The following is a 230,686-nucleotide window of genomic DNA, read 5'->3' as shown; positions in this document are numbered from 1 at the left end:
GTTTTTTGATTTTTCCTTCTTTCACCAGTTTCGCTTTTTCCTCCTCAATACGTTTAAGCAATTCGGAAGCCGGTTCGTCGTTAGGATCTTGCGGTACCAGTTTTCCCATCACTGCCAGTTGCAGAATGGTTTGCTTAAGCGCGTCGATACTCGCCTCAGTGATAAACAGCGTGTCGAAATGCTGGCTGATTCGCGCCCAGTTTTCGGCGAGTTCTTCGGCATTTTGGCTGTCGGTCAGCGTCGCCAGCAGGGTTTCCACCAGTTGCTGATGTGCGTCCAGACTGGTTAGAGATTGCTGTTCCAGTTGGTCGCAGAGGAACATTAGTTTCGAAAAAGTCCCTACTATTCTGGCCTGCTCTGTATTTGGTGGAAACGGTATTGGATAGTTTTCAAAGAAACTTCTTGGGACTCGTTTTTGACCGGCAGAACCAGTCATCATTGATTCCCCCATACTTAAATAATGAGGTGATTTTATATTAAGAAGAATATATTGAAGGTTTAGCTCTGAACTTATCGGACGAGCAACATGTAATTCTGTTGTACCTACTCCAACACCACCTTTTAACCCCTTAAAAATCACCGCCTTACTATTTTCAAAGCAAGGTGTTATTTTTGCTAACGCAATATCCCCGTCCGCGAAATGCGTATAGCCTTTCTTCACCTCACCCCATTTTTTTATTTCTTGGTCATGAGCACCATCAAATCGGGTAGAAATACATGGCATTGGGACAAAAGAAATTTCTTGCTCATCATCTGTTACTTCTATCTTTGGATTAATCGTGGCAATCTCACTTAAAGTGATCCACTCCCACCCCTCCGGCAGCTCAAACGGCTTTTCATCCTCGCTAATCCTAAGCAACGGCTTCTGCTTTTTAATTTTACCCTGCTTTACCAGCTCCGCTTTCTCTGCGGCAATACGCTTTAACAGCTCTGACGCTGGCTCATCATTCGGGTCCTGCGGTACCAGTTTGCCGCGCACCGCTAGTTCCAGAATCAGCTCGCGCAGTTTCTTAATACCATAGAGGTCGATTTTACCGTTACTGCCGCGCCCGGCCATGGAGCGGGTTTGCAGTGCAGAGGACCAGATATCGATGTGGTCGGTGATCAGTTTCTCAACGGCCATCAGTTCGCCCCCTTGTTGCCCGCCAGCGCGGCTCCGAGGATATCGCGCAGCTGGTTACGCAGCTCGCCGATTTCCGCCTGCTGCGTCTGGTACTGCGCCAGCAGCTCATCCGGATCGTGGCTGATGGTTTCACCCTGATACGGGTTCTTGATATCAAGGTTGAAGTTGCGGGCAATGATGTCGTCGATGCCCACTTTCCACGCCTGGTTGTTTTCTTCGCGGCTGGCAAAATCGTCAGCTTCATTCCCCCACCAGTCGATTTCCGCCTGGAACTCTTCAAACTTCATCGGTTTGGTTTTGCTGTAGTTCTTCACCCCATCCGGGTACGGGTGCTCGTAGAACCATACCTCTTTAGTTGGCTGGCCTTTGGTGAAGAACAGAATATTGGTTTTAATGCCGGTGTACGGGTTAAACACGCCGTTCGGCAACCGCACGATGGTGTGCAGGTTGCACTCTTCGGTGAGCAGTTTTTTGATTTTAGTTTTTACGCCTTCACCAAACAGCGTACCGTCCGGCAGCACCACCGCCGCGCGGCCTTTGTCAGCCAGCACTTCGATAATCAGTTGCAGGAACAGATCAGCGGTTTCACGGGTCTGCATCTCTGCCGGGAAGTTTTTCTCAATACCGTCTTCTTCGGTGCCGCCAAACGGCGGGTTGGTGACAATCACATCAACCTGCTCATCCCAGGAAGAGAGAGGCTTGTTGAGCGTGTTGTCATGACGGATTTGCACCGGCACTTCAATGCCGTGCAGCAGCATGTTGGTAGTACACAGCAGGTGCGGGAGCTGCTTTTTCTCTACGCCGTGAATCTGTTTTTGCAGCGTTTTATGGTCTTCGGTCGTTTTAACGTAATGCTCTTTCACATGGTCGAACGCGCAGGCAAGGAAGCCGCCGGTACCACATGCCGGGTCCATAATCGACTCGCCAAGCTTCGGATCGATGCGGTTGACCATAAAACGCGTCACCGCACGCGGGGTATAGAACTCGCCCGCGTTACCGGCGCTTTGCAGGTCGCGCAGGATCTGTTCGTAGATATCGCCAAACAGATGACGTTCCTGGCTGCTGCTGAAGTCGATTTCATTGAGCTTGTTGATCACCTGGCGCAGCAGCGTACCGTTTTTCATGTAGTTGTAGGCATCGCTGAACGCTTGTTTGACCACAAAGCCACGCGGGTTCTTATCGATCGGCGCGGTGAGGTTTTTCAACGTCGGGAACAGGTCGTCGTTCACAAATTCCAGCAACGCATCACCGGTGATGCCTTCGCTGTTCGCCGCCCAGCTACGCCATAAATAGCGCTGGGGAATCGGGAACTGGTAGTCATCCTGCTCCAGTTCCAGCTCTTCTTCCTGGGTATCAAAAATCTTCAAAAACAGCAGCCATGAAAGCTGCCCCAGACGCTGGGCATCGCCGTCCACACCGGCGTCTTTACGCATAATGTCCTGAAGGGATTTAATGACTGAGCTAATCGACATGTTTTCTTTCCATACTTAAAAAAGGATGCCACCGGTCGCAGACGCGGCCAGTGGCAATGTATTTATACGTTATCAGGCTGAGCGTGGCGGTAACTGGTAGATTTCATTTTCCAGTTCATTAACGGCTTGCTCATACGCCTTTTTGTCACCAAAGCGGGTTTTGATGATTTCTATCGGACGACCCAGCGTATCGAACGGCTTCAGTTTGAGTACCTGAACGTCCTCAATTTCCTGAACCCCTTCATCGGCGTATTTATCCAACAACGTGTTAAGTACCTGCTGTGCTGGCTCGGCGTATTTGGTGAAGTAATTGCGCTTACGCACATTGGCCACGCGTTCCTGCCGGGTTAACGGCGGCTGACCGTACACCACATGGCAGAGCAAATCAAACGGGTCGAGATCTTTACCCACCTCTTCGGCCAGCACGTCCCACAGAATCCCCAGTTGCTCCAGTTCTTCGATGATCACCTGTTTGCGTGGTGCATCCTGCCATTTGCGCACGAAGCTATCCAGTGAGGCGTATTCGCTATCTTTGAGCATCGTTTTGCGGGTGTAATCCTGGAAAGATTCAGTCACCAGTTTGCCATCAGAATCGTAATACTGAACGCGCTTAGCCAGCACTTTTACATCCACGCCATTCACATAGAATTTGCGGACTTTATCTGCATCATCGCTATGAAATTCAGCGTTTCCGGAATGGTTGTCGCGGTTAACGTGATACTCAGCAGCGGCTTCTCGCACTTCACTGGCAGGTTTATCGACATCATCATTAAGGGTTTCTTCTTCCAGCCACTCATTGAAGTCGGAACTTTCATCGGAGATATCGTCGGGTTTAACCACCAGTACTTTTTCCGGCAAACCGTCAAAGCGTGGGTCGGCAAACAGCTCGGTCGCTTTTTTGAAGTCGAGTATGGTGAACCACAGCTTGCCGTGCCTTTCGTTGATACGTGTGCCGCGCCCGATGATCTGTTTAAATTTAGTCATCGACTGGATGTTCTGATCCAGTACGACCAGCTTGCAGGTCTGCGCATCAACGCCGGTTGTCATCAGCTCTGATGTTGTCGCGATAACGGGGTAGGCTTTCTTAGGATTAATAAAGTTATCGAGTTGCGCCTTGCCGATGTCATCGTCGCCGGTGATTTTCATCACGTACTTTTCGTTCTTCAATACCTGCTCAGGGTTGAGCACCACCAGCGCGTGGCGCATGCGGTCGGCGTGATCGATGTCGTTGCAGAAAACAATGGTTTTATCCATCGGATTGGTGCGTTTCAGGTAATCGGTGATGGTCTGCGCAACCAGCATGGTGCGTTCATCAATGACCAGTTTGCGGTCAAAATCTTTCAGGTTATAGATGCGGTCTTCAATCTCTTCGCCATATTTATCCAGCTGGCCTTTGACGGGCCGCCAGCCCTGAACATCAACATCGATATCAACGCGCACAACTTTATAGGGGGCGAGAAAACCGTCTTCAATACCCTCTTTGAGAGAATAGGTGTAAACCGGCTCACCGAAGTAATCGATATTGGAGACGTCTTCCGTTTCTTTTGGCGTCGCCGTCAGGCCAACCTGTGTGGCGCTGCCGAAATATTCCAGAATCTCTCGCCAGGCTGAATCTTCAGACGCGCTGCCACGGTGGCATTCGTCAATCACAATCAGGTCGAAGAAATTTGGATCTACCTGTTTATAGGCTTTCTGATGTTCTTCCGGTCCGGTAATAGCCTGGTATAACGCAAGATGGACCTCGTACGCCGGATCAATGGTACGTCCGGTAACTTTGGTCATTGCTGTACCGAAAGGCTGGAAATCATTATTTTTAGTTTGATCGACAAGAATATTGCGGTCGGCGAGGAAGAGGATGCGTTTTTTGTTTTTGGCCTTCCACAGCCGCCAGATAATCTGGAATGCGGTATACGTTTTACCCGTACCGGTTGCCATGACCAGCAGAATGCGATTTTTTCCAGCCGATACGGCATCTACCGTTCGGTTAATCGCCTGCATCTGATAGTAACGAGGAGCTTTCCCGCTACCGTCATCGTAATAATCCTGACTAATAACGGGCAATTGTTCCTGAGTGAACCCTTTCCAGTCACAGTATTTTTGCCAGAGCTGCTCAGGTGTTGGGAAATCGCTGAGGGCAATTTCGGATTCGAGCTGCTGCGGGTTGGTTTTATCGTGGAAGATGAAACCATCACCATTGGAGGCAAACACAAAAGGCACATCAAGCAAGCTGGCGTAGTCCAGACCCTGCTGCATTCCTTTGCTGATGGCGTGCTTATTGGCCTTAGCTTCGATCACTGCCAACGGCAAGTTCGGCTTGTGGTACAGCACGATGTCGGCGGATTTAACTTTGATACGTGAGGCCAGTTTGCCACGCACTACAATTTTGCCATCGCGCAGTTTTACTTCCTGACGAACTTGTGACATGACATCCCAGCCTGCGGTCTTGACGGCAGGCAGGATATATTTGGTGATAATGTCTGTTTCCGTCAGATGAGTTTTGTTTTCGCCAACCATAGCAGAGCTCTCAACGAAATAGGATTAGCTCTGATTTTACACAGATTAATGTATCAGGTAATGAGCTGATCAGGTGTTTTGGGGAACAACTGGCAAAATTAAGGTGGATAATTCGAACTATTAGTATTTTTCACGTTTAAGAACTTACTACATGTTTGTTACTAACAATTTATTGCGATCGTGCTCACAACGTGGACAATACTTAATCATATGAGGCGTTTATATCAACTAAATCAATAATTTCATTTAAGTCACGGGATGGGGAATGGACAGTAACACTCAGGGATTCACTTCATACTGGCGTAATACCTTAGCTGACGCCGAGTCTGGAAAAGGGGCATTTGAGCGCAAAGATGAAGAGTCATTTACTCAGTGGATGAATGTCGATCGGGGCAGGTTGGATGAAGAGATCGTGCAAGCGTTCTTCGAGGGCGAAGACGAGCAGGTTAAGACCGTCGAGGTAATGTTACGACCGCAGGTATGGATCCGCCTGTTAAAGCATGGCAAGGAACGGACGGCAGGCGCACCAGGTATAGTTACGCCTCTGGTTACTTCCGCACTGTTAAACCGAGAGGGCTTTTTGTTCCCCGCATCTCCTGCAACCATTCCCCGTGACCTGCTTGAACCTCTCCCTAAAGGCACCTTTTCTATTGGTGAGATGACAGAATATGACAGGTACAAAACCACACATGATTCGGTCACTTTTGGTCCCGAAGATGAGGATGAACAGCGCGAGGAAACAGACGAACAGCAGGTGGAACGATATGCTCGCTATAAGCAGTTGTGGCAAATGTACCTTAAAGAGACAAATGAACTTTTAAAAAGTGTGGCCGGGAAATGGCTCGATGCACCAGAGCAATATGAGCCGGCTGGATATGGCTATGTGATTAAAGCCAACCAGTCTGGCGGCGCCAGCATTCATATTCTGCCCATGTACGATCATTTACTGTCGTGCAAAAAAGAGGTGCCATTACTGGCACGCTTTGCCTCAAAGGATAAATCTCCTGTTGAGCCGCTCCTTGCCAGTAATGCCATGTTCACTGAGCGTCTGGGCCATTCTGGCGACAAATTTCCTCTGGCTGTCGCACAGCGCGATGCCCTGAGCCATTATCTCACTCAGCAGCCGGGCGATATTCTTGCCGTCAACGGTCCTCCGGGAACCGGAAAAACCACACTGGTGCTCTCTATCATTGCCACGGAGTGGGCGAGGGCGGCGCTTAACAAAACTGAACCACCAGTGGTGATTGCGACTTCAACCAACAACCAGGCGGTTACCAACATTATTGAGGCGTTCGGAAAAGATTTTGCTACCGGCAGCGGGCCTATGGCCGGACGTTGGTTACCTGATGTAAAAAGCTTTGGCGCTTACTTCCCGTCTTCAAGCCGAAAAGCCGAGGCAGCAAAAAAATACCAGACGGAAGACTTTTTTAACCGCGTTGAATCCCTTGAATATGTAGAAGATGCCCGGTTCTTTTTCCTTGAAAAGGCAAGTGCAGCATTTCCGACTGTGGAATGCCATTCACCTGAACAGGTTGTGGATCTCTTGCATCAGCGTTTAGTTGAACTCTCTGCAGAGCTTGAGCAAATCGAGCCTGCGTGGGACGCCCTGAACGCCATCCGCGAGGAGCGGAGCGCCGTCAGCGACGATCTCGAACAGTATATTGAGGATAAAAGAACGTCACTGCTTAATAGCACAAATGAAATCTCGCTATTAACGCAGGGCAAAAAACAGTGGGAACAATATCGCGCCGGTGAGTCGTTCATGTTCGCTCTCTTCTCCTGGCTTCCCGCCGTGCGTACTAAGCGTCACTATCAAATGAAGCTGTTTTTAGAGGCTACGTTTGGCGAAAGAATGACAGCATTCCAGGGCGCTCTGCCCGATGGAATTGATGCCTTTATCAATGGCCTGATTGAGCAAACGCGTAAAGAGCAGGCCGGGTATCAGCAGCAAATGGATCTTGCTGAGGACATCTCCCGACGTGAAAGCGAAGCAGCTATACGCTGGCGCGAGATTACTCGCTCACTGGGAAATCCTGGCGAACCAGAGTTGAGTCTGCGCGAAGCCGATGAACTTGCCGATACACGGCTCCGTTTCCCGGCGTTTTTGCTGGCGACGCATTACTGGGAAGGTCGGTGGCTGATGGATATGGCTGCCATAGATAATATTCAAAAGGAAAAAGGTCGTACTGGTGCGAAAAGTACAAAGGCCCGCTGGCAGCGTAGAATGAAGCTAACCCCCTGTGTAGTCATGACGTGCTTCATGTTTCCTTACCATATGAAAACCAGCGAATTTGTCGGCGGCAATAAGAAATTCGACGATAACTATTTATATAACTTTGCCGATTTACTAATTGTCGACGAAGCGGGACAGGTGCTTCCTGAGGTTGCCGCAGCCTCCTTCGCACTGGCGAAGAAAGCCCTGGTGATTGGTGACACAGAGCAGATTGCGCCTATCTGGAATAGTTTGCCCGGTATTGATATCGGCAACATGGTTGAGGAGAATATCCTTCCTGGTGGTACTCAAAAAGAACTTGCCGAATCTTATGCCCTGGTGTGTGACTCAGGAAAGAGTGCTGCATCTGGCAGTGTCATGAAGATCGCCCAGTTTAACTCGCGTTATCAATATGATCCGGACTTTGCGAGGGGGATGTATCTGTACGAACACCGTCGCTGTTTCGATAACATCATTGGCTACTGTAACACCCTCTGCTATCACGGTAAGTTGCAGCCCAAACGAGGGGAAGAAAAAGAGACAATATTTCCTGCAATGGGATATTTGCATATTGATGGTAAAGGTATGCAGGCCAGTGGAGGAAGCCGTTTTAACGCCTTTGAAGCTGAGACGATAGCTGCGTGGCTTGCGGCGCACAAAGAGGAAATCGAGCGTCATTATGGCAAACCTTTACATAAAGTAGTGGGGGTTGTTACCCCATTTTCGGCACAAGTCAGTACGATTAAATCGTCATTACGAAAGCTAGATATTAATTGTAGTGGTGATGAAAATTCGCTGACAGTCGGTACTGTCCACTCCTTACAGGGAGCGGAACGGGCAATTGTGCTGTTCTCTCCTGTATATTCGAAACATGAAGATGGCGGATTTATCGACAGCGACAGCAGCATGCTGAACGTTGCTGTTTCGCGTGCGAAAGATAGCTTCCTGGTCTTTGGCGATATGGATCTGTTTGAGATCCAACCCGGATCGTCACCACGGGGACTGCTGGCAAAATATCTTTTTGCGTCCACTGAAAATGCATTGCAGTTTGAGTTTCAGGAGCGCCAGGATTTAAGTACTTCGCAAACGCAGATTTCAACCCTGCACGGGGTGGAGCAACATGATGCGTTTCTGAACCAGACTTTTGACGCTATTAATCAGAGTATTACTATCGTTTCTCCGTGGCTCACCTGGCAAAAGCTGGAACAGACAGGTTTTCTGGCGTCGATGTCTCAGGCGCGCGCCCGGGGCATTGATATCACTGTAGTAACGGATAAAACCTTTAATACAGAGCATACAGATTTTGAAAAGCGGAAAGAGAAACATCAGCGTCTGAATGAAGCCCTGGAAAAGTTGAATGAAATGGGTATCACGACGAAGCTGGTCAACCGTGTTCACAGTAAGATTGTGGTTGGTGATGAGGGGCTGCTCTGCGTCGGTTCCTTTAACTGGTTTAGCGCCGCGCGAGATGAAAGATACCAGCGATACGATACGTCGATGGTCTATCGCGGTGATAGCTTAAAAGCTGAGATCAAAACGATTTATTCCAGCCTTGAGCAGCGGCAGTTATAACACGGTATGAAGTGCCTGAGCACCCTTATAAATCACAGGGTGCTCAGAATGTTTAATATAATCATGTCTATTAACCCTTAAAAACATTTTGTCGGTGCCATTGCATGTAATTGTATGAGGGTTTAGGTAATGCAATGATCCTCTCTGGTAAATTCAGTTTGTCGCATGTACCAAAATCAAGATGATTGCTTATCAGAACGTCACCTTCGTTAGCGAATGAAATCCAGCCAGAGTCAAATAAAGTATCAATATGAGCCGCAAGCATGAGACCGTTATACGGATCTAATCTTTCTTTCGCAGTTTGGCATGCGGACCAGGGCTTGATATGGCTCGCTCTCAATAATGGCTGAAATGTAATACCGGTTACAGGACAGGCGGGATACAGTCTCAGGCACTCTGCCCGGAAATTACCCTGTCCGATTCTGGCCTGAATCAATGCTGTTCGGGTTGTTTCGTCTATCGCGAGATCCTGAGTGATAATATCAATGCCTGGTTGAACGAGAGCGATTCGGTCGTTCGGGTTTTCATTTACCTCAAATGGCTCAGGTGTTTCAAACCCTAGTTCCTTGAACAGCGCAGAGTGAAATTCTATAGGTAAATATTGTACAACTACCTGTTTTGCGAGCGAATCGACCAAGAGTTTCTGATTTTGTAATAGAAAAAAGGAGGTAACATCAAAGCCACCGCGCACGTTGTTATCTAAGACCGTCCTCAGCCTCGGTTCCTCAGGGCTTTTAAGTAGTGCAGAGTCTGTTCCTTCCAGTGCCCAGAAGCCATCATGCTTTAACCGCCAGAATGGCATTAGAACTTCATAGTTGCTTCGTTTTGGCCCGTAGCGTTTTAGCAAATCTCGTAGTTGATCTTGTATTTCGTCCTGAAACTGGAAAAGTCGCTCATGGCCTTTCTTGTACTGGGAAAGAACGTACAGAACAAGTAAGGGTTTATTCAACGCTGGTGCTTTGTTGTACCAGGCTGTTTTCATCCCGGCAATTTTTTGACTAAGAGATTTTGCGATGGTCATAGTTCGGTTACAGGAGCCAGTAGTTTTGCGATGATGCTCGCAAAACACAGACCAATCAACCCACAATCAACAAAAACATGACATTACCGTACATAACACTATTTCCTGAATCCTCCTCGCAAATTCCAAATTTACCCCACACCAAACCGCTGTATTTATATTCAGTCTTGTATAATGAGCACCAGAAATTACGCAAAACGGCGAAAGGAAGTTTCAAAGAATATGTAACGAGGAATTCGCGATATGAAGGTGCTGCAACACCCCCATACCGCTAACCACAACCAACTAGTAAGGAGTTGTATATGGCTGCGACGAATTTTAAGCCAGAGTTTACTGTTTGCAAAACAGAATCAGACGCTTTCACCGGCATGATTGAAAACCGCGAGCTGGTACGCAAAAACAGCGCCCGCCGACTTCACGGCAACCAGCCTAACGCGGCGCCTGTTCATCCCCGCGCGGAAACGCCGCAGGACAGAGCCGCCTGCTGCGAACTGTATGCACGCATAGACATGAATTATCTTCTGCTGGGCGGAGACTGGTTAACCCGTGCAGGTTTTATCAACGGTATGCCGGTGAAAATCCGCGCTATGAAAGACTGCATTGTGATTACGCCTCAGCATACAAGAGAATTATGGGGATGCCTGGAAGGTATGAGCGTGGTGAATATTAATAAGCAGAAAGCCGCGCAGTGGTTAAAAACGTTTCCGGGGGCGTTGAATGATACTGGAGATATACCTGTGGTGAAGCGCGGAACTGGTCTGGCAGAGTAAGAATAATATCTAAAATATTCCTACATTAATCATGTAAAAGGATAAGTTAATACGGGCGTGAATACACATGTCCGTATTTTTTATAAATTATCTAACTCCGCTGGTGCACCCAATAAATCGGTTGTAACATTCCCTGCAAAGCGACAGGAAGGGCTGATTATGCTTCATGCAAAGTTAAAAAATAATATCCTGATTGGCCTGGCATGCCTTGTTGCCTCCTTCTTTATCGTCCTGTTCCCCCTTGGAGGCCTGCTTGACTACTTATCTCAAGCCAGCAATGATTTTTTAAATCGTACCGGTTTGGGATTTGCTGATGGTGAAGCAGACCCATCATTCTTGTGGGTGCTCGGTGGGATGATGGTCGTCGTTACCGCGCTACTCATGTTCGTCATCCGAAAAATATGCAGCCTGAAACGGGCATGAGATATTTCATTGAAGATTTTTTCGACAATCCCGTCTAAAGTCCTGAAGTGGCGCCTACTTTCGGCTGCCACGGTATTAATCCTCGGATGGCTGTTTGTCTGGCTTGTGGCATTCGGTTCTGATGAGACGACCGTTTATACGGAAAACGATTTTTTCCACTACCACACGCTGACAGACAAGGATATTGAAAACGCCCCGAGAGTAACGGAAGACTACTATTTTGAGGCGCATCCAGGCGAGGGTTATGCACCTTCAAATAGTATCGTTTTTAAAAGGGCTACCGGGATTGCGCCACTGCGCGAGTATCTCGCCACGCTGGGATACGTGAAGGAAAAGCGCAGCCTGGGAGAAAAGGAAATCTGGTCAAAGCCAGAACGGTTAAACGGAGATCTTTTCTATCTTTACTTTAATGTTGTGACGGGGGAAGCTGAACTGACTAAAGTGATGAATCCCTGAATTGATTTACTTCCGTTCATTTACCCAGCCTGAGAAAGTGATAGCGCTTCATAAAATCATGCATATCTTCCTGGCAGGGTGAAAGTGAATCTGCATTCATTTCCACCCTGCATCACTTTAACGCGTCACGATCAAATTCACGTCATAACCGCCCGTGTTATTGGCGTATTCCGATGCCTTGTTGGTATCGTTAAAAATAAAGGCGATTTCACCCTCCGTCGGGGCTTTCAACGGCTTGCCGCCGGAACCGACGGAATAGATTTGATCGCCAATTTTAATCAACAGCGCGCCTGCAATGGCACCCGGCAGAACAAACGACGGGTCAGGCGCCTTAGCGGAAGGATGCTGGCTGTCGCCATCCGGTCCGAAGGTGCGCCCGCGGCTGTCATACTGGGCCTGACCCGCGGCAACCAGCAGAATGCTGTCGCCCTGGCGAACGGTGATCCCGGTCTTCACCCATTCACTGCTGGTTGCAGGAATGTGGCCTTTCCACTGAACAGGGTCTTGCATTGTGTGTTCTTCATCACTCCCCAGATAAACATCCGCATGGAATGAACCGGTATTATCGCTGTGAGATGAATCGCTAATGAATAATCTCAGTTCACCGCTTTCCGGTGCGGCCAGTTGATATACACCGGTACCGATATCGTAGCTTTTCCCGGACTCGCTAAAACGCGCCTTGAGAATGGCAATATCCTTTTTTTGCCCGTTCTTACCAACATTACCGCCCGGGTAAGCCCATGCAAATTCTTCCTTGCCATATTTGATCAGGCCCGTAGCGATAATGGTGATCTTATCGCCTTGGTTGACCTTCAGACCGGTATTAATACCCTGTTCTTTTGTTGAATCAATTGCGCCAGACCATGCGCTTTTTGTAGACATGTTCTATCTCCCTTCGGATGTCAGTGTATTGTATTTCAGCAGGGCTTAATAATTCCCTGCGTCATCATAGGCATCTGATATCAACGGCATGCAACCGTGTGACGTAGACAGAGTAGAGTTGGTTATCGGTGACGGCAAATATAAAAATCACGGATTGATGGACGTTATTTTGCTAAAAACCGTTCAGGCCTGGGTTTGTGTATTATCCTTTTAAGATAAATCTGAGTTAATTCGCGTTGGCAAAAAACGGTTGTGTCATAAATGAGGTAATTATTAAAGCTGATGTAATTCCCCTGAGAAAATACAGGTGTTTTCTCAGGGGCGGGGTTATTATGTGGAAGGACTATTGGATATTGACGGCTCTGCCGTCTACCCAGACGCGGCTGATATTATTATGTCTGGCGTTATAGATAATTTTCTGCAACCGGTCTTCCGGTGTGTCCTCGGCCGTATCAATATAAATGTCGCTGCCGGCGGCTCGGGTATCGATCACAATAGCATCGAACTGGTAGCCGACCGCCAGTTTGCCCACGCGCAGGTCAAGCACCTCTCCCGCACCCCCGGTCGCCAGCCAGAACGCTTCCCGGAAGCTGACCGCCGAGCCAGGTCTGCCGCGCTGTTCCGCGGCGATACGGGCATCGACGCCGTCATTCAGGGCTTTACTGGCGGTCATGGCATGGCGGCAGGCATCAAATACCGAAGGGCTGTGGCCGCCCGCAATATCGGTGCCTAAGCCGACGTTAAGTCCGCGGTCCAGCATAACGCGCAGGGGGAAGACTGCATTGGCAAAGTAGAAGTTGGACAGAGGGCAGTGCGCGACGCCCGCCCCGGTTTCCTTAATTAGGTCAGCATCGTCATCTTCGATATGGTTTGAATGCGCGAGTACGGTCTTTCTGGTCAGCAGGCCGAAGTCCCGCAGCGCCGTGGTATCCGTTTTACCTAAACGCTGTTTAACGTAAGCGTGTTCCCAGTCGCTTTCCGAACAGTGGGTCTGCACGTGGCAGCCCGTCTCCGTGGCAATCTCTCCAAGACCTTCCAGCAGAGCATCCGTACAGGACGGAATAAACCGTGGAGTGATGACCGGGAGCACGCGTTTTGCCGTGTTGCCGGGAAGCGATGCAACGGCACGAATAAACTCGCGGGTTTCGGCAAGGGCCGTCGCCGCGCTTTCGTCCCGGTAGTAGTCAGGGCACTGGGAGGGATCGTCCATCGCCACCCGGCCAATCAGTGCCCGTTGACCCTGCTCCAGACAGATGCGGGCCAGCTCCACGCTGCTTTCCGTGTGCAGGGTAGCGAAGTAGACGGCGGTGGTGGTGCCGTTCGCCAGCAGCGCATTGACCAGTTCCGTGTAGTGGCGGCGGGCAAAGGCGATGTCGGCGAACTTAGCCTCCAGCGGGAACGTATAGTCATTCAGCCACTCTTCCAGCGGCTTATCCAGAGCCTTGCCCATCTGCGGCCACTGCGGAGCGTGGACATGCAGATCGATCAGCCCCGGCAGCAGATACTGGTCTGAAGAGAGCTCGGTAAGCTTACCTGCCTTACGGGCCGCATCCCGCACGGGCCTGAACGCGCTATTGTCACCCTGTATAATATCGACAATGGTGCCGCTGCCATCGATACAGAACAGCGTGTCGCTAAAGTGGGACACACGGTCCTTTGATTCCGCGGTGTAGCCTTGAGCACTGACAACCTGCTGCCAGGGAAATGCGTGTAGGGTGTTCATATCGTCGTCCTTATTCATCATCACGCTGAAAGGGAAATTACTCCAAAGTCATGCATTATTATTCGCTCAAAAAGCCTGGCATAAAACCAAAATACATCAACTCATTGATGGGTAAATAAAATGGCACTTATTGCGGTATTTGCGGGGATAATAAAGGTAGGCTGAAATGATAAACGGGAGTTGCTGGCGCTTATTTGGCAAAGTAGTTCAATAACCGATGCGTTATCGACTCATTGAACCGCTTTTTTATCGTTCCCTTTTTCATATACTTTTTATTGTGGTGAATCCCCCTGTGCGGTGGGGCATAATTTATGGGTTAACGTCATTATGCGGGCTTTGCTCACCGGGAGGCACCCGGCACCACAGTCCTTTTTTTGTGTATAATATAATAAATATGAATAATAGCTACGAATAGTTGTGTTCAGATGAATGTTTTATATTTTTTAAAATAAGATATGCCTCTCAAAATATATTTTTATCAGCTTTTATTATCTCTTCCTGGAGCAATCATCGGAGGAAGAATGGACACAACCGAAGAACTAAATGGAACGTATTTTTATGCTGGTAGAACAAACCTCACAGCTGGCGGCCTTTTCTTTATGATTTACTGCGAATCAATTGCCGATCATTTTGGCATTGACGATGTCGCTGGAATTACTGCGCTATACAGCGGTGCTAATAATCAGAAGACCAGAAAGAAACCCGCGGGAGCTAAAGAAGGTACGTCTCGAGCCTCGAAAGCCATGAGGCGTTATTTTAAACAAGCAAAGTTCCCGTATGGCATCAAACTCCCGACATGGATTGGCGGGTACACGCCATGGACTGTACGCTGTAGGATGGTTTCACAAATCAGTACCTTTATCGGAGGAACGATTCCATTAGTTGGCATGGTGATATTAGGCGCTGACGTATCATTAATCACCTATGCTGCAATACGTGATTATAATCGAATCGCGCGGGGCAGTGACAAACTATGGTAGAGGATATTGAGCAGCGCATCTACGCCTTAGCCAGACGCTATAACGGCGTTTATCTGATGAATAACGAAGCGAAGCAGAAATTACTGAATGCAAAAACTGATTTGGATACTGACATGCAGCTTGATGTCACTGAGGCAGAAGATTTAATGGAAGAATTTTTTAAAGAATTTGATGTTGATAGAGGGAATTTTAGCATAAACACCTACTACCCTGATGAGCCTTTTTCATGGAATCCATTCAAAAAATACCCAGTGGTGATGGTTCCCGATTTCACCATTGGAATGCTTATCGAATCCGCAAAAGCGGGCAAATGGTTATACGACTAAAACGCAAGGAGCAATAGAATGGCCGTACCTGTACATCTCTTTTTAACCAATGACGGCGGCACAATGATTTGTGGTTCTTGTGACGTTGCACAAAGGGAAGGAAGCATTGAGCTAAGAGGATTACAGCATAACCTCAGCCTGCCAACCGATTCGGCAACGGGAAAGGTCACCGGCACTCGCCAACACTCGCCGTTTCAGTTTACCAAGGAACTGGACAGCTCTTCGCCCTATCTGTTCAAAGCGGCAGCAACAGGTCAGACCCTTAAAACGGCAGAATTCAGGTTTTACCATATTAACTATTCCGGGCAAGAGGAGGAGTATTACCGAATCACGCTCGAGAACGTTAAGGTCATTTCTTTGAGTCCAGTCATGTACGACACCCGAGGCTGTCCGGGGACGGGGCATATGGAGGAAGTGGCGTTTAATTATGAGAAGATTACCCATTTGTATAAGGACGGTAACTTGTTAGCGCATGATGCGTGGAATGAACGTCCAACCTCTGGCTCTGCTGCTTAACGTTATATTGAACTTGCCCGCCAGCGTTTCGTATGCGCGGGCAGGAATTATCATAACTAATCTCTTTTCGTAAATGATGGCCTAAACATCATAAAAATAACCCACGCAAACATCCCAATAATCTTGATTGGCCAGGGTTCAAACACATTCAGACGCACAATTTCGCCAATCACTAATAGCGGACTTTCTACTCGTTGAGCTATCCCCCCTAAAATATGTAACTTATGAGGCAGTACCCGATTAAGTAATGTCGCTATAAGCTATGCACTACCCAATATGAGCATTATTGCGATTGTGCGATCCTCACAGTTATCAAAACTTATCAAACAAATGAGGCATGTAGCCAGTACATAACCACAAAATAATATATTTAACATGTAAATGATAAACTTGCTCATAGCATTTGCCGAGACGGTTGAAAAATAAAGAGTCTATGAATATAGCGCTCTTTACAGAATGACAAACGACGATGACTAATAATGCATTTAAGAATTTTTGCTCCTCGCTTATTTCCGCAATAATCAAGTTAGCGGCTTCATGCTAATTCCACGCACTCCACCGCTAAATCGACTTTAACTAAACACCGGCACCCCCAGCCCCACCTTCACCTCCCGCAACGTCTCCTGCGTCACCCCCTGCGCCCGTTCGGTCCCGCGCTTCAGCATCGCCATCAGCTCCCCCTTGTCCTGCATATACATCGCCCTCCGCTCCCGCATCGGCGCAATCAGCTCCTGCAGGCACCCCTCCAGCTCGTTCTTACACGTCCGGTCACCCAGCCCGCCCGCCTGATAGTGCGCCTTCATCGCCGCCACTTTCTCCTTGTCCGGATGAAACGCGTCGAGGTAGGTAAACACCACGTTCCCCTCAATTTGCCCCGGGTCGCTCACTTTCAGGTGGTTCGGGTCGGTGTACATCGCACTCACCGCTCGATGAATGGTCTCTTCGCTGGCCGAAAGGTGCAGCGTGTTGCCCAGCGATTTCGACATCTTGGCGCTGCCGTCGATGCCGGGCAGGCGGCTGGTATCGCTCAGCATCGCCTTACAGTGGCGCAGCACCGGGGCGGGCAGCAGGCTGTTCATCTTGTGCACAATCTCGTTGGTCTGCTCAATCATCGGCAGCTGGTCGTCGCCGACGGGCACGCACTCGGCCTTAAACGCGGTGATGTCCGCCGCCTGGCTGATGGGGTAGGCCATAAACCCGACCGGCAGCGAGCGGGCGAAGCCTTTCTGCGCAATCTCGTTTTTCACCGTCGGGTTACGCTCCACGCGGGCGACGGTGACGATGTTCATATACAGCATCGTCAGCTCGGCGAGGGCGGGCAGGGCGGACTGCAGGCAGATGGTGGTCAGGTTCGGGTCGATGCCGGCGGCGAGGTAGTCGGCCAGCACTTCGGGGATGTTGTCGCGGATCTTCTGCGGGTTGCTGCCGTTGTCGGTCAGCCCCTGCAGGTCGGCAATCAGCACAAACTGATTGTGCGTCTGCTGGAGCGCCACACGCTGGCGCAGCGAACCGACGAAATGGCCGAGGTGCAGCGGGCCGGTTGGGCGGTCGCCGGTGAGGATGGTTGGCGTGTTCATAAAGACTCCTTAATGTGCAGTTGCCGAAAGGGGTCTTAGAAATGTGAAAGCCGCCTTTCGGCGGCTATCTGAAAATGGGAAAAACTACTCCGTGCCGCCTTTAAGAAGGCAGCCACCAGCGGTTTACGGTGAGTACGGCGTGGTTTATGTTCATCTCTTTACCGTACCACGTCCGGCGCGAAAAACAAAAGGGCACGTCATGCTGCAATCACTCAACCACCTGACCCTCGCGGTCAGCGACCTGCAAAAAAGCGTCACCTTCTGGCACGAGCTGCTGGGGCTTACGCTGCACGCCCGTTGGAATACCGGGGCCTATCTCACCTGTGGCGATCTGTGGGTCTGCCTGTCGTACGACGAGGCGCGCCAGTACGTGCCGCCGCAGGAGAGCGACTACACCCACTACGCGTTCACCGTGGCGGAAGCGGATTTTGAACCGTTCTCGCACAGGCTGGAGCAGGCGGGCGTCACCGTCTGGAAGCAGAATAAAAGCGAGGGGGCGTCGTTCTATTTTCTCGACCCGGACGGGCACAAGCTGGAGCTGCACGTGGGCAGCCTCGCCGCGCGGCTGGCGGCGTGTCGCGAGAAGCCCTACGCGGGCATGGTGTTTACCTCAGACGGGGCTTGAGGCGCGCACCTTCAGCCTGCCCGCCAGCGTCACGTGCGTGGCGGCATCTTCCTGATTACACAGGTACTCCACCGCCAGCCGTCCCAGCTCGCTGTAGGGCAGCTGGATACTGGTCAGCGGCGGGGTGAGCTGCTCGGAGATCTTCTGGTCGTCGTAGCCCGCCAGCAGCATATCCTGCGGGATGCGCACGCCGTTCACCGCCAGCGCCTGATAGCAGCCAATCGCCAGCCAGTCGCTGGCGCAGAAGATGGCGTCCGGGCGCTCGGCCAGTTCCAGCAGGGAGGTGGTGGCGGTAAAGGACTCGCTGAACTGCCAGTTGGTCTGGCGCACCAGATTATCGTCGCACGCGAGTCCGGCCTGCTGCAGCGCCGCCTGGTAGCCCGCCAGACGCAGGCGGGATGCCTCCATCCAGCTCTCGCCGGTAATGTGGGCGATGCGCGTGGCCCCGCAGGCGATGAGGTGTTTAGTCACCTGGAAGGCGTTGGCGTAGTCGTCCGGGATAAACGACGGCAGCAGCGGCGAGCCGGGGTCGCGCTGGTTGAGCAGCACCAGCGGGATGCGGGTGCAGTCCTGAAACGCCGTCATGTCCACCAGCGTGGTGACCGGGGAGGCGAGGACAATCCCGATGCAGTTGCGCTTCTCGAGCTGGCGGATGATGTTCAGCGCCAGCTCGATGTCGTCGCCGTAGTCATACACGGTGAGCAACGTCTCGTTGCGCCACGCCGCTTCCCGCGCCTGGCTGATGGCGTCGATAAACGGGTCGAAGCTCTGCATGGAGCTCACCAGCAGGGCGATCTCTTCCTGGTTGCGCGGGGCGTGTACGGCGGGGAGGCGGTCGTAGCCGAGTTCGGTAGCGACATTAATCACCCGCTGGCGGGTGTCGTCGCTGAGCTTGATGTTGCGGGACTGGTTAAGCACCAGCGATACCGTCGCCTGCGACACCCCTGCCGCCCGCGCAATATCGTTCATCGTCACTTTCGTTTTTCGCTTCATCCGTCCTCTCCCTTTCGCGAATTCGCATCATACCCTAACCGCACGCTTTAGCGCCGTCGATCACGTTTCTCATTCATCAAAGCGTGAACTTTGTGAGGGGCGTCGCTTTTCTTATCGCCGTGATTTGCGCATTTATCCCGCAGCTAATATTTATTAGCTAAATATTATCAGTAAGAGGACGCGTAATGAAAGAGCAGTGGAGCAGGGAGCAGGCACAGGCGTGGTATCAGCAAAAAGGCTGGCTGTGCGGGTTTAACTATCTGCCGTCGACGGCGGTGAACTGGACCGATATCTGGCAGGAAGAGACCTTCGATGCCGCAACCATTGACCGCGAGCTCGGCTGGGCGGCGGACGCGGGCTACAACACCCTGCGCATCAACCTGCCGTTTATCGTCTGGGAGCACGACCGCGACGGGCTGATGGCGCGCATCGACCGCTTTTTGACGATTGCCGACGGCCACGGCTTCAGCACCATGCTGACCCTGATGGACGACTGCGGCTTCTCCGGCGACGAGCCGTACCTCGGCCCGCAAAAGCCGCCCGTGCCGGGCAAGCACAACAGCCAGGCGGCGGCGAGCCCGGGGCGCGACAAGGTGTGCGATCCCGACTGCTGGCCGCAGATTGAGCGCTATATCCGCGACGTTGTCCGCCAGTTTCGCGATGACAGGCGCGTGCTGCTGTGGGATCTCTACAACGAGCCGGGCAACCGCGGCATTTTCGCCACCGGCACGCAGGAAGTGCAGTACGACGCGAAGCTGGAGACCTGCGCCCATAAGCTTATGAAGCTCGCATTCCAGTGGGTGCGTGAAGAAGATCCGACCCAGCCGCTCACCGTCTGCGCGTGGCGTCTGCCGCCGGAAGAGGAGGGCGAGACGTTCTTCCAGCATCCGCTGGACCAGACCGCGCTGGCGCTCTCGGACGTGGTGAGCTTCCACGCCTACACCCACACCGGGCGCATGACGGCGATTATTCAGCAGCTGCAGGCGCTTGGTCGTCCGCTGTTTTGCACCGAATGGCTGGCGCGCCACGTGGGCAGCACCATCGAAGAGCAGCTTCCGCTGATGTACGCGGCGAAGGTCGCACCGTACCAGTGGGGTCTGGTGCGCGGCAAAACCCAGACGTGGCTGCCGTGGCCGGTGGTGATGAAGGAGTCCACGGACTACTGCCGCCTCTGGTTCCACGACGTGTTTGAGGAGAACGGCATTCCGTTCTCGCGCCGTGAAATCGCCCTGATGCAGCAGCTACGCAAGATCGCCCCGCAGGCGCAGGACTAATAATATCGACCCGGCGGTCCACCGCCGGGCAACCAGGCAGGCATATAACAATGGCAATGACAATGAAAATACCGTCTCGCGAGTTGTGGTCTTATTTTGGTTATGGTTTAGGTCAGTGTTTTAGCTTTGGTTTAGTGGGTTCGTTTATTAACTATTTTTACACCGACGTGCTGGGGATCTCGGCGCTGGCGGCGAGTACCATCTTCCTGATTGCCCGCGCGTGGGACGCGGTTCACGATCCGCTGTTTGCCAGCATCATGGACACCATTAACAGCCGGTTCGGCAAGTTTCGCCACTTTTTGCTGATCGCCCCTTTGCTGATCACCGGCGTCACGCTGCTGTCGTTCTATAAAATCGAAGCGGACATGACCACCAAAATCCTCTACGCCGGGGTGACGTATATCCTGTGGGGAACGCTGTACGCCATCTCCGATATCCCGTTCTGGTCGATGTCGTCGGTGATGACCAACGACTCCGGGCAGCGTACCCGCGCGGTAACGGCGGCGATGCTCGGGGTGAACGCCGGGATTGCCTGCGCCAACATCTTCTTCCCGAAGCTGGCGGCGTTTTTCGCCCAGTACAGCAACGATAAAGGCTATTTTATGGCGGCGCTGGTGATGATGCTGGTGGGCCTGCCGCTGATGCTTAACGGCTTTATGCAGATCAAAGAGCGCGTGCCGCCGAGCCCGGAAAAGGTGACCATCCGCGACACCTTCCACAACCTGCGCCAGAACAAGCCGCTGTTTATCGTCCTGCTGTCGTTCTTCTTCTGCGTGTTCCACAACGTGGCGGGCGGGCTCTATATCTACTTCTTTATCAACAACCTGGGCGACGGCAGTCTGCAGATGGCGATTGGCGTGATGGGGATCGTGGCGGCGGTGCTGTGCCTAGTCGCCCCGATGCTGACGCGCCGGATGCAGAAGCGGAAGCTGTTTATGATCCTCTGCGGGCTGGACGTGGCGGTGCGCGTGGTGATGTGGTTTGTCGGCTATCAGCAGGTGACGATGCTGTTTATTCTGCTCGGCCTGAGCACGCTGTTCGTGATGATGACCAACATTCTTACCTCGTCGATGATTGCCGACACCATCGAGTACGCGGAGTACCACACCCACAAGCGCTGCGCGGCGATCACTTTCTCCGGGCAGACCTTTACCGGCAAGATGTCGGTGGCAGTGGGCGGCGGGCTCATCGGCGTGTTTCTGACGATTATCGGCTACGTGCCGCAGGCGCAAATCCAGAGCGAAGGCGTGCTGTCGGGGCTGTTCTTCGGGATTTGCCTGCTGCCGGCGATTGGGTCGCTGATCCGCATGGGCTTTATGTCGCGCTTTACCTTTACCGAGGAGAAGCATGCGGAGATTTGTCGGCTGCTGGCGGAGCGAAACGCGTCTGCGAAAGCGCCGGGTGGCGGCTGCGCCTTACCCGGCCTACAGAAAATTACAGGGACTTCACAAACGCCAGCAGATCTTCGTTGAGCTGGTCCTGGTGGGTCAGCGCGAAGCCGTGCGGCGCGTTGTCGTACACCTTCAGCGTGGCGTTTTTGATCATCTCTGCCGCCAGCTTGCCGGTGCTTTCAAACGGCACGATCTGGTCGTTGCTGCCGTGAATGACCAGCGTCGGCACGTCGATTTTCGCCATATCCGGGCGGAAATCGGTTTCGCCGAACGCGGTCACGCAGTCGATGGTGCCCTTCAGGGACGCAAGCAGGGCGATGTTCAGCGTCTGGGTCAGGGCACCGGCAGAGACGGTCTGCCCGGCGTTGATGCCGTAGAACGGGGTGGCAAAGTCGCTGATAAACTGGGCGCGATCTTTACGCAGCCCGTCGCGAATGCCGTCGAACACGCTCTGATCCACACCCTGCGGGAAGGTCGCAGATTTACCAAAGATTGGCGTCACCGCGCCCAGCAGCGCCAGACCGGCGACGCGCGCGCTGCCGTAGTTGTTGATGTAGCGGGTCACGTCGCCACCGCCCATGGAGAAGCCCACCAGCGTCACGTCCTGCAGGTCCAGGGTGGTGATCAGGTCGTTGATGTCGGACGCAAAGGTGTCGTAGTCGTAGCCGTTCCACGGCTGATCCGAGCGGCCAAAGCCGCGACGGTCAAAGGCGATGGCGCGGAAGCCGCGCTCGGCCAGGTAGTTCAGCTGGCTATCCCACATGTCGCCATCCAGCGGCCAGCCGTGGCTGAAGAGAACCGGTTTACCCGCGCCGCAATCTTTGTAGTAAATCTGCGTGCCGTCTTTTGCCTTAAACGTTGCCATAGTGTGTTCCTGTACAGGTGATGGTTAGGGTTATACCGGCGCGACCAGATAGCGAATGGCCGGTGATGTTGTGCCCTGATGAAAAGCCAGAACGCGGCTCTGCAGCAGGAGGTCATTCATGGTGTGGCGCTCCTGCTGGCGCAGATGCTCAATCCACGAGCCCATCAGGAAGGTCTCGATAAACAGACCGGGGCGCTCAATATCCTCGTATACCGCCCAGCTCATCGCCCCGGCGCGGCGGCGCACCCGGCGCAGCTCGTGGACCGCCTCCAGGAAGGCCTTCGCGTTGTGCGGGTCAATGATGTACTCGTGCGAGACCAGCACCGGACCGCGCTCGTTCGGCAGGTCGATCTCCACGCCGTCCAGCGGCTGGCCGCTCAGGTCGAGGTTTAAATCAGGATCTTTCTCCAGCTTCCAGCGGAACACGGTGGCGCTTGCCAGCACCATCCCCAGCGTGGCGACCACCAGCGAGGTTGGCGTGCCGAACTGCGACGCAATCTGCCCCCAGATGGCGCTGCCCGTGGTCATTGAGCCGAAGAACACCGTCAGGTAGACCGCCAGCGCGCGGGCCTTCACCCAGCGGGCGGCGCTGCGCTGCGCGCCGAGGTTGAGGGTGGAGAGCACCGCAATCCACGCGAAGCCGGTGAAAAACTCAAACAGATTAAGCAGCCAGACGTGGCGCACAAACGCCAGCGCCAGCATGGTGAGGGCAAAGGTCAGACTGGCGGCCACCATCAGCCGATCGGCGTTCAGCCGCTGGCGCAGGCGCGGCAGCAGAATGGCCCCGGCAATCGCCCCCAGGCCAATGCACGCCAGCATCACGCCGTAGCCTGCCGGGCCTAAGCCCAGCTCGCGGCGCGCCACCAGCGGCAGCAGTGCCCAGCCCGCGCTGCCGAAAATGAAGAAGGCCACCGTGCGCACCAGCACGTTGCGTAGCACCGGCGCGGCGTGCACGTAGCGAATGCCCGAGCGCACCGCCGAGAAAAAGTGCTCCGGCGGCAGACGCTGAATGGACGGGGCCGGACGCCAGCGCCACAGCACCCACGCCACGCCAACCACGGACAGCGCGTTCAGGGCAAATACCATCCACGGCCCGGCGAGCGACAGCAGGAAGCCCCCGAGCGCCGGGCCAATCGCCCGGCTGATGTTCACCCCGAGCGAGTTCAGCGCCACGGCGGCACCCAGCTCGGGCTTGCTCACCAGATCGGGCACCACGGCCTGGAACGGTGGCGAGCTCATCGCCGCCCCCACGCTCAGCAGAAACGTCGCCACCAGCAGAACGGCGGGGGTCACGTGTCCGGTGAAGGAGAGCACCGTCAGCCCGGCGGCGGCGATGAACACCCACAATTGAGAGAAGAGCAGGTATTTACGTCGGTCGACGATGTCCGCCATCACCCCGGACGGCAGGGCGAAGAGGAACATCGGCAGGCTGCTGGCTGCCTGTACCAGCGCGATATCCAGCGGATCGGCGCTCAGGGTCAGCATGCTCCAGTTGATGCCGACGTCGCTCATCCATGAGCCGACGTTAGAGACCACCGTGGCGATCCACAGCATGCGGAACACCGGCTGGCTCAGCGGCTGCCAGGGCGAAACCGTCGGTGCGGGCGTCGTCTCGACGTGTGTGTCGCGAACGTCGTTAACCTGGGTCATGCGAACCTCTCCGCTGCCTTACGCTGCAGCCGCCACTGGCCCGGCCCGGTGAGGGCAAGGGTGGTGAAGATAATCAGCAGCAGCCAGCCAAACTGCCCTTCGGCAATCGACCAGTTCGGGTGGACCGCCAGCATCGCCACCAGCAGCACGGCGATAATCGGCAGGCACGCCAGGCGGGTGTAAACGCCCGCAATGATCAACAGCGGGCAAATCACCTCGGCGACAATCGCCGGGATCAGGCTCGCGTAAGGCCCGAAGCCAAACGGATCTTCAATGCGCGTCAGCTCTTCGCTGAAGTGCAGTACCTTCGGCAGGCCGTGCACGTAGAGCAGCAGCAGGCTGCCGGTCAGGCGCAGGAAGAACAGCCCCAGGTCGATCCGGGGCGGTACAGTGGTGTTTTTCATCAGAATGCAAAGCAGCTGCAGCCCAGCGCCCCCCAGAAAGCGTTATCGTCGGACACCGGCATCGCTGACGTGCGGGCGAAATCATGCTGGTGGCTGTGAACCCCGCACGGGCCGCTGCAGTGGTGGACAGCGCTCATGCCAACGCGTGCGGCCTGCGGCGGCGCGCTGCGGTAGTGGCCCGGCACCTTCACCACCGGGGACCACTCGGGCAGAACCGGAATGGCCGGCGGCGCGAGCGGGCCAAAGCTGCCCGCGGCGTAGACGATATCGCCGTTGACCACCGTCAGGACGGACTCGATGCCCTTGATCTCCTCTTCCGGCACGCGGAAGTAGTCTTTGCTCAGCACCGCCAGGTCCGCGAGCTGGCCGACCTTGATCTGCCCCTTCAGGTTCTGCTCGCTGGAGAACCACGCGCTGCCCTGGGTCCAGAGCATCAGGGCGGTATCGCGATCCAGTCGGGCGCTGTGGTCGTACATCTGCATCCCGCCGACGGTGCGGCCGGAGACCAGCCAGTAGAGCGCGGTCCACGGGTTGTAGCTCGCCACGCGGGTGGCGTCCGTTCCCAGGCCCACCGGCACGCCGGTCTCCAGCATTTTCGCCACCGGCGGCGTGTGGCGGGTGGCTTCGATGCCATAACGTTCGGCAAAGTACTCACCCTGGAAGGCCATGCGGTGCTGCACGGCAATGCCGCCGCCGAGCGCTTTGATGCGGTCGATGTTGGCCTGTGACACGGTTTCCGCATGGTCGAAGAACCAGTGCAGGCCGTTGAACGGAATGTCGCGGTTCACCTTCTCGAACACGTCCAGCATGCGGCTGATGGATTCGTTATAGGTGGCGTGCAGGCGGAACGGCCAGCGGTGCTCCACCAGATGGCGCACCACGCGCTCCAGCTCGTCCTCCATGCCCGGCGCGAGGTCCGGGCGCGGCTCGAGGAAGTCTTCAAAATCGGCGGCGGAGAAGACCAGCATCTCGCCCGCGCCGTTGTGGCGGAAGAAGTCGCTGCCCTGGCCCGGCGTGAGCATATCGGTCCATTTTTCAAAGTCTTCCAGCTCGTGGCCCGGACGCTGGGTAAAGAGGTTGTAGGCGATGCGGATGGTCATCTGCTTTTTCTCGTGCAGCTCGGCGATCACCTCGTAATCTTCCGGGTAGTTCTGGAAGCCGCCGCCCGCGTCGATGGCGCTGGTCAGCCCCAGGCGGTTCAGCTCGCGCATGAACTGGCGGGTGGAGTTGACCTGCTGCTCCAGCGGCAGCTTCGGCCCTTTGGCCAGCGTGGCGTAGAGGATCATGGCGTTCGGACGGGCAATCAGCATCCCGGTCGGGTTGCCGTTGGCGTCGCGCTGGATCTCGCCGCCCGGCGGGTTTGGCGTGTCTTTGGTGTAGCCGACCACCTTCAGCGCGGCGCGGTTGAGCAGGGCGCGGTCGTACAGGTGCAGGATGAAGACCGGGGTGTCCGGCGCGGCGTCGTTAATTTCGTCGAGGGTCGGCATGCGGCGCTCGGCGAACTGGAACTCGGTCCAGCCGCCCACTACGCGCACCCACTGGGGCGACGGCGTGCGCAGGGCCTGCTCTTTCAGCATCCGCAGGGCATCGGCCAGGGAGGGCACGCCTTCCCAGCGCAGCTCGAGGTTGTAGTTCAGCCCGCCGCGAATCAGGTGCAGGTGCGAGTCGTTCAGGCCGGGGATGGCGGTGTGGCCTTTTAGGTCCACCACCTGAGTGCTGTCGCCGTGGTGTTGCATCACCTCGGCGACGGTACCCACTTCCAGAAATTTTCCGTCGCGCACGGCAACGGCTTCCGCGACAGGGTTCTCGCGATCGACGGTGTGAAACTGGCCGTTAACCAGAATGAGATCGGCTTTACCGAGGGTAACCATAACTGCTCCTGACTGAGAGGGGAATGGTCAGGATTATGGGAACCGGTTTCGGCAAAGATCCAGTTATACAATAGGATAGGTATACCAAAGTATAACTATACCTAAGGTTAACTATACGAAGAGATAATTACGCGCGGAGACGGAAAACCGCAGGATGAGGGTGACTTTATCGTCGCGGCGCTCGCGGCGATTTCACCCTTAACCACTGGAAAATGCTATGACCTCTTCAAAGCTCGAAGTGTTAACCCCTGCGAACTGTCAGATTATCTTTATCGATCACCAGCCACAGATGGCGTTTGGCGTGCAGTCGATTGACCGCCAGGTGCTGAAAAACAACACCGTGGCGCTGGCGAAAGCGGCCAAAGTGTTCAACATCCCGACCATCATCACCACCGTTGAGACCGAAAGCTTCTCCGGTAACACCTACCCGGAGCTGCTGGACGTGTTCCCGGGCCAGGACATCCTGGAACGTACCTCCATGAACTCCTGGGACGACCAGAAAGTACGCGACGCGCTGAAGGCCAACGGCAAGAAGAAGGTGGTGGTTGCCGGTCTGTGGACCGAAGTGTGCAACAACAGCTTCGCCCTGTGCGCGATGCTGGAAGGTGATTACGAAATTTATATGGTGGCGGACGCGTCCGGCGGCACCTCCAAAGAAGCCCACGACTACGCGATGCAGCGCATGATCCAGGCGGGCGTCATCCCGGTGACCTGGCAGCAGGTGATGCTGGAGTGGCAGCGCGACTGGGCGCGTAAAGAGACCTACACCGCGGTCATGGATATTGTGCGTGAGCACTCCGGCGCGTACGGCATGGGCGTGGATTATGCCTACACCATGGTGCACAAAGCGCCTTCTCGCCAGAAGAGCGAGCACCGCACCTTAGCGCCGGTTCCGGCTCGCTAAGCCCCGCTGGCGGGCTGGTCCCTCATCCGGCTCGCCGCTGCCTTTATCTCTGGAGTTCACAATGAGTACTGGGCTGATATCCCTTGCCGCCGGCGTGCTGATTGGCCTGATGTATGCCGTGCTGAAGGTGCGCTCCCCCGCGCCGCCCGCGCTGGCGCTGATTGGCCTGCTGGGGATGCTGGCGGGTGAACAGGCGACGCGCCATCTCTTATCCCGCGACGGTGCGCCGCCACCTCAGGTGACCGTTGTGCAGGTGACATCGCAGACGGGAGCGTCCTCATGAAAGCGTGGATAATTTCGCTGGTGTGCGGCGTGGTAGCTGGGGTAATTTACGCCCTGCTCGACGTTCATTCCCCGGCGCCGCCGGTTGTTGCCCTGCTGGGCCTGTTTGGCATGCTGGTGGGCGAACAGCTTATCCCGGTGGGACGGCGTTTACTGAGTCGCGAACCGCTTACCCTCGCCTGGTTTCGTCACGAATGCGTGCCGAAAATCAGCGGCACGGCGCCCCCTGCGCCCGCGAAGGACGATCGCGACGTTTAATGTTTTGTGAGAGGAAAGACAGCATGACGCTGCCGTGGCGCATTGCCATCATTGATGACGAACGTTCCGTCCGCAGCGGGTTGAGTAATCTCCTGGAGTCGGAAGGCTATTCGACCGATACGTTTGATTCGGCAGAGGTATTTCTCAGCCACCCTCTCGCCCTGTCCGGCGCGGCGCTGGTGATCACCGATATCAAACTGCGGGGCATGAGCGGCCTGGAGCTGTTCGCCAAGCTGCGGCTGCTGGCCGTACCGCCGCCGCCCGTGCTCTTTATCTCCGGTCATGCTGATGAAAATATGCAGCGGTACGCTCTCAGTCTGGGCGCCGCTGCTTTTTTGCGTAAGCCCATTAACATCGATATTCTGCTGGATCATATTCAGCGGGAGCTGGCCCGCCGACAATAAGGATCGCGGATGAACGAACACGAGCAGCCTGCATTCTGGCCCGCCCAGGGGAATCTTCACCAGGGGCGGGTTTTTGTCCTTAAAGAGGATGTGATTTTTACCGTGCTGGCGCAGGAGGGGGGGATTTCGTGGATGCATGCGCGACATCCTTATTCCGGCGGCTCGTTTATTATTGCCACCGCGGTGAGCGACGAAGAGGAAGAGCGGGCCACCCGGCTGCTGAAAAACGAGTTTGCGCTGCGCGATATGCTGCAGGACAGCTGGGCCATTCGCGCCGTCGCGTCCACCCAGTACCGGGGGCGCTTCGCGCTGGTCTATGCCCCGTTTTCCTTTGAACTGCTGGCGCGACGCGCGGGCAGGGCGATCTCGGGGATCGCGCGCTTTATCGAGCTGGCGATCCAGATCTGCGTTCCCCTGCGCCAGATGCATCTGCAAAACCTGATCCACGGCGATATCAAGCCCGGCAGTATTTTTGTCCATCACGATGCCACCTGCCGTCTGGGTAGCTTTGGCCTCTCCTGCACGCTCTCCGATGCCCTCTCCGGGACCCGGCTTGCCGTATCTGGCGGTACGCCTGCCTGGATGTCGCCGGAGCACACCTCCCGAACCCAGCGTCCCGTTGATAACCGCAGCGATCTCTACAGCCTCGGCATGGTGCTGTATGAACTGCTGACCGGCCGCCTGCCGTTTGAGCTGGGGGAGGACGACCAGACCAACTGGGCGCATTACCACATTGCCTCAGCGCCGCTGGCGCCGGACGCGATACGCCCGGACGTGCCGGAGATGCTGTCGACCATCATTCTGAAGCTGCTGGAAAAGCACCCCGATAACCGCTACCAGACGGTCGACGGGCTGATTGCCGATCTCCGCCGCTGCCAGGCGACGTTGACCTGTGAGGGCGACATCGTCGCCTTTCCGCCCGGCCAGCAGGACCGCACCCCGGCAATCCATCTGGCGGATTCCCTGTTTGCGACCCATCCGCAGGCGAACGACATCATTGCCGCGTTTGAGCGGGTAGGGCAGAACCGGGTGCCGGAGCTGGTGACCATCGGCGGACCGTCGGGGATCGGCAAATCCTCGATCATCGCGACGGCGCTTAAAACGCTGCAGCAGCGTACGGTGCTGCTGGCGGTGGGCAAAGTCGATCAGTTTTCACCGTCGTTGCCCTACGGCGTATTAAGCTCCGCGTTCCGCTCCCTGACGCTGCACCTGCTGGGGCTGCCGGCAGACGAGGTGGCAAAGTGGAAAATCCGCCTCTCGCGCGCCCTTGAGGGGTATGAAGAGCTGGCCGTCAGCCTGGTGCCGGAGCTGGGCCTACTGCTTGAGCGCAAGCCGCGCTTCTCGGCGGATACCTTTTCCATTGATGCCCGGGCGCGCTTCAGCCATATGGTGCTGGCGCTGGTAAAGACCTTTGCCTCGCAGGGCTGCCCGCTGGTGCTGATGCTTGACGATCTCCAGTGGAGCGACGCCGCCAGCCTGCATACGCTGAACTATCTGCTGGTCAACGGCGGGGCTATCCCGTTGCTGGTGGTGGTGGCGCACCGCGATATCGGTTCGTTATCCGACCCCTCAGTGCAACAGCCGCTGGCGAGCCTGCCGGAGGCGGCACAGCACGCGAGCGAGATTGTCCCGCAGGCGCTGTCTGTTAAAGCCGTGGCCCGCTGGCTGGCGACGGTGTTTCGCACCCGCAGCGCGGCGACGACCGATCTCGCCACGCTGATCCATGAGAAGACCGGCGGCAACCCGCTCTTCGTGCACGAATTTTTCCGCCGCATCGTCGATGACGGGCTGGTGGTGCATAACAAATATCTGGACAAGTGGCTTTACGATCTGCAGGCGATCCGCGCCCGGCATTACACCGAAAACGTGGTTACCCTGGTGCTGGAGCAGCTCGAAGAGTTGCCCGACGAGACGCGCCGCCTGCTGGGCAGCATTGCCTGTCTCGGCGGCACGGGCGAGATGGAGATGATGTGCCGCGTGGTTGGCCTGTCGATGGCGGAGATGCGCTATGCGCTGCATCCGGCGGTGATGGCCCAGCTCATCGTGCTGACGGAAAAAAAATATGCCTTCACCCACGACAGGGTGCAGGAGGCTGCCGTTGCGCTGCTGGATCGGCATGAGAAAAGTCACATTCACCTGACGACCGCCAGCCTGCTGGCCGACGCCGCGCGGCAGGCGGCGGGAAACGAGCTGCTGTTCCGCGCCGTTCACCACGTCACGGCCGCGCTGGACAGCATCCAGCCCGCCCCGCAGCGCCAGAGATTCCGTGAGCTGAGCCTGCTGGCCGCGCGACGGGCGAAGCGTTCGGGGGATTACCTTTCGGCACTGAGCTATATTCAGACCGCCAGAGCGCTGGGCAACGCCGGGACGGTGTCAGACTTTATGCTCGATATCGAAGAGGCGGGCTGCGAGTTTGCGCTGGGGCACCTGGCGCGCACTCGCGAGCTGTGTGACGCGATCCTCGGTTGCCCCGGCGGGCTGACCGAAAAAACGCTGGCGGCCAACCTGCTGGTGGAAGTCTACATTCGCCAGTCCGACAGCCGTCTGGCGCTGGAGGCGGCGCTCTGCTGGCTGGGGGTGTTGGGCATCCAGATTGGCCGCTATCCGGAAGACGCTGACTGCGACGAGGCCTGGGAACGCTTCTGCAACCGTGCCAATGGTGCGCCACAACCTCTTTTTGCCCCGCTCGCACGCATGGAGAACCCGGAAACCGAAGCGGTGATGAACCTGCTCTACAGCGCCAGCATTTGCGCCAGCTTCATCTGCCCGCGCCTGCACTTTTTACTGCTCTGCCGCATGATGCACCTGACCCTCGATCATGGCATCACCGGCGCCTCCACCACGGCGATGGCCTGGTTTGGCGTGCTGATGGGCCACCGCTACGCCGAGTACCGCCTCGGGTTCCAGTACGGCACGCTGGCCCGCGAGCTGGTGAGCCGCCACGACTACGATGCGTTTGAAGCCAAAACCCTGCTGCCGCTCGACCAGCTTAGCGTCTGGACCCAGCCTTTATCGTTTACCATCGAGTGCGCGAAAGCCTGTTTCAGCGCGGCGGTGACCCACGGCGATATGACAATGGCCTGCTTTGCGGCCTGCCACCAGGTGATTAACTTCCTCTCGCGGGGCGATCACCTGGACGGGGTGCTGACCAGCATCGATCGCGGCCTGGCGTTCGTGCGTAAAACCCACTTCCAGGACGTGGAAACCATTTTGATGGTTCAGCGCGGCTACGTTGAGTTTCTGCGCACGCCGGTCATCGGCACCTGGACCGCGTCGCAGGTATTGCCCGAGGCGCTGCTTCCCGCGTCGCCGGAGCAGGCCCCGGAGCAGACTTCCACCATGCTGTTCTGGTACTGGCTCTACCGCGGCATGGCGCACTTTACCTGCGGGGAGTATGCCGACGCGCAGGCGGATCTCGAGACGGCGGGCTGGTATGCCTGGTCTGCGCCGGGACACATCCACCTGCTGGATTATCACTTCTACAGCGCCCTGGCGCTCTCCCGTCAGCTGACGCCGGAGACCTTCTCGGCGAACCATCGCCGCAGCATTCACGCCCATTACGACAAAATCGCCCTCTGGGCGCGCATTAATCCCGGCACGTTCGCGGATAAAGAGGCGCTGATCTATGCCGAAATTGTGCGTCTGGACGGGATGAACAGCATTGCCCTTGAGCAGTATGAGAAGGCGGTCAGGCTCTCCCGCGAGGGCGGGTTTAATCCGATCAACGCCCTGGCCCACGAGCTGGCAGGGCGCTTTGCCCTGGCCTGCGGCTACCCGACCGCCTCGGATGCGCACTTCCGCGGTTCGATTGCCGCCTGGGGCCGTGCCGGGGCGCAGGCCAAGGTGCGCCAGCTGGAGCAGGATTTTCCGCACCTGCTGGCCTCCGGACAGGCCAGCGCCTACGACACGGTGGCGTTCGCCCAGAATGAGACGATCCGCGATCTGCAGAGCGTGATCAAAGCCTCCCGCGCGCTGTCGGAGGAGATCAATCTTGAGCGCTTAATCGAAAACCTGATGACGATCCTGCTCGAACGCGCCGGGGCGCAGCGCGGGCTGCTGCTTCGCGTGAGCGATAGCCTGATTCCGGAGATCGAAGCCAGCGCCTGGACCAGTACCGAGGGCGTGCGGGTGCGGATCCTGAAAGACGTGCCGACGGCGACCGACCTGCCGCTGTCGGTGCTGGCGGCGGTGATCCGCACCGGGCAGGAGATCCGCACCGGTAAACCGGAGGAGTTTCACCCCTTCAGCCAGGATCCCTATCTGGTGACCTCGGGAGCGGCCGTGATGTGCGTCCCGATGTTCAAACAGGCGCGGCTGGTGGGGGTGCTGTACCTGGAAAACCGCCTGATGCCGGAGGTCTTTACCGCCGAGCACTCGCGCGTGGTGAGCCTGCTGGGCGCGCAGGCCGCGGTCTCCCTGGAGACGGCGCGGCTGTACGCCGAGCTGCTGGCGGAGAACATTCAGCGTCGGCGGGTCGAGAAAGAGCTGCGCGCCAGCCAGACCTCGCTGATGCTGGGCGAGCAGATCAGCCACACCGGCAGCTGGCGCTGGGAGCTGGAGCAGGACCTGATGTTTGTCTCGGACGAGTACGCCCGCATCCTCGGCCTGCCTGAACAGCAAAAGACGATCTCCATGGCGGAGTTTTTGACCTTCGTTCATGAGGATGATTACGCCCGCATCAGCGCCATCGTCACCCGGAGCGTGCGCGACGGGCTCTCCATGCGGGCGGAGTTTCGCGTGAAGCGTCCCGACGGCTCAACGCGCTACATCCTCGGGATTGGCGATCCGGTGGGCGTGGGCAGCGAGGTGAACGAGTATTACGGCATCATCACCGACATCACCAGCCAGCGCGCCGCGGAAGATGCCATGCGGGTGGCGCAGGCGGATCTGGCGCGGGTGTCCCGCGCCACCACAGTCGGGCAGCTGACCTCCTCCATCGCCCACGAGATCAACCAGCCGCTGATGTCGATTGTTTCTAACGCCGGGGCGAGCCTGCGCTGGCTCAGCCGCGAACCGGCCCGGCTGGATAAAGTGCGCGAAGGGCTGGAGGAGATCGCCGCGGAAGGCGCGCGGGCGGGGGAGATCATTCGCAGCATTCAGTCCCTGACGCGCAAGCAGGATCCCACTTTCTCGCGTATCGATCTGCATGACCTGATCCACCATATCATCACGCTGTCGCGTAGCGAGCTGGAGCTGCGACAGATTAGCGTTGATTATCTGTTGCAGGCGCAGGAGAGCGTTATCACCGGCGATAGCGTGCAGATCCAGCAGGTGCTGCTTAACCTGGTGATGAATGCGGTAGAAGCGATGGCCGAGGTGACGGATCGTCCCTGCGTCATCACCCTCAGCACCAGCAACGCGGACGGGAAAGTTATCGTCGAGATCGCCGATACCGGCAGCGGCATTGAGCCCGAGCGGCTGGAGCAGATTTTTGACTCGTTCTACTCCACCAAAGCGCAGGGAATGGGGATGGGGCTGACCATCAGTGCCAGCATCATCGAGCGCCACTGTGGGAAGCTGAGCGCGCGCCGCCGGGAGCCGCACGGCACGGTGTTTGCCTTTGCACTGCCGCTGGCCGCGCAGGAAGGGTAAACGTTACTCCGAAGGCTGGCTTTTGGTCAGGCGCTCAACGGCCCTGACCAGCTCTGCCACGGAGCGCACCTGCATTTTCTCCATCACGCGGCGGCGATGCACCTTCACCGTGATCTCGCTGACGCCCAGCTCGGCGGCAATCTGTTTATTCAGCATGCCGCTAATCGCCAGCGTCAGCACTTCGTGTTCGCGCGGCGTGAGGGACATATGCCGCTGCTTCAGGGCGTAGTGCTCTTTATTGCGTACGGCGTTATGTTCCGCCAGCCGGAGCGCGGATTCAATGGCGTCGATAAGCGCGCCAGATTCAACGGGCTTGGTGAGGAATTCGTAAGCGCCGCCCTTGATGGCGCGCACCGACATCGGGATGGTGCCGTGGCCGGTGAGGAAAATAATCGGGATCTCGCGCCCGCTGTCCTTGAGCGCGTCAGCCACCTCAAAGCCCGAGATGGCGGGCATTTGCATATCGAGGATCACGCACGACGGCAGCTCCTCAAACCGGTGTTGAAGAAACGCTTCTGCCGATGAAAAGCCGATGGCGTTTAAGTCTGCCGATTCCAGCAGCCCGATTACGGAGTGCCTGACTGCGTCATCGTCATCAACCACATACACAATGTGTTCCATTCACCGCCCCGGTGCTGATTTACATGTCGAGGATGCAAACAGTCCCGACGGCTACGTAAGAGACTGTTTATGCTGACTTTCATCTTAACACATTAAATATCATTATCATTTAACAATATGATAACCGTATGAAGTATAGCGAGCCGGGGCGGGAGTGGTGAAGGAACGAAACGCGTGCAACATGGGCAGTATGCCTCATCGCCCTCGTTATTTGTCGGTGAGGACTTTGATCGGTAAAACAGGCTACACTCTGGTTTTGAGCGCTAAATGCTGAGGACATAACAATGCACTACACACTGAAAGAGAGCGACAAGGATAAAGCGGAAGGGTCAAACGGCGCGGGCGCTCTGCAGCAAAAACTGCTGGAGTCCCGTTCGATTGTGATCTCCGGTGAGATTAACCAGGAGCTGGCGCAGAAAGTGATCACCCAGATGATCCTGCTGCAAAGCGTCAGCAACGATCCGATCAAGCTGTACATCAACAGCCAGGGCGGTCACGTGGAAGCGGGCGATACCATCCACGACTTTATCAAATTCATCCGCCCGGAAGTCCACGTTATCGGCACCGGCTGGGTGGCAAGCGCCGGGATCACCATCTTCCTGGCGGCGAAAAAAGAGCACCGCTACTCGCTGCCCAATACCCGCTTTATGATCCACCAGCCGCTGGGCGGCGTGCGCGGTCAGGCGACGGATATTGAGATCGAAGCGCGCGAAATCATCCGCATGCTGGACCGCGTGAATAAGCTGATCGCGGATGCTACCGGCCAGCCGCTGGAAAAAGTGAAAAAAGACACCGACCGCAACTTCTGGATGTCTCCGGCAGAAGCGCTGGACTACGGCATCGTGGGCAAACTGATTACCCATTATGACGAGCTGAAGCTGGATTAAGTTTTCGCGCCGTGTATGTGTCGGGTGGCGGCTACGCCTTACCCGACCTACACGCCCTCGTTTGACCCATGACAAGTTCCCCCTCTGCCTTCTTGCCTATAATCGCGCCTGTTTCCCCTCTCACTGGTGCTATCCATGGCGTATCAACTGAACCTGAACTGGCCGGAATTTCTTGAGAAATACTGGCAAAAACAACCCGTTGTGCTGAAAAATGCCTTCCCGAATTTTGTCGACCCGATTACCCCGGACGAGCTGGCAGGCCTGGCGATGGAGCCGGAAGTCGATAGCCGCCTGGTGAGCCATTTCAACGGCAAGTGGCAGGCCAGCAATGGTCCGTTTGAGCACTTTGACGATCTGGGCGAAACGGGCTGGTCGCTGCTGGCGCAGGCGGTGAACCACTGGCATATGCCTGCGGCGGAGCTGGTGCGTCCGTTCCGCGTCCTGCCGGACTGGCGTCTGGATGACCTGATGATCTCTTTCTCCGTCCCAGGCGGCGGCGTGGGCCCGCATATCGATCAGTACGATGTTTTCATTATTCAGGGGATGGGCAGCCGCCGCTGGCGCGTGGGTGACAAGCTGCCGATGCGCCAGTTCTGCCCGCATCCGGCACTGCTGCATGTGGATCCGTTCGAGCCAATCATCGACGAAGATCTGGCCCCGGGCGATATCCTCTACATTCCGCCTGGATTCCCGCACGACGGCTTTACCCATGAGACCGCGCTGAATTACTCCGTCGGCTTCCGTGGGCCAAACGGCCGGGATCTGATCAGCAGCTTCGCCGATTACGCGCTGGAAAACGATCTGGGGGGCGAGCACTACAGCGATCCGGATCTCACCTGTCGCGAACACCCGGGCCGCGTGGAGCAGTACGAGCTCGATCGCATTCGTCAGATGATGATCGAGATGATCAGCAAGCCGGATGATTTCACAAAATGGTTTGGCAGCTTTGTCTCCACGCCGCGTCATGAGCTGGATATCGCCGCCGCCGAACCGCCGTATTCTGCAGAAGAGGTGCTGGACGCGCTGCAGGGCGGCGAAACGTTGTCTCGCCTGAGCGGCCTGCGCGTGCTGAACATCAACGGCAGCTTCTTTATCAACAGCGAGCAACTGGAGACGGTAGACGCGAAGGCCGCGGATGCGCTGTGCCGCTACACCGAACTCGGCCAGGCGGAGCTGGGGGATGCCCTGAACAACCCGGCGTTTGTCGAGGAGCTCACCGGGCTGATTAACCAGGGGTACTGGTACTTCGACGAGTAATACCGTTGCCCGGTGGCGCTGCGCTTACCGGGCCTACAACGGCAAGAACGTAGGCCGGGTAAGGCGAAGCCGCCACCCGGCAAAACACTACTCCTCCATCGCAATCACAATCGCCTCGCCCATCTTCTTCAACGCCTCGCGGTGCTTATCCGTTGGCGGCAGCGCCACGTTGATCCGCAGGCAGTTGCGGTACTTCCCGGAGGCAGAAAACAGCGATCCGGCCGCAGCCTGGATCTTCAGCCGACACAGCTGCTTGCTGACGCACACCATATCCACCTTTTCCGGCAGCTCAACCCACAGCAGGAAGCTCCCCTGCGGGCGCGTGACGCAAATCTCTGCCGGGAAATACTGTCGCACCCAGCAGGTGTAGGTTTCCATATTCTGCTGATAAATCTGGCGCATACGACGCACGTGGCGATGGTAATGGCCGTCGCGGATAAACGCCGCCACCGCCATCTGCGTGCCCGGCACGTTAAACCCGCCCGCGGCGTATTTCATGTGCATCACCCGGTCGTAGTAACGTCCGGGAACAATCCAGCCGACGCGCAGGCCCGGCGCCACGGTTTTGGTAAACGAGCTGCAGAGGAGTACGCGGCCGTCGATATCCATCGAATGAATGGTGCGCGGGCGCGGGTACTCGGCGGCCAGCTCGCCATAAATATCGTCCTCAACAATCACGATATCGTGCCGCTGGGCGAGGGCTAAGACCTGTTTTTTTCGTGCTTCCGGCATGATAAACCCGAGCGGATTGTTGCAGTTGGGCACCAGGATCACCGCCTTGATTGGCCACTGCTCCAGCGCCAGCTCAAGCGCCTCGATGCTGATCCCGGTTTCAGAATCGGTGGGAATTTCAATCGCCTTAATATCGAAGCCGCGCAGCATCTGCATGGTGCCGTGAAACGACGGTGACTCCACCGCCACGATATCCCCCGGTTTGCATACCGAGAGCAGGGCGATGGAGAGCGCGCCGTGGCAGCCGTTGGTGATCACAATGTCGCTTGCCGATACGGTGGAGCCGCTGTCCAGCATCAGGCGGGCAATCTGCTCGCGCAGCTCCAGACGCCCGTCCAGCACGTCATAGCTCAGCATCTCGCCCGGGTTATGCTGCGCAATGCGGCTCATTTCGCGCCACAGGGGTTTCAGGCTCGGCTGGTTAATGTCCGGCGAACCGCCGCCGAAGGAGATCATCTCTTTGTCGGCGCGGGCATCCAGCAGCATCATCACCTCATCCCACTGGGTAACGTCCACCGGGCGCTGCACCGGGCGGGTCATCGCCGGGACGGGCGGCTGGGCCTTGCGCGGCGAGACAAAATAGCCGGAGCGCGGCTGAGGGGTGATCAGCTGGAGGTTTTCGAGGATCTGATAGGCCTGCTGTATGGTGCTGATACTTACGCCGTGTTCCTGGCTCAGCGCGCGTACCGACGGCAGACGTTCGCCGCTGCGATACAGCCCTTGTTCAATGCGTTCTGCCAGTAGATTGGCCAGATGTTGGTAGCGCGTCATGCTGTATCCTTTGTTTTCACCATACAGATTGTTAAACCAGTACAGATTGATGGGCTAAACGCCATGCAGATACCGTTTTAGCGGATCTGTATGGTAAACAAAAGCAGTTTTTGAATCTGTATTGTACAGGCCGTTTTCCATGATGATAAGCCCACTGGCACAGCGAGGAGAGCATCATGGAATTCTACGAAAATCGTTCAAAACGTCCGTTTATTGTGTTTGTCTGGATCGCGAAAACGCTGCGTAACTGGTATCGCATCAACCGTACCCGTCGCATTCTGAGCCAGATGAGCGACGAGCAGCTCAAGGACGTTGGGTTGTCGCGTAATGATGTGTGATCCACGTCGTCGCCGGGTGGCGGCTGCGCCTTACCCGGCCTGCTCGATCCCGTAGGCCCGGTAAGCGTAGCGCCACCGGGCGATTTTCAGCGCAACAGCTCAAACGTCTGCTGCTTCGGCCTTTCCAGCAGCTCAACCGCCTCCTGATACGACCGCACGTTGTTATAGCCCATCACCAGCCCGTAGCGTTTGCCCGACCCGCGATACCACTCCGAAAGCGCATTAACCTGCAGCTGCTGTTCCTGCCAGCAGCGCGCCACGTCCCGGTCAGCGCTTCCTCTGGTGAGAAATGCCACGATATGCATCCCGCCATCGTTTTGCTCGGTGAAAAACAGATCGCCATACACCTCACGCAGGGCGGCAATCATCCACTCCCGGCGGGTCTGATACAGGGCGCGCATCTTCTTCAGATGTCGGAAAAAATGGCCTTCATTGAGAAAGTTGGTGAGGATTTTTTGCGTCAGCACCGGCTGGCCGCTGGTGGTAATGTCCGCGCAGTCGGTAAAGGCCCCGACGGTGCTGGCGGGCATCACCACGTAGCCCATGCGCAGCGACGGCATAATGGTTTTACTGAAGGTGCCCATAAAGATCACCCGGTCGTGCCGATCGAGGCTTTTCAGCGACGGCAGAACCTTGCGGGTGTAGTGAAACTCCCCGTCGTAATCGTCTTCGATAATCCATGCGTCGTTCTGGCTGGCCCAGTCGAGCAACTGCTGTTTACGCGGCAGGGAGAGCGTGACCGCCAGCGGACTCTGGTGCGACGGGGTCACGATGGCAAAACGGGCGTCGCGATGGTGACGGAGCAGGTATTCCGTGTCGATGCCGTTGCGGTCGACCGGCACGGTGTGCAGGCGCGGCACGATCCGCTTGAGCAACTGCTGGCCCATAAAATAGCCCGGATCTTCAAACACCACCTTGTCGCTGCGGCTGGCAAGGGTGTCGAGGATCAGGCGCAGGCTGCCGCTGTAGCCGCTGGTGATCAGCACCTGTTCGGCAGTGCAGGACAATCCGCGTGAGATGTTGAGATAGCGGGCGATGGCTTGACGCAGCGGATACCAGCCCAGCACCGGCGGGTTGAGCATCTCCTCCTGGCGCATGGAACGCGTCGCCTGGCCTGCCAGCAGCAGCCACTTTTTATAGGGGAAGCTGTCGAGGGAGGGGATGCCGGGACGCAGAAAACCTGCCCGCTCGCGCTGGCTGATAAGCGAGGCCGGAAGCGTGCCGGTGGCCTGTTCCGTCGGCGCAGGAGTGGCCGGCAGCAGGAGGTCCGGGTTGACCCGCGTGCCGCGCGCGCCCTGGCTTACCAGATACCCTTCCCCCGTCAGAATGGCATACGCCGTTTCGACGGTTTTGCGCGCCACCTTCAGCTCTTCCGCCAGCACGCGGATGGCAGGCACCTTATCGCCCGGCTTCAGCACGCCGCGCGTGATGTTATCGCGATAGCGGGAATAAATCTCGTGATAGCCCGGCTTCATGTCCTACCTCATTTCGCGCTTTTTGTATCTTTTTACTATGTCATGAACAGCGTAGATTTGCCTCATCGCATCACACATACCGTGTAAATCAGAGGAAAGACCATGAGCACTCGCGTCAACCACCACAAAGTCACACCTGCCCTCGCTAACGCGCTGTCTGCCCTGAGCATGGAGGTGGCGAAAACCTCCATCGACCCGGCGCTGAAGCATCTGATCGACATTCGCGTGTCGCAGCTGAACGGCTGTACGTTCTGCCTGGATATGCACTCGAAAGAGGCGAAAATTGCCGGCGAGCGCGAGCTGCGCCTCTACCATCTGGCGGCATGGCGCGAGTCCCCGCTGTTCAGCGCCCGTGAAAAAGCGGCGCTGGCCTTCACCGAAGCGCTGACCCAAATCGGCGTTCATGGCGTGAGCGATGCGCTCTACCGCAGCGTGGCGGAGCACTTCTCAGATGTGGAGATTTCAGAGCTGAACTTCGCCATCGTGGCGATCAACGCCTGGAACCGTCTGGGGATCACCTCCCGCATGGCGCCGGGCGCGCTGGACGCGGCTTACGGGCTGAACAAGGCTAACCTGGAATAATTCCGCGCTCGCGGATCATCGCCACCAGCGCCCGCAGCCCTGGCGGGACGTGGCGATGGCCGGGATAGTACAGGCGCAGCCCGGAAAACGGCTGTGTCCAGTCGTTTAAGATGCTCACCAGCTCCCCGCTTTTCAGCTCGTCCCGAATATAGAGTTCCGGTAAAAAACCGACCCCTAGCCCCGCTTTCACGGCGCGGATCGAGGCGAAGAGATCGGAGGTGGCAAAGCGCGGCGGCACGGCCAGCGCGTACGTTTCCCCCCGACGGGCCAGCTCCCAGCGGTAGATCCCGCCGTGGGCCATACGCATGCCGATCCCCTGGTGCTGCAGCAGATCGTCCGGCGTCTCGGGTATGCCGTGACGGGCGAAGTAGTCCGGCGTGGCGGTGACAAGCTGGCGGATCTCGCCGGTCAGCGGCACGGCGATCATGTCCTGCGGGACGGACTCTTCAAGGCGGATCCCGGCGTCGTAACCTTCGGCGACGATGTCGATCATCCTCGCTTCGCTCACCGTTTCCACGCGCATTTTCGGGTAGCGGATCATGAAGTCGATCAGCAGCTGGTCCAGAAACAGGGCGCCGATATGGTTCGGCACGTTGAGGCGCAGCGTGCCGGCAGGCTCCCCGGTGTCGCTGTGGATCTCTTCCCCGGCGAGACGGATCTCCTGCAGGGCCGGACCAATTCGCGCCACATAGCGCTGCCCGGCGTCGGTGAGGGCCACGCTGCGGGTGGTGCGGTTAAAAAGGCGCGTCTCAAGGCGGCTCTCCAGCCCGGCGATGGCGTTGCTGACCGCGGTGGCGGACATCCCCAGCTCCTGCGCCGCGCCGCGAAAGCTGCCGCGTCGCACCACCGCCATCACCACTTCCAGCTCTGTCAGACCTGAACGATGCATAGATTATCCTGAAAATCGAAACAACCCTTGCAGCATAGCGTGGATTATCGCAACGGAGAAGCCGTGCCAGACTGGTCTCACACAGCCTGAGGAGGATGATATGCACATCATCGAACAGATCTTTATCAACGGCGAGTTTGTTACCCCGCACGGTACCGAACGTTTTGACTTGTACAACCCGGCAACGGCGCAGGTTATGGGTCAGGTTCGCCTGGCGGATGAGGTTGACGCCGAACGCGCTATCGCGGCGGCGAAAGCGGCGTTTCCGGCGTGGTCCCGGACCACAAAGCAGACGCGCATCGACGCGCTGAAGCGGATGCACGCCGCCGTGGCTGCCCGTCACGATGCGCTTCTGGACGCCATTGTCGAGGAGTACGGCGCGCCGGCTTCGCGCTCGGCGTGGATGGCAAGCTACCCGGCGGAGGTGATTGCTCAGGCCATTGCGGCACTGGAGGCGTTTGAGTTTGTCAGCACCGCAGGTGCCGCAACGGTACAGATGACGCCGCTGGGCGTGGCCGCGCTGATCACGCCGTGGAACAGCGATGCGGGGTTTATCTGCGGCAAACTGGCGGCCGCGCTCGCCGCGGGCTGCACGGCGGTAATCAAGCCGAGCGAAATGAGCGCCCTGCAAACGCAGATCGTTACCGAAGCGCTGCGCGATGCTGAATTGCCGCCGGGCGTGTTTAATATCGTCACCGGGCGCGGTGAGACGGTGGGCGAAACCCTCAGCCGTCATCCGGACGTGGCGAAGATCTCGTTTACCGGTTCGACCCATACCGGCAAGGCGATCCTGCGTAACGCGGCGGAAAGCTTTAAGCGCGTGACGCTGGAGTTAGGCGGTAAATCGCCGACGATCCTGCTGGAGGATGTGGATCTGGCGCAAGCGATCCCGCTGGTGATTCAGGCCGGATTTATGAACAGCGGGCAGGCGTGCGTGGCCGGGACGCGCATTCTGGTGCCGCAGTCACGCAAGACAGAAATGGAAGCCGCGCTGGCGCAGGCCGTGGCGGCGGTGAAATCCGGCGACCCGCGTAATAGCGCGACAGAGGTTGGCCCGATGGTCAGCGAGAAGCAGTGGCAGCGGGTACAGGGGTACATCCGCAAAGGGATCGAAGAGGGGGCACGCCTGCTGGCGGGCGGCGAAGGGCGGCCGGACGGGACGCGGGACGGCTGGTTCGTGCGTCCGACGCTGTTTGCCGACGTGAACAACCGGATGACCATTGCCCGTGACGAGATTTTTGGCCCGGTGCTGTGCGTGATCCCTTATCAGGACGAGGCGGAGGCGATCGCCATCGCCAATGATACCGAGTACGGCCTGAGCGCGATGGTGCTGGGCCGTGATGAAGAGCGGGCCCATCGCGTGGCGCAGCAGATTGTCTCCGGCCGCGTGCTGGTAAACACTCTGGCGCATGAGCCGAAAGCGCCGTTTGGCGGGTTCAAACACTCCGGCGTAGGGCGCGAGATGGGCGAGTGGGGGATCCGGGCGTTTATGGAGCCGCGGTCGATTGTGAGCTAAAACCCGCCCGGTGGCGCTACGCTTACCGGGCCTACATGCGCCCGTAGGCCGGATAAGCGCAGCGCCATCCGGCACAACATTTCGCTTCTTGCCGAAGCATTGCGTTTTTCCCTCCTGCATTCTCTCCCCAACATCACAGCGGAGAGAAAATCATGATCGCAGTCCTTTTTGAAGCCAAAGCCGAGCCTGCTCATCAGGCGCGCTACCTGCAGCTGGCCGCCGAACTGAAGCCGCTGCTGGCGGAGATCGACGGCTTTATTGATATCGAACGTTTTCAGAGCCTGACCACCGACGGCAAAATCCTGTCTCTTTCCTGGTGGCGGGATGAAGAGGCTGTCCGCCGCTGGAAGCACAACGTCTTTCACCAGGCGGCGCAGGCCGAAGGGCGGGAGTCGATTTTTACGTACTACCGCCTTCGGGTGGCGCAGGTCGTGCGGGAATATACCTCTGAAACCGGAGAAGATGTCGATCTATAATATTAATGTATTTTTTAGCGATATCCCCGGGGAGCCGGGCGAATGAGCGGCCGCGCTGGCCGCAGAGATCACCGAACCCTGGGCGACCCATGTTAAAGACGAGCTTACCCCCTGATAACAGCGCGGCGCTGGAGCTGGCCATTGCCGCAGTGGCGGCTGCAATGGCCGATCCGTCGCGCGTGAAGATGCTCTGTGCGCTAATGGACGGGCGGGCGTGGACGGCCACCGAACTGAGCGCGGCGGCAGAGGTTGCACCGTCGACCGCCAGCGGGCATCTCGCCCGGCTGGTGGAAGGAAAGCTGATTACCTGCCTGTCGCAAGGGCGGCATCGCTATTATCGCCTTGCCGGGCCCGACGTCGCGGCGTTGGTCGAGCAGATGATGGGACTCTCCTGGAGCCGCATTACCCCGCCTGAAACCACTGCGCCGAAAGCCATGCGTCAAGCCCGTACCTGCTACGACCATCTTGCCGGTACGGTGGCGGTGCAGATCTATGATTTTATGCAGGCAGAAGGCTGGCTTGAGGCAGACGGTTCCGCGCTGACGCTGTATGGCCGGGAGCAGTTCCTGACGCTCGGCATTCCGTTAAGTGCTCATCCCCGTCGCAAGGCTTGCTGCGCCTGCCTGGACTGGAGCGAGCGGCGGTTTCACCTGGGAGGTGAGGCCGGCGCGGCGCTGCTCGATCATCTGGAAAATAAAGGCTGGATCCAGCGGGTGGCGGGGTACAGGGAGGTGGTGGTGACGGCGTCGGGGAAGGCCGCTGTAAAGAGGTTTTTTAGCCGCTAAACGCCTCTGCGTGAGGGGTTACCTCAACGCCACGCATGCTCGGAGGGCCCCCTCTCCCTCGAGGGAGAGGGCTGGGGTGAGGGGGAACATACGGCTGTGGTGGTCATTCCGTTCACATTATGTTCCTTGCTACTCTGTAACAGCATGACCTGTGAACGTGCCAGGGCGGCTCAATCGCCGCCGCCCTGGCGACCCGGGCTCCCGGCGGTAAATCGCCGCTTCGCGGTACCCTCAGCTTATTCCTTCAGGCTATCGGGTCGGGCATGAGCCTGCATCCCTGCAGGCCACGCCCTCTCGGCGCATCCCTGCGCCTCGCCCCGGCCTTACGGAAACGCTTCGGCGATTTACAGCCGGACCAGGGTGTCGCTGTAAGTCATTAATTTTGCTGATGCAGCATTCATCGCTTCAGGTAAAAAATGACCAGGGGGTCCTCGGAGAGAGGGAGAGTATCGTTTTCGCAATTCCTGCGCTTTTACCTCTCGTTTCTTGATACTTACCCTGATAACTATTATCGTGGCTGCGTGTTTCGAGAGGTTTCCCCATGCGTGAAGAAGAACTGTTCTGCCGCAGGCCGATGGGCATGCGGATGGCGATGATCGTGCGCCAGTGGCGTGCCGTCATCGACGACGCCATTCTCGATACCGGGTTAACCCAGTCGAGCTGGACGGTGATGATGCAGCTTCATCAACTTGGGGATAACGTCTCGGTGAGTGAGCTTGCGGAGGTGCAGGGCATTGAGCTGCCACCGCTGATGCGCACTCTGACACAGCTGGAAAAGCAGGGTTACCTGTTGCGCACCACATCGCCTTATGACAAGCGCATCCGGCTTCTGACGCTGACGCCTGAGGGAAAAGCTGTCCTTCAAAGGCTCACCCAGGTCATTGAGACGCTTCAGACGCGCGTATCGCAAAACATCGCGCCGGAACATCTCGATATTTTCAGCGCCACCCTGAATCAAATCGCCTGCAATTTGCGGACAATCCGCGAAGAAGATAACAAGACCGAAAAATAATGACTCCTGAACAAAAGTTTGCCCGCTGGGTAAGGGTGAGTATTGCCTCTTTCCTCCTGATGTTTGTCTACTTTGTCGTCGCGGATATCTGGATCCCGCTGACGCCGGACTCCACCGTGATGCGCGTGGTGACACCGGTGTCTCCGCGCGTGTCCGGCTATGTGGCGGCCGTGCATGTGCACAACAACAGCCAGGTGAAGCGGGGCGATCTGCTGTTTGAACTCGACGACACGCCGTTTCGCAATAAAGTGGAAGCGGCGCAAATCGCGCTCGAGCAGGCTCGCCTGTCCAACGAACAGCTGGACGCGCAGATCGCCGCCGCGCAGGCCAGCCTGAAGACCGCGGTTCTGACCGCGCGTAACGACAAAGTGACCTTCGATCGCTACCAGAAGCTAAGCACGTTACAGAACGTCTCGCAGGCGGATCTGGATAAGGTCCGTACGACCTGGCAGAGTAGCGAGCAGTCCGTCAGCACGATTCAGGCCAACATCCGGAACCTGCGCATCCAGCGCGGCGAGCGGGATGAGCAGCACAACGTGACGCTGCAAAAATACCGCAACGCGCTCGATGACGCGGAGCTGAACCTCGGCTGGACGAAGGTTTACGCCCAGGCAGACGGCACGGTCAGTAACCTGCAGTTAAGCCCCGGCTTTTATGCCTCCTCCGGCTCGGCCGCACTGGCGCTGGTGAACAACCAGACCGATATCGTGGCTGATTTCCGTGAAAAAAGCCTGCGTCATACCCATCAGGGCACCGATGCTGCGGTGGTGTTTGACGCCTTCCCGGGGCACGTTTTCCGCGCCCACGTGACCAGCAGCGATGCGGGGATCCTCGCCGGTCAGGAGGCCGTTAATGGCCAGCTTTCCGAGCCGGAAACCTCTAACCGCTGGGTACGTGACGCCCAGCGGATGCGCATTCACGTGACGCTGGATGAGCCGCTGCCGAAGCATCTGCCGACCGGTGCGCGGGCGACCGTGCAGCTTTACAACAGCGAAGGGCCGTTTGCGCGCTTCTTCTCCGGGATGCAAATCCACCTGGTGAGCCTGCTGCACTATGTCTATTAATACGCTGGCGCGGGTCTTTACCCCGCACGGCAACATCGTCTATACGGCAAATGACTTTCGCCAGACCCTGCGCATCGTCTTTGCCGGGATGATTGCGCTCAGCATCTCCAGCTTTTACAACACCAGTTACGGCGTCTTTTTCGTGGTCTACCCGATCATGCTGCTTTCGCTGGTCCCGGTGTTTAACCGCCACGTGGCGAAGCAGTTTATCTTCAGTGCGTCGCTGAACTGCGTGGAAATGGTGATTATTATCGGCTATCTGTCGCAATGGCCGGTGATCATGACGCTGGTGGTATTTGCTCTGTACGTGATGCGTTTTCGCTTTATGAGCAAGGGGCCGCTGTTTCTGTTCGGGTCCATGGGCGTGGTGTGCCAGAGCGTGATGCTCAATTTCATGAGCTACCCCACCACCAACTGGCACACGCTGCTGTTTTCCAACATTGAAGCCAGCGTGATGGCGGTGTGCCTGAGCGCGCTGATGAACTATCTCCTGCCGGACGTTGAGCCGCGCAAGCCGCCGCCGCTGATCGAGAAAGACGACGCCCGCGTACGCCACGAGTCGCTGCTCTCCGGTACCGTCGCGACGCTGATTTTCGTTGTTTTTCAGATTAGTGATTTAAGCGATTCGCTCTCGGCGCTGATGGCGGGGATTTTGATTCTGTTCCCGATGCACTATCGCGGCGCGGTGATGAGCTCCATCTGGCGCGTGGCCGGCGTGGTGCTGGGCTGCCTCTATATTTTGGTCGTCCAGCTTATCCTCTACGACCACAGTAGCCATATGCTGCTGATGATGCCGCTGATCGGCCTCGGGCTGGCGTTTGGCGCGCGCCTGCACGTAATGGAGAAAGTCGGGGCCGGCGTGGGGTTCTCCAGCATCACCACCATCGGCATTATGTTCGGGCAGAACATGCACCCGGACAGCGATCTGGTGTTCAGCGATCTCTATCGCATCACCTCCGTAACGTTTTCGCTGGTGGCGACGCTGACGATGGTGTTTCTGGTGCATGTGATCCTGAACCGCTTCCAGGCGACGCGCTATATCATCGCGCCACCCAAAGCGGATTAATGCCCCAGCACGGCGGGCAGTTGCGAGAGTAAAAACAGGATCAGGCCAATCGTCCCGCCCACCAGCGTGCCGTTGACGCGGATAAACTGCAGATCTTTGCCGATGTTGAGCTCAATTTGCCGTGACATGTCTTTGGCATCCCAGCTTTTGACCGTGTCGCTGATGTGGCGGGTAAGGAACGCCGCGAAATCCGGCGCGAGACGATGCGCGGCCTGCTCCAGATGCTCGTTCAGCGACGCCCGCAGGCTGGCGTCGTTTGTTAGCGTTTCGCCAAACCACAGCCCGGCGTTAGCGATGCGCTGCTTCACGCGAGAGTCCTCACTCTGCATATCCGCCTTCAGCCACTGGCGCAGGTCGGCCCACATCTCGCCCAGATAGCGGTTAAACGCCTCGTCATTCTTCAGGTAGTGCTTGATGTTGTCGGCTTTTGCCGCCATCTCCGGGTCGTTTTTCAGGTTGTCGATAAGCTTCAGCGTGGCGCGGTCGAACGCCTGGCGGATCTGGTGCGTGCGGTCGTGGCTGATGTCGTCCAGCAGCGTGTTCACTGCGTTCGACACCATCTCCGCACTCTGATCGCCCAGCCACTCGGTGGGCAGCAACATCGCCTTGCGGGGATGCTCGGTCTTCAGCCAGTGGACAATCTGGTCGGCAATAAAGTCCCGCGTGCTTTCCCGCTGAATCAGGGTAATCAGTCGGTTGATGATGGCGTCCAGCAGCACCTGGTGACGGTTGTTTTTGGTCATGCTCTCCAGCATCACGGCGCTGGTTTCGGTGAAGTCGACCTTGTCGATGGCCTTATGCACCGCGCGTTTGAGCAGGCGCTGGATGCGTCCATCATCGGTCAGTTCAAGAAAACCGCTCATCACCTGCATCAGATGCAGCCCGACGCGCTGGGCGTTGTCGGGCTTGCTGAACCAGGCACCAATCATCTGTGCGGGTTCATAGCGGCGAATCAACGCCACCAGCGACTGGGTATCCAGAAACTTCTCCTGCACGAACTGGCCAAGATTGTCGCCGATCCGGTCTTTATTGCGCGGGATGATTGCCGTATGGCGCGAAATAAACGGAATGGGCACCCGGCGGAACAGCGCGACCACGGCAAACCAGTCTGCCAGCGCGCCGACCATCGCCGCCTCGGCAATGGCCTTCACGCCGCGCACCCAGAAGGTCTGCGGCAGGAACAGGGTGGTGATAAACGCCGCGGCGGCAACCAGCAGCAGCGACAGCGCCAGCAGCTTGGCGCGTTTGAGTTCAGCTATTTTTTCCATGGGTTAAGGATAGAGGGAGACGGGAGGAAAGTGCAAAGCAGGAGGAGGACCTTCGCGTTTCAGTTTCTGGAATGCGCCTTCAGAAAGTGAAATTGAATGATGTCGACCGGTTCAATTTATGAACGTTTTGTATATGCTTTTTTGTATATACAATAAAGGAAGGGTACACTATGCCAACGGAGTTTGAATGGGATACCAACAAAGCGAAAAGCAATCTCATTAAGCATGGGATCCGCTTTGAAGAGGCTGTTCTGGTGTTTGACGATCCTTATCATTTATCTTTGCAGGATCGTCATGAAAATGGAGAGTTCCGTTGGCAGACCATTGGCCTTGTACATGGTCTAATTGTCATTATGGTCGCACACACGGTACGTTTTGAAAGTGGTGACGAAGTCATCCGTATCATTAGCGCACGAAAGGCGGACCGTAAAGAGAGGAGCCGTTATGAGCATCGTTAAACATAAACGCGGTACTGCGCCCGACGTAAGCGCTCGTCGTGAGGCTGAGCTCAAAGCATTAGCTGAAAGACCAGAAGCAGAGATTGATTACAGCGATATTCCTGCCACGGATGATGAACAGTGGGCGGCGGCTGTGCGAGGGAAGTTCTTTCGACCACTTAAAACTCAGGCATCTGTACGTATAGACGCCGACGTGATGGAGTGGCTGAAACGGCCTGGAAAAGGTTATCAGACAAGGCTTAACGCTATCTTGCGCGAAGCGATGCTGCGCGACCAAAGTAAAAAATAGGTAAATGGCAGCTTTAGCGCTGCCTGCTGTGTCAGAGTACATTTTCCAGCAGCCGCCACAGCACCCATCCCCCAAACCCCATCAGCACCATCCCTGCCGTGCGCTCAATCCACCAGAGCGAACGGCTAAGCCTCTGTTGCACCGCGGGCAACCCCATCAGCGACACCAGCGCCAGATCCCATACCAGCACCACCATCACCATCCAGAGACCGCAGGCCGACTGCTGAAGCAGCGTGACGTCCGGCCCCAGCAGCGCCGTCATCAACGCCAGATAGAACAGCGCATTCTTCGGGTTAAGCAGCGCCGAGCCGAGCCCCAGCAGGACCTGCTTGCGCAGCGACGGGAAGCGCTGATGGGTTTCATTCAGCGCCAGCACTGGAGGGCGGCTGCGCACCAGATGCGAACCTGTCCACAGCAGGTACAGCGCCCCGCAAAGCTCAATAAGCGTAAACAGCCACGCAAACTGGCGCAGCGCGCTCCAGCCGAGAATTACCAGCAGGATGTACACCCCGTTGCCTGCGGCGATGCCGAAGCACAGTCCAGCGCTGCCGCGCACCCGATAGCGCGCGGCGTAGCCTACCAGCAGAAAGAAATCCGGACCCGGGCTTAGCAGGGCAACAAAATGCGCCAGTGCCAGGGCGAGAAAAGCGGAAGGGAATAACAGTTCCATAGCGACCTCAGTTAACAATCTGAGGTTAGAGTACGGCGCGGCAGAACCTATTTATTGTCGGATATTGATCGGCCCGTGGCGTACTGGCGCGGCGTGGCGGCGGTATAGCTGACAAAGGTCTTGTGAAAATGGCTCTGGTCGGCAAACCCACTCTGGTAGCCGACATCAGCAATATTATCCCCGGCGCGCAGCCGCGCTTTGGCGTACTCCACCCGGGAGATATTGAGGAAGCTGCCCGGCGTCAGGCCGGTGTCCTGCCTGAAGGTGCGGATCAGCGTCTCCTTGCGCAGCGAAAATCGTCGGGCGAGTTCATCAAGCGAAGGCGGTGCGGCCAGGTTGGCAAGAAACGCCTGCTGAACCTGCTGGCTGGTTGAGCGAAGCGTATCTGCGTTATCCGCACTGCGGGGAAGGGCAGAAAGCAGCGTCTCCACGGCGGCAGGAGACATCGTCTCCACAATAGCAAGGTAGTGCTTAAAGAGCGCAGGGTTGCGAATGACCTGAAATGCCACGGGAAGATCGGTGTCGATATACAGCATGTGATAGCTGCGCGGCTTGCCGGCGACGGGATTGCAGCTGTGCGGCGCAGAGGCCGGGATCACAATGAGCTCCCCGGGGTGAAGAATGTACTCTTTGCCATGACACACGCAGCAGGTCTGGCCTTCCACAATCGCGCCGATGGAGAGCTGAGGGTGACAGTGACGTTTGTACGCCTGCGTGCTCTGCCACGTGCTGCGCCGCTCAAGGCCTGAGACGCGGTGAAAAGTCTGGCGGATGTGTCGGGTATCGGTCATAGGCGCTCCTTCTGGAGGTTTTATACCATGGCCACCAACCATCGGGCAGCGCTTCATTAAGAACCCTCCGGATATACCGAACTTTACCTTCAGAGGCAGTCATGTTGACTACCCTTAATACCCTAAGCGGTAAAACAAGGAGATTCGACATGGCTTATCAGACAGTAAATCCTGCCACTAACCAGCTCATCAAAGAATACCCCTCCCATACCGATGCGGATATTGAAGCGGCGCTGAAGGCGGCCGATGCGCTGTACCATTCAGAATGGGCGAAAGGCGACATCAGCCAGCGCCTGCCGGTGCTGCATAAGCTTGCTGACCTGATCGACGAGCGCACCGAGGAGCTGGCGAAAATCGCCAGCCAGGAGATGGGTAAGCTCATCGCACAGAGTCGCGGTGAGGTGAAGTTGTGCGCGCAGATTGCCCGCTATTACGCCGACAATGCAAAGCAGTTCCTGGCCCCGGTGAAGTACGATTCTGAGCTTGGGGAAGCGTGGGTGGAGCATCACCCTGTCGGCGTGCTGATGGCCGTTGAGCCGTGGAACTTCCCGTACTACCAGCTGATGCGCGTTCTGGCGCCAAACCTGGCGGCGGGTAACCCTGTGCTGGCTAAGCACGCCAGCATCGTGCCGCACTGTGCCGAGGCCTTTGCCCACCTGGTGCGCGAGGCGGGCGCGCCGGAAGGGGCATGGACCAACCTGTTTATCACTTCCGATCAGGTGGCGAACATCATCGCCGACGATCGCGTGCAGGGCGCGGCGCTAACTGGTTCCGAAAAAGCCGGCAGCGTGGTGGCCGCGCAGGCGGCGAAGCACATCAAGAAATCCACCCTTGAGCTGGGCGGCAACGATGTCTTCGTGGTGCTCGATGATGCGGACCTGGACAAAGCCGTGAAGATCGGTGTGAATGCGCGGCTCAACAACGCCGGGCAGGTCTGTACCGCGGCGAAGCGCTTTATCCTGCACGAGAAAATTGCAGATGTCTTCCTGAGCAAATTCACCGAGGCATTTAAGCAGGTGAAGATTGGCGATCCGCTGGACGAAAGCACCACGCTGGGCCCGTTGTCGTCTCAAGATTCGCTCGAAACGCTGGCCAGACAGGTTAACGAGGCGGTGAAAAACGGTGCCACATTACATTACGGCGGCAAGCCGGTGCAGCGTGAGGGGTGCTTCTTCGAACCGACGATCCTGACGAATATCTCGCGCGATAACCCCGCGTACTTCGAGGAGTTCTTCGGCCCGGTGGCGCAGATGTATGTGGTGAAAAACGATGACGAGGCGGTCGCGCTGGCGAACGACTCCCACTATGGCCTGGGCGGCGCGGTGTTCAGCCGTGATATTGAGCGCGCGAAGAACATGGCGTCGCGGATTGAGACCGGAATGGTGTACATCAACTGGCTCACCGACACCGGGCCAGAGCTGCCGTTCGGCGGCGTGAAGCGTTCAGGCTATGGGCGCGAGCTGTCGGATCTGGGGATCAAAGAGTTTGTGAACCAGAAGCTGGTGGTGGTGCGTAAGTAAGAGGTCAAAAACCTGCCAGATGGCAGGTTTTTTTTGTCTCTTCGCAGGCTTAGAAGGTGACTCCACCACCCACGTAGGCGCCGTCAATCAGCGTGTGGCCAGGACGACCGTCTTTACCATCAACGCTCACGTGGCGGTAACCCACTTTCAGAGTCACTGGCGTGATCGGCGTCCAGCTTACGCCGCCGTTGGCTTCGACGTAGTTTTTCACGCTGTTGTTCAGCCCTTCTGGAGCCGCATAGCCTTCACCATACACGTGGATGCTGTCGGTCAGCGCAACGTTTACGCCGCCGCCAATCGGGAAGGCCACACCGTTATCGCCTTTTTTCGGGCCGAGGTAAATTGCCTTGGCGCCCGCATTCAGCATCACCGGTCCCACTTCCAGGTTGTAGCCTGCGCCAACGCCGCCGGTCTGGGTACCGTCATCGGTGTTTTTGAGCCAGTTACTTTCCAGATAAACACCGGAGGAGGATTTACCCATTTCCAGATTGAGGTTAGTAAAGTTTTTACCCTGCTCAACGGTGCCGCCCATTGCCAGTGCGGAACCTGATACGGCAGCCAGCGCAGAAAGAAGAAGGATATTCAGTTTTTTCATGTTTTATGCCTCGTCATTAAATTAATCTGGGCGCACCTTAACAAGTGACGTTTATGACTGCAAATGTGACGAGGGCCGATTTTTTATGCTGAGGTTGTTAATTTTTTTGTTTGAAATGTTGCATCGATGTTTGGTTGTCAGGGTGTCAACGCGTGATGTTAAGGCATTTAGGAACCGTTTAATTTTTTGACTAAACACAAACTGAACGAGGAAGGGAAAGTGATGAGAGGTGAATTAATGGAGTTTCTAATAATTTCCAGAAGTATTTCTGATGTAACATAATACAACACAACCTTACATTTCCGGGCGATGAATATACATTCCCTCGCGCAGGCCGGTTGCCTTTCCATGTCATTTTTCTGACACGTTTATTCTTTACGTTGTTGGCTTCACTCACTGGACACTAACAATATGAAAAGAAAAATTATTCCTGCACTTATCGGTTGTGCGCTCTCTTTCTCTGGCCTGGCGGCACAGCCTACCGCTGAGCGCTACGTCGTCAGCTTCCCTGACGGCTCACATGTGAAATACAGCGGCGCGTTTGCCGATGCATTCCCGAACGGGCTCCCGGTGGGGATTGGTTCTGGCCTGCTGTTTACGGGCAGGCAGGGCGATGCCCTGACGTTTGCGACCGTGACCGATCGCGGTCCCAACGCTGATGCGCCAAAAATGGGTAAAAACGAAGCCAAAATATTTGTCACGCCGGATTTCGCGCCGCTGCTGATGACCATTCGCGTCCAGAACGGCAAAGCGGAGGCTGTTGATGCCCGCCCGCTGCATGACGATAAAGGCGAGATTAACGGTCTGCCGCTACAAAGCGGCGTGATTGGCTCCACCAATGAAGTGGCATTCAGCGACACGTTAAAGACTCTCAAGGGTGACAACCGCGGGCTGGATACGGAAGGTATCACGCCGGACGGCAAAGGCGGCTACTGGCTGTGCGATGAGTATGGCCCGTTCCTGATTAACGTCGACAGCAAAGGGAAGATCCTGGCGATCCACGGGCCGCAGGCGGCGGAAGGGGAGAAATCTATCGCCGGCGGTCTGCCAAACATCATTAAATGGCGCCAGCCGAACCGGGGATTTGAAGGCCTGACCCGGATGCCGGACGGGCGGATTATCGCCGCCGTACAAAGTACGCTGGATATCGACGGTAAGAGCAAAAAGCAGGCGCTGTTTACACGTCTGGTGAGCTTCGACCCGGCGACCGGCAAAACCGCGATGTACGGCTACCCCATCGACAGCGCGGCCTACGACAAAAACAACGACGCCAAAATCGGCGACATTGTGGCGCTCGATAACCAGCACATCCTGCTGATTGAGCAGGGCAGTGATAAAAACGACGGGATGCGTAACCTGATTTACAAGGTGGATCTCAGCAAGGCGAGCGATCTGGCCGCCTTCGACAAGCCGGGCGAGTACCCGGAGTTTGATGATGAGAAAACCCTGGCGCAGCGCGGCATTACCCTTGCGGCGAAAACCCAGGTTGTCGATTTGCGCGCCCTTGGCTGGCAGCTGGAAAAGGCTGAAGGGCTGGCGCTGATCGACAGCAAAACGTTGGCGGTGGCGAACGATAACGACTTTGGCGTGAAGGTGGCGATGCAGAACCCGGTGGAAGGCAAGAAGCTCAAGGATTATCGGGTGAACGCGGAAGGCAAGCTGACGCTTGATGATAAACCGGTTGAAACCACGCTCAGCGTGAAGCCGCTGAAGAAGCCGGAGTCCGACAGCGAGCTGTGGATTGTGACGCTGCCGGAGGCGGTGAAATAAGTTTCCCGCTTACCCCTCACCCTAACCCTCTCCCCACAGGGGAGAGGGGATTGTTCGGAGCGCATAGTTAAGCGGGGAGGCTATTTCTTCAGACCCGCAAACGCCGCCCGAATCTCCTCTTCCGGCAGCTGTATACCAATAAACACCATCACGCTGTGCGGCGCTTCTTCGCCCCACGGTCTGTCCCAGTCGGCGCTGTACAGGCGCTGTACGCCCTGGAACAGCAGGCGGTTCGGCTCGCCGTCAATCCACAGCATCCCCTTGTAGCGCAGCAGCTTGTCGGCAAACGACAGCAGCAGGTTCTCCATGACGCGGGAGACCTCGCTGATGTCCACCGGGTAGTCCAGCTCCACCACAATCGATGCCACATCGTTTTGCTTATCGCCCATAAAGTGGAAGCGCGATTTCGCGGTGACGTTCTCCTCCAGCATAAAGCCGTTGGTGTTGAACAGCAGAGACAGATCGATATCGCCGTGCGTCACGGTGTAAACCGGCGCGCGGGAGTTGATGCGCGCCAGGCGTTCGCGCAGTTTTTCGCTGTCACCGGCCACGTCGGTTTTGGTCAGCAGGATGCGGTCGGCATAGCCCAGCTGAGACTGGGCGATGGTGAACTGGTTCATCTGATCGTCGGCGTGGACCGCATCGACCAGGGCAATGACGCCGTCCAGCAGGTAGCGCTGGCACAGAATGTCGTGGGAGAAAAAGGTCTGAATAATCGGGCCCGGGTCGGCCATGCCGGTGCACTCGATCACCAGGCGGTCGAAGTCGATTTCCCCGCGATCGCGGCTGTCGAGCAGATCCAGCAGGGCGTCTTCCAGCTCGTTAGAGCGGGTGCAGCAGATACAGCCGTTGGTCAGGGTTTTGATCTGGGTGGCGCGATCGCCAATCAGCTGGTCATCAACGGAGACTTCGCCGAACTCGTTTTCGATGACGGCGATTTTGAAGCCATGCTGCTCGTTCAGAATGTGGCGCAGCAGGGTGGTTTTACCGGCGCCGAGGAAACCGGTCAACAGGGTGACGGCAATCGGGGTCATGGTCTCTCCTTTAGCAGCAGCGGACGCCGCCTTCTCCACTTCCGCCGTAGCGCGCTTCCTGCCGCTCGCGGAAGAATTCAGTGTAGGTCATGTACGGCTTATCCGGATGGTTGGTCTTCATATGCTCAACGTAGTTGTCATAGTCCGGAATACCAATCAGCATTTTTGCCGCCTGACCGAGGTATTTTTTTGCTTCGCCTAAGTTACCAAACATTGTGGGTTCCAGATAGAAAAAGCCCGGTGGCGCGCAGCGATCCGGGCCTACGGTTACAGCCTGGATTAATGGTGTGAAGAGGTCTTCACGCCGCCTTCCGGCACCGGCACGTACGGGGTTTCTTTATCCGTACGACCTTCAGCGTTACGCACCTTCAGCCAGGTTTTGATGCCATAGAAGATGATGCTGTACACCACCACCAGGAACAGAATGCTCAGACCCGCGTTGGTGTAGTTGTTCACCACGATATGGTTCATGTTGGCAATCTGCTGCGCGGTCAGATCCGCGCCGCCTGCGGCAATCTTCTCTTTATACTGGTTGGCCATGAAGAAGAAACCTTCCAGCTGCGGGTTGGCGCTGAACAGCTTCAGGCCAAGCGCCCAGGTGGTGCAGAGCAGCAGCCACAGCGCGGGCACCACGGTGACCCAGATGTATTTGGTGCGCTTCATCTTCACCAGCACCACGGTGCCGAGTACCAGCGCCACGGCGGCCAGCATCTGGTTAGAGATACCGAACAGCGGCCACAGGCTCTTCACGCCGCCGAGCGGGTCAACAACGCCCTGATACAGCAGGTAGCCCCACAGGCCGACGCAGCCCGCGGTACCGAGAATGCCCGCCACCAGAGAGTCGGTTTTCTTCAGGAACGGCACGAAGTTACCCAGCAGGTCCTGCAGCATAAAGCGACCCGCACGGGTACCGGCGTCCAGCGCGGTCAGGATGAACAGCGCTTCGAACAGAATACCGAAGTGGTACCAGAAGCCCATGTCCGCCCACGGCAGCACTTTGTGGAATACGTGTGCGATCCCTACTGCCAGCGTCGGCGCGCCACCGGCGCGGTTCAGCACGGACGGTTCGCCGATGTCTTTCGCGGTCTGCATGATCTGCTCAGGCGAAATCACAAAGCCCCAGGAGCTGACGGTCGCCGCCGCGTGGGCGCTGGCGTCTTTCAGCTGCGCCATGATCAGCGCCGCGTTGTCACCGCCCATCTCGTGCAGGTTTGGCATAGTGATGCCCAGACCCGCTGGCGGGGTGTTCATTGCGAAGTAGAGACCCGGTTCGATGATGGACGCGGCAACCAGCGCCATGATCGCCACGAAAGACTCCATCAGCATGGCACCGTAGCCGATCAGACGCGCGTCTTTCTCGTTCGCCAGCAGCTTAGGCGTGGTACCGGATGAGATCAGGGCGTGGAAGCCAGAGACCGCACCACAGGCGATGGTGATGAACAGGAACGGGAACAGGGCGCCTTTCCACAGCGGGCCGGTACCGTCGATGTACTGCGTCACTGCCGGCATTTTCAGATCCGGGTTAATCAGCACGATGCCGATCGCCAGACCGACGATCACGCCGATTTTCAGGAAGGTGGCCAGGTAGTCACGCGGGGCCAGAATCAGCCAGACCGGCAGCAGCGCGGAGATAAACGCATAGCCAATCAGCGCGAAGGTAATCGTCGTGTCCTTGAAGGTCAGCGCCGGGCCCCAGTAAGGGTCGTGTGCAATCACGCCGCCGAAGTAGATGGAGGCGACCAGCAGCACAATACCAATGACCGACACTTCACCCACGCGGCCCGGACGCAGGAAGCGCATGTAGATCCCCATGAACAGCGCAATCGGCACGGTTGAGCAGACGGTGAAGACCCCCCACGGACTTTCGGCCAGCGCTTTCACCACGATTAACGCCAGCACCGCAAGGATGATGATCATAATCAGGAAGCAGCCGAACAGGGCGATAGTCCCCGGTACGCGGCCCATCTCTTCTTTGACCATCTCACCCAGAGAGGCGCCGTTACGGCGGGAAGAGATAAACAGCACCATAAAGTCCTGCACCGCACCGGCCAGCACCACGCCAGCGAGCAGCCACAGGGTGCCCGGCAGGTAGCCCATCTGCGCGGCCAGCACCGGGCCTACCAGAGGGCCAGCACCGGCGATAGCGGCAAAGTGGTGACCAAACAGCACGTAGCGGTTGGTGGGTACGTAGTTCAGGCCGTCATTGTTAATGACCGCCGGGGTGGCACGCGTCGGGTCGAGCTTCATGACCTTCTGCGCGATGTACAAGCTGTAGTAGCGATAAGCCACAAGATAGACGGAAACCGACGCGACCACGATCCACAGGGCGCTTACGTGTTCGCCCCGGCGTAGTGCGACAACCGCCAGACAAAAAGCGCCGAGGATCCCGAGTAAGGCCCAGGGCACGTGCTTCAGTAGTTTTTTAGTATCCATAGTAAGACCTGGTTTTTTATGTAACGAAAAAAGGGTCAGGGTTCGTTGTGAGGAGGTGGTGATTAATGCTGGAGCGATCGTGCCAGAACGTCGCGCGCGTAAGGGAGGGTAAGTGAATGAGTGGTAGAAAGTGCCGGGTGAGCGGTCAAAGAGGGCGGCGAGCGGTTCCAGCTCGCCGCCAGTGGGCGAAATTATGTGATTGAGATCACTTGATTATTTGGGTTACGCTCCACGGCCAGGTAGCCCTCCAGCGTTCTGAGCAGTTTTTCCTTCAGCCAGTTCGGTTCCAGGATCTGAATATTCGGCAGCCAGTAGAACAGCAGCGGCAGGATCTGGTTCTCGTGCGCCGCCTGACAGCGCAGCGTGACGCCGTCCTGCTGCTCCTCCAGCAGTTCCTGTTCCGGGAGAAGATCCCGGCGCAGGAAGTAATGTGAAATATTATCTTTGATAAATATTTTCACTGCGAAAGTATCTTCAGATACCCAGGGGTCGAGGCTTTTCTCCAGCAGCTCAAGGACATTTTCTTCCGGGGTGAATGTCGTTTTCTGAATATCAAACCAGCTAATCTGGCTCAACGAGAAGGATTTCAGGTGGCTATTTTCGGTAGCCTGTAAATACCATATATTTTTTTTGTTAATGAGTTTATAGGGATTAATCAGCCGGGTTTTACCCTTATAAACTATCTGGCAAACATTATGGTTTTTAATCGATTTCTCGATTTTCGTTAAATGGCGGCGAATATCGCGTTGTACCGTGTGTTCGGCTTCATTTGCAAGAATAAGAATATGGTTTTCGTCGACGCGCGTTTCCAGCTTCTGCCAGAACTCCGTATTTCTGTCAGGGAAAAAGCTGTCAGCATTCAGGAAGTTAGCAAGGGTGTGGTGTAAGCCTTGCCCGCCGGGCGATTGTGCGGAGTGGATCAGTCGATATAGCCCATTACCGGTATGTTCTACAATCGGAGAAAGGGCATTTAAATCCCGGTAGACGGTACGTTCGGTAATATTAAATTTCTCCATTAGCGCACTGCGATTTACCACACCGTTTAAATGTAGCTCAAGGAGAATATCGACCAGACGTTCAGCCGAGCGGCTCCGCGTCGTTTTAGCCATAAGGTCTTCCTGTATATTGAGGTATGCGCTGAATGATGCGGGTGCACTGACACGCGGTGTCAGTATTCAGGCACAGAAAATTTATCTTATGGTTATATAACGGCGTGATTTAGCGGAAACCTTAGGAGTTTTTGTAGAAAGCGGCGCTGGCCGGAGAAAAGGCCAGCGCGAAGGGGATTACACGGCGACTTCCGTCTCCAGCATGACCGGGTGGAAACGGCGTCTGAAGTAGATCAGGCCGTGTCCCGCGTCACTCAGAATGATGTTTTTAATTTCAACAAGATAAACAAGATGCGTGCCGATGGTTTGCACCTGGCTAATCTCGCCTTCCAGGCTTGCCAGCGCGCCCTTCAGCACCGGCTGCGCCAGCGGGCCTTTTTGCCAGCAGGAGAGGGCAAAGCGCTCCTCCATCGCCATACCGGTCATCCCGGCGAAATGGCGAGCCATGATCTCCTGCTCATGGTTCAGCACGTTAACGCACAGCCTGCCGTTGCCCTGAAATACCGGATTCATGGCGCTGTTGGCGTTGATGCACACCATCACCGACGGCGGGGTGTCCGTGACCGAGCAGACGGCGGTGGCGGTAATGCCGCAGCGGCCTGCCTCACCCTCGGTGGTCACCACATTAACTGCGGCCGACAGGCTGGCCATGGCGTCGCGAAAACGCAGGCGTTGTTCTGATTGCATGATAACCTCCCGCTGCATTATTTCAGCAGCTTATCCAGCATGTTGATATCGCTGTTGTTGTGCAGGTGCGGCACCGTCCAGCCGTGTTGGTCGTATTCGGACATGCAGCGGTCGACCATCGCCATCATCTTGTCCATGTTGCCGGAGCTTTGCGCCTGGCGCAGACACTGCAGGCGGATTTCATCCTGGCTACCGGAGTAGTTGATCTCATACAGCTCGTGACGACCGCCAAACTCGCTGCCGATGGCATCCCACATCAGCTTCAAAATCTTGATGCGTTCGACGTGATCCATGCCGTTAGAGCCGCGCACGTATTTCGCCAGGTACTGGTCGATCTGCGGATTGTTCAGATCCCGCGCGCTGGACGGCAGGTAGATCAGCCCGGACGTCACGTTACGCTCGATGATGTTCTTGATCTTCGCGTAGGCCATCGGCGCCATCACGCGGTAAGTTTGCAGCGCGGCGTGATCCGGCAGATACGCGCCGTTGACCCACGGGGTGGCTTCGGAACACATGGAGTCGCTCAGCGCCCAGAACATGTTGCGCCAGGCCACCACTTCGCCGAGATCCGCCTGTACGCCGCGGAACTCCAGGGTACCGGTGCACTCCAGGGATTTCTTCAGCAGGGCGGTGATGAAGTCGAGTTTTACCGCCAGACGCACGCAGGCCTGCAGCGGGTACATGCGGGCAAAGCCGCCCTCCATCGTCCAGCGACGGCAGCGGTCGAAATCGCGGTAGATCAGCACGTTTTCCCATGGGATCAGCACGTGATCCATCACCAGGATCGCGTCGTTCTCGTCGAAGCGGCTGGAGAGCGGGTAGTCATACGGCGAGCCGGTTGCGCCTGCCACCATCTCGTAAGAGGCGCGGGAGATCAGCTTCACGCCCTCGGCATCCATCGGCGCGACGAACATCAGCGCGAAGTCCGGGTTTTCCCCCATCACCTGCGCGGAGCCAAAGCCGATCATGTTGTAGTGGGTCAGCGCCGAGTTGGTGGCCACCACTTTCGCCCCGCTGACGATGATCCCGGCATCGGTCTCTTTCTCCAGCTTGATGTAGACGTCTTTCACCTCGTCCGCAGGCTTATGGCGGTCGATGGGCGGATTAACGATGGCGTGGTTGAAGTACAGGCCGCTTTCCTGAATGCGGGTATACCAGTTGCGGGCGTTCTGCTCGAACTGGCCATAGAAGGTTGGGTTGGCGCCGAGCGCGCAGCCGAACGCGGCCTTGTAGTCCGGCGTGCGGCCCATCCAGCCGTAGCTCAGGCGTGACCACTCGGCAATGGCGTCGCGCTGCTGGCGCAGATCGTCGGCGCTTTTTGCCACGCGGAAGAATTTATGGGTGTAGCCGCCGCTGCCGGTATCGGTGCCCCAGCACAGCGTGTCCTGCATCTCCGGCTTGTGCAGCGCGTCGTACATTTGCGCGATGGACGCCGCCGCATTGCGAAAGGCCGGATGGGTGGTGACGTCTTTGACGCGCTCGCCGTAGATGTAAATCTCGCGCCCGTCCTGCAGGCTTTTTAAATATTCTTCACCGGTTAACGGGCGTTTGGCGTCAGCGCGGAACTCTTCAGGCTTCATAGGGACCTCGTATCGGAATCGGGTTGTTAAATTTATGTTTTGTTTTTGTTGTTTAATTGAAGCCTGAGAGGGGCGGGACGTGAAGGGACGTTTGGGACAACGGCAGGTACTTTTCGGGTGGAGAAGGGATTTGTGATCGTTGTCCCCTCACCCTAACCCTCTCCCCTATGGGGAGAGGGAACAATTACACCCTCTCCCCTATGGGGAGAGGGCCGGGGTGAGGGGAAACCGGTACTTTCTGCGCCCGGTACGCGCTTGGCGAGCACCCCACTAAGCGGTTAAAAAAGCGGGCAAAATAGGCCGGATCCTTAAACCCCAGCTGCCAGGCAATCTCGCTGACCGCGCTGTCGGAGAAGAGCAGCAGCCGCCTGGCTTCGCGCAGCTGCCGGTCGAAGATCAGCCGCTTCGGTGGACGGTTGGCGAAGCGGCGGCAGATATCGGTCAGGCGGGATTCGGTCAGGTGCAGCTCGCTGGCATATTCCGGCACCGTCCAGTGCTGGTGGTAGTGGGCATCAATCAGCTGGGTAAAGCGCTGGAACAATTTTAATTCGCCGCGCATGCCGCCTGACGCGTGGTCGTCGAGCTTCGCGTTGCGCAGCAGCAGGGTGAAAACCGCCTGCGCCAGCAGTACCAGGGTATGCTCACGACCGGGCAGCTGTTCCGTGGATTCCCGGGCAATCAGCTGCCAGTAGTGCCTGAGCGCCGCAAGCTCGTCCGGCTTATCCGCCAGCGAGAGGCAGATCCCCGGCAGGCCAAACGCCTCCCGCGTGCCGGGGTAGAGCACTTCCAGCAGCGGCCAGATCAGATCCTCGCGCACCGTCAGGACGTGACCGTCACTGTCGGATTCGGTGATAAACGCGTGCGGCACCGACGGCGGCGTGAGGACGAACAGCGGGGCCTGCACCGAATAGCGGTGATCGTCGAGCTGCAGCTCAATCTGCCCGGTATCGAGAAAGTGCATCTGAAAGTACTGGTCGTGACGATGCGCCTGCATGTCGCGGCCAAAAAAGGCCGCCATGCGGGCGAAAGACTGGTAGTGCACATCGTCGGTGCCCAGACTTTCGTCGTACTCCTTGCTGATGTCGATATTGGTAATGGGACTCTGGCACATACCCGCTCCCTAGTGGATCTTCTGCGCCGCGATGCCCGGCTCGCGCGCCAGGCTTTCGCGCTGCGTCATCGGGATGCGCGTCAGCACCAGCGCGCCGACCACCAGCAGCCCGGCGACAAACCACAGCCCGGAGCTGAAGCTGCCGGTGGCGTCGCGCAGGATGCCAATCAGCAGCGGGCTGACAGCAGAACCAACGTTGCCGATGGCGTTGATCACCGCCAGCGCCACCGCGCGGGACTGCAGGCTAATGACCCGATCCGGCGTGGTCCAGAATATCGCCATGGCGGTAAACGATCCGGTTGAGGCCATGATGATGCCAAGCAGCTGGATCAGGCTGTGATCCGTGGCCGAGGCCAGCATCCATCCCGCCGCGGCGAACAGGTACGGCAGGATGGTGTGCTTTTTTCGCTCTTTCAGCCTGTCTGAGCGGCGGCTCCACCAGATCATCCCGAGGATGGTACAAAATTGCGGGATCGCCGCCAGCAGGCCAATCACGATATTGCTGCTGCCGGTGTTGAAGCTTTGCAGGATCTGCGGCGTCCAGATGTTGATCGCGCTCAGCGTATTGGTCAGGCAGAAGTAGGCCAGCGTGTAGAGCAGCACTGCCGGGGTCAGCACCTCGCGCAGCGTTGATTTCGGGGTGACGGGGCGGGCAATGGCGACCTCCTGCTCGCGGGCGATCATCGTTTTCAGCGCCCGTTTCTCGTCATCATCCAGCCAGCTGGCCTGATCCGGCGTGTCGTTGAGGTAAAACCAGGTCACCACACCGAGCACCACGGACGGCAGCCCCTCCAGCAGGAATAACCACTGCCAGCCTTTCAGGTTCCACAGCCCGTCCATCGCCAGAATGTAGCCGGAGAGGATCGAGCCGAGCATCATGGTCACCGGCATGGCGATCATAAACAGCGCGTTGGCGCGGGCGCGGTGATACGCCGGGAACCACCAGGTGAGATAGACCAGGATCCCCGGCAGGAAACCGGCTTCGGCAATGCCCACCAGCATGCGCAGCACGTAGAGCGTTTCCGGGCTGGTGGCGAACATGGTGCAGGTGGAGGCGATCCCCCATACCACCATGATCCCGGCGATCCAGCGACGTGCGCCGATCTTTGCCAGCATGATGTTGCTCGGGATGCCGCACAGCACGTAGGTGACGTAAAACAGCGTCGCGGCCAGGCCAAACATGGTGGAGGTCAGGCCCAGATCTTTACCCATCGTCAGCCCGGCAAAGCCGATGTTGATGCGATCGAGAAACGAGAAGACAAACAGGATAAAGAGAAAGACGATCAAACGCCGGAACAGTTTGTTAATGGCACGCTGTTCAACAGCGTGATTATTTTGCAGGGTAGAGGTCGTCATGATGCGCTCCAGATCTTACGTTTAGTAGATGGATTTATTGTTATTAACTGACGTAACCGGGTTTTCGATAAAACGTGCCGCCAGCGCTTCCGCGCCGCGGGCGAGCAGGGTGGTGTCAACGCCGACGGCAACAAACCGCGCGCCGAGATCGAGATAGCGTTTTGCCAGCGCCTCGTTGGCCATCAGAATGCCGGGGGCTTTACCGGCGCTGAGGATCTGCGCGATCGCCTGTTCGATGGCCGCCTGCACTTCCGGGTGCTGTGGATTGCCGGCAAAACCCATGTCGGCGCTGAGATCCGCCGGGCCGATAAACACCCCGTCGACGCCGTCCACGTCCAGGATCTGCGGCAGGTTTTTCAGCGCTTCGCGGGTTTCGATTTGCACCAGCACGCACATGGCGTCGTTAGCCTGCTGCAGGTAGTCCGGAATACGGTTCCAGCGCGAGGCGCGCGCCAGAGCGCTGCCCACCCCGCGAATGCCCGCGGGCGGATAGCGCGTCGCGCGTACCGCCAGACGGGCCTCGTCGGCGTTTTGCACCATCGGCACCAGCAGGGTTTGTGCCCCCACATCCAGCAGCTGTTTGATCTGCACCGGATCGTTCCACGACGGGCGGACCACCGGCTGGCTCGGATAAGGGGCGATGGCCTGCAGCTGGGTTAAGACGGTCTGCACGCTGTTTGGCGCATGTTCGCCGTCGATCAGCAGCCAGTCGAAGCCGGCGCCGGCCAGTAACTCCGCGCTGTAGCTGCTGGTCAGCCCCAGCCATAAACCAATTTGTGGGCGGCCTGTCTGCAGTGCCGCTTTGAATGCGTTTTGCATCGTTCTCTCCTAAACAAAGCGGCAGCTGATGGCGCCCATGTTGCCGTAGTCCACGTGGAAGGTGTCGCCTCGGCTGGCGGTCACCGGGCGGGTAAACGAGCCGCCGAGGATGATCTGCCCGGGCTCCAGCTGCACGTCATACGGGGCGAGCTTGTTTGCCAGCCACGCCACGCCGTTGGCCGGGTGGTTAAGCACGCCTGCGGCGACGCCGGTCTCTTCGATGACGCCGTTACGGTAAAGCAGGGCGGAGATCCAGCGCAGATCCAGCTCGTCGGGCTTAATCGGGCGGCCGCCGAGGATCACCCCCGCGTTGGCGGCGTTATCGGAGATGGTGTCGAAGACCTTGCGCGGGCGCTGGGTCTCCGGGTCGACGTTGTGGCAACGGGCGTCGATCAGCTCCAGCGCCGGGATGACGTAATCCGTGGCGTTGTAGACGTCGAAGAGGGTGCAGTTCGGGCCGCGCAGCGGTTTTGCCAGCACGAAGGCCAGCTCCACTTCGATGCGCGGGACGATAAACCGATCGACGGGGATGTCGCTGCCGTCGTGGAAGAACATGTCGTCCAGCAGTGCGCCGTAGTCCGGTTCGCTAATCTGCGAGCTGGCCTGCATCGCTTTGGAGGTGAGGCCGATCTTGTGGCCCTTCAGCACGCGGCCTTCGGCAATTTTCAGGCTGACCCATTCGCGCTGAACGGCGTAGGCGTCGTCAAGGGTGATCGTCGGGTAGTCGAGGGAGATCTGGCGGATCTGTTCCCGGGTCTGTTCCGCCTGATGCAGGCGATGGGCGATCAGTGTGTGGGTGTGTTTGTCGAGCATGGCGATATCCTTTATGCGGCTGTTGCCGGGTGGCGCTTCGCTGACCCGGCCTACGATGTACGGGGCGGTGTGCGCTCGCTATTTAAACAACGCGTGCACGTTGTTTTGTTTGTAATTGAGCGTCGGGTGCAGTTCGTCCAGCTCAAACGACAGCGCCAGATAGCGGCTCGCCATCAGCTCCGCGAAGTGCGCTTTGATAAGCCCAAACAGCATCTCCCCCACGGCTTCCCGGCTCTCCAGACTGCGCCCCGCGCCAATCTTCAGCGTCATATGGACAAAGGCGTAATCGTGTTTTCCGTCGGCCATCTGCCAGGTGTCCAGCCAGTGGGCGCGGCTGCGGATACCGCCGAGCGGGAAGATGCCCGTGGCGGCGAGCGCCTCGTTCACTTTGGCGAACAGCGCCGGCAGGTCGGCCTGCTCGCGGATGTTGTCGGTGCATTCAGCAATAAAGTGCGGCATGGTGGCTCCTTAGGCGGGCAGGGGGAAAACGGCGTTAACCTGGCCGGTGCCGGAGCTGGCGAACAGCTCGGTGAGAAACTCCACCTTGCCGTCGTATTTGTCCCAGCCGAGCATCCCCAGCAGCATCACCGTGTCGTGCATGTTGCCCTCGCCGTAGCAGTAGTCGGCATACTCCGGCAGCATGCTGCAGAATTCTTTGAACTGGCCCTCGCGCCAGAGCTTTACCACCCGTTCGTCCATCTGGCGGTCGAACTCGCGGGTGTAGCTGTTCATCCCTTCCTCCGCGCGCTGGTCGTCAATAAAGCGGTGCGACAGCGAGCCGCTGGCGAGCACCGCCACGGTACCGTCGTATTTTTCGATGGCGCTGACGATGGCCTCGCCCAGCCTGCGGCTGTCGGCGAAGTCGTGAACCGTGCAGAACGCCGAGATGGAGACCACTTTGAAGTGCTTATCCGCGTTCATGTAGCGCATCGGCACAAGCGTGCCGTACTCCAGCTTGAGGCTCGGAATGTTGTGCGCTTTGGCGCGCACGCCGAGCTTCACCGCCTCGTCGGCGATCAGCTGGCCAAGTTCCGGGTTGCCGTCGTAGTCGTAGGTCATGTCGCGGATAAAGTGTGGCAGCTCGTTGCTGGTGTAGACGCCAGAGAAATGGTCCGCACAGTTGATGTGATAGGCGCTGTTCACCAGCCAGTGGGTGTCAAACACGATGATAGTGTCCACGCCCAGCTCGCGGCAGCGCTTGCTGATCTCTTTATGCCCGTCGATGGCACCCTGACGGCAGCCGTGGTTTTTACCCGGCAGCTCGGAGAGGTACATCGACGGCACGTGGGTGATTTTTGCTGCTAACGCCAGTTTACCCATGATCAGATCCCCCACTTTGGAATCGGATGGTCGCCCATGGAGATGCAGACGTTCTTCATCTCCGCGAACACTTCAAAGCTGTATTCGCCGCCTTCGCGCCCGGTGCCGGAGGCCTTGACGCCGCCAAACGGCTGGCGCAGGTCGCGCACGTTCTGGGTATTCACGAACACCATGCCGGCTTCGATGTTGCGCGCCAGACGCAGCACTTTGCTGACGTCCTGGGTCCAGATGTATGACGCCAGGCCGTACTCCACGTCGTTGGCCAGACGCAGGCCTTCCGCTTCATCTTTAAACGGCAGCAGGCAGGCCACCGGCCCGAAGATCTCTTCCTGCGCCACGCGCATACGGTTATCGACATCCGCCAGCACGGTCGGGCGCAGGAAGTTGCCGCCCTTCAGGTGCGCAGGCAGGTCGGCTGGCTTGTCCGGACCACCCGCCAGCAGGGTTGCCCCCTCTTCAATGCCGAGGCGAATGTAGCCCGAGACTTTTTCCCAGTGCTGCTTGCTGATCAGCGCTCCAATCTGGGTGTTCGGATCCGTCGGGTCGCCCACGCGCAGACGGTTGGCGCGCTCGGCAAAGCGCTTCACGAATTCCGGGTAGATGCTCTGCTGGATGAAGATGCGTGAGCCGGCGGTGCAGCGCTCGCCGTTGATGGAGAAGATGGTGAACAGGGCGGCGTCCAGCGCGCGCTCGATGTCGGCATCCTCAAAAATCAGCACCGGGGATTTGCCGCCCAACTCCATGGAGTACTTCTTCAGCCCGGCGTTTTTCATGATGTTGCGCCCGGTGGCGGTACCGCCGGTAAAGGAGACGGCGCGCACGTCGTGATGGCGCACCAGCGCGTCGCCCGCCGTGGCGCCGTAGCCCTGCACCACATTCAGCACGCCCGCCGGAATGCCCGCCTCCAGCGCCAGCTCGCCCAGACGATCGGCGGTCAGTGGGGAGAGTTCAGACATCTTCAGCACCGCGGTATTGCCTAACGCCAGGCACGGGGCGACCTTCCAGGTGGCGGTCATAAACGGCACGTTCCACGGCGACACCAGCGCGCAGACGCCCACCGGCTGCACCAGGGTGTAGTTGAGCATCTTGTCGTCAACCGGGTAGGTTTTGCCGTTCATCTGCTGGCACACCTCGGCGAAGAATTCGAAGTTGTGCGAGGCGCGCGGGATGAGGACGTTTTTGGTCTGGTGGATCGGCAGGCCGGTATCGGCGGTCTCCATGGCGGCGATCTCCGGGACGTTCTGGTCGATCAGCTCCCCCAGGCGACGCATCAGGCGCGCGCGCTCTTTCATTGGCAGGTTGGCCCATTTCGGGAAGGCCTCTTTTGCCGCCGCCACGGCCTGATGGACTTCGGCTTCACCGCCGGAGGCCACTTCTGCCAGTACCTCGCCGGAAGCCGGGTTGGTAGTGTGGAAGTAGTCGCTTCCCGCCACGTTTTTGCCGTTGATCCAGTGGTTAATTTTTTTCATTTTGCCGTATCCTCATTCACAATCCGGTTCACCAGGCGTCCAACGCCCTCCACTTCCACCACCACTTCATCGCCCGGCACCACGTCGGAGAGCCCTTTCGGCGTGCCGGTGGCAATCATGTCGCCCGGCTGCAGGGTCATAAAATCGCTCAGATACGCAATCAGGTACGGGATGCTGAAGATCAGATCCGCCGTGGTCCCTTCCTGGCGCAGCTCGCCGTTGACGAAGGTGCGCAGGGTGAGGTTGTGCGGGTCGGGAATGGCCGCTTTCGGCACGATGTTCGGGGAAATGGGCGTCAGCCCGTCGCGGCTTTTGACCCGCAGATTCGGGCGGTAGTAGTTTTCCAGGTAGTCGCGGATGGCGTAGTCGTTGCAGACCGTATACCCCGCGACATAGTCCATCGCCTCGGCTTCACTGACCTTGCGCGCGGTTTTCCCGATAACCACCACCAGCTCCGCCTCGTAGTGCATGTACTCAACGTTGTTCGGGCGTACCGAGGTCTGGTTGTCGCCGTTAAAGGTATTCGGCGCTTTGATAAACACCAGCGGCTCGGTCGGCGGCTTGAAGTCCAGCTCGCTGGCGTGATCGGCGTAGTTCAGACCGAGGGCAAACAGCGTGGGATGCGGATGCGCGCCGTGAGCGATGGCCACGTCGCGTTCAGCCACCACCGGGTTTTCCAGCGGGGGAAATCCTTTCGCCAGAATGCGCACGCGATCCCCCGGCTGCAGCGCGACGCGGGAGTGCGGGGTGCCGAGCAGAATGGCATCACCCGGATTGAGGGTGGCGAACTCGCTCAGGGCACTCAGCAGTTCGGCGGCGTTACGCTGTAGATCGGCGGTGTTCCAGTGGTCCGCTTCGCGACCGTTGATCTCGGTGATGATGGTCAGGTTATCCACGTTATCAACGGCGGCCAGCTCGCCGAGCGGGCAGAATCCGTCGCGGCATTTGGCCTTGATGGCCGGGCGGTAGAAGCTCTCTTCCGGCAGGCTCACCTCGTTGGCCAGCGCATATCCTGCGATGTACTCCGCGGCATTCTCGACGCGCACCCTGCTGGCGGTTTTGCCCACCACCAGAGCGACCGTCGCGCCGCTTAATACCGTTTCCCCCTGCGGGAAGGGGATCGGCTCGCCGGCGCGAATCACGGTGTTATGTGGCTTGATGAACCACACCGCCGTTTTTGGCGGGGTGTTGTAGGGGGCTTTTTCGAACGCCTCACGCCAGGCTTGACGCTGGCTTTGATGGTTCAGCGCCACGGCAAAAACAGTACCTTTCATTCACATACTCCTCACCCCGGTGGTCCGGGTGGCGATTTCATTAATATGTTAATGATCTGGTTTTAAGCTTTTGCTGTTTATTTCGCAATCAGAAGTGAAGAATTTGTGATATGAATAACAATAAATTTACATGTCAATCATTATTTCAAAGTAAATCAGCGTGTTAATAAAATTGGCGGGTTTCTGTTAGACTTTTTGACAGAAAACGCGTTGTTTATAAAAACATCTTTTAGTGATTGTTTACTTGTTAATGATGTGAAGGGGAGAGCTATGCATGACTCATTAACCATTGCGCTGTTACAGGCGCGGGAAGCGGCGATGTCGTACTTCCGACCGATTGTGAAGCGCCATAACCTGACCGAGCAGCAGTGGCGGATTGTGCGCGTGTTGGCTGAACATCCGTCGATGGATTTTCACGATCTGGCGTTTCGTACCTGTATTTTGCGCCCGAGCCTGACCGGCATTCTGACGCGGATGGAGCGCGACGGCCTGGTGCTGCGCTTAAAGCCGGTGAACGACCAGCGCAAGCTGTACGTGTCGCTCACCAAAGAGGGCACTGCGCTGTATGAGCACGCCCAGGCACAGGTGGAAGAGGCGTATCAGCAGATTGAGGCGGAATATACCCCGGAGAAGATGAAACAGCTGACCGCGCTGCTGGAAGAGTTTATTGCGCTCGGAAACCGGCATAACGCAGCGCGGGAAGAAGAGTAAAAACCCCAAATTCCAGGATGATTTTCGTAAAGTTTTCTCTTTCCAGGCCGAAAATTCTGTATCTGTCTGAGGAAAGAGAAAACATGTTAAACCGTATCAAGATTGTCACCAGTTTAATGCTGGTTTTAGCGATATTTGGCCTTTTACAACTCACATCCGGTGGTCTTTTCTTCAATGCCCTTAAGCATGACAAAGAGAATTTCACTGTTCTGCAAACCATTCGTCAGCAACAGTCCACGCTGAACGCCAGCTGGGTAGCGTTGCTGCAAACCCGTAATACCCTGAACCGTGCGGGTATCCGCTATATGATGGATCAGAGCAATATCGGCAGCGGCGCGACCGTTAACGATTTGATGCAAATTGCATCTGCGTCTCTGAAACAGGCGGAAAAAAACTGGGCTGCCTACGAAGCCCTGCCGCGCGATCCGCGTCAAAACGACGCTGAAGCGATGGAGATCAAACGCAACTATGACATTTACCACGGTGCGCTGGCGGAGCTGATTCAGCTGCTGGGTGCAGGCAAAATCAACGCCTTCTTCGATCAACCGACCCAGAGCTACCAGGACGGTTTTGAGAAGCAGTATGTGAGCTACCTGCAGCAGAACGACAAGCTATACCAGATTGCGGTTGAAGACAGCAACAGCTCCTTCAGCCAGGCTATCTGGGTGTTGGTAAGCGTGCTGATTGCCGTGCTGGTGGTGATCGTGGCCGTCTGGCTGGGTATCAAGCAGGCGCTGATCTCCCCGCTGACGCGTCTGATCGACAACATTCGCCATATCGCCAGCGGCGACCTGGTGAAGCGCATTGAGGTGCAAGGCGCTAACGAGATGGGTGAACTGGCCGACTCGCTGCGTCATATGCAGAGTGAGCTGGTGCGGACCGTTGGCGACGTGCGTAACGGCGCGAATGCTATCTACAGCGGCGCGAGCGAAATCGCGATGGGCAATAACGACCTCTCCTCCCGTACTGAACAGCAGGCGGCTTCCCTGGAAGAGACCGCTGCCAGTATGGAACAGCTGACGGCGACCGTTAAGCAGAACGCCGAGAACGCCCGTCAGGCGAGCCATCTTGCGCTGAGCGCCTCTGAAACCGCGCAGAAAGGCGGTAAAGTGGTGGATAACGTGGTGCAAACCATGCGCGATATCGCGGGCAGTTCGCAGAAAATTGCCGACATTATCAGTGTGATCGACGGTATTGCTTTCCAGACCAACATTCTGGCACTGAACGCGGCGGTTGAAGCGGCGCGTGCGGGCGAGCAGGGGCGTGGTTTTGCGGTGGTGGCAGGTGAAGTGCGTAACCTGGCACAGCGCAGCGCCCAGGCGGCACGTGAGATCAAGAGCCTGATCGAAGACTCCGTGGGCCGTGTGGAAGTGGGCTCAACCCTGGTGGAAAGTGCCGGTGAAACCATGGGTGAGATCGTGAATGCGGTCACCCGCGTAACGGACATCATGGGGGAGATCGCCTCTGCGTCTGACGAACAGAGCCGCGGTATCGACCAGGTGGGTCTGGCGGTGGCGGAGATGGATCGTGTGACCCAGCAGAACGCCTCGCTGGTAGAAGAGTCTGCCGCGGCTGCGGCCGCGCTGGAAGAGCAGGCGAGCCGCCTGACGCAGGCTGTGGCGGTGTTCCGCATTCAGCAGGAGCAGATGAAAGCGCGCGAGTTTGCATCCGCAAAAACGGTGTCCGCGCCGGTGATGACGCGTAAAACCGCGACTGCCGATGCCGGTGATAACTGGGAAACCTTCTAACGCCGTGGGTGGTGCCGGGTGGCGGCTTCGCCTTACCCGGCCTACGGTTCAGGTTTTTTAGGCCCGGTGGGCGATATTAAAGAGGCAGGCGCATGGCGCAGCGAGCGTCATACGCCAGACCGTGCTCTGCCTCTTCTTCCCTCTTCTGACGTAGCTCAGGCGTGAGTTCAGTGACGTATTCAAACCCCAGCCGCGCATAGAACGGCGCATTCCATGGCACCTCGCGAAACGTCGTCAACGTTAACGCTGTCAGCCCCATTTTGCGGGCATGGTCAGCCGCACAGGCGATGAGTTGTCGACCTATCCCTTTTCCCTGCCAGGCCCGATCAACCGAAAGCTCCACAATAAACAGCGACGACGCGTGCGCTTCGGTGAGGATAAACCCCACGGGGCGGTCGTTCACCAGCGCCAGCCAGCTGAACCCGCGTTCGGCATAGTCGAGGTGTTGCTCAGCGGTAATGACCTCGCCGTCAGCAAGCCAGGCGAATTCCGGGATGTCACGAAATCGTCCGGCCGCCGCGAGTTCAATAGTGGACAGGGCGGCCACATCGCCGGAGCGTGTGGGACGAACGGTAATGTGAAGGTCAACCATCAGCCTGCGGTTCTCACAATTTTGATCTCTACCATGCCAATCCCAATCTCACGCGGTGAGTGTCCAAGGATATTCCCCTCATTCGTCGACTGCGGGTCAGGTGGCACAATCACCAGGGTATTGCTGCGTGAGGGATTGTCAAAATGCAGCGTGTGTGTGGTCACGTCGTTTCCAAGCGTCAGCGTCTGCTCGCTATCGCCCACGCGGACCGGCACGGGCTTGTTGGCGTTGGGGCCGTACGCTCGGGCCGTGATCACCAGATCAAATTGTTCCGGCAGAGGATGGGTGTACTCAATTTTCACCTCGTTGCCCAGCTGCGCGTTCGACCAGCGCCCCCAGGACTCCGGACGGGAGATGCCGCTAAACTGCTTCACCTCTTCCGGCGCGCCGGCCACGTTAAAGATAAAGCTGTCCGCCTTGTAGCGAATATCGTTATCGACGATTTTCAGCATGTCGACGTTGCGTTGATAGCGCGCGGTATCAATCACCGCGTCTTTGAAAGCGGTTTTGCCTTTCCATACCGCTTTATCCACATGCTGAACGGTTTGCTCCCCGCCAAGCTGGCCCTGAGAGACGCACCAGTCGGTAGAGAGCGCCAGCGGCTGGGACCAGAGCTGGCCCATTTTGTAGCATCTGTCGACCCAGACAAAGTTATCGCGCGGGGCAAAATCGGCGAGCTGATAACGCAGCGGCGCGGAATATTCGCTCTCCGGCAGCGGCTCGACGCGACTCTCCGACACGCGTAACAGCAGCGGCAGGCGGAAATTGCTGCCCGAGAAGGCAATGGTGTTTTTATCGCGATCGATGGTGAAATCTTTCATCTCTTTCGGGAAGTTCCACAGGCGGATGATGTCTGGCTTCCAGGCGAGGATTTTCTCCTTCATGTTGAGGAACACTTCAGACAGGGATTGCCCCGACAGCGTGCTGCGGCCAAGGCCAATAAAGTTATCTCCGCCCAGAATGTCCAGCACGGTCGCCCCGTTATCCATGGAGTTGCGTTTGGTGGCGATCACCTCCTGCCGTGGCTGGTCGCCGCGCAGGACGAAGAACAGATTGCTGCGTTCCTGCTTGTTGAGCTGATCCCAGGCGCTATTTTTCATCGCCAGATGGTCAGACGAGACGACGATGACGGTGTTTTTAAACCAGGGCGAGGCTTTGATCTTCTCGACCAGCGCGGCGATGTGCTCCTGGCTACAGGTCACGGCGCTGAAGGAGGTGTTGTTTTTGCCATCGACATCATAGCGTTTGCGCTTACAGGTGCGTGAGACGAACCCATCCGGATGATGCGTATCCACCGTCAGTGCAAAGAGCGAGAAGCGTTTGCCCGCGCGGGAGAGTTCCTCGAATTTCTTCCAGGTTTCGTCCAGCACGGTATCGTCATAGAAGCCCCAGTCGTTACGGTAGCCCGGATCGGCCACCGTCGTTTTTAACTCTTCCGAGCCGTACAGGTGGTCAAAACCGTGGGATTTCAGGAACACATCTTTTCCGGCGAAGCGCAGGTTTGCCCCCTGCATAAAATAGTTTTCGTAGCCGGAGTTTTTCAGGATGTCGCCGAGGCAAATATTTTGGGGGAAGAACGTCGACATTGAGGCTGAGGCGTTCCCTTCAAAAGGGGCGAACAGCGGAATACCGCACTGGGAGGCGACCATCCCGGCGATGGTGTAATCCGTACCGGGTAACTGCATGGTGTGGCTGAAATCGAGGCCTTCGTTTTTCAGTGCGCCCAGGTCTGGCGTCAGGTTCGGGAAGGCGTCGTTATCAAAGTAGGTGCGCTCCAGGCTTTCACCGTAGATATAGACCAGATTGAGTTTCGGGTTGGCGATCGTTTTCGACGGTTCTTTGTAGTAGGCCACAAAATCCGGGTCGCCGTCGCGAGACTGGGATTTCACCAGCTCGGTGATCTGATGGAACGCCGGACTGGCGTCGACGGAGGCCAGCGCCAGGACTAACGCCAGCAGGCTGTAGCCATGGTGGTGCGGATGATGGCGACGTCGACGCAAGACCCAGGCAAGCGCGCCAAAAATCGTCACCAGCGCGACGACGAGGCCGAGCCCCGGAAGTATGTACTTACCTACGCCTGCGCCGGTCAGGCTGTTCGTCAGCGTGTAGAGCACCGCGTCGTTAATGCCGTCACCGGTAAAGTAATCGCTGGCGTATAAAGTAATGTTTAAAATAATAAAAATGCCAAGCACCACCAGCGTGGCGATAAACCACCAGGTGTTACGGCCGGCTTTCCAGGCATAGACGCCGACAGAAGCCAGAAAAAGGGCAAGGGACATTAATTCTGACAACAGCATATCCTCATGACGCCAGGTGCTTCGCTGGCTAACTGTTTATTTTTTAGGTCATACAATGTAATTGCGATGTCGTTTAGCTGCAATTTTAGTGTCACGAAAGTGTGCTGTTGTTAGGATTTGGTTTAGAAAATCGTTTTTATGAAGGGTGTCGCATCCTGACAAACGGACGCTCTGACGGTGGCTGGTAGGGAAAATGCTCGTTTAGCGCCGCGTTGCAAGACTATCGCATTAAACGCGGCGTGTTGTGGCAGAAAATGGGGCCGATCAGGAGATGAAATTAACGCCTTGTTTCAGCACCAGATCGCAGGCTTTGGTTTTCACCTCTTTTGCCAGTGACGAGTTGCCGAGAGTGCTCAGGTTAAGCTGCTGGCCGTTTTGCGCGTTAAGCAGACCCTGAATACCGTCCATATAGTTGGTATCCGCTTTCTGCTCCTGGGTATCCAGGCCCAGTTTACCCAGCACCTGGTTTTTTACGTTTTGCGCGTCGGTCACGGAGGCCAGTTTTTGCTTCGCGCAATATTCCAGAATCCCTGCCGCGTTGTTCATCGTGCCCGCGCTCAGGCTCTGGGCGCTGTTACCCAGCAGGCTGGTGAGGGAAGAGGCGGAGAGGCCGCCCTGAGAAGAGCTGCTCTCTTTGGTCAGCTGGTTTGCGGCGCTTGACAACGACTCCTGCCAGGACGCTGCCTGCGCTGCGCCGGTAACCAGCAGCGCGCCTAAAAAAGTGCTGATAACAATCTGTTTTTTCATATTGGCTTTCTCAAAAAGGTCCGTTTTGGGCCGGAAGGGGTTCCAGTATATACCTGCGCCCTGTCGGCGATTCCTGGAACTGTCTTAATACTCTTTGCCGGTGACGCGGCTGCGGTAACTTTCCCAGTCGAAGATGACATACAGACTGTTACCCAGCTTCATGCGGTCCATGACGCGTTCCCCCAGCAAGCGGGTCATCTCATCGATATTGTGGTTCGTTAACATGCCGGTGGGGCGCTTGGAGGAGGAGCGGCGATCGACAATCTGGTTGATGATCACCTTTTCATAACGGGATTCGGTCTGAACCCCGATCTCATCGATGACCAGCAAATCCACATTACTCAGATCGTTAAGCAGTTGCTCTTCGCTGGTTTCCCGGTTGCTGAAGGTGTCTTTCATCGCAGACATGATATCGGCCACGGTGATGATAAGGACCGACTTCCCGCGCAGAAGCAGTTCGTTGCAAATGGCGGCGGCCAGATGGTTTTTACCGGTGCCCGGCTTACCGCTGAAGATGAAGCTGGCGATATTGCCGTCGAATTCATCAACATACTGACGTGCGGCGGCGAGCGCGTTCATCTGCCCGTTGGTCTCGATTTTATAGTTATCAAACGAGCAATTCTGGTGCAGGGGACGAATACCGGAACGGTTGAAGGTGCGCTGCATTTTCATCGCCCGGTTTTCGCGGGCGAGGGCCGCGGCGCGGATCTTTCCCTGCTCTTTTTGCCACGCCAGCAGCTCTTCCCCCGTCGTGAAAGCGGGCTTTACGTTGGCAGGCATCATTTTTTGCAGTCGTTTCATCAGGTCGCCGACATTCTTCATTTCGCACCTCGGAATCCACTCGGGATCTGTTTATCCGGTTCGGAAAACGCGTTGATATCGCGTTTTGGCTGGCCATTGTTGCTGGCGCGGGTAATTTGCAGATGACGCGCGAGCTTTTGCTGCCACTGAATATGGGTGAAGACTTTACCTTCCGCCTGCCACCAGGCGGTAAATGCGGCGAGCTCTTCAGCGGTAGCCGGCTGGGTTAACGCAATGCCCCACAGCGCGGCCTGGCGCTGAAAATCTGCATCCGGTTGCCAGCCCGTGTAGAGGGCAAATTTTCCCATCGGAACGGTCACGGGCGCGTTAACCGGCTCATCGAAGAACTGGTTATCCAGCGTGATATCACTCGCCGGGCGTGACAATTGCGCTTCAGTTTCCAGGAGCTGTGCCAGACGTTCCGGTGTGATTGCGTAAAACGCCGGAGCGTTGTCGGCAAAAACCGCAACTGTGCCACCTTCGGCGTGGGTCAACACACCGCGTGGGTCGCGCATAAAGGCATCAATACCAGCAATGCTGGTGGTCAGGATTCTGGAGGACATAACGCTTTCTCTACTGAATGACTACGGGCGTGATATGGGCTTATGGTAGCACAGAGAGGAAGAGGGAATGGAGGGGGATTTCCCCGGCAGCGCTGCGCTTACCGGGGCTACAGTGGCAGGACTGATAAGCGCAGCGCCATCAGGCATTTATCACGCGATGATATTCAGGGTCACGTCGATGTTGCCGCGGGTCGCGTTAGAGTACGGGCATACAATGTGCGCGGCATCCACCAGCTTTTTGGCTTCAACTGGATCCATACCTTCAACATGGATGTTCAGCTTTGCTTCAATACCAAAGCCGGTTGGCAGTGGACCAATACCCACTTCACCTTCAATAAAGGCGTCTTTTGGCAGGGTAAATTTGTCGCGCGCGGCCACGAACTTCATCGCACCCAGGAAGCAGGCGGAGTAGCCCGCCGCAAACAGCTGCTCAGGGTTGGTGACGTCTCCGCCCATGCCGCCCATCTCTTTTGGCACACCCAGTTTGACATCCAGTACACCATCGGAAGAGGTCGCGCGGCCGTCACGGCCACCGGTTGCTTTTGCTTTGGCGGTATAAACAACTTTTTCTAAAGACATGGCAGGTTCCTCATCTTGCTTTAATGTGTGCTATTAAATAGCGTGCTATATATATGGTTAAATAAAGCCGCGTAAAGTATAGCCTTACGCGCGCTGAATATGTTGTCGCAAAAGCTCCAGCTGCTGCTTGAGCGACAGCAGGGTGTCGGTATCACACTGCGCTGCGCATCCCACCGCATGGGGGATTCCTGCAGCCTGTTGCTGAAGTTCACGTCCCGCGTCACTCAGGGTAACGGCGACCTGACGTTCATCCTGGCGCGAGCGCTGACGGTTTATCAGCCCGGCGCTTTCCAGACGTTTTAACAGCGGCGTCAGGGTGGCAGAATCCAGAAACAGCCGTTCACCGATGTCCGACACCGTGATGTCATCCTGCTCCCACAGCACCAGCATGACCAGGTATTGCGGGTAGGTCAGGTTCAGCGGTGCCAGCAGTTGCCGGTATAGCTTATTTAGCGCCAGGTTTGCCGAATAAAGGGCAAAGCAGAGCTGGTTATCCAGCCTGAGCGCAGCGGTTGCGTCGTGTGTTTTCGCGTTCATGAGATAACTATAGATAGTGCGCGATTTAATTGCAAGCAATTTTATGGGCAGGTATAACGCAGGGCCACCTGAACGGCCATTTTACGGTAGTGCTGGCGCTGCGCCTCTTCGTCTGCACCCTCTTCAAACAGCAGCGTAAAGGTGTAGCTGTTGGCAACGTAATGAAAGCTGAAACTGCTGATCAGACGATGCAGATCGCGCGCGTCAACCGTCTGGCTGAATAACTGTTTTTCTTTACCCCGGCGCAGGATCCCTTCCAGCAGATCGAGCGCGCTACGGTTGACCTGGCGAAGGTAACTCGACTGCTGCATAAAGCGGCCACGCTGCATGTTTTCCATGCAGATAATCCGGATGTAATCCGGGTGGTCGGCGTGGTAGTCAAAGGTGGCTTCCACCAGTTCGACCAGCGCTTCGACCGGTGACATGTCTGCGAGGCTAAGCGCTTTTTCACTGGCGCGGATCTGGGTGTAAACATATTCCAGTACGAGGAGATACAGGTTTTCTTTGTTCTTAAAATGGTAAACCACCATCCGCTTGGTGGTGCCTGCTTTCTCTGCGATCTGCTCCATGCGGGCGCCGTTCAACCCATATTCGGCAAAAAGCGCGATAGCGCTCTGAAAAATTTTCTCTTTCAGGCTGGATTCTTCAGGGAGTTCGCTGCCAGGGTTAGCCACATCCTTTCCTTATGTTCACCAAACGGACCAGAAAGATTATCTCCATGGCAGCGGGATAACACAAATATCAAACGCGTGGCCGTTTACGGTAGAGCCAGAGTCCGGGGATCGACAATCCGATAGAGAGCGCGCCGACAATGGATGAGGCCTTAAGAAAGTTGCTGAGAAGAAGGATCATCTGCGGTTCGGTGTAGCCAAAATGGCTGATTTTCACCGCCGAAATCATCGCCGTATAGGCCGAAATACCGGGGAACATCGGGATCACGGCGGCGACGGTGAAGACTTTCGGATGCGCCAGATACCAGCGCGACCACTGGATACCGATGCTGCCGACCAGCATAGAGGCCATAAAGGTCGACCATTCGATGTTAAAACCCGCCGTCATCATCACCATGCGCGATCCATGACCGATGGCGCCCAGCAGTGCACACCATGGCAGAGCGCGTTGCGGAACGTTAAATACCATCGCAAAGCCGACGGCAGGAATGGCGGCCAGGGCCATATCCTCAGCCAGCGCCAGCAGAAAATCTATCACGCCCATCCGCGTAACCCCCAGAGTGTCATGGCCATGACCACGCCGATGCAGGTCGCCAGGGTCAGCAGACTGGCGATAGCCCAGCGTGCCAGGCCAGTATTGATATGCCCTTTAAACATGTCGGCGACGGCGTTAATCAACGGGAAGCCCGGTACCAGCAGAAGGACACTGGCGGCCATGGCGATCGTCGGGGTGCTGGCAAATTGCGGCAGACGCAGGAGCAGGCCAGACACCGTGGTGGCGACAAATGCGGTAATGCAGAAGTTAATTTGCGGGTGTAGCTGCCGGTGTGTCAGCAGCTGGCGAACATACATGGCGATACTGCTGGCAAAAAAGGTGACGATCGCCCCATCCCAGCCGCCTTTATTGAGCTTACAAAAGCAGGCGCATGAGAGCCCCACCATCAATACGACCAGCCAGCGTGGATAACGTAATGGCTTAATCTGGTTGAACCGTTTTTCTATCTCATTGAGATCGAGAAGCTTATGTTCAGCAAGAATGACGATATGTTGCACTTCGGTCACGACGTGCATGTTAATGCCACGGTCATGATTTTTGCGGGTGGAGGTCAGGCATTGACCGTCTTTGATGGTGGTCAGCACAATGGCGTTGGATGAGATGGCGCTTTCTACGCTGTCCATACCCAAAGCCAGCCCCAGCCGGGTTGACAGCTCCTCAACCAGCGCGCTTTCCGCGCCGTGCTGGAGCAAAAAAAGACCGCACTTTATACAGAGCCGCGTGATAGCACGCTGCGTTGACCGATCTGCCTGCATGTATTGTCCCGAAGATGATGGAGAGTTGCCATTTAGCTCACGATGATTACTTTTAGCACAAAGTGCAGTGTCTCTTGCTGTGGGTCAGATCAAGGTTTATGCAAACAGTGGCAACCCGTGTCGCAGAAGGGCGGGGGGATTAATCTATTAATGCAGTGAATTCTTTATATAGAGATATAAAATATTTGTATTAAGTTATTCTAATTTTATATTGTCATTATTTTAATGGGTTCGGAATTAAATTTATTTGCGCTTTGTGAGATATTACCGTTGTTTTAGGCATTTCCTAAACTAAAAAACATATCTCATCTTCTGCTTGTATTAATCGGTTTTATACTCAGGGACGAAAATAGTGATAGAACGATGTGTTTTGACGTTACACATTCTATGAAAAATGGACACGGAGGGTCTATGTTGTCATTGCATGGTAAGCATGGCGTGGTTATTAGCCGGATACCCGTCATGCAAAATGGGTTAGGGGGCGTGATGTCACGTCATTTCCCTGATGTTGAATTGACGTATTGCCGCTCACTGCAGGAGTTAACCCTGCTTCAGCTACGCCGCGCAGATGTCATTATTGCCGATATTTCAGGTGAATACAGGAATCCTCGGGGTACGCTCGAAGAGTATTACGCATTATTGAATCAATATCGGGAAATTCACTGGATCTTTTTAGTTTCGCGCCCGCTATATCCTGTTGCCGTTGAGCTACTGATGCGGCCAGAAAGCACGTTGCTTTCTGAAATGGAGCCGATTGAAGGCGTGGTGGCGGCTATTCGGGCTGGTCGCGAGCGGGCGGAGCGGATAAGCCAGACGTTATTAACCCCGGAACCTCAGGGAGTGGAAGAGGAAGACGAGTCATTTATCGCGCTCACCCACTCCGAACGCAAGGTATTACGGCTGTTAGGTAAGGGATGGGGTATTAACCAAATCGCCACGTTGCTCAAGAAGAGCAATAAAACGATTAGTGCCCAAAAAAACAGTGCGATGCGACGGCTCTCCTTACGAAGTAATGCCGATATGTACGCCTGGATCAACAGTACGCAGGGAATGAGAGAGCTGAGTTTAATGTCAGCCTATGGAGAGTTCGAGGAATGGAAAAAACCGATTCACCAAGACATATCGCCGTCATCGAAAATTGCACGATGAGTGCTATTGGGCTAAAGAATCTTTTTACTCTGTCCACGCTGAACCATTATCAGCTGCATCTGTTCAGTGAATTTGACAGCTTTAAGAAGGCGCTTCATCAGGTCAATTTTTTCTCGCTCATCTATTCACTTTCCGATGCGCGAGAGGAACGGCGTAACTGCCTGGCACATCTGCGGGACCTCGCGTTCACGCATAGCCATATCCAGCGCATTATCCTGGTCTCTGATGTGACAGAGGCTCGGTTAATTAGCCATCTTTCGCCGTCACGTCTTCACGGCGTGGTCAGTAAGTCAATGACGCTTGAGCAGTTGCAGAACGAATTCGTGGTGTTGTTAAGTGAAACGCTGCGCATCAATGACAATATGCTCAATCACTGGTACCACAGTCAAAACAGGATGTTAAGCCCAACGGAAAGGGCAATTCTGCGTTACATGTCTTGCGGTTATTCCATTCCTGAAATCGCGGCTGAGCTTGAACGCAATATTAAGACCATCCGGGCGCACAAGTTTAATGCGATGGTGAAGCTGGGGGTGAATTCTGACGTAGGGCTACTCGATGCGGCGGATATTCTTACCCATCTTCCGGCAAGGGATCCGCAAAGTTTGGCCCTCAGCAAGGCCACATTTTTATAATCCGTCTTATACGCGCCAGATGGGCTCTGGCGCTTCGGTCAGATGCAGACATCAACCCATTTTGCGGAAGTCAGCTCTGCCATTCTGTCAGGTGAAATACGCACAGCACTGTGGATGGCGCCTGCGGCTGGCAGCACTTCAGCATACTGCTTTAAAGAGACATCGCAGTAGACTGCGAGTGGATTTTCCAGTCCGAACGGACACACACCGCCAACCGGATGACCGGTAATGGTAACCACTTCATCACTGCTGAGCATGCGCGCTTTCGCACCAAAGGTGTCTTTCAGTTTTTTGTTATCCAGACGCGCATCGCCTTTCGCCACCACCAGAATCACTTCATTCTTCACCTTCAGTGACAGGGTTTTGGCGATCTGTCCCGGCTCAACACGATGGGCGGCAGCAGCCAACGCAACGGTAGCAGTACTCTGGCTAAGCTCGATGATGTCTATATCCGGCGCGTTGTCGGCAAAAAACTGCTGTACAGACTGCAAACTCATTGTTTCCTCCTGACAAATATCCTGCGTAATCTGTCATAAGAAATTATGCTCTGTAAATATCTCTTAAGTAACAAAGATCCCGGACGGCAAAATTCTGGATCCCCTTCACAATCACGGAAACCGGTTACAGTAACCGGTTGCAGAGCGTGATGCGTAGATTAATACTGAGTACGTAACGTCCCCTGTATCCAATAATAAGAGCAAATTATGAAACCATTTCGTCTGAGCAGTACCGCGGGTACACAAGCCAGCAAGGTTGTGAAGCTAATTTATGGAACAACGTACGGCGCGAATGCGCCTGTAATAAACGTCTGACAGGAGATCTGCCATGTCTGCCAACCATGCTGCGTTTAACCTGATATTCCGTTTCGTTGAAAATTACGTCAGCCCGATTGCCGGGCGGATCTCTTCCCAGCGTCATGTTATGGCTATCCGCGATGGGTTTATCTCCGCGATGCCATTTATGATTGTGGGTTCATTTTTATTAGTGTTCGCTTACCCTCCATTTTCGCCGGATACCACCTGGGGCTTCGCACGCGCCTGGCTGGATATGGCGAAGCAATTTGAAGGCCAGATCCTGACGCCGTTTGATATGACGATGGGTATTATGTCCATCTATATTTGTGCGGCCATTGCCTACAACCTGGGTAAACACTACGTCAAATCACATCAGCTGGATCCGTTTATGTGCGCCATGCTGTCGCTGATGGCGTTTCTGCTTGTTGCGGCACCGAAAACCAAAGGCACGCTGCCCGTCGACAGCCTGGGTGGGACAGGGATTTTTACGGCGATTCTGGTGGCCATTTACTGCGTTGAGATGATGCGTTTCCTTAAAGCGCATAACATCGGTATTCGTCTTCCGGACCAGGTTCCACCGATGATCAAAAACTCTTTTGATCTGTTGATCCCGGTGCTGGTGGTAGTATTGACGCTCTATCCGCTCAGCCTGGTGATTCAGTCACAGTTTGGCATGCTGATCCCGCAGGCGATTATGTCGGTCTTTAAACCGCTGGTTTCCGCGGCGGATTCGCTGCCTGCCATTCTGCTGGCCGTGCTAATTGGCCATCTGCTGTGGTTCGCCGGGATCCACGGGGCCGCTATCGTCTCCGGGATGCTGCAGATGTTCTGGCTGACTAACCTTGGCGCAAACCAGACCGCGCTGGCCGCCGGTCAGCCTCTGCCGCATATTTTCATGGAAGCGTTCTGGACGTTCTTTATCGTGATTGGCGGGTCGGGCGCCACAATGGGACTGGTGATTTGCTATCTGCGCAGCCGTTCCGCTCATTTACGCTCTATCGGGCGTTTAAGTGTGGTGCCCAGCTTCTTTAACATCAACGAACCGGTCATTTTCGGTACGCCGATCGTGATGAACCCGGTGTTCTTTATCCCCTTCCTGCTGGCACCGATGGTCAACGCTGTGCTGGCCTGGGCGGCAATGACCTTTGATCTGATTGGCCGTGTCATCTCCGTGGTACCCTGGACGGCACCGGCGCCGATAGGCGCAGCGTGGGCCCTGGGATGGGATTTCCGCGCGGCGATCCTGGTTGTGGTTCTGGCCTGCGTATCGGCAATCATCTACTTCCCGTTCTTCAAAGTTTACGAGAAACAGCTGCTGGAGCAGGAAGCGGAAGAAGCGCAGCGTAACGCGGAAGAGGATAATCAGCAGGTGGCCTAGGTAAAAGCAAAACGGCAACGCAGGTTGCCGTTTTTAGTGTTTGTTCCCTCTCCCCGTGGGAGAGGGTTAGGGTGAAGGCATCAGGCTGAGCCCGACTATTTCAGCGTGCAATCCCCGCACTGCTTAACGTCCGGCAGGCGATAGCGCTGGCAGCAGGTGCGGCGCACCAGAAGCCCATCACGAAGGACAACGGTACGGAATAACGGGTTGTCTCGGCCGTCGGAAAGCTGTTTTGCAAAGAAACAGGACTGACGCAGAGCATCAACACTCTCCTCACCAAGCAGCGGCTTCATTTCCGTGAGATACCAGTGGATTAAATAGCCGGTATTGCTCCAGATAAGCTTCCCGTTAATCTCTCCCGTGGCTTCCAGCGCATCCACGACCGGGATCAGCGCCCGTGTGATCAACAGCTCCATACGTTCCCGGGCAGTCAGTCGCTCTGCGCTCTGGTCTTCGTGAAGATCAATCCAGAAACAGGCCGCGCGTCCGGTTTCGTGAAACTCGACGTGGAAATGCTCAGGTGAGAGTTCCAGCATACTCTTCTGGGTTAATAGCGCCAGCATCAGCGGAGGCACCATCAGTCCGATATACCATTGCGCCCAGAGGGAGAGCAGGGGCTTATTTTCCCGCGTCATGGCAGGCTGATTGCGATAAATATGGTCGGAATAGGTGGCCAGCAGCGATTGCAGTTTTGCCGGTTGACGCCACTCTGCGAGCGTCATGGCGTGATGCGGGTGCGCTTCATCAAGCCGGATAAAGTCCAGCAGGTGGGCGCGCGTTTTGGCAATCTTATCCCGTATGGCATCCGCAAGCGAACCATTCCCGCTGGTGAGGGGGGCTCGCCAGAGGAGGGGCTCGACAATATGTGCGGTATGCGTGGCCATAGTTTGGATAGAAATCTAAATGATAATGATTGCCAATCCTAACTATTGCTCATACCAATGGCAAGACTTTTGTCCTGGTGACGTTGCCGTCGTGTTTACGCCGTCTGCAACTCTTCACTCAACAGAATATTGTTGCGCCCCATATGCTTGGCTTCGTAGAGCGCTTTATCCGCTTTTTCCAGCGCGCCTTCTACGTCGTCATTCTCGAAAATGGCGATACCAATGCTGATGGTGACATTTGTCGCGACGCTTTCGTTAAACAAATGCGGGATTTTCAAATCGTAAACTTTCTGACGGATCCGCTCTGCAGTCTGGCGGGCATGCTCAAGGGAAATATTGGTCAGCAGCACCATAAATTCTTCCCCACCAAAACGCGCCACAATATCGCGAGAACGTACGGCATCGCGGATGGCGGCAGAGACACGTTTCAGTGCCTGGTCGCCCATCATATGACCATAGTGGTCGTTATAGGCTTTGAAGTGATCGATATCCATCAGCAGGACAAAGTGCTCGCCATTTTCTACCGTCGGCAGGTTTTCCAGACGGCTTTGCAGACCGCGACGATTATAGAGTCCGGTAAGAGGATCCATCATGCTCAGGTCGGTCAGGGTCTCTCGTTCTTCCAGCAAGCGAGAGAGCAACTCCTGCGCGAAACGATCGTTACGTCGTTGCAAAATGTTATGAATGGCAATTGCCACGACAGGAAGTGCGAAAGAGTAGGACATTCTCAGCCATATATCGTGTTCACTTAGCCACAAGCAGACAATAAACGCGGGCAGTGAGTGCAGGGTAAATGCTTTGATATTACTGGCGAATGCCAGCGTCCCGATAAAAAGCACGGTTAACAGGGCGATTAACAAATAGGTCGTTTGGTCGTGGGTAATTAAGGCGAATTTGGAGGCAATTTGCCAGGCCCACAAAATACCGAAGATCGCTGAAACGACAGGAATATTTATCTTCCGCGCTCTCTTTCTCCAGTGCCAGACGAACAGACCGGTACTGATAGAGAAAATAGCAATCAGAGGGGCAGATAACACGCGTACCGAATTGAGCGGATTTGTTACCGAGAACACTGCAGAGGTTGCGTTCAGAAATAAAAATAAACGTAACGATAATTGATATTTTCTGTGAACCAAAGACCGCCAGGATTGTGATGTCATAGTCGTGTGTTTTTATTAAAATTTAATTAAAACAAATAAGTAGGTGTTGTTTCGCAATAAAATATGCAAAAAACTCAAAGAGTAATTATCAGAAAATCTTTAGATGTTGTTAACAGGTGCGCAATTTATCACCTTAGGCAATTCCTGTCATTACGGGAAAGGTAAAGGTCGGTGGTTTTTAATTCATTCAGCTGACAAATGATAATCTTTATCATATGATATTGGTTATCATTACCATTGTAAGAGGTGGAACCATGCTGCACAGGGCGCTGGGAAGTGGTTGGGGGGTATTGCTACCGGGAGCCGTTCTCGGCGGGTTGATGTTTGCCGATCTCTCCCTTGCTGTCTGGAAAGCCGTTATCGTGGCAGCACTATTAGTCACGTCAGCGATGATTTGGCACAAGCAACTGCGCCACTTTGTGTTACTGCCATCCTGTGTCGCACTGGTCAGTGCAATGCTGGTGATACTGATGAGTCTGAAATAACAGGGAGAAGAGAACACTCAGAAGGGGTGTAAGATAATTGGTGCGAGGGGGGGGACTCGAACCCCCACATCCGTAAGGACACTAACACCTGAAGCTAGCGCGTCTACCAATTCCGCCACCTTCGCACAGTCATCTTACTGGTTTGATATCGCCTCGTTGGTGCGAGGGGGGGGACTCGAACCCCCACATCCGTAAGGACACTAACACCTGAAGCTAGCGCGTCTACCAATTCCGCCACCTTCGCCCAGTGCGAGCAATATCATTGTGATTTATGGTGCGAGGGGGGGGACTCGAACCCCCACATCCGTAAGGACACTAACACCTGAAGCTAGCGCGTCTACCAATTCCGCCACCTTCGCCCAGTGCGAGCAATATCATTGTGATTTATGGTGCGAGGGGGGGGACTCGAACCCCCACATCCGTAAGGACACTAACACCTGAAGCTAGCGCGTCTACCAATTCCGCCACCTTCGCATACCATCGATACTGTAAAAGTATCGTAACCACGGAGGCGCATTCTAGATGTTTTCAGCTTTACGTCAACAGAAAAGTGCGCGTGATGCCTTGATTGATGCAAAAATGGCCGATAGGCGCGTCGTGTATAGCCGGATGGCGCTTTCGCTTATCCGGCCAGGAGGGGCGGTGATTACTTTTTGGCCTGACGGGTCATCACGGTGCGGTAGACTTTAAAACGTCCCGTCTGGGCGATGACTTCGTGGAAGCCGAAGGTTTCATCCAGCACTTTCGGGTATGCCAGGAAGGCATTCGCGACGATGCGCAATTCACCGCCGCTGTTGAGATGGCGGACTGCGCCACGGATTAGCGTTTGCGCGGCTTCGAGGCTGGTCTCCATGCCGTCGTGGAACGGTGGATTAGAGATGATCATATCAAAACGACCGGTGACATCAGAAAAGACGTTACTGGCAATCACGTCGCCTTCAATACCGTTAGCGGCAAGCGTTGCGCGGCTGGCCTCTACCGCCGGTGCGCTGACGTCACACAGGGTTAAACGGACTTTTGGTGAATGGCTGGCGAGTACGGTTGCCAGCACGCCCGCACCGCAGCCGACATCCAGCACTTTGCCTTTGGTATGCGGCGTGAGGGTGGAAAGCAGCAGCTTGCTGCCCGCATCCAGGGCGTCACGGCTGAACACGCCCGGCAGGGTTTTAATGGTCAAACCGTCAAGCGTATATTCGTCCCAGAATGTCGCGGCATCAAATGTTGCCTGTTTTTCCAGACGGCCATGGTACAGGCCACAGCGGCGGGCGCTGTCGACTTTATTCAGCGGGGCATACTCTTCCAGCATCTGCTCTGCGCTTCTCACGCCGCTGCGGTTCTCACCGACGACGAAAATATCGCAGCCGACCGGCAGCAGGGAGAGCAGGTTCATCAGCTGGAACTGGGCTTCCGGTTTGTTCTTCGGCCAGTAGTAGATCAGCGTATCGCAGTCGGCGATATCGCTCTGCTCTGCCACCAGGCTAAAGCGTGCGCGCTCACCCATCTGGCGGCTCAGCACCTGCCAGTGATGGTAATATTGGGTATGGGCACGGCTTTCAGCACAGTCGAAACGCGCAGGCAGGTCATCCTGCATATCTCCGGCAAACAGAATACGGCTTTCTTCGAAATCATCACTGTGACGCAGCAAGACTTCACTTGCCGGGGTAAATGCAGACATGAATTGTTCCTCAATAAACTCAGGCGGGGATTATAGTAGGTAGATGGCGCAGTTTCGACACATTTGCTATATTTGCGCGCCTGAGAGACAGGAGTTTTCCCTATGACATCCCGACGAGACTGGCAGTTGCAGCAGCTGGGCATTACCCAGTGGGCTTTGCGTCGCCCGACGGCGTTGCAGGGCGAAATCGCCATCTCCATCCCGGCGCACGTTCGCCTGGTGATGGTGGCGGAAGAACTGCCTGCCCTGAATGAACCCCTGATCGGTGATGTCCTTCGCAGCCTGAAGCTGACGGCCGACCAGGTTTTACAGCTGACGCCAGAGCGGGTCGCTATGCTGCCTCCTGACAGCCGCTGTAACAGCTGGCGTATTGGAGAGGCAAATGCGATCCCGCTCCAGGGAAGCCAGATCTGCACGCCAGCGCTGGACGAACTGAAAGCCAACCCAAAAGCGCGAAGCGCGCTATGGCAACAAATCTGCGAATATGAACACGATTTCTTCCCTCACGACGCCTGACCTGACCACAGCGTTTGCGATTGAAACACGCGCCCATGCGTTTCCGTGGAGCGAAAAAACCTTCGCCAGTAATCAGGGCGAACGGTATCTCAACTACCGCCTGGATGTTGACGGCACCATGGCCGCCTTCGCGATTACGCAGGTTGTTCTGGATGAGGCGACGCTGTTTAATATCGCGGTTGATCCTGCGTTTCAGCGCCGTGGGCTGGGAAGAGAACTGCTTACGCACCTCATCCGTGAGCTTGAAACCCGTGACGTTTTCACCCTGTGGCTGGAGGTGCGCGCGTCGAATGTCGCCGCCATCGCGCTCTATGAAAGCTTAGGCTTTAACGAGGCGACAATCCGCCGTAACTACTACCCCACCGCAGAGGGACGTGAAGACGCCATTATTATGGCTCTGCCGATTGGATAACGAAAATAAGGTTGTAACGATGAAATGGGACTGGATTTTCTTTGACGCCGACGAAACGCTGTTTACGTTCGATTCGTTCGGGGGTCTACAGCGGATGTTTCTCGACTATAGCGTGACCTTCACCGCTGAGGATTTTCAGGACTATCAGGCGGTCAACAAACCGCTGTGGGTGGATTACCAGAACGGTGCCATCACCGCGTTACAGCTTCAGCACCAGCGCTTTGACGTCTGGGCGGAACGCTTAAATGTCAGTCCGGGAACGCTGAACGAGGCCTTCCTGAACGCCATGGCCGATATCTGTGCGCCGCTGCCGGGGGCCGTGTCGTTGTTGAATGCACTGAAAGGCAAATTAAAACTGGGGATCATCACCAACGGTTTTACCGCCCTGCAGCAGATCCGCCTTGAGCGTACCGGCCTGCGCGATCATTTCGACGCGCTGGTGATCTCGGAAGAGGTCGGCGTGCCGAAACCGGATCCGCGTATTTTCGATTATGCGCTGGCGCAGGCCGGCAACCCTGACCGCGATCGCGTCCTGATGGTGGGTGACACCGCAGAGTCAGATATTCTGGGCGGCATGAATGCCGGTCTGTCGACCGTCTGGCTTAACGCGCATGGCCGCGTGAAGCCTGAGGGCATCGAGCCGACCTGGACCGTGACGTCGTTGAACGAACTGGAGCAACTCCTGTGTAAACAATGATTGCCTGCCCCCTGTTGATGGGTAAAATAGCCGCAATTTTGTATTCCATGATGCGTGGCGTGCTGCCGCGCTTATATAAGAAGATTTGATTATGACGTTGTCTCCTTATCTGCAAGAGGTGGCCAAGCGCCGCACTTTTGCCATTATCTCGCACCCGGATGCCGGTAAAACGACCATCACCGAGAAGGTGTTACTGTTCGGACAGGCTATCCAGACTGCGGGTACCGTTAAAGGCCGTGGCTCCAGCCAGCATGCAAAATCTGACTGGATGGAGATGGAAAAGCAGCGTGGTATTTCGATTACCACCTCCGTGATGCAGTTCCCGTATCATGACTGCCTGGTGAACCTGCTGGATACCCCGGGCCACGAAGACTTCTCTGAAGATACTTACCGTACCCTGACGGCGGTGGACTGCTGTCTGATGGTCATCGACGCCGCGAAAGGGGTAGAAGACAGGACCCGTAAGCTGATGGAAGTGACCCGTCTGCGCGATACGCCGATCCTCACCTTCATGAACAAACTCGACCGTGACATCCGTGACCCGATGGAACTGATGGATGAAGTGGAAAACGAGCTGAAAATCGCCTGTGCGCCAATCACCTGGCCCATTGGCTGCGGTAAGCTGTTCAAAGGGGTGTATCACCTCTACAAAGATGAAACTTACCTGTACCAGACCGGTAAAGGCCACACCATTCAGGAAGTGCGCATCGTGAAAGGTCTAGACAACCCGGATCTGGACGCAGCTGTTGGTGAAGAGCTGGCCGCGCAGCTGCGTGACGAGCTGGAGCTGGTGAAGGGCGCGTCTCACGAATTCGATAAAGATCTGTTCCTGAGCGGTGAAATCACCCCGGTCTTCTTCGGTACTGCGCTGGGTAACTTTGGCGTTGACCACATGCTCGATGGTCTGGTGGAGTGGGCGCCGCAGCCGATGCCACGCAAAACCGATACCCGTGAAGTGGAAGCGAAAGAAGAGAAATTCACCGGCTTTGTCTTCAAAATTCAGGCCAACATGGACCCGAAACACCGCGACCGCGTGGCCTTTATGCGCGTGGTGTCCGGTAAATATGAAAAGGGTATGAAGCTGCGCCAGGTGCGTATCGGTAAAGATGTGGTGATCTCCGACGCGCTGACCTTTATGGCGGGCGACCGTTCGCACGTGGAAGAGGCGTATCCGGGCGACATTATCGGGCTGCACAACCATGGCACGATTCAGATCGGCGATACCTTCACCCAGGGCGAAATGATGAAGTTCACCGGTATTCCGAACTTCGCCCCGGAACTGTTCCGTCGTATTCGTCTGAAGGATCCGCTGAAACAGAAACAGCTGCTGAAAGGCCTGGTTCAGCTCTCCGAAGAGGGCGCGGTGCAGGTGTTCCGCCCAATCGCCAACAACGATCTGATCGTAGGGGCCGTGGGTGTGCTGCAGTTCGACGTGGTTGTTGCGCGCCTGAAGAGCGAATACAACGTGGAAGCGATTTATGAATCAGTGAACGTGGCGACCGCGCGCTGGGTTGAGTGTTCTGACGTGAAGAAATTCGAAGAATTTAAGCGTAAGAATGAAGTTCAGCTGGCGCTGGATGGCGGTGATAACCTGACCTATATCGCCCCAACCATGGTGAACCTCAACCTGACTCAGGAACGTTATCCTGACGTTCAGTTCCGCAAAACGCGCGAACACTAATCCCCTCTCAGAGCACGGCAGTCGCCGTGCTCTTCTTTAATTCCTGTCTTATTAATCCCTTGCGGAATGTTCTTAATTCACTGCATTTTCGCGCTTTTTGCACGTTTTTTACCCGAATCTGAAAGCGGCTCTGTGAGAGTGATCTATATTTAACTCAGTGTTTAGCACCGGGCATGGATAAATTAACTGTTCAATGCATGACTTTAGGTTATCCATTTCGTCTGCGTGTTTATTCGCAATATATATAACTACTAAGGAAGTATGTAGCCCGAATAACGGGTAAACACAGGAATAGATCGATGAATATGACAAGACTGAAGATTTCTAAAACTCTGCTGGCTGTAACACTGGGTAGCGTTCTGGTTAGCGGCTCCGCGCTGGCGGAAAGCAGCACCATGGATAAAGCACAGTCCACGGCGGATACCGCAGGGCAAAAAATCGATAGCTCTATGAATAAAGTCGGCAATTTCATGGATGACAGCTCAATCACAGCAAAAGTGAAAGCCGCACTGGTGGATGACGAAGCCATCAAGAGCACCGATATTTCCGTGAAGACCGATAAGAAAGTGGTCACGCTGAGCGGCTTTGTCGAAAGCCAGGCTCAGGCGGAACAGGCGGTGAAAGTGGCGAAGGGCGTCGAAGGTGTCGCCTCCGTTAGCGATAAACTGCACGTTCGTGACAGCAAAAACGCGTCGGTGAAAGGTTATGCCGGTGATGCTGCCACCACCAGCGAAATCAAAGCTAAACTTTTAGCAGATGACATCGTGCCGTCCCGTAAGGTGAAAGTGGAAACCACCGATGGTGTGGTACAGCTTTCCGGTACGGTTGATTCTCAGGCGCAAATCGAACGCGCCGAGTCTATTGCGAAAGCCATCGATGGTGTGAAAAGCGTTAAAAACGATCTGAAAGCGAAGTAAATCTGGACCATTCGCCCGTCTGGCTAAATCCGGCGGGCGAAATAAGAACGACTCTGGAAAAACGCCGGTGAGCGACCTGAGCGCTCACGTTTAGCGGCCGACATTAACTATGGTAAAGGAGAAGCTTATGTTTCGTTGGGGCATTATATTTCTGGTTATCGCGTTAATTGCCGCCGCATTGGGCTTTGGTGGTCTGGCAGGTACTGCAGCATGGGCAGCTAAAATTGTCTTCGTTGTCGGTATTATTCTGTTCCTGGTCAGCCTGTTTACGGGACGTCGACGTCCGTAGCAAACGCAATATTCTGTCAACAAAGAAAAGCCAGTCACTGCGACTGGCTTTTTCTTATTTGCGTTGCCGGCCGGGTGCGTTACTGTGGTGTTATAAAATAATCAAAACAGGAAAGCAGAGGTGGGGCAACGAATTCCCGTTACGCTCGGCAATATTGCGCCGCTGACGTTAAAGCCGTTTCGCGCAGGCCAACTCGCGCTCGTTTGCGAGGGAGGCGGACAGCGCGGTATTTTCACCGCTGGCGTGCTGGATGAATTTATGCGCGCGCAATTCAACCCGTTTGACCTGTACTTCGGCACGTCTGCCGGGGCGCAAAACCTCTCTGCTTATGTCTGTAACCAGCCTGGCTACGCGCGCAAGGTCATCATGCGCTACACCACGGCAAAAGAATTTTTTAATCCGCTGCGCTTTGTGCGCGGTGGCAACCTGATCGACCTCGACTGGCTGCTGGAGTCGACCTCCAGCCAGATGCCGCTGGCCATGGACACCGCCGCCCGCCTGTTTGATAGCGGTAAAGAATTCTGGATGTGCGCCAGCCGGGGGGATGACTATTCGCCAGGCTATTTTTCTCCTCAGAAGGAGAACTGGCTGGATATCATTCGCGCCTCCAGCGCCATTCCCGGTTTTTATCGTACCGGTGCGCTACTGGATGGCATCAGCTATCTGGACGGGGGCATCAGTGACGCGGTACCGGTGCAGGAAGCTGCCCGGCGCGGGGCGAAAACCATTGTGGTGATCCGTACCGTGCCGTCGCAAATGTATTACACCCCGCAGTGGTTTAAGCGGATGGAGCGCTGGCTGGGTGACAGCAGTCTGCAGCCGCTGGTGAATATCGCGAAGCAGCATGAAACCACCTACGGCGCGATGCAGCGTTTCATTGAAAAACCGCCGGGTAAACTGCGTATTTTTGAAATTTATCCCCCTAAGCCGCTGCTGAGCATGGCGCTGGGCAGCCGCATTCCTGCGCTGCGCATGGATTACAAAACGGGTCGGCTATGCGGACGCTACTTCCTGGCGACGGTGGGAAAAATGCTGGCGGAGCAACCGCCGCTTCACCGGCATAAACGCATTATTACGCCGCCTGCGATAGTCGCCAACGACGCCCTGACGATGCCACTGGTGGATATCCCGCAGGCGAATGACGCTTTATTAGATAACGAGGATCTGGCGTGACGCACCGCTTTGTTGATACCCACTGCCACTTCGATTTTCCGCCGTTTACAGGGGATGAAGCGCAAAGCATTGCGAAAGCCGCCGAGGCAGGCGTTCAGGCCATTATTGTGCCTTCAGTTGAAGCGGCTTATTTTTCCCGCGTGCTGGCGCTTTCCGCACAACACCCCGCGCTCTTTGCCGCGCTTGGCCTGCATCCGATCGTGATTGAGCGACATCTTGACGAGCATCTTGAGAGGCTCGATGAGGTACTGATGACCGCAGGAGATAAACTTGTCGCCATCGGTGAGATCGGCCTCGATCTTTACCGTGAGGATCCGCAGTTTGAGCGCCAGCAGACGATCCTCGACGCGCAGCTCAGGCTGGCGAAGCGTCACGATCTGCCGGTGATCCTCCACTCACGACGCACGCACGATAAGCTGGCAATGCACCTGAAACGCATCGATCTGCCGCGAAAAGGCGTTGTACACGGTTTCTCCGGCAGCCTGCAGCAGGCGCAGCGTTTCATTGAACTGGGCTATAAAATCGGCGTGGGCGGCACCATCACCTATCCACGGGCCAGTAAAACCCGCGAAGTGATGGCCCAGCTGCCCTTGTCAGCCCTGCTGCTGGAAACCGACGCACCGGATATGCCGCTGAACGGTTTTCAGGGGCAGCCGAATCGCCCGGAACAGGCGGCGCGCGTGTTTAGCTCCCTTTGTGAACTGCGAAAAGAGCCTGAAGAGGTGATTGCCGATGCGCTGCTGGAGAATACGCGGTCAGTATTTGGCATCACGCTATAGATACAGCGCCGGACGGATCACCGTTATCTTCTGTTTTTCCAGCGCCTGCGCCAGCGGTTCAACGTCCTCTGGCGTAGCGCTGCGCCAGGACGCCGCCTCACCGTAAACGCCCTGCCCATGAAACGCGTTAATGCGCACTGGCACATTTCCAAGCCCATGGATAAACGTCGTCAGCGGCTTGAGCTGTTCCAGATAGTCACACTGCTCCGGAATGACCAGCAAACGGAGTTCCGTCAAACGATGACGTTCTGCCAGCCAGCGAATGCTTTGCTTGATCAGCGGGTTATCGCGCCCGGTCAGGAAGCGGTGGCGTTCGTTTCCCCACGCCTTGAGATCCAGCATCGCGCCATCCAGTACCGGCAGCAGCTTTTGCCAGCCGGTTTCACTTAACAGACCGTTGCTGTCGACCAGGCAGGTGAGATGGCGCAGGGCAGGATCGGCTTTGATCGCGGTGAACAGCGTGACTAAAAAGGGTAATTGCGTCGTGGCTTCACCGCCACTCACGGTGATGCCTTCAATAAATGGCGCTGCTTTGCGGATCTGCGCGAGGATCTCCTCCACGCTCAGGCGGTGTGCCATGGGCGTCGCCTGCTGCTGGCACAGGTGCAGACAGGTATCGCACTGCTGACAGTGACTCTCCTGCCACCAGACGCGTCCGGCCTGAATGCTAAGGGCTTCATGAGGGCAGTGGGGAACGCAGTCTCCACAGTCGTTGCAGCGGCCGATCGTCCACGGATTGTGGCAGGTTTTGCAGCGCAGGTTGCAGCCCTGCAGGAACAGGGCCAGCCGGCTGCCCGGCCCGTCCACGCAGGAAAAAGGAATGACCTGACTAACTAAAGCGCATCTGCTGTTCATGGCTTATCACGCGTGGCTGACGTTCCAGAATACGGGTATTGCGCGCGGCCTCTTCACCCAGCCACGTGGTATTGGTTCTCGAACCTGCTTCCCGGTATTTCTCCAGATCCGATAATCGCACCATATAGCCGGTCACGCGGACCAGATCGTTACCCGCGACGTTGGCCGTAAATTCCCGCATGCCCGCGTTGAACGCGCCGAGACAGAGTTGAGCCACCGCCTGGGGATTCCGTTTTACCGTCTCATCCAATGTCAGTATGTCGCTTATCCCGGCATGATAGTGCTGGTGATGAGGGGCCACGGCCAGCAGGTGGCTGATGGGATCCGGCTCGTCGCCGTAGGGCAGACGCGCGCCCGGCGTGGTACCCGAATCAGAGCTGATCCCCGACTGCGCATGCAGCATCGCGCGCTGCTTCCAGCCATGTTTCACCGGCGTATGTTCAACAAACGCCGCCAGCTGTTCACTGATGCGATAGCCCAGCGCGTTGGCCTGCTCATCTTTGCCGTAACGCCCTGCGATACCTGCTTTTTCACAGAGCGCATTGACCGCTTCCGCGAGGCCGTACAGGCCAAACATGGGCACAAACCGATCGGCATCAATCAGCCCCTCTTTCACCAGGAAGCTATTCTCAAAGAAGCCGGACTGTTGATACAGAAAATCGCAGCGGGCATCGATGATGGCGATCTGCTGCTGGCAGTAGTGGGGAAGTGTACGGGTGAAAAAATCGTCGAGGGAGGTGCTGTGTTCGGCAATGGCTTTGAGGTTGAGGCGCACCAGGGTACTGCCACCGCCAGCCAGCGGCAGGGAGTTGTAGCAACTCACGACACCGTAACGGCCTTTTGTGAAAATTTTATCATTCACCGGGCCATTCGAAATATGCGGTTTGCTGCATTCGCAAATGTTTTTAGCGACCGCATGCAGCAGATCGTCAGGCGTGATCGCCGGGTCATAAATAAACGTCAGATTCGGTGCGACCTGCTTCAGCTCGGCATCAGCGCGTAAAATGGCGCGCGTGACGGGCGTATCTGCCGGGCCGATATTGGCGTGCATAAAGGCGTCGGGCAAGGTGCGGTCGAGGTAACGCCAGAAACGTTTTATTCGAATATCGATTTCGTCTTGTGTTAGAATTCTAACATACGGTTGCAGAAGTGCATCGAGATGGCCGAGATAGACCGGCATCGATGTGACGGACGGAACATGGTGGTAGAGGATGGTTAACAGCGAGAGGGCGTCATCAAGATCTTTCGCCCCCTCAAGCTCCAGCCACTCTGAACCGTTAGCCAGAAATGTTGCGTAATCCGGCAGAACGTAACGGGGTTTGTAGGGCGCGTGGCCTTCGAACATATCGCAGATAAACCCCTCATCCAGCGCGGCTCGGGCAGCCTCCGGTAGTGCCGGATAAGGCAGATTATTTTCCGCTTCCAGCGCCAGAAAATGCCGTTTTTGTTCTGGGGTTAGCACCGGACTGGTCACAATGTGCTGGCAACGTTGTTGCAGGGCGTCGGGGCTGGCGTGGGACATGTTCGCTTCCTTGAATGTTCTGCGGATGATGAACGGATTGTAGGAAGCCGGCCCGTCAGGGCTTTTGATCTGACAGGGGGAATCGCTGTTTTAGCCGACGATTTCCGTACTAAAGTTTGAAGAAGATCTCATTACAGTAATGCAAATTTGCACGTAGTTTTCATTAACTGTGATGAATGTCGAAGTGTGGATGCGGGTAGATGTTAGAATACTCACAGACCCGCAAGGTAAAATTGATACGGCACTGCCGTTGGAGAATGTTATGACCGATTTAACTGCAAGCAGCCTGCGCGCGTTGAAACTGATGGACCTGACCACCCTGAACGATGACGACACCAATGAAAAAGTCATCGCCCTGTGCCATCAGGCGAAAACGCCCGTCGGTAACACTGCAGCCATCTGTATCTACCCGCGCTTTATCCCGATTGCCCGTAAGACGCTGAAAGAGCAGGGTACTCCGGACGTGCGCATTGCAACCGTGACTAACTTCCCGCACGGCAACGACGATATCGAGATTGCGCTGGCAGAGACCCGTGCGGCGATTGCTTACGGCGCAGACGAAGTTGACGTGGTCTTCCCGTACCGTGCGCTGATCGCCGGCAACGAGCAGGTGGGCTTTGACCTGGTGAAAGCCTGTAAAGAGGCCTGCGCGGCGGCAAACGTGCTGCTTAAGGTGATCATCGAAACCGGCGAGCTGAAAGAAGAAGCGTTGATCCGTAAAGCTTCTGAAATCTCCATCAAAGCCGGTGCCGATTTCATCAAAACCTCGACCGGTAAAGTGCCGGTAAACGCGACCCCGGAAAGCGCACGCATCATGATGGAAGTGATCCGTGATATGGGCGTGGAAAAAACCGTGGGCTTCAAACCGGCGGGCGGTGTGCGTACCGCTGAAGATGCACAGACATTCCTCGCCATTGCAGATGAACTGTTCGGGGCTGACTGGGCTGATTCCCGTCACTACCGCTTCGGCGCGTCAAGCCTGCTGGCCAGCCTGCTGAAAGCGCTGGGACACGGCGACGGCAAGAGCGCAAGCAGCTACTGAGTTTGAATTGCCGGGTGGCGCTACGCTTACCCGGCCTACCCGGATCGTGGTCGGGTAAACCGTACCCGCCACCCTTCACCCGATTCCTCATGGGGGTTACCGTGTTTCTCGCACAAGAAATTATTCGTAAAAAACGTGATGGTCATGCATTAAGCGACGAAGAGATTCGCTTCTTTATCAACGGCATTCGTGATAACACCATCTCTGAAGGGCAGATTGCGGCTCTGGCGATGACCATCTTCTTCCACGATATGTCGATGCCCGAGCGTGTCTCGCTGACCATGGCGATGCGAGATTCAGGAACCGTTCTGGACTGGAAGAGCCTCAATCTTAACGGTCCGATTGTCGACAAACACTCTACCGGCGGCGTAGGCGATGTGACGTCGCTGATGCTCGGCCCAATGGTAGCCGCCTGCGGCGGTTACATTCCGATGATCTCCGGACGCGGCCTGGGCCACACCGGCGGTACGCTCGACAAACTGGAAGCCATTCCGGGCTTCGATATCTTCCCGGATGACAATCGCTTCCGCGACATTATTAAAGACGTTGGTGTGGCGATTATCGGCCAGACCAGCTCACTTGCTCCGGCAGACAAACGTTTCTACGCCACCCGCGATATTACCGCGACCGTTGACTCCATCCCGCTGATCACCGCCTCTATCCTGGCGAAGAAGCTGGCGGAAGGTCTGGATGCGCTGGTGATGGACGTGAAGGTGGGCAGCGGTGCGTTTATGCCAACCTATGAACTCTCTGAAGCGCTGGCCGAAGCGATCGTTGGCGTCTCCAACGGCGCAGGCGTGCGCACCACCGCGCTCCTGACCGACATGAACCAGGTGCTGGCCTCCAGTGCCGGTAACGCAGTTGAAGTGCGTGAAGCGGTGCAGTTCCTGACGGGTGAATACCATAACCCGCGCCTGTTCGACGTCACCATGGCGCTGTGCGTGGAGATGCTGATCTCCGGCAAGCTCGCCAAAGACGACGCCGAAGCGCGCGCGAAGCTGCAGGCGGTGCTGGACAACGGCAAAGCGGCGGAGATCTTCGGCCGCATGGTTGCCGCGCAGAAAGGCCCGACAGACTTCGTCGAAAACTATGCGAAGTACCTGCCAACCGCGACGCTCAGCAAAGCCGTGTATGCCGACAGTGAAGGGTTTGTCTCCGCCATGGACACCCGTGCGCTGGGTATGGCGGTGGTCTCGATGGGCGGCGGTCGTCGTCAGGCCTCAGACACCATTGATTACAGCGTTGGCTTTACCGATATGGCCCGCCTGGGCGACAGCGTTGACGGCCAACGTCCGCTGGCGGTGATCCACGCGAAAGACGAAGCCAGCTGGCAGGAAGCGGCGAAAGCGGTGAAAGCGGCCATTGTGCTCGATGACAAAGCGCCAGAAACCACACCGACGGTCTATCGCCGTATCACCGAATAGCGGTATACTGATCTGATCGATAATTTTTGAAGCACTACGTACGGAGAACAATTATGAAACGTGCATTTATTATGGTGCTGGACTCATTCGGCATCGGCGCAACCGAAGATGCAGAACGTTTTGGTGACGTGGGTTCCGATACCATGGGTCACATCGCGGAAGCCTGTGCAAAAGGCGAAGCGGACAACGGTCGTAAAGGCCCTCTGACTCTACCCAACCTGACCCGCCTCGGCCTGGTCAAAGCGCATGAAGGTTCTACCGGCAAAATCGCCGCCGGTATGGACGGCAACGCGGAAGTAGTGGGTGCCTACGCCTGGGCGCACGAACTCTCTTCCGGTAAAGACACCCCGTCAGGGCACTGGGAAATCGCTGGTGTGCCGGTGCTGTTCGACTGGGGTTATTTCTCCGATCACGAGAACAGCTTCCCGCAGGAACTGCTGGATAAGCTGGTGAAGCGTGCCAATCTGCCGGGCTACCTCGGTAACTGCCACTCCTCCGGTACCGTGATTCTGGACGAGCTGGGCGAAGAGCACATGAAGACCGGCAAGCCGATTTTCTACACCTCTGCTGACTCCGTGTTCCAGATTGCCTGCCACGAAGAAACGTTTGGCCTGGATAAACTCTACGAGCTGTGCGAAATCGCCCGTGAAGAGCTGACCGAAGGCGGCTACAACATTGGCCGCGTTATCGCGCGTCCGTTTATCGGCGACAAAGCGGGTAATTTCCAGCGTACCGGTAACCGTCATGACCTGGCCGTTGAGCCACCGGCGCCTACCGTGCTGCAGAAGCTGGTTGATGAAAAAGGCGGTCACGTGGTTTCCGTGGGTAAAATCGCGGATATTTACGCCAACTGCGGTATCACGAAGAAAGTGAAAGCGACCGGTCTGGATGCGCTGTTTGATGCCACCATCAAAGAGATGAAAGATGCGGGCGACAACACCATCGTCTTCACCAACTTCGTGGACTTCGACTCCTCCTGGGGTCACCGTCGCGACGTAGCGGGTTATGCAGCCGGTCTGGAGCTGTTTGACCGCCGTCTGCCGGAGCTGATGGAGCTGGTAGGAGAAGATGACATTCTGATCCTGACCGCGGACCACGGCTGTGACCCAACCTGGACCGGTACCGACCACACCCGTGAGCACATTCCGGTGCTGGTGTACGGCCCGAAAGTGAAACCCGGTTCGCTCGGTCACCGTGAAACCTTCGCGGACATCGGCCAGACTATCGCGAAATACTTTGGTACGTCTGACATGGAATATGGCAAGGCCATGTTCTGAATGATGTTGGGTGCGGCCTGATGCCCTCACCCCAACCCTCTCCCACAGGGAGAACAGAATGTAGGCCGGGTAAGGCGTAGCCGCCACCCGGCAAAAACAACAATGTAAAAGGAACTGAAGATGGCAACTCCTCACATTAATGCAGAAATGGGTGATTTCGCTGACGTCGTATTGATGCCGGGCGACCCGCTGCGCGCGAAGCACATTGCAGAAACTTTCCTCGAAGACGTGCGTGAAGTGAACAATGTTCGCGGCATGCTGGGCTTCACCGGGACTTACAAAGGCCGCAAAATCTCTGTAATGGGCCACGGTATGGGTATCCCGTCCTGCTCTATCTACACCAAAGAGCTGATCACCGACTTCGGCGTGAAGAAAATCATCCGCGTCGGCTCCTGCGGTGCGGTGCGCATGGACGTTAAGCTGCGTGACGTGGTAATTGGTATGGGTGCCTGCACCGATTCCAAAGTTAACCGTATGCGTTTTAAAGATCATGACTTCGCGGCGATTGCCGACTTCGGCATGGTGCGTAACGCGGTTGACGCGGCAAAAGCGCTGGGCGTGGACGCGCGCGTGGGTAACCTGTTCTCCGCTGACCTGTTCTATGCACCAGACGGCGGCGAGATGTTCGACGTGATGGAAAAATACGGCATCCTGGGCGTGGAAATGGAAGCGGCGGGCATCTACGGCGTCGCGGCCGAGTTCGGTGCGAAAGCGCTGACCATCTGCACCGTGTCTGACCACATCCGTACCCACGAGCAGACCACCGCTGCCGAGCGTCAGACCACCTTTAACGATATGATCAAAATCGCGCTGGAATCTGTTCTGCTGGGCGATAAAGAGTAAGCGCTGTTGTGCCGGGTGGCGGCTTCGCCTGACCCGGCCTACGGTTTTCCAGGCCCGCTAAGCGTAGCGCCAGCGGGCTTTTTTACTAGCGCACGGCCTGTGCAATCCACGCTGACAACTCCCGCAGCTCATTTTCCTGCTCCGGGAAATCCCCAATCAACGCGTCACATTCCTGCTGCAGCATATCCGCCCGGTACAAACAGCCCTGTAAACGTGCAGCGAGCGCTTCCAGCGGCGCCGGATTCAGACTGTCCGTAAACACCTGCGTGCGGGTGATATGCCCTTTCTCGACGTCAAAGTGCAGTTCCACGCCGCCCCAGATAAAACGCTCGTCCAGCAGGTGAGAGAAGGCCGGTGCCTGGCCGAAGTTCCACTCCCAACTGCTCTGGCGGGCAAACGTTTCTGCAAAATTTGGCAGGTCCGGCGTCTTATCCGGCGAAATGACTTCAGCTTCCACGCGCTCGCCGTAATGCGCGAAGAACGCCTCGCGCACGGCCTCACAGATTTGCTCATGGGTAATGCCCGGCAGCAGCTCGACCAGGTTCGCCACGCGGCCGCGCACGGAGGTAATTCCCTTCGCCTGCAGTTTTTTCTTGTCGGGATTCAGGTAGTTCGCCAGCCGACTGAGATCGGCGTTAAGCAGAAGGGTGCCGTGGTGGAACCCGCGATCCATCGTTTCGCGATAGGCAGAGCCGGATACTTTGCGATCCCCGTCGGGCGTTTTGACCACCAGATCGTTACGTCCGGAAGCTTCCGCCGTCACGCCGAGTGAATTCAGCGCGTTGAGCACAATCGAGGTGGAGATGGTTTTGTCGTATTCCGGTTTACCCGCCATAAAGGTAAAGCAGGTATTGCCCAGATCGTGAAACACCGCGCCACCGCCGCTGCTGCGGCGCGCCAGACGAACATTGTCCTCTTCCATACGCCGCGTGTTGCACTCTTTCCACGGGTTTTGCGCGCGGCCAATAACCACCGTATCGGCGTTGCGCCAGAGAAACAGGACGCGCTGGGTAGCGGGCATCTGGCGGAAGATGCACTCTTCAACCGCGAGATTAAACCAGGGATCGTAAGAGTCAGAGATAAGCAGGCGTAACGTCGTCATGGCAGAGTTCCTTTTCCGAATCATCCGCCTACTTTATCACTATTCTTTCTTCTCGCTCTCTTCGTCTTCGGGAACGGATTTGCTGGCGGTCAGCAGGAACGGGGATTGCTGCCAGCGCGAGCGTTTGCCCCGAAGCAGGGTGCGTGCGAGAACCACGCCAATGGCGAGCGAAAGCAGCAGCATCAGGCGCAGAATGTTGGTGGTGTTATCGACCTGCTTGGCTTCGGTTGGCAGAGTATGCGTATCAAGGGTCAGGCGCAGATAGCCCAGCGGACCATTCTTTCCCTGAATGGGCTCGACAATCTGCTGGTTGAAATAGCCGCCGGCTTTTTTACCGTCCAGCGCCAGCCTGTCGCGTACGTCGACATGTTCGCCCGCGCGGGCAATCAGGTCGCCTTGCTCATCATAGACACCGGCATCCAGAATGCGGCTGTTTTCCGTCAGCAGACGTAAAACCTGGCCTATACGTTTTTCGTCCGGCGTTTCGGTACGCATGGACGGCGCAATATTAAACGTCACCTGGCGTGCCAGCGTGCGGGCCAGCTCTTCAAACTGCGGATTGCGTTGCCGTTGATGATTCTGGCTGAACCACGACGCCCCTTGCATCAGCACCACTAAGAGTGCGAGACAGGAGAGGACAATCACGGCGCGATGGAGCCGGAATTTCAGTTTTGCGCGAGCCATATTCCACCTGCTGAAAATTTACGGCTTAATGTTGCCAGAAGTGATGGTTACAGGGTAGCCTCATGCGTTATTTTCCCTCTGCAACCTTCCGGCGCGAACGAAATTACAGGAGCTTTAATGCCGAACATTACCTGGTGTGACCTGCCAACGGATGTCTCTTTATGGCCAGGATTGCCGCTCTCTTTAAGTGGCGATGAGGTGATGCCTCTGGATTACCACGCCGGTCGTAGCGGCTGGCTCCTCTACGGACGCGGTCTGGATAAGCAACGCCTGACCCAGTATCAAAGCAAGCTGGGCGCTGCGATGGTTATCGTCGCCGCCTGGTGCGTGGAAGACTACCAGGTCATTCGCCTGGCTGGCTCCCTGACGCAGCGCGCAACGCGTCTGGCGCATGACGCCGGGCTGGATGTCGCCCCGCTGGGGAAAATTCCGCACCTGAAGACGCCGGGTCTGCTGGTGATGGACATGGACTCGACGGCGATCCAGATCGAATGTATCGATGAGATCGCCAAACTGGCGGGCAGCGGTGAGCTGGTAGCGGAAGTGACCGAGCGTGCGATGCGCGGTGAGCTGGACTTCACCGCCAGCCTGCGACAGCGCGTGGCGACCCTGAAAGGGGCCGATGCCAACATCCTGCGCCAGGTGCGCGATGTACTGCCGCTGATGCCAGGGCTGACGCAGCTGGTGCTGAAGCTGCAGTCCCTTGGCTGGAAAGTGGCGATTGCCTCCGGGGGCTTCACCTTCTTCGCAGATTATCTGCGGGAAAAACTGCATCTGACCACCGTGGTGGCTAATGAGCTGGAGATCATGGACGGTAAACTGACCGGCCAGGTGATCGGCGATATTGTGGATGCCCAGTACAAAGCCAACACCCTGACCCGTCTGGCGGAAAAATATGAGATTCCGGTCGTGCAGACCGTCGCCATCGGGGACGGCGCAAACGACCTGCCGATGATCAAAGCGGCCGGACTTGGCATTGCCTACCATGCCAAACCAAAAGTGAATGAAAAGACGGAAGTGACTATCCGTCATGCTGACCTGATGGGGGTGTTCTGCATTCTCTCCGGCAGCCTTAATCAGAAATAACGGTCTGCTTTGTAGGCCGGGTAAGCGTAAGCGCCACCCGGCACGCAGGCCGCACAGAAATAACGAGGTAAAACGTGGCGAAAGCTCCAAAACGCGCATTTGTCTGTAATGAATGTGGTGCGGATTATCCGCGCTGGCAGGGGCAATGCAGCGCCTGTCATGCCTGGAACACCATCACCGAAGTGCGTGGTGTGGCGGCTTCGCCGAGCGTGGCGCGCAACGAACGCCTGAGCGGCTATGCGGGTAATGCCGGTGTGGCGAAAGTACAAAAGCTTTCGGACATCAGTCTTGAAGCGTTGCCGCGCTTCTCCACCGGCTTCAAAGAGTTTGACCGCGTGCTCGGCGGCGGCGTAGTGCCGGGCAGCGCCATTCTTATCGGCGGTAACCCTGGCGCGGGTAAATCGACTCTGCTGCTGCAAACCCTCTGCAAACTCGCCGAACAGATGAAAACCCTGTACGTCACGGGCGAAGAGTCGCTGCAGCAGGTGGCGATGCGCGCGCACCGTCTGGGTCTGCCCACGGGCAACCTGAACATGCTGTCAGAAACCAGTATCGAGCAGATCTGTATGATCGCCGAAGAAGAGCAGCCGAAGCTGATGGTGATCGACTCCATCCAGGTGATGCATATGGCGGACATTCAGTCCTCGCCGGGCAGCGTGGCGCAGGTGCGTGAAACGGCGGCCTACCTGACGCGCTTTGCCAAAACGCGCGGCGTGGCAATTGTGATGGTCGGCCACGTCACGAAAGACGGCTCGCTGGCGGGGCCAAAAGTGCTCGAACACTGTATCGACTGCTCCGTAATGCTCGACGGCGACGCTGACTCCCGTTTCCGTACCCTGCGCAGCCACAAAAACCGCTTTGGGGCGGTGAACGAACTGGGCGTGTTTGCCATGACCGAACAGGGGCTGCGTGAAGTCAGCAACCCGTCGGCCATCTTCCTGAGTCGTGGCGATGAAATCACCTCCGGCAGTTCGGTGATGGTGCTGTGGGAAGGGACGCGCCCGCTGCTCGTCGAAATTCAGGCGCTGGTCGATCACTCGATGATGGGCAACCCGCGGCGCGTGGCGGTCGGTCTGGAACAGAACCGTCTGGCGATCCTGCTGGCGGTGCTGCACCGTCATGGCGGGCTGCAGATGGCGGATCAGGACGTTTTCGTTAACGTGGTCGGCGGCGTCAAAGTCACTGAGACCAGCGCGGACCTGGCGCTGCTGCTGGCGATGGTCTCCAGCCTGCGCGACCGACCGCTGCCGCAGGATCTGGTCGTCTTCGGCGAAGTGGGCCTCGCCGGGGAAATCCGTCCGGTGCCCAGCGGGCAAGAGCGTATCTCCGAGGCGGCAAAACACGGTTTCCGCCGGGCTATCGTTCCGGCCGCTAACGTGCCGAAAAAAATCCCGGAAGGGATGCAGGTATTTGGCGTGAAAAAACTCGCAGATGCGTTAAATGTCTTTGACGACTTATAATTACGTATTCGATTTTGCAGGAGGCACCGTAATTTATGTCATCATTTGACTACATCAAAACCGCAATCCGTCAGAAGGGCTGCACGCTGCAGCAGGTGGCGGACGCCAGCGGTATGACCAAAGGCTACCTTAGCCAGCTGCTGAACGCCAAAATCAAAAGCCCCAGCGCGCAGAAGCTGGAAGCGCTGCACCGCTTTCTGGGGCTTGAATTTCCGCGTATGCAAAAGAACATCGGCGTGGTGTTTGGCAAGTTTTACCCGCTGCATACCGGGCATATCTATCTGATCCAGCGCGCCTGTAGTCAGGTGGATGAACTGCATATCATCATGGGGTACGACGAAACCCGCGATCGCCAGCTGTTTGAGGACAGCGCCATGTCGCAGCAGCCGACCGTGCCGGACCGCCTGCGCTGGCTGCTTCAGACCTTCAAGTATCAGAAAAATATTCGCATTCATGCTTTTAATGAAGAGGGCATGGAGCCCTATCCGCACGGCTGGGACGTGTGGAGCAACGGCATCAAGGCGTTTATGGAAGAGAAGGGCATTGCCCCGAACTGGATCTACACCTCTGAAGCGTCCGACGCGCCGCAGTTCCGCGAGCATCTGGGCATTGAAACGGTGCTTATCGATCCGAAGCGCACCTTTATGAACATCAGCGGGGCGCAGATCCGCGAAAACCCGTTCCGCTACTGGGATTACATCCCGACTGAGGTGAAGCCGTTCTTTGTGCGCACCGTCGCGATCCTGGGCGGCGAGTCGAGCGGGAAATCAACGCTGGTCAACAAGCTGGCGAATATCTTCAACACCACCAGCGCCTGGGAGTACGGACGCGATTATGTCTTCTCCCATCTGGGTGGGGATGAGATGGCCCTGCAGTATTCCGACTACGATAAAATCGCGCTTGGGCATGCCCAGTACATTGATTTCGCGGTGAAATACGCCAACAAGGTGGCGTTTATCGATACCGATTTCGTGACCACGCAGGCGTTCTGTAAAAAGTACGAAGGGCGCGAACACCCGTTCGTGCAGGCGCTGATTGATGAATACCGCTTTGACCTGGTGATCCTGCTGGAAAACAACACCCCGTGGGTCGCCGATGGCATGCGTAGCCTTGGTAGCTCCGTGGACAGGCGTGAGTTCCAGACCATGCTGGTGGATATGCTCAGGGAGAACAACGTTGAGTTTGTGCATGTGGAAGAGTCGGATTACGACTCCCGTTTCCTGCGCTGCGTCGAGCTGGTGAGGGAGATGATGGGGGAGCAGGGATAAAAAACTTCCCCCCCCTCACCCTACCCTCTCCCCATAGGGGAGAGGGTAAAGACAGCGCCGTGCGATCCCCTCGCCCCTATGGGGAGAGGGCTAGGGTGAGGGGAATCAAACCACTCAGAACTCAACCACCACTTTCCCGCGCATATGCCCGTCCAGCACTTTACGGTGCGCCTCGGTAATGCTTTCCACGCTCAGCCCGTGCAGCGTTTCACTCAGCGAACTTTCCACCACGCCGGTATCCACGAGCTTCGCCACCTCATTTAAGATTTCACCCTGACGCGCCATATCAGCGGTCTGGTACATGCTGCGGGTGTACATAAATTCCCAGTGCAGGGCGGCGGATTTCGATTTCAGCTTGTCCTGGTTCAGCGGATGCGCGTTCTCAACGATGGAACAGATATGCCCCTGAGGCGCAATCAGGTCACTGACCGCATCCCAGTGTCCGTCGGTGTCGTTGAGGATGAAAATATAATCCACAAAGGTGAGTCCCTGTTTCGCCAGCTCGCCTTTCAGGTCGTGGTAGTTCACCACCACATCTGCACCGCGATCGCGACACCACCGGGCGGAATCGTCTCGTGAAGCCGTGGCAATGATCTTCACCTTGCTGTTGTGCTTCGCAAAGGGGATCGCCAGCGATCCCACCCCACCCGCACCGCCGATGATCAGCAGCGTTTTGTCTGCGCCAGCATCCTGAATGTTCAGCCGTTCAAACAGGCCTTCCCACGCGGTGAGTGCGGTCAACGGGAGAGCAGCGGCAGCCGCCCAGCCGAGGCTTGAGGGTTTGTGCCCGACAATGCGCGCGTCAATCAACTGATGGGTGGTGTTGCTGCCTGGACGGGTGATGTCCCCTGCGTACCACACTTCATCCCCCGGTTTGAATCCGGTGACGCCCGCCCCAACGGCTTTGACGATCCCGCTGGCATCCCATCCAAGCACGCGCGGCGCATTCAGCCCGTTTTGGGCCAGGCTTGCATGCACCTTGGTGTCCACCGGGTTAATGGAGACGGCTTTCACCTCCACCAGCAGATCGTGCTCGCCGGGCTGCGGCATTGGTGAAGTGATTTCAATGAAAGTGGAAGGATTTTCTGGGTTAACGGCAATGGCTTTGACTGACATGGTGTGCTCCTCAATGGAATACGTTTTGTTGAGACTAGTCTATTAAGTGGCCATGCGCGTGATAAGATGGACAATCAAGAACTCAGCGTTCGTACAGGATGAACAATCATGTTTAAACAGCTGCAGGACATGGCGCTGTTTGCGCTGGTGGCTGAGATGGGGAGCTTCACTGCCGCAGCGCAGAAAGCCGACCTGCCGAAATCTAGCGTGAGTCAGCGCATCAGCCAGCTTGAACAGCAGGTGGGGATTCGCCTGCTTAACCGCACCACGCGCCGGCTGAATCTGACGTTTGCGGGTGAACACTATCTTGTCCACTGCCGGGAGATGCTGTCGGCCAGCGAGCGGGCGGAGTACGCCATTCAGCGCCTGCGCGAAAACCCAAGCGGGCGGCTTCGCATCACCTGCCCGGCGGGAATTGGTGCGACACTACTGGCGCATATGAACGCCGAATTTCAGCTCCGCTATCCTGATGTTTCGCTCGATGTTTCCATTTCTGACGACGTGCTGGACCTGGTCGAGTCAGGCTTTGACGTGGCACTGCGAACCGGTAAGCCGCAGGACTCCTCTCTGATAGGTCGGATGATCGGCCACTGCCCGCGCTATATGATGGCCTCACCGGCGTACCTGGCGCGTCAGGAGCCGCTGACGCATCCTCGCCAGCTGGTGGAGCACCGCTGTATTACCCACAAAGCCTGGTCCGAGTGGCTGCTGCAAAGCGCAGGCGAAGATTACCGCTACCTGCCGGATAACGCGCACATGACCGATAATCTGGTATACGCCCGCGAATGTGCGATTGCCGGTGCAGGAATTACGCTGCTTCCGGCCTTTTTGCTGGAAGATAAGGTCGAGAAAGGGGCACTGGTGCAGGTGCTGCCGGAATGGCGCGTCGAAGGAAACGACCTGTGGCTGGCCTACCCGAGCCGTAAGCTCAACTCGCCTGCGCTGATGAGCTATATCGACTTTGCAATGCAGTTTGATGAGGTGAAGCGGTATTACGTGGGCAAATAAAAAAGCCGGGTGGCGGCTTCGCCTTACCCGGCCTGCACACTGTGCGGCCTGATGCCCTCACCCTGACCCTCTCCCACGGGGAGAGGGAGCAACCATAAAAAACGGCAACCGAAGTTGCCGTTTTGCTTTTATTTCGCAATACGCTTGTACTTAATACGCTTCGGCTCCAGCGCGTCTGCGCCCAGCGTGCGTTTCTTGTACTCTTCGTATTCGGTGAAGTTACCTTCGAAGAACTCCACTTTACCTTCATCCTGGTAGTCCAGAATGTGGGTCGCGATACGGTCAAGGAACCAACGGTCGTGCGAGATAACCATCGCGCAGCCCGGGAACTCCAGCAGGGCGTTTTCCAGCGCGCGCAGGGTTTCGATGTCCAGGTCGTTGGTTGGTTCATCGAGCAGCAGTACGTTACCGCCCACCTGCAGCAGCTTCGCCAGGTGCAGACGACCGCGCTCACCGCCGGACAGCTCGCCTACGCGTTTGCCCTGGTCGGTGCCTTTGAAGTTAAAGCGGCCAACGTAGGCGCGGCTTGGCATCTCGGTGTTGCCGATACGCATGATATCCAGACCGCCGGAAACTTCTTCCCACACGGTTTTGCTGTTATCCATCGCGTCACGGAACTGGTCAACGGACGCCAGCTTCACTGTTTCACCCAGGGTGATAGAACCGCTGTCAGGCTGTTCCTGACCGGACATCATGCGGAACAGAGTCGATTTACCCGCGCCGTTCGGACCGATGATCCCAACGATAGCCCCTTTCGGTACGGAGAAGGAGAGATCGTCGATCAGCACACGGTCGCCGTAGGACTTACGCAGGTTGGTCACTTCAACCACTTTATCCCCCAGACGTGCTCCAGGTGGAATAAACAGTTCGTTGGTTTCGTTACGTTTCTGGTATTCGGTATTGTTAAGCTCTTCAAAGCGTGCCAGACGGGCTTTGCCCTTGGACTGACGGCCTTTCGTGCCCTGACGTACCCACTCCAGCTCTTTCTCGATAGACTTACGACGCGCCGCTTCCTGAGACGCTTCCTGCGCCAGACGCTGATCTTTCTGCTCCAGCCAGGAAGAGTAGTTGCCTTCCCATGGAATACCTTCACCGCGGTCCAGCTCCAGGATCCAGCCGGCAACGTTGTCGAGGAAGTAACGGTCGTGGGTAATCGCCACCACGGTGCCTTCGAAGTCGTGCAGGAAGCGCTCCAGCCACGCTACGGATTCTGCATCCAGGTGGTTAGTCGGTTCGTCGAGCAGCAGCATGTCTGGTTTTTCCAGCAGCAGGCGGCACAGCGCCACGCGACGGCGTTCACCACCGGAGAGGTTTGCAATTTTCGCATCCCAGTCCGGCAGACGCAGAGCGTCAGCGGCGCGCTCCAGCTGCACGTTCAGGTTGTGGCCATCGTGCGCCTGGATGATCTCTTCAAACTTGCCTTGCTGTGCGGCCAGTTTATCGAAGTCCGCATCCGGCTCGGCGTATTTGGCATACACTTCATCCAGGCCTTTCAGGGCGTTGACGACTTCAGCAACGGCTTCTTCGACGGACTCACGGACGGTGTGTTCCGGGTTCAGCTGAGGTTCCTGCGGCAGGTAACCAATTTTGATGCCAGGCTGCGGACGGGCTTCACCTTCGATGTCTGTATCGATGCCGGCCATGATGCGCAGCAGGGTGGACTTACCGGCACCGTTGAGACCCAGAACACCAATTTTTGCGCCCGGGAAGAAGCTCAGCGAGATATTTTTAAGAATATGACGTTTCGGCGGAACCACTTTGCCGACACGATGCATGGTATAAACGAATTGAGCCACGTTGGACTTCGCCTCTTTTATCGTAATGAGAATGGAATTCAGCCTCGAAGTGTAGCCTTTTTCCCGTCCTAATCCCAGCCAGGAACGTCGGGAGTGTTAAAACGCGCAAGAAAGGTAAAAAAGTGTCCATGACGTGGCGCGTTGCAGGATGCCTGGTTAGCATAAGTTGATTAGACTTTGACGTGGCAAGACGCTGCAATTGACGAAAAAACAATGAGGAAGAGCTTGTGGAAAAAGCCAAACGGGTGGTCTGGCGTCTGCTGGCTGCCAGCGTATGCGTAATGGCGGTAAGCCAGGCGGTGCATGCCGATTCACTGGATGAACAACGTAACCGCTACGCCCAGATTAAACAGGCGTGGGACAACAAGCAGATGGAGACCGTGCAGGCGCTGATGCCGACGCTGAAGGATTATCCGCTGTATCCGTATCTGGAGTATCGTCAGATCACGGACGATCTCATGAATCAACCGACCGTCACCGTGAATAATTTCATTCAGGCGAACCCGACCCTGCCGCCGGCGCGGACTCTGCAGTCTCGCTTTGTGAACGAACTGGCGCGCCGTGAAGACTGGCGTGGCCTGCTGGCGTTCAGTCCTGATAAGCCGAATACCACCGAAGCCCAGTGTAACTACTACTATGCGAAGTGGGCCACCGGTCAGCAGGAGGAGGCCTGGGCTGGGGCGAAAGAGCTGTGGCTGACCGGAAAAAGCCAGCCAAACGCCTGCGATTCGCTGTTTGGCGCATGGCGCGCCTCAGGCAAGCAGGACCCGCTGGCCTACCTTGAGCGCATCCGTCTGGCGATGAAAGCCGGAAACACGCGTCTGGTGACCACGCTGGCGGGGCAGATGCCGTCCGATTACCAGACCATCTCTGGCGCCATTATTGCACTGGCAAACGATCCCAACAGCGTTCTCACCTTTGCGCGCAGTACGGGGGCGACCGATTTTACCCGCCAGATGGCGGCGGTAGCCTTTGCCAGCGTAGCGCGTGACGATGTGGAAAACGCGCGGCTGATGATCCCGCAACTGGTGCAGGCGCAGCAGCTTAATGAAGACCAAACCCAGGAGTTGCGCGACATCGTTGCATGGCGACTGATGGGCACGGATGTGACCGACGAACAGGCGCGCTGGCGAGACGATGCGATTATGCGCTCAAACTCCACCTCGCTGGTGGAACGTCGTGTGCGAATGGCGCTGGGGACGGGCGATCGCCGGGGGCTGAATACCTGGCTGGCGCGTTTGCCTATGGAAGCCAAAGAGAAGGACGAATGGCGTTACTGGCAGGCCGATCTGCTAATGGAGCGCGGTCGTGATGATGAAGCCAAAGAGATCCTCCATGCGTTGATGCAGCAGCGCGGGTTCTACCCGATGGCGGCCGCACAGCGTCTGGGCGAGGAGTACACCTTCCGCATTGATAAAGCGCCCGCGAATGCTAGCCCGGCGCTGACGCAGGGGCCGGAAATGGCGCGCGTGCGCGAGTTGATGTACTGGAACATGGACAATACCGCGCGCAGCGAGTGGGCGAATCTGGTGACCAGCCGCACCACCGACGAAAAAGCCCAGCTTGCCCGCTATGCCTTTGATAATCACTGGTGGGATCTGAGCGTGCAGGCGACGATCGCCGGTAAGCTGTGGGATCATCTCGAAGAGCGTTTCCCGCTGGCTTATAACGATCTTTTCGAACGCTACACCCGCGGTAAAGATATCCCGCAAAGTTACGCGATGGCGATTGCCCGTCAGGAGAGCGCGTGGAACCCGAAAGTCCGTTCCCCGGTAGGTGCCAGTGGCCTGATGCAGATCATGCCGGGTACGGCGACGCATACGGTGAAGATGTTTAATATTCCAGGGTACAGCAGCCCGTCACAGCTGCTGGATCCGGATACCAACATTAACATCGGTACCAGCTATCTCCAGTACGTGTATCAGCAGTTCGGCAATAACCGCATCTTCTCTTCGGCGGCCTATAACGCGGGGCCGGGTCGCGTGCGTACCTGGCTCGGCAACAGCGCCGGACGCATCGATGCCGTGGCGTTTGTCGAGAGTATTCCGTTCTCGGAAACCCGCGGATACGTGAAAAACGTGCTGGCGTATGATGCCTACTATCGCTACTTCATGGGGCAGAAAGATACGCTGATGAGCGATGCCGAGTGGCAGAGACGTTACTGATCGGCGTGGGTTGTGTTATGCTGTACTCGCTAATGAGTACAAGAGGCAGCATAACATGACCCCGCATTCCCCGTATTCCTCGGCAATGGCCGAACAACGTCACCAGGAGTGGCTTCGTTTTGTGGAGTTGCTTCGCCAGTCATACGATCAGGATCTGCATTTACCCCTGATGCAGCTGATGCTCACGCCGGACGAGCGTGAGGCGCTGGGCACGCGCGTGCGGATCATTGAAGAGTTGTTGCGCGGTGAGATGAGCCAGCGCGAGCTTAAAAATGAGCTCGGCGCGGGCATCGCAACGATTACCCGCGGCTCGAACAGCCTGAAGTCGGCCCCGGTTGAGCTGCGCCAGTGGCTGGAAGCGGTGTTGTTGAAAAATACCTAACGATAAATCGCGTTGTGGAACGGGCTTAACGCCAGGATCACCGCCTGGTGGTAAACGCCTGAACGCGTCAGCGCGCCGGCGGTAAAGACGCCAATCGCCCCTTCTTTACGGCCAATTTCGTCAATGCCGGTGTACTGCGACATCACCGGCCCGAGCGCTTCACCCGCACGCACTTTTTCCAGAATGATCGCCGGCAGCGGCAGGGTGGCCGAACGTGCTTCACCGCGCTGTTCACGACTTTCAATCACCACCCAGCTAAAGGTTGCGCCTTCATCGATACCGGCTTCAATGGCGACCCAAAAGTCAGCGTCTGGTGCTGCAGCTCTGGCATTTGCCACGCGATTTCGTGCGCCAGCGCGCGTTTCCTCGCTGCCAAACGGCTGTTCAGGAACGCCACTCTCGACGCCGATGGCTTCAATATGGCAGGATCCTGCGCCGAAGATCTCTTCAAATGCCCTTAGAATTGCCTGAATTTTGGCAGGATTAGTGGTAGCAGAGACAACATGGTGCATAATTAAGCTCGATTCAAAAAAAACTCATCGCAGTATAACGGAAAAAAAGCATGTTACAGGTATACCTTGTTCGCCACGGTGAAACGCAGTGGAACGCCGAGCGACGTATTCAAGGCCAGTCAGACAGTCCTCTCACTGAGAAGGGTGTGCAGCAAGCGTGGCAGGTGGCAGAGCGTGCCAGAACGCTGGGCATTACCCACGTCATCACCAGCGACTTAGGTCGCACACAGCAGACGGCGCGCATCATCGCGGACGCCTGCGGCTGTGATGTTATGCTTGAGCCGCGTCTGCGCGAGCTGGATATGGGCGTGCTGGAAAAGCGTCATATTGATACGCTGACTGAAACGGAAGAGGGCTGGCGTCGCACGCTGGTGAACGGTACCGAAGATGGCCGTATCCCTGAAGGTGAATCCATGCAGGAGCTCAGCGTACGTATGCATGCCGCACTGGCGGAATGCCTGAAGCTGCCGGCGGGAAGCCGTCCGCTGCTGGTGAGTCACGGGATTGCGTTGGGTTGCCTGGTGAGCACTATCCTCGGATTACCCGCTTATGCTGAGCGCCGTTTGCGTCTACGTAACTGCTCCATTTCCCGGATTGATTATCAGGAAAGCGCGTGGCTGGCGTCAGGCTGGGTGGTGGAGATGGCAGGGGACATTTCACATCTTGATGCCCCTGCGCTCGATGAACTGCAGCGTTAACGACGTATTGGAATCAGGAATTCCATACGCAGATTGATTGGGCCTTCTTCCGGTTTAGCGTCCTGCGCCGGGTAGTAGCGCTCAATGTCCTGACCCTTACGGCGATTCAGATTCAGCATTGGCATGCAGGTCCCGTAAACGGTCAGGATGAACTCCTGAACACCCGTTCCCAGCCCTTCATAGGCGAACATCACGTACTCGCCACCTTCCAGCACCACAGGCTTTGAACCCTGAATGTAGCCATTGGCCATGTCTGGCGTCAGCGCGGTGGTGTAGAACACCTCCTGCTCGTCATCCTTTTCCTGGCTTGGGTGCGTTTCGTTGAGGCCATACAGAATCGGCGGGATCGCCGGCGCGTGGCTCAGGAAGTCGCGCCAGAACTGGACGCGCATCTGATGACGGAACTCAGAAATCTGCTCAAGGGAGCACGAGTAACTCTGCGTTGTCCCGATCAGATGGGTTTCAGGCAGCGTGACGATTTCGTATTTCGGCATCGCGAACTCGCCCAGACGCAGCGGCGGACGCATACCAAACGAGCTCCAGTCAGGCGAGCGACGATAAAGCGCTGGCGTCAACGAGAACTGTTTTTTAAAGGCGCGGGTGAAGGTCTGCTGCGAATCGAAACGATACTGCAGCGCAATATCCAGGATCGGGCGCGCGGTCAGGCGCAATGCCACAGCAGATTTTGACAGACGACGTGCGCGTATATAGGCCCCGATAGCATGACCGGTGACATCCTTGAACATCCTTTGCAGATGCCACTTGGAATAGCCTGCTTTAGCCGCCACATTGTCCAGTGACAAAGGCTGGTCGAGGTGACCTTCCAGCCAGGTGAGCAGGTCGCGAATAATTCCAGCCTGATCCATATACTATCCTCATCCTTAAAACAGCAGGTGCCTGATAACAGGTTAGCGGATAATAGCATTTTTTGATGTTTTAGCATTCAGTGTTTTTTTTGCGCATTCATGCTTTTTGGCGCACATTATGGGCAAATATATTCTAATCCTGTGATCTTGCTACATTTTTGTCTAAAGTGTTGAATAATCGCTCAGCGTAATTTTTAAGAATGGTAACAATATGAAATACAAGACTTTGATCTTCACCGCACTGATGCTGATGGTCGGGCGCGCCGCCCAGGCTGAACAGATTGGTTCTGTCGATACCGTGTTTAAAATGTTTGGTCCTGACCACAAAATCGTGGTGGAGGCGTTTGACGATCCGGACGTGAAAAACGTCACCTGCTATGTCAGCCGCGCGAAAACGGGCGGGATTAAGGGCGGCCTGGGGCTGGCGGAAGATACCTCCGACGCGGCGATCTCCTGTCAGCAGGTAGGTCCGGTTGAACTGAGCGATAAAATTAAAAACGGCAAAGCGCAGGGCGACGTGGTGTTCCAGAAGCGGACCTCGCTGGTGTTTAAAAAGCTGCAGGTTGTGCGCTTCTACGATGCCAAACGCAATACGCTGGCTTACCTGGCCTATTCTGACAAAGTGGTGGAGGGATCACCGAAAAACGCCATCAGCGCGGTGCCGATTATGCCGTGGCGGGAATAAAAAAAACGGCGCATAAGCGCCGTTTTTTAATGCGTTAACTGCGGGATTACTCCTGCAGGTCACCACAGAAACGGTACCCTTCGCCGTGGATCGTGGCGATGATTTCCGGCGTATCAGGCGTAGATTCGAAATGTTTACGAATACGACGGATGGTCACGTCTACGGTACGGTCATGCGGTTTCAGCTCACGGCCGGTCATTTTCTTCAGCAGCTCTGCACGGGACTGAATTTTGCCCGGGTTTTCGCAGAAGTGCAGCATCGCGCGGAATTCACTGCGCGGCAGTTTATACTGCTCACCGTTCGGGCTAATCAGCGAACGGCTATTGATATCAAGTTCCCAGCCGTTGAATTTGTAGCTATCAACGCTACGACGCTCTTCGCTGACCGTACCCAGATTCATGGTGCGGGACAGCAGGTTGCGTGCACGAATGGTTAACTCGCGAGGATTAAACGGTTTGGTGATGTAGTCATCCGCACCGATTTCCAGGCCAAGAATTTTATCAACTTCGTTGTCACGGCCCGTCAGGAACATCAACGCGACGTTCGCCTGCTCACGCAGTTCGCGCGCCAGAAGAAGACCGTTTTTGCCCGGCAGGTTAATGTCCATGATCACCAGGTTGATATCATTTTCAGAAAGGATCTGATGCATCTCTGCGCCATCGGTCGCTTCAAAGACATCGTAGCCTTCTGCTTCGAAAATGCTCTTCAACGTGTTGCGTGTTACCAACTCGTCTTCAACGATAAGAATGTGCGGGGTCTGCATGTTTGCTACCTAAATTGCCAACTAAATCGAAACAGGAAGTACAAAAGTCCCTGACCTGCCTGATGCATGTCGCAAATTAACATGATCGGCTTAACGTGACTAAAGTACGTAATTGCGTTCTTGATGCACTTTCCATCAACGTCAACAACATCATTAGCTTGGTCTTGGGTACTTTCCCTTTGGACCCGACAGTGTCAAAAACGGCTGTCATCCTAACCATTTTAACAGCAACATAACAGGCTAAGTGACACCAGACACCCAATAAAACTACGCTTCGTTGACATATATCAAGTTCAATTGTAGCACGTTAACAGTTTGATGAAATCATCGTAGCGGAATGCTAGCCTTTGTCACAATTTTTCAATAAACCAACTAGTTGCGGTCATTGATTTATAAACGAAGCGAATCCAATCAGAATAGGGTATTCATACCGCTATTATCATTATAAAACATAGGGATAATAGTGTTCTGTTAACATTCTAACTTATTGTTCAGACAAGGAATAGTTTAGCGTTTTTAATTTGTTATGAAACGCTATTTCGGTGATTTGTGTTGCAATTTTGTAAATTCGCGCTGCGTAATATGTTGAAGCGCATCACATTTCTACCCGCTAACCGATTAAAAAGAGAGCATAAATGCATCTGTCGATTGTACTGGTCGCCCCAGCCAGAGCAGAAAATATTGGCGCTGCCGCGCGCGCCATGAAGACCATGGGTTTTACCGATTTACGTATTGTGGACAGCACCGCCCACCTGGAGCCTGCGGCACGTTGGGTGGCGCATGGATCCGGCGATATTCTCGATAATATAACCACTTACGACACGCTTGCCGCGGCGTTGCACGACATCTCCTTTACCGTTGCCACCACGGCGCGCAGCCGGGCGAAGTTCCACTATTACGCTACGCCCGCGGAGCTGGTGCCGATGCTGAGTGAGAAAAGCCAGTGGCTGGAGAGAGCGGCGCTGGTATTTGGTCGTGAGGATTCCGGATTAACAAACGAAGAGCTGGAACTCGCTGACGTGCTAACGGGGGCACCCATGGTGGCTGATTATCCCTCCCTGAATTTAGGCCAGGCGGTCATGGTCTACTGCTACCAATTAGCCTCCCTAATACAAATTCCCCAGCCTCAGGCGGAAGGGGCAAATGAAAACCAGCTGGCTGCGCTGCGCACACGCGTTGAGCATCTGTTATCCCGGTTAGGGGTGGCGGACGATCGCAAAATGGCGGACTGGCTGCAGCAGCGTCTTGGGCGTCTTGAGCAGCGGGACACCGCAATGTTGCATCGTTTGCTGCACGATATTGAAAAAAAATTGGCCGAGTAAAATGCTGCCATAAGTTTTTACTATGGCGGATAAGTCTGTTGCAAAGGGTTGCATCTGGGGGAATCGGATGAAAATAAATCTGCCTGCAGCGGGACGTGAGAGTCTTCTGAAATGTGATCAAATTAAAAATCCATTGACTTAAGGGTCCCGATCCTTTAACCCTAAAAGAATACAGCACAGACAGATAATAATGACAGAGTACACAACATCCATGAAACGCATCAGCATCACCACCATTACCACAACCATCATCATTACCACAGGTAACGATGCGGGCTGACGCGTACAGGAAAAACAGAAAAAAGCCCGCACCTGAACAGTGCGGGCTTTTTTTTCGGCTAAAGGAAACGAGGTAGAACCATGCGAGTGTTGAAGTTCGGCGGTACATCAGTGGCAAATGCAGAACGTTTTCTGCGTGTTGCCGATATCCTGGAGAGCAACGCCAGGCAGGGGCAGGTTGCGACCGTGCTCTCTGCCCCGGCAAAAATCACGAACCATCTGGTGGCAATGATTGAAAAGACCATCGGTGGCCAGGATGCACTCCCGAACATCAGCGACGCCGAGCGGATCTTCGCTGAACTGCTGCAGGGGCTGGCTGAGGCACAACCGGGCTTCCCGCTGGCACAGCTTAAGTCTTTTGTGGAGCAGGAATTCGCGCAAATTAAGCACGTGCTGCACGGTATTAGCCTGCTGGGTCAGTGCCCGGACAGCATCAACGCGGCGCTGATTTGCCGCGGTGAAAAACTGTCGATTGCCATCATGGCCGGCCTGCTGGAAGCGCGTGGCCACAACGTGACCGTGATCGATCCGGTTGAAAAACTGCTGGCGGTGGGCCACTACCTCGAATCCACCGTTGATATTGCCGAATCAACCCGCCGTATCGCCGCCAGCAAAATTCCGTCTGACCATATGATCCTGATGGCCGGTTTCACCGCCGGGAACGAGAAGGGCGAGCTGGTGGTGCTGGGCCGTAACGGCTCCGACTACTCCGCCGCCGTACTGGCCGCCTGTTTACGCGCGGACTGTTGTGAAATCTGGACTGACGTCGACGGCGTCTACACCTGCGACCCGCGCCAGGTACCGGACGCCAGGCTGCTGAAATCGATGTCGTACCAGGAGGCGATGGAGCTCTCCTACTTCGGCGCTAAAGTCCTTCACCCGCGTACCATCTCCCCGATTGCCCAGTTCCAGATCCCTTGCCTGATTAAAAACACCGGTAACCCGCAAGCGCCGGGTACGCTGATTGGCGCCAGCACCGATGAAGACGGTCTGCCGGTGAAAGGTATCTCTAACCTGAACAACATGGCGATGTTCAGCGTCTCCGGTCCGGGGATGAAAGGGATGGTCGGCATGGCCGCCCGCGTGTTTGCGGCCATGTCCCGCAACGGTATCTCTGTGGTGCTGATCACCCAGTCCTCTTCCGAATACAGCATCAGCTTCTGCGTTCCGCAGGCTGACTGCCTGCGCGCCCGCCGCGCGCTGGAGGAAGAGTTCTATCTGGAGCTGAAAGAAGAGCTGCTGGAGCCGCTCGCGATTCAGGAGCGTCTGGCGATCATCTCCGTGGTGGGCGACGGCATGCGCACCCTGCGCGGTATCTCTGCCAAATTCTTTGCCGCGCTGGCGCGGGCTAATATCAATATCGTGGCGATCGCCCAGGGCTCGTCAGAGCGCTCTATTTCCGTGGTGGTGGATAACGACGATGCCACCACCGGCGTTCGCGTGGTTCACCAGATGCTGTTCAACACCGATCAGGTCATTGAGCTGTTCCTGATCGGCGTCGGAGGCGTGGGCGGTGCACTGCTGGAGCAGGTTAAGCGTCAGCAGGCGTGGCTGAAAAAGAAGCATATCGATCTGCGCGTCTGCGGGATTGCCAACTCAAAAGCGCTGCTGACCAACGTTCACGGCCTGAATCTGGAAAACTGGCAGGCCGAGATGAAGGAGGCAAAAGAGCCGTTCAACCTGGGCCGCCTGATCCGTCTGGTAAAAGAGTATCACCTGCTTAACCCGGTGATTGTTGACTGTACGTCAAACCAGGCCGTTGCCGATCAGTACGCAGACTTCCTGCGTGAAGGTTTCCACGTGGTCACGCCGAACAAAAAGGCCAACACCTCGTCGATGGATTACTACCACCAGTTGCGTCTGGCGGCGAGCAAGTCGCGCCGCAAGTTCCTCTACGACACCAACGTCGGGGCAGGCCTGCCGGTGATTGAGAACCTGCAGAACCTGCTGAACGCGGGTGACGAGCTGCAGCGATTCTCCGGCATTCTCTCCGGCTCGCTGTCGTTTATCTTCGGCAAACTGGACGAAGGCATGAGCCTGTCGGAAGCGACCCGCGCCGCCCGTGAACTGGGCTACACCGAGCCGGATCCGCGCGACGATCTTTCCGGTATGGACGTGGCGCGCAAGCTGCTGATCCTGGCGCGTGAAACGGGCCGCGAGCTTGAGCTTTCTGATATCGTGATTGAACCGGTACTGCCGGCAGAATTTGACAGCAGCGGTGATGTCGGCGCCTTTATGGCCAGGCTGTCGCAGCTTGACGACGTTTTTGCCGCCCGCGTTGCGAAAGCCCGTGATGAAGGTAAGGTATTGCGCTATGTTGGCAACATTGAAGAAGATGGCGTGTGCCGGGTGAAGATTGCCGAAGTTGACGGCAACGATCCGCTGTACAAAGTCAAAAACGGCGAAAACGCCCTCGCGTTTTACAGCCACTATTATCAGCCATTGCCGCTGGTGCTTCGCGGCTATGGCGCAGGGAACGATGTTACAGCGGCAGGTGTGTTTGCCGATCTGCTGCGTACCCTGTCATGGAAGTTAGGAGTTTAACATGGTCAAAGTTTATGCCCCGGCTTCCAGCGCCAATATGAGCGTCGGATTTGATGTGCTGGGTGCGGCGGTTACGCCGGTAGACGGTTCGCTGTTGGGCGACACGGTGACGGTTGAAGCGGCAGAAAGCTTCAGCCTGAATAACGTAGGGCGTTTTGCCAGCAAGCTGCCGTCGGAGCCACGCGAGAATATCGTCTATCAGTGCTGGGAGCGCTTCTGTCAGGAGATCGGTAAAAACGTGCCGGTCGCCATGACGCTGGAAAAAAGTATGCCGATTGGCTCCGGGCTGGGCTCCAGCGCCTGTTCCGTGGTGGCTGCCCTGGTGGCGATGAACGAGCACTGCGGTAAGCCCCTCAACAATAGCCGTCTGTTGGGGCTAATGGGCGAGCTGGAAGGCCGTATCTCCGGCAGCATTCACTATGACAACGTTGCACCGTGCTTCCTCGGCGGCATGCAGCTGATGATCGAAGAAAATGGCATCATTAGTCAGCAGGTGCCAGGGTTTGATGAGTGGCTGTGGGTGCTGGCCTATCCGGGCATCAAAGTGTCTACGGCCGAAGCGCGTGCGATCCTGCCCGCGCAGTATCGTCGTCAGGATTGTATCGCCCACGGGCGTCATCTGGCGGGCTTTATCCACGCCTGCTACACCCGTCAGCCACAGCTGGCGGCGAAACTGATGAAAGACGTTATTGCCGAGCCGTATCGCACCAGGCTGCTGCCTGGCTTTAACGAGGCGCGACAGGCATCAATGGATATTGGCGCGCAGGCATGCGGCATCTCCGGCTCCGGCCCGACGCTGTTTGCCTTATGCGATAAGCCAGACACTGCGCAGCGCGTGGCGGACTGGCTCTCTAAACACTACCTGCAAAATCAGGAAGGCTTTGTTCATATTTGCCGTCTGGACACGGCTGGCGCACGAGTACTGGGATAATTAATGAAACTCTACAATCTTAAAGATCATAACGAGCAGGTCAGCTTCGCGCAGGCTGTAACGCAGGGACTGGGCAAAAATCAGGGGCTGTTCTTTCCGCATGACCTGCCGGAATTTCAGCTGACCGAGATTGATGAACTGCTGAAGCTGGACTTTGTCACCCGCAGCACCAAAATTCTGTCGGCGTTTATCGGCGACGAGATACCGCAGGAGCTGCTGGAAGAACGCGTGCGTAAGGCGTTCGCGTTCCCGGCACCGGTTCAGCAGGTTGAGCCTGACGTTGGTTGTCTGGAGCTGTTCCACGGCCCAACCCTGGCGTTTAAAGACTTCGGCGGCCGCTTCATGGCGCAGATGCTGACCCATATCAGCGGCGACAAACCGGTAACCATCCTGACGGCAACTTCCGGCGATACCGGTGCGGCGGTCGCCCATGCCTTCTACGGCCTGAAAAACGTCCGCGTGGTGATCCTCTATCCGAAAGGCAAAATTAGTCCGCTGCAGGAAAAACTGTTCTGTACCCTCGGCGGCAACATTGAAACCGTGGCGATCGACGGTGACTTCGATGCCTGCCAGGCGCTGGTCAAGCAGGCCTTCGACGACGAAGAGCTGAAGGTGGCGCTGGGTCTGAACTCCGCCAACTCCATCAACATCAGCCGTCTGCTGGCGCAGATCTGCTACTACTTCGAAGCGGTGGCGCAGCTGCCGCAGGAAGCCCGCAACCAGCTGGTCATTTCTGTGCCGAGCGGTAACTTCGGCGATTTGACGGCAGGTCTGCTGGCGAAATCACTGGGGCTGCCGGTGAAACGCTTTATCGCCGCCACCAATGCCAACGATACCGTGCCGCGCTTCCTGAAAGACGGCAAATGGGCACCAAACGCGACGCAGGCGACCCTCTCCAACGCGATGGATGTTTCCCAGCCGAACAACTGGCCGCGCGTGGAAGAGCTGTTCCGCCGTAAGATCTGGCGTCTGGGTGACCTGGGCTACGCGGCGGTGACGGATGACACGACTAAATCCACCATGCGTGAGTTAAAAGCGGTCGGATACACTTCTGAACCGCACGCGGCGATTGCTTACCGTGCGCTACGCGACCAGCTGAATCCGGGTGAATATGGCCTGTTCCTGGGCACCGCGCATCCGGCTAAGTTCAAAGAGAGCGTGGAAGCGATCCTCGGCGAAACGCTGCCGCTGCCGAAAGAGCTGGCCGAGCGTGCTGACCTGCCGCTGCTGTCCCATGAGCTGCCGGCGGATTTTGCCGCGCTGCGTAAGCTGATGATGGCTCGCGCGTGATTTTTGTCGGGTGGCGGCTACGCCTCACCCGACCTACAACAGCTCATAACGTATGCCGGGTAAGCGCAGCGCCACCCGGCTTTTTTGTGAAGAAATTAAGGAGAAAAATAGCAGGGAAAAAGCAGAAATTCCCAATAAATGCGGTCACCTAGCGTTTAGGATTGCAGAGAATAACATCCCCCGTTCCCCTCGCGTAATCTCCTTACATCGGCCCATGTCGGGCATAGAGAATAAGGAGTCACCGATGTCAAAACTGAAACCTGCGCTGATTGCGCTTTCACTGATGCTGGTCGCTCCCATGGCGGTACAGGCATCCGAAATTACTCTGGTTCCGGCGGTCAAACTGCAGATTGGCGATCGTGATAATAACGGCCACTACTGGGATGGCGGTCGCTGGCGCGATCATGACTGGTGGAAGGCGCATTATGACTGGCGCGATAACCACTGGCGTCCCCACGATGAACATCGCGAGCGTGACCACCATCATGACGATCGTCGCCATGACGATCATCGTCCGGGCCCGGACTGGAAACACCCTTAATGCAAAACCCCGCCAGCTGGCGGGGTTCTGTTTTACTGCTCGTGGCGCTTAAACACCAGTTCACCTTTCCCTGACGACGCCTCGTCAAAGAAATAGCCTTCGCTGTTGAAGGCGGTTAGCTGCTCCGGCTTCGTCAGGCGGTTCTGGATAATGTAACGGCTCATCAGGCCGCGCGCTTTCTTGGCGTAGAAGCTGATCACTTTGAACTTACCGTTCTTCTCGTCGAGGAATACCGGTTTGATGATTTCCGCATCCAGTTTTTTCGGTTTCACTGACTTGTAGTATTCATCCGACGCCAGGTTAATCACCACGTTATCGCCCTGAGCGCGCAGCGCCGCATTCAGCTTGTCGGTGATGATATCGCCCCAGAAATGGTACAGGTCTTTGCCTTTGGCATTTTCCAGGCGAATGCCCATCTCCAGACGGTACGGCTGCATCAAATCCAGCGGACGCAGTACGCCATACAGGCCCGACAGCATGCGCAGATGCTGCTGGGCAAAATCGAAATCAGCTTCGCTAAAATCTTCCGCCTGCAGGCCGGTATAGACATCGCCTTTAAATGCCAGAATGGCCTGGCGGGCGTTAGCGGGGGTGAAATCCGGGTGCCACTCGTGAAAACGGGTTGCGTTAAGATCTGCCAGCTTGTCGCTGATGCTCATCAGCGAGGCGATTTGCGGCGCGGAGAGCTTGCGCGCTTCGTGAATCAGCTGTTGGGAATAGTCCAGCAATTCAGGCTGGGTATAGCGCTCGGTGGCGAGCGGGCTCTGGTAGTCGAGCGTTTTTGCAGGTGAAATCAGAATCAGCATATCCAGTCCTTGCAGGAAATTTAGAGCGACTTTAGCAAAAAATCGCCCTGAATTGATCGATAGCTGTTATTGCCGCGGCAAATCATCCCACGTGCCGGGGGCAAGTTGCGCTTTAATATCCGGATAACGCGCGGGATCAAAGACCGGTGGCACACCCAGTTTACGCTGACGAAGGTAGTCTTTCGCAATCAGGGTCACTACGGGAGAGAGCAGCAGGATCGCCGTGAGGTTAGTGATCGCCATCAGCGCCATGATGATATCAGCCAGTTGCCAGACCAGCGGCATGCTGAGCAGGGAGCCTGCTACCACCATCAGTATCACGCCCAGGCGAAGCGTGCCGATGGCGGCGCGGGAGTCAAGCTTCAGGAAAATAAGGTTGTTTTCGGCGTAGAGGTAATTTACCACGATCGAACTGAAGGCAAACAGCAGCAGAATGAGCGAGACAAACCCCGCTCCCCAGCCGCCGGTGAGGTTCACAAGCGCCTGCTGGAGAAGCTGTATTCCGGCCGTTCCCGACGAATGTGAGACGGGGCCTGCCAGCAGCAAAATCATGGCGCTGGCGGAACAGATAATGATGGTATCGGTAAAGACGCCAATCATCTGCACAATGCCTTGTGCGGCCGGGTGCGGCGGCCACGAAGCCGCGGCTGCGGCTGCATTGGGTGTTGACCCCATACCGGCTTCATTGGAAAACATGCCGCGCTGAAAACCCGCCATCAGCGACTGACTGAAGGTGTAGCCCAGCGCGCCGGATGCGACCTCACGCCAGCCAAAGGCGCTTTTAACGATGGTCATTATGACGCCCGGCACCTGATCGAGATGCAGTGCCGCGACGAGCAGGCTCGCTGCGATCCAGATCAGCGCCATGAGAGGAACCAGCCATTGCATCAGGCGGGCGATGCCTTTAAGACCGGCAGAAAGGGTGAGCAGAACGACGAGGGCTAAAATGCTACCGGCGACCCACTCCGGACACGCGAAGGCATAGCGCAGGGCATGGGCGACCGAGTTAGCCTGGACGGTGTTAAAGATAAGACCGTAAGCGAGCAGTAAAAAAAGCGAGAACAGGACGCCCATCCAGCGCATCCCCAGGCCACGCGCCATGTACCAGGCAGGGCCTCCGCGGAACTGACCGTTTTTATCTTTCTCTTTGTAGAGTTGTGCGAGCGCGCTTTCGGCAAAAGCGGTGGCCATACCGAGCAACGCCGTCACCCACATCCAGAACACTGCGCCTGGCCCGCCGGCGCTGATAGCCAGCGCCACCCCCGCCAGATTTCCGCTACCGAGGCGTGCCGCAAGGCTGGTGCAGAGTGCCTGGAACGAGGTTAATCCACCCGGCTGGGGCGTGACGCTGTTTTTCAGACTTCTGCCAAACTTGCGGATATAGCGAAACTGGATAAACCCGCTGCGTAGCGTAAACCATATACCTGCTCCCAGAAGCAGGTAAATCATTATCGAACCCCACAGGACTTCGTTAATAAAGAAAAAGAAATCAGGCATTAACGTCCCTCTTGTTGATGCCAAAGTGAATATGTAAGCGCTACCACTGATTGAGCATGCTGTTGCTTAGCAGGCTGTTAATATTCCGAGTTTATCATACTCTGCCTAAGCGCACTGTCTGCGGTTGCGCTACCCCTCTGTCGTGTTATCATCAGGGCAGACCGGTTACATCCCCCTAACAAGTAAACCTGTCATTTTTCCGCTGCAGGCATGCTGTCGGTAGCGTGAATTATCCAGGGCACGTTAAAAGAGAAACACTATCATGACGGATAAATTGACCTCCCTTCGTCAGTTCACCACTGTCGTAGCTGACACCGGAGATATCGCGGCAATGAAGCTGTACCAGCCGCAGGATGCCACAACTAACCCTTCTCTGATCCTTAACGCCGCACAGATCCCTGAGTATCGCAAATTGATTGACGACGCTGTGACCTGGGCGAAAGCGCAGAGCAACGACCGCGCGCAGCAGGTTGTGGATGCCACTGACAAACTGGCCGTAAACATCGGTCTGGAAATTCTGAAGCTGGTGCCTGGCCGTATCTCTACCGAAGTGGATGCGCGTCTGTCCTACGACACCGAAGCGTCTATCGCGAAAGCAAAACGCCTGATCAAAATGTACAACGATGCGGGCATCAGCAACGACCGTATCCTGATCAAACTGGCTTCGACCTGGCAGGGCATCCGTGCGGCAGAGCAACTGGAAAAAGACGGTATCAACTGTAACCTGACTCTGCTCTTCTCCTTCGCGCAGGCGCGTGCATGTGCAGAAGCCGGTGTGTACCTGATTTCTCCGTTCGTGGGCCGTATTCTGGACTGGTACAAAGCCAACACCGATAAGAAAGAGTACGCGGCGTCTGAAGATCCAGGCGTGATTTCCGTGACTGAAATCTACGAATACTACAAGCAGCACGGCTATGAGACTGTCGTTATGGGCGCAAGCTTCCGTAACGTCGGCGAAATCATTGAGCTGGCTGGCTGTGACCGCCTGACCATCGCGCCTGCACTGCTTAAAGAGCTGGCTGAAAGCGAAGGTAGCCTGGAGCGTAAACTGTCTTACACCGGTGAAGTGAAAGCACGTCCGGAGCGCATCACTGAGTCCGAGTTCCTGTGGCAGCACAACCAGGATCCAATGGCGGTAGACAAACTGGCGGACGGTATCCGTAAGTTTGCTATCGACCAGGAAAAACTGGAAAAAATGATCGGCGACCTGCTGTAATCATTCCGCGTGGCCGGGTTCCCGGCCACGCGACTTCTTACGCACTCTGTCTGAAATTCCCCTCTGCGTGTATCATTCCCTTTAATCAGTACTTTTGAATGGAATGAATATGAATACCTTACGCATCGGCTTAGTGTCGATTTCTGACCGCGCCTCCAGCGGTGTTTATCAGGATAAAGGCATCCCCGCGCTTGAAGAGTGGCTTGGCAACGCGCTGACCACCCCGTTTGAAATCCAGACCCGCCTGATCCCTGACGAACAGCCAATCATTGAGCAGACGCTTTGTGAGCTGGTGGATGAGATGAGCTGCCACCTCGTGCTGACCACCGGTGGAACCGGTCCTGCGCGTCGTGATGTGACGCCGGACGCGACGCTGGCCATCGCCGATCGTGAAATGCCGGGCTTTGGCGAACAGATGCGCCAGATCAGTCTACACTTTGTCCCGACGGCCATCCTCTCCCGTCAGGTGGGCGTAATCCGCAAACAGGCGTTGATTCTGAACCTGCCTGGCCAGCCGAAGTCGATCAAAGAGACGCTGGAAGGGTTGAAATCGGACGACGGTAATGTCATCGTGCAGGGCATTTTCGCCAGTGTACCGTATTGTATACAGCTGCTTGACGGTCCTTATGTGGAAACCGATGAGAAAGTGGTAGCAGCATTCCGTCCTAAAAGCGCGCGTCGCGAAACAATCTCCTGAAAATAATGATTATGTGACATTAGCTGAAGCGGCGATGGCGTGGTAAAGGTTTTACGGTATAGTAACTTTTTCTTTACGAGTGCTGTAAAAATAAATCCACAACTAAAGCTAAAGGGTTCGCTATGTCACATAACACCCGACCTCTGAATCGACAGGACTATAAAACCCTTACGCTCGCGGCCTTAGGCGGCGCGCTGGAGTTTTACGATTTTATCATCTTCGTCTTCTTCGCCGCCGTGGTGGGGGAACTCTTCTTCCCGGCGGATATCCCCGAGTGGCTGCGTCAGGTACAAACCTTCGGCATTTTTGCTGCCGGGTATCTGGCGCGTCCGCTGGGCGGCATTATCATGGCCCACTTTGGCGATCTGGTTGGCCGTAAAAAGATGTTTACCCTTAGCATTCTGCTGATGGCGGTACCCACGCTGGCGATTGGTCTGTTGCCCACCTATGCCTCGATGGGCATACTCGCGCCATTGCTGCTGTTACTGATGCGCGTGCTGCAGGGGGCAGCCATTGGTGGTGAGGTCCCGGGCGCGTGGGTGTTTGTGGCGGAGCATGTTCCGGCGCGGCGGATAGGTATCGCCTGTGGAACCTTAACGGCGGGTCTGACCGTCGGGATCTTGCTGGGGTCGGTGGTCGCGACCATTGTAAACACCAGCATGACGCAGCAGGCCGTTCACGACTGGGGCTGGCGTGTGCCGTTCCTGCTGGGTGGGGCGTTTGGTCTGGTGGCGATGTATCTGCGTCGCTGGCTGCAGGAAACGCCAATATTCCTCGAGATGCAGCAGCGTAAGGCGCTGGCGCAGGAGCTGCCGGTGAAAGCCGTCGTGGTACGCCATAAAAAAGCGGTGGTGGTGTCGATGCTGCTCACCTGGCTGCTTTCAGCAGGGATTGTGGTGGTGATATTAATGTCGCCGGTCTGGCTGCAGAAACAGTATGGTTTCGCGCCAGCCGTGACGTTACAGGCGAACAGTATCGCAACCATTATGCTCTGCTTTGGCTGTCTGGCCGCCGGGCTGGCGGCGGATCGTTTCGGTGCCAGCATCACCTTTATCGTCGGTAGCCTGTTACTGGCCGCCTCCAGCTGGGCGTTTTACCACCTTGCAGGCAGCCATCCTGAACAGCTGTTCCTGCTGTACGGCGTGGTCGGGCTGTGTGTGGGCGTTGTCGGCGCGGTGCCCTATGTGATGGTGCGTGCGTTCCCGCCAGAGGTTCGCTTCACCGGGATCTCATTCTCCTACAACGTGTCGTACGCCATTTTTGGTGGACTGACGCCGATTGCGGTTACCGTGCTGATGGGCGTGTCACCGATGGCGCCCGCCTGGTATGTTCTCGCACTTTCGGTGATGGGACTGGTACTGGGGATGTGGCTTCGTCAGGCGTGGGGATGTCGTGCCCGCGAGGCGGGCACGACAGAAGGATCAGTGTTTTTCACCAATCGGTAGAACGGTGCGATCAAACTGTTCGTTCAGCACTTCACCCATTGCCAGGTAGATAGCGCTTGCGCCACAAACCAGACCAATCCAGCCGGCAACGTGAACGATGCCTTCGTTATCCACCAGGTGGCCAATCGCCAGCAGGGCGAACAGCACGGTCAGGCTCAGGAAAACGAACTGCAGCATGCGGTTGCCTTTCAGAGTACCGAAGAACATAAACAGGGTGAAAACGCCCCACAGGCCCAGGTAGACGCCCAGGAAGTGGGCGTTTGCCGCCTCTGCCATACCCATTTTAGGCAGCAGCAGAATGGCAACCAGGGTCAGCCAGAACGAACCGTAAGAGGTGAAGGCGGTTAAGCCGAAGGTATTACCTTTCTTATATTCCAGCAGGCCCGCGAAGATTTGCGCGATACCGCCGTAAAAAATGCCCATCGCCAGGATGATGCCATCCATCGGGAACATCCCGATATTGTGCAGGTTCAGCAGAATAGTGGTCATGCCAAAACCCATCAGGCCCAGCGGAGCCGGATTAGCCAACTTAGTGTTGCCCATAAGTCCTCAAAAAAATCATCATTAAAATGGTGAAATGGTTAAACCCGCGTCAGTTCTCCCTGACGGGGCGCGGCATCATAATGGGCGCAATCGATGGCGTCTATGATCTCATCAGGGTGAAATTAAAATTTTTTTTATCATTCCCCCTTGATGGATGTCGCAGCGACCCCATCTTGTAGTCAACCGCAGTGTGTGGACCTGAAAAAAATCAAATCTGGGCAGTTGAAAAAGCACGATCTGCCCTTATTACAGGTACACAACCACATGTTGACTGAATTTTTAGTGGAGACGTTTAGATGGGTAAAATTATTGGTATCGACCTGGGTACGACCAACTCTTGTGTAGCGATTATGGATGGCACTACTGCACGTGTGCTGGAGAACGCCGAGGGCGATCGCACCACGCCTTCTATCATTGCTTATACCCAGGATGGTGAAACTCTGGTTGGTCAGCCGGCTAAACGTCAGGCAGTGACAAACCCGCAAAACACCCTGTTTGCGATTAAACGCCTGATCGGCCGCCGCTTCCAGGACGAAGAAGTTCAGCGTGACGTTTCTATCATGCCTTACAAAATCATCGCGGCAGACAATGGCGATGCGTGGCTTGATGTGAAAGGCACCAAAACTGCACCACCGCAGATTTCTGCTGAAGTGCTGAAAAAAATGAAGAAAACGGCTGAAGATTACCTGGGTGAGCCGGTAACCGAAGCTGTTATCACCGTACCTGCTTACTTCAACGATGCTCAGCGTCAGGCAACCAAAGATGCTGGCCGTATCGCAGGTCTGGAAGTCAAACGTATCATCAACGAACCTACCGCGGCTGCACTGGCTTACGGTCTGGATAAAGAAGTCGGCAACCGTACTATCGCGGTTTACGACCTGGGTGGTGGTACCTTCGATATCTCTATTATCGAAATCGACGACGTTGACGGCGAAAAAACCTTCGAAGTTCTGGCAACTAACGGTGATACTCACCTGGGTGGTGAAGACTTCGATACCCGTCTGATCAACTATCTCGTTGACGAGTTTAAGAAAGATCAGGGCATTGACCTGCGTAATGACCCGCTGGCTATGCAGCGCCTGAAAGAAGCCGCTGAGAAAGCGAAGATCGAACTGTCTTCCGCTCAGCAGACCGACGTGAACCTGCCGTACATCACTGCAGACGCGACCGGTCCTAAACACATGAACATCAAAGTGACCCGTGCGAAACTGGAAAGCCTGGTAGAAGACCTGGTGAACCGTTCTATCGAGCCGCTGAAAGTAGCGCTGCAGGACGCTGGCCTGTCCGTGTCTGACATCAACGACGTTATCCTCGTTGGCGGCCAGACCCGTATGCCAATGGTTCAGAAGAAAGTGGCGGAGTTCTTTGGTAAAGAGCCACGTAAAGACGTTAACCCGGACGAAGCGGTTGCTATCGGTGCTGCGGTTCAGGGTGGCGTACTGACCGGTGAAGTGAAAGATGTACTGCTGCTGGACGTTACCCCGCTGTCTCTGGGTATCGAAACCATGGGCGGTGTGATGACTGCGCTCATCAACAAAAACACCACTATCCCAACCAAGCACAGCCAGGTATTCTCTACCGCCGAAGACAACCAGTCTGCGGTAACCATCCATGTGCTGCAGGGTGAACGTAAGCGCGCATCTGATAACAAATCTCTGGGTCAGTTCAACCTGGACGGCATCAACCCGGCGCCGCGCGGTATGCCTCAGATCGAAGTCACCTTCGACATCGATGCTGACGGTATTCTGCACGTGTCTGCGAAAGACAAAAACAGCGGTAAAGAGCAGAAGATCACCATCAAGGCCTCTTCCGGTCTGAACGAGGAAGAGATCCAGAAAATGGTTCGTGAAGCGGAAGCTAACGCGGAATCTGACCGTAAGTTCGAAGAGCTGGTTCAGACCCGTAACCAGGGCGACCATCTGCTGCACAGCACCCGTAAGCAGGTTGAAGAAGCAGGCGATAAACTGCCAGCGGAAGACAAAACGGCTATCGACGCTGCACTGAGTGCGCTGGAATCTTCACTGAAAGGTGAAGATAAAGCGGACATCGAAGCGAAGATGCAGGAACTGGCTCAGGCTTCTCAGAAGCTGATGGAAATCGCTCAGCAGCAGCACGCTCAACAGCAGGCAGGTGCTGACGCTTCAGCGAACAACGCGAAAGACGACGACGTTGTCGACGCTGAGTTCGAAGAAGTTAAAGATAAAAAATAATCGCCCTGATGCAGGGTAATTAATCGGCACGGGCGTAGGAGAATTCTCCACGCCCGTGCTCGCATGTTAAGGGGCTTAAAAAAACCAATGGCAAAGCAAGACTATTACGAGATTTTAGGCGTTCCGAAAACTGCGGAAGAGCGTGAAATCAAAAAGGCGTATAAGCGCCTGGCCATGAAATTCCACCCGGACCGTAACCAGGGTGACAAAGAGGCTGAAGCCAAATTTAAAGAGATCAAAGAAGCCTACGAAGTCCTGACCGATGCACAAAAACGTGCAGCCTATGACCAGTACGGTCACGCAGCCTTTGAACAGGGCGGCATGGGCGGCGGTGGATTCGGCGGCGGCGGCTTTGGCGGCGGCGCTGACTTCAGCGATATCTTTGGCGATGTGTTTGGCGACATCTTCGGTGGTGGTCGTGGACGTCAGCGCGCGGCGCGTGGCGCTGACCTGCGCTACAACATGGAGCTGACGCTGGAAGAGGCCGTTCGCGGTGTCACTAAAGAGATCCGTATTCCAACGCTGGAAGAGTGTGACGTCTGCCACGGCAGCGGCGCGAAAGCGGGCACTCAGCCGCAGACCTGTCCAACCTGTCACGGTTCTGGCCAGGTACAGATGCGTCAGGGGTTCTTCGCGGTGCAGCAGGCCTGTCCGCACTGCCATGGTCGCGGTACGCTGATCAAAGATCCCTGCACCAAATGCCATGGTCACGGTCGCGTTGAGAAAACCAAAACCCTGTCCGTTAAAATCCCGGCTGGGGTCGATACGGGCGACCGCATCCGTCTGGCTGGCGAAGGCGAAGCTGGCGAACACGGCGCACCGGCGGGCGATCTGTACGTTCAGGTGCAGGTCAAGCAGCACGCTATCTTCGAGCGCGAAGGCAACAACCTGTACTGTGAAGTGCCGATCAACTTCGCGATGGCTGCTCTCGGTGGCGAAATTGAAGTCCCGACGCTGGATGGCCGCGTGAACCTGAAAATTCCTGGCGAAACCCAGACCGGTAAGCTGTTCCGCATGCGCGGTAAAGGCGTTAAATCCGTTCGCGGGGGCGCACAGGGCGACCTGCTGTGCCGCGTCGTTGTGGAAACACCGGTTGGCCTGAACGATAAGCAGAAACAGCTGCTGAAAGAGTTGCAGGAGAGCTTTGGTGGCCCGACGGGTGAGAAAAACAGCCCACGCTCCAAAAGCTTCTTCGATGGAGTCAAAAAATTCTTCGATGATTTGACCCGCTAATCTGTTTGTCGCAGGTATTCGCAAAAGCCCGGAAGAGATTCCGGGCTTTTTTGTTTATCGGTATTGTTCGGTTAAACTGAATCAATACTCAATATTAATCTGTTTTTGCCGAGCTATAAGGCTTGGTATTATGGTTTTATCGAGGTATTGCTGTATAAGAGAGAATTAAAGTGAAATTACTACACCGTTTTTTTAGTAGCGAAGCATCCGGGGGCGTGATCCTGATTTTGGCTGCCGCGGCCGCGATGGTGCTGGCAAACGTCGGATTTACCCGCGATCTGTATCATGCTTTTCTGGAAACGCCCGTCGAGCTGAAGGTTGGGGCGCTGGAAATCCACAAGAACATGCTGCTGTGGATCAACGATGCGCTCATGGCGGTGTTCTTCCTGCTTGTCGGGCTTGAGGTTAAGCGGGAGCTGGTACTGGGTTCGCTTGCCAGTCGCCAGCGAGCGGCGTTCCCGGTCATTGCCGCGCTCGGTGGGATGGTGGTTCCGGCGCTGCTCTTCCTCGCGTTTACCTGGCAGGATCCGGTTGCACGTCACGGCTGGGCGATCCCGGCGGCAACGGATATCGCCTTTGCACTCGGGGTGCTGGCCTTACTGGGAAGCCGCGTTCCGGTTGCCCTGAAAATCTTCCTGATGGCGCTGGCGATCATCGACGACCTGGGCGCAATTGTGATTATCGCGCTGTTTTACACAAGCGATCTGTCGATCCTGTCTTTGAGCGTGGCTGCAGGGGCGATTGCGGTTCTGGCGCTGCTGAACATCTTGAATGTTCGTCGCATCGGTATCTATATCCTCGTGGGGATGGTGCTGTGGACTGCGGTGCTGAAATCGGGCGTGCATGCCACGCTGGCAGGAGTGATCGTCGGCTTCTTCGTGCCGCTTAAACCACAGGAGGGCAAATCACCTGCGAAGCAGCTGGAGCATGTGCTGCACCCCTGGGTCGCCTTTATGATCCTGCCTCTGTTTGCATTTGCTAACGCGGGAGTTTCCCTTGGCGGCGTGACGCTGGACGGGCTGACCTCCGTGCTGCCGCTGGGTATCATCGCCGGGTTGTTTATCGGCAAGCCGCTGGGCATTAGCCTGTTCTGCTGGCTGGCGACGAAGCTTAAGCTGGCATCATTGCCGCACGGCACCACGTTTACGCAGATCATGGCTGTGGGCGTGCTGTGCGGGATAGGCTTTACGATGTCGATCTTTATCTCGACGCTGGCGTTTGGTGCGCATGCACCTGAGCTTATCGTCTGGGCGAAACTCGGCATTCTCATCGGGTCATTACTGGCCGCGGTGATCGGTTACACCTTGTTGAAGGTGAAGTTGTCCGGGCAGACCGTCCAGGCATAACGGAAAACCGGGAGGAGGGTGACCTTCTCCCGACAGGCACTCAGGGAGAGAAGACGCGATGTCTCATTTGAATTACAACCATCTTTACTACTTCTGGCATGTCTACAAACAGGGCTCGGTGGTCGGGGCGGCAGAGGCGCTTTACCTGACGCCGCAAACCATCACCGGGCAGATCAAGGCGCTGGAAGAACGTCTGCAGGGTAAGCTGTTCAAGCGTAAGGGACGCGGAATTGAACCCAGCGAGCTGGGTGAGCTGGTTTTCCGCTATGCGGATAAAATGTTCACCCTGAGCCAGGAGATGCTGGATATCGTCAACTACCGCAAAGAGTCGAACCTGCTCTTTGATGTTGGCGTGGCGGACGCGCTGTCAAAACGACTGGTGAGCGGCGTGCTGGATGCGGCTGTGGTCGAAGATGAGCAAATCCATCTGCGCTGTTTTGAATCCACCCACGAGATGCTGCTGGAACAGCTGAGCCAGCACAAGCTGGACATGATCATCTCGGATTGTCCGATCGACTCCACGCAGCAGGAAGGGCTGTTTTCGGTGAAGATTGGTGAATGCGGCGTGAGCTTCTGGTGTATTAACCCGCCGCCGGAAAAACCCTTCCCGGCTTGCCTGGAAGAGCGTCGCTTGCTGGTGCCAGGAAGACGTTCCATGCTGGGACGCAAGCTGCTGAACTGGTTTAACTCTCAGGGGCTGAATGTCGAAATCCTCGGTGAGTTCGACGATGCGGCGCTGATGAAAGCCTTTGGCGAGGCGCACAATGCGATCTTCGTTGCACCGACGCTCTACGCGCACGATCTCTATTCAGATAGCAAGATTACGGAGATTGGTCGGGTCGATAACGTAATGGAAGAGTATCACGCGATTTTTGCCGAAAGGATGATTCAGCACCCGGCGGTGCAGCGTATCTGTAATCGCGACTACTCGGCGCTGTTTACGCCACCGGCAATCTGAAGGCATAAAAAAACCCGCGTTAAGCGGGTTCTTTAAACAAGCAACAACAAGCGGCAATTAAGCCAGTTTGTTGATCTGCGCGGTCAGGTTTGCTTTATGACGCGCTGCTTTGTTTTTGTGGATCAGACCTTTAGCAGCCTGACGATCCACGATTGGTTGCATTTCGTTAAATGCGTTCTGCGCTGCAGCTTTGTCGCCAGCTTCGATTGCTGCGTATACTTTCTTGATGAAAGTACGCATCATAGAGCGACGGCTTGCGTTGTGCTTACGAGCCTTTTCAGACTGAACGGCACGTTTCTTAGCTGATTTGATATTAGCCAAGTCCAACTCCCAAATATGATCTATGTGGACAATTCAAAGGCCGAGGAATATGCCCTCTTTGCCTTCTTTTGTCAATGGATTTGTGCAAATAAGCGCCGTTAATTAGCGACGCTACGTTACGTAGTGATGGCGCAGGATTCTACCAGCTTGTCTTCTCTGAATACAGCCTTTCGGCATAAAAATCGCAGTTCAGGAGCAGATTTTTTCGCTGTGAAAGGTCAGCCTGATGAAATCATTACGGCTTTCTGTTTTGCGCGAACAATCGCCGGTTAACCTTGACCGCTGTACAAGGTATACTTTGGCGATTTTCACTGTTTTGAGCCAGACATGAAGCTGATACGCGGCATACATAATCTCAGCAGAGCACCGCACGGGTGCGTGCTGACCATTGGTAATTTCGACGGCGTGCATCGTGGTCATCAGGCGCTGTTGCAGGGATTGCGTAAAGAAGGGGAGGCCCGTGGCCTGCCCGTAGTAGTGATGATTTTCGAACCACAGCCGCTGGAGCTGTTTGCGGGCGATAAATCTCCCGCCCGTCTCACTCGCCTGCGCGAGAAGTTGCGCTATCTGGCCGAGTCCGGCGTGGACTACGTTTTGTGCGTACGTTTCGATCGTCGCTTTGCCGCGCTGACAGCACAAAATTTCGTCAGCGACCTGCTGGTTGAACGTCTTGGCGTGCAGTTTCTGGCCGTGGGGGATGATTTCCGCTTTGGCGCTGGTCGTCAGGGCGATTTCTTGCTATTACAGAAGGCTGGTCTGGAGTACGGTTTTGACGTCACCAGTGCGATGACCTTCTGTGAAGGCGGCGTTCGCGTCAGCAGCACGGCGGTACGTCAGGCGCTGGCCGATGATGAACTGGGGACGGCAGAAACCCTGCTTGGGCATCCGTTCACTATCTCCGGTCGCGTCGTCCATGGCGATGCGCTCGGACGCACCATTGGTTTCCCGACGGCGAATATACCGCTACGCCGTCAGGTTTCCCCGGTCAAAGGGGTCTATGCGGTGGAAGTGGCAGGACTGGGCGATAAGCCGTTTTACGGTGTTGCCAACATTGGCACACGTCCGACCGTCGCCGGTGTGCGTCAACAGCTGGAAGTGCACCTGCTGGACGTTGTAATGGACCTTTATGGTCGCCATATAGATGTGATACTGCGTAAAAAAATACGCAACGAGCAGCGATTTGGTTCGCTGGATGAACTCAAAGCGCAAATTGCGCGAGATGAATTGACGGCCCGCGAGTTTTTTGGGCTTTAGAACCGGCTTAACTGCCTACGTGATAAATACGGAACCGAGAATCTGATGAGTGACTATAAATCAACCCTGAATTTGCCGGAAACAGGGTTCCCGATGCGCGGCGATCTCGCCAAGCGTGAACCGGGAATGCTGGCGCGTTGGACTGATGATGACCTGTACGGCATCATTCGTGCAGCCAAAAAAGGCAAAAAAACCTTCATTCTGCATGATGGCCCTCCCTATGCGAATGGCAGCATTCATATTGGTCACTCGGTTAACAAGATTCTGAAAGACATTATCGTGAAGTCGAAAGGCCTCGCGGGATATGACTCGCCATACGTTCCGGGCTGGGACTGCCACGGTCTGCCAATCGAACTGAAAGTGGAGCAGGAATTCGGTAAGCCTGGTGAGAAATTCACCGCCGCTGAGTTCCGTGCGAAATGCCGCGAATACGCCGCTACGCAGGTTGAAGGTCAGCGCGCGGATTTCATCCGTCTGGGCGTGCTGGGCGACTGGTCACACCCGTACCTGACCATGGACTTCAAAACCGAAGCCAACATCATCCGTGCGCTGGGCAAAATCATCGGTAATGGCCACCTGCACAAAGGCGCTAAGCCTGTACACTGGTGTGTGGATTGCCGTTCTGCGCTGGCAGAAGCGGAAGTGGAGTATTACGACAAAACCTCTCCGTCTATCGACGTGGCGTTCCACGCCGTTGATCAGGATGCGGTGAAAGCCAAATTTGGCGTCTCCTCCGTTAATGGCCCTATTTCACTGGTGATCTGGACCACTACCCCGTGGACCCTGCCAGCAAACCGTGCGATCTCCCTGTCCGGTGAGTTCGACTACGCGCTGGTGCAGATTGACGGTCAGGCGGTTATCCTGGCAAAAGACCTGGTCGAGAGCGTGCTGAAACGCGCAAATATCACCGACTACACCGTGCTGGGCACCGTGAAGGGCGACGCGCTTGAGCTGATGCGCTTTAAACACCCGTTCCTGGACTTTGATGTGCCAGCGATCCTGGGCGACCACGTCACGCTGGAAGCCGGTACCGGTGCGGTCCATACCGCCGGTGGCCACGGTCCTGACGACTACAACATCAGCCTGAAATACGGTCTGGAAATCGCTAACCCGGTGGGCCCGGATGGTTCTTACCTGCCTGGCACTTACCCGGCGCTGGACGGTATCAACGTCTTTAAAGCTAACGACATTATCGTTGATATGCTGCGCACCAGCGGCGCGCTGCTGCACGTTGAGAAAATGCAGCACAGCTATCCGTGCTGCTGGCGTCACAAGACGCCGATCATCTTCCGTGCGACCCCACAATGGTTCATCAGCATGGATCAGAAAGGCCTGCGTGCGCAGTCTCTGAAAGAGATCAAAGGCGTGCAGTGGATCCCAGACTGGGGCCAGGCGCGTATCGAATCCATGGTTGCTAACCGCCCTGACTGGTGTATCTCCCGTCAGCGTACCTGGGGCGTGCCGATGTCGCTGTTCGTGCATAAAGAGACGCAGGAACTGCATCCGAACACCCTGGAACTGATGGAAGAAGTGGCGAAGCGCGTCGAAGTTGACGGCATTCAGGCATGGTGGGATCTCGACGCCCGCGACATCCTGGGCGCTGACGCCGACAACTACGAGAAAGTGCCGGATACCCTGGATGTATGGTTCGACTCCGGATCCACTCACTCTTCCGTGGTTGACGTGCGTCCTGAGTTTGCCGGTCACGCCGCCGATATGTATCTGGAAGGTTCTGACCAACACCGCGGCTGGTTCATGTCATCCCTGATGATCTCCACCGCCATGAAAGGAAAAGCGCCTTACCGTCAGGTACTCACCCACGGCTTCACCGTGGATGGTCAGGGCCGTAAGATGTCCAAATCTATCGGCAACACCGTGTCTCCGCAGGATGTGATGAACAAGCTGGGCGCAGACATTCTGCGTCTGTGGGTGGCTTCCACCGACTACACCGGCGAAATGGCTGTGTCTGACGAGATCCTGAAACGTGCCGCCGACAGCTATCGTCGTATCCGTAACACCGCGCGCTTCCTGCTGGCGAACCTGAACGGGTTTGATCCGGCTAAAGACATGGTGAAACCGGAAGAGATGGTGGTGCTGGACCGCTGGGCGGTAGGCTGCGCGAAAGCGGCGCAGGAAGATATCCTGAAAGCCTATGAATCTTACGACTTCCATGAAGTGGTGCAGCGCCTGATGCGCTTCTGCTCCATCGAGATGGGTTCGTTCTACCTCGACATCATCAAAGACCGTCAGTACACCGCGAAAGCGGACAGCGTGGCGCGTCGTAGCTGCCAGACCGCGTTGTTCCACATCGCAGAAGCGCTGGTGCGCTGGATGGCACCGATCATGTCCTTCACCGCGGATGAAATCTGGGGTTATCTGCCAGGCGACCGTGAGAAGTATGTCTTCACCGGCGAGTGGTACGAAGGTCTGTTCGACCTCTCCAGCACCGAAGCGATGAACGATGCCTTCTGGGACGAGCTGCTGAAAGTGCGTGGTGAAGTCAACAAGGTGATTGAGCAGGCGCGTGCTGACAAGAAAGTCGGTGGCTCTCTGGAAGCGGCAGTGACCCTGTACGCCGAACCTGAGCTGGCGGCGAAACTGACGGCGCTGGGCGATGAATTGCGATTTGTCCTGTTGACCTCAGGCGCGCAAGTTGCGGATTATGCCGAAGCTACTGCTGATGCTCAGCAGAGCGAACTGCTCAAGGGACTGAAAGTCGCGCTGAGCAAAGCCGACGGTGAGAAATGCCCGCGTTGCTGGCATTACACTACCGATGTTGGCCAGGTGGCGGAACACGCAGACATCTGCGGACGCTGTGTAAGCAACGTCGCCGGTGACGGCGAAAAACGTAAGTTTGCCTGATGAGTAAAACTCTCTGTTCAACGGGACTGCGCTGGCTATGGCTGGTTGTGGTGGTGCTGATTATTGATCTGGGCAGCAAATTCCTGATCCTCCAGAATTTTGCGCTGGGGGATACGGTTTCGCTGTTCCCGTCGCTTAACCTGCATTACGCACGTAACTATGGTGCGGCGTTTAGTTTCCTTGCTGACAGCGGTGGCTGGCAGCGCTGGTTCTTTGCAGGTATTGCAATCGGTATCTGTGTGGTGCTGACGCTGCTGATGTACCGTTCGAAAGCGACGCAAAAGCTGAACAATATCGCCTACGCGCTGATTATTGGCGGCGCGTTAGGTAACCTGTTTGACCGCCTGTGGCACGGCTTTGTGGTCGATATGATCGACTTCTACGTCGGCGACTGGCACTTCGCGACCTTTAACCTCGCCGACAGCGCAATTTGTATCGGTGCGGCGTTAATCGTGCTGGAAGGTTTCTTACCGAAACCGACCGCGAAAGAGCAGGCGTAACAAAACCAGCCGGGTGACGCGTAGCGATCCCGGCCTACCGAATATGCCGACACTTGTAGGCCGGGTAAGCGAAGCGCCACCCGGCACACAGGCGAGACAACATAAAGAGCAATGTGCATGTCTAAATCCGTACAGAGCAACAGCGCGGTTCTCGTTCACTTCACGCTGAAACTGGATGACGGCTCCACGGCTGAATCCACCCGTAATAATGGCAAACCGGCCCTGTTTCGTCTGGGCGATACCTCCCTGTCTGAAGGACTTGAACAGCAGCTTCTGGGCCTGAAAGAGGGGGAGAAAAAAGCCTTTTCGCTTGAGCCGGATGCGGCGTTTGGCGTGCCAAGCCCGGATTTGATCCAGTACTTCTCCCGTCGTGAGTTTATGGACGCGGGTGAACCTGAAATCGGGGCGATTATGCTCTTTACCGCTATGGACGGCAGCGAAATGCCTGGCGTGATCCGCGAAATTAACGGCGACTCTATTACCGTTGACTTCAACCATCCGCTTGCCGGGCGCACTGTCCATTTTGATATTGAAGTGCTGGAGATTGATCCGGTACTGGAGGCCTGAAATGCAGATCCTGTTGGCTAACCCGCGCGGCTTCTGCGCCGGTGTAGACCGCGCTATCAGCATTGTTGAAAACGCGCTGGAGATTTACGGCGCGCCGATTTACGTGCGTCACGAAGTGGTGCACAACCGTTACGTGGTCGACAGCCTGCGCGAGCGCGGTGCTATTTTTATCGAGCAAATCAGTGAAGTGCCGGACGGTGCCATCCTGATTTTCTCTGCGCATGGTGTCTCTCAGGCAGTACGTAACGAAGCGAAAAGCCGCGATTTGACGGTGTTTGACGCTACCTGTCCGTTGGTTACGAAAGTGCATATGGAAGTGGCACGCGCCAGCCGTCGTGGTGAAGAGTCGATTCTGATTGGCCATGCGGGTCACCCGGAAGTCGAAGGCACCATGGGCCAGTACAATAACCCGGAAGGGGGCATGTATCTGGTTGAATCGCCAGAAGATGTGCTTACGCTGAACGTGAAAAATGAAGCCCGTCTGTCGTTCATGACCCAGACAACACTCTCTGTCGACGATACCTCTGACGTGATTGACGCCCTGCGCCAGCGTTTCCCGAAGATCGTCGGTCCGCGTAAGGATGACATCTGCTACGCGACCACGAACCGTCAGGAAGCGGTGCGTGCCCTGGCTGAACAGGCGGATGTGGTGCTGGTGGTCGGCTCGAAAAACTCCTCTAACTCAAACCGTCTGGCCGAACTGGCGCAACGGATGGGGAAAACGGCTTTCCTGATTGATGACGCGACGGATATTCAGGAAGCGTGGGTTAAAAACGCGACCTGTGTCGGCGTGACGGCCGGCGCATCTGCGCCGGATATTCTGGTACAGAACGTCATTGCCCGTCTGCAGGAGCTGGGCGGTGGCGAAGCGGTGCCGCTGGAAGGACGTGAAGAGAACATTGTTTTCGAAGTCCCGAAAGAACTGAGAATCGATGCCCGGGAAGTCGAATAATCCCTTTTCTGATGAAAGGCCAGCACCTCCTGTGCTGGCCTTTTTTTTACCCGTTACTTTATCGTGACGACAAAATCATGTCTTTTACTGATATTTAAGTCGGTTTCACGTTAAATTCTAATTATTGGTGTTTTCAGTTGGCAGTGCTCAGAAAGGCTGGTTAATCTGAAAACGGTTTACATCATTTTAACGTAAGAGAATAACTATGCATGATGCACAGATCCGTGTCGCCATTGCGGGCGCGGGTGGACGTATGGGTCGTCAGCTAATTCAGGCGGCACTTCAGATGGAGGGCGTCGCCCTTGGCGCAGCGCTGGAGCGTGACGGTTCATCGCTTCTGGGGACCGACGCTGGCGAGCTGGCGGGCGCGGGCAGGACGGGCGTCACCGTACAAAGCAGCCTGGATGCGGTAAAAGAAGACTTCGATGTCTTTATCGATTTTACCCGTCCGGAAGGGACGCTCACGCATCTGGCGTTTTGCCGTCAGCACGGCAAGGGGATGGTGATCGGCACCACTGGTTTTGACGATGCGGGTAAGCGGGCTATCCAGGATGCATCAGAAGAGATTGCGATTGTCTTTGCCGCAAACTTTAGCGTGGGCGTTAACGTCATGCTTAAGCTGCTGGAGAAGGCTGCGAAAGTCATGGGTGACTACACCGACATTGAGATCGTTGAAGCTCATCACCGTTATAAAGTGGATGCGCCATCAGGCACGGCGCTGGCGATGGGTGAAGCGATCGCCCATGCACTTGATAAAAATTTAAAAGACTGCGCGGTCTATACCCGCGAAGGCCACACCGGTGAACGCGTGCCTGGCACTATTGGCTTCGCCACGGTCCGTGCGGGTGACATCGTCGGCGAACATACCGCGATGTTCGCCGATATTGGCGAACGTGTAGAAATTACGCATAAAGCTTCCAGCCGAATGACGTTCGCCAATGGTGCCGTACGCTCCGCTTTGTGGCTAAAAAACAAAGAAAAGGGACTTTTTGATATGAAAGATGTCCTTGATCTCAATAATCTGTAAACATTATTACCCATCGTGATGTGGTTATTGCAGTCGTAATTCATTGATTGCATAGGGCAATATTTTATTGCCCTTTTATTTTTGCCACTACATATCATTTTATTACTTAAGCCTTTAAAAATATGTCTATTGCCAAGATTTTTCGTTGCTAAAATGTAAATTTTGACCATTTGGTCCACTTTATCATGTTCCATCTCGTGATTTTTTATTAAACCAGCCGCGCAAGCGTTTTCTGCAGTGATTTATCTGATCTTTTTGTCGCTTAAGCTGCATTCCGCCTTTCAGGCCTGCAAAAGAGTAAACAAAATATCCGTTTTAAGTTGACTTTTACCGACCAAATCTCCAGAATGCCGCCGTTTGCCAAAAATCCGCTGGCAACACATTTGCATTGATCCATGACATGGTTATGAATTAATATGCAAATAAAGTGAGTGAATATTCTCTGGAGGGTGTTTTGATTAAGTCAGCGCTATTGGTTCTGGAAGACGGAACCCAGTTTATCGGTCGGGCCATAGGGGCAACGGGTTCGGCGGTTGGGGAAGTCGTTTTCAATACTTCAATGACCGGTTATCAAGAAATCCTCACTGATCCTTCCTATTCTCGCCAAATCGTTACTCTTACTTATCCTCATATCGGCAATGTCGGCACCAATGCGGCTGACGAAGAGTCCTCTCAGGTACATGCGCAAGGTCTGGTCATTCGTGACCTGCCGCTGATTGCCAGCAACTTCCGCAACACTGAAGACCTCTCTTCTTACCTGAAGCGCCATAACATCGTGGCGATTGCCGATATTGATACCCGTAAGTTAACGCGTCTGCTGCGCGAGAAGGGTGCACAAAACGGCTGTATCATCGCAGGGGATAACCTGGATGCGGCTCTGGCGCTGGAAAAAGCGAAAGCCTTCCCGGGCCTGAACGGCATGGACCTGGCAAAAGAAGTGACCACAGCTGAAGCCTACAGCTGGACGCAGGGGAGCTGGACGCTCGAAGGCGACCTGCCGGAAGCGAAAAAAGAGAGCGAGCTGCCGTTCCACGTGGTGGCTTACGATTTCGGCGCCAAGCGCAACATCCTGCGCATGCTGGTTGACCGCGGCTGCCGCCTGACGGTGGTGCCGGCGAAAACGTCCGCTGAAGAGGTGCTGAAAATGAATCCGGACGGCATCTTCCTCTCTAACGGTCCAGGCGACCCGGCACCTTGTGACTACGCCATCAATGCCATCAAGTCCTTCCTGGAAACAGACATCCCGGTATTCGGTATCTGCCTCGGCCATCAGCTGCTGGCGCTGGCGAGCGGTGCGAACACCATCAAGATGAAGTTCGGTCACCACGGTGGTAACCACCCGGTGAAAGACATTGATAACAACACGGTGATGATTACCGCGCAGAACCACGGTTTCGCCGTCGATGAAGCGTCGATGCCGGCTAACCTGCGCGTGACCCATAAGTCACTGTTCGATGGCACCCTGCAGGGTATCCATCGTACCGATAAGCCAGCGTTCAGCTTCCAGGGCCACCCGGAAGCCAGTCCGGGCCCACACGATGCCGCGCCGCTGTTCGATCACTTCATCGAACTTATCGAGCAATACCGTAAGACCGCTAAATAATCAGGAGCCGAGAAGACAATGCCAAAACGTACAGACATAAAAAGCATCCTGATCCTTGGCGCTGGCCCGATCGTCATCGGCCAGGCCTGCGAATTCGACTACTCCGGTGCGCAGGCATGTAAAGCCCTGCGTGAAGAGGGTTACCGCGTTATCCTGGTGAACTCGAACCCGGCTACCATCATGACCGACCCGGAAATGGCGGATGCAACCTACATCGAGCCGATTCACTGGGAAGTGGTACGTAAAATTATTGAAAAAGAGCGCCCGGATGCGGTGCTGCCAACCATGGGTGGCCAGACGGCGCTGAACTGTGCGCTGGAGCTGGAGCGTCAGGGCGTGCTGGCCGAGTTCGGTGTAACCATGATTGGCGCGACCGCCGACGCGATTGATAAAGCTGAAGATCGTCGCCGTTTCGACGTGGCGATGAAGAAAATCGGCCTCGACACCGCGCGTTCCGGTATTGCTCACAATATGGAAGAGGCGCTGGCCGTCGCGGCTGAAGTGGGTTATCCGTGCATCATCCGTCCATCCTTCACCATGGGTGGCACCGGCGGCGGTATCGCCTACAACCGCGAAGAGTTCGAAGAGATTTGCGAACGCGGTCTGGATCTCTCTCCAACCAAAGAGCTGCTGATTGATGAATCGCTGATTGGCTGGAAAGAGTACGAGATGGAAGTGGTGCGTGATAAAAACGACAACTGCATCATCGTCTGCTCCATCGAAAACTTCGATGCGATGGGGATCCACACCGGTGACTCCATCACCGTTGCGCCAGCCCAGACGCTGACCGATAAAGAGTATCAGATCATGCGTAACGCCTCGATGGCGGTACTGCGTGAAATCGGCGTGGAAACCGGCGGCTCAAACGTGCAGTTCTCTGTGAACCCGAAAACCGGCCGTCTGATCGTTATCGAAATGAACCCGCGCGTGTCCCGTTCTTCCGCGCTGGCCTCCAAAGCGACCGGCTTCCCGATTGCCAAAGTAGCAGCGAAGCTGGCGGTGGGGTATACCCTTGACGAGCTGATGAACGACATCACCGGTGGCCGCACGCCTGCGTCCTTCGAACCGTCCATCGACTACGTTGTGACCAAAATTCCTCGCTTCAACTTCGAGAAATTCGCCGGCGCGAACGACCGTCTGACCACCCAGATGAAATCTGTCGGTGAAGTGATGGCGATTGGCCGCACGCAGCAGGAGTCCCTGCAGAAAGCGCTGCGCGGCCTGGAAGTGGGTGCGACCGGTTTCGATCCGAAAGTGAGCCTGGACGACCCGGAAGCACTGACCAAAATCCGCCGCGAGCTGAAAGACGCGGGCGCGGAGCGTATCTGGTACATCGCCGATGCCTTCCGTGCAGGCCTCTCCGTCGACGGCGTATTCAACCTGACCAACATTGACCGCTGGTTCCTGGTGCAGATTGAAGAGCTGGTACGTCTCGAAGAGAAAGTAGCAGAGCTGGGCATCAACGGTCTGGATGCGGACTTCCTGCGCATGCTGAAGCGTAAAGGCTTCGCCGATGCGCGTCTGGCAAAACTGGCGGGCGTACGTGAAGCGGAAATCCGTAAGCTCCGTGACCAGTATGACCTGCACCCTGTCTACAAGCGTGTGGATACCTGTGCGGCGGAATTCTCGACCGACACCGCGTACATGTACTCCACCTATGAAGACGAGTGCGAAGCGAACCCGTCCGTTGACCGCGACAAGATTATGGTGCTGGGCGGTGGTCCAAACCGTATCGGCCAGGGCATCGAGTTTGACTACTGCTGCGTGCACGCTTCGCTGGCGCTGCGCGAAGACGGTTATGAGACCATCATGGTTAACTGTAACCCGGAAACGGTCTCTACCGACTATGACACTTCTGATCGCCTCTACTTCGAGCCCGTTACCCTGGAAGACGTGCTGGAAATCGTGCGTATCGAGAAGCCAAAAGGCGTTATCGTGCAGTACGGTGGCCAGACCCCGCTGAAGCTGGCGCGTGCCCTGGAAGCCGCTGGCGTACCGGTTATCGGTACCAGCCCGGACGCGATTGACCGTGCGGAAGACCGCGAGCGTTTCCAGCAGGCGGTTGATCGTCTGAAGCTGAAGCAGCCGGCGAACGCCACCGTAACGGCCATTGAACAGGCTGTTGAGAAGGCGAAAGAGATTGGCTATCCGCTGGTGGTTCGTCCTTCCTACGTACTGGGCGGCCGCGCGATGGAAATCGTCTATGACGAAGCAGACCTGCGTCGCTACTTCCAGACGGCGGTGAGCGTTTCCAACGATGCGCCAGTTCTGCTCGACCGTTTCCTCGACGATGCGGTAGAAGTGGACGTTGACGCTATCTGCGACGGCGAAATGGTGCTGATTGGCGGCATCATGGAGCACATCGAGCAGGCGGGCGTACACTCCGGCGACTCTGCCTGTTCTCTGCCAGCGTACACGCTGAGTCAGGAAATTCAGGACGTGATGCGCCAGCAGGTGCAGAAGCTGGCCTTCGAGTTGCAGGTTCGTGGTCTGATGAACGTTCAGTTTGCGGTGAAAGACAACGAAGTCTACCTGATTGAAGTGAACCCGCGTGCGGCGCGTACCGTCCCGTTCGTCTCCAAAGCCACGGGTATTCCGCTGGCGAAAGTGGCGGCACGCGTGATGGCGGGCCAGACGCTGGCTCAGCAGGGCGTAACCAAAGAGATCATTCCGCCGTACTACTCGGTGAAAGAAGTGGTGCTGCCATTCAACAAATTCCCGGGCGTTGACCCGCTGTTAGGGCCAGAGATGCGCTCTACCGGGGAAGTGATGGGCGTGGGCCGCACCTTTGCTGAAGCATTCGCGAAGGCGCAGCTGGGCAGTAACTCCACCATGAAGAAATCTGGCCGTGCGCTGCTCTCCGTTCGCGAAGGCGATAAAGAGCGCGTGGTTGACCTGGCTGCCAAGCTGCTTAAGCAGGGCTTCGAGCTGGATGCCACTCACGGTACGGCGATTGTGCTGGGTGAAGCCGGTATCAACCCGCGTCTGGTGAACAAGGTGCATGAAGGTCGTCCGCACATTCAGGATCGCATCAAGAATGGCGAATATACCTACATCATCAACACCACTGCGGGCCGCCAGGCGATTGAAGACTCCAAGCTGATTCGCCGCAGCGCGCTGCAGTATAAAGTGCACTACGACACCACCCTGAACGGCGGTTTCGCGACGGCTATGGCGCTGAATGCGGATGCCACCGAGAAGGTGATTTCGGTTCAGGAAATGCACGCGCAGATTAATAAGTAAGTTCACATGCCCGGCGGCGTAGCGTTGCCGGGCACTCTCCCTCTCTTCAGAACCTTCTGGTTTTCCATCCGCATTCAGTCAGTTAGCCTAAAATTGTTAGGTCGATAACGAAATTCAACTGAGAGCAGGGGAAAACACCATGCAAAATAAATTACTGATCGCGTCTCTTCTGTCTGCCACAACATTGTTCACCGTTGCGGGCTGTTCATCCAACCAGGCTGTAAAAACGACCGATGGCAAAACCATTGTCACCGACGGCAAACCGAAGGTGGATGACGATACCGGTCTGGTGTCGTACAAAAACGCCGAAACCGGTCAAACCGAGCAGATTAACCGTGACCAGGTGAAATCCATGGGCGAGCTGGATAACTAATAAAAAAAGCCGTGGCATTTGCCACGGCTTTTAGCCTTTCCGGAACGCTTACCAGCGGTGGTTCAACAGGATATGACCGCCATAGGCAGCATAACTGTTTTCACCCCATTCGCCGCTGGCCCGCAGAGAAACGGTGGTAGTCTCGTTCAAATTCCCGGTAACGCCCAGCTCTAGCTGGCCACGGTCTTCCGGCGTGTCGTTGCTGACAGTTTCACCGTTAAACGCCAGATCGTTTTGACCCGCGCCTTTCAGCCAGTTCACGGCAACGTACGGCTGCCAGGCTTTGACATCCTTCTGCTGGAAGTAGCTTGATTTGACGCCCAGACGACCAAACAGACCGTCGTTGTCCAGGGTTGTCACCCGGACGCCGTCACGGTCGGTATGGTTTTCCTGATCAAGGTAGCTGTAAACGATCTGCGCCTGAGGTTCGATTTTCCAGGTGCGCTCATTTTCTGAATTAATCACCCACGCATGACCCACTTCGACAGAGGCAGCGAAACCTTCACTGTCGTAAACTTCGTCATTACGGTTGCTGGTCACTTTATTGTTGTACCAGCTATAGGCGGCCCAGGTATCAATGTAGCTGCCAAGGCGTAAGTTCTGATCTTCCTGCCAGGTGGCGTATAAACCTGCATTGAAGCCGTCGACTTTACCCTGCGCATCACGCACATTGTGTCTGGCCTCCGAGTGGGTTTTTGCCTGACCAGCACCAAACATGCCGCCCGCCCGCAGGATACCGTTATCCAGTGGCTTGCTCATGAAATCGCTGCCTATCTGAAGCACGGTAGTGGTGGTGTCATAATTGACTCTGTCGCCACCTGCGTCGTTTTCATGATAGCGGCCCTTAACGTACATCCAGGTATTGAGGTTATCTTCATTGCGGAAGGTGATTTGATCGCGATCGTCGCGCTTGTGGAGGAACATGCTTTGAGCAGCAAGGTAGTTGCCTAAATATGCGCCGACTTCCGGAGCCATGACTTCAGGGTTATTGTTGCTGCCATTACCGCCGTTGTCTCCGTTACCGCCATTGTCACCATTGCCGCCGTTGTCGCCGTTGTCACCGTTGCCACCATTGTCGCCGTTGTCACCATTGCCACCGTTATCTCCGTTATCTCCGTTATCTCCGTTATCGGGATCGTCAGCCGGATCGTCGGAGGGTGAAGCCTTCGATTCCAGATACCAGTTGCCATTACTGTGTTGATAAAGATTATATTCCCACGCGCCGGCAACGACGGGTTTGGCAAGCGTCAGCTGAGCTTCAGAGCTTCCACTCACGCTGACAATTTCCATGCCATTGACCGTTTGAGCGCCTAACCCACCCATATTGGAGACAGTAACGCCTGACTGCCCAAAGCTGCTGCCCGTAATCGTAAGATGATCGGTAGGTGCATCATCCGCGCCCAGCGTGCTGTTCAATACGATTTGGCTCCCCGCAGTGCCGGTATAATCTCCATTGATGGTAAAGTCATTGCCGACTGAATTATCCGCTGCGCTCAGTAAAAGCGTACCGCTGTTGGTCACGTTGCCGTTGATGGTATCCGCGCCCGAGTTGCGCAATGTCGGGTTGCCCTGAATGGCATTCCATGCAGCCAGCGTGCCGCCGCTAAGAATAGTGATGTTATCGTATACCGTCCCGGCTGTGGCAAACCTGGCTCCGCTCTGCACGGTCACCGTGGCATGACTGTTTTCAACGCCCAGGGTCGCACCGGACGCGACCAGCGTGGTGCCGCTATACAGGGTAGTATCACCGCTATAGCTGTTGTTACCGGTCAACGTCAGCGTATGCGAATCCCTTTTTTCAACACTCCCGCTGCCGGTCATGTTAGTGGTGAAGGTGAAATTATCACCCTGGTTGAAGATAACCGAGCCGTTATTCGTGAGTCCTCCACTCAGGTTTGCGACGCTTTCGCCATTACCCAACTGCAGAACCGCATTTTCAGCGACCAGCGTGTTCCCCGCATTTGCGACGGTTCCGGCCAGGGTCAGATTGCCGCTATTGACCTGCAGTGAATCACCCGTGCCGATAATGTCGACATCACCAGTGAGCGTCCAGTCTTCCCCGTCCATAGCAAGAGAAGCGAAACCGTCACCTTCGTTTAGCCCAATAAAATTGCTGTCCTCGGCGCCGGTTCCCACCAGCCTTAGGATGTTCCCTTTTGAGAGGGTAGAAATGACATCACCTGACAGTGACGATCCTGTATTAAGCGTCAGTGTATTATGTTTGTTGCTGGCGAACAGGATTGCAGTACTACCGCCGCCAATTGAACCAGTATTAATGATCTCAATTTTGGATGAGCCCATGACGTTAATACCATTCTGATAACCATCAATAATACCACTATTGATAATTTTCGAGTTTCCGTCACTTAGGGCAATTCCATCATTTTGAGTGCCTTTGATAGAACCCTCGTTGTTAATGGGTGTGCCGATATTCACCAGCATACCCGTCTTGCCTTCAATAAGGCCTGTTGCGCTGTTTGAAATATTTACTGCTGAGGACTCTTCATCAATATAAATACCATTTTCAAAACCAATGATACTTCCATTGTTATTGAGTTCGCCCTGCATGGATTGAATGTTCACTGCGTTTGCGGTTGTTGAGGAAATAGTTGCCCCCTCCTCGTTGTTAATCACAACACGCTGTGCGTTAGTATTAATATCAAGTCCGTCCGCTTTTGCGGTGATTTTTCCTTTATTGGTGACAGAAGTAACGTCCATACCAGAAACAGTTACTGCGGCAACATTATCGAGAGAGGAAATCGTGACGTTTTTATTAATGATATATTCAGATTCTGAGGAAAAATCTTGCGGGACTGAAGTCGACTGATCAATGGTTGCTGCTTGGCTTATTATTGGCGTAAAAACTAACAGGACGGGAAATAACTTTCCCAGTAATTGGGTTGTCCTGTTTAATATGTGGTGTTTGTCACTCATATTCACATCCATTTAAAATGAAAGTTGAAGAACAAAGAAGTATGTTCTCTTTTAAAGAGAGTTGTTATTCGGAAAGGGGTTAAATTATTATATTTTCAATGGGTTATGTATACATCTATTTATTAAAATGCGATTTTAATTATTCTTAATATTTCATATGTGCAAATGAAAAAGAGTCATTTATTGGTGAGATTAATAAGATTAACGCTGTTCAGATAAGTGCTGGCATAATCATGTGAATGGGGCGCCGTGAGTAGCAATACTTGCGTTTTGCATCTGCGATGCCAATCAACACTTTCAGCAGGCTGGTTAACTGTCTACACTCACACCTACAAGAGAGATAAGCCAGTCAACGCAGGCCCATTGATGATTCTGATAATTTACGCCCATCCTTATCCGCAACACTCGCATGCGAATAAGCGGATGCTTGAGCAGGTAAGGACGCTTGATAACGTAGAGATACGTTCCCTGTATCAACTCTATCCCGATTTTAATATCGATATCGCCGCCGAGCAGGAGGCACTTTCCCGTGCCGATCTGATCGTCTGGCAGCATCCCATGCAGTGGTACAGCACGCCCCCGCTTCTGAAACTGTGGATTGATAAGGTGTTCTCCCACGGCTGGGCGTATGGCCACAATGGCCATGCGCTAAAAGGGAAAAGCCTGATGTGGGCGGTCACCACCGGCGGCGGGGAAAGCCATTTTGATATTGGCGCCTTCCCGGGGTTTGACGTCCTGGCGCAGCCGCTGCAGGCGACGGCGCTCTACTGTGGTCTGAACTGGCTCCCGCCATTTGCGATGCACTGTACGTTTGTCTGCGATGATGAAACGCTGCAGGCGCAGGCTCGTCATTATAAACAACGCTTACTTGAATGGCAGGAGACGCATCATGGATAGCCATACGCTAATACAGGCGCTGATTTACCTCGGCGCGGCGGCGCTGATTGTGCCCGTCGCGGTACGCCTGGGGCTGGGTTCTGTTCTTGGCTACCTGATTGCGGGCTGCGTCATTGGTCCGTGGGGCTTTCGTCTGGTGACGGATGCCGAGGCGATTCTCCACTTCGCTGAGATTGGCGTCGTGCTGATGCTCTTTGTGATTGGCCTGGAACTCGATCCGCAGCGCCTGTGGAAACTTCGCGCTTCGGTATTTGGTGGCGGGGCGTTGCAAATGGTGGCCTGCGGCCTGCTGCTGGGTGGGTTCTGTATCCTGTTGGGAATGGACTGGAAAGTGGCAGAGCTTATCGGCATGACGCTGGCGCTCTCCTCAACGGCGATTGCCATGCAGGCGATGAACGAGCGTAATTTGACGGTTTCGCAGATGGGGCGCAGTGCGTTCTCAGTGCTGCTGTTCCAGGACATTGCCGCTATTCCGCTGGTGGCGATGATCCCGTTGCTGGCGGCCAGTGGGTCCTCGACGACGCTGGGCGCTTTCGCGCTGTCCGCACTGAAAGTGGTGGGGGCACTGGCGCTGGTGGTTCTGCTTGGACGCTATGTCACCCGTCCGCTGCTGCGGTTTGTTGCCCGCTCCGGTTTGCGCGAAGTGTTCAGTGCCGTGGCGCTGTTCCTGGTGTTTGGCTTTGGTCTGCTGCTGGAAGAGGCCGGGCTGTCGATGGCGATGGGGGCGTTCCTTGCCGGCGTTCTGCTGGCGAGTTCTGAATATCGTCACGCGCTGGAAAGCGATATCGAGCCGTTCAAAGGGTTGCTGCTGGGGCTGTTTTTCATCGGCGTGGGGATGTCCGTTGACTTCGGCACGCTGGTGACGCACCCGCTGCGTATTGTCATCCTGCTTGTTGGCTTCCTGGTCATTAAAATGGCGATGCTGTGGCTGATTGCGCGTCCGCTGAAGGTGCCGAATAAGCAGCGCAGCTGGTTTGCGGTTCTGCTGGGGCAGGGGAGCGAATTTGCGTTCGTGGTCTTCGGCGCAGCGCAGATGGCAAATGTTCTCGATCCGGAGTGGGCGAAAGCCCTGACGCTGGCGGTCGCCCTGTCGATGGCGGCGACGCCCGTTCTGCTGGTTGTACTGACGCGCCTGGAAAAATCGGGCAGCGAACAGGAGCGCGAAGCTGATGAGATCGACGAGGAGCAGCCGCGCGTGATCATCGCCGGATTTGGTCGCTATGGGCAGATCGTGGGCCGTTTACTGCTGTCGAGCGGCGTGAAAATGGTCATCCTCGATCACGACCCCGACCATGTCGATACCCTGCGTAAGTTCGACATGAAAGTCTTTTACGGCGACGCAACGCGCGTCGATCTGCTGGAATCTGCTGGCGCAGCAAAAGCCGAGGTATTGATTAACGCCATTGACGATCCGGAAACCAGCATGCAGATGGTGGAACTGGTCAAAGAACATTTCCCGGCGCTGACCATTATCTCCCGCGCCCGCGATGTGGATCACTATATCCGGCTGCGGCAGGCGGGGGTAGAAGCACCGGAGCGTGAAACATTTGAAGGTGCGCTGAAATCTGGCCGTATGGCGCTGGAAAATCTGGGGCTCGGCGCATATGAAGCGCGCGAGCGTGCAGACCTGTTCCGCCGCTTTAATACCGGGATGGTGGAAGAGATGGCGGCAATGGCTGGCAGCTCGGCCACGGAGCGCGCGGCCGTGTTCAAACGCACCAGTGCGATGCTGACGGAAATCATTAATGAGGACCGCAATCATCTGTCGCTGATCCAGCGTCACGGCTGGCAGGGCACGGAAGAGGGCAAGCATACCGGCGATCCGGCTGATGAGCCTGAGAGTAAACCTTCCGCGTGAAGTGGAGTTGCCAGCAATAATAAAAAATTTCTTTATCTTTACCCTGCCGCCAGTCGACGAAAGATTAAGCTTTCCGTATAGTGGCGGCAATTTTTTGCATCCGGGAAATTTTCAATGATCAGTCTGATTGCAGCGCTGGCGGTGGACCGCGTTATCGGTATGGAAAATGCCATGCCGTGGAACCTGCCTGCCGATCTTGCATGGTTTAAACGTACTACGTTAAACAAGCCGGTAGTGATGGGCCGCCTGACCTGGGAGTCGATTGGTCGTCCATTGCCGGGCCGGAAGAATATCGTTATCAGTAGCCAGCCAGGCACTGACGATCGCGTCGAATGGGTAAAATCTGTCGACGAGGCGATTGCTGCGTGTGGCAATGCCGAAGAGATCATGGTGATTGGCGGTGGGCGTGTATATGAACAGTTCCTGCCAAAAGCGCAGAAGCTATATCTGACCCACATTGATGCCGAAGTGGAAGGGGATACCCATTTCCCGGACTACGATCCGGACGAGTGGGAATCAGTATTCAGCGAATTCCACGACGCGGATGCTCAGAACTCCCACAGCTACTGCTTCGAGATTCTGGAACGTCGTTAAATGATTTACCCTCTCCCGGTTGGGAGAGGGAATGACGTATCAGGAGGCAACGGCCTCGTCTTCCCCTAAGTCCAGCTGTCGGTTGGATGGCTGAACAAAGTAAGCTTTATCTTCCCAGCGCAGGCAGGTTAACTCTCCGCCCCAGCAGCATCCGGTATCCAGACCGTAGATCCCCTCCGGTGTCCCTTTTCCTTCCAGTGCCGCCCAGTGACCAAATACCACGCTGTACTCGCTTGTCACCGGCCCCGGAATGGCAAACCACGGCTTGAGCGGGGCTGGCGCGCTTTCCGGCGTCTCTTTGGAATACATGTCCAGCTGCCCGTTCGGGAAGCAGAAACGCATCCGGGTGAAGGCGTTGGTGATAAAGCGCAGACGAGCCAGGCCGCTGAGATCCTCGCTCCAGTGGTTCGGCATATCGCCGTACATGGCATCAAGGAAGAAAGGATAGGAGTCGCTCGCCAGCACCGCCTCCACGTCACGCGCACAGGTTTTCGCCGTCTCCAGATCCCATTGTGGCGTGATCCCGGCATGCGCCATGACCAGCTTTTTCTCTTCGTCGATCTGCAGCAAGGGCTGACGGCGCAGCCAGTTAATCAGATCGTCGGCGTCCGGCGCATCCAGCAGCGGAGTGAGGCGATCTTTAGGCTTGTTGCGACTGATCCCGGCGAAGACCGCCAGCAGATGCAGATCGTGATTGCCCAGCACCATGCGTACACTGTCGCCGAGTGATTTTACGAAGCGCAGAACCTCCAGTGAGCCAGGGCCACGCGCGACCAGATCGCCCGTCAGCCAGAGCGTGTCCTGCCCTGGCGTAAAGTCGACCTGTTTTAATAATGCGATCAGTTCATCGTAGCAACCGTGAACGTCGCCAATCAGATATGTAGACATTAGATTAATGAATGAGTGTTGTAACGGCGAGACGGAACACAGGAATGGCAACGCGGAATCCATTGCCATCGACGTCGACCATTTCATAATGGCCTTGCATGGTACCCATCGGCGTTTCAATCACTGCACCGCTGGTGTACTGATACTCTTCACCAGGGGCGATGTGGGGTTGTTCACCGACCACACCCTCTCCCTGAACTTCGATTTCGCGGCCATTGCCGTTGGTAATAAGCCAGTAGCGCCCACGCAGCTGCACAGGCACCCGCCCCAGATTACGAATGGTCACAGTGTAAGCAAAGACAAAACGTTCTTCATCCGGCGAGGATTGCGATTCAACATAGACGCTTTGTACATGGACACATACGCGGGGCGAATCAATCATGGCTTAACTCTCCTTCGGCGGCGCATTTTCGCTGATGTAATTAGCCAGCTTGCAGTACTGCTCTACGGAAATGTTTTCCGCACGCATTGCCGGGTCGATCCCCAGTTCCGCTAACACCTCAACGGTGAACGAATTGCTCAGACTGTTGCGGATCGTTTTCCGGCGCTGATTAAAGGCTTCTGTGGTGATGCGGCTCAGTACACGCAGATCTTTTACCGGGTACGGTTTCGTTTTATGCGGCACCAGGCGTACAACCGCAGAATCCACTTTCGGTGGTGGCGTAAAGGCGGATGGCGGAACTTCGAGAACCGGGATCACGTTGCAGTAATATTGCGCCATCACGCTTAAACGACCATACGCTTTACTGTTCGGGCCTGCAACCAGACGGTTCACAACCTCTTTTTGCAACATGAAGTGCATGTCGGCAATGGCATCAGTATAGCTAAACAGGTGGAACATCAGCGGGGTGGAAATGTTGTACGGCAGGTTGCCGAACACGCGCAGTGGCTGACCCATTTTCTCCGACAGCTCGCCAAAGTTCATGGTCATGGCATCCTGCTGATAAATGGTCAGCTTCGGCCCGAGGAACGGGTGCGTTTGCAGGCGTGCGGCCAGATCGCGGTCCAGTTCGATGACGGTCAGTGCGTCAAGGCGTTCGCCGACCGGCTCGGTCAGCGCGGCAAGGCCCGGGCCGATTTCGACCATCGCCTGACCTTTTTGCGGGTTAATAGCCGAGACAATGCTTTCGATCACGAACTGATCGTTAAGGAAGTTTTGCCCGAAACGTTTACGGGCTAAGTGGCCCTGATGGACTCGATTAGTCATTGAGTATTAACAATCATTTTGATGGCGAGATTAAGCGCCGTAATAAAACTGCCGACATCCGCTTTCCCCTGGCCTGCCAGATCCAGCGCAGTACCGTGGTCAACGGACGTTCGAATAAAGGGTAAACCGAGAGTGATATTCACCCCGCGGCCAAAGCCCTGGTATTTTAGCACGGGCAGGCCTTGATCGTGGTACATCGCGAGCACGGCGTCGGCATTATCCAGGTATTTCGGCTGGAAAAGGGTATCAGCAGGCAGCGGCCCGCTTAAGTGCATCCCTTTTGCGCGCATTTCTTCAAGGACCGGAATAATGGTGTCGATCTCTTCGGTACCCATATGCCCGCCTTCGCCGGCGTGCGGATTCAGGCCGCAGACCAGAACGTGCGGCTGCTTGATGCCGAATTTGGTTTGCAGATCATGATGCAGGATCCCGATGATCTCCCGCAGCAGTTCCGGGGTAATGGCATCCGGAATGGCCCTGATGGGCAGATGGGTTGTGACAAGCGCAACACGCATCGCCTCCGTTGCCAGCATCATGACGACTTTCGGGCTGTGCGAGCGCTCTTCAAAAAACTCCGTATGCCCGGTAAAAGGAATACCCGCTTCGTTAATGACGCCTTTGTGGACCGGGCCGGTAATCAGGGCGGCAAATTCACCCTTCAGACAACCGTCGCAGGCGCGCGCAAGCGTTTCAACGACATAGTGGCCGTTTTCCGTGCTGAGCTGGCCCGGAATAACAGGCGTTCGCAGGGGAACAGGAAGGAGCGTGAGCGTACCGGCTTGCTGTGGTGCAGGCTGTTGACCTTCAACGTAGGGGATGAGCGTTAAAGGCAGACCGAGCAGCGTTGCCCGGTCTTGTAACAGTGTTGCATCAGCGCAGACGACCAGCTCCACCGGCCAGTTGCGCTGGGCAAGCTGAACGACGAGGTCAGGTCCAATCCCGGCGGGTTCGCCGGGCGTGATCACAACACGATGCTGTTTCATTAGTTGCTCAGAATTTTTACGTAAGCGCTGGCGCGTTGTTCCTGCATCCAGGTTGCCGCTTCTTCAGAGAACTTACGGTTAAACAGCATACGGTAGGCTCTGTCTTTCTGCGCCGCATCGGTTTTATCCACGTTACGGGTGTCCATCAGCTCGATAAGGTGCCAGCCAAATGAAGAGTGTACTGGCGCACTGATCTGGCCTTTGTTCAGCTTCATCAGGGCATCACGGAACGCAGGATCGTAAATATCTGCAGCCGCCCAACCCAAATCGCCGCCCTGGTTAGCAGAGCCGGGATCCTGAGAAAACTCTTTTGCCGCATTTGCAAACGAGGTTTTACCGCTCTTAATGTCAGCAGCAATCTGCTCAAGCTTTGCACGTGCCTGATCGTCAGTCATGATCGGTGACGGTTTCAGAAGAATGTGGCGAGCATGCACTTCGGTGACGGAAATACTCTGGCTCTGTCCACGCAGATCGTTCACTTTCAGAATATGGAAGCCCACACCTGAACGGATTGGACCGACGATATCACCTTTCTTCGCGGTGCTCAGTGCCTGAGCGAAGATGGAAGGCAGCTCCTGAATACGACCCCAGCCCATCTGGCCGCCTTTCAGCGCCTGCTGGTCAGCGGAGTAGGTAATGGCCAGCTTGCCGAAGTCACCGCCATTACGCGCCTGCTCTACAATGGAACGCGCCTGGCTTTCGGCTTCTGCAGCCTGGTCGGAGGTTGGATTCTCAGGAAGCGGGATCAGAATGTGGCTCAGGTTCAGCTCTGTACTGGCGTCATTCTGGTTGCCCACCTGTTTTGCCAGCGCGTCCACTTCCTGCGGCAGGATCGTGACGCGGCGGCGCACTTCATTGTTACGCACTTCCGAAATCAGCATCTCTTTACGGATCTGGTTACGGTAGGTGGCATAGCTGATACCGTCATAGGCCAGACGGCTGCGCATCTGGTCTAAAGACATATTGTTCTGCTTCGCGATGTTAGCGATGGCCTGATCGAGTTGCTCGTCAGTGACCTTCACGCCCATTTTCTGACCCATCTGCAAAACGATCTGATCCATGATCAGACGCTCCAGGATCTGGTGGCGCAATGTGGCGTCATCCGGCAGCTGCTGACCTGCTTCGCCGGAATTGAGCTTCACCGATTTCATCAGACCGTCAACGTCACTTTCGAGTACAACGCCGTTGTTAACCACAGCGGCGACTTTATCAACAACCTGGGGGGCCGCGAAGCTGGTATTCGCAACCAAAGCGACACCGAGCAGCAGCGTTTTCCAGTTCTTCATACTTTTTCCATTTCAATTAACCGCAAAGCGGATTACGTTGCAAATCAAGCACATTACAAGGAACTGCGGTAAGGCAGAATGTTCGAGCGCAGCATCTGCTGCGTGCCCAGGCCATAGTTGGAGCTCAGGCCGCGCAGTTCGACATTGAAGCCAATCACGTTATCGTATTTGCTCTGATTGTTGTCAGTATTCCAGCCGTTAAGCTTACGTTCGTAACCGACGCGCAGCGCGTAGCAGCAGGAGTTATATTGCAAACCGACCATCTGGTCGGCAGGCTTACTGGTATTGGTGTCAAAGTAGTAAGCACCTACGATTGACCAACGGTCGGCGATAGGCCAGCTTGCTGCGCCACCGACCTGCGAAATACCGTCTTTATACTGTTCTCTGTTCGCATAGTCTGGCAATGTCGCCTGGATATATTCCGGGCTGGCATAACGGTACGTCAGCTGCACCATACGGTCTTCATCACGACGGTACTCAATTGCCGCACTGCTGGTCGCAATGTTGTCGAGACGCGTATCGTACTGCAGCCCACCGCGTAAGCCCCAGCGGTCCGTCATGCGCCAGTAGGTATCGCCCGCCCAGACCAGGGAACCGGTCTTGTTGTCTTTCTCCCAGTTAATGTTGTCATCACCGGTGCGAGACTCGGTGAAATAGTAGATTTGACCAACAGAAACGTTAAAACGTTCAACGGCAGCGTCATCATATACGCGCGTTGTGACACCGGTCGTTAACTGGTTAGCGGAGGCAATACGGTCAAGACCGCCGTAGGTACGGTCACGGAACAGGCCGCTGTAGTCAGACTGCAGGAAGGACGAGTCGTAGTTCTGGATTTTGCTCTGGTCGCGATACGGCACGTAGAGATACTGCATCCGCGGTTCCAGCGTTTGCGTATAGCCATCAGCCAGTAACCCCATATCACGTTCAAAGATCAGCTTACCGTCCATTTTAAATTGCGGAAGGGTACGGTTAACCGATTCCTGAAGATCGGTGTTGTTACTGGCGTTGTAATCATCCACATTTTTCTGCTGATAGTGTGTCGCCATCAGCTTGGCTTCTGTGTTCAGGCTTGCCCAGTCGTTAGACCACGGCAGGTTGATGGTCGGCTCCAGGTGAATACGCGTGGCTTCCGGCATATCCGAGTTGGTATTCACGAAATGGACCGCCTGCGCGTAAACGCGGGTGTCAAATGGCCCAACATCGTTCTGATACCAGTTCACATCCAGCTGCGGCTCTGCGCCGTAAGTGCTTCGCGTCTGGGTACTAAAGACCTGGAACTGTTTCGTTGAGACTGTGGCGTTAAAGTTTTGAATAGCATAGCCAACGCTGAATTTCTGCGTCGCATAACCATCGGTACTTGAACCGTATTTGGAGTCAAAGTCGTTGAAGTAGTAAGGATCGCTGACCTTGGTGTAGTCGACGTTAAAACGCCAGACCTGATCCATCACACCCGCATGGCGCCAGTAGTACAACCAACGGTGTTTGTCCCCTTCAGTCGGATGCTCATCCTGGAAGACTTTATCTGACGGCAGATAATCGAGCTCCATCAGGCCTGCACCCGCCTGGGTCAGGTAGCGGAACTCGTTCTCCCACATGACGTTGCCGCGCTTATGGATATAGTGCGGCGTGATGGTCGCGTCCATGTTGGGCGCGATGTTCCAGTAATACGGCAGGTAGAACTCAAAATAGTTTGAGGTGCTGTATTTGGCATTCGGGATCAGGAAGCCTGAGCGACGTTTGTCGCCGACAGGAAGCTGCAGATAAGGGCTGTAGAAAACGGGCACCGGACCCAGCTTGAAGCGGGCATTCCAGATCTCTGCGACCTGCTCTTCACGGTCGTGGATAACCTCGCTTCCGACCACGCTCCAGGTATTAGAACCCGGCAGACAGGAGGTAAAGGAGCCATTTTCCAGGATCGTATAACGGTTTTCACCGCGCTGTTTCATCAGGTCTGCATTACCACGCCCCTGACGACCCACCATCTGGTAATCACCTTCCCAGACGTTAGTGTCTTTGGTGTTCAGGTTTGACCAGGCTTTCGGACCTTTCAGGATGACCTGATTGTCGTCATAGTGCACATTACCCAGCGCATCCACCGTTCGTACCGGCTCGGCCGCACCTTCCGGCTGCTTCTGGTGCAACTGCACTTCATCTGCCTGCAGGCGGCTGTTGCCCTGGTTAATATCCACATTGCCCGTAAACGTGGCATTGTCAGGATAGGTACCTTTCGTACTGTCGGCAGTAATGGTTACCGGCAAGCTATTTGTATCGCCCTTCACCAGTGGACGATTATAGCTTGGGACGCCAAGCATACATTGCGAGGCGAGATCGGCCGCCAGCCCCTGTTGACTGTACAGGGCGGAGCCAATCATTGTGGCCAGGAGGGTGGGGATACGTTTTTTCATACGTTGTATTTTATTGTTCCGTCATCAGTGGCTACGGCTTACAAACGCTCAGAGACTATCTTACTCATCTGCGCAGTACCAGCGTTAATCCTGCCTGTTTGCGTGCCAGAGTGTTAGGCTCGCTATCGAATGACGAGTATGATAAAGCAAATTATAGGCGATGTCCTTCAATTGACCGTGACTTGAACACAGTGATGATGACGTTGCGTCGGCAAGGAATATGACTATCCGGGGAGTATATGCAGTATTGGGGTAAAATAATCGGCGTTGCGTTCGCCATCATCATGGGTGCCGGGTTCTGGGGAATCGTGCTTGGGCTGATTATCGGGCATATGTTTGATAAGGCGCGCAGCCGCAAAATGGCCTGGTTTGCCAATCAGCGCGAGCGTCAGTCGCTCTTTTTCTCCACCACCTTTGAGGTCATGGGGCACTTAACCAAATCCAAAGGACGTGTGACAGAAGCCGATATTCAGATTGCCAGCGTCTTTATGGATCGCATGAACCTGCATGGTGACTCCCGTCTGGCAGCGCAAAATGCGTTTCGCATCGGCAAATCGGACAACTATCCGCTGCGTGAAAAAATGCGTCAGTTCCGCAGCATCTGCTTTGGTCGCTTTGATTTAATTCGGATGTTTCTGGAAATCCAGATTCAGGCGGCCTTCGCCGACGGTTCCCTGCACCCCAATGAACGCGACGTGCTGTACGTCATTGCGGAAGAGCTGGGTATCTCCCGTATGCAGTTCGACCAGTTCCTGCGCATGATGCAGGGCGGGGCACAGTTTGGCGGCGGTTATCACCAGCAGTCGTCTGGCGGCACCTGGCAGCAGGCGCAGCGTGGCCCGACGCTGGAAGATGCCTGCAACGTACTTGGCGTGAAGCCCACGGATGATGTCACCACTATTAAACGTGCCTATCGCAAGCTGATGAGTGAACATCACCCGGACAAGCTGGTTGCGAAAGGCTTACCGCCGGAGATGATGGAGATGGCGAAGCAAAAAGCGCAGGAAATCCAGAAGGCCTACGAGCTCATTAAAGAGAAGAAAGGTTTCAAATAAAAAAAGCCCGACGATGTCGGGCTTTTTTTAGAAGTCCACCGGGGCTTTAAACGTCATCGCGTTACCGAAGGCCGGATGGGTGATGGTGAGCGTCTGCGCATGGAGCTGAAGACGTGGCGCTAACGCCAGCGCCTCAGGCGGGGCGTAAAACCGGTCGCCCAGAATCGGATGTCCCAGGGCCAGCATATGCACGCGCAGCTGATGTGAACGTCCGGTAATCGGTTTAAGCAGGACGCGCGCGGTGTTATCCGTCGCGTACTCCAGCACTTCATACTCGGTCTGCGCGGCCTTGCCGGTTTCATAGCACACCTTCTGCTTTGGCCGGTTCGGCCAGTCGCAAATCAGGGGTAAATCCACCAGCCCTTCCGCCTGCGCAGGATGGCCCCAGACGCGGGCGACATACTGCTTCTTCGGCTCACGCTCGCGGAACTGGCGTTTTAACTCGCGCTCCGCGGCTTTATTCAGCGCCACCACAATCACGCCGCTGGTGGCCATGTCCAGGCGATGGACGGACTCCGCCTGAGGATAATCACGCTGAATACGCGTCATCACGCTGTCTTTGTGCTCATCCAGACGCCCCGGCACGGACAACAGGCCGCTGGGCTTGTTGACCACCATAATATGCTCATCCTGATACAGAATGACCAGCCAGGGATCCTGCGGCGGATTGTACGGCTCCATCACCATCTTGCGCTCCGTTTACTGATGCGTCACAACGATAAGACGCAGGGCGTCCAGACGCCAGCTCGCCTGATTCAGGCTTTCCAGCACCTGCTGACGGTTGCTTTCAATCGCCGTCAGTTCGTCGTCACGGATGTTGGGGTTAACCGCTTTTAACGCTTCCAGACGTGACAGCTCCGCAGACAGTTTCTCGTCGGCTTCATTGCGCGCGGCATCAATCAGCGCTCGGGCCGATTTTTCAATCTGGGTTTCACCCAGCTGGAGAATGGCGTGCACATCTTGCTGTACCGCGTTAACCAGTTTGCTGCCCGTATGGCGGTTCACCGCGCTCAGCTGGCGGTTGAAGCTCTCAAATTCAACCTGTCCTGCCAGATTAGTGCCGTTTTTGTCCAGCAGCAGACGGACAGGCGTTGGCGGCAGGAAGCGGTTGAGCTGCAGCTGTTTCGGCGCTTGCGCTTCCACAACATAAATCAGCTCCAGCAGCAGGGTGCCGACAGGCAGCGCCTTATTTTTCAACAGGGAGATGGTGCTGCTGCCGGTATCGCCGGACAGGATCAGGTCCAGGCCGTTGCGGATCAGCGGGTGTTCCCAGGTGATGAACTGAGCGTCTTCACGGGAGAGCGCCACATCACGCTCGAAGGTGATGGTGCAGCCATCTTCTGGCAGGCCCGGGAAATCCGGAACCAGCATGTGATCGGACGGGGTCAGGACAATCAGGTTCTCGCCGCGATCGTCCTGGTTAATGCCCACGATGTCGAACAGATTCATGGAGAAGCTGATCAGACTGGTGTCATCATCCTGCTCTTCAATGCTCTCGGCAAGCGCCTGCGCTTTTTCACCGCCGTTGGAGTGGATCTCCAGCAAACGGTCGCGGCCCTGTTCCAGCTGCGCTTTCAGCGCCTCGTGTTTCTCACGGCAGGAAGCGATCAGCTCATCGAACCCGTCCACGTTTTCCGGTGCGGCAAGATAGCCGATCAGATCGCCATGCACCTGATCGTAAATCGTGCGGCCCGTCGGGCAGGTATGTTCAAACGCATCCAGACCTTCGTGGAACCAGCGTACCAGCACGGACTGGGCGGTTTTTTCCAGATAAGGGACATGGATCTGAATATCATGCGCCTGGCCGATACGATCGAGACGGCCGATACGCTGTTCCAGCAGATCCGGGTTGAACGGCAGATCGAACATGACCAGGTTGCTGGCGAACTGGAAGTTACGGCCTTCAGAACCGATTTCAGAGCACAGCATCACCTGAGCGCCGCTGTCCTCTTCGGCAAACCACGCCGCGGCGCGGTCGCGTTCAACGATGGACATGCCTTCGTGGAACACGGCGGCGCGGATACCTTCGCGTTCACGCAGAACCTGTTCCAGCTGTAGCGCAGTCGCCGCTTTGGCACAGATCACCAGCACTTTCTGGGAACGGTGGGCGGTCAGGTAGCCCATCAGCCACTCCACGCGCGGATCGAAGTTCCACCAGGTGCCGGTATCACCTTCGAATTCCTGGTAGATTTGTTCCGGATAGAGCATGTCACGGGCACGCTCTTCCTGGGTTTTGCGTGCGCCCATGATGCCGGAGACTTTTATCGCCGTCTGATACTGCGTCGGCAGCGGCAGCTTTATGGTATGCAGTTCGCGTTTCGGGAACCCTTTCACACCGTTACGGGTGTTACGGAACAGCACGCGGCTGGTGCCGTGGCGGTCCATCAGCATGTCGATCAGCTCTTTACGCGCGGATTCTGCGTTATCGCTTTCACTGTTGGCAGCCTGCAGCAGCGGCTCAATGTCCTGCTCGCCAATCAGATCGCTCAGGGTATTAAGTTCGTCATTAGAGAGACGCTTGCCCGCCAGCAGCAGGGCGACGGCATCCGCGACCGGACGGTAGTTATTTTGTTCTTCGACGAACTGCGCAAAATCGTGGAAACGGTTAGGGTCGAGCAGACGCAGACGGGCGAAGTGGCTTTCCAGACCCAGCTGTTCCGGCGTTGCGGTCAGCAGCAGGACGCCAGGCACGCGCTCGGCAAGCTGCTCAATAGCCAAATATTCGCGGCTCGGTGCCTCTTCGCTCCAGACCAGATGGTGCGCTTCATCGACCACCATCAGATCCCATTCGGCATCACACAGGTGCTCAAGACGCTGCTTGCTGCGGCGTACGAAGTCCAGGGAGCAGATCACCAGTTGTTCCGTTTCGAACGGGTTATCCGCGTCGTGCTGGGCTTCGGCATAGCGCTCGTCATCAAACAGGGAGAAGCGCAGGTTAAAGCGACGCAGCATTTCGACCAGCCACTGGTGCTGCAGGGTTTCAGGAACCACAATCAGCACGCGCTCGGCGGCGCCGGAAAGCAGCTGCTGATGCAGGATCATACCTGCTTCAATGGTCTTACCCAGGCCCACTTCATCTGCCAGCAGCACGCGCGGGGCGTGACGACGGCCTACATCATGGGCGATGTTCAGCTGGTGGGGGATCAGGCTGGTGCGCTGGCCACGCAGGCCGCTCCACGGCATACGGTATTGTTCACTCTGGAACTTACGTGCGCGATAGCGCAGTGAGAAGCGGTCCATTCGATCGATTTGCCCGGCAAACAGGCGATCCTGCGGTTTGCTGAAAACCAGTTTGCTGTCGAGCAGCACTTCACGCAGGACGACATTGGTCTCGTCGGTATCCAGGCGAGTGCCAATGTAGGCGAGCAGTCCATTCTCTTCTTTTACGTCTTCAATCTTGAGCTGCCAGCCATCATGGCTGGTCACGGTGTCACCCGGATTAAACATTACGCGGGTCACAGGGGAGTCATTGCGAGCGTACAGGCGGTTTTCACCAGTGGCGGGGAAGAGGAGGGTAACCATACGCGCATCGACAGCAACGACGGTTCCCAATCCAAGTTCGCTTTCTGTATCGCTGATCCAGCGTTGACCAAGTGTAAAAGGCATAGTTGTTCGGCTCTAATCTTTAATTGCAGGCAATAGTTCGACCCCGTCAAAAAAGACGGTCATCGAAAAATGGGTCCGGGAATGGAAAGGGCGCTATGGTACTGGATGGCAGCCATTTCGTCACGCGTCAAAATAGGCCAAGTTGCCCTGTAACCAGTGTAGCAAAATCGTCGTCGATGAAGGGCAAAATTCCGTCTGCGACGGGCTGAAGCTGACGCGTCAGATAGTGATCGTAATCCAGAGGAGAGTGTTGATAATCCACGGGTTCCGGGCCGTTAATCGTCCAGACATATTTAATGGTTCCCCGGTTCTGATACTGCGGCGCACGACCCCGGCGCACGTTTTCTTCATCCGCCAGCCGCGCGGCGCGAACGTGGGGAGGGACGTTACGCTGGTACTCTGCGAGCGGGCGGCGCAGGCGCTTGCGATAGACCAGCTGTGCGTCAAGCTCACCCGCCATCAGGCTGGCTATCGTCTCGCGCACGTAATCCTGATAGGGCTCATTGCGAAACACCCGCAGATAGAGTGTTTGCTGGAACTGCTGCGCCAGGGGCGTCCAGTCGGTACGCACAGTCTCCAGCCCTTTAAAGACCATCCGCTGCGCGTCGCCTTCCTGAATCAGTCCGGCGTAGCGTTTCTTGCTGCCCTGCTCGGTCCCGCGAATCGTGGGCATTAAAAAGCGGGCGAAATGGGTTTCAAATTCCAGCTCCAGCGCGCTGGTTAGCCGCGCTTTTTGCAAATGCTCCTGCCACCAGCCGTTCACGAATTCGACCAGCGTTTTGCCGATGCGCGCGGCATCCTCTTTTGAATGCACGCCCTTAAGCCACACGAAGGTGGAGTCCGTGTCGCCGTAGATGACGTCATAGCCCTGAGATTCAATCAGCGCTTTTGTCTGGCGCATAATCTCGTGCCCGCGCATGGTGATCGAGGAGGCCAGCCGTGGGTCGAAGAAGCGACAGGCGCTGGTGCCCAGTACCCCGTAAAAGGCATTCATGATGATTTTCAGCGCCTGTGAGAGTGGCTTGTTGCCGTGGCGCTTTGCCTCGTCGCGGCCGTGCCAGATATTTCCCACAATGTCAGGCAGGCAGTGTTTTTCCCGCGAGAAGCGGGCGCCGAGGAAGCCTTCTGTGCTGTGTTCATCATCCGGCTGGGCCATGCCCTCAATCAACCCGACGGGATCGATCAGAAAGGTGCGGATAATCGACGGATAGAGGCTTTTGTAATCGAGGACCAGCACGGAGTCATACAGTCCTGGCCTGGAATCCATAACGTAGCCGCCAGGGCTGGCCTGCGGCGGCACCTCGCCGAGGTTAGGGGCGACATAGCCTGCCCGGTGCATCCGGGGGAAGTAGAGGTGGCTAAAGGCCGCCACGGAGCCGCCGTGCCTGTCAGCCGCAAGACCGTTCACCGTCGCACGCTCCAGCAAAAACGGCATAATCTCGGTTTTGTGGAAAATCTGCGTGACCAGCTCGCAATCTTTCAGGTTATAGGTGGCGAGCGCCGGTTTATCTTCGTTAAAGCGCCGGTCAATCTCATCCATTCTGTCCCAGGGGTTGTCAATGGATTTGCCCTCGCCAAGCAGCTCCTGTGCGACCGCTTCAAGGGAGAAGGAAGAGAAGTTCCAGAAGGCGGATTTCAGCGCCTCAATGCCGTCGATAATCAGGCGGCCAGTCGCCTGGGCGAAGAAGACGCCGTTTTTAAAACCGTGTTCGCGCCACTCCAGCTCGCTGTTGCCGCGCCCGAGCATCAGCGGGATGCGATACCGCTCGGCGTGTTTTTGCAGTACGCGCAGGTCGAACTGCACCACGTTCCAGCCGATCAGGACGTCGGGATCGTAGTCGTTAAACCATTGGTTGAGCTTCTCCAGCAGCTGTGGCCGGCTGTTAACATACTCAAGCCGGAAATCCAGCGCGGAGGCATCACCGTTCGGCGGCCCAAGCATATAGACGACGCGATCGCCGCAGCCTTCAAGACCGATGCAGTACAGTTCACCGTGGCGGGTGGTTTCAATGTCCAGCGACACCCATTTTAGTGGCGGGCGGTAGTGCGGGTTCGGCTTCAGGCGCGCGTTGCTAATTTTGCCGTTTTGCAATGAGCCATCGACCCAGACGGGAGCGGTAATAAACCGCTCCATCAGAAAGCGTTCAGGTGGGCGGATATCGGCTTCGTAGAGCGTCACGCCCGCTTCACGAAGCAGTTTTTCATAGCGCATCAGCTGGCGATGTGCGCGGCAGTAGAGGCCGAAAACTGGCTGACGGTGGAAGTCTTTCAGTTCAAGCGGCGTCAAACGCCAGCCGTTTTCGCCGCGCAGCAGCTGCTTTACTTTCCCGACATGCGCTTCAGGAATAAACGCGACGGACTCCTGCGGGGGCAGCGTGACCTGCAGCGGGCCGTTATCCGTTGCCAGCCAGAATTCCACTTCAGTACCCTGAGGGGTATCCCGCCAGTGTCGGGTCAGTAAAAAGCCTTCTTGCGCCTGCGCCACGCCGTTATCCCATAAAACAAAACCAGGCCTGATTATAGCCTGGTTGAATGTTTTATGCTGGGGATATATACAGCTTACTGCCCGTAGTACGCCTTTGCACCGTGCTTGCGCAGATAATGCTTATCCAGCAGGGCTTGCTGCATGTCCGGCAGCTGTGGCGCCAGCTGGCGACAGAAGATCCCCATATAGGCAACTTCTTCAAGCACAATCGCGTTATGCACCGCATCTTCCGCGTTTTTACCCCAGGCGAACGGGCCGTGGGAGTGTACCAGCACGCCGGGCATTTGCGCCGCGTCGATTCCCTGTTTCTCGAAGGTTTCAACAATCACGTTGCCGGTTTCCCACTCATACTCGCCGTTAATTTCAGCGTCGGTCATCAGGCGCGTGCAGGGGATGGTGCCATAAAAGTAGTCTGCGTGGGTGGTGCCGGTCGCCGGGATGGACTGGCCCGCCTGCGCCCAGATGGTAGCATGGCGCGAATGGGTATGCACAATACCGCCGATGGTCGGAAATGAACGGTACAGCAACCGGTGGGTTGGCGTATCGGAGGAGGGCTTTTTGTTCCCTTCCACCACTTCACCCGTTTCGATGCTGACAACGACCATATCGTCTGCAGTCATCACCGTGTAATCGACGCCGGAAGGCTTGATCACGAAGACGCCTTTTTCGCGGTCAACGGCGCTTACGTTGCCCCAGGTGAGGGTGACGAGATTGTGTTTCGGCAGCGCCAGGTTAGCTTCGAGAACCTGACGTTTGAGATCGTCTAACATTGTTGTCTCCTGCCGGATGGCGCTTCACTTAGCCGGCCTACAGAACCGTAGGCCCGGTCAACGCAGCGCCACCGGGCATTCAGGGCTTAGCGTTTTGAACCGTAATAAACTTCGTTCCAGCGCAGCGCGTCTTTGAAAGCCGGCAGGCGGGTATCGTTATCAATCACGGTCAGTTCGATGTCGTGCAGCTCGGCGAACTGACGCATGTCGTTCAGATCCAGCGCGTGGCTGAAGACGGTATGGTGCGCGCCGCCGGCCAGGATCCACGCTTCTGACGCGGTTGGCAGATCCGGCTGTGCTTTCCACAGGGCGTTAGCGACCGGCAGTTTTGGCAGAGAATGGGGCGTTTCAACGGCATCAACGCAGTTCACCAGCAGGCGGAAACGATCCCCCAGATCGATCAGGCTGGCGTTGATGGCCGGGCCGGTACGGGTGTTGAAGATCAGACGTGCCGGATCGGCTTTACCGCCAATGCCGAGGTACTGCACGTCGAGGATCGGCTTCTCTTCCACCGCGATAGAAGGGCACACTTCAAGCATGTGTGAGCCGAGCACCAGATCGTTGCCGTTCTCGAAGTGGTAGGTGTAGTCCTCCATGAAGGAGGTGCCGCCCTGCAGACCGGTCGACATCACCTTCATGATGCGAAGCAGAGCGGCAGTTTTCCAGTCGCCTTCCCCGGCAAAGCCGTAGCCCTGCTGCATCAGACGTTGTACTGCCAGGCCGGGCAGCTGTTTCAGGCCATGAAGATCTTCAAACGTCGTGGTAAAGGCGTGGAAACCGCCCTGTTCCAGGAAGCGCTTCATGCCCAGCTCAATGCGCGCCGCATCCAGCACGTTCTGGCGCTTGTCGCCGTTGATTTGTGCCGCAGGCGTCAGGCGGTAGCGGCTTTCGTACTCATCCACCAGCGCGCTGACGTCGCCGTCGCTGATTTCATTCACCACCTGTACCAGGTCGCCCACGGCCCAGGTGTTGACGGAGAAGCCAAACTTGATCTGCGCGGCCACTTTGTCGCCGTCGGTCACCGCCACTTCACGCATGTTGTCGCCAAAACGCACCACTTTCAGATGGCGGGTGTCCTGTTTAGAGACTGCCTGGCGCATCCAGGAGCCGATACGTTGTTGTGCATGGCCGTCCTGCCAGTGGCCGGTGACCACCGCGTGCTGCTGACGCATACGCGCGCCGATGAAGCCGAACTCGCGGCCGCCGTGCGCGGTCTGGTTCAGGTTCATGAAGTCCATGTCAATGCTGTCCCATGGCAGGGAGGCGTTGAACTGGGTATGGAACTGCAGCAGCGGTTTGTTAAGGATGGAGAGACCGTTGATCCACATTTTGGCCGGTGAGAAGGTGTGCAGCCACACCACCAGACCGGCACATTTATCGTCGTAGTTCGCGTCGCGGCAGATATGGGTGATCTCATCCGGCGTCGTGCCCAGCGGTTTCAGCACCAGTTTGCAGGGCAGTTTGGCTTCCGCATTCAGCGCGTTAACAACGTGCTCCGCGTGTTTCGTTACCTGCTGCAGCGCCTGTGGTCCGTACAGATGCTGGCTGCCAATCACAAACCACACTTCATAATTATTAAAAATGGTCATCATCGTGTCCTTAATGGGTCAGGGTTGCCGTAGTGTCCGCGGTGCTTTTGGCCGGGGCGGCGACAGGGATATAGTGAAGTTCGGCGCTTTTTGCCCATTGCTGGTAGCGCTGATAAAGCTGTTCGAAGCGTTGTGCCTGCTGGGTACGCGGCTGGAGCGTATTTTCAACGGCGCTTGCCATGTGCTGCTGCGCAGTCGGGATATCGGCATGAACACCGGCGGCCACTGCGGCAAAAATTGCCGCGCCCAGCGCGCAGCATTGATCGGACGCGACAATCTGCAGCGGACGGTTCAGCACGTCGCAGCAGGCCTGCATGATGACCGGGTTTTTACGGGCAATGCCCCCCAGCGCCATCACGTTATTCACGTCGATGCCCTGCTCGGTGAAGCACTCCATAATCGCGCGGGCACCGAAGGCGGTGGCGGCAATCAGGCCACCGAACAGCGCCGGTGCGTCGGTCGCGAGGTTGAGATCGGTAATAACCCCTTTCAGGCGCTGGTTGGCAAATGGCGTGCGGCGACCGTTAAACCAGTCCAGCACCACCGGCAGGTGATCGAGAGACGGATTTTTCGCCCAGGCGTCCGTGAGCTGCGGCAGAAGCTGTTTTTTACTCTCGGCAATGTGCGCTTTCAGTTCCGGATGCGCGGCCGCCAGCTGATCCAGCGGCCAGCCCAGCACGCGACCAAACCAGGCGTAAATATCGCCAAACGCGGACTGACCGGCTTCGAGGCCGATGAAGTCCGGCACCACGCTGCCATCAACCTGGCCGCAGATGCCTTTCACCGCACGCTCGCCGACGGTGGCTTTATCCGCCGTCAGGATGTCGCAGGTTGAGGTGCCAATCACTTTCACCAGCGTATTAGGCTGCGCGCCGGCACCGACGGCGCCCATATGGCAGTCAAACGCGCCGCCGGAGATCGCCACGTTCTGCGGCAGGCCAAGACGCGTCGCCCACTCTTCGCAAAGCGTGCCGACGGGAATATCGGCGGTGAAGGTGTCGGTAAACAGCGGGTATTTCAGGTTTTTGTTGATGATCGGGTCGAGTTCATCGAAGAACGCCGCCGGAGGCAGGCCGCCCCAGCTTTCGTGCCAGAGGGATTTATGTCCGGCGCTGCAGCGGCCGCGGCGGATATCCTGTGGCCGCGTGGTGCCAGAGAGCAGGGCGGGAACCCAGTCGCACAGTTCAATCCAGGAGACGGCTGCCTGGGCAACCGATGCGTCCGTGCGGGTAACGTGCAGGATCTTGGCCCAGAACCATTCGCTGGAGTAAATCCCGCCAATGTAGCGCGAGTAGTCTGTTTTACCTGGCTGATGGCACAGGCGGGTGATGGCTTCGGCCTCTTCCACGGCGGTATGGTCTTTCCACAACACGAACATGGCGTTCGGGTTGTCGGCAAATTCAGGGCGCAGCGCGAGTACGCGCCCTTCGGCATCCACAGGGGCGGGGGTGGAGCCGGTGCTGTCGACGCCAATCCCGACAATCTCTGCCCGCTGGGCCTCAGTCAGGTCAGCAAGGACGGTTTTGATTGCCGCTTCCATCGACTCAATGTAGTCACGCGGGTGGTGACGGAACTGGTTGTTTGGCGCATCGCAGTAGCGCCCCTCTTGCCAGCGCGGGTACCACTCAACGCTGGTTGCTATCTCCTGGCCGGACGTACAGTCCACTGCCAGCGCGCGAACCGAATCGCTGCCAAAATCGAGGCCAATCGCAATTGCCATGGTGTTGCTCCATCGAAAAAACAGGTATGGAAGAACATTAGAGACTGGGGGCGAAAATCGTCAGGCAGGATCCGCTAATCTTATGGACTAAATTGCTGTTACAACGGAAAGTGTGACGCCGTGCAAATATTCAATGTGGACATTTCTGCCGCACTTATAGACACTTTTGTTACTGCTTATCTGCCTGCTCTGGCGGAGAAATCAGGGGGAAAGGCTGAAACATGGCGGACGTAAAAGAGGCATAACGCTTTTGAGATCTTTGCGCAGACCATTTTTGACCTGCTTTTAATGATATGGACAATTGGTTTCCTTCAGGACCCTTGGGAGAACTGAATCTATGGCCGAAACGCAAAACGATCCCCTGCTGCCGGGATACTCGTTTAACGCGCACCTTGTGGCGGGGCTGACCCCTATCGAGGCTGAGGGATATCTCGATTTTTACATTGACCGACCGCTCGGGATGAAAGGTTATATTCTCAACCTGACCGTGCGAGGGGAGGGAGTTATCAAGAATGGCGACCAGCAGTTCATCTGCCGCCCCGGTGACATCCTGTTGTTCCCTCCGGGAGAGATCCACCATTATGGCCGTCACCCGGATGCCAAAGAGTGGTATCACCAGTGGGTCTACTTCCGTCCGCGCGCCTACTGGCAGGAGTGGCTTTCATGGCCAGCCATTTTTGCGCACACCGGTTATTACCGCCCGGATGAGGCGCATCTGGCGCAGTTTCGCGAGCTTTTTGCGCAGATTATTGAGGCGGGGCAGGCGGGAGGCCGTTATGCCGAACTGCTGGCGATTAACCTGCTTGAACAACTGCTGCTGCGACGGATGGAGGCGATTAACGCGTCGCTGAATCCGCCGCTGGATAACCGCGTGCGCGATGCCTGCCAGTACATCAGTGACCATCTGGCCGATAGCCAGTTTGATATCGCCAGCGTTGCCCAGCATGTCTGTCTCTCACCGTCGCGGCTGTCGCATCTGTTTCGTCAGCAGCTTGGCGTCAGCGTGCTGAGCTGGCGTGAGGATCAGCGGATAAGCCAGGCGAAGCTTCTGCTCAGCACCACCCGGATGCCGATCGCCACCGTGGGGCGCAACGTAGGCTTTGAAGATCAGCTCTATTTTTCTCGCGTGTTTAAAAAGTGCACCGGCGCCAGCCCGAGCGAATTCCGCGCGGGTTGTGAATGAACGGTAAAAAAAGATAAACAAACAGGTGAATGCTCAAAGCAACCTGTAAACTATTCAGACAATTGTTGCCTTGACGCGGTGCGGGGCGCTAAGCAGAATCGCTGATTCGTTTTCTGACCGGAATAGTTATGCAGGCATTGCTGGAACACTTTATTACCCAGTCCGTTATGTATTCGCTCATCGCCGTGGCGCTGGTGGCCTTTCTGGAATCGCTGGCGCTCGTGGGGTTAATCCTGCCCGGCACCGTGATGATGGCAGGGCTTGGCGCGCTGATTGGTAGCGGTGAGGTCAATTTCTGGCAGGCGTGGCTGGCCGGGATCGTCGGCTGTCTGCTGGGCGACTGGATCTCTTTCTGGCTGGGCTGGCGCTTTAAGAAGCCGCTGCACCGCTGGTCGTTCATGAAAAAGAACAAAGCCTTGCTGGATAAAACCGAGCATGCGCTGCACCAGCACAGCATGTTTACTATCCTCGTCGGCCGCTTTGTCGGTCCCACGCGTCCGCTGGTTCCCATGGTCGCAGGGATGCTGGATCTGCCGGTCGCAAAATTCGTAGTGCCGAATATTATCGGCTGCGTCTTCTGGCCTCCGTTCTACTTCCTGCCGGGGATCCTCGCGGGTGCGGCTATCGATATTCCTGACGGTATGCAAAGCGGCGAGTTTAAGTGGCTGCTGCTGGGTACCGCGCTGCTGCTGTGGCTGGCGGCATGGCTGTGCTGGCGTCTGTGGCGCAGCGCGAAAGCGAATATCGATCGCCTGACGCGCTATCTTCCCCGCGCTCGCCTGTTGTGGCTGGCGCCGCTGACGTTGGGCGTGGCGGTGGTGGCGCTGGTGGCGTTGATTCGTCACCCGCTGATGCCGGTGTACGGTGAGATCCTGTTGAAGGTTGTGAGCCGTTGATGTTGTTTTCCCTCTCCCCGGACTGTACATGGGAGAGGGGCAGGGTGAGGGCATCAGGCCGCAGGAATGCCCAACAATGAAGACGCCCCCGCTTTACCACTCAGCAGCGCTTCTGTTGCTCCATCCCACAAAATGCGTCCCTCCGCGATCACTACCGATCGCGGCGCAATCCGTGCGGCATCCTCGATGCTGTGCGACACCATCAGCATCGTCAGCTGCTGGCGCTGACAGACGTCCTGCACCAGCGCCAGCATCTCCTGACGCAGGGCGGGATCGAGCGCAGAGAACGGCTCATCCAGCAGCAGTACCGGCTGTTCGCGCACCAGACACCGCGCCAGCGCCACGCGCTGACGCTGGCCGCCAGAGAGCTCGCCCGGCAGTCTGTCGATAAACCCGATGATCCCCATCTGTGTGGCAATGTTCTCCAGCTTTTGACGTTGGGCTGCGTTCAGCTTGAATCCCGGATCCATCCCGAGAGCAATGTTCTGCCGCACTGTCAGATGGGTAAACAGGTTATTTTCCTGAAACAGCATGGAGACAGGACGTTTTGCGGGCGGCGTGTGGGTATGGTCCCGGTTTTCAATGACTATCGATCCGCTCGCCGGCTGCAGAAAACCCGCAATCAAATTAAGCAGCGTGCTTTTGCCCGCTCCGCTTGGTCCGAGCACAGCAATCATCTCTCCCTGGCGCACGGAGAGCGTGAAGCGCATCGGCAGATGCTGATAGAGCCAGGTTACATCAGTCAGTTTTAACATTACGCCCCGGAAGTTTTTCGATTACGGTAAATAAAGCAAAGCACAGCAGCAGCAGTAACAGTGCGGTAACCGCGCCGTCCTGGCTGCGGTAAGAGCCGATTTGCTGATACAGCCAGTAGGGCAGCGTACGGAAATTGTCATTGCCAAACAGCGCCACGACCCCAAAGTCACCAATGGAGAGCACGCAGGCAAACGCCAGCGCCTGCGCCAGCGGGCGTTTTAGCGCGCGTAATTCCACCACTTTCAGCCGTTGCCAGCCCTGCATCCCCAGCGACTGACAGAGCAAACTGTAGCGGCTGTTGACGTCGCGCATCGGGTTTTCCAGAACCTTGAGCGCGTAAGGGATGGCCATTAACGCATTGGTAAAGATCACAATGCCGTCAGCGCTGTCCGGCAGGCCGAGGGTGCTGTTGAACAGCAGGAAGAAGCCCGTCGCCAGCACGATGCCTGGCATGGCCAGAATCAGCATGCCTGTCAGCTCCAGCGCGTGTCCGGCCTTTCGGGCGTGCCGGGCATAGAGTTCACGGCTGCTCCACAGCAGCATCATGGTCAGCATGACGCACAGCAGCCCGGCCGCCAGCGCAATGCGAAGCGAGGTCCCGGTGGCCTGCCAGAGGACAGGCTGTTGCAGAACGGACAGAAGATTGAGGTTCAGACCGTCAATGATAACGGCCAGCAGCGGCGGCAGCAGCAGCGCCAGCGCCAGCACAATCAGGAGAAAATCGGAGATGCGGCTGTGCAGGCTGTCCTGCGGATCGCGCCAGCCCGCTATCTGATTACTGCCCGGGGGAATGGCTTTACTCAGGCGCTGGCTGAGCATGACCAGAGCCAGACAGCACGTCATCTGGACTATCGCCAGCAGCGCGGCGCGTCCAGGATCGTAGTCGTAACTCAGCGCCTGGTAAATCGCCAGCTCAATGGTTGTGGCCTGCGGCCCGCCGCCGAGTGAAAGCACGGTAGCAAAGCTGGCAAAGCAGAGCATGAAGATCAATGCCGCTACGGGCGGGAGCTGGCGGCGCAGCCACGGCCATTCGACAAAGCGGAAGAATGAGATGCCGCGCATACCAAGCTGGGCGGCAATCTGACGCTGTTCGCCGGGAATGTTCTCCAGCGCCTGCAAAAAGAGGCGTGTCGCCATCGGCATATTGAAAAACACGTGCGCCAGCAAAATGCCTTTCAGTCCGTAAGGCGAGAAGGTCCATTCAAGACCAAGCAGGCCGCACAGAAAGGCCAGCCAGCCCTGGCGGCCGTAAACGCTCAGAATGCCAAAAACGGCCACCAGCACGGGCAGGATCAGGGTCATGGCGCACAGGCGCAGCAGGGCCTGCCTGCCGGGGAAACGCCTGCGATAGAGCGCGCGCGCAAGAAAAATGGCCGGCATGACCGACAGCAGGGCAGACAGAAACGCCTGCCAGAATGAAAAACGGATGACGTGCCAGAGATAGCTGTCGTGCCAGAGCGCGAGCAGGTCGCTCTCTGGCGCGTTAAACCACAACGCAAGAAAGGCACCCAGACTGACCGCCACCATCACGCTGGCGGCGAGCAGCCCGGGCAGTAACCAGCCGGGAATTAACGGCTGACGGCGCGTTGCCATTCACTTACCCATGCTGCACGCTGCGCGGCGACCTGCTGCGGCGTAAATTCCAGCGAGGTTTTTGGTTTGGTCAACTGCTCGAACCCTGCTGGTAGCGCAACATTCGTGACGGGATACATCCAGTTTCCTGCCGGAATGGCGTTCTGGAAGGCGGGTGATACCATAAATTTCAGGAACTTTTCTGCCAGCTCCGGCTGTTTGCTGGCGGCGGTACGCGCGGCCACTTCCACCTGCAGATAATGCCCTTCAGCAAAATCAGCGGCGGCATAGTTATCTTTCTTCTCGGCGATAATGTGGTAAGCCGGAGAGGTGGTGTAGCTCAACACCAGGTCGCTTTCGCCTTTCAGGAACAGGCCATAGGCTTCGCTCCAGCCTTTGGTCACCGTCACGGTTTTGGCGGCCAGCTTCTGCCACGCCTGGGGCGCTTTGTCCCCGTAGACTTTTTGCATCCACAGCAGCAGGCCCAGACCCGGCGTACTGGTGCGTGGGTCTTCATAAATTACACGCCATTTCTGGTCGCTTTCCACCAGCTCTTTCAGGCTCTTCGGCGGGTTTTTCAGTTTGTTTTTGTCATAGACAAAAGCAAAGTAGCCGTAGTCGAACGGCACAAAGGTGTCGTTTTTCCAGCCGCCAGGCACGTTAACGGCTTCTGCCGCTACGCCGCTTTTGGCAAAGAGTTTGGTTTGCGAGGCGGCCTCCAGCAGGTTGTTATCGAGCCCGAGCACCACATCCGCTTTGCTGTTTTTTCCTTCCATGCGCAGACGGTTGAGCAGGGAAACGCCGTCCTCCAGCGCCACGAACTTCAGTTCGCAGTTGCAGTCCGCTTCAAAGGCTTTTTTGACGACCGGGCCAGGGCCCCAGTCGGCAGAGAAAGAGTCGTAGGTGTAGACCGTCAGAACGGGCTTAGCTAAAGCAGGCAGCGCAAACAGCGCCAGCAGGGGAAGAACTTTTTTTAACACTTTGCACCTCAGGGTTGAGTGGCAAAGGATTTTGAGCGACAGCCTCAAATCCCTTCGCCGGCGTTATCCGGATCAGGTTCGACGGGTATTATCTCAGCGCACATCAGTGATGCAGCACCCCGTTGAGAACGGCGGTATTGTAATGATTTGGTGAATATTACGAAAGCGTTATGGTTCCGGCGGGGCAAACCAGGCCGATTTGAAATCGAACCAGCCCAGAGTATTCATCCGCAGGCCTCGCATACTGCGTTGTCCCTGGATCATCAGCCAGTGGTGGATCAAGGGAACGATCGCCTGTTCAGCCAGCAGCTGCTGGCACCATACGGCAAGATTCATCTCGCCCGCACGCCACCGGGCGGCATCCTGTTGCCAGTCACGGTCGATGCAGTGCTGGATCAGCGGGACTTCATAAAGGTGCGAGAATAATGAAAAATCGAGCGGCAGGGTGAAGTTGGCGCTGTTCAGCCAGATATCACTGGTTATCTCTCCCTGGTGCCATTCGTGATAATCCACTTCCCTGATCTCCAGCCTGACGCCTTCCGCTGCCAGCAGTCTGGTCATGATCCTGGCGATAAAACGATGCTCCACATGCTCGCGGTAGTAGGTCAGTGAGATGGACTCCAGCCCAGCAGGTTTGTCGGCGTGCGCCGGGCGGGCATGGTGCCAGCGCGGTAGCAGGCCGTACGCCGGGAACCAGTAGGTCTGATACTGCTCTTCCGCATGGTAGATCAGGTTGGAAGGGGACAGTATATGGCTGATCCACTTACGGACGGCCGGGTTGGCCCCGCGGTGGGTGCGGCTGTCGAACAGCAGATAGTAGCATCCCTCCTCCAGGCGACTCTCCACGGCCTTTTCTCCCGTGGTGGGACCTTCCAGCGTTAGGCCGGCGCTCAGCTCTTCATTCAGATCCGGTAATACCCACACATTCACTTCGTCGATCAGCGCCCGATAGCCAAAGTAGTCATCAAACGCGCGGATTTTCAGCTGGTTGTTATTATTACGGGAGACGGCGTAGGGCCCGGTACCTATCGGCAGGCTGGCAAAATTGTTCATCGATTCCCACTCGCCGGGCAAAATCATTGACGGCACATAGCCCAGCAGCCAGGGGAGCCACTGATCCTGCTGTGAAAGCTCAATATCCAGCGTCCATGCCGTTGGCGAGTGGACGTGCGAAATATGCGAGTAGAGCGGCAGCGTGCGGGCGCGTTCCAGAGAGGTGATGACGTCGTGCATTTCCAGCTCGCGGCCATGATGAAAGTGGATGCCGGGGCGTAAAAAAAAGCGCCAGTGAAGCGGGGAAAGTTGCTGCCAGTGGTGAGCGATATCTGCTTCCAGTTCCCCATTTTCCTCATTTATCCGCGTAAGGCCGCTGAAGATTTGTCGGGCCATGTGGGTTTCTGAGCGGCGCAAGGCCGTGCCGGGCAACAGGTTTTTCATCGGCCGATAGTAGAGGACCCGCAGAATGTGACGGCCCTGGCGGAAACTGCGTCCGAGATGGGAAACCAGCATCTGGCGCACCGCGGCTTTATCGCCCACCAGCTGCACCAGCTGGTCAATTCGGTCCTGCTCCAGCAGGTCTTCGGCGCGCTGCTGCTGCAACGCCAGCCCGGTATAGAGGAAGGTCAGGCGCGATCGTTTGCCGCGTCCTGCCTCCGCTTCCCAGCTTAACCAGCCCTGCTGCTGCATGGTATTGAGCAGCGTGCGCATATGGCGGCGGGAGCAGCTCAGCAGGTCGGCCAGCTCGTTCAGCGTGGTCTCCTGCGATTGCCCCTCGCAGCACTGCCAGAGGCGGATAAATTGTTGTTGCAGTCGACCAGAAGGCATAAAAGAGGAACTCCTGACAAAAAATCAGCAATTTATTAATCCCTATATTAAGCCAATAATCCTTACCGATGAAGTGAGGAGGTAAATTATGAAGAGGTCTACCGCACGTCAGTTTTATCAGCACTATTTTTCAGCGACAAAAGGAACGTCCTGGCTGGCCCGCCAGTGTGCAGAGCAACGGCTGAAAATACTGGAAGAGCTGATGCAGTGGGATGTTACGAAACCGACCTCTTCTCGCTAACTCGCCTCGATCATGTGTGACTGAGTATTGGTGCTTATCACCCGCCAGCAAAATGTTTTTTGCTGGCTTTTTTCGTTTATTCTTTCACCCGGTTTTGATCCGCTTTCACAAGGACTTGCGCATGCTCTGGTTGATGACGATGGGGCGACGCCTGAATGGCGTCTATGCCGCTTTTATGCTGGTGGCCTTTATGATGGGCGTGGCGGGGGCGCTGCAGGCACCGACGCTGAGCCTGTTTCTCAGCCGCGAGGTGGGTGCGCAGCCGTTTTGGGTGGGGCTGTTTTATACCGTCAACGCCGTTGCCGGGATCCTGGTCAGTCTCGCGCTGGCGAAACGTTCGGACAGCCAGGGCGATCGTCGTAAGCTGATCCTCTTTTGCTGCGCCATGGCCGTGGGTAACGCGCTGCTCTTTGCTTTCAATCGGCACTACCTGACGCTCATTACCTGTGGCGTGCTGCTGGCCTCGCTGGCGAACACCGCCATGCCGCAGCTGTTCGCCCTGGCCCGGGAATATGCCGATAACTCGGCGCGGGAAGTGGTGATGTTCAGCTCAGTGATGCGTGCGCAGCTCTCGCTGGCGTGGGTCATTGGCCCGCCGCTGGCCTTTATGCTGGCACTGAACTATGGCTTTACCGCCATGTTCTCTATCGCCGCAGGGATTTTTGCCATCAGTCTGCTCCTGATCGCCTTTGCCCTGCCGTCCGTGGCCCGCGTTGAACAGACGACGGATAAACCCATCACCGAGGTGAGCGGCTGGCAGGACAAAAACGTCCGGATGCTGTTTATTGCCTCCACGCTGATGTGGACCTGCAACACCATGTACATCATCGATATGCCGCTGTGGATCAGCAGCGATCTGGGCTTGCCGGACAAGCTCGCCGGGATCTTAATGGGGACCGCGGCCGGGCTGGAAATTCCAGCAATGATTCTGGCGGGTTACTACGTCAAGCGTTTCGGAAAGCGTCGGATGATGATCGTGGCGGTGGCGGCTGGGGTACTGTTTTACGCGGGGCTGATCCTTTTCCATTCGCGCGAAGCGTTACTGGCGCTGCAGCTGTTCAACGCTGTGTTTATTGGCATTGTCGCCGGTATTGGCATGCTCTGGTTCCAGGACTTAATGCCTGGCCGCGCGGGCTCGGCAACGACGCTTTTTACCAACAGTATTTCGACCGGGGTGATCCTGGCGGGCGTGATTCAAGGGGCGCTGGCGCAAAGTTACGGACATGCCTCGGTGTACTGGATGATTGCGGCGATTTCGGTGGCTACGCTTGGGCTGACCTGCCGGGTCAAAGACGTTTGATTCTGGAAGACGGCTTCACGAAATGGAACGACTTTCTGACAGGTACGAAGAAGGGGAATAGAGTGCGTGGCGGGTGCTTGAGGCTGTTTGCCTCAGGCTTTCGCAAGAGGCAAACAGTGGAGAGTCCCACATCAATAAACTGATGGGGAGACCAACTTCACAACCAACATTGCGAGGTTAGTCTCTTCATGGCCTTTAGCCCATAAACGCTGGCTGTTTTTTCTCGTAGGCTGAAATGGCATCTTCGTGCTGCAGGGTCAGACCAATACTGTCCAGACCGTTCAGCATGCAGTGACGACGGAACGCATCGATGCTAAAGCGGTAGGTTTTATCGCCCGCTTTAACCACTTCTGCTTCCAGATCCACCTCAAACGACATCCCCGGATTCGCCTTAACCTGCGCGAACAGTTCATCGACCTGTTCGTCGCTCAGCGTGACCGGCAGCAGCTGGTTGTTAAAGCTGTTGCCGTAAAAGATGTCCGCGAAGCTTGGGGCGATAACCACTTTAAAACCGTAGTCGGTCAGTGCCCAGGGCGCGTGCTCACGGGATGAGCCGCAGCCGAAGTTTTCCCGCGCCAGCAAAATGGAGGCCCCTTTGTATTCCGGGAAATTCAGAACGAACTCGGGATTCGGCACTTCGCCTTTGTCGTCCAGGAAACGCCAGTCATTAAACAGGTGGGCACCAAAACCGGTACGCGTTACTTTCTGCAGAAACTGTTTCGGAATGATCGCGTCAGTATCGACGTTAGCGGCGTCCAGGGGGACAACCCGGCCGGTATGTTGGGTAAATTTCTCTGCCATGATTGTCTCCTTATTTCAGGCTGCGAATATCGGCGAAATGGCCGGTGACTGCCGCAGCGGCGGCCATTGCCGGGCTGACCAGGTGGGTACGCCCACCGCGTCCCTGACGGCCTTCAAAGTTACGGTTACTGGTGGAAGCGCAACGCTCGCCTGGATTCAGGCGGTCATTGTTCATCGCCAGACACATGGAGCAGCCAGGCAGGCGCCACTCGAAACCTGCCTCGATGAAGATCTTATCCAGACCTTCGGCTTCCGCCTGAGCTTTCACCGGACCGGAGCCTGGAACGACCAGCGCCTGCACGCCCGGCGCCACTTTGCGGCCTTTGGCAATCTCTGCAGCCGCCCGTAAATCTTCTATACGAGAGTTGGTGCAGGAACCGATAAATACCTTATCAATGGCCACGTCGGTTAACGGTACACCGGGCTTCAGGCCCATATAGGCCAGCGCTTTTTCCGCACTGGCACGCTCCACCGGATCGGTAAAGGACGCCGGGTCAGGAATCGTGTCGTTAACGGAAATCACCTGGCCCGGGTTGGTGCCCCAGGTCACCTGAGGTGCAATCTCTTCTGCCTGCAGCGTGACGACGGTATCAAAGGTTGCGCCGTCGTCGGTTTTCAGGGTTTTCCAGTACGCCACCGCGTCGTCAAAATCCTGACCTTTCGGCGCGTGCAGACGCCCCTTCACATAGTTAAAGGTCGTTTCATCTGGCGCGACCAGACCGGCTTTGGCACCCATCTCAATGGCCATGTTGCAGAGGGTCATACGCCCCTCCATGCTCAGCGCCTGGATAGCCTCGCCGCAGAATTCCACCACGTGGCCGGTACCGCCCGCGCTGCCGGTTTTACCGATGATCGCCAGCACGATATCTTTTGCAGTAATACCCGGCGCAGCTTTACCCTTCACTTCAATCTTCATGGTTTTGGCGCGGCCCTGCTTCAGGGTCTGTGTTGCCAGCACGTGTTCAACCTCAGAGGTACCAATCCCGAACGCCAGGGCGCCAAACGCACCGTGGGTCGCGGTATGGGAGTCACCGCAGACGATGGTCATGCCCGGCAGGGTAATCCCCTGTTCAGGTCCCATCACGTGAACGATGCCCTGATAAGGGTGGTTCAGATCGTAAAGCTCAACGCCAAACTCGTTACAGTTCTTAATCAGCTCCTGCATCTGGATACGTGCCATCTCACCCGAGGCATTAATGTCTTTGGTCTGGGTGGAAACGTTGTGATCCATCGTGGCGAAGGTTTTTCCCGGCTGACGTACCGGACGCTTGTGCGCACGCAGGCCGTCAAATGCCTGAGGAGAGGTCACCTCGTGTACCAAATGTCGGTCGATATACAGCAGCGGGGTTTCGTTTGGTGCCTCGTAAACAACGTGCGCATCAAACAATTTTTCATATAAGGTTTTGGCCATGATTACACCCCTTGCGCGACATAGCGGGCAATAATGTCGCCCATTTCATCAGTACTGACTGCCGCCGTGCCGCGTGCTAAATCACCGGTACGGACGCCTTCTTCTAACGCCCGGTTAATGGCGTTTTCAATTGCGGTTGCCGCATCGCCTGCATCCAGGCTGTAGCGCAGCAGCAGGGCCAGAGAGAGGATCTGCGCAATCGGGTTCGCGATGTTTTTGCCCGCGATATCCGGGGCGGAACCGCCTGCCGGCTCGTACAGGCCAAACCCTTCTTCGTTCAGGCTTGCGGATGGCAGCATGCCCATCGAGCCGGTGATCATTGCACACTCGTCCGAAAGAATGTCCCCGAACAGGTTGGAGCACAGCAGGACATCAAACTGCGAAGGATCCTTGATCAACTGCATGGTCGCGTTGTCGATGTACATGTGCGACAGCTCAACGTCCGGGTACTGCTTAGCGACTTCACTGACGATCTCGCGCCATAAAATGGAAGACTGCAGCACGTTCGCTTTATCAATAGAGGTCACTTTATGACGGCGCTTGCGCGCAGACTCAAACGCGATATGAGCGATACGTTCAATTTCGAAACGGTGATACACCTCGGTATCGAACGCTTTTTCATGCTGGCCGCTGCCTTCACGTCCTTTGGGCTGACCGAAATAGATCCCGCCGGTCAGTTCACGCACGCACAGAATATCGAACCCATTGGCGGCGATGTCCGCGCGCAGCGGGCAGAACTCTTCCAGCCCCTGATACAGCTTCGCCGGACGCAGGTTGCTGAACAGCTTGAAATGCTTACGCAGCGGCAGCAGCGCACCGCGCTCGGGCTGCTCTGCGGGCGGCAGGTGTTCCCATTTGGGGCCACCGACGGAACCAAACAACACGGCATCGGCATTTTCGCAGCCTTCAACGGTGGCTTTCGGCAATGGCGTGCCGTGGTTATCAATCGCAATACCGCCCACATCGTAGTGGCTGGTGGTGATTTTCATCGCAAAACGCGCGCGAACGGCTTCCAGTACTTTCAGCGCCTGTGCCATCACTTCCGGGCCAATACCGTCACCCGGCAACACAGCAATATGGTAATTCTTCGACATTACACGGTTTCCTTGTTGTTCTCTTTATTCTGAGCTTTGCGTTGCAACTCTTTCTCGACTTCGGCGGCGCGCCAGATGTTGTTCAGGACATGCACCATCGCTTTGGCGGAAGATTCCACGATGTCGGTCGCCAGACCTACGCCGTGGAAGCGACGGCCGTTGTAATTGACGACGATATCCACCTGCCCCAGCGCATCTTTACCGTGGCCTTTGGCCGTCAGGTCATATTTCACCAGCTCAACGTCATATTCGGTGACGCGGTTAATCGCCTGGTAGATGGCATCGACAGGGCCGTTACCGTTAGCCGCTTCTGCTTTAATCTCATCCCCGCAGGCCAGTTTGATGGACGCCGTGGCGATGTCGCTGGAGCCGGACTGGACGCTGAAATAATCCAGACGGAAGTGCTCCGGCTCTTCCTGCTGCTTGTTAATAAAGGCCAGCGCTTCCAGGTCATAGTCGAACACCTGACCTTTTTTGTCGGCCAGTTTCAGGAACGCGTCGTACAGCTGATCCATGTTGTAATCGCTGTCCTTATAGCCCATCTCTTCCATACGGTGTTTCACCGCCGCACGCCCGGAACGCGAGGTCAGGTTCAACTGCACCTGATTCAGACCGATAGATTCCGGGGTCATGATTTCGTAGTTTTCGCGGTTTTTCAGCACGCCATCCTGGTGAATACCGGAGGAGTGCGCGAAGGCGCCAGTGCCGACAATGGCTTTGTTGGCCGGAATTGGCATGTTGCAAATCTGGCTGACGGTCTGGCTGGTGCGCCAGATTTCGTTGTGATTAATGCGAGTGTGCACGTTCATGATGTCTTTGCGCACTTTGATCGCCATGATCACTTCTTCCAGCGAGCAGTTACCTGCGCGCTCACCGATGCCGTTCATCGCCCCTTCAACCTGACGTGCGCCAGCATGTACCGCGGCGATGGCGTTACCGACGGCCAGGCCTAAATCGTCATGGGTATGAACGGAGATAATGGCTTTATCAATATTCGGTACGCGCTCATACAGACCGGTAATGATGCTGGAGAATTCAAATGGCATGGTGTAGCCGACGGTGTCCGGGATATTGATGGTTTTTGCGCCCGCGTTGATGGCCGCTTCCACCACGCGCGCCAGGTCTTCAATTGGCGTACGGCCTGCATCTTCACAGGAGAATTCAACGTCATCGGTATAGTTGCGTGCGCGCTTAACCATATACACGGCACGTTCAATTACCTCATCCAGCGTGCTGCGCAATTTGGTCGCGATATGCATTGGCGAGGTCGCAATAAAGGTATGGATACGGAACGCTTCGGCGACTTTCAGCGACTCGGCCGCGACGTCGATGTCTTTCTCTACACAGCGTGCCAGGCCACAGACGCGGCTGTTTTTGATGGTGCGGGCGATGGTCTGTACGGATTCGAAATCACCCGGAGACGAGACAGGGAAACCGACCTCCATCACGTCGACACCCATACGTTCGAGAGCCAGCGCGATCTGCAGTTTCTCTTTAACACTCAGGCTTGCCTGTAATGCCTGTTCACCGTCACGTAAAGTGGTATCGAAAATAATGACTTGCTGGCTCATGGGTTTGGTCCTTGTCAGTCTTAGGGCGCCTTGCTACGAGCATAAAAAAACCCGCGCAATGGCGCGGGTTTTAGTCTTACTGGTGACGATTCAACGCTGAATTTCGCCCGCCAGTCTACCGCGCACAGTGGATGCGTTTAGTAGTAGTAGACCGGTGAAACGAATGGTGCGAATCATGAATCGTGCTCCGTTAAATTCAATATGCTTTTAGTGGTACTGGATACGCCCGTTCATGTCAACCCCTGAGGATAAAAACGGCGCTGACAGCCTATACGTGCAGTCTGTTTGCTTTAGCTAATTGTGCTGGTTTTGTGTTTTTTGACCTGTTTAATTGTCTATTTTTGGACTTAAAAAAAGGTTGCAGAAATAAATAAAAATAATTTGTTTAAACCGGAAAGGTGCCGTTGTTAAGTGTGTTGCAGGCGTAAAGGGTTTTAATATCATTAAGTTATAAGTTCGATGAATCAATTCAGGCCTTTCGGTAAAAGTGTGTGAATAACAGCCTGTTAACGTAATGAGGTGCAGTGGTAATAACAGTTTAATAATACTTAAGTCATCATTAACTCTCGGGGAATTGTATATTTGTTTGGTTTATGGTTTCATCTCAACCCTAAAGTTAAACATATCATTTGCGCCTTTTATTGTCGTTCTTTTAGTGTCTTTATATATTCCGAATTTTAAACAATTCTCTTTCGCTGGTCATATTTGCATGATAAATCATATTTTTCGAGATTATTACAATGCGTTGGCAAAGGGAGTGTAGCGTGACAGTGGAGTCTGAAGTGCCAGAAAATAATATTAAACAAGCTCAAGCTGCTGATGGGATTAAACCGCAGTTACGTACCGTGGACCTGAATCTGTTGACGGTGTTTGATGCTGTCATGCAGGAACAGAATATCACCCGCGCGGCACAAACGTTGGGGATGTCACAGCCTGCGGTCAGTAATGCCGTCGCCAGGCTCAAGGTTATGTTTAACGATGAACTGTTCGTCCGCTATGGCAGGGGGATTCAGCCCACGGCGCGTGCATTCCAGCTATTCGGCTCAATCCGCCAGGCGCTGCAGCTGGTACAAAATGAGCTGCCGGGCTCGGGGTTTGAACCCTTAAGCAGCGAACGCGTTTTTCATCTTTGTGTCTGTAGCCCATTAGATAATTATTTAACGTCGATAATATATAATAAGGTGGAAGAGATCGCGCCGAATATCAATTTGGTCTTTAAATCCTCTCTTAATCAAAACACCGAACATCAGCTACGTTATCAGGAGATAGAATTTGTCCTGGGATATGAAGAGTTCCGTCGACCTGAATTTTCCTGCGTACCGCTGTTTAAAGATGAAATGGTGTTGGTCGCCAGTAAAAAACATCCGCGCCTGACTACTCCGCTACGAGAAAGTGATGTTTATAACGAGCAGCACGCCGTTGTTGCTCTCGACAGGTACGCTTCTTTTAGCCTGCCGTGGTATGACACGGCGGATAAACAGGCGTGTGTAGCCTATCAGGGCATGGCGATGGTCAGCGTATTAAATGTGGTCTCCCAGACACACCTGGTGGCCATTGCGCCACGCTGGCTGGCAGAAGAGTTTTCTGAGCCCTTAAATCTGCAAATTTTGCCACTGCCGCTTAAGCTTAATAGCCGAACCTGCTATCTCTCCTGGCATGAAGCGGCGGGGCGGGATAAAGGACATCAGTGGATGGAAGAGTTACTTGTTAGCATTTGTCGCCGGTAAACTCATCAGGATAAATCGCATCAGGTTGTGTGGTTTATCCTGTGTTTATTAAGCGTAGTGATATTTTATTCTGTTATGCTTTTTCTCGGGCGGCTGTCTGGTTCGCAAAAATAGATGATTTCCTGCATTGTCGCGCTTTTCAGCGATGATGCGTCATCCCATCCTCCATTCTCAGATGAATTAACCATATCTTCCGTTAACGGCTGCTTTTTCTGCTTCTGGCACCGATTGTCTCCCCGGGTTTGCTAATTGCCTGCCACAAAACGAGCGGTTAAGGTAAAGAACACTCTGCAAAAATATAAGATTGGTTTATCCCAATCATAAGACGGTGCGGAAATGATTTCGGCAGTCCGTCTGTAACACAATGCCTGGAGGCAAAGCATGGAGATGTTGTCTGGCGCGGAAATGGTCGTCCGGTCGCTGATCGACCAGGGCGTGAAGCAAGTGTTCGGCTACCCTGGCGGCGCGGTCCTTGATATTTATGATGCGCTGCATACGGTTGGGGGCATTGACCATGTTCTGGTACGTCACGAGCAGGCGGCGGTCCACATGGCTGACGGCCTGGCGCGTGCGACGGGTGAAGTGGGCGTGGTCTTAGTCACGTCCGGTCCCGGCGCGACAAACGCCATTACCGGCATTGCAACGGCGTATATGGACTCTATTCCGCTGGTGATCCTCTCCGGGCAGGTGGCGACCTCACTGATCGGCTACGATGCGTTTCAGGAGTGCGACATGGTCGGGATTTCGCGTCCCGTAGTGAAGCACAGCTTCCTGGTCAAGCAAACCGAAGACATTCCAGGCGTACTGAAAAAAGCCTTCTGGCTGGCGGCAAGCGGGCGTCCGGGGCCGGTCGTAGTCGATCTGCCTAAAGATATCCTGAACCCGGCCAACAAACTGCCTTACGTCTGGCCGGAATCGGTGAGCATGCGTTCCTACAACCCAACCACGCAAGGCCATAAAGGTCAAATTAAGCGCGCGTTGCAAACGCTTCTGGCAGCTAAAAAACCGGTTGTCTATGTTGGTGGCGGCGCGATCAATGCTGCCTGCGAAGTCCAGCTGCGTGAACTCATTGAAAAGCTTAACCTTCCTGTTGCATCGTCGCTGATGGGGCTGGGGGCATTTCCCGCCACCCACCGTCAGGCACTGGGTATGCTGGGCATGCACGGCACCTATGAAGCCAACATGACGATGCACCATTCTGATGTGATCTTTGCCGTAGGCGTGCGCTTTGACGATCGCACGACCAACAATCTGGCGAAGTATTGTCCGAACGCGACCGTCCTGCACATTGATATCGATCCGACGTCAATCTCAAAAACGGTGTCGGCTGACGTGCCGATCGTCGGGGATGCCCGACAGGTCCTGGAGCAAATGCTGGAGCTGCTGGGGCAGGAGAGTGCTACCCAGCCGCTGGATGAAATCCGCGACTGGTGGCAGCAGATTGAACAGTGGCGTGCGCGCCAGTGTCTGAAATATGACACGCACAGTGAAAACATTAAGCCGCAGGCGGTTATCGAAGCGGTGTGGCGGCTGACCAAAGGTGAAGCGTATGTGACCTCCGATGTAGGACAACACCAGATGTTTGCCGCCCTGTATTATCAATTTGATAAACCGCGACACTGGATCAACTCGGGTGGTTTAGGAACGATGGGATTTGGTCTGCCCGCCGCGCTGGGCGTGAAGCTGGCGCTGCCGAATGAAACCGTCGTCTGCGTGACCGGAGATGGCAGTATCCAGATGAATATTCAGGAGCTGTCGACTGCGCTGCAATATGAACTGCCGGTTCTCGTGCTGAACCTGAATAACGGCTACCTCGGCATGGTGAAGCAGTGGCAAGATATGATCTATTCTGGCCGTCACTCACAGTCATACATGAAATCGCTACCGGATTTTGTTCGTCTTGCTGAAGCATACGGCCATGTTGGCATGCGTGTGACTGAGCCGGCTGAGCTGGAAACGAAGCTTGCAGAAGCGCTTGAACACGTTAAAAACAACCGCCTCGTCTTTATGGATGTCATTGTTGATGGCACCGAGCACGTATATCCGATGCATATTCGTGGTGGGGGTATGGATGAAATGTGGTTAAGCAAAACGGAGAGAACCTGATATGCGCCGGATATTGTCTGTTTTACTGGAAAACGAGTCTGGCGCCCTGTCGCGCGTCATTGGGCTTTTTGCACAGCGCGGCTATAACATTGAAAGCCTGACTGTCGCCCCGACGGATGACCCAACGCTGTCGCGTATGACGATCCAGACCGTCGGCGACGCGAAAGTCCTTGAGCAAATTGAAAAACAGCTGCATAAACTGGTCGACGTACTGCGCGTGAGCGAGCTGGGGCAGGGGGCCTACGTTGAACGTGAGGTCATGCTGGTGAAAATTCAGGCCAGTGGCTACGGGCGTGAAGAAGTCAAACGCAATGCGGATATTTTCCGCGGACAGATTATCGACGTCACGCCTTCTCTTTATACGGTGCAGTTGGTGGGGACGAGCGACAAGCTGGATGCTTTCCTGGCATCCGTGCGGGATGTAGCCAAAATTGTTGAGGTGGCGAGATCGGGTGTAGTGGGTCTGTCACGCGGCGAGAAAATCATGCGTTAGTTGTCAAAAAGGTTCGCCTCTTTCTGCCCGGTCACCAAAGCCGGGCTTTTTTTTGCGTAATCAGCCGACAACGCAGATAAAAGCGGTTGCCGCGAAGGCTTTTCTGCGTTTAGATGTTAAAAGATTTAACCATAACCTTGACAGGGCCATGGACTCTTTTCTTTTTTTAAGGGGCAATTGTGAAACTGGATGAAATCGCCCGGCTAGCCGGCGTGTCACGAACAACGGCCAGCTATGTGATTAACGGTAAAGCAAAACAGTACCGTGTCAGCGATAAGACCGTTGAAAAAGTTATGGCGGTGGTTCGTGAACATAACTACCATCCGAATGCTGTCGCAGCCGGCCTGCGCGCCGGGCGCACCCGCTCTATTGGTCTGGTGATCCCGGACCTGGAAAACACCAGCTATACCCGTATCGCCAACTACCTTGAGCGCCAGGCGCGCCAGCGCGGCTATCAACTGCTGATTGCCTGCTCGGAAGATCAGCCCGATAACGAGATGCGCTGTATTGAGCATCTGCTCCAGCGTCAGGTCGATGCCATTATCGTGTCGACTTCCTTACCCCCAGAGCATCCGTTCTACCAGCGCTGGGCGAACGACCCGTTCCCGATCGTCGCGCTGGATCGCGCCCTGGACCGCGAGCATTTCACGAGCGTGGTGGGTGCCGATCAGGATGATGCAGAAATGCTGGCCGCTGAGCTAAGAACGTTCCCGGCAGAAACCGTGCTTTATCTTGGCGCGCTGCCTGAGCTTTCGGTGAGTTTTTTGCGTGAGCAGGGTTTCAGAACCGCCTGGAAAGACGATCCGCGCGAGGTGCATTATCTCTATGCCAACAGCTACGAACGTGAAGCCGCTGCGCAGTTGTTCGAGAAATGGCTGGAGACGCACCCGATGCCTCAGGCGTTGTTCACTACCTCTTTTGCACTTCTGCAAGGGGTAATGGATGTGACCTTACGGCGTGAAGGCAAGCTCCCCTCCGACCTGGCCATTGCCACTTTCGGCGATAACGAGCTGCTGGACTTTCTCCAGTGCCCGGTGCTGGCGGTAGCACAGCGTCATCGTGATGTGGCTGAACGCGTGCTTGAGATTGTGCTGGCGAGTCTGGATGAGCCTCGTAAACCGAAGCCAGGCCTGACGCGTATCAAACGTAATCTCTATCATCGCGGAATTTTAAGCCGTCATAAATGAAATGTTCGGGGCGGAGAAATCCGCCCCATTTTGTTGTGATAATTCGGGCAGATAATTCCCGGAGAGAAATTAGGATAATTCTTGAGGGATCATAATCTGCTATTTTTCTTAATTCATTCTGACGCTTAAATTGTCCTTTTAAGAACGACTGAGCCCTTTTAATCGGCTATTTTTGTATTACTTTGTTACAAACCCTCTTCGGTCGATGAATATTCAGACGTTTTTTCTCTTCCTTTGACAGCTGACCTGCTAACCGCCGCGTTTACCGTGTGTCCTGGTGAATCTGGCACTGTTATCCCCTGAGAATCTGTCATAAAATGCTGCCCGCGTCGCAAACTGACACTTTATATTTATCTGCGATGATATTGAGTGAGCTTTAACGCTAGTGTGCATATTCGGTTTTTTTCTTACAAATATTCATAACGTTAATTTTGCTTCGCCAGTTGTGCAGTTATTAACCAGGTGTGTTTATCTCTGTAAATAGAGGGCTTTCGGGTCCTTACAGGGAGAGTCCTGGCTTGACAAGCTTTTCCCTCGCTCCGTAAACTCCTTTAGGTGGGAATTTGTGGGTTAAAGTGGTGAGGAGGGGTGAGACTGGCATGTTCCGTGGAGCAACGTTAGTCAATCTCGACAGTAAAGGGCGTTTATCGGTACCAACCCGATACCGCGACCAGCTGATTGAGAACGCTGCGGGTCAAATGGTTTGCACCATTGACATTAACTCCCCCTGCCTGCTGCTTTACCCCCTGCCTGAATGGGAAATTATTGAGCAAAAGCTGTCGCGACTGTCGAGCATGAACCCGCAGGAACGCCGCGTGCAGCGGTTGTTATTGGGACATGCCAGTGAATGTCAGATGGATAACGCAGGGCGATTACTGATTGCGCCTGTATTACGGCAACATGCCGGTCTGACCAAAGAAGTGATGCTGGTCGGGCAGTTCAACAAATTTGAACTGTGGGATGAAACGACCTGGTATCAACAGGTCAAGGAAGATATCGACGCTGAGCAGTCTGATTCCGCGACATTATCGGAACGGCTGCAGGACTTGTCTCTATAAATATGATGGAAAATTATAAACATAAAACGGTGTTACTGGACGAGGCTGTTAACGGCCTGAATATTCGTCCGGATGGCATCTACATTGATGGCACTTTTGGTCGCGGTGGCCACTCGCGTTTGATCCTCTCCCAGCTGGGTGAGGAAGGACGTCTGCTGGCAATCGATCGCGATCCGCAGGCGATTGCCGTTGCACAGACCATCAATGATCCACGTTTTTCCATCGTGCATGGACCTTTCTCTGCGCTCGCGGAATACGTTGCTGAGCGCGGCCTGACGGGCAAGATCGACGGAATTCTTCTCGATCTTGGCGTCTCTTCACCTCAGCTTGATGATGCTGAACGCGGCTTCTCTTTTATGCGTGATGGTCCGCTGGACATGCGCATGGATCCGACCCGTGGTCAGTCTGCCGCCGAGTGGTTACAGACCGCTGACGAAGCGGATATCGCATGGGTCATCAAAACCTTTGGCGAAGAGCGCTTTGGCAAACGTATTGCGCGCGCCATTGTTGAGCGCAACCGCATTGAGCCAATGACTCGCACCAAAGAGCTGGCCGAAGTGATCGCGGCGGCGACGCCGGTGAAGGACAAACACAAACATCCCGCGACCCGTACCTTCCAGGCGGTTCGCATCTGGGTAAACAGTGAACTGGAGGAAATAGAGCTGGCGCTAAAAAGCTCGCTCGACGTGCTGGCCCCGGGTGGGCGGTTATCCATCATCAGCTTCCATTCGCTGGAAGACCGTATTGTGAAACGCTTTATGCGTGAACAAAGTCGCGGTCCACAGGTGCCAGCGGGGCTGCCGATGACGGAAGAACAACTCAGGAAGCTGGGTGGCCGTCAGTTGCGAGCACTAGGCAAGTTGATGCCGGGCGAAGAAGAGGTGGCAGAGAATCCACGTGCCCGTAGTTCAGTGCTGCGTGTTGCAGAGAGGACGAACGCATGATCGGCAGAGTGACAGAGACCCTCAGCAAAGTTAAGGATTCGTTAGGAAGCAACGAGCGCCATGCCTTGCCTGGCGTGATCGGCGACGATCTTTTGCGGTTCGGGAAACTGCCACTCTGCCTGTTCATTTGCATCATTGTTACGGCAGTTACGGTGGTGACCACCGCTCACCATACTCGTTTATTGACTGCGCAACGCGAGCAGTTGGTACTGGAACGCGATGCGCTGGATATTGAATGGCGAAATCTGATCCTTGAAGAAAACGCGCTCGGCGATCACAGCCGGGTTGAACGGATCGCAACGGAAAAGCTGCAACTGCAGCATGTTGATCCTTCCCAGGAAAATATCGTAGTACAAAAATAAGGGAAAACGCGACGCATGAGAGCAGCGGCAAAAACGCTAAAACCAAAACGTCAGGAAGAACAGGCCAACTTTATCAGTTGGCGTTTTGCGTTGCTTTGTGGCTGCATTTTACTGGCGCTGGGTTTCCTGCTGGGACGCGTGGCCTGGTTACAAATCGTCGCGCCTGACATGCTGGTACGCCAGGGGGACATGCGTTCCCTCCGTGTCCAGGAAGTCGCCACTTCCCGCGGGATGATCACCGACCGTTCTGGCCGTCCTCTGGCGGTGAGCGTGCCGGTGAAGGCGATCTGGGCCGATCCGAAAGAGCTGCACGACGCGGGGGGGATCACGCTCGACAATCGCTGGAAAGCGCTGTCTGATGCGCTGAAAATGCCGCTCGATCAGCTGGCTTCCCGCGTTAATGCCAACCCGAAAGGGCGTTTTATCTATCTGGCGCGTCAGGTTAACCCTGACATGGCAGATTACATCCGCAAACTCAAGTTGCCGGGTATTCATCTGCGTGAAGAGTCACGCCGTTACTACCCGTCCGGCGAAGTAACCGCTCACCTCATTGGCTTTACCAACGTCGACAGCCAGGGGATTGAGGGCGTTGAAAAAAGCTTCGATAAGTGGCTCACCGGCCAGCCTGGTGAGCGAATCGTGCGTAAAGACCGCTATGGGCGCGTTATCGAAGATATCTCGTCTACGGACAGCCAGGCGGCACACAACCTGGCCCTGAGTATTGACGAACGTCTGCAGGCGCTGGTCTACCGCGAGCTGAACAACGCTGTGGCGTTCAACAAGGCGGAGTCAGGCAGCGCCGTGCTGGTGGATGTCAGCACCGGTGAAGTACTGGCGATGGCCAACAGCCCGTCCTACAACCCGAACAATTTTACCGGTACCGCCAAAGATGCGATGCGTAACCGGGCCATTACCGACGTGTTCGAACCCGGCTCCACGGTAAAACCGATGGTCGTGATGACGGCGCTGCAACGCGGTATCGTCAATGAAAACACGGTTCTGAACACGATCCCATACCGTATCAACGGCCACGAGATTAAAGACGTGGCGCGCTACAGCGAATTGACCCTGACCGGGGTGTTACAGAAGTCGAGTAACGTCGGTGTTTCAAAGCTGGCGTTAGCGATGCCGTCCTCAGCGTTAGTAGAGACTTACTCACGTTTTGGACTTGGAAAGGCGACCAATTTGGGGTTGGTCGGAGAACGCAGTGGCTTATATCCTCAAAAACAACGGTGGTCTGACATAGAGAGGGCCACCTTCTCTTTCGGCTACGGGCTAATGGTAACCCCGTTACAGTTAGCGCGAGTCTACGCAACGATTGGCAGCTACGGCGTCTATCGCCCGCTGTCGATTACCAAAGTTGATCCACCGGTTCCGGGCGAGCGTATCTTCCCGGAATCTATCGTTCGCACTGTCGTGCATATGATGGAAAGCGTGGCGCTGCCTGGCGGTGGGGGCGTGAAGGCGGCGATTAAAGGCTATCGCATCGCCATCAAAACCGGTACAGCGAAAAAAGTGGGGCCAGACGGCCGCTACATCAACAAATACATTGCCTATACCGCAGGCGTTGCGCCTGCAAGCAATCCGCGTTTTGCGCTGGTGGTCGTGATAAACGATCCACAGGCGGGTAAATACTACGGCGGCGCCGTCTCTGCGCCTGTGTTTGGCGCCATCATGGGCGGCGTATTGCGCACCATGAACGTTGAACCGGATGCGCTGGCGACGGGCGAAAAAAGTGAATTTGTAATTAATCAAGGCGAGGGTACAGGTGGCAGATCGTAATTTGCGCGACCTTCTCGCTCCGTGGGTGCCAAATGCACCGGAGCGAGCACTGCGAGAGATGGTACTGGACAGCCGCGTAGCGGCTTCTGGCGATCTTTTTGTAGCGGTGGTCGGTCATCAGGCGGACGGGCGTCGTTATATCCCGCAGGCGATTGCGCAAGGTGTTGCTGCCATTATTGCTGAGGCCAAAGATGAGGCAACTGACGGCGAGATCCGTGAAATGCACGGTGTGCCGGTTATCTATCTCAGCCAGTTAAACGAGCGTCTTTCCGCGCTGGCGGGGCGTTTCTATCATGAGCCTTCTGACCAGCTGCGTCTGGTGGGCGTGACCGGGACAAACGGAAAAACCACCACCACGCAATTGATGGCGCAGTGGGCCCAGTTACTGGGTGAGACCGGCGCAGTCATGGGCACCGTAGGTAACGGCCTGCTGGGCAAAGTTATCCCGACAGAAAATACCACCGGCTCCGCGGTTGACGTACAGCATGTCCTTGCCGGTCTGGCAGAGCAGGGGGCCACCTTTGCGGCGATGGAAGTCTCTTCGCACGGTCTGGTGCAGCATCGCGTAGCGGCACTGAAGTTTGCCGCCTCGGTGTTCACAAACCTGAGCCGCGATCATCTTGATTATCATGGTGATATGGAGCATTACGAAGCCGCAAAATGGCTGCTTTACTCCACGCACCATTACGGACAAGCCATCATCAACGCCGACGACGATGTCGGTCGCCGCTGGCTGGCAGCGCTGCCGGACGCGGTTGCGGTGTCGATGGAAGATCATATTAATCCGAACTGCCATGGTCGCTGGCTGAAAGCGGTTGAGGTTCACTATCACGACAGCGGGGCGACGATCCGCTTTGCCTCCTCCTGGGGGGAAGGCGAAATTGAAAGCCGTCTGATGGGGGCGTTTAACGTCAGCAACCTGCTGCTGGCGCTGGCGACGCTGCTGGCGCTGGGTTATCCGATGGCTGAACTGCTTAAAACTGCCGCGCGTTTGCAACCGGTTTGTGGCCGTATGGAAGTGTTTAGTGCCCCTGGCAAGCCTACCGTCGTGGTGGATTATGCCCACACGCCGGATGCGCTGGAAAAAGCGCTGGAAGCGGCGCGTCTGCATTGCACCGGTAAACTCTGGTGCGTGTTTGGCTGCGGCGGCGATCGCGATAAAGGCAAACGCCCGCTAATGGGGGCTATTGCGGAACAGTTCGCGGATATTCCGGTTGTCACCGATGACAACCCGCGTACGGAAGAGCCGCGCGCCATCATCAATGACATTCTGGCGGGCATGCTGGACGCGGGCCGTGCTCGCGTCGTGGAAGGCCGTGCGGAAGCCGTGACCAACACCATCATGCAGGCTCAGGAGAATGATGTTGTCCTGCTGGCGGGTAAAGGTCATGAAGACTATCAGATTGTTGGCAACCGCCGTCTGGACTACTCGGACCGCGTAACGGCAGCACGTCTGCTGGGAGTCGTGGCATGATTAGCCTTTCATTAAGCCAGGCGGCTCAAATCCTGCAGGGCGACCTGTATGGTCAGGATCGCACCATTGATGCTGTGACGACGGACACCCGCAAAGTCACTGCCGGCTGTCTGTTTGTGGCCCTGAAAGGGGAGCGTTTTGATGCGCACGATTTTGCGGATAACGCCAAAGAAAATGGCGCCGGTGCGCTGCTGGTTAGCCGCAAGCTGGATAGCGATCTGCCACAGATTGTGGTGAAAGATACGCGTCTCGCGTTCGGTGAACTGGCTGCCTGGGTTCGTCAGCAGGTGCCGACGCGCGTCGTCGCCCTGACCGGGTCATCCGGCAAAACGTCCGTGAAAGAAATGACGGCGGCAATCCTGAGTCAGTGCGGCAATACGCTTTACACCGCGGGCAACCTCAATAATGACATCGGCGTGCCGATGACATTACTTCGCCTGACCAAAGAGCATGAATTTGCCGTGATCGAGTTAGGAGCTAACCACCAGGGGGAAATCGCCTGGACTGTGAGCCTGACTCGCCCGGAAGCCGCGCTGGTCAATAACCTGGCGGCTGCGCATCTGGAAGGCTTTGGTTCACTGGAAGGTGTGGCGAAAGCGAAAGGTGAGATCTACACCGGTCTGCCGGCAAACGGCATTGCCATTATGAATGCTGATAACAATGACTGGCTGAACTGGCAGAACATCATTGGCTCGCGTAAAACCTGGCGCTTCTCGCCAAATGCAGCCAGCAGTGATTTTACCGCGACCAATATTCATTTGACGTCGCAGGGTACGGAATTCACGCTCATGACCCCAACGGGGGGCGTGGATGTGCTGTTGCCGCTTCCGGGCCGCCATAACATTGCCAATGCCCTTGCGGCAGCGGCGTTGTCGACCGCGGTGGGCGCATCACATGAGGCAATTAAAAACGGGCTGGCAAACTTAAAAGCCGTCCCGGGACGCCTGTTCCCCGTCCAGCTTGCGGAAAACAAATTGCTGCTGGATGACTCCTACAACGCGAACGTTGGCTCCATGACGGCGGCGGTGCAGGTGTTATCGGAGATGCCGGGCTACCGCATCATGGTGGTCGGTGATATGGCAGAGCTGGGCGACGAAAGCGAAGCCTGTCATACCCAGGTAGGGGAAGCGGCGAAAGCGGCAGGGCTGGACTGCGTCCTGAGTGCAGGAAAACTGAGCCAGGCGATTAGCCAGGCCAGCGGCGTTGGTGAACATTTTGCCGATAAAGCCGCGTTGATTGAGCGCCTTAAGGCATTAATTACAGAAAAACAAATTGTGACAGTGTTAGTGAAAGGTTCACGTAGTGCCGCCATGGAAGAGGTTGTGCACGCATTACAGGAGAACGGGACATGTTAGTTTGGCTGGCCGAACATTTGGTCAAATATTATTCAGGCTTTAACGTCTTTTCCTATCTGACGTTTCGCGCCATCGTCAGCCTGCTGACTGCGCTGTTCATCTCATTGTGGATGGGCCCGCGTATGATTGCCCGTCTGCAAAAACTCTCTTTCGGTCAGGTTGTGCGTAACGACGGTCCGGAATCGCACTTCAGCAAGCGCGGTACGCCGACCATGGGCGGGATCATGATCCTGACCGCTATTGTCGTTTCCGTGCTGTTGTGGGCGTACCCGTCCAACCCGTATGTCTGGTGTGTGCTGACGGTACTGGTGGGGTACGGGATCATCGGTTTTGTTGATGATTATCGTAAAGTCGTTCGCAAAGATACCAAGGGTCTGATCGCGCGCTGGAAATATTTCTGGATGTCGGTGATTGCGCTGGGCGTGGCCTTCGCGCTGTATCTGGCAGGCAAAGACACGCCAGCGACCGAGCTGGTCGTGCCGTTCTTTAAAGACGTGATGCCACAGCTGGGGCTGTTTTATATCCTGCTGGCCTACTTCGTGATTGTGGGTACCGGTAACGCGGTGAACCTGACCGACGGTCTGGATGGCCTGGCAATTATGCCAACCGTCTTTGTAGCCGCCGGTTTTGCACTGGTGGCGTGGGCGACCGGTAACATGAACTTTGCGAACTACCTGCACATCCCTTATCTGCGTCACGCGGGTGAGCTGGTGATCGTCTGTACGGCGATTGTCGGCGCAGGGCTGGGCTTCCTGTGGTTCAACACCTATCCGGCGCAGGTCTTTATGGGTGACGTTGGTTCACTGGCATTGGGCGGCGCGCTTGGCATTATTGCTGTGCTGCTGCGTCAGGAGTTCCTGCTGGTGATCATGGGTGGCGTGTTTGTGGTTGAGACCCTGTCGGTGATTTTGCAGGTCGGCTCCTTCAAGCTGCGCGGACAGCGCATCTTCCGTATGGCGCCTATTCACCATCACTATGAACTGAAAGGCTGGCCGGAGCCGCGCGTCATTGTGCGCTTCTGGATTATTTCGCTGATGCTGGTGCTGATTGGCCTGGCAACGCTGAAGGTACGTTAATCATGGCAGATTACCAGGGCAAAAAGGTCGTTATCATCGGGTTAGGTCTCACGGGCCTGTCCTGCGTGGACTTTTTCCTTGCGCGTGGCGTGACGCCGCGCGTGATGGATACGCGTGTCTCTCCGCCGGGTCTGGAAAAACTGCCGGAACAGGTTGAACGCCACCTTGGTGGTCTGAATGATGACTGGCTGCTGGCAGCCGATCTGATTGTCGCAAGCCCGGGTATGGCGCTGGCACATCCTTCACTGAGCGCTGCCGCGGATGCAGGCGTTGAGATTATCGGCGATATCGAGCTGTTCTGCCGCGAAGCGCAGGCACCGGTTATCGCGATTACTGGTTCTAACGGGAAAAGCACCGTCACCACCCTGGTGGGTGAGATGGCGAAAGCGGCGGGCATGAACGTCGGAGTCGGCGGTAATATCGGCCTGCCGGCGCTGATGCTGCTGGACAAAGGCTGTGAGCTGTATGTCCTCGAGCTTTCAAGCTTCCAGCTGGAAACCACATCCAGCCTGCATGCTGCCGCTGCGACGATCCTCAACGTGACTGAAGATCATATGGACAGGTATCCATTTGGTCTGCAGCAGTACCGTGCCGCCAAGCTGCGCGTTTATGAGAATGCAAAGGTCTGCGTCGTTAATGCAGATGATGCGCTGACCATGCCGGTGCGCGGCGCGGATGAGCGCTGCATCAGTTTTGGCATCACCATGGGTGATTACCATCTGAACCGTCAGCTGGGCGAAACCTGGCTGCGTGTGAAAGGTGAGAAAGTGCTGAACGTGAAAGAGATGAAACTTTCTGGTCAGCATAACTATACCAATGCGCTGGCGGCGCTGGCGCTGGCGGACGCTGTCGGGCTGCCACGCTCCTCCAGCCTGAAAGCGTTGACCACGTTTTCCGGTCTGGCGCACCGTTTCCAGCTCGCGCTGGAAAATAACGGCGTGCGCTGGATTAACGACTCCAAAGCCACCAACGTGGGAAGCACCGAGGCCGCGCTGAACGGCCTGCACGTTGACGGTACTCTGCATTTACTGCTGGGCGGCGACGGCAAATCTGCCGATTTCTCCTCCCTGAAGCCGTATCTCACAGGTGATAAAATCCGCCTGTACTGCTTCGGCCGTGACGGCGGCGAGCTGGCTGAACTGCGTCCTGAGATTGCCGAGCAGACCGAAACCATGGAACAGGCGATGCGGCTGATTGCCCCTCGCGTGAAGCCAGGCGATATGGTGCTGCTCTCTCCTGCGTGTGCCAGCCTCGATCAATTCAAGAATTTCGAACAGCGTGGTGATGTCTTTACCCGACTGGCGAAGGAGTTAGGCTGATGCGTTTATCTCTCCCTCGCCTGAAAATGCCGCGCCTGCCAGGATTTGGGATCCTGGTATGGCTGTTTGCGGCACTCAAAGGCTGGGTGATGGGCTCTCGTCAGAAAGATAACGACAGCCTGATCATGTACGATCGCACGCTGTTCTGGCTCACGCTGGGACTGGCGGCGGTCGGCTTTATCATGGTGACGTCTGCTTCCATGCCCGTCGGGCAGCGTCTGGCGAACGATCCTTTCCTCTTTGCCAAGCGTGATGGCCTGTACATCATCCTGGCGTTCTGCCTGGCGCTGGTCACCCTGCGTCTGCCGATGGAGTTCTGGCAGCGGCACAGTACGGCGATGCTGATCGCCTCGATTATTATGCTGCTGATTGTTCTGGTCGTCGGGAGCTCCGTTAACGGGGCATCCCGCTGGATTGCCTTTGGCCCGCTGCGTATTCAGCCTGCGGAATTTACCAAGCTTTCCCTGTTCTGCTACCTGGCGAACTACCTGGTGCGTAAAGTGGATGAAGTGCGTAACAACCTGCGCGGCTTCTTAAAACCGATGGGCGTGATTCTGGTGCTGGCGGTGTTACTGCTGGCGCAGCCTGACCTGGGTACGGTGGTCGTACTGTTTGTAACGACGCTGGCCATGCTGTTCCTGGCGGGCGCAAAACTGTGGCAGTTCATCGCTATCATCGGGATGGGGATATCAGCGGTTGTGCTGCTGATCCTCGCCGAGCCTTACCGTATTCGCCGTGTGACCTCTTTCTGGAACCCGTGGGAAGACCCGTTCGGCAGTGGTTACCAGCTGACGCAGTCGCTGATGGCCTTTGGGCGCGGTGAAGTCTGGGGACAGGGTCTGGGCAACTCGGTTCAAAAACTGGAGTATTTACCGGAAGCGCACACTGACTTCATCTTCTCCATTATTGCGGAAGAACTGGGTTATATCGGTGTGGTATTAGCGTTATTAATGGTATTCTTCGTCGCTTTCCGTGCCATGTCCATCGGCCGGAAAGCGCTGGAGATCGATCACCGCTTCTCAGGCTTCTTAGCCTGCTCAATTGGTATCTGGTTTAGTTTCCAGGCATTGGTTAACGTCGGGGCCGCAGCGGGCATGCTGCCGACCAAAGGTCTGACGTTGCCGTTGATCAGTTATGGTGGTTCCAGTCTGTTGATTATGTCTACGGCCATCATGCTGTTGTTGCGCATAGATTATGAAACGCGTCTGGAAAAAGCCCAGGCGTTTACACGAGGTTCACGATGAATCAACCGAAGCGGTTAATGGTGATGGCAGGCGGTACCGGCGGACACGTGTTCCCGGGGCTGGCGGTTGCGCACCATTTAATGGATCAGGGCTGGCAGGTACGCTGGCTGGGAACCGCAGACCGCATGGAAGCCGATCTGGTACCGAAGCACGGTATCGAGATCGACTTTATTCGTATTTCTGGCCTTCGAGGCAAAGGCCTCAAGGCAATGCTGCTGGCACCGGTGCGTATTTTTAACGCCTGGCGTCAGGCGCGCACCATCATGAAGCGCTTTAAGCCTGATGTGGTGCTGGGCATGGGCGGCTATGTCTCGGGTCCTGGCGGGCTGGCCGCGTGGTCGTTAGGGATTCCCGTCGTGCTGCATGAGCAGAACGGTATTGCCGGCCTGACCAACAAGTGGCTGGCGAAAATTGCCACCAAAGTGATGCAGGCGTTTCCCGGTGCGTTTCCGAAAGCAGACGTGGTGGGTAACCCGGTGCGTGTCGACGTGCTGGCGCTGCCGCTGCCGGATGCTCGCCTGGCGGGTCGTGAAGGGCCGGTTCGTGTGCTGGTCGTCGGCGGTTCGCAGGGGGCGCGCATTTTAAACCAGACGATGCCGCAGGTTGCCGCAAAGCTGGGCGATGCCGTTACCATCTGGCACCAAAGTGGAAAAGGCGCTCAGCAGACCGTTGAGCAGGCTTATGCCGAGGCAGGCCAGCCGCAGCATAACGTCACCGAGTTTATCGATGACATGGCCGCCGCTTATGCCTGGGCCGATGTCGTCGTTTGTCGCTCAGGTGCGCTGACGGTGAGCGAGGTTGCCGCCGCCGGGTTGCCGGCCCTGTTTGTGCCGTTCCAGCACAAAGACAGACAGCAGTACTGGAACGCATTGCCGCTCGAGAAGGCCGGCGCGGCGAAAATTTTTGAGCAGCCACAGTTTACCGCCGACGCGGTCGCCACCACCCTGGCGGGCTGGAACAGAGACGTATTACTGGAGATGGCAGAACGCGCGCGCGCGACCGCTATTCCTGATGCGACTGAACGGGTGGCAAAAGAAGTGAGCCTGGCATCCCAGGCTTAACCCTCGCAGCGCGTGAAGCGCGGCACGAATTTTAAGTAGTCGATGGCGTTTAGAGAATGAATACACAACAACTGGCAAAACTGCGTTCAATCGTGCCCGAGATGCGTCGCGTCCGGCACATTCACTTTGTTGGCATCGGTGGTGCTGGCATGGGCGGTATTGCCGAAGTGTTAGCTAACGAAGGCTATCAGATCAGCGGGTCTGACCTGGCGCCAAACCCTGTTACGCAGCAGCTGGCGTCACTTGGGGCGACTATCTATTTCAACCATCGCCCGGAAAACGTGCGCGATGCGAGCGTGGTGGTGGTATCGAGTGCCATCTCCTCTGACAACCCGGAAATCGTTGCCGCCCATGAAGCGCGCATTCCGGTGATCCGCCGCGCAGAAATGCTGGCGGAACTGATGCGTTTCCGTCACGGCATTGCGATTGCCGGGACCCACGGTAAAACAACGACCACGGCGATGGTTTCCAGTATTTATGCGGAAGCGGGTCTTGACCCGACGTTCGTCAACGGCGGTCTGGTAAAAGCCGCGGGCGTGCATGCACGTCTGGGACACAGTCGTTATCTGATTGCGGAAGCGGATGAAAGCGATGCGTCGTTCCTGCACCTGCAGCCGATGGTGGCGATTGTCACGAACATCGAAGCTGACCATATGGATACCTACCAGGGTGACTTCGAGAACTTAAAGCAGACCTTTATCAACTTCCTGCATAACCTGCCGTTCTATGGACGTGCGGTAATGTGCGTAGACGATCCGGTCATTCGCGAGCTTCTGCCGCGCGTGGGTCGTCAAATCACCACTTACGGCTTCAGTGAAGACGCTGACGTCCGCGTGGAAGAGTACAAACAGATTGGCGCGCAGGGGCACTTCACTCTGGCGCGTCAGGACAAAGAGCTGCTCCACGTGACGCTGAATGCGCCGGGGCGTCATAACGCTCTTAACGCCGCTGCGGCAGTGGCCGTGGCGACGGAAGAAGGCATTGATGAAGACGCAATCCTGCGTGCGCTGGAAAGCTTCCAGGGGACCGGGCGTCGTTTCGACTTCCTCGGTGAATTCCCGCTGGATGCCGTAAACGGTAAAACCGGCACTGCGATGCTGGTGGACGACTACGGTCACCATCCGACTGAAGTCGACGCCACCATTAAAGCCGCACGTGCAGGCTGGCCTGACAAGAATCTGGTGATGATCTTCCAGCCGCACCGTTTCACGCGTACGCGCGATCTGTACGACGATTTCGCCAGCGTCCTGTCACAGGTGGATACGCTGCTGATGCTGGACGTGTATTCCGCAGGCGAAACACCGATTCCGGGCGCGGACAGCCGTTCCCTGTGTCGCACAATTCGCGGACGCGGTAAAGTTGACCCTATTCTGGTTTCTGACCCGGCACAGGTGGCGGAAATTCTGGCACCGGTCCTCACCGGTAACGATTTGATTCTGATTCAGGGCGCGGGAAATATCGGTAAAATCGCCCGTACCTTAGCGGAAATCAAACTGAAGCCGCAAAACCAGGAGGATGAGCATCATGGCTGATAAGATTGCTGTCCTGTCTGGTGGTACCTCCGCAGAGCGTGAGGTTTCCCTGAATTCCGGCGCTGCGGTGCTGGCGGGCCTGCGTGAGGGCGGCGTTAATGCCCACCTGGTTGATCCAAGAGAGGTCGACGTAACGCAATTAAAAGCGCTGGGCTTCGATAAAGTCTTTATCGCGTTACATGGCCGGGGGGGTGAAGACGGTACCCTGCAGGGATTGCTGGAATTAATCGGCATGCCGTACACCGGTAGTGGCGTGATGGCATCCGCCATCTCTATGGATAAACTGCGCAGTAAGTTACTGTGGCAGGGGGCGGGATTACCGGTTGCGCCGTGGGTGGCACTGACGCGTCGCGAATTTGAATTGGGCCTTCCGGATAGCGTTAATACACGCATTGCGGAACTGGGCTTACCGGTTATTGTAAAGCCGAGCCGGGAAGGGTCGAGCGTCGGGATGTCTAAAGTCGACAAAGCTGACGATTTAGCCTCCGCTTTAGCGCTGGCATTTCAACATGATGAAGAAGTTCTGATTGAAAAATGGCTCAGCGGGCCGGAATTTACCGTCGCAATGCTTGGTGAAGAAATTTTACCGTCAATCCGTATCCAACCGGCCGGAACCTTCTATGATTATGAGGCAAAGTATCTCTCTGATGAGACGCAATATTTCTGCCCTTGTGGTCTGGATGTGGAGCGTGAAACAGAATTACAGTCCCTGGTGCTTAAAGCCTGGCATATTCTGGGTTGCCGCGGCTGGGGACGCATCGACGTGATGCAGGACCGTGATGGACAATTTTATCTGCTGGAAGCGAATACGTCCCCGGGAATGACCAGCCACAGCCTTGTGCCGATGGCCGCTCGTCAGGCGGGGATGAGCTTCTCGCAGTTAGTCGTACGCATTCTGGACCAGGCGGGCTGATATGTCTCAGGCTGCATTGAACACGCGCAACCGCGATGACGAAGAAGAATACGCCTCTTCACGCCGGAGTAATGGAACGCGTCTTGCAGGCATTATTTTCCTGCTCGGGGTTCTGTGCACCGTGTTTATCAGCGGCTGGATGGTACTGGGCTGGATGGAAGATGCGCAGCGGTTGCCACTTTCTAAGCTGGTGGTCACCGGTGAGCGCCACTACACGCGTAACGATGATATTCGCCAGTCAATTCTGGCGCTGGGGTCTCCCGGCACCTTTATGACTCAGGACGTTAATATTATCCAGAGCCAGATTGAACGTCTGCCATGGATAAAACAGGCGAGTGTAAGAAAGCAATGGCCTGATGAATTGAAGATTCATCTGGTTGAATATGTGCCCATTGCGCGTTGGAATGATCAGCACATGGTTGACGTAGACGGAAATTCCTTCAGCGTCCCGGCCGATCGTGTCAACAAGCAAAATTTACCGATGTTGTATGGCCCTGAAGGTAGCGAAAACGAAGTGTTACAGGGTTTTCGTGAAATGGGTCAGGTGCTGGCGAAGGACAGGTTTACGTTAAAAGATGCTGCGATGACGGCGCGCCGCTCCTGGCAGTTGACGTTAACGAACGGCATTAAGCTCAACCTGGGTCGCGGGGACACAATGAAGCGTCTGGCGCGTTTTGTAGAACTTTACCCGGTTTTACAGCAGCAGGCACAGACTGACGGCAAACGGATAAGCTACGTTGATTTGCGCTATGACTCAGGCGCAGCAGTCGGTTGGGTACCGGCTCCGGTCGAGGAACCTAATCAGCAACAGAATCAGGCACAGGTACAGGCAGAACAACAATGATCAAGGCGACGGACAGAAAACTGGTAGTTGGACTGGAGATTGGCACCGCGAAGGTTGCCGCTTTAGTAGGGGAAGTTCTGCCCGACGGTATGGTCAATATCATTGGCGTAGGCAGTTGCCCGTCCCGTGGTATGGATAAAGGTGGGGTAAACGATCTTGAATCGGTGGTGAAATGCGTCCAGCGCGCCATCGATCAGGCTGAATTGATGGCCGATTGCCAGATTTCTTCAGTCTATCTGGCCCTTTCTGGCAAGCACATTAGCTGCCAGAACGAAATCGGTATGGTGCCGATTTCCGAAGAAGAAGTGACGCAGGAAGACGTTGAAAATGTTGTGCATACGGCGAAGTCCGTGCGCGTGCGCGATGAGCATCGCGTGCTGCATGTGATCCCGCAGGAATACGCGATTGACTACCAGGAAGGCATTAAAAACCCGGTCGGTCTCTCCGGCGTACGTATGCAGGCAAAAGTGCACCTGATCACATGTCACAACGATATGGCGAAGAACATTGTAAAAGCCGTTGAACGTTGTGGCCTGAAAGTTGACCAACTTATTTTCGCCGGTCTTGCAGCAAGTTATTCCGTGCTGACCGAAGATGAACGTGAACTGGGCGTCTGTGTGGTCGATATTGGTGGTGGTACAATGGACATGGCCGTGTATACCGGCGGTGCGCTGCGCCACACCAAAGTGATCCCTTATGCCGGGAACGTGGTGACCAGCGATATCGCTTACGCTTTCGGTACGCCACCGAGCGATGCAGAAGCGATCAAAGTGCGTCATGGCTGTGCGCTGGGGTCTATTGTTGGCAAAGATGAGAGCGTTGAAGTGCCAAGCGTCGGTGGTCGTCCACCGCGTAGCCTGCAGCGCCAGACGTTGGCAGAGGTCATTGAGCCGCGCTATACCGAGCTGCTCAACCTGGTCAACGAAGAGATTTTACAGTTACAGGAACAGCTTCGTCAGCAGGGCGTGAAACATCATCTTGCGGCGGGGATTGTATTAACCGGCGGTGCAGCGCAAATTGAAGGTCTTGCGGCCTGTGCGCAGCGCGTGTTCCATACGCAAGTACGTATTGGCGCGCCGCTGAATATCACCGGTTTAACGGATTATGCTCAGGAGCCGTATTATTCAACGGCTGTTGGTCTGCTCCACTACGGGAAGGAAACGCATCTCAGTGGTGAAGCAGAAGTGGAAAAACGCGTCTCAGTGGGGTCGTGGGTCAAACGACTGAACAACTGGCTGCGAAAAGAGTTTTAATTTTTTTAAGAGACCGGAGAGAATTAGCGGTCTCGGGCGACAGGCACAACGGAGAGAGAAATTATGTTTGAACCTATGGAACTGACCAACGACGCGGTGATTAAAGTCATCGGCGTCGGTGGCGGCGGCGGTAACGCCGTAGAGCATATGGTGCGTGAACGCATTGAAGGTGTTGAATTCTTTGCAGTTAACACCGATGCACAGGCACTGCGTAAGACGGCTGTAGGCCAGACTATCCAGATCGGCGGTGGTATTACCAAAGGGCTGGGAGCCGGGGCTAACCCGGAAGTGGGTCGCAATGCGGCTGAAGAAGATCGCGAAGCGCTGCGCGCTGCACTGGAAGGTGCGGACATGGTCTTCATCGCAGCAGGTATGGGTGGCGGTACCGGTACCGGCGCAGCACCTGTTGTGGCTGAAGTGGCGAAAGATTTAGGGATCCTGACCGTTGCTGTCGTGACCAAGCCTTTCAATTTTGAAGGCAAGAAGCGTATGGCCTTCGCGGAGCAGGGTATCACCGAGCTGTCCAAGCATGTGGACTCATTGATCACCATCCCGAACGACAAACTGTTGAAAGTTCTGGGTCGCGGTATCTCTCTGCTGGACGCGTTCGGTGCAGCAAACGACGTGCTGAAAGGCGCGGTGCAGGGCATCGCTGAACTGATTACCCGTCCTGGCCTGATGAACGTTGACTTTGCTGACGTTCGCACCGTGATGTCCGAAATGGGCTACGCGATGATGGGCTCTGGCGTGGCGAGCGGTGAAGACCGTGCAGAAGAAGCGGCTGAAATGGCTATCTCTTCTCCACTGCTGGAAGATATCGATCTGTCTGGCGCGCGCGGTGTGCTGGTCAACATTACTGCTGGCTTTGATCTTCGTCTGGATGAGTTCGAAACCGTGGGTAATACCATCCGTGCGTTCGCCTCTGACAATGCGACGGTGGTAATCGGTACGTCTCTTGACCCTGAAATGAACGACGAACTGCGCGTGACTGTTGTGGCGACCGGTATCGGCATGGACAAGCGTCCTGAGATCACCCTGGTGACCAACAAACAGACTCAGCAACCGGTAATGGATCGTTACCAGCAGCACGGAATGTCTCCTCTGACTCAGGAGCAGAAACCGGCCGCGAAGGTGGTGAACGACCCAACGCCGCAAACGGCGAAAGAGCCAGATTATCTGGATATCCCGGCGTTCCTGCGTAAGCAAGCTGACTAAGAATTGGCTGGAATTTGGGGATTTGCGCTCTTTGTGCTAAACTGGCCCACCGTTAGTGATATACACTCTCGGTTGGATAGTTAATTTGGCGAGATTATACGATGATCAAACAAAGGACACTTAAACGTATCGTTCAGGCGACGGGTGTCGGTTTACATACCGGCAAGAAAGTCACACTGACGTTACGCCCTGCGCCGGCCAATACCGGGGTCATCTATCGTCGCACTGACTTGAATCCACCGGTAGATTTTCCGGCCGATGCCAAATCTGTGCGTGATACTATGCTCTGTACTTGTCTGGTGAACGAGCATGACGTGCGGATTTCTACCGTAGAGCACCTGAACGCCGCCCTGGCGGGGCTGGGTATCGACAACATCATTGTTGAAGTCGATGCGCCAGAAATCCCGATTATGGATGGCAGTGCTGCTCCGTTCGTTTATCTGTTGCTGGATGCCGGCATCGAAGAACTGAACTGCGCGAAGAAATTTGTTCGCATCAAAGAGACCGTTCGCGTCGAAGATGGCGACAAATGGGCTGAATTCAAACCGTACAATGGTTTCTCGTTGGACTTTACCATCGACTTTAACCATCCGGCGATTGATGCAAGCACCCAACGCTATGCGATGAACTTCTCTGCCGATGCGTTTATGCGTCAGATCAGCCGAGCCCGTACATTTGGCTTCATGCGTGATATCGAATATCTGCAGTCCCGCGGCCTGTGCCTGGGCGGCAGCTTCGATTGTGCCATCGTTGTTGACGATTATCGCGTACTGAACGAAGACGGCCTGCGTTTTGAAGATGAATTCGTTCGTCACAAAATGCTGGACGCTATCGGCGACCTGTTCATGTGTGGTCACAACATCATTGGTGCATTTACCGCGTTCAAATCCGGTCATGCACTGAACAACAAACTGTTGCAGGCCGTCCTGGCAAAACAGGAAGCCTGGGAATATGTGACCTTTGAAGACGAAGCGGAACTGCCGCTGGCTTTCAAAGCACCAAACATGGTTCTGGCGTAACGGTTCATCCCGTTTCGTAAAAAATCGACTGGTTAACCTGGTACTCTCTCCGACCAGGAAGACCAGTCGTTTTTATTTTTACCCTTCGTTGATTGCCCCCTGCGTTATCCCTTATTTACTCTGCGCAGAAAATGTGTGCGTTAGCTGCATTCTTGACCGTTTTTCCCCGCGGCGGCACCTCATTCCTGCTGATGTGTATTGGCTTTAGTGGTAATATCTGGGCGCTTAAAAAAATAACTGAATTCAGCCTGTACCGGGCTGGCTTATGTGGTGGAGCAAGTGAGCGGAATACTGACGCGCTGGCGACAATTTGGCAGACGTTACTTCTGGCCGCATCTCTTATTAGGGATGGTCGCGGCGAGTCTCGGCTTGCCTGCGCTCAGCAACAGTGCCGAAGCGGCGACGCCGGCGAAGACCTCCACAACCAAACACGATCTCAACACGCGAGTTAACTTTACTAACCTTGCGTGGCTTGAAGCCAATCGCCGCCCGAATTTCTCCGTTGATTACTGGCACCAGCATGCAATCCGTACGGTAATTCGTCATCTGTCATTTGCAATGGCACCGCAGGCAATGCCTGTTGCTGAAGAGACGCTGCCGGTTCAGGCGCAGCATCTTGCCCTGCTGGACACGCTTAACGCGCTGCTCACGCAGGACAGTCAGCCGCCGGTCATGGTTCGCCAGACAGCGCAACGTGCGCTCGTTTCTCCCGTCTTATTCTCTGTCACAACATGGATTAGCCAGGCTCACGGCATTCGCGCCGGGCCTCAGCGCCTCAGCTAAATTAACTTTTTCAATACCTTAATTTATCTGCCCACAATGGGGCGTTTGAGAATTTATTATGCTAATCAAATTGTTAACTAAAGTTTTTGGTAGTCGTAACGATCGTACCCTGCGCCGTATGCGCAAAGCTGTTGCTGTCATCAACGGTATGGAACCGGCGATGGAGAAGCTCTCTGATGATGAGTTGAAAGCGAAAACGGCAGAATTCCGCGCGCGTCTGGAAAAAGGCGAAACCTTAGAAAGCCTGATCCCGGAAGCGTTCGCCGTGGTGCGTGAAGCGAGTAAGCGTGTATTTGGCATGCGTCACTTCGACGTTCAGTTGTTGGGCGGTATGGTGCTCAATGAGCGCTGCATCGCGGAAATGCGTACCGGTGAAGGTAAAACCCTGACCGCAACGCTGCCGGCATACCTGAACGCCCTGACCGGTAAAGGCGTACACGTCGTCACCGTCAACGACTATCTGGCACAGCGTGACGCCGAAAACAACCGTCCACTGTTCGAATTCCTCGGGATGACGGTGGGTATCAACATGTCCGGTCTGCCCGCGCCAGCTAAACGTGAAGCGTACAACGCGGATATCACCTACGGCACCAACAACGAATACGGCTTCGATTACCTGCGTGACAACATGGCGTTCAGCCCTGAAGAGCGCGTCCAGCGTAAACTGCACTATGCGCTGGTGGATGAGGTGGACTCCATCCTGATCGATGAAGCGCGTACACCGCTGATCATCTCCGGCCCGGCTGAAGACAGCTCTGAGATGTACCGTAAAGTCGACAAAATCATTCCACACCTGCTGCGTCAGGAAAAAGAAGACTCCGACACCTTCCAGGGTGAAGGCCACTTCTCTGTAGATGAAAAAGCGCGTCAGGTGAACCTGACCGAACGTGGTCTGGTGAAAATTGAAGAGCTGCTGGTGGCTGAAGGCATCATGGAAGAGGGTGAATCTCTTTATTCCCCGAGCAACATCATGCTGATGCACCACGTGACTGCCGCCCTGCGCGCCCATGCGCTGTTCACCCGCGACGTCGACTACATCGTGAAAGACGGCGAAGTGATTATCGTTGATGAACACACCGGCCGTACCATGCAGGGACGTCGCTGGTCTGACGGTCTGCACCAGGCCGTTGAAGCCAAAGAAGGCGTGGATATTCAAAACGAAAACCAGACGCTGGCCTCCATCACCTTCCAGAACTACTTCCGCCTGTACGAGAAGCTGGCAGGGATGACCGGTACGGCAGATACCGAAGCGTTTGAATTCAGCTCCATCTACAAGCTGGATACCGTGGTCGTTCCAACCAACCGTCCAATGATCCGTAAGGACATGCCGGACCTGGTGTACATGACTGAAGCGGAAAAAATTCAGGCCATCATCGAAGATATTCGCGAGCGTACCGCGAAAGGCCAGCCGGTGCTGGTGGGGACCATCTCCATTGAAAAATCCGAAGTGGTCTCTCACGAGCTGACGAAAGCGGGTATCAAACACAACGTTCTGAACGCCAAATTCCACGCCAAAGAAGCGGAAATCGTTGCACAGGCGGGTTATCCGGCTGCGGTGACCATCGCCACCAACATGGCGGGTCGTGGTACCGATATTATGCTGGGCGGTAGCTGGCAGGCGGAAGTGGCAGAGCTGGAAAACCCAACCCCTGAACAGATTGCGCAGATCAAGGCCGACTGGCAGGTTCGTCATGACGCGGTTCTGGCCTCCGGCGGTCTGCATATCATCGGTACCGAGCGTCACGAATCTCGTCGTATCGATAACCAGCTGCGTGGTCGTGCGGGTCGTCAGGGGGATGCCGGTTCTTCCCGCTTCTACCTGTCGATGGAAGATGCGCTGATGCGTATTTTCGCCTCCGACCGTGTGTCCGGCATGATGCGTAAGCTGGGTATGAAACCTGGCGAAGCTATCGAGCACCCGTGGGTCACCAAAGCGATTGCTAACGCACAGCGTAAAGTGGAAAGCCGCAACTTCGATATTCGTAAGCAGCTGCTGGAATATGACGATGTGGCTAACGATCAGCGTCGCGCAATTTACACCCAGCGTAACGAACTGCTGGACGTGTCTGACGTAAGCGAAACCATCAACAGCATCCGTGAGGATGTGTTTAAGGCGACAATCGATGCGCATATTCCACCGCAGTCTCTGGAAGAGATGTGGGATATCGAAGGCCTGCAGGAACGTCTGAAAAACGACTTTGACCTCGATCTGCCAATCAAAGAGTGGCTGGACAAAGAGCCTGAACTGCATGAAGAAACCCTGCGCGAACGTATCTTTGAAACCGCGCTGGACGTATATAAGCGTAAGGAAGAGGTCGTTGGCGCTGAGATGATGCGTCACTTCGAAAAAGGCGTGATGCTGCAGACCCTGGACTCCCTGTGGAAAGAGCACCTGGCCGCGATGGATTATCTGCGTCAGGGTATCCACCTGCGTGGCTATGCGCAGAAAGATCCGAAACAGGAATACAAGCGTGAGTCCTTCGCTATGTTTGCCTCTATGCTGGAGTCGCTGAAGTATGAAGTGATCAGCACCCTGAGCAAGGTTCAGGTGCGTATGCCTGAAGAAGTGGAAGCGATGGAGCAGCAGCGTCGCGAAGAAGCTGAGCGTCTGGCACAGATGCAGCAGCTGAGCCACCAGACTGACGACAGCGAAGCCGCCGCAGCGATCGCTGCACAGACCGGGGATCGTAAAGTGGGTCGTAACGATCCGTGCCCATGTGGATCTGGTAAAAAGTACAAGGCGTGCCACGGCCGTCTGAACTAAGCTCATAAAAAAACAAAAAGGCGCAGACATCTGCGCCTTTTTTATGGAAGTGACAATATGAAAATACTGCAAATTGCCGTCGGGATTATTCGCAACCCGCAAAACCAAATCTTCATTACCCAGCGCGCTGCCGACGCCCATATGGCAAACAAATGGGAGTTTCCCGGCGGAAAGATCGAGTCAGGTGAAACGCCGGAACAGGCGCTGGTTCGCGAGCTTCAGGAAGAGGTGGGGATCACTCCGCTTGGCGCCACGCTGTTTGATAAGCTCGAGTACCAGTTCCCGGACAGGCACATCACGCTGTGGTTCTGGCTGGTGGAAAACTGGGAAGGCGAACCCTGGGGAAAAGAGGGGCAGCCGGGTAACTGGGTTGAACTTCAGGCAAGTGATGCCGAAAAATTCCCGCCGGCCAATGAGCCTGTGATCCTGCGGTTAGTCGCACAACCGTAGGCCTGCTAAGCGAAGCGCCAGCAGGCTTTACAGACTACTGCTGGTTCTCACTCCAGTCATCGCTGTCCGAGAGATCGCCTTCGCTTGGAATACGTTTCTCTTCCGCCGCCCATTCGCCCAGATCAATGAGCTGACAGCGTTTGCAGCAGAATGGGCGGAACGGACTCACTTCGCCCCAGACAACGGTTTTGCCACAGGTTGGGCAGTTAACGGTGGTGATATCAGACATCGGCACTCCTTAACAACAGGCCAGTTCAAAATCGAGACGTTCCGGCACGGTGCCATTCTCACTGTCCAGCGGCATAAAGCGAATTGCAAAACGGCTCTTATGCCCGGAAATCTGTGGGTAAAGCTGTTCGCCAAGCGATACATTCAGGCGCAAAAGATCGGCATCATCGCCGTTATCCTGGTAGAAACCATTCAGGCTGGTTTGTTTGCGGAACGGCGCTGAGTTACGGATCAGATCGAGGATCAGCGACAGCGTCTGTTGCAGGGGCTCCAGGCTTTTCAGCCAGCTGTTTACCTGTGCGTCACGCTGCGCTTGCGGCATATGTAGCCACATGTGAAGCGTCGGCAGATCGAAGCTACAGCAACCGCCAGGGATGCTCAGGCGCTGGCGCACCAGACCGATCAGACGATCTTCACGCAAAAACTGACCGACGCGCGGCGCGGCCATCAGATTGCTGCTGCTGCTTTTAAGCTGCTGACGAAGGGAATCGATACGGCTTACATCCACTCCCGGAACTTCAGCCCATGCCTGCAATTTACGCTGCTGACGCTCCAGCTCTTTGAGCAACTCTGTGCGGACATCGCCGCGCTCAATCACATCCAGCAGATCGCCCACATTGCGGAAGAAGTGCAGCGCCGTGGCATGATCGTTAACAGGCAAATGTTGTGAAAGCTGTTGAATGAGGAATTCGATGCGCAGCCAGGTACGCATTTTTTCGTTGAGCGGATGCTCAAAAAGGATGTGTGTCGACATTATGGTTTTTCCTGTGCAACGGCCTGCGCGGCGAACGTCAGATACTGCGCGTGCAGACGGGCAACATCCGATGCAATGGCATCTGGTGCGCCGTTATTATTAATGACATCATCCGCAACGGCAAGGCGCTGAGCGCGCGTGGCCTGGGCGGCAAGAATTTGTTCAGCATGCTCACGTGAGACGTGGTCACGCGTCATGGTTCGCTGGATCTGCGTTTCGGGAGAGACATCAACCACCAGCACCCGATCGGCTCTCTTCTGCAGCTGATTTTCCACCAGCAGTGGAACGACCCACACTACGTAGGGAGAGTTGGCCGCAGCAATCTGACGCTGGGTTTCCTGGTGGATAATGGGGTGGAGCAGGGCATTAAGCCAGCGCTTTTCCGACGCATCAGCAAAAATGCGCTCACGAAGCTGGCGGCGATTAAGCGTGCCATCCGCAGTGAGGATGCTCTGACCAAAGTGGTGTTCGATAGCCTTTAGCGCGGGTGTACCAGGTTCTACCACCTGACGGGCAATGATATCGGCATCAATAATCGTGATACCCAGACGAGAGAACGCGTCCGCAACGGTACTTTTACCACTACCGATGCCGCCGGTTAATGCAACGATATACCCCATTAAATCAAATCCTGGGAATTATTCATTATTAAAATCAGTTGATTAAAACTTAAAGTTGCGCCAGCAACTGTTTAGCCCTGTTTACCGGCTTTTTACCAGGTAAATTTATAGGATTGTAGCGTAAAAAAAGAGAATTTCGCAGTCTTGCGGAGCAGGTATTAGTGCGTATGATAACGTCACTGGAGTTGTGCTTTTAACATATTTGCCTCTAACCCCAGGAATCCGCACATGCGTATCGAAGAAGATCTGAAGTTAGGTTTCAAAGACGTTCTCATCCGCCCTAAACGCTCTACACTGAAAAGTCGCTCAGACGTTGAACTCGAACGTCAGTTCACCTTTAAACATTCCGGTCAGACCTGGTCTGGCGTGCCGATCATCGCTGCCAACATGGATACTGTGGGAACCTTTGAGATGGCAACCGCTCTGGCACAGTTCGACATTCTGACTGCCGTACACAAACATTACAGCCCTGAAGAGTGGAATGCATTTGTTGCGTCCGCGTCTGCTGATGTGGTGAAGCATGTGATGGTCTCCACCGGGACCTCGGATGCCGATTTCGAAAAGACCAAACAGATCCTGAATGCGAACCCGGCACTCAGCTTCGTTTGTATTGATGTGGCGAATGGTTACTCCGAGCACTTCGTGCAGTTCGTCAGCAAGGCGCGTGAAGCCTGGCCGACGAAAACCATCATCGCGGGCAACGTGGTGACCGGCGAAATGTGTGAAGAGCTGATCCTCTCCGGTGCAGATATCGTGAAAGTGGGCATTGGGCCGGGTTCCGTGTGCACCACGCGCGTTAAGACCGGCGTCGGTTATCCTCAGCTCTCTGCGGTTATTGAATGTGCCGATGCGGCGCACGGGCTGGGCGGCCAGATCATCAGCGACGGCGGGTGCACCATGCCGGGTGATGTCGCCAAGGCCTTCGGCGGCGGCGCGGACTTCGTGATGCTCGGCGGCATGCTGGCAGGTCACGAAGAGAGCGGTGGTACCGTGGTTGAAGAGAACGGCGAGAAATTTATGCTGTTCTATGGAATGAGCTCTGAGTCTGCAATGACCCGTCACGTTGGTGGCGTGGCAAAATACCGCGCGGCAGAAGGCAAAACCGTGAAGCTGCCCCTGCGCGGCCCGGTTGAAAATACCGCACGTGATATCCTCGGTGGCCTGCGTTCCGCCTGCACCTACGTGGGGGCATCCCGCCTGAAAGAGCTGACGAAACGCACGACGTTTATTCGCGTTCAGGAACAGGAAAACCGCGTTTTCAACAGCCTGTAAGAGTTTTCGCTGGCGCATCTCCGTGCGCCAGCACGTCAGCACTATCCCGCACTCATCGCATCCCCCAGATGGAAAATCGGCAGGTACATGGCGACCACCAGCGTGCCGATGATGACCCCCGTTACAATCAGAAGCAATGGCTCCAGAAGCGCCGCCAGATTATCGGCCCGTTGCAAGGTCTGTTCCGTGTGATGGCGGGCCAGATTTGCCAGCATGCTGTCCAGCGCGCCAGACATTTCACCGGTTCGTAAAAGCTGGATACACAGCGGGGTAAACATGGCCGCTCTCTGAAAGGATGACCAGACGGGGAAACCTTTTTCAACGTCCTCCCGAATCGTGTGGAGTATTCTCTGCCAGTACCGACTATCAACGGTCTCCTCTGCGCTCTCCAGCCCCTGCAAAAAGGCAATCCCTGCCTGCTGCGTGAGCGACAGAACGGTAAAAATGTGTCCCAGCTTTTGGCCCCGCGCCAGCGTCCCCATCACTGGCATATGCATCAGAATGCGCTGCCAGCGAGGATTCTGCCGCAGAGCCCACGCGCCAGCGACGGTTGCCAGTATCACGGCAAACAACACGAGGGCGTAGGACTGCATAAATGCTGCCATTGCCATGACCTTTTGTGTCAGCCACGGGAGCGGAGTGTTAAACGTTTTGTAGATCGCGGCGAACTCGGGCAAGACCAGGGCGACCATCGCCAGCACGACGAGGACGGCTAGCGTCAGAACGATCGCCGGATAGCGCAGCGCCTTTTTCACTTTCGCACTGAGTTGCTGCTGCGCTTTTTGTTGCTGCGCGAGCTGACGACAGCACGCCTCAAGCTTCCCGGTTAGCTCTCCGACCTTTACCATCGAGACATGCAGTGGGCTAAAAACCGCAGGCCACTTTTTGAGTGACTCAGAAAAGGGGCATCCTTCACTGAGTTCATCAGCAAGACTTTGCAGCAGCGCCTGCCAGGGTTTTGACGGATGCTGGTCTGCCAGCATTTGCAGGCTGTGGGACAACGTCAGCCCAGCCTGCAGCAGCGTGGCGAGCTGGCGAAACATCTCATAGCAGTGATGTGGCTGCCAGCGGTGTCTCTGCGCGCAGCGGGTCAGCGTCAAAGGATGAAGATCGTAACGCATCAACCTGCTGTAGGCTGCATTGCGGTCTGTAGCCCAGAGCGTCCCGCTTCGGGGTTCTCCTTCCTGGGTGAGCGCTCGCCAGCGCCAGAGCCGGTTAGCTGGCATCGGGCATGCCCAGGACGCGAATCAACTCTTCAATCGTGGTCAACCCTTCTTCAACAGCCATGCAGCCGTGCTCAAAAAGAGAAACCATTCCCGTCTGCCGGGCGCTCGCCTCGATCACTTCTGTTCCCGCTCCGCGGGCAATGGCCTGTCGCAGGTCATTGTCGATCGTGAGCACTTCAAAAATGGCCACCCGGCCATAAAAACCGTGATAACAGCGATCGCAGCCGGTGGGCTGCCAGCGGGGAAGCGGTCTGGGCCACTCTGCGCGAGGTAAATCCGCATGCTCGCTGGCTTCCCGACGACAATGGGGACACAGACGCCGGACCAGCCGCTGGGCAATTACCATCGAGAGTGCGGAAGATATCATCCAGCGCGCCACGCCCATCTGCTCCAGACGCGTCAGGGCTTCCGTTGTAGAGTTTGTATGCAGTGTCGACAGCACCAGGTGTCCGGTCTGCGCGGCGTTAATGGCAATCCCGGCCGTTTCACCGTCACGAATTTCACCAACCATAATGATGTCGGGATCCTGACGCAGCAGCGCCCTGAGCACGCTCTGGAAGGTTAAACCCGCCCGGGGATTTATCTGCGTCTGGTTTAACCCCGCCAGAGGGATCTCAATGGGATCCTCCACGCTGCAGATGTTGACCTCCGGAGTATTACGCGCCTGCAACGCGCTGTAGAGCGTCACGGTTTTGCCGCTGCCGGTGGGGCCGGTGACCAGAATCAACCCCTGCGGCTGGTGGAGTACCCCATTAAAACGGGCCAGTTGTTCAGCGCTCATGCCGAGCGCTTTCGGTTCCAGCGCCTGCTGAACCTGATGCAGAAGACGCAGTACAATTTTCTCGCCACCGCTGCAGGGAAGCGTGGCAATCCGAAATGAGACCGGCTCGTTTGCCAGCTCAATCGTGAACTGACCGTCCTGCGGTAAGCGGCGCTCTGCAATATCCAGATTACCTAGCACTTTTAAACGTGCGCTGAACTGGCTGGCCAGCGAGGCGGAAAGCGGAGGTTGTGGGTAAAGCACCCCATCGATACGTAAACGGATCTGACAGGCGTGCTCTCCCGGTTCGATATGAATGTCGGATGCGCGCTGGTTTATTGCCTGCTGCAGCGTGTGGTTGAGGATATCGACCGTTGAGTGTGTTTGCGAAACGACGGGCAGATGCGATTGCGACATGAGCTGCCGGTGTTTTTCCATGCGTTCTGCGCTCCAGCACTCGATATCAACCCGTTTCTGGGTCGCGAAGCGCAGGGCTTCCATCAGTTCACTGGCGGGGGTTCCCACGACGGCGATGCTTACCCTGTCACTGTCGCTGGTGAGCAGCAGAGCATGATGGCGCAGACAAAGTGCCACGAGTTGATCGGTTTTCATTAGCCGCTCCTCAGTTATTTTCGAAGCGGAAAACGTCTTCGCAGGCCTGTTTGAGCTCGCTGTCGTTACTGATATTGCAGCTGCGTTTCCAGCCCGTCATACCGTTGCCGCTGCTCCACTGGGGTGTCATCACCACCTCCAGCCCGGTCAGGCTCTCCTGGCCCGTTAATGACACGACGCCCTGCGTTACGCTCATGCCCGAGATATAACGCGTTGTCGTTGGGGAAGGGATGCCGTTGCTGCCGCCGTCACAGCCTGTCACGCCTCCATGATCCAGTGCGCACAGCTCAATGGCGGTGCGGTAGGGGACGAAGGTTTGCAACATATCGGTCAGCGCCGCTTTGCGCAGGTAGTTCTGATAGGCGGGGACGCCGATGGCGCTCAGAATCGCAATAATGCCAATGACCACCATCAACTCAATGAGCGTGAATCCGTGTTGTTTGTCCATATCTGCTCCTTAGGTTAAGTGGCGCTACTCTGTCAGCGCGAAAGGGCAGAAACGAGGGGCAAAAAAGGGAACGGGAAAGGGGCTTCAGAGAATTCATTCTGCGTTGCAGGGAGGTACAACGGAATTGCGAGCGGGGCAGGCATTCCCCTCTCCAGGTGGAGAGGGGGCCATCATTATTTGAAACGCATGGAAAGGTCGAGAGCGCGAACGTGTTTGGTCAGAGCCCCGACGGAGATGTAATCCACGCCCGTCTCGGCGAACTCACGGATCGTGTCGAAGGTGACATTCCCGGACACTTCAAGCTGTGCCTGGCCGTTGGTGAGCTTGACGGCTTCGCGCATCTGCTCTGTTTCGAAGTTATCGAGCATGATGATATCAGCCCCGGCCTTAATTGCCTGGTCGAGCTCCTCCAGGTTTTCGACCTCCACTTCAACGGGCACGTCCGGGTGCAGCCAGAAGGCTTTCTCAACCGCCTGACGCACGGAGCCAGAGGCAATAATGTGGTTCTCTTTAATCAGGAAGGCATCAGATAATCCCAGGCGATGGTTTGCGCCACCGCCGCAGAGTACCGCGTATTTCAGCGCCGTACGCAGACCCGGCAGCGTTTTGCGGGTGTCCAGCAGCTGGGTACGGGTGCCAGCCAGCAGGTTAACGTAGCGACGGACTTCACTTGCCACACCGGACAACGTCTGGACGAAGTTAAGGGCGGTACGTTCGCCGGTCAGCAGCACGCGGGACGGGCCGTCGAGTTCAAACAGCGGCTGGTTTGCGGCGATCGCATCGCCGTCTTCAACATGCCAGACGATCTGCACATCATCGCCCGCCAGCTGGGTAAAGACCTCTTCAACCCAGCGCTTGCCACAAAAAACGCCCTCTTCACGGGTGATAATCACCGCGTGAGAGCGTGTCTCTTTTGGCAACAATTGTGCGGTAATATCCTTTTCGGCATTCACGTCGCCGCCCAGGTCTTCTTTCAGGGCATGGGCGACGCTTGCCGGAATATCCATATTAATACGTTCCAGAAGCGCTTCACGTCGGTGGTCGGGGTTGTAGCGGCGAGGCGGCATGATAAAACTCCAAATTGGTAACGAATCATAATATTGAAACATGCTACTCTGAACCGAGTAACAGCACCATACATAAGGAGTTCCAGCATGTTGTTAGAAAACGGATGGCTGGTGGATGCGCGGCATGTGCCCTCGCCGCACCACGACTGCCGCCCGGAGGATGAAAAGCCCACACTGCTGGTTATTCATAATATTAGTCTCCCGCCGGGTGAATTTGGCGGTCCGTGGATTGACGCGTTATTCAAGGGAACGATAGATCCCGATGCGCATCCTTTCTTCGCTGAGATTGCGCATCTGCGCGTGTCGGCTCACTGCCTGATTCGCCGTGATGGTGAAGTGGTTCAGTACGTTCCTTTTGATAAGCGCGCCTGGCATGCCGGGGTGTCGTTGTATCATGGGCGCGAACGCTGCAACGATTTCTCCATCGGCATCGAACTGGAAGGCACGGATACCACGCCCTATACCGATTCACAGTATCAACAGTTAGTGGCCGTGACCCGCGCGCTTATCGGGCGCTATCCGGCCATCGCCGACAATATTACGGGACACAGTGATATTGCCCCGACGCGAAAAACCGATCCTGGACCGGCCTTTGACTGGCCCCGGTTTCGCGCCATGCTCAACGCGTCGTCAGAATAAGGAGATACCATGACGTTGTTTACCATGCTGCTGGTTATCATCGCTGAACGCCTGTTTAAACTCGGCGAGCACTGGCATCTGGACCACCGGCTGGAGGTGCTTTTCCGCCGGATTAAGCACTTTTCTATGCTGCGTACGCTGCTGATGATGGCCGGGGTGATGGTCATTACCTTCCTGCTGCTGCGCTCGCTGTACGGACTGTTTTTCAACGTGCCGCTGCTGGTGGTGTGGATCCTGCTCGGTGTCCTGTGCATTGGCGCAGGGAAGGTGCGTTTGCACTACCATGCTTATCTTAAAGCTGCGTCACGAGATGATGCCCACGCGCGCGGTGCCATGGCGAGCGAACTGACGCTGATCCACGGCGTGCCGCCGGATTGCGATGAACGCGAATTCCTGCGCGAGCTGCAAAACGCGCTGCTGTGGATTAACTTCCGCTACTACCTGGCGCCGCTGTTCTGGTTTGTGGTGGGCGGGCCGTGGGGACCGGTCCTGCTGATGGGGTATGCTTTTCTGCGCGCCTGGCAGACCTGGCTTGCCCGTTATCTGACGCCGCATGAACGTTTGCTGTCCGGGATTGATGCCATCCTGCATGTGCTCGACTGGCTCCCGGTGCGTCTGGTGGGCGTGGTGTATGCGTTAATTGGCCACGGCGAAAAAGCGCTGCCTGCATGGTTCGCTTCTCTTGCCGACCGCCATACCTCACAGTACCAGGTGTTAACACGTCTGGCGCAGTTCTCGCTGGCACGCGAGCCGCATACCGACAAAATTGAAACGCCGAAAGCCGCCGTCTCAATGGCGAAGAAGACCTCGTTTGTGGTGGTGGTTGTGGTGGCGCTGCTGACGATTTACGGCACGCTGGTGTAAGCCAGCGTGCCGTAACGATTAAAGCGTATCCGCAGGCGGGATGCCGAAATCAGGCATCCCGTTTTCGTTCCAGCGAACGCGCTTCAGGCGGGTGTGGCGGTTGGGATCGTATAGCGGATCGCCTTCTATTTCGGTGTAGTTTCTGGCGTGATACACCAGCACATCTTCCCCGTCTGGGGTCTTCGTGAAGCTGTTATGGCCCGGCCCGTACTGGCGGTTTTCATAGCTGGTGGCGAATACCGGGCGCGGAGATTTGTGCCAGTTCGCCGGGTTTTGCGGATCGGCGTTGCGGTCTATCCACACCAGACCTATGCAGTAGTTTTCATCGGTGGCGCTGGCGGAATAGCTGATAAACAGCTTATCGTCGTGAACCAGTACCGCCGGGCCTTCGTTGACCCGGAACCCACGGCATTCCCAGTCATATTCCGGCTTGCTGAGCATCACCGGCTCGCCTTTAAGCGTCCACGGGTTCGCCATTTCGCACAGATACAGGTTGGAGTTTCCGTTGATATCCGGCGCTTTTTGCGCCCACAGATACCAGCGCTTACCCTGATGAACAAAGGTGGTTGCGTCCAGGGCGAAGGTATCGAACGGGGTTTTGATTTGCCCTTTTTCCACCCACCTGCCGGTAAGCGGATCGCGGTCGGCACATTCAATGGCAAACATGCGGTGCTGGAACATCCCGAGCGCATCGAGCGCCTGCGTGTGCGCCGCCGCAAAATAGATGTACCACTTGCCGTCGATGTGGTGCAGTTCCGGGGCCCAGATGAGCTGACTCATCGGGCCGGTCTCGGGTTTTCGCCAGACCGTCACCTCTTCAGCGTCGCGTAGCCCTTCCAGCGAGTCCGCGCGACGGATCGCCAGCCTGTCGTACTGCGGCACGGAGGCGATAAAATAGTATTGCCCCTCGTGGTGCAAAATATACGGATCGGCGCGTTGTTCAATAAACGGGTTTGGCCAGGTTTGCATGCGACTTTCCTTATTTTGTCTCAGCGACGCTGAGTTCCTGATACTCGTTCAGCTCGCGATAGTTGTTGCGACGCTTCTCCAGGTCCTCCTGGATCCGCTTCATCGTTTCACGGTCAACCTTCAGCAGACGCACCACGCCTGCGGTAATGAGATACCCGATGCCCGGAATGACGGTAAACAGCAGGACAATACCGTTAATCGCATCCGCGCTTTGCGCTTTCGCCCCGGCATCGTAGCCGTACCAGGAGAGCAGGAAGCCGACCATTGCCCCGGCAATCGCCAGCCCCAGCTTCAGGAAGAAGATGTTGCCGGAGAAGCTGATCCCGGTGATGCGTTTCCCGGTTTTCCACTCGCCGTAGTCATCGACGTCGGCCATCAGCGACCAGTGCAGCGGAGACGGGATCTGGTGCAGGATATTCAGCAGGACGTAGAGCACCACAATGGTAAGGGTGGCTTTTGGGTCGAAGAAGTAAAAGGCCGTTGAGAAAATCGCCAGCACGATATTGGTCCAGAAGAAGACCTTCAGCTTACACCAGCGGTCGGTCAGCACTTTCGCCAGCATGCTGCCGAGCATCATGCCCACCACGCCCAGACTGATAAACAGGGTGGCAAAGTGGGTACTCTGGCCCATCACCCAGGTCACGTAATACATGGTAGCCGCCATGCGAATAAAGCCGGGGCAGACGTTGCACAGGGTCAGGAGCAGAATGCGCACCCACTGGTCGTTCTTCCACACGTCTTTCAGGTCGTTTTTCAGCTGGTCATTGGTCTGGACTGCCGGGCGGACACGCTCGCGCACGGTGGCGAAGCAGAACAGGAACATACAGGTTCCAATCAACGCCAGCACGGTCATTGCCATCTGGTAGCCTTTGGCTTTGTCCTCTCCTCCGAACCAGTCCGCCATCGGCAGCAGCGTCAGGGACAGCAGCAGCGTGGCGATACCGACCAGCACGAAGCGATATGACTGGCAGGCGACGCGCTCTTTAGGGTCGTTGGTAATCACCCCGCCCAGCGAGCAGTAGGGAATATTGATTGCCGTATAGGTCAAAGAGAGCAGGAAGTAGGTGACAAACGCATAGATAACTTTGCTGTTATAGCTCCACTCTGGCGTGGTGAACATCAGGATGCTGAACAGTGCGTAGGGGAAGGCAATCCACAGCAGCCATGGACGAAACCGACCGTATTTGCTGCGGGTACGGTCGGCAATCGCGCCCATAATCGGGTCGGTGACGGCATCAATAACGCGCACGGAGAGCAGCAGTACGCCCACCAGTGCCGGCGCCAGACCAAAAATATCGGTATAAAAATAGTTAACAAACAGCATGATGGCGCCAAAGATGATGTTGCAACCTGCATCGCCCATCCCGTAGCCGATCTTTTCTTTTACTGACAGTTTAGCGTTATCCATAGACTGCTCTCCGGTTTGCGGTATGGAGAGAATTATTTGCTGGCGAAGGAATATATGCGTTGCAGTATCAGGGCGGTGATATGGATAAAAGCGCTGTGGAGGTGAAAGTGTGAGGGAGGTAACAACGTGCGGTACCCGCAAAAGCAGGTACCGCAGAAGGAGGCTTAGTGGGCCTTCATGGCTTTACGGCTTTTCTGGCTGAACAGATAGCCGACGCCGAGCACGGCAATCCAGACCGGGATCAGGTAGACGGAAATCGCCATACCCGGTGTGATCAGCATGATGACCAGCACGGCCGCCATAAACAGCAGGCAAACCCAGTTACCCAGCGGGTAGAACAGGGCAGGGAAACGCGTGGTGACGCCCTGCTGCTGTTTCGCACGGCGGAACTTGATGTGCGCCAGGCTGATCATCGCCCAGTTGATGACCAGGGCAGAGACCACCAGCGCCATCAGCAGGCCAAACGCCGATTCAGGCGCCATGTAGTTGATGAGTACGCACAGCGCGGTCACGATGGCTGATACGATAATGGTGTTTACCGGTACGCCGCGTTTATCGACGTTGAGCAGCGCTTTCGGCGCGTTACCCTGCTGCGCCAGGCCGAACAGCATACGGCTGTTGCAATAGACACAGCTGTTGTAAACGGAGAGCGCCGCCGTCAGTACAACGATGTTAAGCGCATTCGCTACAACGGTATCGCCCAGTTCGTGGAAGATCAGCACAAACGGGCTGGTGTCAGCAGTGACGCGTGTCCACGGCAGCAGGGAGAGCAGTACGGCCAGCGAACCCACATAGAAGATCAGAATACGGTAGATAACCTGGTTAGTGGCTTTGGGAATGCTCTGCTCCGGGTTGTCTGCTTCAGCGGCGGTGATCCCCACCAGCTCCAGACCACCAAAGGAGAACATGATGATCGCCATCATCATCACCAGCCCCGTCATGCCGTGAGGCAGGAAGCCGCCCTGTTCCCAGAGGTTGCGAACGGTTGCCTGTGGGCCACCGTTGCCGCTGAACAGCAGCCAGCCGCCAAAGATGATCATCGCCACCACGGCAATCACTTTAATAATCGCAAACCAGAATTCCATTTCACCGAACACTTTTACGTTGGTCAGGTTAATGGCGTTGATAATGACGAAGAAGGCCGCCGCGGAGGCCCAGGTTGGGATCTCGGGGTACCAGAACTGAATGTATTTCCCGACGGCGGTAAGCTCGGCCATCGCAACCAGCACGTACAGTACCCAGTAGTTCCAGCCAGAGGCGAAACCGGCGAAACTGCCCCAGTACTTGTATGCAAAATGGCTGAACGAGCCCGCCACTGGCTCTTCAACGACCATTTCACCCAACTGACGCATAATCAGAAAGGCGATAAAGCCTGCGATGGCGTACCCCAGAATAATGCCTGGACCGGCTGACTGGATAACGGATGCGCTACCCAGAAACAGGCCGGTTCCGATAGCACCGCCCAGTGCGATGAGCTGAATATGGCGGTTTTTAAGCCCGCGCTTTAGCTGATCGCCGTGCTGTTGAGCTTCCATTTGAAACCTCGTGTGTGGTTGTTATGTTCACGCTGAGCGTGTGTAATTATGAATATCCATTTTCTGTATTTATTTCTTTACGGTTAATAAGGCCGAAAAAAGCGGAGAACTCTTCCGTAAGCGCCAGAATAGTGGTAAGTGCCTGCGAATGCACCTGCTTTATGACGCACGGATGACGAGTTGAATAAAAAGAAAGCATTTGTAAATCGTTCCGCTCATTCTTCTTATCCCAACCTATAGAATAGAAATTCGCCATAAGTGGGCGAAATTTCATTATTTGCTTTGTTGAATCGCTTCAGATTGCAAAAACCCTCGTTTCATTATGGTTAAAACTTCCTCTTTAGGGGTAATCAACTCATTTGTGCAAAGTTACATTTCTGAAACGTTATTTCTGTAAGGTTGTTAAAATGTGCAGGGTTTACTGATTTCAATCAAAACCAATATGGACAGAAGGTGAATACTTTGTTACTTTAGCGATACGAAATAGAAATTGGTAAGACCAATTGACTCCGGGCAAAAAGGCGTAAGACAGGGAATATGGCCTACAGCAAAATTCGCCAACCAAAACTATCTGATGTGATTGAGCAGCAGCTGGAGTTTTTAATCCTCGAAGGGACTCTGCGCCCGGGTGAGAAACTTCCGCCAGAACGCGAACTGGCAAAACAGTTCGACGTTTCACGTCCCTCTCTGCGTGAGGCGATTCAACGTCTCGAAGCTAAGGGCTTGCTGCTTCGTCGTCAGGGCGGCGGAACTTTTGTGCAAAATAGCCTGTGGCAGAGCTTCAGCGATCCGCTGGTAGAACTTCTCTCTGACCACCCAGAATCCCAGTTTGATCTGCTTGAGACCCGTCACGCGCTTGAAGGTATTGCGGCCTATTACGCCGCCCTTCGCAGCACTGATGAAGATCGCGTGCGTATCCGCGAGCTGCATCAGGCCATTGAACGGGCACAGCAGTCCGGCGATTTAGACGCCGAGTCCAGCGCCGTCGTCCAGTATCAAATCGCCGTCACCGAAGCGGCACACAATGTGGTGCTCCTCCATCTGCTACGCTGCATGGAGCCGATGCTGGCCCAGAACGTTCGTCAAAATTTTGAATTGTTGTATGCCCGTCGGGACATGCTCCCACTGGTAAGCAACCATCGCACCCGAGTATTCGAGGCGATAATGGCCGGGGAACCGGAGCAGGCGCGCGAAGCGTCGCACCGACATCTGGCTTTCATTGAGGAAATCTTGCTGGACCGCAGCCGTGAACAATCGCGTCGCGAACGTTCATTACGCCGCATACAGCAACGAAAGGATTAAGCGCCAGGTACTTTTAGAGCGCGGCAACTAAACGCAGAACCTGTCTTATTGTGTTCTTGCCCGAGAGCACAATGGGACAGGTTCCAGACAAATCAACGTATTAGATAGATAAGGAATACCCCCATGTCAGAACGTCTCCAAAATGACGTGGATCCGATCGAAACTCGCGACTGGCTACAGGCGATCGAATCGGTCATCCGTGAAGAAGGTGTTGAGCGCGCTCAGTATCTGATTGATCAGCTGCTTTCTGAAGCCCGCAAAGGCGGCGTGAAGGTTGCTTCAGGTGCAGGGGCTAGCAACTACGTAAACACGATTGCCGTTGAAGACGAACCGGAATACCCGGGCAATCTGGATCTGGAACGTCGTATCCGTTCTGCAATTCGCTGGAACGCCATCATGACCGTTCTGCGCGCATCCAAGAAAGACCTGGAACTGGGTGGCCACATGGCATCCTTCCAGTCCTCTGCGACCGTTTACGAAGTGTGCTTCAACCACTTCTTCCGTGCAGCGAACGAGAAAGACGGCGGCGATCTGGTGTACTTCCAGGGCCACATCTCTCCGGGCATCTATGCACGTGCATTCCTGGAAGGTCGTCTGACTGAAGAGCAGATGAACAACTTCCGTCAGGAAGTTCACGGTAAAGGTCTGTCTTCTTACCCGCACCCTAAACTGATGCCTGAATTCTGGCAGTTCCCGACCGTATCCATGGGTCTGGGCCCAATCGGTGCGATCTATCAGGCTAAATTCCTGAAGTACCTGGAACACCGTGGTCTGAAAGACACCTCTGAGCAGACCGTATACGCCTTCCTGGGCGACGGCGAGATGGATGAGCCAGAATCTAAAGGTGCGATCACCATCGCGACCCGTGAGAAGCTGGACAACCTGTGCTTCATCATCAACTGTAACCTGCAGCGTCTGGATGGTCCGGTAACCGGTAACGGCAAGATCATCAACGAACTGGAAGGCATCTTCGCGGGTGCGGGCTGGAACGTGATCAAAGTCATGTGGGGTTCCCGTTGGGACGAGCTGCTGCGTAAAGATACCAGCGGTAAACTGATCCAGCTGATGAACGAAACCGTTGACGGTGACTACCAGACCTTCAAATCCAAAGACGGTGCCTACGTGCGTGAGCACTTCTTCGGCAAATACCCTGAAACCGCCGCACTGGTTGCAGACTGGACTGATGAGCAGATCTGGGCGCTGAACCGTGGTGGTCACGATCCGAAGAAAATCTACGCAGCACTGAAAAAAGCGCGCGAAACCAAAGGTAAAGCGACCGTTATCCTGGCCCACACCATCAAAGGTTACGGCATGGGTGATACCGCAGAAGGTAAAAACATCGCTCACCAGGTTAAGAAAATGAACATGGACGGCGTGCGCTATATCCGCGACCGTTTCAACGTTCCAGTTACCGATGAGCAGGTAGAAAACCTGTCTTACATCACCTTCCCGGAAGGTTCTGAAGAGTACAAGTACCTGCACGAACGTCGTCAGGCGCTGAAAGGCTACCTGCCAGCTCGTCAGCCTAACTTCACCGAGAAGCTGGAACTGCCAGCACTGGAAGACTTCTCTCAGCTGCTGGAAGAGCAGAACAAAGAGATCTCTACCACTATCGCTTTCGTTCGTGCCCTGAACGTGATGCTGAAGAACAAGTCGATCAAAGATCGTCTGGTGCCAATCATCGCCGACGAAGCGCGTACTTTCGGTATGGAAGGTCTGTTCCGTCAGATCGGTATCTACAGCCCGAACGGCCAGCAGTACACCCCGCAGGACCGTGAGCAGGTTGCATACTACAAAGAAGACGAGAAAGGTCAGATCCTGCAGGAAGGTATCAACGAGCTGGGTGCAGGCGCATCCTGGCTGGCTGCTGCGACCTCTTACAGCACCAACAACCTGCCGATGATCC

The 230,686-nt window shown here is 55.9% G+C and carries 207 protein-coding genes, 4 tRNA genes, 1 riboswitch and 1 other annotated feature (2 of these 213 only partly in view); of the genes, 114 read left to right on the top strand and 97 right to left on the bottom strand.

The annotated features are described in order from the left end of the window. The 3 genes from GM298_RS10105 to hsdR form a co-directional block, all read right to left on the bottom strand. Nucleotides 1–1,123, bottom strand: partial view of a restriction endonuclease subunit S gene (locus GM298_RS10105; protein WP_266154053.1) — the 5' portion only. 653 nt of this gene lie to the left of the window's left edge; 1,123 of the gene's 1,776 nt are visible here — the first part of the coding sequence; its start codon is at nucleotides 1,121–1,123; its stop codon lies beyond the left edge, outside the window. After that, entirely contained in the window at nucleotides 1,123–2,595 is a 1,473-nt protein-coding gene (locus tag GM298_RS10100; protein ID WP_266154052.1) for an N-6 DNA methylase, read from the bottom strand. The genes GM298_RS10105 and GM298_RS10100 overlap by 1 nt, the downstream gene beginning before the upstream one ends. 72 nt (nucleotides 2,596–2,667) lie before the next feature. Further along, nucleotides 2,668–5,109 (bottom strand): EcoAI/FtnUII family type I restriction enzme subunit R, encoded by a 2,442-nt coding sequence (hsdR, locus tag GM298_RS10095; RefSeq protein WP_266154051.1) that lies wholly within the window; start codon nucleotides 5,107–5,109, stop codon nucleotides 2,668–2,670. Nucleotides 5,110–5,374: 265 nt separating this feature from the next. On the opposite strand from hsdR, the gene GM298_RS10090 reads away from it, so the two are divergent. Beyond that, a complete protein-coding gene (locus tag GM298_RS10090) occupies nucleotides 5,375–8,893 on the top strand; it encodes an AAA domain-containing protein (protein WP_266154050.1) in 3,519 nt (1,172 codons plus the stop codon). A gap of 70 nt (nucleotides 8,894–8,963) precedes the next feature. Here the strand turns inward: GM298_RS10090 and GM298_RS10085 are convergent, their stop codons facing one another. Next, nucleotides 8,964–9,914, bottom strand: a complete 951-nt coding sequence (locus GM298_RS10085) for an HNH endonuclease (protein WP_266154049.1) — start codon at nucleotides 9,912–9,914, stop codon at nucleotides 8,964–8,966. Nucleotides 9,915–10,216: 302 nt separating this feature from the next. Here GM298_RS10085 and GM298_RS10080 point away from each other — a divergent pair, with 302 nt between their 5' ends. Genes GM298_RS10080 through GM298_RS10070 form a run of 3 tightly spaced genes read left to right on the top strand, consistent with a single transcriptional unit; the run spans nucleotide 10,217 to nucleotide 11,563 of the window. Then, complete coding sequence (locus tag GM298_RS10080) at nucleotides 10,217–10,684, top strand: SymE family type I addiction module toxin (RefSeq protein WP_266154048.1); 468 nt, start codon at nucleotides 10,217–10,219, stop codon at nucleotides 10,682–10,684. 57 nt (nucleotides 10,685–10,741) lie between these two features. Beyond that, entirely contained in the window at nucleotides 10,742–11,107 is a 366-nt protein-coding gene (locus tag GM298_RS10075; protein WP_266154047.1) for a hypothetical protein, read from the top strand. 9 nt (nucleotides 11,108–11,116) lie between these two features. After that, nucleotides 11,117–11,563: a hypothetical protein gene (locus tag GM298_RS10070; RefSeq protein WP_266154046.1), complete on the top strand. Its 447-nt coding sequence runs from the start codon at nucleotides 11,117–11,119 to the stop codon at nucleotides 11,561–11,563. Nucleotides 11,564–11,680: 117 nt separating this feature from the next. Here GM298_RS10070 and GM298_RS10065 read toward each other — a convergent pair whose 3' ends face one another. Further along, nucleotides 11,681–12,445 (bottom strand): LecA/PA-IL family lectin, encoded by a 765-nt coding sequence (locus GM298_RS10065; protein ID WP_266154045.1) that lies wholly within the window; start codon nucleotides 12,443–12,445, stop codon nucleotides 11,681–11,683. A 343-nt stretch (nucleotides 12,446–12,788) separates the two neighbouring features. Then, nucleotides 12,789–14,168, bottom strand: a complete 1,380-nt coding sequence (gene guaD / locus GM298_RS10060) for a guanine deaminase (protein ID WP_266154044.1) — start codon at nucleotides 14,166–14,168, stop codon at nucleotides 12,789–12,791. A 521-nt stretch (nucleotides 14,169–14,689) separates the two neighbouring features. On the opposite strand from guaD, the gene GM298_RS10055 reads away from it, so the two are divergent. The 3 genes from GM298_RS10055 to GM298_RS10045 are packed head-to-tail and all read left to right on the top strand — an operon-like array spanning nucleotide 14,690 to nucleotide 15,990. Continuing rightward, nucleotides 14,690–15,148, top strand: a complete 459-nt coding sequence (locus tag GM298_RS10055) for an STM2901 family protein (protein WP_266154043.1) — start codon at nucleotides 14,690–14,692, stop codon at nucleotides 15,146–15,148. Further along, nucleotides 15,142–15,474 (top strand): DUF1493 family protein, encoded by a 333-nt coding sequence (locus tag GM298_RS10050; protein WP_104556426.1) that lies wholly within the window; start codon nucleotides 15,142–15,144, stop codon nucleotides 15,472–15,474. Before GM298_RS10055 ends, GM298_RS10050 begins: the two co-directional genes overlap by 7 nt. An 18-nt stretch (nucleotides 15,475–15,492) precedes the next feature. Then, on the top strand, nucleotides 15,493–15,990 hold the full coding sequence (locus tag GM298_RS10045) for an Hcp family type VI secretion system effector (RefSeq protein ID WP_208283766.1): 498 nt from the start codon (nucleotides 15,493–15,495) through the stop codon (nucleotides 15,988–15,990). 572 nt (nucleotides 15,991–16,562) lie between these two features. Here the strand turns inward: GM298_RS10045 and trpS are convergent. Further along, the gene (gene trpS / locus GM298_RS10040) at nucleotides 16,563–17,567 is read right to left on the bottom strand and encodes a tryptophan--tRNA ligase (RefSeq protein ID WP_266154042.1); all 1,005 of its coding nucleotides are present in this window, start codon (nucleotides 17,565–17,567) and stop codon (nucleotides 16,563–16,565) included. 199 nt (nucleotides 17,568–17,766) lie between these two features. Here trpS and fosA point away from each other — a divergent pair, with 199 nt between their 5' ends. Continuing rightward, complete coding sequence (gene fosA / locus GM298_RS10035) at nucleotides 17,767–18,192, top strand: FosA/FosA2 family fosfomycin resistance glutathione transferase (protein WP_104557333.1); 426 nt, start codon at nucleotides 17,767–17,769, stop codon at nucleotides 18,190–18,192. On the opposite strand, the gene GM298_RS10030 is transcribed toward fosA, so the two are convergent. Continuing rightward, nucleotides 18,178–19,185 (bottom strand): LacI family DNA-binding transcriptional regulator, encoded by a 1,008-nt coding sequence (locus tag GM298_RS10030; RefSeq protein ID WP_266154041.1) that lies wholly within the window; start codon nucleotides 19,183–19,185, stop codon nucleotides 18,178–18,180. The two genes, fosA and GM298_RS10030, sit on opposite strands and share 15 nt — an antisense overlap. A gap of 185 nt (nucleotides 19,186–19,370) precedes the next feature. Between GM298_RS10030 and GM298_RS10025 the strand changes: the two genes are divergently transcribed. Together GM298_RS10025 and GM298_RS10020 are read left to right on the top strand one after the other, a co-directional pair. Further along, nucleotides 19,371–20,459, top strand: coding sequence for a cellulase family glycosylhydrolase (locus GM298_RS10025; RefSeq protein WP_262748528.1), 1,089 nt, complete (start codon nucleotides 19,371–19,373; stop codon nucleotides 20,457–20,459). 50 nt (nucleotides 20,460–20,509) lie between these two features. Continuing rightward, nucleotides 20,510–21,931: an MFS transporter gene (locus GM298_RS10020; RefSeq protein ID WP_266154040.1), complete on the top strand. Its 1,422-nt coding sequence runs from the start codon at nucleotides 20,510–20,512 to the stop codon at nucleotides 21,929–21,931. Here the strand turns inward: GM298_RS10020 and GM298_RS10015 are convergent. From GM298_RS10015 to GM298_RS10000, 4 genes are read right to left on the bottom strand one after another with little or no spacing between them, the layout of a single operon-like run. Beyond that, a complete protein-coding gene (locus tag GM298_RS10015; RefSeq protein ID WP_094917823.1) occupies nucleotides 21,894–22,715 on the bottom strand; it encodes an alpha/beta fold hydrolase in 822 nt (273 codons plus the stop codon). The two genes, GM298_RS10020 and GM298_RS10015, sit on opposite strands and share 38 nt — an antisense overlap. A gap of 30 nt (nucleotides 22,716–22,745) precedes the next feature. Continuing rightward, the gene (locus GM298_RS10010; protein WP_266154039.1) at nucleotides 22,746–24,365 is read right to left on the bottom strand and encodes an MFS transporter; all 1,620 of its coding nucleotides are present in this window, start codon (nucleotides 24,363–24,365) and stop codon (nucleotides 22,746–22,748) included. Then, nucleotides 24,362–24,769 carry a DoxX family protein gene (locus GM298_RS10005; RefSeq protein ID WP_059385968.1) on the bottom strand — a complete coding sequence of 136 codons (408 nt, stop codon included), beginning with the start codon at nucleotides 24,767–24,769 and terminating at the stop codon, nucleotides 24,362–24,364. Before GM298_RS10005 ends, GM298_RS10010 begins: the two co-directional genes overlap by 4 nt. Further along, nucleotides 24,769–26,640, bottom strand: coding sequence for an amidohydrolase (locus tag GM298_RS10000; protein WP_266154038.1), 1,872 nt, complete (start codon nucleotides 26,638–26,640; stop codon nucleotides 24,769–24,771). Before GM298_RS10000 ends, GM298_RS10005 begins: the two co-directional genes overlap by 1 nt. A 217-nt stretch (nucleotides 26,641–26,857) precedes the next feature. Here GM298_RS10000 and GM298_RS09995 point away from each other — a divergent pair, with 217 nt between their 5' ends. The 5 genes from GM298_RS09995 (at nucleotide 26,858) to GM298_RS09975 (ending at nucleotide 34,080) form a co-directional block, all read left to right on the top strand. Next, complete coding sequence (locus GM298_RS09995) at nucleotides 26,858–27,544, top strand: hydrolase (protein ID WP_008501349.1); 687 nt, start codon at nucleotides 26,858–26,860, stop codon at nucleotides 27,542–27,544. 61 nt (nucleotides 27,545–27,605) lie between these two features. Continuing rightward, nucleotides 27,606–27,827 carry a DUF1427 family protein gene (locus GM298_RS09990; RefSeq protein ID WP_266154037.1) on the top strand — a complete coding sequence of 74 codons (222 nt, stop codon included), beginning with the start codon at nucleotides 27,606–27,608 and terminating at the stop codon, nucleotides 27,825–27,827. Beyond that, nucleotides 27,824–28,084, top strand: coding sequence for a XapX domain-containing protein (locus GM298_RS09985; RefSeq protein ID WP_010427264.1), 261 nt, complete (start codon nucleotides 27,824–27,826; stop codon nucleotides 28,082–28,084). Before GM298_RS09990 ends, GM298_RS09985 begins: the two co-directional genes overlap by 4 nt. Nucleotides 28,085–28,107: 23 nt before the next feature. Then, a complete protein-coding gene (locus GM298_RS09980; RefSeq protein WP_266154036.1) occupies nucleotides 28,108–28,488 on the top strand; it encodes a response regulator transcription factor in 381 nt (126 codons plus the stop codon). Between the two features lie 9 nt (nucleotides 28,489–28,497). Continuing rightward, complete coding sequence (locus GM298_RS09975) at nucleotides 28,498–34,080, top strand: ATP-binding sensor histidine kinase (protein ID WP_266154035.1); 5,583 nt, start codon at nucleotides 28,498–28,500, stop codon at nucleotides 34,078–34,080. A 3-nt stretch (nucleotides 34,081–34,083) separates the two neighbouring features. Here GM298_RS09975 and GM298_RS09970 read toward each other — a convergent pair whose 3' ends face one another. Next, the gene (locus GM298_RS09970) at nucleotides 34,084–34,701 is read right to left on the bottom strand and encodes a response regulator transcription factor (protein ID WP_266154034.1); all 618 of its coding nucleotides are present in this window, start codon (nucleotides 34,699–34,701) and stop codon (nucleotides 34,084–34,086) included. Between the two features lie 284 nt (nucleotides 34,702–34,985). On the opposite strand from GM298_RS09970, the gene GM298_RS09965 reads away from it, so the two are divergent. Together GM298_RS09965 and GM298_RS09960 are read left to right on the top strand one after the other, a co-directional pair. Continuing rightward, nucleotides 34,986–35,588 (top strand): ATP-dependent Clp protease proteolytic subunit, encoded by a 603-nt coding sequence (locus GM298_RS09965; protein WP_008501342.1) that lies wholly within the window; start codon nucleotides 34,986–34,988, stop codon nucleotides 35,586–35,588. Between the two features lie 135 nt (nucleotides 35,589–35,723). Further along, entirely contained in the window at nucleotides 35,724–36,845 is a 1,122-nt protein-coding gene (locus GM298_RS09960) for a cupin domain-containing protein (RefSeq protein ID WP_088244062.1), read from the top strand. An 87-nt stretch (nucleotides 36,846–36,932) separates the two neighbouring features. Here the strand turns inward: GM298_RS09960 and GM298_RS09955 are convergent, their stop codons facing one another. Then, entirely contained in the window at nucleotides 36,933–38,348 is a 1,416-nt protein-coding gene (locus GM298_RS09955; RefSeq protein ID WP_266154033.1) for a PLP-dependent aminotransferase family protein, read from the bottom strand. Between the two features lie 176 nt (nucleotides 38,349–38,524). Here GM298_RS09955 and GM298_RS09950 point away from each other — a divergent pair, with 176 nt between their 5' ends. After that, entirely contained in the window at nucleotides 38,525–38,686 is a 162-nt protein-coding gene (locus GM298_RS09950) for a DUF1127 domain-containing protein (RefSeq protein WP_059386776.1), read from the top strand. Between the two features lie 86 nt (nucleotides 38,687–38,772). On the opposite strand, the gene GM298_RS09945 is transcribed toward GM298_RS09950, so the two are convergent. Next, nucleotides 38,773–40,161 carry a PLP-dependent aminotransferase family protein gene (locus GM298_RS09945; RefSeq protein ID WP_266154032.1) on the bottom strand — a complete coding sequence of 463 codons (1,389 nt, stop codon included), beginning with the start codon at nucleotides 40,159–40,161 and terminating at the stop codon, nucleotides 38,773–38,775. A gap of 102 nt (nucleotides 40,162–40,263) precedes the next feature. Between GM298_RS09945 and GM298_RS09940 the strand changes: the two genes are divergently transcribed. Further along, nucleotides 40,264–40,743: a carboxymuconolactone decarboxylase family protein gene (locus GM298_RS09940; RefSeq protein WP_023310248.1), complete on the top strand. Its 480-nt coding sequence runs from the start codon at nucleotides 40,264–40,266 to the stop codon at nucleotides 40,741–40,743. Here the strand turns inward: GM298_RS09940 and GM298_RS09935 are convergent. Beyond that, nucleotides 40,730–41,632 carry a LysR family transcriptional regulator gene (locus GM298_RS09935; protein WP_266154031.1) on the bottom strand — a complete coding sequence of 301 codons (903 nt, stop codon included), beginning with the start codon at nucleotides 41,630–41,632 and terminating at the stop codon, nucleotides 40,730–40,732. The two genes, GM298_RS09940 and GM298_RS09935, sit on opposite strands and share 14 nt — an antisense overlap. A 100-nt stretch (nucleotides 41,633–41,732) precedes the next feature. On the opposite strand from GM298_RS09935, the gene GM298_RS09930 reads away from it, so the two are divergent. The 6 genes from GM298_RS09930 (at nucleotide 41,733) to GM298_RS09905 (ending at nucleotide 47,551) form a co-directional block, all read left to right on the top strand. Then, nucleotides 41,733–43,148, top strand: coding sequence for an aldehyde dehydrogenase family protein (locus GM298_RS09930; protein ID WP_266154030.1), 1,416 nt, complete (start codon nucleotides 41,733–41,735; stop codon nucleotides 43,146–43,148). A gap of 152 nt (nucleotides 43,149–43,300) precedes the next feature. Further along, the gene (locus GM298_RS09925; protein WP_045286435.1) at nucleotides 43,301–43,624 is read left to right on the top strand and encodes an antibiotic biosynthesis monooxygenase family protein; all 324 of its coding nucleotides are present in this window, start codon (nucleotides 43,301–43,303) and stop codon (nucleotides 43,622–43,624) included. Nucleotides 43,625–43,713: 89 nt separating this feature from the next. Continuing rightward, nucleotides 43,714–44,409 carry an ArsR/SmtB family transcription factor gene (locus GM298_RS09920; protein WP_088244063.1) on the top strand — a complete coding sequence of 232 codons (696 nt, stop codon included), beginning with the start codon at nucleotides 43,714–43,716 and terminating at the stop codon, nucleotides 44,407–44,409. A 541-nt stretch (nucleotides 44,410–44,950) separates the two neighbouring features. Next, complete coding sequence (locus tag GM298_RS09915) at nucleotides 44,951–45,421, top strand: MarR family winged helix-turn-helix transcriptional regulator (protein ID WP_025757419.1); 471 nt, start codon at nucleotides 44,951–44,953, stop codon at nucleotides 45,419–45,421. Beyond that, nucleotides 45,418–46,485, top strand: coding sequence for an HlyD family secretion protein (locus GM298_RS09910; protein ID WP_088244064.1), 1,068 nt, complete (start codon nucleotides 45,418–45,420; stop codon nucleotides 46,483–46,485). Before GM298_RS09915 ends, GM298_RS09910 begins: the two co-directional genes overlap by 4 nt. Then, nucleotides 46,475–47,551, top strand: coding sequence for a DUF2955 domain-containing protein (locus GM298_RS09905; RefSeq protein ID WP_025757422.1), 1,077 nt, complete (start codon nucleotides 46,475–46,477; stop codon nucleotides 47,549–47,551). The genes GM298_RS09910 and GM298_RS09905 overlap by 11 nt, the downstream gene beginning before the upstream one ends. Here the strand turns inward: GM298_RS09905 and GM298_RS09900 are convergent. Continuing rightward, nucleotides 47,548–48,819, bottom strand: a complete 1,272-nt coding sequence (locus GM298_RS09900) for a DUF445 domain-containing protein (protein WP_266154029.1) — start codon at nucleotides 48,817–48,819, stop codon at nucleotides 47,548–47,550. The two genes, GM298_RS09905 and GM298_RS09900, sit on opposite strands and share 4 nt — an antisense overlap. Before the next feature lie 170 nt (nucleotides 48,820–48,989). On the opposite strand from GM298_RS09900, the gene GM298_RS09895 reads away from it, so the two are divergent. Next, complete coding sequence (locus GM298_RS09895; RefSeq protein WP_045286441.1) at nucleotides 48,990–49,277, top strand: BrnT family toxin; 288 nt, start codon at nucleotides 48,990–48,992, stop codon at nucleotides 49,275–49,277. Next, complete coding sequence (locus GM298_RS09890) at nucleotides 49,264–49,566, top strand: BrnA antitoxin family protein (RefSeq protein ID WP_045286442.1); 303 nt, start codon at nucleotides 49,264–49,266, stop codon at nucleotides 49,564–49,566. The genes GM298_RS09895 and GM298_RS09890 overlap by 14 nt, the downstream gene beginning before the upstream one ends. A gap of 31 nt (nucleotides 49,567–49,597) precedes the next feature. Here the strand turns inward: GM298_RS09890 and GM298_RS09885 are convergent, their stop codons facing one another. Then, nucleotides 49,598–50,236: a LysE family translocator gene (locus tag GM298_RS09885; RefSeq protein ID WP_266154028.1), complete on the bottom strand. Its 639-nt coding sequence runs from the start codon at nucleotides 50,234–50,236 to the stop codon at nucleotides 49,598–49,600. 47 nt (nucleotides 50,237–50,283) lie between these two features. Beyond that, the gene (locus GM298_RS09880) at nucleotides 50,284–51,027 is read right to left on the bottom strand and encodes an AraC family transcriptional regulator (protein ID WP_128339314.1); all 744 of its coding nucleotides are present in this window, start codon (nucleotides 51,025–51,027) and stop codon (nucleotides 50,284–50,286) included. 149 nt (nucleotides 51,028–51,176) lie between these two features. Here GM298_RS09880 and GM298_RS09875 point away from each other — a divergent pair, with 149 nt between their 5' ends. Continuing rightward, nucleotides 51,177–52,547 (top strand): NAD-dependent succinate-semialdehyde dehydrogenase, encoded by a 1,371-nt coding sequence (locus GM298_RS09875; protein ID WP_266154027.1) that lies wholly within the window; start codon nucleotides 51,177–51,179, stop codon nucleotides 52,545–52,547. A 49-nt stretch (nucleotides 52,548–52,596) separates the two neighbouring features. On the opposite strand, the gene GM298_RS09870 is transcribed toward GM298_RS09875, so the two are convergent. Beyond that, entirely contained in the window at nucleotides 52,597–53,142 is a 546-nt protein-coding gene (locus GM298_RS09870; RefSeq protein ID WP_045286446.1) for a YfaZ family outer membrane protein, read from the bottom strand. A 411-nt stretch (nucleotides 53,143–53,553) separates the two neighbouring features. On the opposite strand from GM298_RS09870, the gene GM298_RS09865 reads away from it, so the two are divergent. Beyond that, entirely contained in the window at nucleotides 53,554–54,912 is a 1,359-nt protein-coding gene (locus GM298_RS09865; RefSeq protein ID WP_266154026.1) for an esterase-like activity of phytase family protein, read from the top strand. An 80-nt stretch (nucleotides 54,913–54,992) separates the two neighbouring features. Here the strand turns inward: GM298_RS09865 and yjiA are convergent, their stop codons facing one another. The 14 genes from yjiA to hpaG form a co-directional block, all read right to left on the bottom strand. Continuing rightward, entirely contained in the window at nucleotides 54,993–55,946 is a 954-nt protein-coding gene (yjiA, locus tag GM298_RS09860) for a GTPase (protein ID WP_266154025.1), read from the bottom strand. Between the two features lie 10 nt (nucleotides 55,947–55,956). After that, nucleotides 55,957–56,160, bottom strand: a complete 204-nt coding sequence (locus GM298_RS09855; RefSeq protein WP_003856610.1) for a YbdD/YjiX family protein — start codon at nucleotides 56,158–56,160, stop codon at nucleotides 55,957–55,959. Nucleotides 56,161–56,225: 65 nt separating this feature from the next. Continuing rightward, nucleotides 56,226–58,379, bottom strand: coding sequence for a carbon starvation CstA family protein (locus GM298_RS09850; RefSeq protein ID WP_095449605.1), 2,154 nt, complete (start codon nucleotides 58,377–58,379; stop codon nucleotides 56,226–56,228). A 191-nt stretch (nucleotides 58,380–58,570) separates the two neighbouring features. Next, on the bottom strand, nucleotides 58,571–59,488 hold the full coding sequence (locus tag GM298_RS09845) for a helix-turn-helix transcriptional regulator (protein WP_025757439.1): 918 nt from the start codon (nucleotides 59,486–59,488) through the stop codon (nucleotides 58,571–58,573). Nucleotides 59,489–59,665: 177 nt separating this feature from the next. After that, nucleotides 59,666–60,175 (bottom strand): 4-hydroxyphenylacetate 3-monooxygenase reductase subunit, encoded by a 510-nt coding sequence (locus tag GM298_RS09840; protein WP_025757440.1) that lies wholly within the window; start codon nucleotides 60,173–60,175, stop codon nucleotides 59,666–59,668. A gap of 17 nt (nucleotides 60,176–60,192) precedes the next feature. Continuing rightward, nucleotides 60,193–61,755: a 4-hydroxyphenylacetate 3-monooxygenase, oxygenase component gene (gene hpaB, locus GM298_RS09835; protein WP_025757441.1), complete on the bottom strand. Its 1,563-nt coding sequence runs from the start codon at nucleotides 61,753–61,755 to the stop codon at nucleotides 60,193–60,195. A gap of 184 nt (nucleotides 61,756–61,939) precedes the next feature. Further along, a complete protein-coding gene (gene hpaA, locus GM298_RS09830) occupies nucleotides 61,940–62,866 on the bottom strand; it encodes a 4-hydroxyphenylacetate catabolism regulatory protein HpaA (RefSeq protein WP_095441757.1) in 927 nt (308 codons plus the stop codon). A gap of 9 nt (nucleotides 62,867–62,875) precedes the next feature. Next, on the bottom strand, nucleotides 62,876–64,222 hold the full coding sequence (gene hpaX, locus GM298_RS09825) for a 4-hydroxyphenylacetate permease (RefSeq protein ID WP_088244068.1): 1,347 nt from the start codon (nucleotides 64,220–64,222) through the stop codon (nucleotides 62,876–62,878). Between the two features lie 21 nt (nucleotides 64,223–64,243). Next, entirely contained in the window at nucleotides 64,244–65,041 is a 798-nt protein-coding gene (gene hpaI / locus GM298_RS09820) for a 4-hydroxy-2-oxoheptanedioate aldolase (protein WP_095441756.1), read from the bottom strand. A gap of 9 nt (nucleotides 65,042–65,050) precedes the next feature. Further along, the gene (gene hpaH / locus GM298_RS09815) at nucleotides 65,051–65,854 is read right to left on the bottom strand and encodes a 2-oxo-hept-4-ene-1,7-dioate hydratase (protein ID WP_266154024.1); all 804 of its coding nucleotides are present in this window, start codon (nucleotides 65,852–65,854) and stop codon (nucleotides 65,051–65,053) included. Between the two features lie 78 nt (nucleotides 65,855–65,932). Then, nucleotides 65,933–66,313: a 5-carboxymethyl-2-hydroxymuconate Delta-isomerase gene (locus tag GM298_RS09810; RefSeq protein ID WP_111967187.1), complete on the bottom strand. Its 381-nt coding sequence runs from the start codon at nucleotides 66,311–66,313 to the stop codon at nucleotides 65,933–65,935. A 9-nt stretch (nucleotides 66,314–66,322) separates the two neighbouring features. Then, a complete protein-coding gene (hpaD, locus tag GM298_RS09805) occupies nucleotides 66,323–67,174 on the bottom strand; it encodes a 3,4-dihydroxyphenylacetate 2,3-dioxygenase (RefSeq protein ID WP_014830538.1) in 852 nt (283 codons plus the stop codon). A gap of 2 nt (nucleotides 67,175–67,176) precedes the next feature. Next, the gene (gene hpaE / locus GM298_RS09800) at nucleotides 67,177–68,643 is read right to left on the bottom strand and encodes a 5-carboxymethyl-2-hydroxymuconate semialdehyde dehydrogenase (protein ID WP_126801383.1); all 1,467 of its coding nucleotides are present in this window, start codon (nucleotides 68,641–68,643) and stop codon (nucleotides 67,177–67,179) included. Beyond that, entirely contained in the window at nucleotides 68,640–69,917 is a 1,278-nt protein-coding gene (hpaG, locus tag GM298_RS09795; protein ID WP_266154023.1) for a 4-hydroxyphenylacetate degradation bifunctional isomerase/decarboxylase, read from the bottom strand. Before hpaG ends, hpaE begins: the two co-directional genes overlap by 4 nt. A gap of 270 nt (nucleotides 69,918–70,187) precedes the next feature. Between hpaG and hpaR the strand changes: the two genes are divergently transcribed. Beyond that, the gene (gene hpaR, locus GM298_RS09790) at nucleotides 70,188–70,628 is read left to right on the top strand and encodes a homoprotocatechuate degradation operon regulator HpaR (RefSeq protein WP_025757450.1); all 441 of its coding nucleotides are present in this window, start codon (nucleotides 70,188–70,190) and stop codon (nucleotides 70,626–70,628) included. 83 nt (nucleotides 70,629–70,711) lie between these two features. Beyond that, the gene (gene tsr / locus GM298_RS09785; RefSeq protein WP_025757452.1) at nucleotides 70,712–72,376 is read left to right on the top strand and encodes a methyl-accepting chemotaxis protein; all 1,665 of its coding nucleotides are present in this window, start codon (nucleotides 70,712–70,714) and stop codon (nucleotides 72,374–72,376) included. A gap of 76 nt (nucleotides 72,377–72,452) precedes the next feature. On the opposite strand, the gene GM298_RS09780 is transcribed toward tsr, so the two are convergent. From GM298_RS09780 to GM298_RS09735, 10 genes are all read right to left on the bottom strand, one after another. Continuing rightward, the gene (locus GM298_RS09780; RefSeq protein WP_266154022.1) at nucleotides 72,453–72,968 is read right to left on the bottom strand and encodes a GNAT family N-acetyltransferase; all 516 of its coding nucleotides are present in this window, start codon (nucleotides 72,966–72,968) and stop codon (nucleotides 72,453–72,455) included. Continuing rightward, nucleotides 72,968–75,259: a phosphatidylglycerol--membrane-oligosaccharide glycerophosphotransferase gene (gene opgB, locus GM298_RS09775; protein WP_266154021.1), complete on the bottom strand. Its 2,292-nt coding sequence runs from the start codon at nucleotides 75,257–75,259 to the stop codon at nucleotides 72,968–72,970. Before opgB ends, GM298_RS09780 begins: the two co-directional genes overlap by 1 nt. A 270-nt stretch (nucleotides 75,260–75,529) precedes the next feature. Continuing rightward, complete coding sequence (locus GM298_RS09770) at nucleotides 75,530–76,012, bottom strand: DUF2501 domain-containing protein (protein ID WP_025757456.1); 483 nt, start codon at nucleotides 76,010–76,012, stop codon at nucleotides 75,530–75,532. Nucleotides 76,013–76,096: 84 nt separating this feature from the next. Next, nucleotides 76,097–76,834 (bottom strand): DNA replication protein DnaC, encoded by a 738-nt coding sequence (gene dnaC, locus GM298_RS09765; RefSeq protein WP_014168503.1) that lies wholly within the window; start codon nucleotides 76,832–76,834, stop codon nucleotides 76,097–76,099. Continuing rightward, on the bottom strand, nucleotides 76,831–77,376 hold the full coding sequence (gene dnaT, locus GM298_RS09760; protein WP_266154020.1) for a primosomal protein DnaT: 546 nt from the start codon (nucleotides 77,374–77,376) through the stop codon (nucleotides 76,831–76,833). The genes dnaC and dnaT overlap by 4 nt, the downstream gene beginning before the upstream one ends. Before the next feature lie 150 nt (nucleotides 77,377–77,526). Further along, complete coding sequence (locus tag GM298_RS09755) at nucleotides 77,527–77,955, bottom strand: organic hydroperoxide resistance protein (protein WP_266154019.1); 429 nt, start codon at nucleotides 77,953–77,955, stop codon at nucleotides 77,527–77,529. 84 nt (nucleotides 77,956–78,039) lie between these two features. Then, nucleotides 78,040–78,492, bottom strand: coding sequence for a MarR family winged helix-turn-helix transcriptional regulator (locus GM298_RS09750; RefSeq protein ID WP_045286455.1), 453 nt, complete (start codon nucleotides 78,490–78,492; stop codon nucleotides 78,040–78,042). A gap of 41 nt (nucleotides 78,493–78,533) precedes the next feature. Then, nucleotides 78,534–79,166, bottom strand: a complete 633-nt coding sequence (locus GM298_RS09745) for a TetR family transcriptional regulator (RefSeq protein ID WP_095451968.1) — start codon at nucleotides 79,164–79,166, stop codon at nucleotides 78,534–78,536. Between the two features lie 67 nt (nucleotides 79,167–79,233). After that, nucleotides 79,234–79,707, bottom strand: coding sequence for a threonine/serine exporter (locus tag GM298_RS09740; RefSeq protein WP_045286457.1), 474 nt, complete (start codon nucleotides 79,705–79,707; stop codon nucleotides 79,234–79,236). Then, nucleotides 79,698–80,474 carry a threonine/serine ThrE exporter family protein gene (locus GM298_RS09735; protein ID WP_025757466.1) on the bottom strand — a complete coding sequence of 259 codons (777 nt, stop codon included), beginning with the start codon at nucleotides 80,472–80,474 and terminating at the stop codon, nucleotides 79,698–79,700. The genes GM298_RS09740 and GM298_RS09735 overlap by 10 nt, the downstream gene beginning before the upstream one ends. Before the next feature lie 411 nt (nucleotides 80,475–80,885). On the opposite strand from GM298_RS09735, the gene GM298_RS09730 reads away from it, so the two are divergent. Both GM298_RS09730 and bglJ read left to right on the top strand, forming a co-directional pair. Next, the gene (locus GM298_RS09730) at nucleotides 80,886–81,623 is read left to right on the top strand and encodes a helix-turn-helix transcriptional regulator (RefSeq protein WP_025757468.1); all 738 of its coding nucleotides are present in this window, start codon (nucleotides 80,886–80,888) and stop codon (nucleotides 81,621–81,623) included. Beyond that, nucleotides 81,620–82,255 carry a DNA-binding transcriptional activator BglJ gene (bglJ, locus tag GM298_RS09725; RefSeq protein ID WP_025757469.1) on the top strand — a complete coding sequence of 212 codons (636 nt, stop codon included), beginning with the start codon at nucleotides 81,620–81,622 and terminating at the stop codon, nucleotides 82,253–82,255. The genes GM298_RS09730 and bglJ overlap by 4 nt, the downstream gene beginning before the upstream one ends. 38 nt (nucleotides 82,256–82,293) lie before the next feature. Here the strand turns inward: bglJ and GM298_RS09720 are convergent, their stop codons facing one another. Continuing rightward, nucleotides 82,294–82,752 carry a YbaK/EbsC family protein gene (locus GM298_RS09720; protein ID WP_025757470.1) on the bottom strand — a complete coding sequence of 153 codons (459 nt, stop codon included), beginning with the start codon at nucleotides 82,750–82,752 and terminating at the stop codon, nucleotides 82,294–82,296. Nucleotides 82,753–83,080: 328 nt separating this feature from the next. Here GM298_RS09720 and GM298_RS09715 point away from each other — a divergent pair, with 328 nt between their 5' ends. Then, complete coding sequence (locus GM298_RS09715) at nucleotides 83,081–84,427, top strand: PTS sugar transporter subunit IIC (RefSeq protein ID WP_045284849.1); 1,347 nt, start codon at nucleotides 83,081–83,083, stop codon at nucleotides 84,425–84,427. A 95-nt stretch (nucleotides 84,428–84,522) separates the two neighbouring features. On the opposite strand, the gene fhuF is transcribed toward GM298_RS09715, so the two are convergent. Both fhuF and GM298_RS09705 read right to left on the bottom strand, forming a co-directional pair. Then, the gene (gene fhuF, locus GM298_RS09710; RefSeq protein WP_025757472.1) at nucleotides 84,523–85,311 is read right to left on the bottom strand and encodes a siderophore-iron reductase FhuF; all 789 of its coding nucleotides are present in this window, start codon (nucleotides 85,309–85,311) and stop codon (nucleotides 84,523–84,525) included. Between the two features lie 95 nt (nucleotides 85,312–85,406). Continuing rightward, nucleotides 85,407–86,471, bottom strand: coding sequence for a GGDEF domain-containing protein (locus tag GM298_RS09705; RefSeq protein WP_025757474.1), 1,065 nt, complete (start codon nucleotides 86,469–86,471; stop codon nucleotides 85,407–85,409). Between the two features lie 215 nt (nucleotides 86,472–86,686). Between GM298_RS09705 and GM298_RS09700 the strand changes: the two genes are divergently transcribed. Next, nucleotides 86,687–86,956 carry a DUF1435 domain-containing protein gene (locus GM298_RS09700; RefSeq protein ID WP_266154018.1) on the top strand — a complete coding sequence of 90 codons (270 nt, stop codon included), beginning with the start codon at nucleotides 86,687–86,689 and terminating at the stop codon, nucleotides 86,954–86,956. 38 nt (nucleotides 86,957–86,994) lie between these two features. Here the strand turns inward: GM298_RS09700 and GM298_RS09695 are convergent. From GM298_RS09695 to rsmC, 5 genes are all read right to left on the bottom strand, one after another. Further along, a tRNA-Leu gene (locus GM298_RS09695) sits at nucleotides 86,995–87,081 on the bottom strand. 32 nt (nucleotides 87,082–87,113) lie between these two features. After that, nucleotides 87,114–87,200 (bottom strand) — tRNA-Leu (locus GM298_RS09690). A gap of 28 nt (nucleotides 87,201–87,228) precedes the next feature. Further along, a tRNA-Leu gene (locus tag GM298_RS09685) sits at nucleotides 87,229–87,315 on the bottom strand. Nucleotides 87,316–87,343: 28 nt separating this feature from the next. Next, nucleotides 87,344–87,430 (bottom strand) — tRNA-Leu (locus GM298_RS09680). A 172-nt stretch (nucleotides 87,431–87,602) separates the two neighbouring features. Next, on the bottom strand, nucleotides 87,603–88,631 hold the full coding sequence (gene rsmC, locus GM298_RS09675; protein ID WP_025757477.1) for a 16S rRNA (guanine(1207)-N(2))-methyltransferase RsmC: 1,029 nt from the start codon (nucleotides 88,629–88,631) through the stop codon (nucleotides 87,603–87,605). A gap of 102 nt (nucleotides 88,632–88,733) precedes the next feature. On the opposite strand from rsmC, the gene GM298_RS09670 reads away from it, so the two are divergent. From GM298_RS09670 to GM298_RS09635, 8 genes are all read left to right on the top strand, one after another. Beyond that, on the top strand, nucleotides 88,734–89,147 hold the full coding sequence (locus GM298_RS09670; RefSeq protein WP_025757479.1) for a DNA polymerase III subunit psi: 414 nt from the start codon (nucleotides 88,734–88,736) through the stop codon (nucleotides 89,145–89,147). Continuing rightward, on the top strand, nucleotides 89,116–89,559 hold the full coding sequence (rimI, locus tag GM298_RS09665) for a ribosomal protein S18-alanine N-acetyltransferase (protein ID WP_025757481.1): 444 nt from the start codon (nucleotides 89,116–89,118) through the stop codon (nucleotides 89,557–89,559). The genes GM298_RS09670 and rimI overlap by 32 nt, the downstream gene beginning before the upstream one ends. 19 nt (nucleotides 89,560–89,578) lie before the next feature. Beyond that, nucleotides 89,579–90,256, top strand: a complete 678-nt coding sequence (gene yjjG / locus GM298_RS09660; RefSeq protein ID WP_266154017.1) for a pyrimidine 5'-nucleotidase — start codon at nucleotides 89,579–89,581, stop codon at nucleotides 90,254–90,256. Between the two features lie 91 nt (nucleotides 90,257–90,347). Further along, complete coding sequence (gene prfC / locus GM298_RS09655) at nucleotides 90,348–91,937, top strand: peptide chain release factor 3 (protein ID WP_045284844.1); 1,590 nt, start codon at nucleotides 90,348–90,350, stop codon at nucleotides 91,935–91,937. Between the two features lie 299 nt (nucleotides 91,938–92,236). Then, the gene (gene osmY, locus GM298_RS09650) at nucleotides 92,237–92,854 is read left to right on the top strand and encodes a molecular chaperone OsmY (protein WP_045284843.1); all 618 of its coding nucleotides are present in this window, start codon (nucleotides 92,237–92,239) and stop codon (nucleotides 92,852–92,854) included. Nucleotides 92,855–92,981: 127 nt separating this feature from the next. Next, complete coding sequence (locus GM298_RS09645; RefSeq protein WP_003856556.1) at nucleotides 92,982–93,143, top strand: DUF1328 domain-containing protein; 162 nt, start codon at nucleotides 92,982–92,984, stop codon at nucleotides 93,141–93,143. A gap of 120 nt (nucleotides 93,144–93,263) precedes the next feature. Next, nucleotides 93,264–94,316 carry a patatin-like phospholipase family protein gene (locus tag GM298_RS09640; RefSeq protein ID WP_045284842.1) on the top strand — a complete coding sequence of 351 codons (1,053 nt, stop codon included), beginning with the start codon at nucleotides 93,264–93,266 and terminating at the stop codon, nucleotides 94,314–94,316. Beyond that, nucleotides 94,313–95,095, top strand: a complete 783-nt coding sequence (locus GM298_RS09635) for a TatD family hydrolase (RefSeq protein WP_266154016.1) — start codon at nucleotides 94,313–94,315, stop codon at nucleotides 95,093–95,095. Before GM298_RS09640 ends, GM298_RS09635 begins: the two co-directional genes overlap by 4 nt. On the opposite strand, the gene GM298_RS09630 is transcribed toward GM298_RS09635, so the two are convergent. Further along, entirely contained in the window at nucleotides 95,090–95,950 is an 861-nt protein-coding gene (locus GM298_RS09630; RefSeq protein WP_025757489.1) for a YjjW family glycine radical enzyme activase, read from the bottom strand. The two genes, GM298_RS09635 and GM298_RS09630, sit on opposite strands and share 6 nt — an antisense overlap. Beyond that, a complete protein-coding gene (locus tag GM298_RS09625) occupies nucleotides 95,925–97,472 on the bottom strand; it encodes a YjjI family glycine radical enzyme (RefSeq protein WP_266154015.1) in 1,548 nt (515 codons plus the stop codon). The genes GM298_RS09630 and GM298_RS09625 overlap by 26 nt, the downstream gene beginning before the upstream one ends. A gap of 262 nt (nucleotides 97,473–97,734) precedes the next feature. On the opposite strand from GM298_RS09625, the gene deoC reads away from it, so the two are divergent. The 4 genes from deoC to deoD all read left to right on the top strand — a co-directional run bounded on the left by deoC (nucleotide 97,735) and on the right by deoD (nucleotide 102,058). Continuing rightward, a complete protein-coding gene (gene deoC / locus GM298_RS09620) occupies nucleotides 97,735–98,514 on the top strand; it encodes a deoxyribose-phosphate aldolase (protein ID WP_032672469.1) in 780 nt (259 codons plus the stop codon). Between the two features lie 101 nt (nucleotides 98,515–98,615). Beyond that, nucleotides 98,616–99,938, top strand: coding sequence for a thymidine phosphorylase (deoA, locus tag GM298_RS09615; RefSeq protein ID WP_266154014.1), 1,323 nt, complete (start codon nucleotides 98,616–98,618; stop codon nucleotides 99,936–99,938). Between the two features lie 53 nt (nucleotides 99,939–99,991). Next, nucleotides 99,992–101,215 carry a phosphopentomutase gene (deoB, locus tag GM298_RS09610; protein ID WP_025757495.1) on the top strand — a complete coding sequence of 408 codons (1,224 nt, stop codon included), beginning with the start codon at nucleotides 99,992–99,994 and terminating at the stop codon, nucleotides 101,213–101,215. A 120-nt stretch (nucleotides 101,216–101,335) separates the two neighbouring features. Then, a complete protein-coding gene (gene deoD / locus GM298_RS09605; protein WP_013095492.1) occupies nucleotides 101,336–102,058 on the top strand; it encodes a purine-nucleoside phosphorylase in 723 nt (240 codons plus the stop codon). Between the two features lie 85 nt (nucleotides 102,059–102,143). Here deoD and lplA read toward each other — a convergent pair whose 3' ends face one another. Further along, nucleotides 102,144–103,160: a lipoate--protein ligase LplA gene (lplA, locus tag GM298_RS09600; RefSeq protein ID WP_266154013.1), complete on the bottom strand. Its 1,017-nt coding sequence runs from the start codon at nucleotides 103,158–103,160 to the stop codon at nucleotides 102,144–102,146. 39 nt (nucleotides 103,161–103,199) lie between these two features. Next, nucleotides 103,200–103,844 (bottom strand): YtjB family periplasmic protein, encoded by a 645-nt coding sequence (locus GM298_RS09595; RefSeq protein ID WP_025757499.1) that lies wholly within the window; start codon nucleotides 103,842–103,844, stop codon nucleotides 103,200–103,202. A gap of 117 nt (nucleotides 103,845–103,961) precedes the next feature. Here GM298_RS09595 and serB point away from each other — a divergent pair, with 117 nt between their 5' ends. From serB to nadR, 3 genes are all read left to right on the top strand, one after another. Further along, nucleotides 103,962–104,930, top strand: a complete 969-nt coding sequence (gene serB, locus GM298_RS09590) for a phosphoserine phosphatase (protein ID WP_025757501.1) — start codon at nucleotides 103,962–103,964, stop codon at nucleotides 104,928–104,930. Nucleotides 104,931–105,004: 74 nt separating this feature from the next. Further along, nucleotides 105,005–106,390: a DNA repair protein RadA gene (radA, locus tag GM298_RS09585; protein ID WP_045284834.1), complete on the top strand. Its 1,386-nt coding sequence runs from the start codon at nucleotides 105,005–105,007 to the stop codon at nucleotides 106,388–106,390. A 35-nt stretch (nucleotides 106,391–106,425) separates the two neighbouring features. Beyond that, nucleotides 106,426–107,658 (top strand): multifunctional transcriptional regulator/nicotinamide-nucleotide adenylyltransferase/ribosylnicotinamide kinase NadR, encoded by a 1,233-nt coding sequence (gene nadR / locus GM298_RS09580; RefSeq protein WP_025757503.1) that lies wholly within the window; start codon nucleotides 106,426–106,428, stop codon nucleotides 107,656–107,658. 114 nt (nucleotides 107,659–107,772) lie between these two features. Here the strand turns inward: nadR and GM298_RS09575 are convergent, their stop codons facing one another. After that, on the bottom strand, nucleotides 107,773–108,774 hold the full coding sequence (locus GM298_RS09575) for a zinc-binding alcohol dehydrogenase family protein (protein ID WP_025757504.1): 1,002 nt from the start codon (nucleotides 108,772–108,774) through the stop codon (nucleotides 107,773–107,775). 108 nt (nucleotides 108,775–108,882) lie between these two features. Here GM298_RS09575 and GM298_RS09570 point away from each other — a divergent pair, with 108 nt between their 5' ends. Continuing rightward, complete coding sequence (locus GM298_RS09570) at nucleotides 108,883–109,782, top strand: LysR family transcriptional regulator (RefSeq protein WP_266154012.1); 900 nt, start codon at nucleotides 108,883–108,885, stop codon at nucleotides 109,780–109,782. A gap of 128 nt (nucleotides 109,783–109,910) precedes the next feature. Here GM298_RS09570 and ettA read toward each other — a convergent pair whose 3' ends face one another. Beyond that, nucleotides 109,911–111,578, bottom strand: coding sequence for an energy-dependent translational throttle protein EttA (gene ettA, locus GM298_RS09565; protein WP_025758053.1), 1,668 nt, complete (start codon nucleotides 111,576–111,578; stop codon nucleotides 109,911–109,913). A 227-nt stretch (nucleotides 111,579–111,805) separates the two neighbouring features. Between ettA and sltY the strand changes: the two genes are divergently transcribed. Next, nucleotides 111,806–113,743, top strand: a complete 1,938-nt coding sequence (sltY, locus tag GM298_RS09560; protein WP_025758052.1) for a murein transglycosylase — start codon at nucleotides 111,806–111,808, stop codon at nucleotides 113,741–113,743. A 55-nt stretch (nucleotides 113,744–113,798) separates the two neighbouring features. Continuing rightward, the gene (trpR, locus tag GM298_RS09555; RefSeq protein ID WP_095449617.1) at nucleotides 113,799–114,125 is read left to right on the top strand and encodes a trp operon repressor; all 327 of its coding nucleotides are present in this window, start codon (nucleotides 113,799–113,801) and stop codon (nucleotides 114,123–114,125) included. On the opposite strand, the gene yjjX is transcribed toward trpR, so the two are convergent. Beyond that, nucleotides 114,122–114,637: an inosine/xanthosine triphosphatase gene (gene yjjX, locus GM298_RS09550; protein ID WP_025758050.1), complete on the bottom strand. Its 516-nt coding sequence runs from the start codon at nucleotides 114,635–114,637 to the stop codon at nucleotides 114,122–114,124. The two genes, trpR and yjjX, sit on opposite strands and share 4 nt — an antisense overlap. Before the next feature lie 50 nt (nucleotides 114,638–114,687). On the opposite strand from yjjX, the gene gpmB reads away from it, so the two are divergent. Further along, the gene (gpmB, locus tag GM298_RS09545; RefSeq protein WP_008502057.1) at nucleotides 114,688–115,335 is read left to right on the top strand and encodes a 2,3-diphosphoglycerate-dependent phosphoglycerate mutase GpmB; all 648 of its coding nucleotides are present in this window, start codon (nucleotides 114,688–114,690) and stop codon (nucleotides 115,333–115,335) included. On the opposite strand, the gene robA is transcribed toward gpmB, so the two are convergent. Next, nucleotides 115,332–116,201 (bottom strand): MDR efflux pump AcrAB transcriptional activator RobA, encoded by an 870-nt coding sequence (gene robA, locus GM298_RS09540; protein ID WP_025758049.1) that lies wholly within the window; start codon nucleotides 116,199–116,201, stop codon nucleotides 115,332–115,334. The genes gpmB and robA overlap by 4 nt on opposite strands. A gap of 211 nt (nucleotides 116,202–116,412) precedes the next feature. Here robA and creA point away from each other — a divergent pair, with 211 nt between their 5' ends. Beyond that, on the top strand, nucleotides 116,413–116,886 hold the full coding sequence (gene creA, locus GM298_RS09535) for a protein CreA (protein ID WP_045284830.1): 474 nt from the start codon (nucleotides 116,413–116,415) through the stop codon (nucleotides 116,884–116,886). A gap of 46 nt (nucleotides 116,887–116,932) precedes the next feature. On the opposite strand, the gene arcA is transcribed toward creA, so the two are convergent. Then, nucleotides 116,933–117,649 (bottom strand): two-component system response regulator ArcA, encoded by a 717-nt coding sequence (gene arcA, locus GM298_RS09530; RefSeq protein ID WP_003856501.1) that lies wholly within the window; start codon nucleotides 117,647–117,649, stop codon nucleotides 116,933–116,935. 95 nt (nucleotides 117,650–117,744) lie between these two features. Between arcA and yjjY the strand changes: the two genes are divergently transcribed. The 7 genes from yjjY (at nucleotide 117,745) to GM298_RS09495 (ending at nucleotide 124,556) form a co-directional block, all read left to right on the top strand. Further along, the gene (gene yjjY, locus GM298_RS09525) at nucleotides 117,745–117,885 is read left to right on the top strand and encodes a protein YjjY (RefSeq protein WP_085928893.1); all 141 of its coding nucleotides are present in this window, start codon (nucleotides 117,745–117,747) and stop codon (nucleotides 117,883–117,885) included. Nucleotides 117,886–118,284: 399 nt separating this feature from the next. Beyond that, the gene (locus GM298_RS09520) at nucleotides 118,285–118,971 is read left to right on the top strand and encodes a tRNA/rRNA methyltransferase (protein ID WP_025758046.1); all 687 of its coding nucleotides are present in this window, start codon (nucleotides 118,285–118,287) and stop codon (nucleotides 118,969–118,971) included. 211 nt (nucleotides 118,972–119,182) lie between these two features. Continuing rightward, a complete protein-coding gene (gene thrL, locus GM298_RS09515; RefSeq protein ID WP_015572623.1) occupies nucleotides 119,183–119,251 on the top strand; it encodes a thr operon leader peptide in 69 nt (22 codons plus the stop codon). Beyond that, nucleotides 119,190–119,307: a sequence feature (Thr leader region), on the top strand. It overlaps the preceding gene by 62 nt. A gap of 24 nt (nucleotides 119,308–119,331) precedes the next feature. After that, on the top strand, nucleotides 119,332–121,794 hold the full coding sequence (thrA, locus tag GM298_RS09510) for a bifunctional aspartate kinase/homoserine dehydrogenase I (RefSeq protein WP_095449619.1): 2,463 nt from the start codon (nucleotides 119,332–119,334) through the stop codon (nucleotides 121,792–121,794). A 1-nt stretch (nucleotide 121,795) separates the two neighbouring features. Next, on the top strand, nucleotides 121,796–122,725 hold the full coding sequence (gene thrB / locus GM298_RS09505; protein ID WP_045284828.1) for a homoserine kinase: 930 nt from the start codon (nucleotides 121,796–121,798) through the stop codon (nucleotides 122,723–122,725). A gap of 3 nt (nucleotides 122,726–122,728) precedes the next feature. Then, nucleotides 122,729–124,015 carry a threonine synthase gene (thrC, locus tag GM298_RS09500; RefSeq protein WP_266154011.1) on the top strand — a complete coding sequence of 429 codons (1,287 nt, stop codon included), beginning with the start codon at nucleotides 122,729–122,731 and terminating at the stop codon, nucleotides 124,013–124,015. Nucleotides 124,016–124,259: 244 nt separating this feature from the next. Then, the gene (locus tag GM298_RS09495) at nucleotides 124,260–124,556 is read left to right on the top strand and encodes a DUF2502 domain-containing protein (protein ID WP_025758043.1); all 297 of its coding nucleotides are present in this window, start codon (nucleotides 124,260–124,262) and stop codon (nucleotides 124,554–124,556) included. 32 nt (nucleotides 124,557–124,588) lie between these two features. On the opposite strand, the gene yaaA is transcribed toward GM298_RS09495, so the two are convergent. Next, nucleotides 124,589–125,362 (bottom strand): peroxide stress protein YaaA, encoded by a 774-nt coding sequence (gene yaaA / locus GM298_RS09490; RefSeq protein WP_025758042.1) that lies wholly within the window; start codon nucleotides 125,360–125,362, stop codon nucleotides 124,589–124,591. Nucleotides 125,363–125,428: 66 nt separating this feature from the next. After that, nucleotides 125,429–126,859 carry an alanine/glycine:cation symporter family protein gene (locus tag GM298_RS09485; protein WP_266154010.1) on the bottom strand — a complete coding sequence of 477 codons (1,431 nt, stop codon included), beginning with the start codon at nucleotides 126,857–126,859 and terminating at the stop codon, nucleotides 125,429–125,431. 262 nt (nucleotides 126,860–127,121) lie between these two features. Here GM298_RS09485 and tal point away from each other — a divergent pair, with 262 nt between their 5' ends. The 3 genes from tal (at nucleotide 127,122) to GM298_RS09470 (ending at nucleotide 130,217) form a co-directional block, all read left to right on the top strand. Then, nucleotides 127,122–128,075, top strand: coding sequence for a transaldolase (gene tal, locus GM298_RS09480; RefSeq protein ID WP_266154009.1), 954 nt, complete (start codon nucleotides 127,122–127,124; stop codon nucleotides 128,073–128,075). Nucleotides 128,076–128,184: 109 nt separating this feature from the next. Beyond that, nucleotides 128,185–128,772 carry a molybdopterin adenylyltransferase gene (gene mog / locus GM298_RS09475; RefSeq protein ID WP_025758039.1) on the top strand — a complete coding sequence of 196 codons (588 nt, stop codon included), beginning with the start codon at nucleotides 128,185–128,187 and terminating at the stop codon, nucleotides 128,770–128,772. Nucleotides 128,773–128,894: 122 nt separating this feature from the next. Then, nucleotides 128,895–130,217 carry an MFS transporter gene (locus tag GM298_RS09470; protein WP_045284823.1) on the top strand — a complete coding sequence of 441 codons (1,323 nt, stop codon included), beginning with the start codon at nucleotides 128,895–128,897 and terminating at the stop codon, nucleotides 130,215–130,217. On the opposite strand, the gene satP is transcribed toward GM298_RS09470, so the two are convergent. Continuing rightward, entirely contained in the window at nucleotides 130,194–130,760 is a 567-nt protein-coding gene (gene satP, locus GM298_RS09465) for an acetate uptake transporter (RefSeq protein ID WP_025758037.1), read from the bottom strand. The two genes, GM298_RS09470 and satP, sit on opposite strands and share 24 nt — an antisense overlap. 296 nt (nucleotides 130,761–131,056) lie before the next feature. Between satP and dnaK the strand changes: the two genes are divergently transcribed. From dnaK to nhaR, 4 genes are all read left to right on the top strand, one after another. Beyond that, nucleotides 131,057–132,970, top strand: coding sequence for a molecular chaperone DnaK (dnaK, locus tag GM298_RS09460; RefSeq protein ID WP_045284820.1), 1,914 nt, complete (start codon nucleotides 131,057–131,059; stop codon nucleotides 132,968–132,970). A gap of 87 nt (nucleotides 132,971–133,057) precedes the next feature. Then, nucleotides 133,058–134,203 (top strand): molecular chaperone DnaJ, encoded by a 1,146-nt coding sequence (gene dnaJ, locus GM298_RS09455; RefSeq protein WP_014830600.1) that lies wholly within the window; start codon nucleotides 133,058–133,060, stop codon nucleotides 134,201–134,203. Nucleotides 134,204–134,373: 170 nt separating this feature from the next. Beyond that, nucleotides 134,374–135,549, top strand: a complete 1,176-nt coding sequence (gene nhaA, locus GM298_RS09450) for a Na+/H+ antiporter NhaA (RefSeq protein ID WP_045284819.1) — start codon at nucleotides 134,374–134,376, stop codon at nucleotides 135,547–135,549. A gap of 58 nt (nucleotides 135,550–135,607) precedes the next feature. After that, on the top strand, nucleotides 135,608–136,507 hold the full coding sequence (nhaR, locus tag GM298_RS09445) for a transcriptional activator NhaR (protein ID WP_045284818.1): 900 nt from the start codon (nucleotides 135,608–135,610) through the stop codon (nucleotides 136,505–136,507). 57 nt (nucleotides 136,508–136,564) lie between these two features. On the opposite strand, the gene rpsT is transcribed toward nhaR, so the two are convergent. Continuing rightward, nucleotides 136,565–136,828: a 30S ribosomal protein S20 gene (rpsT, locus tag GM298_RS09440; protein WP_003856458.1), complete on the bottom strand. Its 264-nt coding sequence runs from the start codon at nucleotides 136,826–136,828 to the stop codon at nucleotides 136,565–136,567. 327 nt (nucleotides 136,829–137,155) lie between these two features. Here rpsT and ribF point away from each other — a divergent pair, with 327 nt between their 5' ends. The 9 genes from ribF to GM298_RS09390 all read left to right on the top strand — a co-directional run bounded on the left by ribF (nucleotide 137,156) and on the right by GM298_RS09390 (nucleotide 149,209). Then, nucleotides 137,156–138,082: a bifunctional riboflavin kinase/FAD synthetase gene (gene ribF, locus GM298_RS09430; RefSeq protein WP_025758033.1), complete on the top strand. Its 927-nt coding sequence runs from the start codon at nucleotides 137,156–137,158 to the stop codon at nucleotides 138,080–138,082. A 45-nt stretch (nucleotides 138,083–138,127) separates the two neighbouring features. Beyond that, complete coding sequence (gene ileS, locus GM298_RS09425) at nucleotides 138,128–140,944, top strand: isoleucine--tRNA ligase (protein WP_266154008.1); 2,817 nt, start codon at nucleotides 138,128–138,130, stop codon at nucleotides 140,942–140,944. Next, nucleotides 140,944–141,444 carry a signal peptidase II gene (lspA, locus tag GM298_RS09420; RefSeq protein WP_025758031.1) on the top strand — a complete coding sequence of 167 codons (501 nt, stop codon included), beginning with the start codon at nucleotides 140,944–140,946 and terminating at the stop codon, nucleotides 141,442–141,444. The genes ileS and lspA overlap by 1 nt, the downstream gene beginning before the upstream one ends. Nucleotides 141,445–141,561: 117 nt before the next feature. After that, nucleotides 141,562–142,011: an FKBP-type peptidyl-prolyl cis-trans isomerase gene (gene fkpB, locus GM298_RS09415; RefSeq protein ID WP_013095528.1), complete on the top strand. Its 450-nt coding sequence runs from the start codon at nucleotides 141,562–141,564 to the stop codon at nucleotides 142,009–142,011. Between the two features lies 1 nt (nucleotide 142,012). Continuing rightward, entirely contained in the window at nucleotides 142,013–142,963 is a 951-nt protein-coding gene (gene ispH, locus GM298_RS09410; RefSeq protein ID WP_259564795.1) for a 4-hydroxy-3-methylbut-2-enyl diphosphate reductase, read from the top strand. Nucleotides 142,964–143,168: 205 nt separating this feature from the next. Further along, complete coding sequence (gene dapB, locus GM298_RS09405; RefSeq protein ID WP_266154007.1) at nucleotides 143,169–143,990, top strand: 4-hydroxy-tetrahydrodipicolinate reductase; 822 nt, start codon at nucleotides 143,169–143,171, stop codon at nucleotides 143,988–143,990. A gap of 454 nt (nucleotides 143,991–144,444) precedes the next feature. Next, nucleotides 144,445–145,593 carry a glutamine-hydrolyzing carbamoyl-phosphate synthase small subunit gene (gene carA / locus GM298_RS09400; RefSeq protein WP_025758028.1) on the top strand — a complete coding sequence of 383 codons (1,149 nt, stop codon included), beginning with the start codon at nucleotides 144,445–144,447 and terminating at the stop codon, nucleotides 145,591–145,593. Between the two features lie 18 nt (nucleotides 145,594–145,611). Continuing rightward, complete coding sequence (carB, locus tag GM298_RS09395; RefSeq protein ID WP_025758027.1) at nucleotides 145,612–148,836, top strand: carbamoyl-phosphate synthase large subunit; 3,225 nt, start codon at nucleotides 145,612–145,614, stop codon at nucleotides 148,834–148,836. Nucleotides 148,837–148,975: 139 nt separating this feature from the next. Continuing rightward, nucleotides 148,976–149,209, top strand: coding sequence for a YgdI/YgdR family lipoprotein (locus GM298_RS09390; RefSeq protein ID WP_266154006.1), 234 nt, complete (start codon nucleotides 148,976–148,978; stop codon nucleotides 149,207–149,209). A 48-nt stretch (nucleotides 149,210–149,257) separates the two neighbouring features. Here the strand turns inward: GM298_RS09390 and GM298_RS09385 are convergent, their stop codons facing one another. Then, the gene (locus GM298_RS09385; RefSeq protein WP_266154005.1) at nucleotides 149,258–152,143 is read right to left on the bottom strand and encodes an autotransporter outer membrane beta-barrel domain-containing protein; all 2,886 of its coding nucleotides are present in this window, start codon (nucleotides 152,141–152,143) and stop codon (nucleotides 149,258–149,260) included. Nucleotides 152,144–152,509: 366 nt separating this feature from the next. On the opposite strand from GM298_RS09385, the gene kefF reads away from it, so the two are divergent. The 3 genes from kefF to folA all read left to right on the top strand — a co-directional run bounded on the left by kefF (nucleotide 152,510) and on the right by folA (nucleotide 155,492). Beyond that, nucleotides 152,510–153,040 carry a glutathione-regulated potassium-efflux system oxidoreductase KefF gene (kefF, locus tag GM298_RS09380; protein ID WP_266154004.1) on the top strand — a complete coding sequence of 177 codons (531 nt, stop codon included), beginning with the start codon at nucleotides 152,510–152,512 and terminating at the stop codon, nucleotides 153,038–153,040. After that, complete coding sequence (gene kefC, locus GM298_RS09375) at nucleotides 153,033–154,898, top strand: glutathione-regulated potassium-efflux system protein KefC (RefSeq protein WP_047957730.1); 1,866 nt, start codon at nucleotides 153,033–153,035, stop codon at nucleotides 154,896–154,898. The genes kefF and kefC overlap by 8 nt, the downstream gene beginning before the upstream one ends. Nucleotides 154,899–155,012: 114 nt before the next feature. Beyond that, on the top strand, nucleotides 155,013–155,492 hold the full coding sequence (folA, locus tag GM298_RS09370) for a type 3 dihydrofolate reductase (RefSeq protein WP_008502023.1): 480 nt from the start codon (nucleotides 155,013–155,015) through the stop codon (nucleotides 155,490–155,492). A gap of 39 nt (nucleotides 155,493–155,531) precedes the next feature. Here folA and apaH read toward each other — a convergent pair whose 3' ends face one another. The 6 genes from apaH to lptD are packed head-to-tail and all read right to left on the bottom strand — an operon-like array spanning nucleotide 155,532 to nucleotide 162,261. Next, on the bottom strand, nucleotides 155,532–156,380 hold the full coding sequence (gene apaH / locus GM298_RS09365) for a bis(5'-nucleosyl)-tetraphosphatase (symmetrical) ApaH (protein WP_025758022.1): 849 nt from the start codon (nucleotides 156,378–156,380) through the stop codon (nucleotides 155,532–155,534). A 4-nt stretch (nucleotides 156,381–156,384) separates the two neighbouring features. Beyond that, complete coding sequence (apaG, locus tag GM298_RS09360; protein WP_025758021.1) at nucleotides 156,385–156,762, bottom strand: Co2+/Mg2+ efflux protein ApaG; 378 nt, start codon at nucleotides 156,760–156,762, stop codon at nucleotides 156,385–156,387. 3 nt (nucleotides 156,763–156,765) lie between these two features. Further along, nucleotides 156,766–157,587 (bottom strand): 16S rRNA (adenine(1518)-N(6)/adenine(1519)-N(6))-dimethyltransferase RsmA, encoded by an 822-nt coding sequence (gene rsmA / locus GM298_RS09355; RefSeq protein WP_025758020.1) that lies wholly within the window; start codon nucleotides 157,585–157,587, stop codon nucleotides 156,766–156,768. Continuing rightward, nucleotides 157,584–158,570 carry a 4-hydroxythreonine-4-phosphate dehydrogenase PdxA gene (gene pdxA / locus GM298_RS09350; protein ID WP_095449627.1) on the bottom strand — a complete coding sequence of 329 codons (987 nt, stop codon included), beginning with the start codon at nucleotides 158,568–158,570 and terminating at the stop codon, nucleotides 157,584–157,586. Before pdxA ends, rsmA begins: the two co-directional genes overlap by 4 nt. After that, on the bottom strand, nucleotides 158,570–159,856 hold the full coding sequence (gene surA, locus GM298_RS09345; RefSeq protein ID WP_025758018.1) for a peptidylprolyl isomerase SurA: 1,287 nt from the start codon (nucleotides 159,854–159,856) through the stop codon (nucleotides 158,570–158,572). Before surA ends, pdxA begins: the two co-directional genes overlap by 1 nt. A 53-nt stretch (nucleotides 159,857–159,909) precedes the next feature. Next, nucleotides 159,910–162,261: an LPS assembly protein LptD gene (gene lptD, locus GM298_RS09340; RefSeq protein WP_262784198.1), complete on the bottom strand. Its 2,352-nt coding sequence runs from the start codon at nucleotides 162,259–162,261 to the stop codon at nucleotides 159,910–159,912. 239 nt (nucleotides 162,262–162,500) lie between these two features. On the opposite strand from lptD, the gene djlA reads away from it, so the two are divergent. Then, nucleotides 162,501–163,316, top strand: coding sequence for a co-chaperone DjlA (gene djlA / locus GM298_RS09335; protein ID WP_025758016.1), 816 nt, complete (start codon nucleotides 162,501–162,503; stop codon nucleotides 163,314–163,316). A gap of 27 nt (nucleotides 163,317–163,343) precedes the next feature. Here djlA and rluA read toward each other — a convergent pair whose 3' ends face one another. The 6 genes from rluA to araB all read right to left on the bottom strand — a co-directional run bounded on the left by rluA (nucleotide 163,344) and on the right by araB (nucleotide 173,486). After that, entirely contained in the window at nucleotides 163,344–164,003 is a 660-nt protein-coding gene (rluA, locus tag GM298_RS09330; RefSeq protein WP_047957735.1) for a bifunctional tRNA pseudouridine(32) synthase/23S rRNA pseudouridine(746) synthase RluA, read from the bottom strand. A 12-nt stretch (nucleotides 164,004–164,015) separates the two neighbouring features. Continuing rightward, nucleotides 164,016–166,922: an RNA polymerase-associated protein RapA gene (rapA, locus tag GM298_RS09325; protein ID WP_025758014.1), complete on the bottom strand. Its 2,907-nt coding sequence runs from the start codon at nucleotides 166,920–166,922 to the stop codon at nucleotides 164,016–164,018. Between the two features lie 127 nt (nucleotides 166,923–167,049). Then, nucleotides 167,050–169,407, bottom strand: a complete 2,358-nt coding sequence (gene polB / locus GM298_RS09320) for a DNA polymerase II (protein ID WP_266154003.1) — start codon at nucleotides 169,405–169,407, stop codon at nucleotides 167,050–167,052. Nucleotides 169,408–169,481: 74 nt separating this feature from the next. After that, on the bottom strand, nucleotides 169,482–170,177 hold the full coding sequence (gene araD / locus GM298_RS09315; RefSeq protein ID WP_266154002.1) for an L-ribulose-5-phosphate 4-epimerase: 696 nt from the start codon (nucleotides 170,175–170,177) through the stop codon (nucleotides 169,482–169,484). An 86-nt stretch (nucleotides 170,178–170,263) separates the two neighbouring features. Continuing rightward, nucleotides 170,264–171,766, bottom strand: a complete 1,503-nt coding sequence (araA, locus tag GM298_RS09310) for an L-arabinose isomerase (protein ID WP_045284807.1) — start codon at nucleotides 171,764–171,766, stop codon at nucleotides 170,264–170,266. Between the two features lie 10 nt (nucleotides 171,767–171,776). Next, nucleotides 171,777–173,486 carry a ribulokinase gene (gene araB, locus GM298_RS09305; protein WP_266154001.1) on the bottom strand — a complete coding sequence of 570 codons (1,710 nt, stop codon included), beginning with the start codon at nucleotides 173,484–173,486 and terminating at the stop codon, nucleotides 171,777–171,779. 337 nt (nucleotides 173,487–173,823) lie between these two features. On the opposite strand from araB, the gene araC reads away from it, so the two are divergent. Beyond that, a complete protein-coding gene (araC, locus tag GM298_RS09300) occupies nucleotides 173,824–174,669 on the top strand; it encodes an arabinose operon transcriptional regulator AraC (protein ID WP_047957739.1) in 846 nt (281 codons plus the stop codon). 128 nt (nucleotides 174,670–174,797) lie between these two features. Then, on the top strand, nucleotides 174,798–175,565 hold the full coding sequence (locus tag GM298_RS09295) for a DedA family protein (RefSeq protein ID WP_025758008.1): 768 nt from the start codon (nucleotides 174,798–174,800) through the stop codon (nucleotides 175,563–175,565). Between the two features lie 53 nt (nucleotides 175,566–175,618). On the opposite strand, the gene thiQ is transcribed toward GM298_RS09295, so the two are convergent. From thiQ to sgrR, 4 genes are all read right to left on the bottom strand, one after another. Beyond that, nucleotides 175,619–176,320, bottom strand: a complete 702-nt coding sequence (gene thiQ / locus GM298_RS09290) for a thiamine ABC transporter ATP-binding protein ThiQ (RefSeq protein WP_266154000.1) — start codon at nucleotides 176,318–176,320, stop codon at nucleotides 175,619–175,621. Further along, nucleotides 176,304–177,914, bottom strand: coding sequence for a thiamine/thiamine pyrophosphate ABC transporter permease ThiP (gene thiP, locus GM298_RS09285; protein WP_266153999.1), 1,611 nt, complete (start codon nucleotides 177,912–177,914; stop codon nucleotides 176,304–176,306). Before thiP ends, thiQ begins: the two co-directional genes overlap by 17 nt. Then, nucleotides 177,890–178,873, bottom strand: coding sequence for a thiamine ABC transporter substrate binding subunit (gene thiB / locus GM298_RS09280; RefSeq protein ID WP_047957743.1), 984 nt, complete (start codon nucleotides 178,871–178,873; stop codon nucleotides 177,890–177,892). Before thiB ends, thiP begins: the two co-directional genes overlap by 25 nt. Before the next feature lie 31 nt (nucleotides 178,874–178,904). Next, nucleotides 178,905–179,005: riboswitch (TPP riboswitch) on the bottom strand. 36 nt (nucleotides 179,006–179,041) lie between these two features. After that, entirely contained in the window at nucleotides 179,042–180,697 is a 1,656-nt protein-coding gene (gene sgrR, locus GM298_RS09275; protein ID WP_266153998.1) for an HTH-type transcriptional regulator SgrR, read from the bottom strand. Between the two features lie 88 nt (nucleotides 180,698–180,785). On the opposite strand from sgrR, the gene sgrT reads away from it, so the two are divergent. Continuing rightward, complete coding sequence (sgrT, locus tag GM298_RS09270) at nucleotides 180,786–180,938, top strand: glucose uptake inhibitor SgrT (RefSeq protein ID WP_052685734.1); 153 nt, start codon at nucleotides 180,786–180,788, stop codon at nucleotides 180,936–180,938. Nucleotides 180,939–181,059: 121 nt separating this feature from the next. After that, entirely contained in the window at nucleotides 181,060–182,238 is a 1,179-nt protein-coding gene (locus GM298_RS09265; RefSeq protein ID WP_266153997.1) for a sugar efflux transporter, read from the top strand. A gap of 195 nt (nucleotides 182,239–182,433) precedes the next feature. Here the strand turns inward: GM298_RS09265 and leuD are convergent, their stop codons facing one another. From leuD to leuL, 5 genes are all read right to left on the bottom strand, one after another. Beyond that, nucleotides 182,434–183,039: a 3-isopropylmalate dehydratase small subunit gene (gene leuD, locus GM298_RS09260; RefSeq protein WP_025758004.1), complete on the bottom strand. Its 606-nt coding sequence runs from the start codon at nucleotides 183,037–183,039 to the stop codon at nucleotides 182,434–182,436. Between the two features lie 10 nt (nucleotides 183,040–183,049). Next, complete coding sequence (gene leuC, locus GM298_RS09255) at nucleotides 183,050–184,450, bottom strand: 3-isopropylmalate dehydratase large subunit (RefSeq protein WP_047957747.1); 1,401 nt, start codon at nucleotides 184,448–184,450, stop codon at nucleotides 183,050–183,052. 2 nt (nucleotides 184,451–184,452) lie between these two features. Further along, complete coding sequence (leuB, locus tag GM298_RS09250; RefSeq protein ID WP_025758003.1) at nucleotides 184,453–185,544, bottom strand: 3-isopropylmalate dehydrogenase; 1,092 nt, start codon at nucleotides 185,542–185,544, stop codon at nucleotides 184,453–184,455. Further along, entirely contained in the window at nucleotides 185,544–187,115 is a 1,572-nt protein-coding gene (gene leuA / locus GM298_RS09245) for a 2-isopropylmalate synthase (protein ID WP_025758002.1), read from the bottom strand. Before leuA ends, leuB begins: the two co-directional genes overlap by 1 nt. A gap of 90 nt (nucleotides 187,116–187,205) precedes the next feature. Further along, nucleotides 187,206–187,292: a leu operon leader peptide gene (leuL, locus tag GM298_RS23335; protein WP_071530973.1), complete on the bottom strand. Its 87-nt coding sequence runs from the start codon at nucleotides 187,290–187,292 to the stop codon at nucleotides 187,206–187,208. A gap of 563 nt (nucleotides 187,293–187,855) precedes the next feature. Between leuL and leuO the strand changes: the two genes are divergently transcribed. From leuO to mutT, 23 genes are all read left to right on the top strand, one after another. Then, on the top strand, nucleotides 187,856–188,842 hold the full coding sequence (gene leuO / locus GM298_RS09240) for a transcriptional regulator LeuO (protein WP_416347234.1): 987 nt from the start codon (nucleotides 187,856–187,858) through the stop codon (nucleotides 188,840–188,842). Between the two features lie 381 nt (nucleotides 188,843–189,223). Next, nucleotides 189,224–190,948, top strand: a complete 1,725-nt coding sequence (gene ilvI / locus GM298_RS09235; RefSeq protein WP_266153995.1) for an acetolactate synthase 3 large subunit — start codon at nucleotides 189,224–189,226, stop codon at nucleotides 190,946–190,948. 1 nt (nucleotide 190,949) lies between these two features. Next, entirely contained in the window at nucleotides 190,950–191,441 is a 492-nt protein-coding gene (gene ilvN, locus GM298_RS09230; RefSeq protein WP_014882536.1) for an acetolactate synthase small subunit, read from the top strand. 179 nt (nucleotides 191,442–191,620) lie between these two features. Then, nucleotides 191,621–192,628, top strand: a complete 1,008-nt coding sequence (gene cra, locus GM298_RS09225) for a catabolite repressor/activator (protein ID WP_014168621.1) — start codon at nucleotides 191,621–191,623, stop codon at nucleotides 192,626–192,628. Nucleotides 192,629–193,227: 599 nt separating this feature from the next. Continuing rightward, on the top strand, nucleotides 193,228–193,686 hold the full coding sequence (mraZ, locus tag GM298_RS09220) for a division/cell wall cluster transcriptional repressor MraZ (RefSeq protein ID WP_021240528.1): 459 nt from the start codon (nucleotides 193,228–193,230) through the stop codon (nucleotides 193,684–193,686). A 2-nt stretch (nucleotides 193,687–193,688) separates the two neighbouring features. Continuing rightward, the gene (rsmH, locus tag GM298_RS09215; protein ID WP_023310390.1) at nucleotides 193,689–194,630 is read left to right on the top strand and encodes a 16S rRNA (cytosine(1402)-N(4))-methyltransferase RsmH; all 942 of its coding nucleotides are present in this window, start codon (nucleotides 193,689–193,691) and stop codon (nucleotides 194,628–194,630) included. Then, a complete protein-coding gene (gene ftsL, locus GM298_RS09210; protein ID WP_025756747.1) occupies nucleotides 194,627–194,992 on the top strand; it encodes a cell division protein FtsL in 366 nt (121 codons plus the stop codon). Before rsmH ends, ftsL begins: the two co-directional genes overlap by 4 nt. A 15-nt stretch (nucleotides 194,993–195,007) precedes the next feature. Beyond that, on the top strand, nucleotides 195,008–196,774 hold the full coding sequence (locus GM298_RS09205; RefSeq protein WP_047957749.1) for a peptidoglycan glycosyltransferase FtsI: 1,767 nt from the start codon (nucleotides 195,008–195,010) through the stop codon (nucleotides 196,772–196,774). Continuing rightward, nucleotides 196,761–198,248, top strand: a complete 1,488-nt coding sequence (murE, locus tag GM298_RS09200; protein ID WP_025756749.1) for a UDP-N-acetylmuramoyl-L-alanyl-D-glutamate--2,6-diaminopimelate ligase — start codon at nucleotides 196,761–196,763, stop codon at nucleotides 198,246–198,248. The genes GM298_RS09205 and murE overlap by 14 nt, the downstream gene beginning before the upstream one ends. Then, on the top strand, nucleotides 198,245–199,603 hold the full coding sequence (murF, locus tag GM298_RS09195) for a UDP-N-acetylmuramoyl-tripeptide--D-alanyl-D-alanine ligase (protein ID WP_266153994.1): 1,359 nt from the start codon (nucleotides 198,245–198,247) through the stop codon (nucleotides 199,601–199,603). Before murE ends, murF begins: the two co-directional genes overlap by 4 nt. Further along, a complete protein-coding gene (gene mraY, locus GM298_RS09190) occupies nucleotides 199,597–200,679 on the top strand; it encodes a phospho-N-acetylmuramoyl-pentapeptide-transferase (RefSeq protein ID WP_008501985.1) in 1,083 nt (360 codons plus the stop codon). Before murF ends, mraY begins: the two co-directional genes overlap by 7 nt. A 2-nt stretch (nucleotides 200,680–200,681) precedes the next feature. Next, complete coding sequence (gene murD / locus GM298_RS09185) at nucleotides 200,682–201,998, top strand: UDP-N-acetylmuramoyl-L-alanine--D-glutamate ligase (RefSeq protein ID WP_266153993.1); 1,317 nt, start codon at nucleotides 200,682–200,684, stop codon at nucleotides 201,996–201,998. Further along, a complete protein-coding gene (ftsW, locus tag GM298_RS09180) occupies nucleotides 201,998–203,242 on the top strand; it encodes a cell division protein FtsW (RefSeq protein WP_025756752.1) in 1,245 nt (414 codons plus the stop codon). The genes murD and ftsW overlap by 1 nt, the downstream gene beginning before the upstream one ends. Beyond that, nucleotides 203,239–204,303, top strand: a complete 1,065-nt coding sequence (murG, locus tag GM298_RS09175; RefSeq protein WP_266153992.1) for an undecaprenyldiphospho-muramoylpentapeptide beta-N-acetylglucosaminyltransferase — start codon at nucleotides 203,239–203,241, stop codon at nucleotides 204,301–204,303. Before ftsW ends, murG begins: the two co-directional genes overlap by 4 nt. Before the next feature lie 56 nt (nucleotides 204,304–204,359). Next, a complete protein-coding gene (gene murC / locus GM298_RS09170) occupies nucleotides 204,360–205,835 on the top strand; it encodes a UDP-N-acetylmuramate--L-alanine ligase (RefSeq protein ID WP_266153991.1) in 1,476 nt (491 codons plus the stop codon). Continuing rightward, entirely contained in the window at nucleotides 205,828–206,748 is a 921-nt protein-coding gene (locus GM298_RS09165; RefSeq protein ID WP_262747794.1) for a D-alanine--D-alanine ligase, read from the top strand. Before murC ends, GM298_RS09165 begins: the two co-directional genes overlap by 8 nt. A gap of 1 nt (nucleotide 206,749) precedes the next feature. After that, on the top strand, nucleotides 206,750–207,592 hold the full coding sequence (ftsQ, locus tag GM298_RS09160) for a cell division protein FtsQ (RefSeq protein WP_025756756.1): 843 nt from the start codon (nucleotides 206,750–206,752) through the stop codon (nucleotides 207,590–207,592). After that, the gene (ftsA, locus tag GM298_RS09155; RefSeq protein ID WP_025756757.1) at nucleotides 207,589–208,845 is read left to right on the top strand and encodes a cell division protein FtsA; all 1,257 of its coding nucleotides are present in this window, start codon (nucleotides 207,589–207,591) and stop codon (nucleotides 208,843–208,845) included. Before ftsQ ends, ftsA begins: the two co-directional genes overlap by 4 nt. A 63-nt stretch (nucleotides 208,846–208,908) precedes the next feature. After that, nucleotides 208,909–210,060 carry a cell division protein FtsZ gene (ftsZ, locus tag GM298_RS09150; protein WP_008501978.1) on the top strand — a complete coding sequence of 384 codons (1,152 nt, stop codon included), beginning with the start codon at nucleotides 208,909–208,911 and terminating at the stop codon, nucleotides 210,058–210,060. A 101-nt stretch (nucleotides 210,061–210,161) separates the two neighbouring features. After that, nucleotides 210,162–211,079, top strand: a complete 918-nt coding sequence (gene lpxC / locus GM298_RS09145) for a UDP-3-O-acyl-N-acetylglucosamine deacetylase (RefSeq protein WP_025756758.1) — start codon at nucleotides 210,162–210,164, stop codon at nucleotides 211,077–211,079. A gap of 279 nt (nucleotides 211,080–211,358) precedes the next feature. Beyond that, nucleotides 211,359–211,862 (top strand): secA translation cis-regulator SecM, encoded by a 504-nt coding sequence (gene secM, locus GM298_RS09140; RefSeq protein WP_164881245.1) that lies wholly within the window; start codon nucleotides 211,359–211,361, stop codon nucleotides 211,860–211,862. A gap of 58 nt (nucleotides 211,863–211,920) precedes the next feature. Continuing rightward, nucleotides 211,921–214,626, top strand: coding sequence for a preprotein translocase subunit SecA (secA, locus tag GM298_RS09135; RefSeq protein ID WP_025756760.1), 2,706 nt, complete (start codon nucleotides 211,921–211,923; stop codon nucleotides 214,624–214,626). Nucleotides 214,627–214,683: 57 nt separating this feature from the next. Next, nucleotides 214,684–215,076: an 8-oxo-dGTP diphosphatase MutT gene (mutT, locus tag GM298_RS09130; RefSeq protein WP_025756761.1), complete on the top strand. Its 393-nt coding sequence runs from the start codon at nucleotides 214,684–214,686 to the stop codon at nucleotides 215,074–215,076. A gap of 34 nt (nucleotides 215,077–215,110) precedes the next feature. On the opposite strand, the gene yacG is transcribed toward mutT, so the two are convergent. The 3 genes from yacG to coaE are packed head-to-tail and all read right to left on the bottom strand — an operon-like array spanning nucleotide 215,111 to nucleotide 216,678. Next, entirely contained in the window at nucleotides 215,111–215,305 is a 195-nt protein-coding gene (gene yacG / locus GM298_RS09125) for a DNA gyrase inhibitor YacG (protein WP_025756762.1), read from the bottom strand. A gap of 9 nt (nucleotides 215,306–215,314) precedes the next feature. Then, the gene (gene zapD / locus GM298_RS09120; RefSeq protein WP_025756763.1) at nucleotides 215,315–216,058 is read right to left on the bottom strand and encodes a cell division protein ZapD; all 744 of its coding nucleotides are present in this window, start codon (nucleotides 216,056–216,058) and stop codon (nucleotides 215,315–215,317) included. Beyond that, nucleotides 216,058–216,678 (bottom strand): dephospho-CoA kinase, encoded by a 621-nt coding sequence (gene coaE / locus GM298_RS09115; RefSeq protein ID WP_126800502.1) that lies wholly within the window; start codon nucleotides 216,676–216,678, stop codon nucleotides 216,058–216,060. The genes zapD and coaE overlap by 1 nt, the downstream gene beginning before the upstream one ends. A gap of 228 nt (nucleotides 216,679–216,906) precedes the next feature. On the opposite strand from coaE, the gene GM298_RS09110 reads away from it, so the two are divergent. Beyond that, entirely contained in the window at nucleotides 216,907–217,950 is a 1,044-nt protein-coding gene (locus GM298_RS09110; protein WP_025756765.1) for a GMP reductase, read from the top strand. Nucleotides 217,951–217,991: 41 nt separating this feature from the next. On the opposite strand, the gene hofC is transcribed toward GM298_RS09110, so the two are convergent. The 4 genes from hofC to nadC all read right to left on the bottom strand — a co-directional run bounded on the left by hofC (nucleotide 217,992) and on the right by nadC (nucleotide 222,063). After that, complete coding sequence (gene hofC / locus GM298_RS09105) at nucleotides 217,992–219,176, bottom strand: protein transport protein HofC (RefSeq protein WP_266153990.1); 1,185 nt, start codon at nucleotides 219,174–219,176, stop codon at nucleotides 217,992–217,994. Further along, nucleotides 219,166–220,548 (bottom strand): type II secretion system protein GspE, encoded by a 1,383-nt coding sequence (gene gspE / locus GM298_RS09100; RefSeq protein ID WP_266153989.1) that lies wholly within the window; start codon nucleotides 220,546–220,548, stop codon nucleotides 219,166–219,168. The genes hofC and gspE overlap by 11 nt, the downstream gene beginning before the upstream one ends. Nucleotides 220,549–220,558: 10 nt before the next feature. After that, nucleotides 220,559–220,996: a prepilin peptidase-dependent pilin gene (ppdD, locus tag GM298_RS09095; RefSeq protein ID WP_262784187.1), complete on the bottom strand. Its 438-nt coding sequence runs from the start codon at nucleotides 220,994–220,996 to the stop codon at nucleotides 220,559–220,561. A gap of 173 nt (nucleotides 220,997–221,169) precedes the next feature. After that, the gene (gene nadC / locus GM298_RS09090) at nucleotides 221,170–222,063 is read right to left on the bottom strand and encodes a carboxylating nicotinate-nucleotide diphosphorylase (RefSeq protein ID WP_045284787.1); all 894 of its coding nucleotides are present in this window, start codon (nucleotides 222,061–222,063) and stop codon (nucleotides 221,170–221,172) included. A gap of 87 nt (nucleotides 222,064–222,150) precedes the next feature. Between nadC and ampD the strand changes: the two genes are divergently transcribed. Together ampD and ampE are read left to right on the top strand one after the other, a co-directional pair. Further along, on the top strand, nucleotides 222,151–222,702 hold the full coding sequence (ampD, locus tag GM298_RS09085; protein ID WP_266153988.1) for a 1,6-anhydro-N-acetylmuramyl-L-alanine amidase AmpD: 552 nt from the start codon (nucleotides 222,151–222,153) through the stop codon (nucleotides 222,700–222,702). Between the two features lie 9 nt (nucleotides 222,703–222,711). After that, nucleotides 222,712–223,566 (top strand): beta-lactamase regulator AmpE, encoded by an 855-nt coding sequence (ampE, locus tag GM298_RS09080; RefSeq protein ID WP_045284785.1) that lies wholly within the window; start codon nucleotides 222,712–222,714, stop codon nucleotides 223,564–223,566. 18 nt (nucleotides 223,567–223,584) lie between these two features. On the opposite strand, the gene GM298_RS09075 is transcribed toward ampE, so the two are convergent. The 3 genes from GM298_RS09075 to aroP all read right to left on the bottom strand — a co-directional run bounded on the left by GM298_RS09075 (nucleotide 223,585) and on the right by aroP (nucleotide 227,478). Further along, nucleotides 223,585–224,535: a family 43 glycosylhydrolase gene (locus GM298_RS09075; RefSeq protein WP_266153987.1), complete on the bottom strand. Its 951-nt coding sequence runs from the start codon at nucleotides 224,533–224,535 to the stop codon at nucleotides 223,585–223,587. A 10-nt stretch (nucleotides 224,536–224,545) separates the two neighbouring features. Further along, nucleotides 224,546–225,943, bottom strand: a complete 1,398-nt coding sequence (locus tag GM298_RS09070) for a glycoside-pentoside-hexuronide (GPH):cation symporter (protein WP_059385848.1) — start codon at nucleotides 225,941–225,943, stop codon at nucleotides 224,546–224,548. A 164-nt stretch (nucleotides 225,944–226,107) separates the two neighbouring features. Further along, on the bottom strand, nucleotides 226,108–227,478 hold the full coding sequence (gene aroP, locus GM298_RS09065) for an aromatic amino acid transporter AroP (RefSeq protein ID WP_045284782.1): 1,371 nt from the start codon (nucleotides 227,476–227,478) through the stop codon (nucleotides 226,108–226,110). Between the two features lie 537 nt (nucleotides 227,479–228,015). On the opposite strand from aroP, the gene pdhR reads away from it, so the two are divergent. Both pdhR and aceE read left to right on the top strand, forming a co-directional pair. Then, nucleotides 228,016–228,780: a pyruvate dehydrogenase complex transcriptional repressor PdhR gene (gene pdhR / locus GM298_RS09060; protein WP_008501960.1), complete on the top strand. Its 765-nt coding sequence runs from the start codon at nucleotides 228,016–228,018 to the stop codon at nucleotides 228,778–228,780. A gap of 123 nt (nucleotides 228,781–228,903) precedes the next feature. Next, nucleotides 228,904–230,686, top strand: the 5' portion of a protein-coding gene (gene aceE / locus GM298_RS09055) for a pyruvate dehydrogenase (acetyl-transferring), homodimeric type (RefSeq protein ID WP_025756775.1). The gene runs 881 nt beyond the window's last position; 1,783 of the gene's 2,664 nt are visible here — the first part of the coding sequence; the start codon lies at nucleotides 228,904–228,906; the stop codon falls past the right edge of the window.

This window comes from Enterobacter sp. HSTU-ASh6 (genome assembly GCF_026319105.1).
GTDB classification, from domain to species: domain Bacteria; phylum Pseudomonadota; class Gammaproteobacteria; order Enterobacterales; family Enterobacteriaceae; genus Enterobacter; species Enterobacter sichuanensis.
The sequence above is the reverse complement of the archived record's forward strand: the minus strand, read 5'-3'. Positions and strand labels throughout refer to the sequence as shown.

Coding starts and splice junctions, on each gene's coding strand:
- GM298_RS10100 (WP_266154052.1), bottom strand. CDS start 2,595: ATGTCGATTAGCTCAGTCATTAAATCCCTTCAGGACATTATGCGTAAA.
- hsdR (WP_266154051.1), bottom strand. CDS start 5,109: ATGGTTGGCGAAAACAAAACTCATCTGACGGAAACAGACATTATCACC.
- GM298_RS10090 (WP_266154050.1), top strand. CDS start 5,375: ATGGACAGTAACACTCAGGGATTCACTTCATACTGGCGTAATACCTTA.
- GM298_RS10085 (WP_266154049.1), bottom strand. CDS start 9,914: ATGACCATCGCAAAATCTCTTAGTCAAAAAATTGCCGGGATGAAAACA.
- GM298_RS10080 (WP_266154048.1), top strand. CDS start 10,217: ATGGCTGCGACGAATTTTAAGCCAGAGTTTACTGTTTGCAAAACAGAA.
- GM298_RS10065 (WP_266154045.1), bottom strand. CDS start 12,445: ATGTCTACAAAAAGCGCATGGTCTGGCGCAATTGATTCAACAAAAGAA.
- guaD (WP_266154044.1), bottom strand. CDS start 14,168: ATGAACACCCTACACGCATTTCCCTGGCAGCAGGTTGTCAGTGCTCAA.
- GM298_RS10055 (WP_266154043.1), top strand. CDS start 14,690: ATGGACACAACCGAAGAACTAAATGGAACGTATTTTTATGCTGGTAGA.
- GM298_RS10050 (WP_104556426.1), top strand. CDS start 15,142: ATGGTAGAGGATATTGAGCAGCGCATCTACGCCTTAGCCAGACGCTAT.
- GM298_RS10045 (WP_208283766.1), top strand. CDS start 15,493: ATGGCCGTACCTGTACATCTCTTTTTAACCAATGACGGCGGCACAATG.
- trpS (WP_266154042.1), bottom strand. CDS start 17,567: ATGAACACGCCAACCATCCTCACCGGCGACCGCCCAACCGGCCCGCTG.
- fosA (WP_104557333.1), top strand. CDS start 17,767: ATGCTGCAATCACTCAACCACCTGACCCTCGCGGTCAGCGACCTGCAA.
- GM298_RS10030 (WP_266154041.1), bottom strand. CDS start 19,185: ATGAAGCGAAAAACGAAAGTGACGATGAACGATATTGCGCGGGCGGCA.
- GM298_RS10025 (WP_262748528.1), top strand. CDS start 19,371: ATGAAAGAGCAGTGGAGCAGGGAGCAGGCACAGGCGTGGTATCAGCAA.
- GM298_RS10020 (WP_266154040.1), top strand. CDS start 20,510: ATGGCAATGACAATGAAAATACCGTCTCGCGAGTTGTGGTCTTATTTT.
- GM298_RS10015 (WP_094917823.1), bottom strand. CDS start 22,715: ATGGCAACGTTTAAGGCAAAAGACGGCACGCAGATTTACTACAAAGAT.
- GM298_RS10010 (WP_266154039.1), bottom strand. CDS start 24,365: ATGACCCAGGTTAACGACGTTCGCGACACACACGTCGAGACGACGCCC.
- GM298_RS10005 (WP_059385968.1), bottom strand. CDS start 24,769: ATGAAAAACACCACTGTACCGCCCCGGATCGACCTGGGGCTGTTCTTC.
- GM298_RS10000 (WP_266154038.1), bottom strand. CDS start 26,640: ATGGTTACCCTCGGTAAAGCCGATCTCATTCTGGTTAACGGCCAGTTT.
- GM298_RS09995 (WP_008501349.1), top strand. CDS start 26,858: ATGACCTCTTCAAAGCTCGAAGTGTTAACCCCTGCGAACTGTCAGATT.
- GM298_RS09990 (WP_266154037.1), top strand. CDS start 27,606: ATGAGTACTGGGCTGATATCCCTTGCCGCCGGCGTGCTGATTGGCCTG.
- GM298_RS09985 (WP_010427264.1), top strand. CDS start 27,824: ATGAAAGCGTGGATAATTTCGCTGGTGTGCGGCGTGGTAGCTGGGGTA.
- GM298_RS09980 (WP_266154036.1), top strand. CDS start 28,108: ATGACGCTGCCGTGGCGCATTGCCATCATTGATGACGAACGTTCCGTC.
- GM298_RS09975 (WP_266154035.1), top strand. CDS start 28,498: ATGAACGAACACGAGCAGCCTGCATTCTGGCCCGCCCAGGGGAATCTT.
- GM298_RS09970 (WP_266154034.1), bottom strand. CDS start 34,701: ATGGAACACATTGTGTATGTGGTTGATGACGATGACGCAGTCAGGCAC.
- GM298_RS09965 (WP_008501342.1), top strand. CDS start 34,986: ATGCACTACACACTGAAAGAGAGCGACAAGGATAAAGCGGAAGGGTCA.
- GM298_RS09960 (WP_088244062.1), top strand. CDS start 35,724: ATGGCGTATCAACTGAACCTGAACTGGCCGGAATTTCTTGAGAAATAC.
- GM298_RS09955 (WP_266154033.1), bottom strand. CDS start 38,348: ATGACGCGCTACCAACATCTGGCCAATCTACTGGCAGAACGCATTGAA.
- GM298_RS09950 (WP_059386776.1), top strand. CDS start 38,525: ATGGAATTCTACGAAAATCGTTCAAAACGTCCGTTTATTGTGTTTGTC.
- GM298_RS09945 (WP_266154032.1), bottom strand. CDS start 40,161: ATGAAGCCGGGCTATCACGAGATTTATTCCCGCTATCGCGATAACATC.
- GM298_RS09940 (WP_023310248.1), top strand. CDS start 40,264: ATGAGCACTCGCGTCAACCACCACAAAGTCACACCTGCCCTCGCTAAC.
- GM298_RS09935 (WP_266154031.1), bottom strand. CDS start 41,632: ATGCATCGTTCAGGTCTGACAGAGCTGGAAGTGGTGATGGCGGTGGTG.
- GM298_RS09930 (WP_266154030.1), top strand. CDS start 41,733: ATGCACATCATCGAACAGATCTTTATCAACGGCGAGTTTGTTACCCCG.
- GM298_RS09925 (WP_045286435.1), top strand. CDS start 43,301: ATGATCGCAGTCCTTTTTGAAGCCAAAGCCGAGCCTGCTCATCAGGCG.
- GM298_RS09920 (WP_088244063.1), top strand. CDS start 43,714: ATGTTAAAGACGAGCTTACCCCCTGATAACAGCGCGGCGCTGGAGCTG.
- GM298_RS09915 (WP_025757419.1), top strand. CDS start 44,951: ATGCGTGAAGAAGAACTGTTCTGCCGCAGGCCGATGGGCATGCGGATG.
- GM298_RS09905 (WP_025757422.1), top strand. CDS start 46,475: ATGTCTATTAATACGCTGGCGCGGGTCTTTACCCCGCACGGCAACATC.
- GM298_RS09900 (WP_266154029.1), bottom strand. CDS start 48,819: ATGGAAAAAATAGCTGAACTCAAACGCGCCAAGCTGCTGGCGCTGTCG.
- GM298_RS09895 (WP_045286441.1), top strand. CDS start 48,990: ATGCCAACGGAGTTTGAATGGGATACCAACAAAGCGAAAAGCAATCTC.
- GM298_RS09890 (WP_045286442.1), top strand. CDS start 49,264: ATGAGCATCGTTAAACATAAACGCGGTACTGCGCCCGACGTAAGCGCT.
- GM298_RS09885 (WP_266154028.1), bottom strand. CDS start 50,236: ATGGAACTGTTATTCCCTTCCGCTTTTCTCGCCCTGGCACTGGCGCAT.
- GM298_RS09880 (WP_128339314.1), bottom strand. CDS start 51,027: ATGACCGATACCCGACACATCCGCCAGACTTTTCACCGCGTCTCAGGC.
- GM298_RS09875 (WP_266154027.1), top strand. CDS start 51,177: ATGGCTTATCAGACAGTAAATCCTGCCACTAACCAGCTCATCAAAGAA.
- GM298_RS09870 (WP_045286446.1), bottom strand. CDS start 53,142: ATGAAAAAACTGAATATCCTTCTTCTTTCTGCGCTGGCTGCCGTATCA.
- GM298_RS09865 (WP_266154026.1), top strand. CDS start 53,554: ATGAAAAGAAAAATTATTCCTGCACTTATCGGTTGTGCGCTCTCTTTC.
- yjiA (WP_266154025.1), bottom strand. CDS start 55,946: ATGACCCCGATTGCCGTCACCCTGTTGACCGGTTTCCTCGGCGCCGGT.
- GM298_RS09855 (WP_003856610.1), bottom strand. CDS start 56,160: ATGTTTGGTAACTTAGGCGAAGCAAAAAAATACCTCGGTCAGGCGGCA.
- GM298_RS09850 (WP_095449605.1), bottom strand. CDS start 58,379: ATGGATACTAAAAAACTACTGAAGCACGTGCCCTGGGCCTTACTCGGG.
- GM298_RS09845 (WP_025757439.1), bottom strand. CDS start 59,488: ATGGCTAAAACGACGCGGAGCCGCTCGGCTGAACGTCTGGTCGATATT.
- GM298_RS09840 (WP_025757440.1), bottom strand. CDS start 60,175: ATGCAATCAGAACAACGCCTGCGTTTTCGCGACGCCATGGCCAGCCTG.
- hpaB (WP_025757441.1), bottom strand. CDS start 61,755: ATGAAGCCTGAAGAGTTCCGCGCTGACGCCAAACGCCCGTTAACCGGT.
- hpaA (WP_095441757.1), bottom strand. CDS start 62,866: ATGTGCCAGAGTCCCATTACCAATATCGACATCAGCAAGGAGTACGAC.
- hpaX (WP_088244068.1), bottom strand. CDS start 64,222: ATGACGACCTCTACCCTGCAAAATAATCACGCTGTTGAACAGCGTGCC.
- hpaI (WP_095441756.1), bottom strand. CDS start 65,041: ATGCAAAACGCATTCAAAGCGGCACTGCAGACAGGCCGCCCACAAATT.
- hpaH (WP_266154024.1), bottom strand. CDS start 65,854: ATGCTCGACAAACACACCCACACACTGATCGCCCATCGCCTGCATCAG.
- GM298_RS09810 (WP_111967187.1), bottom strand. CDS start 66,313: ATGCCGCACTTTATTGCTGAATGCACCGACAACATCCGCGAGCAGGCC.
- hpaD (WP_014830538.1), bottom strand. CDS start 67,174: ATGGGTAAACTGGCGTTAGCAGCAAAAATCACCCACGTGCCGTCGATG.
- hpaE (WP_126801383.1), bottom strand. CDS start 68,643: ATGAAAAAAATTAACCACTGGATCAACGGCAAAAACGTGGCGGGAAGC.
- hpaG (WP_266154023.1), bottom strand. CDS start 69,917: ATGAAAGGTACTGTTTTTGCCGTGGCGCTGAACCATCAAAGCCAGCGT.
- hpaR (WP_025757450.1), top strand. CDS start 70,188: ATGCATGACTCATTAACCATTGCGCTGTTACAGGCGCGGGAAGCGGCG.
- tsr (WP_025757452.1), top strand. CDS start 70,712: ATGTTAAACCGTATCAAGATTGTCACCAGTTTAATGCTGGTTTTAGCG.
- GM298_RS09780 (WP_266154022.1), bottom strand. CDS start 72,968: ATGGTTGACCTTCACATTACCGTTCGTCCCACACGCTCCGGCGATGTG.
- GM298_RS09770 (WP_025757456.1), bottom strand. CDS start 76,012: ATGAAAAAACAGATTGTTATCAGCACTTTTTTAGGCGCGCTGCTGGTT.
- dnaC (WP_014168503.1), bottom strand. CDS start 76,834: ATGAAGAATGTCGGCGACCTGATGAAACGACTGCAAAAAATGATGCCT.
- dnaT (WP_266154020.1), bottom strand. CDS start 77,376: ATGTCCTCCAGAATCCTGACCACCAGCATTGCTGGTATTGATGCCTTT.
- GM298_RS09755 (WP_266154019.1), bottom strand. CDS start 77,955: ATGTCTTTAGAAAAAGTTGTTTATACCGCCAAAGCAAAAGCAACCGGT.
- GM298_RS09750 (WP_045286455.1), bottom strand. CDS start 78,492: ATGAACGCGAAAACACACGACGCAACCGCTGCGCTCAGGCTGGATAAC.
- GM298_RS09740 (WP_045286457.1), bottom strand. CDS start 79,707: ATGGGCGTGATAGATTTTCTGCTGGCGCTGGCTGAGGATATGGCCCTG.
- GM298_RS09735 (WP_025757466.1), bottom strand. CDS start 80,474: ATGCAGGCAGATCGGTCAACGCAGCGTGCTATCACGCGGCTCTGTATA.
- GM298_RS09730 (WP_025757468.1), top strand. CDS start 80,886: ATGTTGTCATTGCATGGTAAGCATGGCGTGGTTATTAGCCGGATACCC.
- bglJ (WP_025757469.1), top strand. CDS start 81,620: ATGAGTGCTATTGGGCTAAAGAATCTTTTTACTCTGTCCACGCTGAAC.
- GM298_RS09720 (WP_025757470.1), bottom strand. CDS start 82,752: ATGAGTTTGCAGTCTGTACAGCAGTTTTTTGCCGACAACGCGCCGGAT.
- GM298_RS09715 (WP_045284849.1), top strand. CDS start 83,081: ATGTCTGCCAACCATGCTGCGTTTAACCTGATATTCCGTTTCGTTGAA.
- fhuF (WP_025757472.1), bottom strand. CDS start 85,311: ATGGCCACGCATACCGCACATATTGTCGAGCCCCTCCTCTGGCGAGCC.
- GM298_RS09705 (WP_025757474.1), bottom strand. CDS start 86,471: ATGACATCACAATCCTGGCGGTCTTTGGTTCACAGAAAATATCAATTA.
- GM298_RS09700 (WP_266154018.1), top strand. CDS start 86,687: ATGATATTGGTTATCATTACCATTGTAAGAGGTGGAACCATGCTGCAC.
- rsmC (WP_025757477.1), bottom strand. CDS start 88,631: ATGTCTGCATTTACCCCGGCAAGTGAAGTCTTGCTGCGTCACAGTGAT.
- GM298_RS09670 (WP_025757479.1), top strand. CDS start 88,734: ATGACATCCCGACGAGACTGGCAGTTGCAGCAGCTGGGCATTACCCAG.
- rimI (WP_025757481.1), top strand. CDS start 89,116: ATGAACACGATTTCTTCCCTCACGACGCCTGACCTGACCACAGCGTTT.
- yjjG (WP_266154017.1), top strand. CDS start 89,579: ATGAAATGGGACTGGATTTTCTTTGACGCCGACGAAACGCTGTTTACG.
- prfC (WP_045284844.1), top strand. CDS start 90,348: ATGACGTTGTCTCCTTATCTGCAAGAGGTGGCCAAGCGCCGCACTTTT.
- osmY (WP_045284843.1), top strand. CDS start 92,237: ATGAATATGACAAGACTGAAGATTTCTAAAACTCTGCTGGCTGTAACA.
- GM298_RS09645 (WP_003856556.1), top strand. CDS start 92,982: ATGTTTCGTTGGGGCATTATATTTCTGGTTATCGCGTTAATTGCCGCC.
- GM298_RS09630 (WP_025757489.1), bottom strand. CDS start 95,950: ATGAACAGCAGATGCGCTTTAGTTAGTCAGGTCATTCCTTTTTCCTGC.
- GM298_RS09625 (WP_266154015.1), bottom strand. CDS start 97,472: ATGTCCCACGCCAGCCCCGACGCCCTGCAACAACGTTGCCAGCACATT.
- deoC (WP_032672469.1), top strand. CDS start 97,735: ATGACCGATTTAACTGCAAGCAGCCTGCGCGCGTTGAAACTGATGGAC.
- deoB (WP_025757495.1), top strand. CDS start 99,992: ATGAAACGTGCATTTATTATGGTGCTGGACTCATTCGGCATCGGCGCA.
- deoD (WP_013095492.1), top strand. CDS start 101,336: ATGGCAACTCCTCACATTAATGCAGAAATGGGTGATTTCGCTGACGTC.
- lplA (WP_266154013.1), bottom strand. CDS start 103,160: ATGACGACGTTACGCCTGCTTATCTCTGACTCTTACGATCCCTGGTTT.
- GM298_RS09595 (WP_025757499.1), bottom strand. CDS start 103,844: ATGGCTCGCGCAAAACTGAAATTCCGGCTCCATCGCGCCGTGATTGTC.
- serB (WP_025757501.1), top strand. CDS start 103,962: ATGCCGAACATTACCTGGTGTGACCTGCCAACGGATGTCTCTTTATGG.
- nadR (WP_025757503.1), top strand. CDS start 106,426: ATGTCATCATTTGACTACATCAAAACCGCAATCCGTCAGAAGGGCTGC.
- GM298_RS09575 (WP_025757504.1), bottom strand. CDS start 108,774: ATGTCAGTCAAAGCCATTGCCGTTAACCCAGAAAATCCTTCCACTTTC.
- GM298_RS09570 (WP_266154012.1), top strand. CDS start 108,883: ATGTTTAAACAGCTGCAGGACATGGCGCTGTTTGCGCTGGTGGCTGAG.
- trpR (WP_095449617.1), top strand. CDS start 113,799: ATGACCCCGCATTCCCCGTATTCCTCGGCAATGGCCGAACAACGTCAC.
- yjjX (WP_025758050.1), bottom strand. CDS start 114,637: ATGCACCATGTTGTCTCTGCTACCACTAATCCTGCCAAAATTCAGGCA.
- gpmB (WP_008502057.1), top strand. CDS start 114,688: ATGTTACAGGTATACCTTGTTCGCCACGGTGAAACGCAGTGGAACGCC.
- robA (WP_025758049.1), bottom strand. CDS start 116,201: ATGGATCAGGCTGGAATTATTCGCGACCTGCTCACCTGGCTGGAAGGT.
- creA (WP_045284830.1), top strand. CDS start 116,413: ATGAAATACAAGACTTTGATCTTCACCGCACTGATGCTGATGGTCGGG.
- arcA (WP_003856501.1), bottom strand. CDS start 117,649: ATGCAGACCCCGCACATTCTTATCGTTGAAGACGAGTTGGTAACACGC.
- GM298_RS09520 (WP_025758046.1), top strand. CDS start 118,285: ATGCATCTGTCGATTGTACTGGTCGCCCCAGCCAGAGCAGAAAATATT.
- thrA (WP_095449619.1), top strand. CDS start 119,332: ATGCGAGTGTTGAAGTTCGGCGGTACATCAGTGGCAAATGCAGAACGT.
- thrB (WP_045284828.1), top strand. CDS start 121,796: ATGGTCAAAGTTTATGCCCCGGCTTCCAGCGCCAATATGAGCGTCGGA.
- thrC (WP_266154011.1), top strand. CDS start 122,729: ATGAAACTCTACAATCTTAAAGATCATAACGAGCAGGTCAGCTTCGCG.
- GM298_RS09495 (WP_025758043.1), top strand. CDS start 124,260: ATGTCAAAACTGAAACCTGCGCTGATTGCGCTTTCACTGATGCTGGTC.
- yaaA (WP_025758042.1), bottom strand. CDS start 125,362: ATGCTGATTCTGATTTCACCTGCAAAAACGCTCGACTACCAGAGCCCG.
- GM298_RS09485 (WP_266154010.1), bottom strand. CDS start 126,859: ATGCCTGATTTCTTTTTCTTTATTAACGAAGTCCTGTGGGGTTCGATA.
- tal (WP_266154009.1), top strand. CDS start 127,122: ATGACGGATAAATTGACCTCCCTTCGTCAGTTCACCACTGTCGTAGCT.
- mog (WP_025758039.1), top strand. CDS start 128,185: ATGAATACCTTACGCATCGGCTTAGTGTCGATTTCTGACCGCGCCTCC.
- GM298_RS09470 (WP_045284823.1), top strand. CDS start 128,895: ATGTCACATAACACCCGACCTCTGAATCGACAGGACTATAAAACCCTT.
- satP (WP_025758037.1), bottom strand. CDS start 130,760: ATGGGCAACACTAAGTTGGCTAATCCGGCTCCGCTGGGCCTGATGGGT.
- dnaK (WP_045284820.1), top strand. CDS start 131,057: ATGGGTAAAATTATTGGTATCGACCTGGGTACGACCAACTCTTGTGTA.
- dnaJ (WP_014830600.1), top strand. CDS start 133,058: ATGGCAAAGCAAGACTATTACGAGATTTTAGGCGTTCCGAAAACTGCG.
- nhaR (WP_045284818.1), top strand. CDS start 135,608: ATGTCTCATTTGAATTACAACCATCTTTACTACTTCTGGCATGTCTAC.
- ribF (WP_025758033.1), top strand. CDS start 137,156: ATGAAGCTGATACGCGGCATACATAATCTCAGCAGAGCACCGCACGGG.
- ileS (WP_266154008.1), top strand. CDS start 138,128: ATGAGTGACTATAAATCAACCCTGAATTTGCCGGAAACAGGGTTCCCG.
- lspA (WP_025758031.1), top strand. CDS start 140,944: ATGAGTAAAACTCTCTGTTCAACGGGACTGCGCTGGCTATGGCTGGTT.
- fkpB (WP_013095528.1), top strand. CDS start 141,562: ATGTCTAAATCCGTACAGAGCAACAGCGCGGTTCTCGTTCACTTCACG.
- ispH (WP_259564795.1), top strand. CDS start 142,013: ATGCAGATCCTGTTGGCTAACCCGCGCGGCTTCTGCGCCGGTGTAGAC.
- dapB (WP_266154007.1), top strand. CDS start 143,169: ATGCATGATGCACAGATCCGTGTCGCCATTGCGGGCGCGGGTGGACGT.
- carB (WP_025758027.1), top strand. CDS start 145,612: ATGCCAAAACGTACAGACATAAAAAGCATCCTGATCCTTGGCGCTGGC.
- GM298_RS09390 (WP_266154006.1), top strand. CDS start 148,976: ATGCAAAATAAATTACTGATCGCGTCTCTTCTGTCTGCCACAACATTG.
- GM298_RS09385 (WP_266154005.1), bottom strand. CDS start 152,143: ATGAGTGACAAACACCACATATTAAACAGGACAACCCAATTACTGGGA.
- kefF (WP_266154004.1), top strand. CDS start 152,510: ATGATTCTGATAATTTACGCCCATCCTTATCCGCAACACTCGCATGCG.
- kefC (WP_047957730.1), top strand. CDS start 153,033: ATGGATAGCCATACGCTAATACAGGCGCTGATTTACCTCGGCGCGGCG.
- folA (WP_008502023.1), top strand. CDS start 155,013: ATGATCAGTCTGATTGCAGCGCTGGCGGTGGACCGCGTTATCGGTATG.
- apaH (WP_025758022.1), bottom strand. CDS start 156,380: ATGTCTACATATCTGATTGGCGACGTTCACGGTTGCTACGATGAACTG.
- apaG (WP_025758021.1), bottom strand. CDS start 156,762: ATGATTGATTCGCCCCGCGTATGTGTCCATGTACAAAGCGTCTATGTT.
- rsmA (WP_025758020.1), bottom strand. CDS start 157,587: ATGACTAATCGAGTCCATCAGGGCCACTTAGCCCGTAAACGTTTCGGG.
- pdxA (WP_095449627.1), bottom strand. CDS start 158,570: ATGAAACAGCATCGTGTTGTGATCACGCCCGGCGAACCCGCCGGGATT.
- surA (WP_025758018.1), bottom strand. CDS start 159,856: ATGAAGAACTGGAAAACGCTGCTGCTCGGTGTCGCTTTGGTTGCGAAT.
- lptD (WP_262784198.1), bottom strand. CDS start 162,261: ATGAAAAAACGTATCCCCACCCTCCTGGCCACAATGATTGGCTCCGCC.
- djlA (WP_025758016.1), top strand. CDS start 162,501: ATGCAGTATTGGGGTAAAATAATCGGCGTTGCGTTCGCCATCATCATG.
- rluA (WP_047957735.1), bottom strand. CDS start 164,003: ATGGTGATGGAGCCGTACAATCCGCCGCAGGATCCCTGGCTGGTCATT.
- rapA (WP_025758014.1), bottom strand. CDS start 166,922: ATGCCTTTTACACTTGGTCAACGCTGGATCAGCGATACAGAAAGCGAA.
- araD (WP_266154002.1), bottom strand. CDS start 170,177: ATGTTAGACGATCTCAAACGTCAGGTTCTCGAAGCTAACCTGGCGCTG.
- araA (WP_045284807.1), bottom strand. CDS start 171,766: ATGACCATTTTTAATAATTATGAAGTGTGGTTTGTGATTGGCAGCCAG.
- araB (WP_266154001.1), bottom strand. CDS start 173,486: ATGGCAATTGCGATTGGCCTCGATTTTGGCAGCGATTCGGTTCGCGCG.
- araC (WP_047957739.1), top strand. CDS start 173,824: ATGGCCGAAACGCAAAACGATCCCCTGCTGCCGGGATACTCGTTTAAC.
- GM298_RS09295 (WP_025758008.1), top strand. CDS start 174,798: ATGCAGGCATTGCTGGAACACTTTATTACCCAGTCCGTTATGTATTCG.
- thiQ (WP_266154000.1), bottom strand. CDS start 176,320: ATGTTAAAACTGACTGATGTAACCTGGCTCTATCAGCATCTGCCGATG.
- thiP (WP_266153999.1), bottom strand. CDS start 177,914: ATGGCAACGCGCCGTCAGCCGTTAATTCCCGGCTGGTTACTGCCCGGG.
- sgrR (WP_266153998.1), bottom strand. CDS start 180,697: ATGCCTTCTGGTCGACTGCAACAACAATTTATCCGCCTCTGGCAGTGC.
- sgrT (WP_052685734.1), top strand. CDS start 180,786: ATGAAGAGGTCTACCGCACGTCAGTTTTATCAGCACTATTTTTCAGCG.
- GM298_RS09265 (WP_266153997.1), top strand. CDS start 181,060: ATGCTCTGGTTGATGACGATGGGGCGACGCCTGAATGGCGTCTATGCC.
- leuD (WP_025758004.1), bottom strand. CDS start 183,039: ATGGCAGAGAAATTTACCCAACATACCGGCCGGGTTGTCCCCCTGGAC.
- leuC (WP_047957747.1), bottom strand. CDS start 184,450: ATGGCCAAAACCTTATATGAAAAATTGTTTGATGCGCACGTTGTTTAC.
- leuB (WP_025758003.1), bottom strand. CDS start 185,544: ATGTCGAAGAATTACCATATTGCTGTGTTGCCGGGTGACGGTATTGGC.
- leuA (WP_025758002.1), bottom strand. CDS start 187,115: ATGAGCCAGCAAGTCATTATTTTCGATACCACTTTACGTGACGGTGAA.
- leuL (WP_071530973.1), bottom strand. CDS start 187,292: ATGATTCGCACCATTCGTTTCACCGGTCTACTACTACTAAACGCATCC.
- leuO (WP_416347234.1), top strand. CDS start 187,856: ATGCGTTGGCAAAGGGAGTGTAGCGTGACAGTGGAGTCTGAAGTGCCA.
- ilvI (WP_266153995.1), top strand. CDS start 189,224: ATGGAGATGTTGTCTGGCGCGGAAATGGTCGTCCGGTCGCTGATCGAC.
- ilvN (WP_014882536.1), top strand. CDS start 190,950: ATGCGCCGGATATTGTCTGTTTTACTGGAAAACGAGTCTGGCGCCCTG.
- mraZ (WP_021240528.1), top strand. CDS start 193,228: ATGTTCCGTGGAGCAACGTTAGTCAATCTCGACAGTAAAGGGCGTTTA.
- rsmH (WP_023310390.1), top strand. CDS start 193,689: ATGATGGAAAATTATAAACATAAAACGGTGTTACTGGACGAGGCTGTT.
- ftsL (WP_025756747.1), top strand. CDS start 194,627: ATGATCGGCAGAGTGACAGAGACCCTCAGCAAAGTTAAGGATTCGTTA.
- GM298_RS09205 (WP_047957749.1), top strand. CDS start 195,008: ATGAGAGCAGCGGCAAAAACGCTAAAACCAAAACGTCAGGAAGAACAG.
- murF (WP_266153994.1), top strand. CDS start 198,245: ATGATTAGCCTTTCATTAAGCCAGGCGGCTCAAATCCTGCAGGGCGAC.
- mraY (WP_008501985.1), top strand. CDS start 199,597: ATGTTAGTTTGGCTGGCCGAACATTTGGTCAAATATTATTCAGGCTTT.
- murD (WP_266153993.1), top strand. CDS start 200,682: ATGGCAGATTACCAGGGCAAAAAGGTCGTTATCATCGGGTTAGGTCTC.
- ftsW (WP_025756752.1), top strand. CDS start 201,998: ATGCGTTTATCTCTCCCTCGCCTGAAAATGCCGCGCCTGCCAGGATTT.
- murG (WP_266153992.1), top strand. CDS start 203,239: ATGAATCAACCGAAGCGGTTAATGGTGATGGCAGGCGGTACCGGCGGA.
- murC (WP_266153991.1), top strand. CDS start 204,360: ATGAATACACAACAACTGGCAAAACTGCGTTCAATCGTGCCCGAGATG.
- GM298_RS09165 (WP_262747794.1), top strand. CDS start 205,828: ATGGCTGATAAGATTGCTGTCCTGTCTGGTGGTACCTCCGCAGAGCGT.
- ftsQ (WP_025756756.1), top strand. CDS start 206,750: ATGTCTCAGGCTGCATTGAACACGCGCAACCGCGATGACGAAGAAGAA.
- ftsA (WP_025756757.1), top strand. CDS start 207,589: ATGATCAAGGCGACGGACAGAAAACTGGTAGTTGGACTGGAGATTGGC.
- ftsZ (WP_008501978.1), top strand. CDS start 208,909: ATGTTTGAACCTATGGAACTGACCAACGACGCGGTGATTAAAGTCATC.
- lpxC (WP_025756758.1), top strand. CDS start 210,162: ATGATCAAACAAAGGACACTTAAACGTATCGTTCAGGCGACGGGTGTC.
- secA (WP_025756760.1), top strand. CDS start 211,921: ATGCTAATCAAATTGTTAACTAAAGTTTTTGGTAGTCGTAACGATCGT.
- mutT (WP_025756761.1), top strand. CDS start 214,684: ATGAAAATACTGCAAATTGCCGTCGGGATTATTCGCAACCCGCAAAAC.
- yacG (WP_025756762.1), bottom strand. CDS start 215,305: ATGTCTGATATCACCACCGTTAACTGCCCAACCTGTGGCAAAACCGTT.
- zapD (WP_025756763.1), bottom strand. CDS start 216,058: ATGTCGACACACATCCTTTTTGAGCATCCGCTCAACGAAAAAATGCGT.
- coaE (WP_126800502.1), bottom strand. CDS start 216,678: ATGGGGTATATCGTTGCATTAACCGGCGGCATCGGTAGTGGTAAAAGT.
- GM298_RS09110 (WP_025756765.1), top strand. CDS start 216,907: ATGCGTATCGAAGAAGATCTGAAGTTAGGTTTCAAAGACGTTCTCATC.
- hofC (WP_266153990.1), bottom strand. CDS start 219,176: ATGCCAGCTAACCGGCTCTGGCGCTGGCGAGCGCTCACCCAGGAAGGA.
- gspE (WP_266153989.1), bottom strand. CDS start 220,548: ATGAAAACCGATCAACTCGTGGCACTTTGTCTGCGCCATCATGCTCTG.
- ppdD (WP_262784187.1), bottom strand. CDS start 220,996: ATGGACAAACAACACGGATTCACGCTCATTGAGTTGATGGTGGTCATT.
- nadC (WP_045284787.1), bottom strand. CDS start 222,063: ATGCCGCCTCGCCGCTACAACCCCGACCACCGACGTGAAGCGCTTCTG.
- ampD (WP_266153988.1), top strand. CDS start 222,151: ATGTTGTTAGAAAACGGATGGCTGGTGGATGCGCGGCATGTGCCCTCG.
- ampE (WP_045284785.1), top strand. CDS start 222,712: ATGACGTTGTTTACCATGCTGCTGGTTATCATCGCTGAACGCCTGTTT.
- GM298_RS09075 (WP_266153987.1), bottom strand. CDS start 224,535: ATGCAAACCTGGCCAAACCCGTTTATTGAACAACGCGCCGATCCGTAT.
- GM298_RS09070 (WP_059385848.1), bottom strand. CDS start 225,943: ATGGATAACGCTAAACTGTCAGTAAAAGAAAAGATCGGCTACGGGATG.
- aroP (WP_045284782.1), bottom strand. CDS start 227,478: ATGGAAGCTCAACAGCACGGCGATCAGCTAAAGCGCGGGCTTAAAAAC.
- pdhR (WP_008501960.1), top strand. CDS start 228,016: ATGGCCTACAGCAAAATTCGCCAACCAAAACTATCTGATGTGATTGAG.